The sequence below is a fragment of the Clostridium hominis genome (assembly GCF_014287825.1).
Lineage (GTDB): Bacteria > Bacillota > Clostridia > Clostridiales > Clostridiaceae > Clostridium > Clostridium hominis.
The window spans coordinates 403,699-634,384 of record NZ_JACOOO010000004.1; the positions used below are offsets into that span (position 1 = coordinate 403,699).

A 230,686-nucleotide genomic window follows, 5' to 3' on the forward strand; every position below is an offset into this window, starting at 1 on the left:
TTTAGAATGAGCTTCCTCTACCTCTTGTAACTCTTTAAAGAAATCTGCAATATCATTGAACCCTTCTTGTCTAGCTTCATTTTCAAATCTTTTATAAATATCCTTATATTCTTCTGTTTCCCCATTAATAGAATCTACTAAATTGTCACAAGTAGATTTAACATTTTTTAAAAACTGTCCATATACTCTTCTTGCATGAGCTAATTCATTTTTAGCTGTCTCGTCAAATATTTCTCCTACCCATTGATATCCTTCTTGTCTTGCCTTTTCTGCATATAATGTATACTTAGTATTTGCTCTACTTTCGCCAGCAAATGTTCTATAGAGATTCTTCTCAGTTTTACTTCCTTTTAAGTCCATAGTCTGCTCCTAAAAAAATATTTACACTATTAAAATATTCAAAAGAACTTAATATGTGCCTTCAACAAATAAAGCATCAGTTTTACCTGATGCTTTATTTGTTAGTGACAAGTTAAGAGTTTACCTACTTATCACTTTTAATTTATATAAATTTTTCTATCATTATCACATAGAATCTCTATATTTTTGCCTTCTCGTGTTTTAGTCTTTAATACTACTTTCCTTCCCCATAGGTCAAATAAATATTTTAAAGTTTCTTTAGCATATAAGAGTTCTAACTCTCTTCCATCAAATACATGCTCTAATGTCAAAGCACCATCTTTTCTATCTAAATCAACTATCCTGATATATGGTATTCCCCCTACTCCACAAGTAGATGATAATGTATCTCTTATAATCTTCCAACCTTCTTCATCAGAAACTTCTTCAATAACAAAATCAAAGCTCTTTTTAGCATATTGGAATAAGTTTAATTCATTACACAAATCTTGTGTTAGATACTTTCTTAAGAAAGAATTATCTCTCTCTAAGCTTCTAACCTCAAATAACTTTTCTCTACCATATCTCTTTTCGATATCTTGGAATATCTTAAATCCCATATAATAAGGATTAAGTCCTCCAAGTATAGGTGCTATTACATCGTTGTGACGTTTTAAGAATTCAAAGTGAAGTCCTTCTGGCAATTCTAAAGAATTTAAAATTGTATAATGCCAATAGCTTGCCCATCCTTCATTCATTATCTTAGTCTCTATTTGTGGCATAAAATATTCAGTTTCTCTCTTAACTATTTTCAATATAGTTTTTTCCCATTCTTCTAGAGACCCATATTTCATTATGAATCCTATAACGTCATCACAAGGTTCAAGTGGTATCTTACTTAAATCAGGAAGTTCTATTTCCTCATCCTGATCTAAAATATATCTACCTTCTATCTTTCTATTGTATTCATCCATAAGATTAGCTTTTATTTCTTCTTGGCTTAACTCCTTAACTCCAACAACTCTAGGTATTTGGAACTTTAATGCATGAGCTGCATCTAGTATTTTCTCTACCTTTGCATAGCCTATATTAGGATCATTAACATAACCTCTTATTATTTCAGCATCTAGCTTAAACATCTCTAGAGTATAATAAGCCTTAGTTCCTTCTTTAAATAATCTATTATTTTTAAAGAAATCATTATGACCATATACGTGTGCCATTGTTAATATCTGTAACAACAATGTATTTTCTCTCATTAAGTATGCTAAGCAAGGGTCTGAGTTAATAACCATCTCATAAGGTAATCCAGTTAAGTTTAAAGAATATAATGTTTTATTTTTTTCGTATGCTTTTCCATAGCTCCAATGAGGATATTTTGAAGGCATACCAACGTATGCCTCATATCCAATCATTTCATTATATCCAATTATCTCAAACTCTTGCGGATAATAATTTAACCCAAAACTATTAACCTTTTCTTCTATTTTAACATTCCATTCTTGTAAATCACTTAAATTATACTCCATCATTTCCCTCCTTAAGCTCCTTACTAAGCATTATCTTTAAAGCATCCCAAAGGTTCTTTTTCTCCTTAATTATTACAGATACGAAATTCTTTTCATGTATCTCTTTATTGAAACGATAATACATAGTAGTAGAGTAAGTTGATGGTAAAAGTTCAGCATATCCAAACATATTGCTTATTTCACATAAATTCTTAACTGCACTTATTGCTCTTTCATTATCTTCTGACCAGTTATCACCATCGCTAGCATATATAGGATAAATATTCCATACGTCTGGTGAGTATTTCTCTTCAACTAACTTTAAAGCTAAATTTAACCCACTAGATATATAAGTTCCTCCTGATTCTGCTTTATGAAAAAACTCATATTCATTTACATTCTTTGCAACAGTAGTATGTGAAATAAATTCAAAAGCTATATTATTATATTTTCTCTTTATAAATCTAGAAAGTACAAAGAAGAATGATCTAGCAAGATACTTTTTAGTGCTATCCATAGAACCGGAAACGTCCATTATAAATATAAGAACTGCATTACTTTCTTGCTTAGGTTTCTTTTTAACTTTGTAATATCTTAAATCATCTTCTCTAAATGGAAATCTTTCTAATTCCTCATCTAATCCACTTTCCATTAAAGCTCTCTTTTTCCCTTGTTTTCTTGCAGTCTTAGCCATAACTGTCTTTTTCTTTGCAAGTCTTGGATTTATTCCATACTTTTGATATCCACGCTTTCTTGAAGTACTTTCTGTTAATACTTCTGAAAATTTCTTTCTATCTAAATTCGGCAAGTCTAAATCTTCAACTATATAATCTAATAATTCTTCCATTGTGATTTCAGTTTCATAAACATCATCACCTTCGCCTTGCCCAGCTCCTTTACTTCCTTTCTTTCCACTACCATCTGCTGAGCCAACTTTATCACCTCTTTTTTCTTCACCAGTACCTGATGCTACTCCTGTACTATTTTTACCGAAGATAAATTGATACTCTTTTATTCCTCTAATAGGTATTTTAAATTTTTTGTTTTTAGTTTCACCTACTATACTTTCTTCTGATAATATGTCGCCAATATTTTCTTTTATAGATTTCTCTACTAATTGTCTATGCCTTCTTCTATCTTCAATACTTCTATCGTGTTCAATTGGATTCTCGCTATTATCTCTAAAGATCGCCATAGCTATCAATCCTTCCACAAATTATTGGCAGCATATTTTAAGATTACATCACAACAGTGTAAGCAGTATCCATTCTTTTGCATCTCTTCTACCATTGTGTTATATTTTTCAGTTTGCTCAGCATCTCTAACTCTTGACTTAGTTATAATTCTTGATAAGTCTTTTACTGATGCCATAAGCTTCTTTTCGATAGCTTCTTTTAATGGTTCATAAGAAGTATAGTCTATCTTGGATCCATTTCTAACTAGGTAGAACATATATGATGTTACATCAGCTCTAAAGCCTTTAGCTGATGCTTCAGATACACCAATTTGTTCTTCTATGCTTCTCATAAAGTCTTCATCAGGATTCAATTCTTCTCCTGTTGAAGTATCTTTAATTCTTGTCTTATTAACAAAAGCTTCTGCATTATCTATATAATTGTTAAATAAGCTTTCAGCTTGTTCTCTAAATGAATGTATAAATGCCTTTGTAATTTCTTTTTCAAGAATCTTATTATATTCTTTTCTAATTGTATCTTGAATAAATGCAAGATATCTCTTCTTATCTTCAGCTGCAATATCTAATTCTTTAATAGACTTTATTATACTTTCCATTATGCTTAATGGGTTTATGCAGTCATATTCTGAATTAGATAGGGCATTATCTATAGCTTTAACTATAAATCTTGTACTAATACCTTTCATTCCTTCATATGGCCCTGCTTCTTCTCTAAGCTCATTAATATCAATACGTTTTGTTGTTCCCTTTTCAACTAAATCTTCACCATTGTAAATCTTTAGCTTAGTTATAGGATCAACCTTAGCTGATGGAGTTAATCTTGAAAGGATAGCAAACATTGCTGCAATCTCAATACTATGAGGTGCAATATGAGCTTTAAAGTTGCTCTTATTTATTATCTTTTCATATATTTTTATTTCTTCTGCAAGTTCTAAGCAGTAAGGCACTTCTACCTTAACTATTCTGTCTAAAATAGCTTCATTAGTATGATCAGATTTAAATTTATTCCACTCAGCTTCATTAGAGTGAGCTATGATAAGACCATCAAAGTAAATCATTGATCCTTTACCTGGTGATGGTATAGATTTTTCTTGAGTTGCAGTTATTATAGTATGAAGATATTCAACATCATTTTTAAATACTTCTATAAATTCAACCAATCCTCTATTGCCAACATTAAATGCGCCATTTAATGAGAATATTCTCGGATCATCCTCTGGATAAATATCCATCTTAGAGATATCTATAGCTCCAGTAAGTATTGAAGTATCTTGGTTGTTAGGGTCTACAGGAGGTACTACCCCTATACCTTTTCTTGAACGAATAGAGAACCCTGTAGTTTCTACTGGAACATTCTCATATTCACCATTATATTCATTTAATAATTTATACTTACATATTGGACAAAGATCTCCCTCAATTTGAACACCTAATAACTCATTAAATTTAGGTCTTAAATGATTTGGTACTAAATGTAGAGGTTCTTCATGCATTGGACATCCCTTAATTGAATAAACAGGTTCGCATTGAACTAATGCATTTTTTAAAGCTTCTACTAATGAAGACTTACCAGCTCCAACAGGACCTACAAGATATAATACTTGCCTAGATTCTTCACCTTTCATTGATGCAGAGTATAAATAATTTACTATCTTCATAATTATATGATCTATTCCGAAAAATTCATCTTTAAAGAATCCATATCTCTTTATGGTTTCATTTCCGTATATTTTCTTTATTCTAGGGTTCTCTTCTCCCTTTAAAGTTTCAACTCCCTTGCTCATAATAGTGTCATATAATCTTTTATGAGCAAGCTTAGCTGCATCAGGATTTTCTCGTAGTATTTCCAAATAATCTAGAAAAGTACCTTCAAACTTATCTCCATTTCTGCTTTCTCTATCTGTACGAATAAATTCCTTAAAATCCATAACTACTCCCCCTTTATAATTTAGTATATTATTGTCTTAAATATATATATGACAATTTCTTATATTAAAATGCCTACATATCGTTTAAATCAAAAAAAATTAGGAATTGTTTTTACAATTCCTAACCTATTAATAGTAATTATTAATTTATTTTATTATCTCTAAATTTTCATTAAATTTAATAATTCTTCTCCATACTTTTCAAATTTCTTTTCTCCTATACCTCTTATAGACAGTAGCTCTTCTTTATTTTTCGGATGCTTATTGGTAATCTCTATTAAAGTTGAATCTGAAAAAATTATATATGGCTTAATTCCCTCTTTCATAGCTCTATCTTTTCTCCATAATCTAAGGCTATCAAATAAATCTTTATTTAATATCTTAACCTCTAGGTCATCAGTTAACTTACATATTACCTTTAATCCTGATTTTAATACTTTATAAGACTTATCATTAAGCTTTAGCATTGAATATGTTCCTTCCTTTAAATCAACATATCCAAGATCTAAAAGTGTTTTTATTAAGTCCCTTATAAATTTACTGCTATAATCCTTCATTATTCCATACGTCGTTAATTTATTTAATCCATCGCTAGCTATCTTAGGACCACTCATACCTCTTAGTACATCCACTAAAACAGAAATTCCATATTTCTCTCTACTTCTATAAACACAAGAAAGTATCTTTTGGGCTTCTATTGTATAATCCCTAAGCTCCTCGTTACTTAAGCAATTGCTACAACTATTACAATAATCTCGTGCATTTTGCTCTCCAAAATAATTTAATACAAAAGCCCTATAACACTCTTTACTTTCACATAAATCTATCATTCTTTGCAACTTTGATATTTCTACTTCTTTTCTATTAAGTGATGCTGTAGTATAAATTAAATACTCTAAAGTTCTTATATCACTTCTATTAAATAGTAAATAACACTTAGAAATCTCCCCATCTCTCCCTGCTCTTCCTATCTCTTGATAATAACTCTCGATATTTTTAGGAATAGTAAAATGTAGTATATATCTTACATTTGGTTTATCTATTCCCATTCCAAAGGCATTAGTAGCTATCATAACATTTATATTTTCCTTAAGAAATTCCTCTTGGTAATATACCTTTTCGTTATCTTTTAAGCCACCATGATATTTACCTACATCATATCCTAAATCCTTAAGGTAGTAATAAAGACCATCTACCTCTTTTCTTGTAGCGCAATATATTATTCCTGCATTGCCTTCATTTTCTCTTATAATATCTTTTACAAATTCCAATTTATCCTCTTCAATATGTACGCTTATAATTAAGTTATCCCTATCAAAGCTACCAAAATATTTATATGGATTTCTCAATTCTAATAGCTTAATAATATCTTCTCTAACTACTTCTGTTGCTGTTGCTGTAAATGCAGTTATTACTGGCCTATTAGATAAACTATTTATAAATGGCGCTATTTCTCTATAGCTTTTTCTAAAATCATGCCCCCATAAAGATACACAATGTGCCTCATCTATAGCAATTTGACTTATATTCAATCTTCTTAATTGCTTTTTAAAAAATTCATTTTCTAATCGCTCTGGGGCTATGTATAATAATTTTACCTCTCCACTTTTACATTTTAAAATTATGTTATCTATTTCCTCTAAGCTTTGACTACTATTTATATATTGGGCTGGTATTCCATTATAATCTAGGTTATCTACTTGATCCTTCATAAGTGCAATAAGAGGTGAAATAACTATTGTCATTCCTTTAAATATAACTGCCGGTATCTGATAGCATATTGATTTCCCTCCACCTGTAGGTAATACTCCAAAGCTATCCCTTCCTCTTAAAATATTAGTAATTATTTCATATTGCCCTTCTCTAAAAGAACTATATCCGTAATACCTTTTTAAAGCCTCAAATACAACATTCATATCTTCACCCCTTTCAATTATAAATTATAAATTCTAAATAATAAATTCTAAATTAGTGTTAAAACTGCTTAAGCATTTTCTTACTTTATACTTAAAAATCTGTTCAACAGATTTTTTCCTTTAGTATGGAATCACCTCAAATTAAGTAATAAATTATTATCGTTGAAATGATATATTCGCGCAAGTATATCATTTCAACGTTATTTATTACTTAATAATAAGACCCATTAGTCTTGTTAAGTCTAGCCCTTGCATTGCTGTTACTGTAGTTCCATATATATTTTCTATCTCAACGTCTATTCCTTCAATATCACAACTTGTTAAGTCTTGTTTTCCTAAGAAAGTTTTATTAAAATATCCATTAGTCAAATCACATTCCTCGAATACTACTTTATCTAACTTTACCTCTTGGAATACCGCTTCTTTTAAATTTGACTCAATAAAGTTCACATTCTTTATTTTACTAAAAGAGAAAGTTGCATAACCGCCCATTACATTTTGGAAAGTTGCATCTTTTATGGAACATTCTGAGAAGTTTGCTCCCATAAGCTTGCAATTTACAAACTCTACTCTATGTAAACCTCCACCTGAAAAAGATACATTGGATAAATCACAATTTTCAAATCTAGAATCTAATAAATCTATTCTAGTAAAATCACAATCTTCAAATACTACATTCTTAAATACACAAGAATCAATAGTAATTCCAACATCATTTTTTTCTACTATTTCTCTATCTTCAATAATTTTATTTTGAATCTTTTCTTCATAAATTACTTCATCGTATATATCTTCAATCTCTTCAAGATCATCTATAAATTTAGGTCTTTGAACTTTAACTAATTTGGCCATTACAAACTCCTCTTACTATAAAACATTTTATATATCAATCTATAAATTAATATATATAAAAATAGCATATAATATATTTTACTTAACAAATATATTATATGCTAGTGATAATTTACATTTATACAATTTTCTAAGCTTTTTTATTATCTTCCAACAAAATCACCATACATAGGTGTAAATTTCCCAAATCCTCCTGCAACTTCTAATATTTCACCAGTTAAATAAGATGAAGCATCAGACGCAAAAAATGCTACTGCATTAGCAATATCTTCTGGTTTGCCTGGTCTCTTTATTGGAACTTGCTTTAAGAAAGTGTCTAAGAATTCTTGACTCATATTTTCTAAAGCTGCTTTAGTTGCAATAAATCCCGGTAATACGGCATTACATCTTATATTATATTGAGCACATTGAGCTGCAATATTTTCTGTTAATGAATTTATAGCTGCCTTTGATGTGCAATAAGCTATTCCTGATAAATCTGGATTAACTGATCCGATAGTAGATATATTTATTATACTTCCTCCACCAGTTTTTATCATACTCTTAATTGCTGTTTGGCTAGTTAAATATACACTTTGTAAATTACTAATTACCGTTTCAAAATAATGTTCACTATCTGTATCTAAAATAGTTTTATCTCTCTTAACATCATGTCCACCATAATTATTTACTAATATATCGATTCTTCCTTCATTTTCTACTATATTTTCAATCATACTAACGTACGTTTCAGCTTCCCTCGCATTGAAATAAACAAACTTAGCTATTCCGCCATTAGATTCTATATCATTTATAACTTCATTTGCTAATTCTTCATTTCTAGCTCCAATATATACAACAGCTCCATTTTCAGCCAACTTTTGAGCACTAGCTAGTCCAATCCCTTTAGTTGCTGCAGTAACTAATGCCACTTTTCCTTTTAAATTCATTTATTTCACCTCATAATTTCTTTTTATATCTTAATACGACTTCTATGCCATATGTGTAAACATCTTACCTAATTCTTCAATTATTTCATCTCTATCATGTTCAGAAATTCTCTTATGGTGATTTATTCTGTTTCTTTCACCTGCTAAGTAAGATAATTTTTTACCTAATTGATCAAATCCTTCTCTTGAAACATCTTCTGGATACATAGCAGCAGCTACAGCATCTTCATCAGCTGGTTTATTCTTTAGCCAAGTTGGAGTAATTGTAGAGCCTGCTGTTAATAATAATACATCTACATTTGTGTTTTTACATTCATATGCAACACCTTCTGTTAATGCCATCATATATGCTTTTTGAGCTGCATATTCAGCACAGAATGGTAATGAAGTCCATCCAGATAAAGACCCAATTGTTACAAATGCCCCTCTGTCTCTTTCTTTAAATAATCCTATAAAGTGATGTAGCAATTTAGAAAATGTTCTTATATTAACTCTGTACATTTGCTCATACTTAGAATAATCAACCTTATTATATTGTCCCATAGAATGTAAACATGCTACATAGTTAACTAATCCCATATCTAAATCTTTAGTTGCTTCTATTATTTTATCAGCAGCATCATATTCTGAAAGGTCTTGACATAATACCTTAACTTCACTTCCTGTTTCTGCATTTATATCTTTAGCCAAGTTTTCTAAAGCCTCTCTTCTTCTTCCAACTAAAATTACGTCCATGCCTCTTCTTGCTAATTCAAATGCATCAGCTTTTCCTATTCCTTCAGTTGCTCCTAAAACTATTGCCCATTGTCCATACTTTTCTCTAAAATTCATTTTTAACTCCTCCTAAATAATCTTTATTACATTAATTAAAATCTTTCTTATTTAATCTTTTTATATTACATATGTTTAACGTTATCTTTAACTATTCTCTTTTTACTAGCTAGATTTATAGCAAATAAAAATGTTCCAAATGTCACTATTAATAACACTATAAATATCACCCAAGTTATGGTGTATTCTCCCGTTGAATCATATATAAAGCCTGATAATGTAGGTCCTATAGCCCCTCCAAGTTGGAAAAACATTATTACTATTCCTAAAATAGTTCCATATTCCTTCTTACCAAATATTTCACTTGTTAAATATGATGGTCCCATTGAAGCTATTGCTATAAACGCTCCAAATATTACTGCAAATAATATTGCAAAAGCTACCGTTTTTCCAAATAGCAGACATACTACTGATAAAGTCATAAAGACTCCTATTATCAGCATACCTTTTTTAATTCCTGCTTTTTCTAATAACATTCCAATTAAAACATTACTTAAGATACCCATTATAGAAACTAATGATGTTATCATAGATGCAAACTGTAAACTATATCCTACGCTTTGCATATAGCTTGGAATATGCATTTGAACACCAGCAAATACAAGTCCCAATAGTACTATTGCAACTATATATATCCAAAATACTGGAGATGCTTTTGCTTCTGCCAATGTATATCCTGTAACCTCTTCTTCATCTTTATTAATTTTCACATTGATAGTAGTTTCTTTAGTTCCATAAGGAAGTTGTCCTATATCTGATGGTTTTCCTTTTATAACAAACAAGGAAATTGCTATAGTAACAACAAACATTACTGAACCTAAAATAAAGTAACATTTTTCATATCCAATCTTAGGCATTAAATTGGAAATTACTAATATTGTACAAAATGCTCCTAAGTTTCCTCCTGCAAAAGCTATTCCAGTGGCTACTCCCTTTTTTTCAGATGGAAACCAATTTGTAATAATGTACGATATTGGAATTTGTGTTATTCCAGTTGCAAACACTCCAATTACCACAGATAAAAGATAGAATTGCCATAACTCCTTGGCTATTCCTAATACCCCAAATGATATTGATACTATAGCTCCACATAGTGCCATTACATACTTAATGTCATACTTTCTTATTATTTTCCCCATGAAAGGAGAAACTGCAGCTGTACTTACTGCTACTATTGTAAATACTAATGAGAACTGCGTTGCTGAAAATCCTAAAGCTTCTGTAACAGGCCTTAAAAATATTGAATGTGATAAAAATATAACCGCAAATGGCATTGCCAATATCAAAAATGACCCTGCGACAATATTCCAACCATAAAAAGGTCTTTTTTCTTCCACTACTTACCCCTCCATTAATATATTATTTATTGACTATGTCTTAATATTAATCCTCTAATTTAGTCAATTCAAAGGTCTAAGTTAGGCAAAATTGTGGCAAAATAATAACTTCTATTCCACCTCTATATATGTCTTTTATCTTATAGTTAAACCTTTTATTTTATGTTATAATGCTTTTTAAATATTGGGATAAAATGGAGGTTATGATACTGATGAATAAACTTATATATATCGTTGATGATGAAGAAAAAATATGCAATTTGATAAAATCCTTCTTAGAAAAGGATGGATTTGAAGTGAAAACTTATAATTCTGGTAATGAAATGTTAAGTGATTTTTATGTTAATCAATGCGATCTAGTTATTTTAGATATAATGCTTCCTGGAATGAATGGATTATCTGTTTGCTCAATTCTTAGAAATATGAGTTCTGTTCCTATAATAATAGTTTCTGCTAAGGATAGTGATTTAGATAAAGTTACTGGTATTAATTTAGGTTGTGACGATTATTTGACCAAGCCTTTTTCACCAATTGAACTTTTAGCTAGAATTCATTCAATTTTTAGGAGAATTGAATTAGATAGAAATATTGAACCTGAGCGAAATATAATATTTTTTGGTGATATGGTGATAAATAAAAATCAACTTAGTGCGAAGATAAATAATAAAGATATTAATTTAACTAAAACTGAATTTGCCCTAATGATATATCTTATCGAAAACAAAGATAGAGCTGTAAGTAGAGATGAATTATTGAGAAAGTTATGGAACCTTAAAAGCTATGAAATTGATACTCGCGTAACAGATGATACTATTAAAAGGTTAAGAAAAAAGCTTCAAGAAAATAACTCTAAAATTTATCTAAAAACTATACGTGGTTTTGGTTTTATGGCCTGCGAGGAATATGATGATGCTTTATAAATTTAAAACCTATCCAATTAAATATAGATTTCTTATACCTTTATTGGTTGCGCTTTCAATTTTCTCATTTGTAATATTTATTTTATTTAATTCATTTTCATTTTATGTTTTAAATACCCCTCTAGAGAGATCATTAACGGAAATTGCTTTAATTAAGGTAAATATAATTTTTTTGATAATCCTTTTAACTTTCATAGTTTTATTTGTTCTTATAATAATTAAAATTTGTAATTCTATATCTAAATCTGTACTTCAGATTTCTAATGATGCAAAAAAGCTAGGTAATAGTTCTTATAAAATTGAAAAATTTCACTCATTTTCATTTGATGAAATACAAGATTTAAATAATAATGTTCATAAGTTAGCAAAAAAGTTATTAGATTATCATACTTCACAAAAGACATTATTAGCCAATGCCTCCCATGAGCTTAGGACACCCTTAATGTCTATTCAAGGATATGCAGAAGGTATAAAGTATGATATTTTTAATGATATATCTCAACCACTAGATATAATAATTGAAGAAAGTAAACATCTAAGTGAGATAATAACAAATATGCTTACTTTATCTGCTTTTGATTTTGAATCTATAAATATTAAATATAATACTATAAATCTATATGATACAATTGAAAAATTCGCTTATAGCTTAGGTGGACTTGCAGTTAAACTTAATAAAAAAATTACTATAAACGGTGAAAAAAATATTTTTGTTTCTACAGATGAATCTCTGCTCTTTAAAGCTATTTCTAATATACTATCTAATGCTATCAGATACGCTAAAGAAAACATAGAGATAAGCTTTGAATGTCATAAAGAGTCTATTATTATACATATAAGCGATGATGGTGATGGTATCTCTAAAGATGATCTAGATAACTTATTTACACGATTTTATAAAGGTAAAAAAGGTAATGTAGGTCTAGGATTATCTATTTCACAATCTTGCTTACAATACTTAGGTGGTGAAATTACTGCCTATAATACTGATTGTGGAGCTTGTTTTGATATAACTTTGAACACCTTTAATTAATATCCTTAATAAAATTCTAGTAAAAAAGCATTACTTGAGTTATATACTCAAGTAATGCTTTTTGCATGTATTTATTAATCTAAGCTTCTAGCTGCAACTACATCTATACCTGTTCCTAATATATCTTTAATTATTACATCTCCAACTTTTATAGGTGCAGTGCAAGTAACACTATTTATTATATTCATAGCTTCAAAATTCATATTTTTAGGTATAGCACCATTAGTTTTTACAGGTAAAACTGGTAATCTAGCACCTTCTATTTTAACTGTTGAAGTTATTACTCTTACTGGATTAATTACTTCATTTAATCCGTATATTTCTCCTCTTTTACATGTATTCCCTGTTACAGTTTTATTTTCAGCATCTACAGTTAAATGACATCCTAAAGGGCATGATATACATATTAATTCCTTCTTCATACTCTACGCCTCCTCTAATGATACTACTAAATCTTCTTGTATATTTACTAAAAGACTTTTCTTTAAAATAATCTTTTCCATCTCAGATGGTGCTAAATGCTTACGCTTAAACTCAGCTACTATATCTTTACCTGATCTTACTACTATTTTCTTATCATGATAAATATTATTTACTCTCATAAACATAGTAAGATTATCTTTCATAGAATCTACACTTATCTTTTGGGGTACTGTATAGTTTATATTTTTACCATTAATAACTTTTAACGATTTTCCTCTTTTTAATTCTCCCCTTATATATTCTGCAGCATACTTTCCAGCTCTACTAGCCTCTTCACTTACAAAGTCAACAAGGTCATGAACATGAAGAACATTACCACAAGCAAATACACCTTCAATTGATGTTTCCATACTTTCACTTACTATTAATCCATTAGTTCTTCTATCCCCATCTATACCAGCCTTTGATGAAAGTTCATTTTCAGGAATTAATCCAACAGATAATAAAAGTGTATCTACATTAAACTCTATTTCTGTTCCTTTAATTGGTGCTCTATTTTCATCAACTTTAGCTATAACTACTTTTTCTAATCTATCTTTACCTACTATATCAACAACTGTATGAGATAAATATAATGGTATATCATAATCATTTAAACATTGAACAATATTTCTATTTAGGCCATTTGAGTATGGCATAAGCTCAACTACAGCTTTAACATTAGCTCCTTCAAGTGACATTCTTCTAGCCATTATTAATCCTATATCTCCTGAACCTAATATTAATACTTCTTTACCTGGCATATATCCTTCCATATTTATATATCTTTGAGCTGCACCTGCTGTTAATACCCCTGAAGGTCTATCCCCTGGTATTGCTATTGCACCTCTAGTTCTTTCCCTACAACCCATTGCTAATATTATTGACTTTGCTTTAAGAATCATATATCCATCTTCAGTATTTATAGCATGTACAGTTTTATCTTCTTCAATTTCTAAAACCATAGTATCAAGCTTTATCTCAATATTTGTATTCTTAACCATATCTATAAATCTCTCAGCATATTCAGGGCCAGTAAGTTCTTCTTTAAATGTATGAAGTCCAAAACCATTATGAATGCATTGATTTAATATTCCACCTAGTTCTTTATCTCTTTCTACTATCAATATCTTATCTATACCTTCTTTGTGTGCCTCATAAGCTGCAGCAAGTCCAGCAGGACCTCCACCTATAACAATTAAATCATATTCCATATCTCCATACCTCCTACTTAGTCTTACCATAAAGTATTACTGAATCAGATTTTTCTTGGACTATATCTTCCATATTTATATTAAGCTCTCTTGAAATAATTTCTTGGACTCTTGGTCCACAGAATCCCCCTTGACATCTTCCCATTCCTGGTCTACATCTTCTTTTAACTCCATCAATAGATACTTTTCCAAATGATCTATTGATAGCATCTATAATTTCTCCTTCTGTAATACTTTCACACCTACATATTATTCTTCCATATCTTGAATCTTTTTTTATTAATTCTACTTTTTCTTCTTTAGATAACTCCATAAAGTAAACTTGTTCTCTCTTACCATTAAAGTTTAAATTTCTATCTAAAGATAATCCTGCATTCTTTAATATATTTACTACGTCTTCTGCTATAGCTGGAGCTGAAGATAATCCTGGTGATTTTATACCTGCTACATCCACAAAGCCTTTTATCTCTTTATCTTCTCCTACTATAAAATCTCCTGTATCAGGCACAGCTCTTAATCCTGCAAATGTTCTTATACAATCTCTAAAGTTAATCTTTTCAGTAGTATGAATTGCTGATTTTTTAATGTTAGCTAGTCCATCTCCTGTAGTATTTAATGATTCTTTATCATCACCATCTACAGCATTAGGTCCAACTAAAAGATTTCCATGAATAGTTGGTGTTACTAATATTCCTTTTCCTAGCTTTGATGGACATGGGAATACAGTATGACTAACTAAATTACCTTGGCTTTTATCCATAACATAATATTCACCTTTTCTTGGTGTTATCTTAAAGCTTTCTTTACAAATCATATTGTGTATTTTATCTGCATAAATACCCGCTGCATTTATTACATATCTAGATTCTATTTTCTTGCCATTTTTAGTTTCTATTATAAAAGTTTCATCTTTCTTGTTTATTTTATCTACTTCAGCATCTAAAGTAATTTCTCCACCATTTTGAATGCCATTTTCAACAAGAGCTATAGTATATTCGAAAGGTCCTACTATTCCACCTGTAGGTGCTATAAGTGCACCTTTGATATCATGAGATAAGTTAGGTTCTATCTCTAATACCTCTTCTTTAGAAAGAACCTTTAGCCCTTTTACACCTATTTTATTTCCGTTTATATAAAGGTTATTTATTGTTTCTAAGTCTTCATCATTAAAAGCTAAAACTAATGAACCATTTCTCTTAAATGGTACAGATAATTCCTTGCATAAATCTTCAAACATTTCATTTCCTTTTACATTATATTTAGCCATTAAAGTTCCTATTTTAGGATCATACCCTGCGTGTACTATAGCTGAATTAGCTTTTGATGTTCCCATAGAAACATCATTTTCCTTTTCTATTAAAATAGTTTTAATATTATACTTACTTAATTCTCTAAAAACTGATGCCCCAATTACTCCAGCACCTATTATTGCTACATCATACATATAACCCACTCCTTATTAGCAAATAAAAAAAGCCAAGACAAAAACAAGGATATCTAAAATCCCTAGTTTTTGTGCTTGACTCTGTTTCTCTTGCACTTATTCAATATACTTAAATTATATTCCCCTTAGTAACCGTTGTCAATTATTCTTCTTCCCATTTTTTCGATCTATCTACAGCCTTTTTCCATCCTTTATACAATTTTACCCTAGTTTCATTGTCTAAATCAGGCTCATAGCTCTCACTTATATAAAAACTCTTTGATATCTCCTCTTTACTTTCCCAATATCCTACTGCAAGCCCAGCTAAATATGCAGCTCCTAATGCTGTAGTTTCAGTTATAATTGGCTTACACACTTTGGCATCTATAATATCAGACTGGAACTGCATCAATAAATTATTTTTGCTAGCTCCTCCATCGACCTTTAATGTCTTAAGTTTTAACCCTGTATCTTCTTGCATGGCTTCTATTAAGTCTTTAGATTGATAAGCTATAGATTCTAATGCCGCTCTTATAATATGATTCTTATTCGCTCCTCTAGTTAAGCCAAATATAGCCCCCCTAGCATACATATCCCAATAAGGCGCTCCAAGCCCAACAAAAGCAGGAACTACATAAACTCCACCATTATCTTTAACCTTTTTAGCAAAATACTCTGAATCCTTAGCATCAGATATTAAGCATAATTCATCTCTCAACCACTGAATTATAGCTCCTCCCATAAATACAGATCCTTCTAGAGCATATTGAATCTTATTATCTATTCCAATAGCAATTGTGCTAATGAGACCATTTTTACTTTCTACCATCTCTTCGCCAGTATTCATAAGTAAGAAGCATCCTGTTCCATAAGTATTTTTAGCATCACCTTTATTAAAACACGCTTGCCCAAAAAGTGCGGCTTGTTGGTCTCCTGCTATACCAGCAATAGGAACTTTAACTTCTTCTTTACTTCCACCTAAATTAGCATATCCATAAACTTCAGATGAATTTCTTACTTCTGGAAGCATACAAATTGGTATTCCTAACCTATTAGCTATCCTTTCATCCCATTGCAACTCTTTTATGTTATAAAGCATAGTTCTTGATGCATTTGTATAATCAGTTACATGAACTTCACCATTAGTAAGCTTCCAAAGTAGCCATGTATCTACAGTACCAAATAAAAGCTTACCTGCCTCAGCCCTCTCTATTGCACCTTCTACATTATCTAATATCCACTTTATCTTTGTTGCTGAAAAATAAGCATCTACAACTAATCCTGTATTTTCTTTTATATATTTATCTAAACCTTCTTGTTTTAATTCTTCACAAATCTTTGCTGTTCTTCTACATTGCCATACTATAGCATTATATATAGGTTCACCAGTTTCTTTGTCCCATACTATAGTCGTCTCTCTCTGATTTGTTATTCCTATAGCCGCAATATCTTCTGGTTTTATATTTGTCTTAGCCATTACTTCTTGTAATACGCCATATTGAGATGACCAAATTTCCATAGGATTATGCTCTACCCATCCTTCTTTAGGATATATTTGAGTAAACTCCTTCTGAGCTATCCCATATATATTTTGTTCCTTATCAAAAATAATTGCTCTTGAGCTTGTTGTTCCTTGATCTAAAGCTACAATATACTTTTTCATTTCTCAATCCCCCTACATTTCCCATATTTCGTTTCTACTTGTTGAAACGCAAGTTGCACCTGAATTTAAAGCTAATATTACATCTTCCTTGCTGTCTATTAATCCACCTGCAACTATTGGTTTTTTCGTAAATGTTGAAATATCTTTGATTACTTTAGGTATTACCCCTGGTAATATCTCAATTGCATCACACTCTGAAATAACATGATTTTTACTATTGTTAAGAGATATAGTATCAAAAATAAAAAAACGCTGAATTGCTACCAAATTATAATTCTTAGCTTGTTTTATTAAATTAGCCTTAGTACTTATAATTCCATCAAAACTTGTCTCATTCTTAATAAATTTAATCGCTACTTCCTTATTACTTAACCCTTCAACTAAATCTACATGAATTATTCCTATCTTGCCCTTACTATTTACTTTTTCACTTATCTCTTTTATAGAAATAATGTCACCAAACAAAACAAATATTATGTCTATCTCTGTTTCAAGAGCTTCTTCAAGAGACTTCATATCTTTCACTGCTGCGATTACCGGATTGCCTTCTAAAACTTTTCTCATCTCAATCATATAATATCTTCCCTTTTCAATTTAAACATTTACATCCCCTTTAACACTACCACTAAATCTTTATATTTAAAATTATAGCTATATATTCCAGTGGACGCAATGCAAATATAAATGATAGTTTTTTAACATTGTATTCTATAAAATATTGCCTTTTTAATATTTTATATATAGTTGTTTTAACTTTTATACTATATACTTAGAGATATATAATTTTTAAAGGAGTTTGTATTTTATATTATGAAGAGAAATATTGTATTTTTTGATATAGACGGAACACTTATTGATGAACACACACTTATAATTCCAGAAAGCGCTAAAAAGGCCTTAAAGGAAATGAGAGCTAATGGTCACTTAGCATTTATTAATACTGGTAGAACAGCATGCCAAATCGAAAATATAAAAAGCAAATTAGACTTTGATGGTTTTATTTGCGGTTGTGGAACTTATGTTGAATATGAAGATAAAGTTTTACTTCATAAATCCCTTGGAAAAGAACTAACTTCTAAACTAGTTAATGCATTAAAAAAATACCACATTGATGGTGTTTTAGAAAGTATAGATGGTGTTTACTATGATAATATTGAAGCTATAAGACATCCTGAAGTTTTTAAAGTTCTTAATATTCATAAATCAGAAGGTTCTTATAACGGGAAAACTTGGTATGAGGATGGCTTAAATGTAGATAAGCTTGTAATATTCTTAAATGATGATAGTGACTTTGATGGATTCTATAATGAATTTAAAGATGTCTTTGACTTTATTAAAAGAGCTGAAGAATTTTATGAATTAGCTCCTATAAACTATTCAAAAGCTACTGGAATTGAATTTATTATTAATCACTTAGGCATCCCTTTCGAAAATACTTATGCTATAGGTGATAGTGCTAATGATTTAACTATGCTTAAATACGTAAATAATAGCATCGCTATGGGAAACTCTAATCCTATTTTATTTGATCTAGTTAAATTTATTACTAAAGATATAAATGAAGACGGAATAGAATACGCATTAAAACATTACGAAATGATTTAACTTGAAGTATATTGTTCGCATTGCTCACAAGAGAAATGTACACCTTAAGTGTAGAGAAATATGTCATTCTGACAGGGAAATATTCACCTTTTGTGAAAAGAAATATGCCTATGGCAGATATAATATTCATGCCGTAGGAATTTTTTTATCCTGACGTAAGCCAATATTTATATATGTCGTAGACATAGATTTCTCTTTTATGTAAGTAAAATATTTCTCTGTGGCTTTAGCTACATATTTCTCTTCAGTTTACTGAAAATTTCTCTTGACAAAGACAATATTTCTCTTCGTGAGCGTAGCAAACAACTTATTAAATTAGTTTTTCTATATTATGTAGTTTCTCTGAATCTACCTTCATAGCACCGATATAATATTCTATTCCTTTACTTACAGCTGCAAAGTCTCCATGTCCATCTGAGCCACAAGTTATTATCATATCATTATCTTTACAGAATTCTACACAAGTTTCTGTCATTAGTTCACTATTAGCCGGATAGTAACTTTCTATACCATCAATCCCCATAGCCTTGAACATATTTAATTTTTCTATTATCTCTTCTTTAGTTTTATCTTTATAATAATTGCAAGGATGAGCTAATACTGCATATCCACCAGCTTTATGAACAACTTTGCAAGCTTCTTCTACTGTTGGAAAATCAAATTGTTCATGACCACAATTATATTGTCTATAATACTTCATTCCATCAAATAAACCTTCAGTTATTTTCTTATCATGTAAATAGTGAATTCCATCCCATCCACCTTTTCTTTTATCATGCTTATATGTAGAAAATTCTTCATATGATATATCTTCATAATCCTTTTCCATTCTTCTCATTAGTTCAAAACTTGTTTCTAAAAGAGCATTTTGTGCCTTATTAATAATTTCTATCATTTCCTCATTATCATTAAATTTATAGCATAAAACATGTACTACTATATCTTCAAATTTACAATCTAACTCTACGCCTCTGATTAATTTAACTCCAACTTCCTCTGATATAGACTTAGCCTCATTATATGAACCTATTTCATCATGATCTGTGATCGCAATAACATCTATATTTTTTCTTTTTGCATCCTCTAATATTTCTCTCGGTGACATTGTTCCATCTGAGTAATAAGAATGTGTATGTAAATCAACTAACATAGTCTCCTCCTAAAGTTTAAAATTTTATTTATATCTATTTGCATTTTATATATTTTATATCAGATTGTCTATAATTAATATGTTACTAGCCCAAGCACCCTAATTGAGAAGATTATCAATTTAAATGTTTTCATGGATTGTATCCTCGTATTTTGATAGTTTTTAATACTTTTTTTGTTTTCTTTCCTATTGATTTAGGGTATAATAACCAGTAGGAGAAACGTAGGTGTAATAGTTAATAAACTTATTACTATACTTAATATTATTCTCTATAACTTAAATTGAAATATACGGAGGTATTGCCATGTTAGTTTCAGCTAAAGAAATGCTAAACAAAGCAAGAGAAGGAAAATATGCTGTTGGTCAATTCAACATCAACAACTTAGAATGGACTAAAGCTATTTTACTTACAGCTCAAGAAAATAACTCACCAGTAATCTTAGGAGTATCTGAAGGTGCTGGGAAGTACATGTGTGGTTACAAAACAATAGTTGGTATGGTTAACGGAATGTTAGAAGAATTAAACATCACTGTACCAGTTGCTCTACACTTAGATCACGGTAGCTACGAAGGATGTTATGCAGCAATGAACGCTGGATTCTCTTCAGTTATGTTCGATGGTTCTCACTATGCTATAGAAGAAAATATCGCTAAGACATCTGAATTAGTTAAAGCTACTGCAGAAAAAGGATTATCTTTAGAAGCAGAAGTTGGATCAATCGGTGGAGAAGAAGATGGAGTTGTTGGTAAAGGTGAAGTTGCTGATGCTCAAGAATGTAAATCAATCGCTGATTTAGGAGTTACTATGTTAGCTGCTGGTATCGGAAACATCCACGGAAAATACCCAGCAAACTGGCAAGGACTTGCTTTCGATGCTTTAGAAGCAATCAATAACGCTTGCGGAAACATGCCATTAGTATTACACGGTGGTACTGGAATTCCAGAAGAAATGATAAAGAAAGCTATATCTTTAGGAGTTTCTAAGATTAACGTTAACACTGAATGTCAATTAGCATTCCAAGAAGCTACAAGAGCTTACGTTGAAGCTGGAAAAGATAAAGAAGGAAAAGGATTTGACCCAAGAAAATTATTAAATCCTGGATTCGAAGCTATAAAAGCTACAGTTAAAGAAAAGATGGAACTTTTCGGATCAGTTAACAAAGCTTAATCCATTTTATATAAAAATAAAGTGAAGTATTAATTTACTTCACTTTATTTTTATTATTATTTTCTTAATTACCTTTTAAATCTATATCTTATATTACTCAGACTATATATATCTTCGCTATCTAAACACGCTATATTCTGCAGCAAATATTTTTTTATATTTTCTTCAACTCCATCTATTTTAATTCTTTGTAAAGATAATCTTTTACTTATTTCAAAAATAGTAATGGCTAATAGTATAGCCTCTACCCTTTGCTCCTTATTATCACAAAAAGCTGTAGTTGCTACTATTAGTCCTATTAATATATCTTCAAACTTTTTATCATCTAGTAAGTCATATTCAATATCAATTGTAAATTCACTATATCCATCAGTAATCCAATAATTCTTATCTTCTATTATTAATATAGTATCATTTTTTCTTGAAAAATCTCTATATTTATCATCTAGTAATGTCTTGTAGTACTTTTGTCCACTAATTAAAGAAAATACCTCTTCTTTAGTACCTTTTATAATATCAATATCATATCTATTTATAAAGCTTAATATTAACTCTCTATTGTCCCTAGATTTATTAATTCCGCATAAATCTAAAATTATTTCTTTACTCTTTTTAGATGATATTAGATATTTTTCTATTGTAATGAGATCTTCACTATTTAAATCTTCCAAATTTATTAATAATCCATCTATATTATTTTCATCATTATCTGTTATTTCATATATTAACTTAAAGTCATTATTATAGCTTCCTATAGTTTCTCTTATATCATTTATCCTATCTTTGCTAACAATGCATTGTATCACTAGCTCCTTAAACCTTCGTAAATTAAAAGCATTAGTAATAGAGTCACTGCTTAGTTTCATTATTTAGTCCTCACCTTATTATCTAGAGTGCAAATTGCCTACTACATCATATTCGACAAAATGCTCTTTGGTTCGCACTGATAATGAGAAAATATTCAATAAAAAATAAATAGCCCATGGTAGCTATAAACTAATCTACCATAGGCATAAATTTTTCTAACTATTCTTCACCAAATACTTTCTTTCTAAGTTCAAGCCCTGCTTTAGTAACAGCAACGCCTCCCATAGCAGTTTCTCTTAATGCCGCTGGTAAACTCTTTCCTACCTTATACATAGCTGATACTGTATCATCAAAAGGAATTTTTGAATCTACACCAGCCATAACCATATCAGCAGTACATAAAGCACTTATAGCTCCAGCTGCATTTCTCTTCGCACATGGAATTTCTACAAGACCTGCTACTGGGTCACATACAAGACCTAATACATTTTTTAAAACTATTGCTCCTGCATCTAAACTCATTTTGGGAGTTCCACCCATCATTTCAACAACTGCTGCTGATCCCATAGCTGCTGCAGAACCACATTCTGCTTGACATCCACCTTCTGCTCCAGCTAAAGTTGCATTCATTCCTATAATCATTCCAACTGCTGCTGCTGCAAATAATCCTTCGATAAGTTCTTCATCGGTTTTCTCTAATTTTTCCCCTGCTGAAAGAATTACAGCTGGTAAAATACCACAAGAACCTGCTGTAGGACAAGCAACTATTCTACCCATCGCTGCATTTACTTCTGATGAAGATAATGCCATAGCCATAGCTCTTACAGTAACAGCTCCAGTTAATGTTTTTCCTTCTCTTAAGTATTTATTTATTTTATACCCATCGCCACCGATAAGTCCACTTACAGAATATATCTTCTTTTCTCTACCTTCATTAGCTCCTTCTCTCATTACCTCAAGATTCTTCGCCATCTTTTCAAAAACTTCTTCTCTAGTAAGACCCTTATCTTCCATTTCAAGTCTTATTGCGTATTCACTTAATGATATATTTTCTTCTTCACAAATCTTTAAAAGTTCTTCTCCTGATCTTGCTACTATCATTTTATTCACCGTCCTTTATTGGATTGATTCTAATTACTTTATTAATAGATTCCATTACTTTAATCTCATCTATAATCTCATCAGTAACATTATTATCAACCTCAAATACCATTGTTGCTTCTTTACCTTTTTGACTTCTAAAAACTTTCATAAAGGCTATATTTATAGCATGATCGTAAAGTAAAGATGTTACATTTGATACCACTCCTGGCACATCTACATGTGATATTATTATAGTTGGGTAAGCTCCCGTAAATTCAACTTTTTCACCATTTACTTCAGACACTTCTATGCTTCCGCCACCTATAGATGAGCCAACCATTTCATATTTTTTACCCTTTTTACCTGTTATTAAAAATTTAACTGTATTAGGATGAGCATCACCTAAGTCTGTTTCTTTAAATATTATCTCTATTCCTTGTTCCTTAGCAATATTTAATGAGTCTCTTAATCTTAAATCACTTGGTTCCATTCCTAATATTCCAGCAACTAGCGCCCTATCAGTTCCATGCCCCTTATAAGTTTTCCCAAAAGACCCGTGTAATAAAAATGTTACTTCCTTAATATCACCATCTGCTATAGATCTAGCAACCTTACCAAGTCTTGCTGCTCCTGCAGTATGTGATGATGATGGTCCAACCATTATTGGTCCTAGTATATCAAATACTCCAACTGTCTTCATCTTCTTATCTCCTTATCTATAGTTCTTTTTATACTATAATTTCTCTTGTATATTATTTCTTATTTTACATTAACAAAATCTTCTTGACTACGCTAGCAATATTTAATTAATAAATAAAAGTAATTTTAATACTTATAAAAAATGCTTCCTCCAATAAACTCTCTTAATATTGAATTTTGTGGTACTAAGTCACAATCAATCTCCTTAAAGAATCCTAAAAAAGATTTTAATCGCTTAGCCTCATTATATATAGTATTATCTTCTTCTATCTTATTTAATTCCTCTAATGCTGCATTTTTTAACACACATAACTCGTATACTAAAGTTGAGTTAAACATAACATCAGCTTCTTCTTGGTAAACAAATATATTTTTTTGTTCACCCCTCTTTATTTTAGGCCACATTTTTAAAGTATCTTCAGCTTCATGTCCTCTTGATAAATGATCTCTAACTATTCTTCTTATTCTTCTCACATCTGTAGTTGCTATTCTATTATGATTATCTAAGTTTAATTGAGTTAATGCAGAAATATAAATTTTAAATTTATATTTATCTTCAATTTCAGAAGTAAGAATAGGATTTAACCCATGAATCCCTTCAATAATAACTACACCATTTTGAGGTAATTTTATTTTATTTCCAATCCACTCTCTTTCTCCTTTTAAGAAATTAAAAGTTGGAATTTCTACTTCATTTCCTTTTAGTATTTCCCTTAGTTGTTCATTAAATAACTTTATATCTACAGATCCTATAGTTTCAAAATCATATTCTCCATTTTCATCTCTAGGCGTATCCTCTCTATTTACGAAGTAATCATCTAAAGAAATTGGAATAGGAATAAGTCCATTTACTCTTAGTTGTATTCCTAGCCTATGGGCAAAGGTAGTTTTCCCTGAAGAACTCGGACCAGCAATTAATACTATTCTTGTATCTCTCCTATTAAATATCTTATCAGCTATCTCTGCTATCTTCTTTTCATGTAGAGCTTCAGAAATCATTATTAAGCTAGATAAATCTCCATTTATTATTTTTTCATTTAAAGAGCCTACTTCCCCCACTCCTAAGATATTTAACCATTTTTCCGTCTCCATAAAAATACTTGCCAATTTTTTTTGCTCATTAAATTTAACTAAAGTATTTATATCATCTTCCAAAGGATACCTTAAAATGAATCCAGGTTCATAATACATAACATCAAAACTTCTAATAACTCCTGTACTTTGTGCCATATATCCATAAAAATAATCATACCTACCATCAAGTTCATATAAGCTTACATATTCAAAATTTACTTGTTCTAATAAAAGTACTTTATCATCCATACCATAAGACTTAAAAATCTCTATAGCTTTCTCTCTTTTAACTTTAACTTTATTGATAGGAATATTTTTATCTATTATATCTTTCATCTTATTTTTTATTTTATTTATATCTTCTTCATCCAGAGGACTAACCTTATGAATTTCCCCAAATATTCCTTTATCTATACTGTGTTGCATCACTATCTTAGCATCTTTAAATAAATCTAAAGTTGCTTTAATAAAAATATATTGTAGTGTTCTTGAATATACCTTCATCCCGTCTATACTAGTAAATGGTACTAAAGTCAAAGTACCACCATATGGTATTTCTTCACCTAATTCGTAATATTTGTTATTTAGTTTACATATTGCTATATCTAATAGTTTGTCATCATAATACTTATCTATTATATCTATAAACTTGCTTCCTTCCTTGCAGTTTACATATTGCTCTTTCCCTATCTGTATTTTATATTCACTCATGATATTCCTCCTTCCTTTTTTCTATATCAATATTTTGCCACTCTATAGTTTTATTATATACTCTCTCCATTAATATTCTATTGATTTTTAATTTTTTTGTCTCTTTTAACCACATTAACTAGAATAAAATACTCTTATTTACTAATAATACATAAATGGAGGTGGTGATTAAATGTTTATTGTGCTAATTAGAACTATCTTTTTATATGCACTAGTAATACTTGTTATGAGGCTAATGGGAAAAAGACAAATTGGAGAACTTCAGCCTTACGAATTTGTAATAACAATAATGATTTCAGATCTAGCAGCTTTACCAATGCAGGACACGAGATTACCATTAATTTTAGGAATTATACCTATTGTAACATTACTATTTATTAAGACTGTATTAACTCAACTTCAATTGAAAAGCCAAGCTGCAAGAAAGTTTCTTGAAGGAGAACCTAGCGTTTTAATTTGTAAAGGTAAGATAAACTTTAAAGCTTTAAAATCCCAACAAATTAACCTAGATGAGCTTATGGAAGAACTACGTCTAGCAGGATACTTCGATTTAAACGAAATAGAATATGGCATATTGGAAAATAATGGACAAATGTCATTTTTGACTTATGATTCCTCATCTGATAGTAGTTCTAGTCAAAATAGTCCTTCTAATTCACCACCTGCTAATTGTGGTACTTCCCCAATTAATACTCAGGGAAACAACAGTCCAAATAAAACTTCTAGTAGTTCTGCCAATAATAAACCTCGTCTTCCAGTAATTTATGTTCTAGACGGTCGCGTAAACAAGAATTCTTTAACTACTAGTGGTAAAAATAAGTATTGGATTGAAGCAGAATTAAAAAAACATGGTATAAATTCCATAAAAGAAGTGCTTCTATATATGACAGATACTAATGGTAAAATTATATGTCAACTTTATAATGAATACGGAAAGGGGTGTTTCAAATAAAAAACTCTTTAATTTCTCTTTCACTTTTCTTAGTATTAATTATATTTTTATTTTATGCCGATTTTAAGTTTAAAGAACTTTGTACCGATATAGTTAATATTTGTGATGAAATGGAAGACTCTATAAAAACTGCTGATTCAGAAGTAAGTTTTCAAAAGGCTATGGATCTATTTGATATGATTCAAGAGAGAGGTTCTATAGCAGCCATCTACATAAACCATATGGATTATGATGTAATGTTAAATGAAGCATTAAAGCTTTCAGTATATCTTGAAAATGATGATGAAAGCGAAAGTGAAGCATCACTTCATTTATTAAAATATAGCACAAAGCACATGAAAGAATTGCAAGTTCCAAACATAGAAAATATATTCTAGTTTTATCTAAACATATACTTATGCATATTAAATTAACCATTATGCATAAGTATATTTTTTATGCAAATTTTCATTTATCTATTATATATTTATTCACTTATATATACAATCACTATATTGCATAGAAAATATTTAAAATAAAGAATATGAACTTGTTGGTCTAAAAAGATTAACATTCGAAATGACTACTGATCCTAAAGTCGCTGTAAAAAATGCTGATGAGCCATTTGAAGAAGCAGAAAAATAAGCTTCATGCTCAAAAAGCAATTTTAGTTAAGCTAATATTTTAACCAATATAGTATATTAAAATATTACTTTAAAATCATATAATGTTCATGTACAATATATGCAAAAGAAAAATAATTAGTTTAATCTAATAGTAAGCTATAACTATTTCTATTGGCTTACACTAATTATTAAATAATGATTTGAAAGGATGAAAATACTATGTTGGAATACAGATATGATACTCAGTTATTAATTGAAGGTAATAACCTTAATGAAGATGCTATAAATGAATATTTTACAAACAATTTTAATGGAGATTGCTTATTAGCCGTAGGCGATGACGAACTTATTAAGATTCACTATCATACTAATGAGCCTTGGAAAGTATTAGAATACTGTTCTACTTTAGGTGAAATATTTGATATTGTAATTGAAGATATGGAGCGTCAATCAAAAGGACTTAAAGGTTAATAACTTTAAAATACTTAATTAGTTCATAAGTATTTTAATTAAACCCAAAGATCAACTAGAAGTTTTAAACTTTTTAAAATATAAAGGATGTCTACAGATATCCTTTATATTTTAGTAATTTAAGAATTTATAAATTATTTTTCTATATAATTTATAACATGCTTAATAATCATATTTATACTACCATCACCATTTCTTTGTATTTCAAATCTACTTGGATCATGATATGTTTCTTCATCTATGTATAAATCTATAGACTTATCTATCTTTAGTCTTACTCTTTTAAGCTTTTTCTCAACCCACATTTTATCTACTGCAATTTCATCTTCTAATCCATGACCTTTAACAAACATTGAGAATTCCTCTTTTGCCCTAGGCTCTTCATGAAATAGCTGAGTTGAAATATCATCTATACTTATAGAATCCTCTTCCTTAAGTTTACTTTTAATAGTAGTTCTTATTCTTTCTGCTTTATCTGCATCTTCAGTTACATTACTTCTAGTCCAAGTCTCCGCTGCTTTTAAAAATGTTTTAGTCATATCTCTGTTATTAGCTACTAGCGTACAACCTAAAAAGCTATTTAAGAAATAATTAGTTCCGTACTCATCATCATCTTTGCTCTTCTTTTGCTTATCAATAACCCATAAATCAAATCTCTGATCTTCTCTTATAGGTTTAATAAATGCAGCTTTTTGAATTCTTTGCGAGCTTCCAGGGAGCCCTGCAGATTGAGGTACTATTCCAATTCCTATTTTATCATCAACAAAATCAACTTGATGAGTAAAATTCTTAACATAATCCATCTTTAAAATAGCTATTAGAGGTCCTTGGTCAGTTATTAAAGATGCTACTATTAGGTCACAAGCTGGTATGTTTACATTTCCCTTCATTATTATGAAAAGCTGCCTTGCTAACTCTTTAGATAAACTTACTATATCTTTATCTATTCCATTTAAATAATCTTGTACTATTTCCTTTACAATATTTCTTTCTGGATTAAATACAGCAGTTTTTAACTCTTCATCCTTTAAGCATTTTTCCATATGTCTATATAAAAACTTATAAATATCCTCATTTAACTCCAAAGTATACTCATTTAATATAGGTTCTTCACTATTACTATCTAAAATATGTATAACTGCTTCTTGAATATTTATATCATTAACGTATTCCATACCTTCCACCTCTTACTCTTGTTGTTAACTATATATTATTATAGCTATTATTATAGCATTAGTTTATAATATTTTTAACGATATTTGAAGGGAGTATTTTTAATGAAAGAATTAGAAACAAGAATTGTAGATATCGACGTTGATGATATAAGAAATAAATTAACTTCACTTGGAGCAGAAAAAGTAAAGTCTGAAGATCAAGTAAATGAAATATACGACTTTGACGATGGTAGACTTTTAGCTGCTAAAGGATATGCTAGGATTAGAACTACTGTAGATAGAATTAAAGGAAAAGAAACAGTATTTATGACTACTAAAAAAATGTTAAGTCAAGATACCTTTAAGGTTATGGAAGAAAATGAAGTTATAGTTGATAATAGAGAAATGGCTGGAAAAATTTTCACTTCTTTAGGTCTTAAACTTCAAGAATCTATATCTAAATATAGAGAAAGCTATAAAATTAATGATTCCCTTGTGGAAATAGATATAAATGATAAAAGTTTTTGTCCTTTTCCTTATCTAGAAATTGAAACAACTTCTATTGAAAAACTTGAAGAAATAGTTAAATTATTAGGATATACTTTAGAAGATACTACTTCACAAACTATTTACGATATACTAGCTGAAAGAGGAATAAAAGGTAAAACAAAAGGGCGTTAATCGCCCTTTTACTGCAATATTAATTGTCTGAAAGTGGTACTCCATCTGCGTCTTCTGTTATTCCTACTCCACAAAGAATTAATATACCTTCTATAAACCCCCAAAGACTTGATATACCACATGTTAGGAAGGTTAATATTAATTGAACTATACCTATTCCTATATAACCTAAGTAAAATCTATGAACTCCAAAAGGACCAACTAAAACACCTAAAATTCCAGCAACAACTTTAGACTTTTGTTTTTTATTAGCATTTGTATTTTGAGATGTGTTAGTTCCATTTGCACTAGTGTATACTGGTGACGCTTCTGACGTTGAAGAACCTTCACTTTGTTTATACTTTTCTCTCTCTATTACTTTTCCACAATTATCGCAAACAGTATCATATTCTTTAACATCCGTCCCACAATTTTCACATTTAAGTATAGTCTTTTTAACTTTAACTCCACAGTTTGGACAAAAATTATTATTGTCACTAACTACCATTCCACAATTCTCACAATACATAATACCCTCCTGAAATTTATAGATTTTCCCTTCTTTTTGTAGATTTAACAAATAACTTTTCTAACTCATCTTTATTATCATTTTTAATACATTCTTTTATACTTTCAAGCTCCCTTTGAAAGTTTTCTATTGATACAATTAAATTATTCTTATTACCTAAAAATAGTTCACTCCAAAGTCTTTCATTTATATTAGCTATACGAGTTAATTCTCTATAACTATCTCCAATAAAACTTCCAGTATCTCTTCCTTCTATATCACTATTAATCAATGCCACAGCTAATGCATGAGGAAGTTGACTAGTAAATGCAATCATCTCATCATGATATTTAGGACTTATCTTCTTTACCTTCTTAAATCCCATTTTATATGCTAACTCTTGAATTAATTCAATATTTTCTTCTTTATTTTTAGGAGTTACAGTTATAAGATAATTTGCTCCTTTAAATACAGTGTTAGTAGCATAATCTATTCCTTTTTTCTCTCTTCCTGCCATAGGATGTCCAAAAACAAAATCTATGTTTTCAGGAAGTATCTCTGTTACTTCTTCTATAAAAGGTTCCTTAATTCCTGTTACATCTGTAATAATTAATCCATCTTTAAATAATTTTATATTATTTCTAATAAACTCTTTAACCAAATCAGGATAAACCGCTAGAATTACTAGGTCAGCTTTAGGAATAACACTTTCTCCAGTAAGACATCCTTCTTTAATTATCCCTAAGACTTTGGCCTTTTCTAATGTTGTTATATTACTATCCACCCCATAAACTTCTGTATAACCAGCTTCTCTTAGCGCCATAGCATATCCGCCCCCAATAACACCAAGCCCTATTATAACAATATTCATAAATACCCCCTTAATATTACTCTCAAAGCTCATAAGAGAAATATTAGCTATCGCTAAGATAAATATTCACCTTAGTCGAAAAGAAATATTAACCGTTGGTTAAGATAAATATGCCTACGGCAGATATTCTAGATATACCATAGGCATTTATTTATCTCCAAAGAGAAAATTTTTATCTATGATGTAGTCATACATTTCTCTTTTGCGTAAGCAAAACATTCCTCCGTAGATTTAGCTACATATTTCTCTTGCCAAAGGCAATATTTCTCTTTGTGAGCTTAGTGAACAAATTAAATATTTTTTCCTTCTATTTCTGCCAACACTTTAATTTTTTTCATAAGCTCATCAAATGATTCTGGTTTTATAGATTGTTGTCCATCACTTAATGCACATTGTGGATTGTTATGAACTTCTATCATAAGTCCATCTGCACCTGCTGCAATTGCAGCTTTTGCTAATGGCTCTACTAAATACCAGTATCCAGCTGCATGGCTTGGATCTACTATAATTGGTAAGTGTGATAATCTCTTTACTACCGGAACAGCACTTAAATCTAGTGTATTTCTAGTATACCCTTCATAAGTTCTTATTCCTCTTTCGCAAAGAATTATATTTTCATTTCCTCCAGCCATTATGTACTCAGCTGACATTAGCCATTCTTCAATTGTTGCTGATAAACCTCTTTTTAAAAGTATTGGCTTATCTGTCTTTCCTAATTGCTTTAACAAATCGAAGTTTTGCATGTTTCTTGCCCCAACTTGTATTACATCCACTTCTCTAACAAAGTCATCTATATAATCAGTTGACATTATTTCGGTAACTATAGGAAGTCCAGTTTCTTTTTTTGCTAACTTTAATAATCTTAATCCTTCAAGTTCTAATCCTTGGAAGCTATATGGTGAAGTTCTTGGCTTAAATGCTCCACCTCTTAAGAAATTAGCTCCTGAGGCTTTAACCTTTTTAGCAATTTCTATTATTTGCTCTTCACTTTCTACAGAACATGGTCCTGCCATAATACCTAGATTACTTCCTCCTACTAAAGTATTTTCAACTTTAATAATAGAATCTTCTGGCTTAAATAATCTATTTGCTTTTTTAAAAGGATGCTGTACCTTTAACACCTTATCTACTCCATCAAAAGTTAATAACTTGTCTGGATCTATATTTGATGCATCTCCAACAATTCCAATTATGCAATAAGTACTTCCTTGTGATAAATGAACGCTTAACCCCTTACTCTCTAACTCTTTTCTTACAATATCTATATCTGAATCTGTTACTTTTGGATTCATTACAACTATCATGTTATCACTCCTTTTTTTATGTTTACTTAAAAGATACTAATATATGTTGAAATTCTTCATGTAACTTCAACAATAGCTCTTAACTATTATTTCTTAACTACTAACTCTTTTAATGCATCTAATGCTAAGATGTACCCGATTTCTCCTAACCCGCATATTTGTCCTACACATGCTGCTGCAGTTACAGATTTATGTCTAAATTCTTCACGTGCATGTATATTAGATAAATGAACTTCTACAGTATTTATATTAACACTTTTTATTGCATCATGTATCGCATAACTATAATGTGTATAAGCTCCAGGATTTATAATAATTCCATCAAACTTCTCATAATAGCATTTGTGGATTTGGTTTATTATCTCTCCTTCTATATTACTTTGATAAAGCTCTACTTGTATATTTCTTTTCTTTGCTTCATCTTTTATATAACTACATATATCTTCAAAGCTTCTAGTACCATATATTCCTTTTTCACGGACACCAACCATATTTAAGTTAGGTCCATTTATAACCATTACCCTCACTTAAAATCTTCCTTTCTTAAATAAAGTCTATAACACTTTATTTAATTTATAATTTAGAATTTCTCATTAATTATCTTCATTATTGAATCTATAGCTTCTTCTAAGCTTCCATCATTAACAACTCTATAATGGCAGTAATTATTATATAAATCATATCTTTCTTCTTTTAGCTTATATAATACTTCTTTTCCTTTAGACAGTAAAGGTCTTTTAGATACATCTATATCTTCCAAAATATTCTCTATAGGCCTATCTATGAAAATTATTATACTATTATCATTAAATAGCTTCATATTAATATTTTTCTTTATTACTCCACCACCAGCTGATATAACAGATTTATTTATCTTACTTAATCTTCTGCAAGCTTCTGTTTCCCAATTTCTAAAGTTTCCTTCACTTACTTTAAATAAATTAGAAATAGAGTCATTAGCTATCTCCTCAATATAATCATCCATATCAATAAAGTCATAGGATAATTTTTTAGCTAATATTCTTCCTAAAGTTGTTTTCCCACACCCCATCATCCCTATTAAGAGAATATTCTTTCTCATACATTCCATAATAAATCCCTCAATTACTTAAAATTATCCTGTAGACTTTTGTATATGTTATCTATTATCTCATTATCAATATCTATTTCTTGAAATATCTCTTGAGCTTTTACTGCTTGAGCTACTAACATATAAAGACCATCTAAAGTTACCTTTTCTTTTTCTCTTGCATACTTTAAAAGCTCAGTTTCTAATGGATTATATATAAGATCCATAACTATATCATAATTATCAATTATATCTTTATCTATTGGGCATTTATCATTATTCGGATACATTCCAACAGGTGTAGAATTAATAATAATATCTCCCTTAATTTCTTTTAATTTATCGTAATTAATAACCTTTAATCTATCATCTTTTATATTTAGGTCAATCTCTTCAGGATTTCTACTAACTAAATATAATTCTTTTATTCCATTATCTAATACATATGTGAATGCAGCCTTACAAGCACCCCCAGTTCCTAATATTACTGCAACCTTGTTTATAAACGTGATATTATCTCTTTCAAATGTGGCTCCAAACCCAAAATAATCTGTATTATATCCATATAATTTATTATCTCTTAATACTACAGAATTAACTGCCCCAATCCTCTTAGCTTCATCGGATATAAAATCTAAATATTTCATTATATCTTGTTTATAAGGTATAGTAACATTAAATCCCTTAACCTTAAAAAGTTTAACAGCCCTAATAAATTCCCCTAATTTATCTCTTTCTATCTCAAATAGTTTATATGCCCCAACTTTCTCTATATTATTTAATATAACTCCATGTATTTCTGGTGATAAACTATGACTTAATTTTTCTCCTAATAGCCCAAAAAACTCCATTATCTTAACTCCTAATCAGCTAAATTTTTTATAATTACCAAGCAACTTAAAATACTCACTATTTTTTTGGATTAATTTCAGCGCATTTTTTACCTCAATGCTATTTAGGTTTCCATCAAAATCTACATACAACAAATACTTCCAAGGTGAGTTTTTAATTGGTCTTGATTCAATCTTTTTTAAGTTTATATTATTTTCTGCAAAATGATTCAAAAGACTATATAATGTACCAACTTCATCTTCTAATGAAAAAATAACACTAACTTTATCACAATTTTCATTAACTTCTAAATTTCTACCTATAATTAAAAATCTTGTTTGGTTTTCACATTGATTATTTATATTATGAACTAATATTTTAAGTCCATATAGCTTAGCCGCTCTTTCACTACCTATAGCTACTTTAGTTACATCATTTAAATCATATACCTTTTTTACACTTGTAGCTGTATTGTAATAAGGTATACATACCCATTCTTTATTGACATTTAAAAATTCACTACTTTGCTGAAACCCCTGAGGATGTGAATAAACTTCCTTTATATTATCTAAGGTCGCACCTTCTAACCCTATAAGATGTTGCTTTATCTTAATACACTCTTCTCCAACTATATAAAAACCATATTTATTCATGAGGTCATATACTTCTGTAATTGCTCCTGTCGAAGTATTTTCTACTGGTAAAATCCCATAATCTATTTCATTTTTCTTCAATGCTTCAAATACATCTTCAAAGGTTTCATAATGAGATGTTTCCCTATTCCCTCCAAAGTACTTTATCATTGCCTCTTCACTAAATGAACCCTCTAAACCTTGAAATCCTAATTTACCATCTCTAATTCTTCCACTTAACTCTGTAGAATAATTATTAATTTCATTAAACCTTTTTTGTTGAAGAGCTCTACTTAACTCCATTAAATGATTGAAATACTTTCTTATTAATGATTCATAATTTGAGTTTTTTAATCTTTTAACATTCTTATGAATTACTTCAGCTTCTCTCCCCCCGTTAAAGATAGGTAATTTATTATTAATCTTATATTCAGCAACCTTAACAGCTACATCCATTCTCTTTTCAAAAAGCCTAGTCATCTCTTCATCTATCTCATCAATTTCTTTCCTATAATCAGAAAGATCCATAATCTCCACCTCACACTTCTATGCGCCCTAGCACATATTTCTCTTAGTTAAAAGTAATATTTCTCCACTTAAGGTATATCTCTCTACACGCAGTGTATATTTCTCTTAGCGTAGCTAACATTTCTCTGGCGAAGGCATATTTCTCCTTACGATAGTAACTCACAAATTGCTATAGCTGTAACTGCTTCTATTACCGGAATAGCTCTTTGTACTATACAAGGATCGTGTCTTCCTTCAACCTTTAGTATAGTATTTTCTTTACTGCCTATATTAATTGTATTTTGCTTCTTGCCAATTGATGAAGTTGGTTTTATTGCAGTAGTGAATATTATAGGCATACCGTTAGTTATTCCCCCTAATATTCCACCATTATTATTAGTTTTAGTCTTTACTACTCCACCTTCATAATATATCTCATCATTTGCTTCTGAGCCTCTCATACTAGTCAGTTCAAATCCTCTTCCAAATTCAACACCTTTAACTGCTGGTACTGAAAATAAAAGGTGAGCTAAAGTAGATTCTACTGAATCAAAAAATGGATTTCCTACACCAGCACTTATTCCAAATACTCCACATTCAATAGTTCCTCCTACTGAATCCATATCTTCTTTTGCCTCTAATATCTCTTTTCTCATATTTTCCTCAATACTTTTATCTATTAAAGGCAATTCAAAACTTTTTAGCGAATTTAAGTAATTCAAATCTAAAGTTGAATCAATAAAACTCTTATCTTTAACATTCTTTATTGACTTAACATGAGCAGCTACTATTATCCCTTTTTCTTTTAATATTTGTTTACATACAGCACCTGCAAAAACTAATGGTGCCGTTATTCTTCCAGAAAAATGTCCTCCACCTCTATAATCATTAAAGCCATTATATCTTATATTCCCACTATAATCGGCATGACCAGGTCTCATTACATCTTTTAAAAGACTATAATCCTTTGATCTTGTATTGGTATTTCTTATAATCGCGCAAAGAGGTGTACCTGTAGTTTTTCCATTAAAATATCCACTTAATATTTCTGGAATATCATCTTCACTTCTTGCAGTAGATAATGGACTTTTACCTGGAGCTCTTCTTCTCATTTCATAAGCTATATCATCTAAATTTAGTTCTAATCCACTAGGCAATCCATCAATATTTATCCCTATGGCATTTCCATGAGATTCTCCAAATATTGATACCTTTATTTTATTTCCCCACATTCCACTCATCTACTTTACCTCCTAACATCTTATAGTCTTCAAAAAACTTTGGATAAGATTTGGCTATGCATTCATAATCTTTTATAATTATAGGATTTTTACATCTAGTAGCAACTATCGCTAATGTCATTGCAATCCTATGATCCTTATGACTCCACACTTCTATTCCACCTTCTAAGCTATCAACGCCATCTATAATTAATCCATCTTCTTTTTCTATTATATTTACACCAAGCTTTGATAACTCGCTATTTACAGCAGCTAATCTATCACACTCTTTAATTCTAAGTCTTCCTGCATTTATTATTTCTGTTCTCCCTTTAGCTAAAGAAGCTGTTGCAGCAAGTACTGGTATTATATCTGGACATTGAGAACCATCTATTATTGTAGAATTTATTATATTACTAACTTCATTTTTAATACCATTTTCAGAGTTTATAAATTTAACGCCCATTCTCTCTAATATATCTACTACTTCTTTATCTCCTTGAAGAGAATTTAATGATAAATCTTGTACTTCAATATTATTTCCTAAAGCATTTGCACATAAGAAAAATGCTCCCTGAGAATAGTCTCCCTCAACTCTATATTTTCTAGAAATATATTTTTGATTTCCTTTAATAATAAACTCCTTATAATCATTATTAATTATCTCTACCCCAAAATCTTTCATAGCTGATAATGTTAAATCAATATAACCTTTTGATTCCATATCTGTAGTTATAATAATCTTAGAATCTTCTTTTAATAAAGGAAGTGTAAATAATAATCCAGTAATAAATTGTGAGCTTACATTTCCTTTTACATAAAACTCTCCACCTTTTAATCTTCCTTCTATATTAAGATTAAGATTTTCTTCTTCATAAGAATATTCAATACCTTGTTTATCAAATATTTCATAATAAGTGTTTAAAGGTCTCTTTCCTAAGTTACCTCTTCCTATAAATTTACTTTTACCTGGAACCAATAAAGATATAGGAATTAAAAACCTTAATGTAGATCCTGATTCATTACAATCTATAACTCTTTCTTCTCTTTTTCCTACAGTAGATGAATATATACCATCTATCTCTAAGCTATCATTATCTTGAATTATATTAGCCCCTAAAGATCTCATTCCTTCTATAGTTGCAATAATATCATCTGAATAATCTATATTGTTAATTTTACTTTTCCCATCACTAAGACTTGCACAAATTATTGCTCTATGGGCCATACTCTTAGAAGGAGGTACTTTTACACTTCCCTCTAACTTTGATGTATATACTTTTAAATCTGCCATAGTACCTCACCTTTACTTTTTGAAAAACTCATTTGTAGTTTTATAAATTTCAGACGTCCCTATTTCCTTTAAAGTAATTAAGTTTAACTTTTTACCTAACTTCTTTTTATCTAAATTCATAGTATCTAAAATATCTTCTATATTAATATCTAGCTTATATGGAAGCTCATACTTCTCTAAAATGCTCTTTATATTTTCACTTGTTCCTACTTTTGTTAGCCCATGTTCTTCACTTACAAGCGAAATATTATACATTCCTATAGCCACAGCTTCTCCATGAGTATATTTAGAATAATTATAATATTGCTCTATTGCATGGCCTATGGTATGGCCAAAGTTTAATAACATTCTTTCCCCATTATCTCTCTCATCCTTTTCCACAACTTCCTTTTTTATATCGCAACACCTGTGGATAATAGTTCCAATATTGTTGATTAATTCATTATAATCATGAATGCTTTCAAGATATTTAAAAAGTTCTTTATCTTTTATACATCCATACTTAATAACTTCTGCCATTCCATCAATTAAAAATCTCTTATCTAATGTTCTTAACACTAATGGATCTATTAGTACTGATTTAGGATGATAAAAACTACCTACAAGATTTTTTCCTTTTTCTAAGTCAACAGCCACCTTACCACCAACACTACTATCAACTTGAGCTAAAAGAGATGTTGGTATTTGAACAAAGCTAACTCCTCTAAGATAAGTTGATGCAACAAAGCCTCCAAGATCTCCAATCACTCCTCCACCTAAAGTAATTATTAAATCACTTCTAGTAAGATTAAAATCTAATAATTCATTATAAACTTTTGGTAAAGTAAAGAAGCTCTTAGTTTCCTCTCCTGCAGGTAAAACATATTTTCTTACTTCATATTTAACATCTTTAAGCTTTGACTCAATAGCATCTCCATAATACTTATTTACATTCTCATCAGTTAATATAAATATCTTATTACCATTGAAAACCTTCTTTATCTCAACATCAACTCTATCTAATAATCCATCCTCTATTATAATGGGATAACTTCTCTCACCTAAATCAACAACTAACTCCATTTTGTTCCTCCTAAATCTCTCTTCCAACTGCTTCAGCAATAATTCTTAAGTCATCCATAATATTGCTGAATAATTCTGGCTTAATTGATTGTTGTCCATCACACCATGCCTTTTGTGGATCATTGTGTACTTCTATTATAAGCCCATCTGCACCTACTGCAACTGCAGCTTTTGCTAAAGGTTCAACCATCCACCATTTTCCTGCCGCATGACTAGGATCTACTATTACAGGTAAATGGCTTAACTTTTTAATTGCAGGTATAGCACTTAAGTCTAAAGTATTTCTAGTGTAAGTTTCAAATGTCCTTATTCCTCTTTCACAAAGAATTACATTTTCATTGCCACCAGCCATTATATATTCAGCACTCATAAGTAACTCTTCTATTGTAGCTGATAGCCCTCTCTTTAAAAGTATTGTTTTATTTGTTTTACCAAGTTCCTTTAATAGATCGAAATTTTGCATATTTCTTGCTCCAACTTGAATAACATCTACATTTTCATTAAATACCTCTATATCATAAGGTGACATTATCTCTGTAACTATAGGTAATCCTGTTTGTTCCCTCGCTATTTTTAATAATTCTAATCCATCATATTTTAAACCTTGGAAACTATAAGGTGAAGTCCTTGGCTTGAAGGCTCCCCCTCTTAAGAAACTTGCCCCATATTTCTTAACATCTTTCGCCACAGTTATTATTTGCTCTTCAGTCTCTACTGAACAAGGTCCTGCTATTACAGAAATTTTTCTTCCACCAATAGTATTTCCATTTACATCTATAATACTATCTTCTGGATGGAACATTCTATTTGCTTTCTTGAAATGCTCTTGAACATGCATTACCCTTTCTACATAAGGATTAGCCTCAATATAACATGGATCTAGCTTACTTGTATCTCCTACTAATCCTAAAATGATAAGTTCTGTTCCGATTACAGGATTAACTGTAACTCCTTTTGACTCTAGGTCCCTAGTTAATTTATTAATTTCCTCTGTGCTTGTTTTTGGTTTTAAAATTACTACCATTTTTAATTGCCCCCTTTTTAAAATAAAAAAGAGAACTCTTAATGAGTTCTCTTTATATAACAAAATTATTAACACTTATTTATATAGAATTATAAAAATTGTGTGCTATTATTATACTCCCATTAAGATAGAATTATATTTATTTGTGCAAAAGAAATAGCCAGCGCTAAAATAAAAGCCCCAGAACATAAAAAAGTAAAAATAGCTATATAATTTTGCAAATAATTCTTTTCTTAACCCTTCCATAATAATACCTCTTTAAGTAAAATTCAAAATTTATGATTTGCCTTCTTAAAGTTACACTGTAAGTGTACTCATTCGAACACAGTTAGTAATTAGATTCCTTTTAATCTTTTTTCTCTTGTGTTAATTATACCAATTTTAACCATATTGTCAACAGACATTTTATAAAATTGGAGCGATTAATCTTATTAATGACTCTTTAATTCTAAGCGATCTACTTCTATTATCATATTCATGCTTTGTTACAAGTTTACATTTTTCTTGGTCTTTATAGAATATACTTTCTTGTTCTTTTGATATTTCCTCATTGTACATAATAGCATTCACTTCAAAATTCAATTTAAAGCTTCTTATATCTAGATTAGCTGTACCAATACTACACACTTTTCCATCTGATACTATAGTTTTTGCATGTATAAATCCTTTTTGATATCTATAAAACTTAATTCCATAATCAATTAACAACCCAATATTAGCACTTAACATCCACTCCATAAAAAAGTGATCTGGTTTTCCTGGAACCATTATCCTTACATCAACTCCAGATAATGCACATATTTTTAATGCCTCTATAACTGGACCATCTGGAACTAAATATGGAGTTTGAATATATACATAATCTTTAGCATCATTAATAATTTTCATATATGCATTTTTTATATACTCTTCCATATGGTCTGGTCCTGAAGATACTATTTGCATTCCTACATCACCATGAGTAGCATGCTCTGGGAAAAACTCAGTCATATCATTAATATTCTCTTCTGCTGCATAATCCCAATCTAAGAGGAATCTCTTATTTAATTCATTTACAGCCTCACCTTGGACTCTTATATGGGTATCTCTCCAAAACTCAAACTGCTTTCCTCTATTTACATACTCATTTCCTACATTGAAACCACCAACATAACCTATTTCACCATCTATTACAACTATCTTTCTATGGTTTCTATAGTTTATACGAGTATTTATGTGGGGTAAAATCCCAGGGAAAAATACTGAAAACTTTATTCCTATACTTTCAATATACCTTATTTCTTTTTTCTTAAGGCTTTTAGATCCCATTCCATCAACTAAAAATCTTACTTCTACACCTTCTTCAACTTTTAACTTTAATTCATTTATTAAAGCTTTTCCTAAATCATCAAATCTAAAAATGTAGTACTCTATATGTATAAATTTTTTAGCTTCTCTTATGTCATTAAATAAATCTCTAAATTTATCCTCTCCATTTATATATGTTTTAACATCATTTCCATTAGTAAATATTGATCCTGAATGATTATAATTCATAAGTATTAAGCTCTTATAATTATCTATGAATTTTTTATCATCCTTTTTAGAGGATTCGTGTTTTTCTTTTACCACCTTCGTCTTAACTTTATCTATTATCTTTTTCTCCCTAAATAATTTTTGTCTACTTAAGTTCTGTCCTAGCGTTAAATATATTACAAAGCCTATACCTGGAAGTATCAATAATATTAATAACCATGCCCATGTTGTATCAGGCTCTTTCCTCTCAATAAATATCAAAGAAAAAACTAATATAATATTTATAAGAAATATTAATGCAACAAAAAATATGTACGCTCCCACTCCTTCACCAACTCCCTTGTTATGCTTATATAATCAATATTATATGTTATCTTGGATTTTGATACTAAAAAGTATCACTACTTCAAATTAGTATATATTGTTATCTATTTAATACCATTAACAAATATACTTATATTATTCTTCATTTGTGTAGCTAAGTCATATTGTCCATGAAATTTACACCAATCAAAAACAATTCCCCTAATATTAATTAGTATCATATTAGAAATCTCGTCTACACCAAATTTAGAATTAATTTGCTTTTTATCCTCAGCTCTTTTTACTATATCAACAATAATCCTATTTATATCTCTTTCCTTGGATCTATATATCTGATTAGATTCAGTATTAATGGATGCTGAAAATATTTGTTTAGCTATAATTAATCCACTATCTGATACAAACTTACCATATTCCTCTGAGAGTGTAATTATATTTTTTAATTCATCTTCATCACTTAACTTCTCTTTTTCTATTTCTTTAAGATATTCATCAACACTTGTATATAACTGAATTATTATATCTCCCTTGTCATTAAAGTAATGATAAAAAGTTCCTATGGAAATATTAGCTGCCTTACAAATTGATCTCACAGTAACATTCTCAAACCCTACTTCATCCATAATTCTTTTTGCAGCTTCTATTATTTCATTTCTTTTTTCAATTTGCTTTTTAGTGGTTTTACTCATATCCTTACTCCTAAAATGCTATTATATTCAATTTAATATTTTATACTATTTTAACATAAGCCATCTATAAGTACCACTTTCTCTTTCTATTAATAATAAATTAGACCATAGAAGTAACCTTCTATGGTCTCTATAATAATAATCAATTTTAGGGGATTAATTATTATTTGCTTATAAACTTATTATTTTGCTTTAGCAGCATTTTCTCCTGCTATTCTTCCAAATACAGTTATATCTGCAAGCGCATTACCACCTAATCTATTTGACCCATGGATTCCTCCAGTTACTTCTCCAGCAGCAAATAATCCTGATATAACATTTCCATCTGTATTAACTACTTCAGCGTTAGTATTAATCTTAACTCCACCCATTGTATGGTGAACTGTTGGTTTTCTAGATGCAGCATAGAATGGTGCAGTATCTATTTTATTAGCAAATAATGTTCTGCCAAACTCATCTTCAGCACCATCAACAGCTTCGTTAAATTTATTAACAGCATTTATAAAATTATCTTTATCTACACCCATCATTTCAGCTAACTCTTCTAAAGTATCTGCTTTATAAGCTCTTCCTGCTTCAACTAACTCGTCTATAGTTTCATTGAAGTTATTTTTAGTATCTCCTGTTGGATATGAATGTTGATCAACAACTATCCACATAAAGTCATCAGTTTGTTCAAATAAAGCTTTAGTCATAACGTCTCTACGTTCACCTTCATCAACAAATCTGTTACCTTCTTTGTTTATAAAGATACGATCTTCAACACCTTGTTCTATATTACCTGTAAGGCTTCCTGTTTCAGGATCACCCATTGGTAATAATTGAATCTTATCCATCCCTACTAATTCTGCTCCTATAGCTTCAGCCATAACAACACCGTCCCCAGTAGCTCCTGGATGATTTGTAGTTCCTATTGAATTATCTAAAGTTCCCCAAATCCCATCGTATTCTTGTCTCATTTCAACATTAGCACCAAATCCACCAGTAGCTAATATTACACCGTTATTTGCTTTTATAGTTACTTTATTGCCTTTAGAACCTTCAGCCATAACACCAACTACTTTTCCATCTTCTACAATAAGCTCAGTAGCTTTAGTTTCTAACATAACTTCAACATTATTCTCTTCTAAATATGGCATATATGCTTGTTCAAAGTACCCTGTACCTAATGGTAAAACTGGTTTATGAGCTCTTGGCCATAAACCACCTAAAACAGTAAATACTTCATCTTTAAATTGCATTCCTAAGCTTTCAAGCCATTCAATACCTGAATAAGCATTATCAGTAAGAACCTTTACTAACTCTGGATTTCCTAAATTATCTCCTCCAGATAAAGTTTGCTCATAATGTTTTTCTGGTGAATCCTCTATACCTTGAGCTGATTGTCTGATTGGGTCTGCAGCATTATACGCAGTACCTGAAATCATTGTATTTCCTCCAACCTTACCCATTTTTTCAATTATTAATACTTCTGCTCCATTTTGATGTGCTGTAACTGCAGCAGCCATACCAGCTCCTCCCGCACCAATCACAAGAACATCAGTAGTCTTTTCAATATCTTCTACTGCAACTTCATTACTCTCTGCTCTTTTATTTAAAGCATCTATATCTACTCCTGATTGCTTAAGAGCTTCTGTTACAGCTGTTATTATAGCCATACTTGAAACTGTAGCTCCTGAAATAGTATCTACGTTTACACTTTGAGTATCAATTATTTCACTTGGAACTTTATCAAATGCTGGATCTGAAATTCCTGGAGATTCATTATGTTCTAGAATATTTATCTCCTTAATAGATGTCTCATCAACAGTAACAGATAATTTTAGATCTGCATTATGCCCTTTAGCTGTGGCTTCATAAGTACCCGCCTTAAAAGTAATAGCAGAATCATCTGCAGTTGATTTTTCGCCACAACCAACTAAACTTGTAGCAATAGTTAAAGTCATTAGTGCACTAATAATTACAGTGCTTAATTTTTTTCTTTTCATCAGTAGTCCCCCCTCTAATATAGAACACGTTCTAAAACTTGTTCTATAACAGAGTATTATATTTAACAATCATAGTCAACTATTTTTTCTATATAATCCATTTTTTTCTTTATATTGTTTGTGAAAGCATTTTACATTTTAATTTTTATTATCTTACGAATTTACATCACATTTAAATATTGTTAAAAATAAAATAATACTTGAAATAAAAAAAACTAGAAGACTCTCATCTTCTAGTTTTTGTTTTCTATTTTTATGATAGGTTTTGTTTTGTATATATTATTAGATTTCATTTTAAATGAAACACACTACTTGTACACACTCGTAGGTGTAAGTTCGATTATCCAAATTTAAATTTGGAATCTCTCTTATCCGAAGTATCTGTTTAATAAACCTTCGAAAGCTTTTCCGTGTCTAGCTTCATCTTTAGCCATTTCATGAACTGTGTCATGGATAGCATCTAAGTTAGCAATCTTAGCTCTCTTAGCTAAATCGAATTTACCTTCAGTAGCTCCGTTTTCTGCAGCGATTCTTAATTCTAAGTTCTTCTTAGTTGAGCTTGTAACAACTTCTCCTAATAATTCAGCAAACTTAGCTGCATGTTCTGCTTCTTCTAAAGCTGCTTTTTCCCAGTAAAGACCGATTTCTGGGTAACCTTCTCTGTGTGCTACTCTTGACATTGCTAAGTACATTCCTACTTCACAACATTCTCCTTCAAAGTTAGCTCTTAAGTCAGCCATTATATCTTCTGGTGATCCTTGTGCAACTCCTACTTCGTGCTCACAAGCCCAGTTTAATCCTTCACCTTGTTCTTTGAATTTATCAGCTCCAACGTGACATACTGGACATTCTGCTGGTGCAGCTTCTCCTTCATGAACATATCCACATACTGTACATACAAATTTCTTCATAATTAACTCCTCCATTTTTCAACAATTAAATATATTTTTCTATATCTTTATTATATAGCATAATTTAACAAAGTAAATATTCTATTGGTCAATTTTCAATATTATCACAAATGATCCAAGTAAAACTCGTTACTCATATACATTCGTAGACATAAGTTCCATTATCCAAATTTAACTTTGGAATATCCCTTATCCGAAGTATCTGTTTAATAAACCTTCGAAAGCTTTTCCGTGTCTAGCTTCATCTTTAGCCATTTCATGAACTGTGTCATGGATAGCATCTAAGTTAGCAATCTTAGCTCTCTTAGCTAAATCGAATTTACCTTCAGTAGCTCCGTTTTCTGCAGCGATTCTTAATTCTAAGTTCTTCTTAGTTGAGCTTGTAACAACTTCTCCTAATAATTCAGCAAACTTAGCTGCATGTTCTGCTTCTTCTAAAGCTGCTTTTTCCCAGTAAAGACCGATTTCTGGGTAACCTTCTCTATGTGCTACTCTTGACATTGCTAAATACATTCCTACTTCACAACATTCTCCTTCAAAGTTAGCTCTTAAGTCAGCCATTATATCTTCTGGTGATCCTTGTGCAACTCCTACTTCGTGCTCACAAGCCCACATTAAGTTTCCTTCTTGAACTTTAAATTTATCAGCTCCAACACCACATAATGGACATACTTCTGGTGCAACTTCTCCTTCATGAACATATCCACATACTGTACATACAAACTTCTTCATAATTAAATCCTCCTATTGATTCAAACATTTATTTATATATTTCTAATATCTTATACTCTTTATCTTATAGTTTTAATCTGCAGTGCTTAATGCACCTTACATTTATTATTATATAATAATTATTATTAATTGCAAGCCTTTTTTAAAAAATTTTTTATTATTTTTTCATTTTTCTTCTAATTGATAATAAGTATCAATTATTGATATAACTTACTTTACACATTTCTTCTTTGATATTTCTTATCAAATGATAATATTATCATTTACTCAAAATAAAATACTACTAGTAATTTACTAGTAGTATTTTATTTATATTTTTACTCTTTTATTATCTAATAGTAATTATTACTTAATAATAAGCTTGTGTTTTTTTAACTGACTTTTTGTAGTATCACACTTTAATCACATTTCAATACTATTATTGATTTAAATAAATCTCCGTCTATCTCTATCTCAAAATTTCCTCCATGAAGCTCTACTATACTCTTTGCTATAGCAAGCCCTAATCCTGAACCTTCGCTAGTACGCGCTTCATCTGCTCTCTTAAATCTTTCTGTTATCTCATTAACATCAAAGTTTAATTCATAGGCAGCAATATTTTTCATTACTATTTTTACATTTTCATCTTCCTTAATAACATCTATATATACTCTAGTGTTAGTAAGTGAGTATTTTATAACATTTGAAATTAAATTTTCAAAAACTCTATATAACCTCTTTCCATCACCTTTAATATATATCTTTTCTTCTGGAGTATTTACTTTTAAGTTCAATCCATTCTGACTTATTCTCTCATCATTCTCACCTAGTACTTGTTTAAGCAATTGAACTATTTCAATTTTTTCAACATTTAATTCCATTGCTCCACTAGCAGCTTTTGATGCTTCAAATAAATCTTCAATTAACACTTTTAATCTCTGCGCCTTATTATCAAGTACATTAATGTAATCCCTCGCCTCTTCCGGCTCTATATTTTCTCTCTTTAAAAGATCAATATAATTTATTATTGAAGTTAATGGTGTCTTTAAATCATGAGATACGTTTGTTATAAGCTCTGTCTTCATTCTTTCACTTTTAACTTCCTTCTGAATAGATTCTCTTAAGCCTTCTTTCATATTATTGATATTATGAGCTAAGTCTGTAAATCTTCCTTGACCTTTTTCTTCAATCTTATAAGTTAATCTTCCTTCAGCCCCATCTTTAGCTCCATCCATTATCTTTTCTAGATATGCTAACTTTTTAAGCCCTACTACAATAAATACTATTGTAAGTATTATTCCTGCAATAAAGAATATCCAAAACAACTCCCAGAATACTGCTGCCATAAATAATAATATCCCGCCTATAGCTCCATATATTAAAAACATTAATAAAATACTTCTAAATATTGATCCATTTTTCATTAATACTTGAAGGTTATCCCATAACTTTTTACTGATATTATTTTTTAATAAAGTTCCATCTTTATAGTTTGAATATAAGTCTTTAAATATCAGATACCATATAGCCAAAAGAATTGACATAGATATAATTCCTCTAACTGTTAATCTTGAAATATATCCGCTATAATAATATCCATGTCTACTCACTAACCAAACTAGCCATGATAATATTCCCGCTCCAACCTTATATTCTATCGGATATTTTTTTATCTTACTTAAAATATTATTTATATATAAACTATCAAGTTTCTTCTTTTTTAATATATTTAATATTACTGCACTCATTAATAATGCAATACTTAATATTAACATATTTCCTAAAAGTCTATTTCTGTTACTTATTAAATCATTCCACACACTATATATTGAATCACCTTTAACAATCTGCTTCGGCATCCATACATATATTGTAATATCATGATTTTTTGCTGTATTATTTATATAATTATAGCTAGTGCTTACTTCTGTTTCAGTATCGTAATATTTATATTCATATGGATAATAATTATATAAATCTTTTTCTTTAACTGCTTTTCCTTCTACAAACATATCAACTGTTACATTCCCATTTGGCGAAATATTTACAGTTTCAAAAAATCTACCATTAGCCTTTAGACTTCCAATATCATTTTGTTCATTAATAATCCACTTCTTAGTAGTTTCATCATAAGCGCTAAAATTAAGATTTTTATAAGAACTTAACTCATTACTTAAATTATTATAACTATTAATTTTTCTTTCTATTATATATGCTGTAAACTCTTCTTCAGTAAGATTGTATTTCTCTCTAACTTTTTGTTCTTCCTCTTCTAACCTTTTTTCTCTAGCATCATATTCTAAGTCATTGAAACTGTTGCTGTTATATAAATTGTTAATAGCATCATCAATCTCACTATTAATCTTCTCTTCAATCTCAGCTCTACATATATCCATATCATTTGCCGTTATATTATTTACATTCTTAATATAGTCTTCTGACTTATAATATAATGCGTAGTCAATAGCACTTCGAACGTAACTATCTATTTCATTATACATATCTGTTCTTAAAAATTTATCCTTTGGAGATATATATTTTAAGTTATCCTTAATATCAAATACTGATAAAATTATTGTTGATACTAATATAAGGATTAATATATATATTATAAAACTTGAGTACTTGCTTTTAATACTTTTCAATTTTGTATCCAATTCCCCACACCACCTTTAAATATTTTGGATCTTTAGGATTAATCTCAATTTTTTCTCTAATTCTTCTAATATGAACCGCTACTGTATTTTCAGCATTGTAGCTTGGTTCTTTCCATACCTTTTCATATATTTCATCTATTGAAAATACTCTTCCCTGATTTCTTAAAAGCAGTTCTAGTATTCCAAACTCAGTAGCTGTAACTTTAATTACCTCTCCATCTACTATTACTTCTTTAGTATCAAGATTCAGCGACAAACCTCCACTACCAATTATTGAATTAGACTCTTCCTTTTGTTGTGATACTCCAAAATTTCCAAGCATAGTATATCTTCTAAGCTGTGATTTAACTCTAGCTATCATTTCTAATGGATTAAAAGGCTTAGTTATATAATCATCTGCCCCCATATTTAGCCCTAATATTTTATCTGTATCCTCTGACTTTGCCGATATTAATATAATAGGAATATTCTTCTCTTCTCTTATCTTCATAGTTGTTCTAAGTCCATCCATCTTAGGCATCATTATATCCATCAAAATTAGATGTACTTCATTTTCCATTAAAGCTTCTATAGCTTGAATTCCATCATATGCCTTAATTACATTAATACCTTCATTTCTTAAATATATATCAATTGCATCAACAATCTCCTTATCATCATCAACTACTAAAACATTACTTTTTACCAATTTAATTCAACCCCTTAAGTGAAATTCTAAATTTTATATTTAGTTAATTAAACTTACATCTCATGAAATATGAATGAGATGTTTCCACTAGTAATTATAACACGTTTTTCTCAATCCTATATTTATATACTACTTCATAAGTTTTACAAAAGGCTTTTATAAATATTACGTTTTTCTTAAAAGTTACGGATTCGCTTCACAACTAATTTTTTCAAAACAAAAAGTCCAGCAATTGCTGAACTTTTTTATATTTAATATCAAATTTTTTTAACTTTAGAAAGCATTGCCTTTAAATATATATAACATTTCTCTTCACCAAAGTTTAATTCTATATGCTTATTAATAATCCTGCTATTGTTGCACTTAAAAGATTACAAAGCGTACCTGCTGCTACAGCCTTCCATCCTAAACGTGCAATATCATGTTTTCTATTTGGAGCCATCCCCCCAATTCCACCAATAAGTATCGCTATTGATGAAATGTTAGCAAACCCACATAGTGAGAATGTAACTATGGCTACTGTTTTAGCTGATAGAGTTCCCATTAATGGTGACAAACTAGTAAATGCTACAAATTCATTTAATATTACTTTTTGACCTATTAATGAACCCGCAGTTACAGCCTCATTCCAAGGTACCCCAATTACAGCTGCCACTGGTGAGAATATATATCCTAATATAGTTTGCAAGCTTAAGTCTGCAAAACCAAACCAGCCTCCAACCCATCCAATTAGTCCATTTACTAAAGCTATTAATGCTACAAATGCTAAAAGAATTGCAGCTATATTAAGTACTAACCCTAATCCATCTATAGCTCCTTTTGCTGCAGCATCAACAACATTAGCAGAATCATCTTTTACCATCTCTATTTCATTATTTACTTCTGCTTCTTTAATTTCTGGTAGTATTATTTTTGATATTACTAGCCCTGCTGGAGCCGCCATAAAGCTTGCAGATACAAGATACTCTATAGGAATCCCAAGTAATGAATATCCAACTAATATAGATCCTGATACTGATGCAAGTCCTCCAACCATTACTGTAAAAAGCTCTGACTCAGTTAATTTTTCAACATATGGTTTTATTAAAAGTGGTGCCTCTGTTTGCCCTAAAAATATATTAGCTGAAGCAGATATTGTTTCTAGTTTTGATGTTCCTAGAAGTTTTGCTAATCCACCTCCAATTATTTTTATAACGAATTGCATAACTCCTAAATAATATAATATAGAAACTATTGCTGATATAAAAATAATTACAGATAATACATTAACAGCAAATATACTACCATCTTTAGATAATGAACCAAAAATAAAACTTACACCTTCATTAGCATAATTTATTACTGATTGAACTCCTAATGCAACTTTTCCTAAAACGTATTTACCAACACTCCATTTTAGTGCTATAACAGCAAATCCAAATTGTATTAAAAAACCTATTATAACAGTTCTCCAATTAATTTTTTTCTTATTATTAGATAATAAGAAAGCTACTAAAAAAATAAAAATAATTCCTAATATACTATTTAAAATTGCCATAGTATCTCCTCTTCCTTTGTACAAAATTATTTAACATTAGTATTTGCAAATACTAATGTTAATATACCTATCTAACTTCTTTTCCAAATGGCATTAATGATAGTTTAGCTAACTTTAAACTCTGTGCCGCGAATGGTATTCCAACTATTGTTATACATAAAAGTAGTGCACTTATAAGATTTGCTATACATAACTCAAATCCACCAAATATTAACCAAAGTATATTTAAAACAAGGCTAGTCCCACTGTCGTTTACTGTTGTAACTTCCTTTCCAAAAGACGCAAATTGTAACTTAGCCATTTTGAAGCATTGCTTACCTACCGGTATTCCAACTATAGTTATACACCACAATATCCCTGTGAATATCCATCCTATCGCCCCAAATAATCCACCAAATATCATCCATATTATATTTCCTAAACAACTCATCTTTTCACCTCCTATTTTGTTAATAAAATTTTTACAAAACATTTTCTATTATATAAGTTTTTATTTTAATATCAATAAGTTTATTATATGGTAATTTATTCCGCGATCCATCCTATAAGTTATCACATTTCCTTGACTATAATATAATATATGATATATAATTTATGAAAGTAATATTAAAAATATATAATAGTATATGCAAAGATAAGGAGTAGTACTGTATAATTTAATCTTAAGAGAGCTATCGGTTGGTGTAAGATAGTGATGAATGTATAGGAACTTGCCTTGGAGCTTACTTGTCAAAAGCAAGTACGGAGTCCCCGTTATGGATTTAAGTGAAAACTTTTTTTAATTATTAATTAAAAATGAAAAATTTTGAATTAATGATAAAACTCTAAAGAGTTTTTTAAATTATCTTTCAGAAATTCTCAAAAGAATTTCTTCCTTAATTTTTCATTATACATTTCTAATTATTAATTGTTTTAATAAGAGTGGTACCGCGAAACAATGCCTTTCGTCTCTTAATTGAGATGAGGGCTTTTTTTATTTTAATTAACAATTAACAGTTAAGAGTTAAAAATTATTGATAAAACTGCCATGCGGTTTTTAAAATTATAATCTTAAAAGTCAGCTTTACTGATCTTTTTACACTAACTATTATCTATTAATTATTAACTATTAACTAGTTTTAGGAGGTTTTAAATATGAGTAACTACGGAACTGCCATCGATAAAAAATGGCAAAATAAGTGGGAAGAAACAGAACTTTATAAATTTAATCCTGATAACGAAGGTGAAAAGCTTTATGTTTTAGAGATGTTCTCTTATCCATCAGGAAGCCAATTACATGCTGGTCACTGGTTTAATTATGGACCTGTTGATTCATGGGCAAGATTAAAAAAGATGCAAGGCTACAACGTATTCCAACCAATGGGATTTGATGCCTTTGGATTACCAGCTGAAAACTTTGCAATTAAAACAGGTATCCATCCTTGGGATTCTACTGAAAAGAATATCAAGACTATGGAAGAACAATTAAAAGCAATGGGTGCAATGTTTAACTGGGAAAATGAAGTTATAACTTGTACTCCTGAATATTATAAATGGACTCAATGGGTATTCTTACAATTATTAAAGAATGGATTAGCTTACAGAAAGAAAGCTCCTGTAAACTGGTGTCCATCTTGTAATACAGTTTTAGCTAACGAGCAAGTTCTTGACGGTGCTTGTGAAAGATGTTCAACTGAAGTTACTAAGAAAGACTTAACTCAATGGTTCTTCAAAATAACTGAATATGCTGATGAGCTATTAGAAAAATTAGATACTTTAGATTGGCCTGAAAAGACAGTTGCTATGCAAAAACATTGGATTGGAAAATCTACTGGTGCTGAAGTTACTTTCAATGTTAAGGATTCAGATCTTAGCTTTGATGTATTCACAACTAGAGTTGATACTTTAAATGGTGTTACTTATGTTGTTTTAGCTCCTGAAAATGAATTAGTAGACAAATTAACTACTGCTGAAAATAAAGATGCAGTTGAAGAATATAAAGATGCAGCTAAAAAGCAATCTGATATAGAAAGACAATCTCTATCAAGAGAAAAAACTGGTGTATTCACTGGCTCATATGCTATAAATCCTATAAATGGTAAAGAGGTTCCAATATGGGTTGGTGACTACGTACTTGCAACTTACGGTACTGGTGCTGTTATGGCTGTTCCTGCTCACGATGAAAGAGACTTTGCTTTTGCTACTAAATTCAACTTACCAATAGAGAGAGTTATAGTAAGTAAAAAAGGTGAAGAAATAGAACTTCCATACTGTGAATATGGAAAACTAGTTAACTCTGGTGAATTTGATGGCTTAACTACTGAAGAAGCTAAAGAAGCTATAGTTGCAAAACTTGCTGAAAATAACTTAGGTACTGCTAAAGTTAATTACAGATTAAGAGACTGGTTAGTTTCAAGACAAAGATATTGGGGTGCACCAATTCCAATAATCTACTGTGAAGATTGTGGTGCTGTTCCAGTTCCAGAAAAGGATCTTCCAGTTCAATTACCTTACAACGTAGAATTTGCTCCAGATGGTAAGTCACCACTTGCTAAGTGTGAAGAGTTTGTAAACACAACTTGTCCTTGCTGTGGTAAGCCTGCTAAGAGAGAAGTTGATACTTTAGATACATTCGTATGTTCATCTTGGTATCAAATGAGATATGTAGATAATAAAAATACTGAAAAAGCATTCGATAAAGAATTAGTAGATAAGATGCTTCCAGTTGACAAATATGTTGGTGGACCAGAGCATGCTTGTATGCATTTATTATATGCAAGATTTATAACTAAAGCTTTAAGAGATATGGGTTACTTAAGCTTTGATGAACCATTCAAGAGCTTAACTCACCAAGGACTTATCTTAGGACCAGATGGATTAAAGATGTCTAAATCTAAAGGAAATACTATATCTCCAGACGATTATATTAAAGAATATGGTGCAGATGTATTTAGAATGTATCTAATGTTTGGATTTGCTTACACAGAAGGTGGGGCTTGGAGTGATGACGGTATTAAGTCAGTAGCTAGATTTGTTGATAGAATCGAAAGATACCTTGATATGTGTAGAGAAGCTATACAATCTGGAGAAAACAACAAAACTACAATGGATAAAGCTGAGAAAGAATTAAACTTCTGGTTAAACAACGCTATTAAGGGAGTCACTGAAGATGCTGATAAGATGCAATTCAATACTGCTATAGCAAGAATGATGGAATTCATAAACGCTTTATCTAAGTATACTAAGGAAGAAGTTAAAAACTTAGACTTCTTAAACACTGTTTGCGAAAACTTCATTAAGATTTTAGCTCCATTCGCTCCTCACTTTGCTGAAGAACAATGGTCATTATTAACTGGTAAATATTCAGTATTTAACGAAGCTTGGCCAATATACGATGCTAAAGCTCTTGTTAAAGATGAAATAGAAATAGCCATCCAAGTTAATGGTAAGATAAAAAACAGAATTAATGTTGCCTCTGATTTAGATGAAGAAGGAATTAAGGCTGCTGCATTAGCTGATGAGGCTATAGTTGCTGCTACTGAAGGCAAAAATATAGTTAAGGTTATTGTTATAAAAGGAAGACTTGTTAACATAGTTGTTAAATAATTTTATAATAATCTTCTGAGCTGAAGTAATACTACTTCGGCTCATTTTTATTTTTAACAACTATTTTAAGCAAAGAATAAGAATAATATTAAATAAATGTAATAAGTTTATAAGTGTATAAAATATCAATAATCCTCTACTTGCGATTATTGATATTTTCATTTCCTTCTCATTTGATTCCTTACTTCTAAAATACCAATAATAAAGGACGCCACCACAAACTATAATCTTTAAAAAGTATGGTAATGCTCCATCTATTACTGGCGCTAAAAAAATATTAGCTTCTTTAAACATTGTAGGTTCTATAGCTAAAAGAATTTTTGTGAAGAACAAATCAGATAAATTTAATACATATAATATCCTAAGGTTTACTTTTAATTTATAATATTTATTTTCCATTAAATAATTATTTTTTAAAAACATAACTCTCTCACTTTCATTTTTATAAATTTAAATAATATGTACTAACAGTTTAAATATTAGTGAAAGAATATTTTTTTAATATAAAAGTATTACTTAACTTTTATTAATTAAATTTGCTCAATAATATAGTAGTATGCTTACTTTAAGATATTATATAACCATATATAAAGTTTATCTCTATTTAATACTAATGCTCAAGAAATTTAATAATACAAATTATTATTTTTTAACAACTTTTTCATAAGTTCAACTTACTTTATGACAACTATATAAAAAAAGATGTAGCTTTCGCTACATCTTATCGAGAACTATTTTAAATTTTTGTAATACTGAACTTACTATTTCCTTATCTAATGGATTATAGTATTTTAATAAATCTGACTGTTCTAATGCATCATACGCTTCCCTAGCCATTTCCATCCAATTTTCCGGTATATACACCCATACTATTTCTTCATAACTGCAACTCAATAAAAAATGTTCCATTCCAAAGAATGAATATTCCTCTATTTTGTGTAGTTCATTAAATGCCTCATAATCTTTAACGATCTGGCTAGTTAGTTTATATTCATATATATCTGCATAGAAAAAATCAAATTCTTCCGCTTCTGCCTTAAAGGCATCTATATTAATAACTTTAATTTTAGAATTCTCTTTGAAATTACAGTTATATAAATCAATTACATCCTTACTAACCTCGTAAACTATAATCTCTTCTACGTCTTCCTTCTTTGCCATCTCTTGAACAACATATCCAAGTCCTAATCCTACTACTCCAACTTTACCCTTTGCTCTTTCTATAGCAAAATATGCCCCCTCTATTTCTAACGGTGTTAATCTCATCCAGATATGATTATATTCATGAATTAACTCAGCTATTCTTAAGTTAATTCTATCCTTCTTCTCATATAAATAGCCTTGAACAATCCCTTGCAATCCATCAAGTTTCTTTATCTCAAAATCACCAATTTTACGAGGTCTTATCTTTCTATTATATTCCTTTATTTTATTTAAGACATAGTCTCTATCAAAAGGCTTCAATCTTAACAATCCCTTTCTATTTTTTATACTTTAACTTTATCCCCAATACCATTATACACTTTATATTGTGCCGAACATAATAAATATTATATTTACAATTTATAGAAATTTCAACCCTTTTATAAGATGTTATTATTTTACAATATATACCTAAAAAACCTCTTGCCATTTCCGACTAATATGGTATACTATAAATATAATTTGAATATAAATAATATGAGGTGAATAAATATGAACAAATTTATAATAAGCGAAGAAGCATACAACGAATTCAAATCATTTTTACAAGATAACGAAATAGAAAAATTCAGCATAAGAATTAACTTAGCAGGTTTTGGTTGTAGTGGGCCAGCATTTAACATAACTGTTGATGATGCTAACGAAAACGACGTAGTAGAAACTATGAACGATATCACTTTCATAGCTGAATCAAAATTAATCGATGAATTCGGTGGATTTAAATTATTATCTTCAGAAGAAAATGGTGGAAGAGGGTTATCTTTAAAACCAGTTATAGAAGTTGAAGGTGGATGCGGTTCTTGTGGAGGCGGTTGTCACCACTAGAAATAATAAGAGCTATTGATAATTCAATAGCTCTATTTTTATAATTTAAACATATAATTTTTATACTTACTGTTTATCTCTTCTATTCCCTTTAAGATATCTATCCAATATCCTTTACTAATCATCTTTTCCGCTTTTTCTTCGCTTTCTAAATTACTTAATTTTTCTTCCATAAAGCTATTAATATAATTATTTAATTCATTAGATATTTCTTTCATAACCGAAATATCCATAGATAGTTTATCATCTAACTTTATAGAATCCATATTATCTGACATATAATTAAGCAATAGATTATATATTAACTCTTCTATGTTAGCAAAGACTTCGTTTTGACTCGATTCTGTTAAATCAACCTTATTATCCTTCTTAAATAATGACACCTCTATACTCTTTAAATATTTCTCCCATAAATTTAGTTCTGCAATATTTATCAAATTATAGTTCTTGTATAATGTTAATATCTCTTCCTTTGTAATACTTTGTGATGTTATACATCCATCAAGTGTTAACAAAATAGATTCATTTCTTGTTCTTACTTCTTCTATACTTTTATATATCTCATTTCCAAGCTCTTTTTTATACGTAATTCCTGTTAGACTTTGGTAAAGATTCACCAATAGACTGATTAACAAGATTAAAGTAATTGTTAATATGCAACTACTCTTTTTATCTATTTTATTATTCATAAATCTCCCCCTGACGTAATAATTATATCATAAATGTTAAATCTGAAAAATAGTTAAATATGCTACAAATATACTCAATAAAAAAAATTTCATTGATGTGAATTTCAAAAAAAAGAGAAACTGCCATAGCAGTTTCCTTATTAATTTCGAATTATAAATTTATAATTTTTCATTAAATAAATTATTACACAATTTATTTAATTATATTTACAAACATGTATTTCATCTATTGTGCTTCTTAGCATATCTAATCCAGTGCTTCCACCTGTACCTTCTTCTACTTCTTTACTTATCCTTTTTATAGTTCCATAAGGTTTGCTCAAAGATAATTCTTCTTTTCCTGTTAATACCCAAATATTATTTTTATTAATAGGTCGTACTTCTAACTCTTTTTCTCCAACGCCATCAGTAAAATATATTAATATTACATTTCTCATATTATTAGCTTTAATATATTTAAACACCGGTGAAAACTTAGTCGATCCATTATTTCTTTTTCTCTTTTTAATATCCTTTATGGACTTAATTTTATATATTCTTCTTATTTCATCATCACATTCTATAACAGTGATTACATTACCTCTCGATTTTGATATCTCTAAAATTTCTATCATTATCTTATTAATTTCGTCATCAGTCATAGAAGCACTTATATCTATAGCTACCAATATTTCTGGTATATTGTTAGGTAATTCGCCTTTCAAGTCAAGTCTTTCTGGTTGTCTTCTATTTCTTCTAGTTATAGTACTTTTTGTTCCTGCTCTAAGCGACGGAATCATCTTTTTAAGTAACTTTTGCCACGATATTTCCGCTTTTTCTTCATAACCTAATATAATTTTCCCAATTTCATCAGGGGCTTTTCCATTATAAGAGTTCGTTGCTACAGTTTTTGCTAAGTTTCTGCTTATTTCCTGGGAAATTGATGATTGCCACCATAAATCATGTGCATTTTTTATATTTATCTCACTTTTATCTTTTGTATCTATCTTTAAAGGTTCTTTCTTGTCATTTATAGCTTTATGAAGTATCTCTGCATAATACTCGCAACTCATATTTTCTTTTAAGTCTAAATTATATTTCATATTTATATTATGAATTCTTGTATATTCCATAGGAATATTTTTTATAAATTGATTTATAGAAATATCTAAAGCTATATTAACAGCTAACTTATCATATCTTTGTCTTAAATCTCTTTCACGCTCATAATGATTAAACATAATATGATATATTTCATGTTTTATTAAAGCCTTCATTTCACTTTTATTATATGATAAAAAACTTTTAGGATTAAAACTCATTTTAAATCCATCGGTTACAGGTATTGTTACAATTGGCCATTCAATAGTAAAATCAACATTCCTCTTTGTCTGAACCATAAAAGAACCAAAAAAAGCATCTTCATTTTCCATCATTTCAATAACTAATACTTCTATTAAACTCAAAAATTTCTTATCAAAATCAGATTTAGTATTTAACTCTATACAATCTTTAATAAGCTCAGCTTTAAATGCATCATAGTTCATAATAATCCCTCTATTCGTAGATGTCGAAGAAAGCTTCTATAAATGTATCTTGTCTTAAAATTTCTTTATATAATCCACCATTATAATCTTCTTTTATATCCTTCATAACACCTAATCTTAAATCTTTAGGATAGCACATTAAAACTTCTCCTAATAACTTAATCTTATCTCTATTTTCTTCTTCATTTAATAATTGCACTAATCTCTTTGCTAACATATATAGTCTTGAATGATTTTCTTTTTGAATAATTTCCTTAATTTCATATGGTATAAAATCATAATCTAGAAGCTTTTCTGCTTTTATAAGTGGACTATTAAAGTTTCTAGCAAACCCAATAAAGTCTGTAGCTATTCCTCCACCTACATTACCTTTTACTACATTAAAAATAATAGATTCACTGTACTTATCTTTATTATTTTTGTACATTTTAAATGCTTTCGATACTCTCTCCCAGCTTCTAGGAGTTGGTTTTATATTTTCATTTGCATAAGGCATATGAAGATAATTTGGAAATTGTGATATAAACTCTATTACCTCTTCTTCAATATCAGCTTCATCAGTCATAGCCCACTTAATCCACTCTTTGCTATCTGAATCTACTTCAACCCATACAAATCTATCTTCTTGAGCCGCATCCATATCAATAACTTGGTAATCACTATTTTCAAAGTTATCATACTTATTTGATGGATTCATTGCTGCAATTATTTTTACTGATGAATCAAGCCTGTATCCATTTATTTCTCTGTTTAAAATTAAATTCATTAACTCTTGTTGAACTGCATGCTCACATCTATTTAATTCATCTATAAATAATATTACACCATTATATTTAGTATCTTCTAATAAAGACGATACTTCTGTCAACTTATAATGTGTAGCATATTCAGTTCTTCCATTATTAACAAATGGAAGTCCACCAATTTCTCCTTCTTTTAAAAGATTAGCATCTATATTTACTATAGCTAAGTTATTATTCTTAGCTATTTGTCTTACCATAGAAGTTTTACCTATACCACTTTCCCCTATTATTAGTGGAACATCATCAGTCATTGTTACTAATTCAATAGTATTCATCGCTTCTGTAAAATTCATATCTATCTGCTCCTTATTTACTTACTAAAGCCCTAATTTATAATCTATTAATATCATCTTTGCATTTTTACTTCCGTAGTTTTTAACAAAGTCTACCTTATCCATCTCTAAAACTTCTAACTCCAAGAAGTCTCTCATATATTTATTATCTATATCATCTTTACATATTTTTTCTTTTATAATTTCTAATATTGTATCTATATCTATTGAATCATAAACATACTTTACTATATTGATGTTATCACCGATAAATATCTTTAAATCATCAAAATCATAGTTCATAATATAATTTATTGATTCTTCATCTATTTTTATAGCACATCTTCTAGCTTCTAATGTAGGATTATCTATAAATCTTATAGCCCCCCAATATTTTTCTATAGCTCTTATTTGAACCTCTTCACTTGGATTCTTTATGTATTTTATTGCATCAAAATCTTTTTCTACTGCTAAAAGCTTAATCTCTTCTGATGGATTCTCTATAAATTGAATAGCCCATCCCTTAGATTTAACAGCTTCTCTCATAATATTATCATTTAAATTCTTTACATATTTTATAGAGTTCCATAAAAGCTGAACTGCTAATATTGCTAATTCCTCCGATAAATATTCTATATGTTCTATACATAATGGATTATTTAAAATTGCTTCTCTTTTAACATCTTCTGATGGATTATTTATAAACCTTATAACCATCCCATTTCTTTTTACCGCTTCAATTTGCTCATCCTTTGTAGGATTTTCAATATTTCTTATATATAGTGGATCATTATATAACTTTTTAATATTATTACTCATAACTTCACCTTCAAAATCTTAATATATAAACTATTATATATTATCTAATAATTATTATCAATTATAATTAAGTGTTTACTTAACCAAAATATGCATTCCACGTAGAGAAATGTTTTGCTTTGCAAAAAATAAAAATATGCCTTCGGCATAGATACTTCTATCTACCGAAGGCATACTCCTTTGTAGCTTTAGCTACACATCTCTCTTGATTTTGCCAATATTTATCTTAACGTAGTCAACATTTCTCCTACTAGCTTTGCTAGTAATAATTACTTTGCTTCTTTAAAACTAAACTTTTGCCAAGGCTTAATATAATCTAAGATAAATATCTCTTCTTCTCTTATATGTCCAACTACATTTGTTTTTCCGCTGTTAACCATATCTCTTAAAGCTATTTGAAGCTCTCCTGCATAATGACCATATTCACTACTTTCTATTATTACATCTCCTCTTCTTATTATTTCCGGAGCATTAAATAATGCAAAATAATGACCTTTATATTTAACACGACTTTGTGTTGATCTTAAGAAATTATCTGAATAGTCTCCTCTATGATAATGCATTTCTTCAAAAAGGATTTTTCTTTCTATTTCTGGTGTGTTTTCATTTAATATAATATCAAATGTTACCATGTCTTTTCTCATAGATCCTAAAGCTTCTAATTCTTGATCTGTAGGATAGCAATTAGAAATTATAATATCATTTATATTATCTAAAGCAATTAGATGCTTAGCCTGAACATCTACTGGTAAATTACGATGCATCTCTAAAGTTGGTAATCCATCAGTTACAGGCCATGGTCCAAATGTATTATCATTTTGACTTGTTATAAATGCTGCTGTTTTTAAGCCATATTTATTAAACTTTTCTGTACATCTCATAAAGTGTTCAAAATTTAATCCACTATAATTATGAGGATAGAAGTTATGACAAGCTATTAGCTTTTCTTTATTAGGCATATAATCCATTATTGTATCAATATAATGTGTGTAGTTACTCATATTAATTTCAATCTTTAGTCCTTCAGGATTAAATGTCATTATTGATTCTTGTGACCCACCAAAACCTTCATCTAATCTTACTCCATCAGCTCCTATTTCTTTAAAGAAGCTTAAGTCGTCATAGCTTATTCCTAACTTACTAAATACAGCTGGACTTACATCAACTATTATTTCAAAGCCTTTACTTTTTGCATATTCGTTAGTATTTTTAAACTTTTTAACTATCTCTTCCCTACTTTCATCTACTGATAGAAGACAAGAAAATATTCTAGAAAAACCATTTTCAGCAGCTTTATCTATATATCTTAAAATTTCCTCTTCTGTTGACTTCTCTTGATAAATAGAAATTCCTAATTTACCCATAATCACTACTCCCAACTTTAATTTCTTATATTATGATTCCCTATTTAAATAAAATTTATTTTAAAGTTCATCTTATTAACATATATACATTATATTATATATGTATATACATTCTAACTCAATATAATCTTTCATTACTTAATCTATTTTTTTATACCTTAACCTTATTATCTTTATCATTTTATCTTTGCTAGACTTCCCTAAAATTTAAGTAAATATCTCTTCTTAGTAAATAAAAAATATACCTATAGTAATTAATATCTATCTTCTACTAGATAAACATTTACTATAGGTATATTATAACAATTGGCTATTTTATTATTTATCGTATTGGCTCATTCTCTTAATAACTGTTTCAGTATATCCACTTCCACTTTCAATATAAGCTAATAGACACGCGCCTAAATGCGGTGGTAGTACCGGTGGTATAAGCCTTACGTTATACTCTTTTAATTCACTTCTTATCGGCTCTAAAACAAGCTCTCCAGACTTAAATACTCCTCCAGTATATGAAAGTAAAACTTCTTCATCCTTATTAAAGTTTTTTAAAAGAACTTTTGCAATTTCAGCTAATTCTTCTCCTGCTTCTTTAAATATATTTATAGCATTTTCATCACCCTTTAAAGCAGCCACTGAACAAATATATGCAAGCTTTGCAATTTCTCCTCTATCATTTTTAATTTCATCATTTAAAAAAGTAATTATTTTATTCTCATCTTCCAACTTAAGTTCCGTCATAAACATATCATAAAGAGCGCCTTTTTTAAATCTTCCATCACACTCTTTGCTAAATGCTTGAATTGCTTTTTTTCCGATCCAAAAAGCTGATCCTTCATCTCCTATAGAAGCTCCCCAGCCTCCACATCTGTTTATTTTATCACAATTTATAGAAAGTCCAATAGAACCCGTTCCTGAAATTATATTAATTCCGTCTCTCCCACTTAGTGCACCTGCTATAGCTACTCTAATATCACTATCTACAGTATAAGATAATTCATCAAAAACTTTTTTTGCAGCATTCTCTATTTTAGGTTTAGCTTCTTCAACTTTACCGTACCCTGCTAATCCTAAAAATGAATGTTTAATTTCTTCCTTTTTAATATTAGCTCCATATACTATTTCGCTTAATCCTTCTCTTAATAGAACTTCTAAATTTTCGAAACCTATTTGATTAAAATGACAAGTTCCTTTAGTCGTTGAATATACAATCTCTCCGTTTTTATTTATTAGAGTGAAGGTAGTTTTTGTACCTCCACCATCAACCCCTAAAAAATACATATTTATCTCCTTATTTAGCTTCTTTAAAGCTGAATTTTTGCCATGGCTTAATATAATCTAAAATGAAAATCTCTTCTTCTCTTACACGTCCAATTACATTTGATTTTCCGCTATTAATCATATCATTTAAAGCTATTTGAACCTCACCTGCATAATGGCCATACTCACTACTTTCAATTATTATATCCCCCTTTTTTATTATTTCTGGAGCATTAAATAAAGCAAAGTTATGTCCTTTATACTTAACACGGCTTTGTGTAGATCTTAAGAAGTTATCTGATACATCTCCTCTATTAAAATGCATTTCTTCAAAAAGAATCTTTCTTTCTACTTCTGGAGTATTTTCATTTACTACAACATCAAAAGTAACCATATCTTTTCTCATAGACCCTAAAGCATTTAACTCATCATCTGTTGGATAACAGTTAGAAATTATAATATCATTTATATTCCCTAAAGCTATCAGATGTTTAGCTTGAACATCTATTGGTAAATTTCTATGTAATTCTAACGTTGGTAGTCCATCTGTTACTGGCCATGGTCCAAATGTAACTTTATTTTGACTTGTTATAAATGCTGCAGTTCTTAATCCATATTTACTGAAATTCTCTGTACATTTCATAAAGTGATCAAAATTTAATCCACTATAATTATGAGGATAGAAGTTATGACAAGCTATTAAATTTTCTTTGTTTGGCATATAATCCATTATTGTATCTATATAACGAGTATTATTACTCATGTTTATTTCAATTTTTAGTCCTTCAGGATTAAATGTCATTAATGATTCTTCTGAACCGGTGAACCCCATATCTAATCTTAATCCATCAGCACCTATTTCTTTAAAAAAGCTTAAGTCTTTATAGCTAATTCCTAAGTCATTAAATACCTTTGGGCTTACATCTACTATAATTTCAAATCCCTTTGACTTTGCATATTCATTAGTAGCTTTAAACTTTTCAACTATTACTTCTTTACTTTCTTCAACTGATAAAAGGCAGGAGAATATTCTTGAAAATCCATTTTCTGCTGCCTTATCTATATAATTTTTAATTTCTTGCTCTGTTGATTTTTCTTGATAAATCGATATTCCTAACTTTCCCATTTTAAATCTCCTCTTTAAAATTAAATCTTTCAAAATTAACTTATATCTTCTAAGTTAATTTTAACTTTGATTTTTTTAGTAACTTAATTTTATCTTGTATATCTATAATCTATATAAATAAAGTGATGAATTTAAATTCATCACTTTATTTATGCTTAATAGTATTAATTACTTACCAAGTAATTCATTAACTTGTTTAAGTAGCTTTGGTCCACCTAGTGGGCTATAAGCTTGAGGTTGAATTAAAGCACATGGAACTCCTGCGTTTCCTGCTGCTTCCTTTAAATAGTCAAATCTATGTCTAATTTGTGGCGCAACCATTGATACGTCCCATCCATTTTTAACTTCTTGTTCGAATTCTTGAGTACTTACAGCAAGAACTTCCATTTCTATTCCGTTCTTCTCTGCTTCTTTCTTTAATGCATTTACAGCTATTGCACTTGACATTCCTTGTGAACAAACAAATAATACTTTCATTTTAACTCCTCCTAGGTTGTCCTGTTTTGAAACCATTTTCAACTTACTTAAATTATAATATTATCTTTTTACTTTTGCAATAGATTTTGAGTTTTTTTTTATATTTTTATTCGATTTTGCTGAAATTTTATTTCACAACTGTTTTCAAATTACATTTTTATTAAAAATAACCTCGAATCCTGTTCTTATTCCTTCTTCTACTACCTTGCTATCATGATTTCCATTTATAAAGAAATATTTTATATCTATATTATTATCTTCGCAATAATCAACAAACTTATAACAATTAGATACCTCCACTATTTCATCTTGCAATCCGTGAATTACAATATAATTATTCTTACTCAAGTTCTCTTCATTTCTAAACCAACTATTATTCATCCATATTTCTTCATTAAACGGCCTTCCAAAAGCACACATCTTTCTAACACTACAATCATCAGGTGGTACTGGATTCCAAATTGCTGGTGAAATTAATATTGTATTTTCAAATATATTAGGATATTTTAACGATAGTCTTAATGCTCCAAACGCCCCCATAGATACTCCACCTAAATTAAGGCTTCTAATATTAGTATTTTCTCTTAAAAAAGGAATAAGATCATTTATTATCGCATTCTCCACTTTATCTAAATAATATGAGTTAAACCCATTAGGTAATATTATTATCTTATCCTCATATTTTTTCATTATTTCTTCTAAGGGAACTCTATCTACTAATGTTCTATTATTCCCATTAGTTCCATGTAGTAATATTACAACATCATACTCCTTTTCATTATCATAATGATTAGGATAATATGCTGTAAAGCACCAATCCATTTCTAATGCGCTTGAATATATAAAATTAGTTGTAACAATAATTTAGACCCCTTTACTCTTTCAATTTTTATTATTTTATATATAAAAAAGAGGACTCACTCGTCCCCTTTTAATTATAACGTTTAAGCTACTTGACTTTCTTCTCCTTGTTCTTCAGCTAATAATTTCTTATCGTACATCTTGAAGAATGGATAGTATACTAAAACTGATACAAATATTAGAACAAATCCTAATATTGCAGCTTGCCAGCTACCACCAGTTGCCATGAATGCAAATAATGGTGCAGGTAATGTCCATGGTGCAGCTATGTACATTGCTGGTACTAGCCCAAAGTTAGTTGCTGCCCAAGCTATTATAATATTAATTATTGGAGCTAATATAAATGGTATTATTAGTATTGGATTTAATACTATTGGCGCACCAAACATGATTGGCTCATTTATGTTAAATATTGCTGGTATTACTGTAGTTTTACCTAACATCTTACCATATTGTGATTTAGCTCTTAATGCTAAAAGTATTGCTAGTCCTAATGTTGCACCTGCTCCACCTATCATAACAAATCCTTGGAAGAATTGTTCTGGGAATATGTGTGGTGCTGCTTGCCCTGCTGCAACTGCAGCTGAATTGTTATCTAATAATGTTAACCATAATGGTCTTGCTAATGATCCTACTATACTCATTCCGTGGATACCGAATGACCAGAAGAATCCAATTAATGTTGAAATAAATATTGCTGATGGTAATGTATCTGTAGCACTTACTAATGGTGATACTAACTTACCTATAATTCCATGCCAATCAATTCCTAAGAAGTATGTAAATACCGCAAAGAATATTATTATAATTGCTGCTGGTGTTAAAGCTTCAAAACTTCTTGATACTGAGGCTGGAACTTGATCTGGCATTTTTATTACTATATTTTTTGTTTTAGTGAATCTTAAAACTTCAACTGCAAATATAGAAGATAAAATTGCAACGAACATTCCGCCACCACCAAGGTTAGCCATAGGCATTGCCCATCCCATACCTTCAACAGTTTGTGGAACTAATGTTAATAAGAATGATGTAGCTGCTAAAGTACCTCCAGTAACTCCATCAAGATTATAAGATCTAGATAAGCTATATCCTATTCCCCATGCTGCATATAAAGACATTATGTACATTGTCATTCTATATGGTAAAAGTATTGTTCCTGAGTTTGCACTTAACCAAGTTTTAATAGCAGTTCCTTCTGGGAATGGGAATAAAGCTATTATTAAGAATAAACTTCCCACTATTATAAGTGGTAAAGTTGAAATTATACCGTCTCTTACAGCTCTTAAGTGACGTTGTTCGGCTAATTTAGCCATTGGTGTAGAAAGCTTTTCATCTAAAAATGTGCTTAACTTTTCTAACATCTTTTGTTTCCCCCTTATTTATATATATTTTTTTATAAATTTGTTTTTGTGAAATTGTTTTCTTTGTTCTACAAATTTATTTTATCATCTTCTGAAATTGTTTGCAATATTTTTTTGGAATTTTTATTATTTTTTTGAAATATTATTTCTAAACTTTTTTAAGTTATATATATACACTCATAGTTAGCCATAGGAACCCTATTATAAAAAATGATACAGCAAATATTAAATACGTATACCAGAACCTTTTGCAAAATCCCTTTTTACTTTCAATGAAGTATCTTGAATATGCCACTGAGAAACTTGTAATAATAGTATTAGCTACTATAGCGGCCATTTCGAAATTAATACCAACATATTGTAAAAGGAATGGTATTAAAATCGTTGATACTACAGCTGCAATTACTATTAATATCGCACTTTTAAAACCAAAAGTAGGTATATCATAATCAGTTTTAGTCTTTCTCATGTCTCCCACTGGCATCTTAAATCCTGCATTAGTTACTTTTTCATTTGTTACTTTCTTTTTACTCATTTTTATCTCTCCTAATTGGACTTGGTGTTATATTCCCAAGAATAACTTTTTCTTTAGCTCCAGTAGCACTTGGTACATTAGAAAAACTTGAATGTAACGTCTCATTTCCTAATATAACAAAAGCTACAGCTTCTTTTGCATCAGATGAAAATCCTATATCATCTTGAGTTACTATCGTTATATTAGGTAGTTCTTCTCTTAAATATGCTAATAAAGTTTTATTATGGGCACCACCACCGCCAATAACAACTTTATTTAATTTAATTTTATCTAATATAAATTTTTTATAATTTTCAGCAATAGATTTCGCTGTAAACATTGTCACTGTCGATAATATGTCTTCCGAATTTCTTTTAGAATACTTTTTTAATACTTTATCTACAAATTGCTGACCAAAATCCTCCCTACCAGTAGTTTTTGGAGGAATAGAAGAAATATACGGATGAGACATTAAATCCTCAAGCATATCTGTTTGAATCTTACCAGTAGCTGCAATTTTACCATCTGCATCATAAGCTAAATTGAATAATCTTGAACAAACTTCATCTATTATCATATTTCCAGGACCAGTATCAAAGGCAAATATTCTATCTATATCGCCTCCTTTAGGGATAACTGTAACATTTCCTATTCCCCCAATGTTTTGTAAAGCTACATTTTCCTCATTACTTCCATAAATAACATATTCACTATATGGTACTAGTGGAGCGCCTTCTCCTCCCGATGCCATATCCATCACTCTGAAATTAGAAATAACTCTAATACCTGTTTCATAAGCAATTACTGCTGGTTCTCCAATTTGTAATGTAGAAGATACTAGGTTACCTTTATTTTTAGGTAAATGATATATAGTTTGTCCATGTGATGCTATAAAATCAAGTTTTTCTATATCCATACCTACTTTTTCACATACTTTTTTTGTTGCATTAGCAAATAAATAGCCTAATTTAAAATTTAAGCTACATATTAAATCTACTGATGACTTTTCTTCTGAGCAAGCTGCTTTAATTTCTTCCTTTACATCTAAAGGTAAAGATAAAGTCATAAATTCTATCAAGTTAACTTTAGTATTTTTTCCTTGTCCATCGATTTCTACTAATGCTACATCTATTCCATCTAAAGACGTTCCAGACATTAATCCTACTGCAAACATAATTCCCCTCCTATAAGTTTATTAGAAAACCTAATTTTCCACTAATTAACACTTTGTTTTCTATATATAAAAAGGATTGCATTAAACAATCCTTTTTAATTCATTCAAAATATATCTTATAAATTAGCTAATTTATCATTTATAAATTTGTACATTCTAATCATTTGTTCAATTAAATTTCTAGCTTCTATAGCTGTCATTAAGTGGTCTTGAGCATGAACGAAAAGAACTGAAACTTCTGTATGTTCTCCTCTAGCTTCTGCTTGGATTATATCTGTTTGAACTTTATGAGCTTGATTTAAACATTCATCTGCTTCCTTTAATAATCTATCAGCTTCTTCAAAATCTCCATTCTCAGCTGCTTTTAAAGCTTCATAAGCTAATCCCTTAGCAGTTCCACCTGTGCTTATTATTTCAAAAATTATTAATTCCATTTGTTCTGTCATTTTTATTTCCTCCTAAGTTATTTAAGACTTTCTAAAGCCTTTCTAATATTGTTATCATTTTCATCAAGAATATTAATGCTTTCTTCTTTATTCAGCTTTGATAATATCATAAATATTGAAAGACGTACATCATTTCCTGATAAGCTCATATACTCTTCAGCTACATCTCTTGTAACACCTGTACATTTCATTATTATTCCCTTAGCTCTTTCAACAAGTTTTTCATTTGTTGGTCTAACATCTATCATAAGATTCCCATAAACCTTACCAAGTTTAATCATAACCCCTGTAGAAATCATATTTAATACCATCTTTTGAGCTGTTCCTGATTTCATTCTTGTTGAACCAGTTACAACTTCTGCTCCTACTACTACCTCAATTGCAAATTCAGCAACATTTGAAACTTCTGAATTTTGTACACAAGAAACAGATCCTGTTCCGGCACCTATTTCCTTTGCATATTCAAGTCCACCAATAACATAAGGTGTTCTTCCTGAAGCGGCTAGTCCAATAACCATATCATTTTTAGTTAAGTTTATAGCTTTTAAATCCTCAACTGCTAATTCCTTAGAGTCTTCAGCTCCTTCTTTGGCTTTGAACATTGCATCTCTTCCACCAGCCATAATCCCTTGAACTAATTCAAAATCTACTCCATAAGTTGGAGGACATTCCGAAGCATCTAAAACTCCAAGTCTTCCTGAAGTCCCAGCACCTATATAAATTAATCTTCCGCCTGATTTTATTCTGTTATAAGTTTCATCAACAGCTTTTGCGATGCAAGGTATAACCTTTTCTACTTCTAGAGCAACTTTTTTATCTTCATTATTTATAGTAGTTATCATATCTATCGTTGATAAATTATCTATATTCTTAGTATTTTCATTTACTTGCTCAGTATCAAGCTTTTGTAAATTTATCTCCATTACCGACACCCCCGCTTTTATTATGACCTTATTATATAACCTTATAAATAAAATTTCAATACTTTTAATAATAAATAGAAATAATATTTCTGTAAACTCATTTTATTTTACATATATGTATTTTTTTAACTGTTAGTATAGTAAAATATATTACTAATGCTAATAACTTATTATCTCTAAATAATTTATTATATATAAAAAAGGTTAAATATACTTATATATCTAACCTTTTTAATCTAATTGTATTTTTATAAAAGAAATATTATTTTATACTATTTATAATATCTCTTGTTTTCTTTATATCACTCTTAGTTCTTTCAAAATCATTTTTAGCTACTCCAAGGTATAATATATCAACTATAGTTAACGCATCTATTCTTGAAGTTATAGCTCCAACTCTTAATTCCTTCTCATCATTAGGTAGGTATACGGTGTAATCTGCAATCTTTGATAATGAGTTTTTGTTATATCTTGTAATTGCTATAGTCTTTGCACCATTTTCTCTTGCTATCTTTAATGGAGTATTTACTTCCTTAGTCTCTCCACTATAACTTATCCCTATAGCAACATCCTCATTAGTTATATGAACAGATGATGATATTTGAGTATGTGGATCCATTTGATATAATGAATTCTTATTTATTCTTAGTAGTTTTTGTTGCAAGTCCATTGCAACTATTCCTGAAGCACCTATACCAAATAAATATATTCTTTTTGCATTAACCATTGCTTCTATTATACTGTTAATAGTATCAACATTTAAAAGTCCTATAGTTTCGTCTATACTTGATGTATTAGATACCTTAACTTTTCTTATTATATCCTTTATTGAATCATCTGCACTTATTATAACACTAGTATCATTTTCTCTTTCATCTCTATCCTTAGCTAAATCAACCTTTAATGCAGTAAAGCCTTTATAGCCTAAGGTTTTAGAAAATCTTACTACTGCTGCTGGAGATATATCAGCTTTATCTGACAATTCCTGTGCTGAAAGATTAACAACTTCTTCTTTATTTTTCAGAATATAATTAGCTAACTTTTTTTCGGTATTAGTAAAACTATTAAATCCCTCTTTTATCTTAAATATACAGCTCATAAACTCACCTTTCGTTAGTTCTCTTTATACTTTTCAATATCTTTCTTTATCATTTTTAAAAGATTAGATAGTTCATAAACTTCTCCTTCTTCAATAAGTCTGTTTAATGCTACTTGATATCTACTTGCTTCAGCGACTTTCCCCGCTGACATTAAAGTTAAAATATTATTCATGATATTTGAAATAATATCTGATTTAACTTCAAATAACTTTTGAGCATCTTTTATTTCATCTTTTATTTCAAGCATCTGCTCATCAAGATTAAATGCTGCATCCGCTGCCCTTTTTAATTTAATTTTAATCTCATCTGGAATGTGCTGCTTATACTTATAATTTAGAGAATGTTCAGTAGTAGCCCAGAAGTTCATAGCTAGAGTTCTTATTTGAAATTCTGCTAATATCTCTTTAGGTCCATCTGCCATATTTACTAAATACTTTATTATCACATGATAACTTCTATATCCACTTGACTTTACATTCCTTACATAATCCTTTTCGTAGAGTATTTGCATATCTTTTCTAACTCTTAAAAGTTCTACAACCTTGTCAATATCATCAACAAACTGACACATTATTCTTATGCCAGCTATATCCTCCATCTCTTGAGCAACTCTATCTAAAGGTATTCCAAATTTATTAGCTTTTTCTAAAAGACTAGATACTTCCTTTACTCTTCCTGTAACAAACTCAATCGGCGAATATTCATTTCTTTTTCTATATTCTTTTCTTAAACTTTTCAATTTTACTTTTAGCTCTTCAACTGCCTGTTCATAAGGCAATAAGAAAGTTTTCCAATTTTGTATAGCCATTTGTAAACCACCCTTAATTTTACTCACTGTTCCATTATACCAAAATAATATATTTATGTAATTATATTATATAAAGCTATATAGGTTAAATTCACTTTTATAGTAATTTTATTGGATCAAAATTTATAAAATCACAGGATGTATTTATATATTCTACTCCATCTACTGTATCATTCTTTATTTTAAAATTTGATGGTCCATGAAGGTGACCATATATAACCTTCTCCACTCCATACTCCTTAAAAACTTTAGTAAATTCAGTTTCATCATAATTTTCATTTGTAGGTGGATAATGAACCATAACTATAAATTTAGAATATCCTGCATTCTTTGCCATATCTAATGATAATCTTAATCTAATAAGTTCCCTATCATATATTTTTCTATCATGTTGAGTAAACTTATCATTATCTGGCGAGGTCCATCCTCTAGTTCCACAAATAGCATAATCCTCATAAGAATAAAAATTATTTTGTATAAACTTAGTATTTTCATACATCTTATTTAGTTTGCTAATACTTTGCCACCAATAATCATGATTTCCTTTAGATATAATCTTCTTTCCAGGTAGCTTATCTATCCAATCTAAATCATACTTACTATCTTCAGCTCTCATAGACCAAGAAATATCTCCAGCTATAAGAACAGTATCTTCTTCATTAATTTTACTTTCCCAATTCTTCTTTATTTTTTCATCGTGATTTAACCATCTCTCTCCAAAGATGTCCATAGGCTTATCAACATTAAAAGCCAAATGCAAATCTGATATCGCATATAAAGCCATTAAATTTTCTCCTTTTATAAAATCTTCGTTCCATAATTTATATTATATTCTTATTAATTTCACTGCAATATTTTTATCATACATTATTAATTATTAACTAACTTTATATAATTAATAATCATATAAATAAATTTAATAACTTCTGATAAGTTTTCCATGGTATTTATAAAATACGCTTCTAAATTATTTACTATTAACTAAAAAGAGTTGCTAATAGCAACTCTTCTTTTAAAATATTATTCCACTACTATTTTATTATAGTTTTTCTTACCTCTTTTTATTAAAGCTTCTCCATCTTTTAAATCAGCTTCTGTTAATGTTCTTGCAATATCAGTTACTTTTTCTCCATTTAAAGATAATCCACCTTGTTGTATAAGTCTTCTACCTTCAGCCTTTGATGGTACTATCTTAGTTTGAGCCATTATATCTAATATTGAAGCTCCAAGAAGTTCTTTTGATATTGTAACAGTTGGAACATTGCTCATATCAGCTCCACCTGCAAATAATGCTCTAGCAGCAGCTTGAGCTTTTGTAGCCTCTTCTTCTCCATGAACAAGTTTAGTAACTTCAAACGCTAATACTTCTTTAGCTTTATTTATTTCAGAACCTTCTAAAGCTCCTAATCTTCTTACCTCATCCATTGGCACAAATGTTAATAATGATAAGCATTTTTCAACATCTGCATCATCAACATTTCTCCAATATTGATAGAAGTCAAATGGTGATGTTTTATCTGGATCAAGCCATAAAGCTCCCCCTACTGTTTTACCCATCTTTTGGCCTTGGCTATTAGTTAAAAGTGTACATGTCATAGCCATTGCTTGCTTTTGTGATTTTCTTCTTATAAGATCTGCACCAGCTAACATGTTTGACCATTGGTCATCTCCACCAAGTTGCATTTTACATCCATATTTTTCGCTTAATACGTAGAAGTCATATCCTTGCATTAACATATAGTTAAATTCTAAGAATGAAAGACCCTTTTCTAATCTTTGTTTGAAACACTCAGCTGTTAACATTCTATTTACAGAGAAATGCATTCCAACTTCTCTTAAGAAGTCAACATAATTTAAGTTTAGTAACCAATCAGCGTTGTTTACTAATATAGCCTTATCATCTGAGAAATCTATAAACTTTTCCATTTGCTTTTTAATACATGAAACATTATGAGCTATTTGCTCCTTAGAAAGCATTGATCTCATATCAGTCTTTCCTGATGGATCTCCAACCATAGCTGTTCCACCACCAAGTAAAGCTATCGGTCTATGTCCTGCCTTTTGCATATGAGCCATAAACATCATTGCTATAAAGTGTCCTACATGTAAGCTATCTGCTGTTGGGTCAAACCCTATATAAAAAGTAACCTTTTCCTTTTCTAATAATTCTCTAGTCTCATCTTCATGAGTAAATTGTTTTATATATCCACGATCTAGTAATTCGTCTAAAACATTAGCCATCACACTAACCTCCTACGTTTTTCTCTACATATTAGTATATCTTTAAAAAGTTTCTTTATCAAGAAAACTTTTTAAAATAGTAATAGTACCTTAAGTAAATTATAGATTTGATTTGCAAATAGTTCTGATATCTTTGTATATGTTACAAATTTACTTTACTAATGGCTATGTTTAATTCAGTAAGTTACCTATCAAAAGGAGCACAAAACTTAAAAGGGAGTTGCTATTGCAACTCCTCTTTATCTTTTATATTAAGTTGATTTTTTTCCGTTCTATGCAACATACTCCTTAATGCAATCTGGCACTTCTTCACTGTTATCTACATTCACATTAATATATACGTTAATTCCAAACTTCTCAGTTATACCTGCAATTTTCTTAAACAATTCTGTAGATTCTTTCATAGTACATTTAACTATATTTGATAAACCATCGATATAAATATTTTCTATGTCATAGTTAGATGATATTATTCCACAAAGCATTCCATAAAAACTATCACAATCACAAACTCTAAACTCATTAGTTTCTACAAATCTTATTCCGCTGTGTAATTGAAACATTGGTCTGCAATCGTCATCGATATAAACTGAATCTCCTTTTGATTCTAGATATTGATTATTAGCTAGTTCTATTAATCTCTTAGTCTTTCCTGAACCTCTTCTTGCACAAAAAACTTGAATCATTGGAATCACTCCTTTTATTAAATTATTATAGATGTTTATACATCTAATTATTGACTTATTGAAAATTTTTATTACGTCCAATTGTTAACTTTTCCTTAACTCTATTGTTCTCAAATAATCTTTTATTATTCATCTTGATAGTACGGTAAGATTACTTTAAAACAATCCTCAACAGCTGAGTTTATTAATTGCACAGACCCCTTTCCTCTAAAAGCATTTTTCATTCTTTTAATTCCAAACCCATCATTAGTAAAGGTATTATCTTTATCTAAAGATATTAGCTTCTCATATATCCACATATTTCTACTATTATATTTTATATTCTTACCTTTATTATTTTTAATAATCATCTGACCTGGACTCAAAATAATAATTGATTTTTTTGTTATTATTACTTCTATCATCTTATTGAAAATAGAATATTCCCTATACAGTACTGCATTCTTTACTGCTTCCATAACAGCTTCTATAGGATAACCCACTTTTAATATATTTCTTAGCTCCTTTTCCGTCTCGTGGATTATGTTTAAAAGATTCCCTCCTATGGTGATAACGTTATCTTTATAGCTCTCTCTTTTGTCAATTATTTTCACCATATTTTGTGGAATGCATATATTATTTATATCTGAAAATACTAATAATCCCCCTAAAGTACATCTATAAATCCTATTACTTGTATCTAAATATATAATACCTGCACTTTCTAAGAGATATTTTTCATTCTCTTTATTTATATATATTCCTTTACTTTGAAAATATTTACTTACTAGCTCCATATTTAAAAATTCTATTCTACTTTTCATTATGGGGCATGTCTCAACTATCAAAAGTAAATTTTCCTCAAATGCTGCTACTAACTCCTCTTTTCTCATAGTATCAGTTGTTGATCCTCTACGTATATTAAAGGCACCTGTCTCTCTAATCTGATAAGGCTTTTGCCCTCCATCATAAATAATAATTATTCCTACCTTCTTATTTTGTATTTCTACTATCTCTACCATTATTGGTATAGGTGGTTCACATCTACTGGATACTATTTGCTGTATCTTTTCTTCATTTAGAGAGTCTATATCTTTAACTCCAACAATCTCTCTACTTTTATCTTCTACACCAACTATGATATATCCTCTTCCCCCTCGAGAATTTGCTATAGCACATACATCTTTAGCTAATTCCTTCTTACAAGATTCATAATTTAAATACAATTCTCTCTTAAAGTCTACTTTTATTCCTTCGCCTTTTGAAATTATAGATAATAATTTTTTTTCATCCATACCCAAGCCCCAAAATATTGGTATACTATATAATATTCAATTACTTGTAAAAATGCCCTATTTTCAATAAAAATTATAGATTATAAATTATTTTTTAATAAAATAAAAGAAACCGCATAAAGCAGTTTCTTCATCAATTTATAATTCAAATTTTTCAACTGTAAATTATCTAAAGGCTATTTCTAGTAACTCCTGTACCTTTAATCTTCACTTTAGTATTAACTTCTATATCTGTATACTTTAACGGATTAGCAACTTCACTCTTTGGATAATAAACCTCTACCATTCTTTCTACATCAAATAAATCTAACTCTTTATCTTTATATTTATTAAAAATAAACTTTGAATATTCACTTACAAAAGCTTCTTCATTTTTAGTAATATAATTTAAAACATCGCTATCTACTACAAATTGTTCTTGTGCTTCTGCTACAGATACAGCAATTTCTATATTCTTAATTAACTTAAACTTACCATCCTCGTATTTTAAGCTATCTTTAACATTGCTTTCTAATATTTGAAGAGTTATAAATCCATCATTACTTTGAGGATTAGGTATTTCTAAATTTCCATACCTTAAGTTACGTGTTAAAAGATTATACGCAATTGTATCTTCTACAGGAATATTTTCTACCAACTTATTATTCTTAAATACAGCTCCACCTTTAATTTCTACCTTTTGATCTATAGCATCCTTCTTTAAATCCATTGCTGATAACATTAAAGTATTACTTCCCATAAGTGTGTTACTTAAATAATAGTTTATATTCGATTTTATAAATTTAATATCATCATTATCTGTTTTAACTATCTCATTCAAAAATAATCCTAAATACTCTTCATCACTTGATGTAGTCTTTAATAGTTCCTGTACATCCCCATAATATACAAAAGCGCTACTCTTCATCTGAAATTGATTATTATCATTTATTAGATCTAAGAATTTCTTTATTCCTTTTTGGGCTGCCCTTTCTGTAAATATGTATGCCTTAGTTTGAGTATAGTTTAACTTATAACCAGATATCATATTTATATTACTTAAAGCCTCAACCACGGTTTTTCCTTCACCCTTATAAATTATCCTTCGCCCCTTATCTGAACTATCGTTAGTACTTCTATAAGGCTTTATACAATCTAAATAAATAATAGTTCTTCCTAATTCATCAATATCAAATATAATACTTGTGCTGAAGGTTACTCTATTAATATCTCTATAATTAAAACATCCTGTTAGCAAAAGAGGCAAAAGTATGATACCTAAAAGACCTAATGCTCTAAACTTTCTAATCAACTCTTTCCCTCCTACTTATAATCTTCTTTGATATCCTATCTAACCGACCTCTGAAAAATACATCCTTAAAACTATACTGCTCTGTACTTCCCATAGGGAATAAGAATGGATATCCAACGGAATCTAATTCACATATCTGTGTTATAAATATTAATGATCCTGCAAAAAAACCTGGTAATCCAAAAGCTGCACTAGCTAAAGATATTATTATTGACCAGAAAGATAATGCCCCTTGTATCTTAGGAATTAAGAAATAACTTAAAGTACTAAGTGCTATTATAACTATTGTTATTCTTGAAGCTATTCCTGCCCCTACAGCTGCATCTCCCAATATAAGTGCCGATACTATACTCATTGCACTACCTATTGGATGAGGTAACCTCAATCCTGCTTCTTTTATAAATTGGAATGCAAACATCATTATTAAAACTTCCATGAATGTTGGAATAGGAACCCCAGCCCTGGATACTGCTAATCTAAAAATAAATAGCGTTGGTATCATAGAAAAATGATATGTTATTACTGCTACATATAGCCCTGGTAAAAATGCAGCTACAAAAAATGCTATCCATCTTAAAATACGATTGAAATTTGTATAATATCTATTTAAGTAATAATCATCAGGCATTTGAAAATTTTCTAAGAAGAAGTATGGTACAGTTATAACAAATGGTGTTCCATCAACTATTACCCCTATTCTCCCTTCTACTAGCTTTGCTGCAACTTCATCTGGTTTTTCAGTATAACCTACAGTATCAAAGAAAGATTTTTGGCCCTTTAAATTAGCTTCTATATAATTTGTATCTAAAATGAATCTTAAATCTAAACCTTTAATCTTTTCTTTTATTGAATTAACTAATTCATCTGGTGCTACTCCTTTAATATACGTTATTGCAACAGCCGTATTAGACTCTTCTCCTAATATTACAGTTTCAAATTTAAGATTAGGATTTTTAAGCTTCCTTCTTATAAGCGCCACATTATCCACTATAAGCTCATTAAATCCTTCCTTAGGGCCTTTTAATACGGCCTCTGTTTCTGGGATGCTAATACCTCTTCTCGGAAAGTTTTTAGCTTCACAATATATTATTTCCTCGAACTTTTCATATACTAAAATTGCATCACCTTGCAATATATGATTTATTGCATCATCTAAATCTTTTGCAAGTCCAGCCATATTCATATCAAGAACCTTATCTAAAAGATCTTGAGGTGTAGTTATGTTGCTATCCTTTAGCTTTCCAAATCCTCTTAATGGGAGTATTGTATATTCCATTAGCCAACTTCCATTGCATAGATCATCAATAAAGATTAAAGTTGCATCTCCCAATATAGTTTTAATATCCCTATATTTTACATCAAAACAACCTTCAAAATTATCTTTAATTTTCTTTAGTTTATTCATCTTCATCACCTAAAGATATTATTCCTCTAGATAGGTTTAATATTCATTTTTTAGCTAATAATAAGTAGAGTAAACTTTAAAGATAGAAAAAGAGAGGTTAAATATGAGTAAATTATCAGCAAAACACTTTGTACTTTTTATATTTGGAGTAACCTTTATCTCCTTTAAAACATATTCTTCATTATTTATATCTGAAGGGGGAAGGGATACATGGATTTATACAATAATAGCATATATAGTCTTTCTACTTTTTGCTATGTACCTAATATATATTATGGATTCAAGAAAGACTTATGATTTAACTCAAATTTTCACCTTAGGCCTTTCAAAACCACTAGGTAATATACTATTATTTGTATTTTCAATAGGGCTTTTTTTAGCTGCACTTGAAGCTGCAACAGTGGAAGCAAATGCTATAAAAACGAACTTTTTCATAGAAACCCCAGTTTGGTATATTTTAATATTCTTCCTATTACCATCTTTCTTTATAATAGGAAAAAGATTTACCACACTGCTAATTTTTATTATATTAACTTCCGGTTCATTGATAGTTAATTTTATAAATCTATCATTAATAACAGAAAAGTATAAAAACATAAAATATATAATGCCTGTATTCGGTAATGGATTAGGTATTGATCTTTTAAGAACATCCCTACTAATAATAGGCTCTCTTTCAGCATTTGTAATTACATTACCATATTTAAAATACCTAAATAAGAATAACAAGCTAAAAAAGCATAGTTTTATAGCTTTATTAATAATTGGATTCATTTGTATCTATTCTATGATAGGAGTCCTTGCAACATTTGGACCTTTAAGAGCTAGCAATATATTCTATCCTGAATATGTGCAAAGTCAACTTGTTCAAATCGGAGGCTTTTTAGAATTTGGAGAATTCTTTTTTGTATTCCAAACTGTCATAGGAATGTTTCTTAAATACTTAATTGCTACTTGCGGTATATATCTAATTTATGAGAAGCAAATAAAAAGCAAAAAAGTTTTTATAACTGTGTATTCAATAGCTATCTTTATACTAGCTTGCTTCTTATCACGAAACAATTATACCCTATTTAACATACTGAAATATTACCAATACGTTAACCTTGTAATCTTTGTAATAGTGCCACTTATAGCTTTCTTATCATTCCAAATAAGTGTGCATAAAACTAGTAAAAAATAATTAAAAATATCATTAGTATTTTAATTGCATTTATACCATATTATGCTATAATGATAGTGTAATCAAAAATTTGGAAATTCTCTTATAATAAGATAAACTAGTCTTTACCCTTTAAATTCATTTGGGGTGTATAGGTAATTATGGAATTATGGAGATTAACCCAAAGAATTTCTAGGAGGTATTTTAAAATGGAAGATAAGAAGATTATCTGTAAAGATTGTGGAAAGGAATTTATTTTCACAGTAGGAGAACAAGAATTCTATAAAGAAAAAGGATTTGAAAATGATCCAGTTAGATGTCCTGAATGTAGAAAAGCTAGAAAATCTCAAAGACCTAACAGAGAAAGAAGATAATTGCATAAAATAAGCCCTAACCTTAATTGGTTAGGGCTTTTGTATTATAACTATTTCTCAACTATTCTCTTTACCGCTTCAAGCTCTTCAAGATTATCTATCTCATATATATCATCTTCATTTATTATATTTATATGGACATTAAGCTTATCTAAGTTACTCTTAACTATATCATCCCAATATAAATCTTTGAAGTCACCTTCTTCTATAACCTTTTCTAACTCCTTAGCTATAGCTTTTCCATCTTCTAAACTCCAATAAGATACTCCACTTAGAATATAGCCTTCTCCACTTATTATATCTATACTTTGAACTTTTTTATTATCGTCAAAATTTAATAGCCATTCATTTTTAACATCTCTTTTGTAAGCAGTGAAATAAGTTGAATCTTTAACTTTATTATCTATAAAATTTCTATTTATATATACATCTGCATCTATAACATAAGAATCTGCTAAATATTCTTTAACTAAGTACATAGTATACACATTATTATATACATTGTACTTATCATTATAAACTAACTTTACCCCATACTTTTCTTTAAGATATTCAAACTTTTCATTTAGATATCCTGTTAATACTATTATTTCATCTATTCCTTTTTCCTTTAAAAATTCCACTTGTCTTTCTAATAGAGGTTTTTTATTTACCTCTATTAGAGATTTAGGTGTATCTAATGTTAAAGGTCTTAATCTTGTTCCCATTCCTGCTGCTAATAAAATAGCTCTCATAATAATTATCTCCTCTTCACTCTACACATTTCCCTTTGTAGTTTTTTTCACCTTAAAAACTTCAACAATTTCTTTTATATCACCTGCTGCCATTACAGATCCAACCATAATACATATACAACATACTATCATTTTTAAATCTAAAGCATTTTTTAATAATATAACTCCAAATATTATAGACCATGCTGAATAAGTTATATTTAAAGCCATAGCCTTTGTAGCTCCAAGCTTATAAATTCCTTTATAATAGAATACATATGAAGCCGTTCCTGCTAAAGCTGTTAAAATTATAATAACTGTTGCTGTTGTTGGAACTACTGACATAGTAAAGTTAATACCTTTTACTATTGGTATTATAACAAATCCGTAGGTAACTGCAGAAGTTAATTGTCTTATCTGTAGTGATTGCTCTGGTGTTATTTCATCTTCCTTCATTCCATATGCACAAATTACAGCTTCTGATGCCCAACCTACAACACAAAGTATTGCAAAAGCAAAACCTAGAAGCATATTATTTACTTCTCCTCCCGGAGTATATCCTAAAGCTATAATTCCAGATATACTTATAAATAATCCTAATATTGATATTGGCTTCATCTTTTCCTTTAAGAAAATGTAAGAGAATAAAGCTCCTACGGCTGGATATAAGGAAGATATTATTGCAGTATATGCAGGTCCTATATACTTAATAGCTAAAAGGTATCCTGTCATTCCTACAGGTCCACCTAAAAGCGCTCCTAAAACTATAAATCTTCCACTTCTAGTCTTTGCTGCGTTAAAAGTCTTTTTTATTTCTCTCTTAAACATCATATATATAGCCATCCATATAGATGAAAATGCATCATGTAAAAAAGTACTTACAAAAGGAGCTAAAAATATAGCCTGCTCAGTAGAAACAAATTGAGACATCGCTAATGCTATTCCTAACAAAACAGTATCTAACCCCCATAATAATCCTGATAATAATCCGTAAACCATAATTTTACCTCAATTCCTTAAATAATAAATCTAAATTAGCTTTAGCCCTATTAAATCTGTCTACTCCATAACTTCCAAAATCATCGCCTTCTGCTTCCTTAACTAAAGTCCACACTGCCCATAAAAAGTCTTGGCATATTTTATTCATTAATATTCTTAATCTACTTTCTCTATCTGGATTTCCATTAAAGTATAAATTTAAGAATAGCTCTTCTTCATCGCTTGTAAAATTACATTCAATAGAATGAGCTGCTAAATCCCACATTTCATCATTTAATCCACTATACTCCCAGTCTATTAAGTAAAGTCTACCATTTACATCCTTTATAAAGTTTTCAGGAACAGTATCATTATGAGATGGTACTAATTCAGAACCATATTCCTTCATTAATCCATCTAAACAGAAGACCCTCTCTCTTGTTTCTTTATATTCATCGTAATATTTAACAGTATTCCCTTTTAGTATATCTTCATATTTTAATAACTCCTCAAAAGGATTAAATATATTAACCATATTCATATCTGAATTGTGAAGCTCTCTTAATATGCTAGTAACTAACTTCATATTCTCTTCCTTCTTAGCAGATGCTCCTGTTAATGTTTCTGCACCTTCTATGAACTTAGTTATTTTTATCCCACTATCTTGATTAAAATATAAAGTTTCAGCATTATATCCCTTTAAAGATGCCAAGTTAGAATTTTCCATTTCATTATTTCTACTTATCATTTCTTCTGTTCCTAAGCCAGGAACTCTTAAAATATAACTTTCACCTTTTATAATTACCTTATAATTTTTATTAGTCATTCCACCTGCTGGAATAACATCATTAATATTAGCTTTATCTATATCTAATACTGATGATATTATATTCTTTATAGCTTCCTTTTCAAATTCTAAATCTTTTCTTTTTATTCTTGGATAAAGGTAAGATTTAATATAATTATATTGCTTTTCATTATCTATCTCTCCCCATAATAAATCATCAATCTTTAAACAATGTACCTTATAGTTTCTAGCCATGTCTAATAACATATACTCATAATTTAAATATGGGTTAATATTTCTTTCATATTCCTTAAGCATCATATTAAATAGCTTATATGATATTTTAGTTACACCTATCATTTCCCCATCAATTCTATTAAACTGATGAACATCCTTTGCCATCTTAAATAAACAATTATCTTCTAATTGAACAAAAGCTTCATCTCCAGAACCACTTTCATTTGTTATTAAAACGCAATCTCTATTAATACTATTTAATATCTGTGGAATTGCTATATTTTCAAGAATCAAATCACTTTCTATTAATATAAAATCATCATTTATATGACCTTTAGCCATAGAAAGTGATTTCATAGTACCTGTCCATTTATATTTATCATTCTTAACAAGAATAATTCCACTTTCATTTTTCATCTTTTCTTCAAAAGCTTCACTATTATATCCTGTTACTATCACAATCTTATTTATTCCACATTCCTTTAAAGTTTTTATATGTCTTTCAATAACTAAAGTGTTATCTACCTCCAATAATCCAACTGGAACATCAAATATAGTTCTTCCAGCTGCTAAAATAACAGCTTGCTTCACCCTATACTTTTCCTCTTTATTTATTATTAATTTTGTATCCTTTATCTCTTTTAATGCATTTAATAATTCATCATTTCCTCTTTGAGTTATTATGTACTTATTATCCTGCTCATTATTAATTCTTTTAATTAATCCATTTTCTATAGCTTCTTTTATTATGCTATTTATCTTTCCTAAAGATACTCCAACCTCTTTTGCTAATTCTCTTTGATTTATATTTGGTTTTTCACTTAAAACTTTAATAGTTAAATGTCTGTCTTCCATTTTTATACCCCCTTGTTCATTTTTTGAACTAACTATATATTAGTGCATTTTTACAATATATTCAAGTCTTTTTATAAACTTATTTTAATTTATGTCATACCTCATCTTTTACAAAATCAAAATATCACCATTGTAATAAAAAAAGCCATATATCAGAAATTTTAAAACTTCCTTCTATATGACTTATTATTTGCATTATTTTATTCTTTATTATCAGTAGCAGCTACTTCTAAATCTTGTTGAGGATTATAAGTTGGAACTATTTCATGAAGCTTTTGTCTTAACATAACTTTATTTCCACCTTCAGCAACCTTCATAATTTCATCTATTTCAGCTTTAATAGTATCCAAATCAAAGCTAGAAGGTTTTCCAATGAATATCTTTTTATGCTTAGTTTCTGTAAGCCCCTCTTCATCCATTAATAACTCTTCATAAAGCTTTTCTCCTGGTCTTAAACCAGTAACCTTTATTTCTATATCTTTACCTGGCTCAAATCCTGAAAGCTTAATTAAATTAACTGCAAGATCATATATTTTAACTGGTTTACCCATATCTAAAATAAATATCTCCCCACCTTTTGCATAAGCTCCAGCTTGAAGAACTAATTGGGCTGCTTCAGGTATTAACATAAAGTAACGTATTATATCTGGATGAGTAAGAGTTACTGGTCCACCTTCTGATATTTGTTTTTTGAATAGTGGAATTACAGATCCATTACTTCCTAAAACATTACCAAACCTAACAGCAACAAAGTCTGTTTTACTTCTTTCATTTAAAGCTTGAACTATCATTTCACAGAATCTCTTTGTTGCTCCCATTACATTAGTAGGATTAACTGCCTTATCCGTAGATATAAGAACAAACTTATCACAGTTATACTTATCTGCACACTCTGCTACATTTAAAGTTCCTCTAACGTTATTTTTTATTGCCTCTGTTGGGTTATATTCCATTAAAGGTACATGTTTATGTGCTGCAGCATGGAATACAACATCAGGTCTATACTCATTAAAGACTTGATCTATCTTATTTCTATCTCTAACAGAAGCTATTATAACTTCCTTATCTAACTCAGGGTGATTTCTGCTTAATTCATTTTGAAGATCATATACATTATTTTCATAAATATCAAGTAATACTATCTTCTTTGGCTTAAATAAAACTATTTGACGGCAAAGCTCTGAACCTATAGTTCCCCCACCACCTGTAATTAATATAACCTTATTGTTTAAGTATTCACTTATTCCTTCTTTATCAAGTACAATCTCTTCTCTTCCTAATAAATCTCTTAAATCTACATCTCTTACTTGTTTTAAATCTATTTGATCATCTATTGTTTCATAGAAGCTCGGAACAATCTTAACCTTTGCTTTAGTCTCTTTGCATATATCTAATATTTCACTTTTTTCTTTAGCATCTAAAGAAGGCATTGCAAAGAAAATAGTCTTAACCTTATTATCCTTTACTGTTTCAGCAATCTTACTTCTATCTCCAATAACTTTTATTCCTTTTATGTACTTCTTTTCTTTATTAGGATTATCATCTATCAATCCTATAATCTTATACTTATTATCTTTTGCTTTTCTTATTTCTTCTATTAAAAGACTTCCACAAGCTCCAGCTCCATAAATAAGAACTTTTTCACCATTACCCCAGTATACATTTCCATATACTGAAATTCTTCTTATAAATCTATAAGATAGCCTTACTCCAAGAACAAAAGCAATTATAAAGAAACACGATAAAACAGTAACCACCCTTGGAATCCTAAATGGCATAAATTCTAAAATAACAAAATTTATAACTCCAGCTATAATACATGCTGAAACACCTTGTATAACTTCATCTATACCAGCAATTCTCCATATACTTCTGTACATTTTAAATATTGCTAACATTCCTATATAACTTATCAATATTAATGGTAAATATGTAACATATATATCATTATAAACTTCGTTATAAATACTTCCTAATCTAATATAAAAGCTAACCATATAAGCTATATTTATTAGAATTATATCCATCATTAATAAGAGAAAAATTCTTAACCTTTTCTTATCATTACCCATGATCATTCTTCCTTTCAGCATAATGAAATATTTCCAAATTACAACTAATTATATCAACATTACTTTGCTAAATCAAATGTTTTGAAATTATATGCAAACTTATAATATTATTTTTATTATCGTCAAAATATTTAGTAAATATTAATATATATTTTTTATATCTATTAACCACAATATCCGCGTGAAATACCTCTATTTTGTTGACATAAAATTTAGCAAAATCTATAATTAACATATGAATACTAAATGTATAAAAATTGAAATGAGGTGTTCCTTTTTGGAAAATAATACAGATAAAAAGAAGGTTATATTTAGTGGCATTCAACCTTCAGGAAACTTAACTTTAGGAAACTATTTAGGTGCTATAAAAAACTGGGTTTCATTACAGGACCAATATGACTGTTATTATTGTGTAGTAGATTTACATGCTATAACAGTTAAACAACAACCTAAGGATTTAAGAAGCAGAACTTTAGAAGTATTAGCTATATACATAGCATCTGGTATAGCCCCAGATAAAAATACTTTATTTATACAATCACACGTTCCTGCTCATAGTGAAGCTTCATGGCTTCTAAACTGCTCTACTTATATGGGAGAGTTAAGCAGAATGACTCAATTTAAAGATAAATCTAAGAAGTTTGGTGAATCAATAGGTGTTGGATTATTTACTTATCCAATATTAATGGCATCAGACATATTGCTTTATAATACTGACTTAGTTCCAGTTGGGCAAGACCAAAAGCAACACTTAGAATTGGCTAGAGACCTAGCTGCAAGATTCAACTCAACATATAGCGATACTTTTACTATTCCAGATCCATATATAGCAAAAGTAGGAGCAAAAATAATGGATTTACAAGATCCAACTAAGAAGATGTCTAAATCTGAAGAAAATCCAAACTCATATATTTTAATAATGGACCCACCTGAAGTTATAAGAAAGAAAATCTCTAGAGCTGTAACTGATAGTATTGGTGTTGTTAATTACACTGATGAACAACCTGGAGTAAAAAATTTAATAAACATAATATGTGCTATAAAAAATACTACTCCTGAAGAAGTTGTTCAATCTTATCTTGGAAAAGGATATGCAGATTTAAAGAAAGATACTGCAGAAATAATAATTGAAGAATTAGCTCCTGTTCAAGAAAGAGTTAAATCATTATTATCAGATAAAAAATACTTAGAAGAAATTTACAAAAACGGAGCACTTAAAGCTAATTATGTAGCTAATAAAACTCTTAGAAAAATGCAAAAGAAAATAGGATTAATTCCTAGATAACATAACATCAAATACTTAAACACTTAAATACTATTTTTATGTAGCATTTAAGTGTTTATCTCATGAAAGGTGACTAATATGAAAATTTATCAAAGATTAGTTAACATATTATTGTTAGTCTATATCATATTATATCCTATAATACCAACTACAAGAAGCTTTGCTTCAGATATAATAATATATATACTAATTCTTCTACAAATAATAGGTTTTATATTTATAAAAAAAGAAAGAGATAGTATTTTTAATCTAATAATAAATTTATTTAATGATAAAATATTTTTCACATTAATTTTATTAAATCTTGCTATGTATTTATCAACCTTTGTAGCTACTGACATAAGAACTACTGTAACTCATAGCATCAGATTTACAATGTACATATTTATATTTTATTGTATTTCCTATAAAACCACTGCTAAGGATCATCGTATACTTTTCAATACTTTTATTTCTTTAGCTACGCTTTCAGGAATATATACTGTTATTCAATTAATTTATACAATACATCTTGGTTACTCTATAGATAAGACTATAAGAATGTCTTCATTCTTAGAAAATCCAAATAATTTAGCTGCCTATAGTATATTAGCATTCTTTATAGTAATAATTTTGTTAATATCTACAAAAAAGCTTGCGTATAAATTGTTTTATGGATTATCTTCAGTTTTATTATTAATTAATATAATGTTTTCTCAATCAAGAAATGCATTAATCGCCATAGTAATAGGTGCTTTTATAATAGCTGTTTTATATGATAAAAGATTTATTATACTATCCTTTATACTACCGGTTATATTCTTAATAATACCATCTATACGCTCTAGAGTTTTTCAAATTTTTGATATGTCACAAAATAGTTCAAGATTTAAAATATGGAATATAGATTGGTTGATGATAAAAGATTATCCTTTAGCAGGAATAGGTTATGAAAACTTCAGTGTACAATATCCACTATATACTGCAAAGAATCCTAACTTTATAGTTGAAAATGGATACATAGCTATTCACCCTCACAATATCTTCCTAAAAATACAGACAGAGCTAGGAATAATTGGAAGTATATTGTTTATATCATTTATTATAGCTACTATTATAACATTATATAAATTAATAAAATCTAAAAGAAATAAAATCTATAGTTCTATTACTATTGGTGTATTAACTAGCTTTGTTACATTTATTTTTATGAATCTTCTTGATTGTTATTTAAACTCACCAAAGGTATTAGCAACGCTGTTTGTAATTTTAGCTTTAGCAAATTCTCTAAGGATTAAAATTAACTCAAAAATAATAGATTAATATGATATAAGAAAAGACAGCCAAGGTTGGCTGTCTTTATTTCCCTATCTTTGTTCTCATATTTAATAATTTTGATGTATTAGATAATCCTATAAGATTTATTGCAATTCTTACCATAGAGGCTTTTGGGGTATCTATGTGATCTAATAAATTTTTATTATTCTTTAAGTAATTTATTAATCTTTTTCTCTCTTCTTTATTATACATAGAACATTCATTTAAAGCTGCAATATAATTATGTGCTATACGACTTCTTAAAAAATCATTCATCTCTTCAGAGTAATTATTTTCTTTTATTCTATTATATATTTTACTACTTATAACTACTTTATCTGAAACCTTCTTAGGGTTAAGCATCCCTGTTATAGACTGTGGATTACCCACTCTATAATTATATAAATATGGCATTATAGTTGTAAAACTCTTTGCTGCACATAATATTCTAGGAGTCCAGTCTTCATCTTCGTGATATATTCCTTCAGTAAAAAATATATCATTATCGATTATTATTTTACGCTTAGTTATAAATCTAACAGCTGCATAACTTACATTTCCTAAGTTTTCAACATACTTAAATGGCTCTATACTTAAATCATCATCTTCTTTAAAGCCTTGATAAAAATAAATATTCCCATCAGGAAATACCTGTCTATAGTTTCCTATGATTATATCAGTATTTTCTTTAATTTTATCTAAAATTACTTCTATACTGTCACCATCTATATAATCATCACTGTCTACAAACCAAATATACTCACCTTGAGCTAACCTTATCCCTGTATTTCTAGCGGCAGATAAGCCTCCATTTTCTCTATGGCTTACCTTTATAAAATCATATTTTTCTTTATATTCATCACAAATATTTCCGCTATTATCTTTTGAACCATCATCTACCAATATAACTTCTACATTATCTCTATACGCTTTTATTATACTTTCTATACATTCTCTTATATACTTCTCAACATTATATACTGGAACTATTATAGAAAGCTTTATTTTATTTTCCATATATCCTCCGCTCTAATACCTATTGTAATTGTTAAAGTTATTACTTAAAACAACTATATATCCTAAGAATATCCAATAAGCTGTTGCTATAAACGAGTTTTGATAAAAAATTTCGGTTAAAAACATTGCTGCGATTAATAAAGATACAACCATTAATGAAATGATACTATATACATAATAATTTGAATTATACCTATATTTTCCAAAAAATATACTAATAGCTTTAACTCCTATTATAGCTATAAATATAAACATTATAACTAGAGCTACTACTCCACCAGATAAAAGCATATGAATAAATCCATTATGTACATATTGCACTTCTAAGGAAGACCCCGGAGTTAATTCTGCTGCCTTTATAGGAATATTTCTATCTCCAAAGCCGAATACTGGAGAAAATTTACTTAATCTAAACCCATCTTTCCATAATGTTAATCTTCCATTTGAAGTTGTTGCATCTGGTCTTTCAACAGTTACATTACCAGAATGCTCTCCACTTTGTATTCCTGTTGTTTGATTTAAATATTGTTGTGTCTTTACTGTTGTCTTTGGTATATAGCTCAATAATCTTCTGCTTCCATCAAAGCTTGCTACAGTACCTATTGTTATAATAAATCCAAGTACTAAAGAAATAATAACTCTTATAATGTTATTTCTTAAACTATTTTTTAAGATAAAATCAAATAATAAATATCCTAACCCTATTAAAACAAATATTAAAGCTATTTCTCCGCCTCTTGATCCTGTTAATATGATAAATATATATTGAATAATTATACTTATAGTTAAGAAAACTTTATTTAAAGCCTTTCTTTGAACTATTAACACTAATGAAAGCATTAATGCAACTAAGGCTACACTACTTGCTTGGTTGGGGTCAACGTATATTCCCCATAATCTAGCTGCGTAATATCCTTGTGGAATAAGCTTTCCATCTACTCTTTCTACAAAGTATGAAATATCTAATGAAAACATTAATATTGATAAAAGTGAAATAATAAAAATAACTATTACTAATACTTTAGATATTTTATTAATATCTTTATAAGCTTTTTTATCATTATCTGAGTATTCACTTAAAAATAATACTAGAGTCATTATAGCTCCCCATATTAATGTCTTAGTGTTTCCTATTAAATTTAAATTTCTATTTAATATTATAGTTACTACATAAGAAGCTAAAAAAGCGTAAATCAAGTACATCAATATATTTGGTACATTTGCTTTTTCAATAAATAAATTTCTTATTAGCAATAATCCTCCCCATAATAATATTACAGGTGATAGGTATCCTGTATATCTTTGACCAAAGCTAAAATTATGCACTAGTGCCCACAATAAAAAGAAAATTTTAAAATAAACACTATCTCTTAATATTCCTATGTTAAAAATATTTCTAACTTTATTCATAAGTTTAATCTCCTCTTTAGACTTACCTATATATTAAATTTCTATATTTTACCTTTATTGTATACATTATCTTACTTATCAATAATACTATTGATGGATACTTTAAAGTTAATTTAAGAATCCTTTGCACTAATCCTAGGTTATTTGTACCTTTAATAATATTATCATATTTAACTATTGCTTCTTTTAAATACTTTATCTTTTCTTTATATGTCAAATTACATCCTGAATTATGCAAATCTATAAAACACGAATACATCCATTTTATAAATAAATTATTTAAATCTCTATATTCATCTTTACTCAATCTTGAAAGCTTAAAATATTCCTCGCTTTTTTTATACATTAAATACATCAAGTCTAACTTATTTTCTCTAAACTTAAATGTAAGATTGTTCTCAATCTTCATCCAGTAGTGATAATAACATTTATCACTAAAAATAACCTTATTACAAAATTTTAAATACATTAAATTAAAAAGAAAATCTTCTCCTAAATCTATGCTTTTATCCATAAATATATTATTCTCTATTATTATATTTCTTTTATATAGCTTATTAATAGGTGAATTTATATATGTTCCACCCATTCTAGCTAATACATTAAGTGCAATATCCTTCTTATTTTCAGCTTCAAAATACTCAAATGTTTGTGTACTAGTACTTATTTTACTATCTTGTTCTATATCTAAATATAATCCTGTCATTACACAATCAGCATTACTATCTTCTAGAAGCTTTAATGTATCTTTAAGCATATCTTTGTCTATAAAATCATCAGAATCAACAAACTGAATATATTCACCTTTTGCAGCTTTAATTCCTATATTTCTAGTTTCTGATACCCCATTATTATTATTGTCTATAAAAACTATTCTATTATCCTCATAGTTTTTTATGATTTCTGAACTTCTATCATTAGATCCATCATTTATTAGTATAAGTTCAAAATTAGAAAAGCTTTGATTTAAAATGCTATCTATACATCTACCTATATAATTTTCAGTATTATAAACTGGCACTATCACACTTATCTTTGGCACTCTACTCTCACCCCATATAAAATATAATTAATTATTTACTTTTTATTTAAATCAAAGTTTTTTATATTTTTTATTACTAAATATCCTGCTACCCCTAAAATAATAAATATTATTATCCATCTTACAAATAGATTATTAATAGATACATACGTAATAAGACTCGCTAAAGCTACTGACCCTATTCCTATTAAATTAAATTTAAATGGATAATCTGTATGCTTATACTTTATTTTTACTAATGCAAAATGCATGAAGAATAATACTATATATGCACATAATGTAGAAGCTGCAGCTGCATACATTCCATATTTAGGTATGAATAACCAATTTATTAATATATTTATTATAGCAGCAGTTATAGTTCCAATTGCTATAAATTTAGTTTGCTTTATATAAAACTGATAATTTGCTGGAAATGTATATAAAAATACAAAGTAATATCCTGCTATTATTATAGGTAATAATGGTATACCACTCCAGTATGTCTTAGGCGAAAATAATTTTACTAATTCTGGAACACCTAAAATAAACATAACTGTTAAAGCTGTAAATACAGATATATAAATTGCAGATACTCTCTTCATCTCTTTTTTATTCCCAGATTTTAAAGTATCATAATACCAAGGTAGCCATGCACTATTAAGCGCTAACTGTATTGTATTTATCAAAGCCCCAATAGTATATGTAAATCCATATATACCTACAACAGCATCTGTAGTAACCTTTTGAAGCATCAATTTATCTGCCTGATTTAATATTAAATGAGATAAATTATGAAATATTAAAGGCAATGCTATTGGTAAACAGAACTTCCAATGCTTTAAACTAACAAATCTCTTACCTTTTCTCATAATTCCTATATAAAGGATTACTCCAACTGACACAGTTGCAATTGCACCACCATAGATTCTTCCTGAATACTTATCACTATTCATTGAAAGTATTAAAACAATCGACAAAACAATATTTATTACTGTAGTAATTGCTGAAGTGAATAGATATGCTTTATGATTTCTTTCAAAAGTAAATACTGAAGTTACAAAACTTATTACAAACGAGAAAAAACTTTCAAATAATAAAACTATTATTATAGGTACACTCAATCCTAATAATGATTCTAGTCCATTTCTAAATATTAAAGTAGCTATTCCAATTACAGAAAAGCTAATAGTACTTAAAAATAACGTACTAGATAAATATTCTTTATATTCTTCTTCATCTAAATTAGCTTTTGCACTTCCTATTGTCCCATTTATTCCTATACCTATTACTATTGCAAATATAGCACTCCATGTTGAATAAATGGTAATTATACCAAATTCATTTGTTGTTAATAAATTCGTAAATATTGGTGTTGTAAAGAAATTTACACCTTTTAAAATAAATGTACCTATTGTGTACCATATAGCTGAGTTTAACAACGTGTTACCTTTTAGCCATTCTTTTACTCTCATTTTTACTCTCCTAATTTTATCTTAAATAAGAGGCTGTTGCAAAATTTAGTGCACAGCCTCTCTTTTACTTTTATTAATTACAATCTATATACATTAAAATTCAAACTTAATTATTATAACTTTAGTAGCACTATAACTTTAGATAATAATATTATTCCTTAAGTATGTATAACTTATTATATTATTTTAAAATTCCCTGCTTCTTTAACTCAGCTTTTATCTGAGTCGTTGAAATCCCTTCCGTTCTTGGAAGATATACAACTTCACAGTAATCCTTTAAAAAGTCAAACTTTCCTTCCCAGTCATCTCCCATAACAAATACATCTATATTATGCTCTTTTACATCCTCTATCTTCTGTTCCCAAGTATTTTCCGGAATTACTTCATCTACGTATCTTATAGCTTCAACCATAAGTTTTCTTTCTTCATAACTAAAATAAGCCTTTTTATTTTTAAGCTTATTAAACTCATCACTTGAAATCGCAACTACTAAATAATCACCTAATTCTCTAGCTCTTTTTAATATATTTATATGACCATAGTGTAATAAATCAAAAGTACCGTAAGTTATAACCTTTTTCATCTAGTTAACACCTCTTTATTTTTTTATTATGTAAATAACCTTACATATTATTTTCTATCCAATCTACTACTCTGCTACTTGCATTTCCATCATCTACGCAACCTTGCTCTTTTAAAAATTTATCAACCTGATCTAAATATCTTTCTTTATCAAAACTTTCGATATTTCTAATCATTTCTTCTGTTGACTTCGAAATTACGAAAGGTAATTTTTTTAATTCAAAATAAAAGCCTCTATCATCGCTATAATTCTTTATATCACTAGCATATATAAAACAAGGCTTTTTAGTTAACATAAAATCAAACATAGATGAAGAGTAGTCAGTTATTAATATATCTGTAGCAACTAATAACTCCTGCATATCAGGATAAAACGATGCATTTAAAACATTTTCAGAGTTGAAATTTAATTCTGTAGACTTATGAAAAACATTTGGATGTAATCTTATTAACATAACATATTCTTCTGAAAATCTTTCATTAAATTCTTGTATACATTTTTCATAATCAAATTTATAAACGTCTAAATTATTATCTTTTCTAAATGTAGGTGCATACATAACAATTTTTTTGTTAATATCAATATTAAAGAAATCCTTAACTTTATCTGTTGTTTCTTTAACATTATTAAATAATAAGTCATTTCTTGGCACTCCACACTCTAAAACTTCTCCATCATACCAAAAAGCATTTTCATACATATTCGTGTTAAACTTAGAATTAGATATAAAAACATCTGCATTTTCAGAATCTTTTTTTGCAAACTTTACATAACTCTTATTTAACGCATTCTCGGCATCTTTTTCTATTTTTTTAAGAGCTATTCCTCCATGCCAAGTTTGAATATATAATTGTTTTTTCCTTTTTCTAGTATAGTAGTTTTTTCTTGAGTTATCAATCCATATTCTAGCTGTAGCTAACTCCTTAATAGCTTTAAAACTTCCATACTTAACCAATCTTATACTTCCAGGAAATTCTTCATTTTTCTCCATATTACTCACAAGCCAAACTATATCATAATCAAGTTTTCTTTTTATGCATTCCATTGCTATATACTTAGCATTATCAGAAAACCCTCTTCCATAATAATTACAAATAACTATCTTATTTTCATTTATTGGATGTATTGAATACATTATCCAACAAATTCTATTTATTGTATTATCATATGCCCATTTAGAGCCATCAATTATCATTTCAGCAATTTTAGAAATTCCTTTATTCCTCTTTATGATGTTTTTCAGCTTACTCATCTCACTCCTCCTAGAGCTGTCTGTTTACCCTATTATCTGTAAACATACCAATATTAATTTATTATACGTTTAAGCTATAACTATTGTCAAGAAATCTCAATTATTGTGAATTCTATCCTAACATTGAGTAGTATAATTATAAAAAGCCTAGAGAGTTTTATCAACTATCTCTAAGCTTTAAATATTATGATTAAATCTATGCTCCGAATAAACTTAACGTTTAATTTATATTATTTCTTAAATACAACTTTTTTATATAAAACAAAATTCCAACAAGTAATTAATATCATTGATATAAACTTAGCTACAATACTTTTAACACCTACATTAGATAAAAGCACAATAAATTGAGAAGAAAAAGTTATATTAAAAATAAATAAACCTATATATAAAACTAAGCTCCTAATAGATCCTGTTTGTGATTTAAAAGCCCAAAATTTATTTAATAAATAATTAATAATTGTAGAAATAATTACTGATGAAATATTTGATATAAATATATTCATTCCTATAATTTGAAAAATAGTAAATAACATCAACTCACAGAAAGCACTTGTACCTCCAATAATTATATATTTACTAAATTGAATAATGTTGCTTTTACTTTCAATAATCTTTTTTAACATTTTACTCTCTCCCTATTTATCGTATAAGTTATATCAACCTTAAACTTTCCTAACAATACAAATTTTATATTATTAATCTAAACTACTTTTAACTATATATATTGGTCTATTCTTAGTTTCAGTAAAAGTTCTAGCAACATATTGCCCTAATATTCCCATGAAAAACATTTGTAGTCCAGATGTCAATAATATTACACATATAAGCGTTGGAAATCCTGCAACAGCTTCTCCAAATATAAGAGTTTTTATTACTATTATTGTCATATAAATTAAGGATATCATGCAAAGAATTATTCCAGTAAAAGATGAAATTTTTAATGGTAAATCAGAGAAAGATATTATTCCATTCAATGCATAGGTAAATAATTTCCAAAAACTCCATTTAGATTCACCACTATTTCTATCTTCTACTTCATATTCGATATAATAGGTTTTAAACCCAACCCATGAAAATATTCCTTTAGAAAACCTACAACGTTCTGGTAACTTAATAATTGAATCAACAACATTTCTTCTAAGAGTTCTAAAATCACTTGCTGATTTTACAAACTCAATTTCTGAAATACGATTAATTAAATTATAAAAACTATTCTTAAAAAATGTTAGTACTTTACCTTCTTTACGCATTTGTTGATACGCTGCAACCATATCATAATCTTGATTGCTTTCTAAAAATTCAATCATTTTTATTAAATATTTGGGGTTTTGTTGTAAATCTGCATCTATTATACTTACATAATCACCAACACTTTTTTTCAATCCTGCTAATAATGCTGCTTCCTTACCAAAATTTCTTGAAAAATTAATAACCCTAACATGTTTTTTATCTTCATTATAAATCTGTTCTAATTTATGAAATGTATTATCTGAACTTCCATCATTAATAAATATTAATTCTATGTTATCCCAAAAATTTATCATTGTTTTCTTAATAGTATTATAAAAAATATCTAAATTACTTTCCTCATTAAAGCAAGGAATCACTATAGATATAACCACAATATTCACCTCTTTTTTCAAAACCACTAAATTATTAATTAGTTAAGTTATACTAATTCAAGCTTGTTTTTTATTCAAGTCTTACAAATATTTTATCATTTATAATTTTTATTGAATTATCATTAGGATACTTATCCATTTCTTCTATAAACTCTTTATTTTCTATGTAAATTTCACTATTAGTATCAATTTCTTCATAGGAATATCCAAGATAATTTGAAATAGTTTGAGCTCTTGAATAAGAATAAGTATTTAAATGAGAACCATTCCCACCATATCTAAATGCTAGATCAGACCACCTTGATTTAAATGTTTTATCAGAAATTACTCTACCAACAAAATATACATCCATATCTTGATTATAATTATCTATTGATTTTATTCTAGTATACATAGTTTCATAATAATTTTCTAAAATTCTATTTTCATAATATACTGCCCTATAGTTTACATTACTTTGCCAAGAATAATTTAGTATAGCTATTAAAATAATTGTGATTCCTGAAAAGTTTAATAATTTATTAATATAAGAAGATGCATTAATTTCTAAGTTATAATCACTAGTAATAATAGCTAAATAAAATATACAAACAAATGCCATTTGCATTAATGTATATATTCGTCCATTTGGAACTAATATAACTATAGAATCTATAGATATTGGTAATATTATTAATAATACTAATAATAATCCTATTAAACTTAAATTTTTCTTTTTAAAATTCTTTTTAGTTATAAATAAAAAATTAATAAATGTAATTATATACATACCTAGAAACGAATATCTTATTATTCTTGTTCCATTTATTTCGTTATAGTTGCTAAAAGGCATTTTAATTAATGTTTTATATATATTTTTTATTTGTTCTGGTAATAACGTTAAATCTATCTTCCCCATTTCATCTATTCCTTCATAGGAACTAAGACTTATGTTATTTGTAAATAAGAAATATTCTAAAAACAATCTATATAATATATAACCTACTAGTAGCGCTGAGAAAAATTTAATCCCCTTTAAAATTACCTCTTTAAATGTAAATTTTTGATTTATACACATTTGTATTAGTATTATCACAAATATAGATGCAGTTAACGGATAATAACCTTGATAAATCCCTAAAGAAAATGAAAACAAAAGTGTACCTAAAAAATATCCTATAATTTTATATTTATAAATAAGGTAAATTCCTAAAATAGCAAAAAATATAGCTAATGAATAATAGCCTACTGTAAATGTAAATAACATTGTACTTGCTATTGCCGGAAAAACTACAGTAATTCCACCTATTAAAATACAATTCCATTTATTTTTTATGTCAAAAATTTTAATTATTATACATGACGTAACTGCTAACGTTAACACAGAGAATAGTCCAATAAATATTGGTACATTATAATTCCCCCAAATTTCACCCACAAAATTTCCAAACTCTTGTAAAAACCATCTTCCACTACTTGTTCCTGTTCCATATCCCCACGGTGTCATAGCAATATTATCAAAAATATTTAAATTATTCGTGAACAAATATATATATGACAGTATTCCCCAAAATATTGATGATAAAAAACAAGCAACAGTATTTTTATTTCTTACAAAAGAATTTAATTCACAACTAAAAGATTTTATTTTTAATTCCAGTTTATTTATCATTTTTCCCTCCTAAATTTAATTTTATAAACTTTTAAGTAATTTCCTTAAGCTCAATTTATAAAACAAAGGTATTTTATACCATCAACTTCCAACACTATATTACTACATATTTTTTAAAAAAACTATAAAAAAAATTACACATTTACAGATAATAAATTAAATCACCTAATTTATTATCTGTAAATTAAGTAATCCTAGTAAATCTTTTACAAAAAGCTTTGCTAGGATGTTTAAATAATACTTTTGAAGCTTATAGAAGATGTAAAACCTTTTAGGCTTCTCTTTAAACTAACTATTTTATTATTGGATAGTTAAAGTTCTTATTTTTTCTTATCCAAAACGGTAATTTTATTAATCCATATAAAGTTCCCCATCCATATGATATATGAAGTAGAAAGAATATTATAGGTAATAATAAATATGAAAAATGCTTTTTCTCTTTTAATGTAGAGAAGATAGTATTCACTATATTAAAAGTAAAATAAACTGCTAACAATAATACTAATGGTATCGGGCTAATAACAAATGCTCCAATAGTAGTTATTATAAGTGCTAATACGAATAACAACGGAACAAAGTGATATATGGAGAAACACTTAGGCGATACTCCCATAGTTAATCCTATCCAATACCCATTTAAATACTTTTGCTTCATCATCTTTGATAAACCATTTCTAGCATGGTGATAAGATTTTATAGTTGGATCTAATAAGAACTTATATCCTGCTTCCTTCATTCTATAATGCATTTCATTATCTTCAGTTCTAGCTAATCTTTCATCATAGCCTCCAACTTTTTTAAAGGTCTCTCTTGAGTAAGCAGCATGTGCAAGAGTACTTACATACTCTTCAGTTTCTTGTCTTCTATAGCTTGCTATACCACTTCCAAATATAGATTTTTCAGCTATAAGAAGTGTCTTTTGCCAAGCATTATCTTCGTCTATTATGCTTATTCTATGTCCTCCAACAACTTTTTCGCCTAATGCTATTCTCTTAACATTCTTACTTATAAAATCAATTGGTAATGATGAGTGAGCGTCTACTCTTAATATTATATCTCCACTACTTTCAGCTAAAGCAATATTCCATCCACAAGGTAATATCTTCTTAGGATTATCTAATACGCTTACTTTTGAAAAACTCTTAGATGAATTTTTAAACTTCATCATTACATCTTTTGTATTATCACTTGAATTGCTATCAACTAAAATTATCTCTATATCATTATGGTTATAATCCTGCTTTTCAAGGTCTTTCAAAAGATTTTCTAATTTATTTCCTGCATTATATGCTACAACTATAAAAGAAACCTTCATCTATTTTTCCCCTCTCTACTAACTATCTGCTGTATTTCATTCATCCTTTTCGCCTAATCCTAAAACAGCACCAACAGTTCTTAACATAATTTTAAAATCATATAAAACTGTAAAATGCTTAATATAATTCAAATTATATTTCATCTTTAAAGGTAACACTTTATAAATATAATCATTATCTACATTACTACTATTATCTAATATCTTTTCTTCATCTTTAAATTCTATACTAGCCTCTGATGTTACACCTGCTGGTAATAATAACGTTGCTATCATATCATTAGTATATTCCTTAACAAACTTTGGAACCTCTGGTCTTGTTCCTACAAAGCTTAAATCACCTTTTAAGATATTAATTATTTGAGGTAGTTCATCTAATCTATATTTTCTTAAAAATTTTCCTACCTTTGTAACTCTAGGATCATTTTTAGATGTAACTTGAGTTCCTAATTTTTCAGCATTTACAACCATAGTTCTAAACTTTAATATTTTAAATTCTCTTCCGTATTGAGTCACTCTTACTTGCTTAAATAATGCAGGTCCTTTAGACTCAAGCTTAATAATTATAGCCAATACAGCCATTATAGGTAAAAGTACTATAGTTCCAATAGTTCCACCAATAATGTCAAAAAACCTTTTTAATGTTAATTGACCTTTTCTTTCTGATAGAATCTCATAATACTCCTTTACCTCTGGATTTTTCATAAATTCAGGCAAACTGTCGTATTTTTTCAATGACATATTCTATCCTCTTTCTACTTCATTAAATTTATCTATAACATATTTTACTTGCTCTTCAGTCATAACACTATTTAGAGGTAATGTTATTTCATTTTTATACATATCATAAGCATTCGGATAATCTTCCATCTTAAAACCTAAGTTTTTATATGCAGTTAACATTGGTAATGGTTTATAATGAACATTAGTAGCTATCCCAAATTCAGCTATATTTCTAATAAATTCATTTCTATATTCAACATCTTTTCCTAATAATCTAACTAAGTATAAATGTCCACTTGAATTTTTCTCATTATCATAATGATTTAAAACAGCAAGATTAGGATTATTTTCAAAAGCTTTATTATACATCTCTATAAGCTTTCTTCTATAAGCTAATATATCTTCATATCTAGATAATTGAGCAAGACCTATAGCTGCATTTATATCAGTCATATTACATTTATAAGCAGGCTCTAAAATATCATACTCCCATGCTCCTACTTTATTTTTAGATAAAGCATCCTTTGTTTGACCATGTAGAGATAATATCATATATTTTTTATAAATTTCTTCATTATCTATACCATTAATATTTCTCCAAGTAACAGCTCCACCTTCAGATGTTGTAAGATTTTTTACTGCATGAAAAGAAAAGCTAGTAAAGTCAGCTACTTCTCCACTCATCTTACCTTTATAGTTAGCTCCAAATGAATGTGCCCCATCAGCTAAAATAACTACTCTTCCAATAGCTTCTTGAATCTCATTATTTGCTTTAAATAAATACTTTTTACTATTTACTACTTGGAATAATTTATCGTAATCGCACATTACTCCAGCTAAATCTACTGGAATAATCGCTTTTGTTCTCTCATTTATTAAATTTCCTAAATTTTCATAATCCATCTCAAAAGAATCTTTTGCAGTATCCACTAATACTATCTTTGCACCAACATGATGGATAACACTAGCTGATGCAGTATAGGTATAAGCACAAGTTATTACTTCATCACCTTCGCCTACTCCTAATAATCTTAGAGTCATTTCCATTGCGGCAGTTGCTGAATTTAAACAAACAGCTTTTTCAGTATTGCAATATTCAGCTATTCTTTTTTCAAATTCCTTTGTTTTAGGTCCTGTTGTTATCCACCCTGATTTTAAAACTTCTATAACGTTATCTATCTCCAATTGTGTTATGTCTGGTGGTGAAAAAGGTACGTTCATAATATTTCCTCCTATATTATTGATTAATTAAATAATCTATAATATTTCATTATTCAAATTAATTACTATTAAATACTTTTATTTTAGTATTAAAACCGTACTTTTACAATATATAATTTGAAAATATACTGTTAATATTAAATATACCTTTAAGAATTTATGTATCTGTCCTAGATTCTATATAAGATTTTTCAAAATCTTATATAGAATCTCCATGTCCATCTCTTTGTGATTGGTCATGAAGTTTATTATACTCTCCATAAATATAACTTAGATATTGATCATATTCCTTAGGTATTGGTATAGTAACATTTTCAAAATCCACAACTATATTATCTTTAAATTATTCTATATTAAATTTATTGCAAATACGCTCTATCTCTGTATATATCTCTAATTTAGTAGGCTATAATCTTTTTAGATCAAAACCTCTTTCCATAAGTAATAACTTATCGTTTAATATAATAATATCTATTAAAATTACTATATTAATATGAAGTTAATATTGTATCTACTGTATAACTCATGTATAATTAACATCTGCTAACTATTCATGAGTCAAAGCTTTGTATATTCTATTTATCTAATCTAGTTGTATATTCTTCATATGATTTATCAAAATCTACTATAGTATCACCATGTCCACACCTTTGTGTTTCATCTGGTAATTTCATATAATCACCATAGCATTGACTTAAGTATTTATCATATTCTTTTGGTATTGGAATTTGTACATCTTCAAATGGAACTAAAATATGCTCTGAAAAAATCTCTTTTTTATATATTCCAGTAACACCGCCTTCTGAAAATATCTCTTCCCAATACTCGCACTTATCAAAATCATATTTAGTTATTTCTTTTAATAAATGCCTTTTTATAACCGTAATACCTTTATTAGGTATTAACCATTTCTTCAATACTTTTAATACTTTGTTAGGTATTATTCTTATTATCTTTGACAGTTTCGAATCTTCATTAGGATTTACATTTAATATATATGGAATAAATCCTAATCCAATATATATTGAGCTATAAATTTTTTGCTTCAATTTTGATATTTTTGAATTAGGTACAGCTACAATTGGAAATATATCCATACATATTCCCCAATGACATTTTAAATGTGTTAACCTTTTATCCATTGATGTAGTATTATTTATTCTTAACTTATTATATGGATTCCAAAAATACTTATCAGTCTCTGAATTTTGTAAAAAGAATTTACTATCTAATTCATATTTACATACCTCTTCAAACTTTACATAGTCATTCCACTTCATAGATATATCAATATCATCATCCCATGGAATAAATCCATTATGTCTAATAGCACCTAATGCTGTTCCCCATGTTCCAAAGTACTCTATATTATGCTTTTTACAAATACGATCTATCTCTTTAAGTATTTCTAACTGTGTATTTTGTAATCTCTTTAAATCAAAATCTCTCACTTCTTAAGCTCCTTATACTTAAACATATATTTCGGTTACCATTTCACATTATATTACAATATTCATAATAGTAAAACATATTTTAAAAATAGTTTACTATATATACTAATTCTTCTCAATCATTGATAAAAATTAAATTTGAAACTATTATTTAATAAATAAAAAAAGGTGGATAATCCACCTTTTTTATTATCCTCTCCAAGAACCATCAGATTCTAAGAAATATTGCTTTCCATCAACAGTAATCCATCCAGTAGCCATAACTCCGTTAGAGTATAGATAATACCAAGTTCCATTTACTAATGTCCATCCTGATGCCATACTTCCACTACTTGGATACATATAATACCATTTATCTCCAACTAATGTCCATCCTGATGCCATGCTTCCACTACTTGGATACATGTAGTACCATTTACCACCATCAGCAACCCAGCCATACATAGTTTCTCCATTACTATCTAAGTAATACCACTTACTATCTGCTAAAGTCCATCCTGTTGCCATTGATCCGCTACTTGGATACATATAGTACCATTTTCCATCAACTAATGTCCATCCTTTTGACATACCACCACTACTTGGATACATATAATATTTTTTACCATCTACAACATTCCATCCGGTTGCCATTACCCCTGTTGTTGTATCAAAGTAATACCAATATCCATCAATAAATTTCCACCCTTTGCATATAGCTCCATTTTCATCGTAATAATACCATTTTCCATCAACTTTTTCCCATTGGCTTATAAAGTCTGGAGCTTTTTCAAACCTTCCAACATTTATATAGCTAATATTATTAGCTCTTATATACCCTCTATTACTCCACTCATAATTACCATGGAATGTTACTAAATTTCCATTTGAATTATAAATAGATGTATTTCTCTCTGGATATATTTCTAATGAATTTACTCCATTAATAACTTGTTGGTTTTTATTGGTAACAATTGCAGTTGTGCCAGGATATCCTCCATAACCACTTACTGACCCATTTATATTATAAAGTAGATTATTCTTATAATCTCTTACTTCATTGGCTCCAGTAAACATAATAATTTGATAAGCATTAAAATCTTTCAAATTATATATATTCTCTCCAGATAAATACATATCAGCTCTAAATGCATAAGAAGCTGCTTTTTCTCCCCAGAAAGGATCAGATGCATATTTAATATTAGCACCCATATTTTTATTTCCTAAAAATCCACCAAAATATCTCCAGTCAGATGGATCAGCATACCCTTTTGAAATATAATGATTACAAAACTCTATTATGCTATCTCCTACATTCCTAAAATAATTAGCAGATTCACCAGGGCTTGAATCAACCGCATTCATACCAAAAATATTATTCTTGCTATGAGCTATACTAGATTCACCCCATGCCGACTCATTGATCCCCACTCCTAATGCAAGCAATGCATTTACTCCATAAGAATTTTGAGCATTAATAAACGCTTGCCCTGTGCCTCTTAATTTGCTTGTACTATCAGTGTTGGCTTCAATAAACCTATTAAGATCATTTGCAGTATACATAGTTTTACTTCTAAAAGGTAAGTAATTATAGTAGTTATAATATGCATTATTTGCATTTACAGAATTATTTTTATGTCCTGCTTGTAAATCACCTATAAGAGTGGCTAATCCTGCAGCAATATTGCTTCCATTATAAAAATATCTTCCATCATAACTTAAATATTTAACACCTTGTTGTAAATATTCCGGTGCTGGACCTATCTTTAATGTAGTTCCTCTTTGACTTCCTGATTTTAAATCACTTGATATAAAATGATATAATATTCCACCTTCTACTTTATAATAGCTAGGATTAGTAACTTGATTTATAGGAACTAATACCAAATCATAGTTTCCAGAGGCTGTATTTTTGTTAATCCATGCTTCATGTCCACTTACCTGAATTTTAGCAGAAAAATCATTAAATTCAATTACAGGAACATCATCTACATAACCTTGGTTAATATAATTATAAGATTTAGTTAATCCAGAATCAGTATATAGGGTTGTATTTTTATCAAAACTTGGATAAGATTGTCCCCCTATATGTTTCCATATTCTCCCCATAGTTCTAGTAGAATATACAACTTGTCCTTCTCTGTTAATTACTGTAGGTAAAATCATATCATCACTATATGGTACTGGTGAGTTTTCAGCTATTCCTTTAGCCTCTTCATAATTATCACTAGAACCAATATATGTATAGCTACCATCGCTATGAGCTAATGCTATCTCGTATTCATCATTTGTTTTCTTTTTTAAAGATGTTGTATCAATCAAAGTAGGATATTTAAGATTAAATTCCTCTCTTTCAAATATCTCTTCAACTGAATAAGCAGCTCTAGCAATATTGCTTTCTACTACTTCGTATTTTTCTCCCACACTAACTTCATTTGTAAAATCTACTTCTGATTCCTCATTTAATTGATTTTCAGTAACGATTTTACTATCTTCACTAGCCTCAACTTCCTCTGTTTCAGAAGTTGAAGTGTCAGTTACAGTTTTCTCTTCTGTATTATCACTTTTATCAACTGCCTCTTCATTTACTTCAAATTCTCCATCTTCTGCAATAATTTCTTTATTGCTATCATTTAGTTCAACAGATTGTCCACTAAACTCATTTGTTAATTCAGTGGCCGTTGTTGTAAAAGATGGAAATAAAATCATAACAGAAAGTATTAATGATAATACCGATTTTACACTTTTCTTCATGTAATCCCCCCTTATTACAAATTTTTTATCTTCTTAATAATTATATACTTTATGCATAACATAATCCATATATTATTTAATAATTTCTTAAGCTATGCTAAATATTATTTACTCGTTATTCAAGTAATACTTCAAAGTTTAGATACATTTTTATATTTAAACTTCTTTTCATATATTTATCCCACTAAGCTTACTTACTAAAATTTTATAACCACAAAAAACATTACATAACAATACTATTATTAACAAAGTTATACATAATGTTATATTTACTTTATTACTTAATAATGCTAAAATTTTATAATAGGAAGGAGACGTGAAAAATGTCTAGAGTAGAAAAAAATAATAAAAAGAAGAAAACAAAATCTCTATTTTTTAAAATATCTATAACTATTATTTCTATTATTGCTTTGTTAATAGCCATAGGAATAGGAACATTCTATTCTATTTTCAATAAAATTGATAACGTTGCTTTAAATAAGGAAAACTTAGGTGTAACATCAAAAGAAGAACTAGAAGTTTATGATAATTATAAAAAAATTAAGAATATAGCACTGTTTGGAATAGACTCTGCCGATGGAGTTGGTAGGTCAGACTCTATGATGATAGCTACAGTTGACTCTGTTCATGATAAGTTAAAGATTACGTCATTAATGAGAGATTCATATGTAAATATCGAAGGATATGGCTATGATAAATTAAATCATGCTTATGCCTTTGGTGGTCCTGAACTTTCAATAAAGACAATAAATCAAACATTTGGTTTAAATATTGAAGATTTTGTAACAGTTGACTTTGCTAGTTTACCTAGAATAATTGATATTTTGGGAGGATTAGAATTAGATATTACCTCAGAAGAATTAGAATATATTAATGGATATATAGACGATATAAATTCAAAAGACGGCACTTATTCTCCTCATATAACTTATGCTGGACCTCAATTAGTAGATGGAGTTCAAGCTTTAGCATATTCAAGAATAAGATATACAACTGGTGGAGATTATGAAAGAACTAGAAGACATAGAACTGTATTAGAAGGCTTATTTAACAAAGCTCTTACAGTATCACCAACTCAATATCCAACAATAATAAATGAAATATTACCTTATGTTAAAACAAACTTAGGTGCTACTGATATACTTTCATTAGCTACCAAGGTTGCTACTATGGGTGGAGGAACTTTAGAACAGGATAGATTTCCTAGAGATGGCTATGGGCAAGGTGAAATGATTGATGGCGTTTATTACTTAGTATTTGATGAAGCTGCTACAAAACAACAAATAATGGATTATATATTTGATGATAAATAATACAATAAAAAAGAGGCTATAAAAACTTTGTGTATCTGAAAATTCTTGCTAGGAATAATTAACAATATTCTGATTTATATTGTATCTTCTATCTACGTATATATTCACCAATTAAGGTGAATATATACGTAGATAGAAGATAGATTTTTAAAGAACTTTAACAGAGAGTAGTCTTTGTTAAAGTTTTTTTATACTCCTTTTCAAAACGCATCAGAGAATATTATTTTTAATTCATTGACAACTAAATCCCAGTTTGCATAACTTCTAATTCATTTAGAATTAACTCTCTCATTAGATAAATATAACATTTTTAACAAACTCTCATCAGTAGGAAATATTAGTTTATTCTCGGTAAATTTTCTAAATTGACTATTCAAACTTTCGACAACATTAATTATATAAATTATTTTTCTTATATGTGTGGAGAATAAAAAAAGCACTTAAATTATTAAACTATACCCTGTAAGATAGACAATAAAAAAAATCCTACCTTATAGGGTACTTTTATGTATAATAGAATAAATAAGTTTAAGAGGTGATGCTTTGGGTAAGAAGCTATTTACAAATGAAGAAATTGAAATATTATCTAAAAATATATACGTAAAAAATTTACTAATAAAGGTATTACATACTCTAATTAATTTAAAAGATTATTTATAGTTGAAAATGAAAATTACCTAGACAAATAATTTGAAGAATGTGATTTGGTGATTTGGATATAAATATACTAGATATGGAAAGAGTGCATTCTTCAGCTAATAGATATCGCTCTGCATTTCGTAGAAATGGAGTATGACAGTTACAGGATAATAGAAAATTTAATACAGGACGACCTACTGAAAAAGAATTGTCATTACAAGAGAAATATGATAAGCTTCAGGCTAAAATAAAGTTTTTATAAGCAGAGAACGAATTCCTAAAAAAGCTAGAAAGGAGAGTGACAAAAAAAGATAAAATTATTAATTAACGAAAGATTTATCTTAATTAAATAATTTTCTAGTAGAAATGCATTTCTAAATAAGATTAGCTACTTATATGAGTTAGCTAGTGTTTCACGATCCGGATATTATAATTATTTCTCAAAGGCATCAATTTCTAACCATTGCAATCAACAAGAAAGAGATTTTAAGAGCTGCAAAAAAGGTTCTAGATAAATAAAAATAACATTACAAAATTTCTTTGGAATTAATTATAATTTAAAACAAATTAGGAGAATAATTAAAAATATGATATTGTTTGCCCTCATAGAAAAGCAAATCCACATAGAAGAATAATGAAAGCAACTAATGATCATAGAGTCTTACCTAATTTGCTAAATATACAACTTAAATAGGATACCCTTGCGAAGGTATTGTTAACTGATATAACATATCTATTTTATAAAAATGGCCAAAAGGCTTATTTGTTAACCATTCTATATGCTTCTATAAATGAAGTATTAGCATATAATCTTTCAAAAAGCTTACAAATAAATATAGTAATAAAAACAGTTGATAATCTGTTAGAGGCAATAGTGTATTTAAATAAAGCTGCCTATATTCACTCTGATCAAGGATCTCATTATACAAGTCCAATTTTCCAGAATAAACTTAAAGAAATAGGACAGTCTATGTCAAGACCAGCCCTGCAGGAATCATTTTGGCGCCATTTAAAAGATGAAAGAAATATTAAAGAGTGTGAAACTTTTTATGAATTAGTTAAAGAAATAGATGATTATATTGACTATCATAATAATTATAGATCTCAATGAAATTAAAAAAAGATGACTCCTGTCCAATACAGAAATCATCTTCTTAATATTACATAGGCTTTTTTAAACTGCCCCTGACAAATGGTACATATTATAATTAATTATGTAACATTTATGCAACAACTAGATTGTTGGATTAGATATCAATATCTCTAGCTTACCTATTATCTCATAATCTCCTAAGCTCGTAGGAATCAATATACTATCACCTTTATTTATACTCTCACTTCCATCTTTATAATTAATCTTACCTGTACCTTCAACACAAGTAATTATTGAAAATTCTTCTTTGCTACAAGTTTCAAAAACTTGATCTACTATACATTTATCTATTGTAAAATAATCATTTTTACATAAACTTGTATATTTATATCCATCAAATTCTTGATAATTTTCAACTAATCTTTCTGGCTTTAAATTAAAATCAATTATATCTAAAGATTTTTCTACATGAATTTCTCTAGGTCTTCCATAATCATATACTCTATATGTAATATCACTATTTTGCTGAATTTCAGCAATAACTAATCCTGAACATATAGCATGCACTAATCCACTATTAATTAGGAAAGCATCACCTTTTTTAACTTTAATTCTATTTAAACACCCTTCAACATTACCATTATTAATAGCCTCTTTAAATTCCTCTTTAGTACATCCATTAGTCCCTACAATTAATTCTGCATCTTCAGCAGCATCCACAACGTACCATGCTTCTGTCTTACCATATGAATTCTCAACTCTTCTTGCATATTCATCATTTGGATGTACTTGAACTGATAAATTTTCATTTGAGTTTATTAATTTAACTAATAAAGGAAATTCTCCATCTTTAATGCTATTTCCAAATATATCTTCGTTATAATCCTGAATAAGTTCATTAAAAGTCATGCCTTTCAATCTACCATTAGCAACAACTCCTGTTCCATTAGGATGACATGCAATATCCCATGTTTCACCTATATTACCTTCTGGTAAGTCACTCCTAAACTTTTCAAAATCACGACCTCCCCATACCTTTTCATAATATAAATTTGTAAATTTAAGTGGATACATATTATTCTTGCTCCTTACTAGTAAATAAAAATATATGTTATTTAAGGCTACATAAAAAACCTCATGTAGCCTTAAATTACAATTAATCTAATTTACTATTTATTATTTTCATAACATCTTCTTTAAAATTATTTAATCTTTCTACTGAATCAGTTATAGAACTTCCCACTACTGATAAGTAAACCTTCATCTTTGGTTCTGTACCTGATGGTCTTACAACAAACCATGAGTCATCTTCTAATATATATTTTAATACATTTGACTTTGGTAATCCTGTTTCTTCAGTTAATGTATAATCAAAAGCTTTAGCTACCTTAACTCCATTAACTTCTATAATTTTATCTTCTCTTAAAGAGTTTAAGCATTTTGCTATCTTTTCTTGTCCTTCTTTACCTTGAAGCTCTATTGATATTAACTCTTCTTGAGTAAAACCATACTCTTCGTATAATTTCATTAAAGCTTCATATAAAGTTAAACCTTCTTCTTTATAATAAAGAGCCATTTCTGTTATTAATGTAGCTGCAATTACAGCATCCTTATCTCTAACAAAAGTTCCTGATAAGTATCCGTAGCTTTCTTCAAGTCCAAATATAAATGAATTTGAATTTGTTTCTTCAAACTCTTTTATCTTTTCTCCAATATATTTAAATCCTGTTAATGTATCAATAAGCTCTGCTCCAAAGCTTTCAACTATCTTTCTAACACCTTCAGTCGTTACTATAGTCTTTATAACTGCAGCATTTTCAGGCAACTTGTCCATATCTTTTAAAGACTTTAAGATATAGTGAGCTAATAGCATCCCTGTTTGATTGCCTGTTAATACTCTATAGCCACCAGAATTTTCTTTTACAACAACACCTATTCTGTCACAGTCTGGATCTGTTCCAAATATTATATCTGGATTAATATCCTTTGCCATATCTAAAGCTATGTTGAATACGCTCTTTTCTTCTGGATTTGGATAAGATGCCGTTGGGAAGTTACCATCTGGTTTCTCTTGCTCTTTAACTATATTTAACTTTTTAAATCCTAATTCAGTTAAAGTTCTCTTTATTGGCATAAGCCCAGAACCATGAATTGGAGTATATATTATATTAAGTTCTTTTGCCTTTTCATCTATTAAGTCTTTCCTTAATATTAAAGACTTAACTTTATCAATATAAATTCTATCAATATCTTCACCAATATAAGTTAATAATCCATCTTCTAAAGCTTTTTCTTCAGCTATAGACTTCACATCATTAAATATATCTATATTATTAATATATCCAATAACTTCTTTAGCAGTTTCATCAGTTATTTGCCCACCATCTTCTCCATAAACCTTATAGCCATTATACTGTTTAGGATTATGAGATGCAGTTATAACTATTCCACCTTTGCACCCTAGCTCTCTTACAGTAAATGAGAGCATTGGGGTAGGTCTTAAATCTTCAAATAAATATACCTTTATATTATTAGCAGCAAAAGTTAAAGCTGTTGCCTTTGCAAACTCCTTAGACATATTTCTTGAATCATAAGCTATAGCCACTGATGGTGATTCAAAGCTAGCATTTAAATATTGAGCATATCCTTGAGTTGCTTTAGCAACAGTATATATATTCATTCTATTACTTCCAGCCCCTATTACTCCTCTAAGTCCACCTGTTCCAAAATCTAAATCCTTATAAAATCTATCTTCTATATCAAGTTCATCGTCAATTTTTAACAACTCCATCTTAGTTTCACTTTTAATTTTTATATAATTTAACCATAAATTATATTTATCTTTATACTTCATTTTAATCTCCTGTAAAACTTCTTTATATGTTATTTAAATTTAATACTATATCTATACACTCAATAAAATATTTTTATTTTTTCTTTAACTGAGTTACTATATCATCAAATGCTGTATTTTTCATTTTAATGTTAATAAGTAAATATATTATTCCCGCTGATAATACAGAAACTATTAAATTTAAAAAGACTCCTTTTATATATAATTTAATTATAACTAAACAAATAATCATAACTAAATTCGAAAAAATTATTGCAGACAAATCCTTTTTTTCAATTTTCACCTTAACAAACTTTAATGCATATCTTACTTGTATTATCATTACAATTAGTTCTGCTGTAACAGTTGCTAAAGCTGCACCATTCTCTCTATATATAGGTATTAAAATCATATTTAATGTGAAGTTTACTATTGATCCGGCAACTACAGATGCTAACAGTTTTTTTTCTTCACCAATAGGCATTAACACTTGTGTTCCAAATAAATTTCCAATAGCTAAAATAGGTATTAGCGGGCTTAATATCTGCATAGTTTTTATTGCTGGCATAAATTCAGCACCAAACATTATATTAACTATATTTTCTGATACAAATAACATACCTATACTTGCTGGAATTCCAGCAAATATTATTATTTTAAACACATTACTTACAATTTCATTAAACCTATCAACTTCATTATTTTCTATATAAAATGATAGTCTTGGTAATAATATTGTACTTATAGAGGTAACAACTGTAACTATTATTTTATTTATTTTTACAGCATTACTATAATATCCAACACTAACTTCATCAGCTAATATCCCACACATAGTTGTATCTAAGTTTATATATATATTTACAGAAACCTGTATTGATAGTAGTACTAATATTGGTCTTATACGCTTTTTAATATTTAATCCTTTAAGTGTAAAACTAGTAAATCTCCTTATGTTTACCATATTTATTAAGTTATTACCACTTATAGCTATAATATTAATTAATGCATATTTAATATAATCCTCTCTTGTTCTAACAAAAATAAATAATATTATAATTGAAATTGACTTTATTATCACACTTCTAATGGTTATGTATTTATACTCTTCTAATCCTTGATAAAACCAATCTAAGTTGAAAATATTAAGGAATAAATTTATACCTACTGTTAAAAATAATAATTTTTCTTTTGAAAAGTAAACTAAGTTACTTACCATTAGGTAATAAGAAACTATACATAATATAGTAGATAAAAAATTGACAATAAATATCTCACTAAAAGCTTGAGATAGTTTTTTTCTATCTTTTCTTACTTTTGCAATTTCTCTAACTCCATATAGTGGTATTCCTAGTGATGCTATAATTAAAAAATAATTTACTATAGAATTAGAAAAGTTAACTTTACCAATTCCTTCAGCTCCTATTATTCTTGATACATATGGTAATGTTATTATTGGAAATAATAAATTTAATACTGTAAACATAGTATTATACAAAAAATTTTTAAACATATTTTTCTCTTTGGCCATTTTATTCTCCTACTATAACTTTAATTTTAATTTAAATTACTTAAAAAGCTTTCAAATTTTTCAAATGAATTTATCCATTTAAACTTTTTGGCTAGCTCATAACCATTGTCTTGAATCTTTTTTAACTTTTCATTATCATTTAACAAGCCTTCAATTTTAAATTTCATATCTTTATAATTACAGTTTTCTATTAATAAAGAATTTAAATTATCTGTAGCAATCTCCTTTAAACAGCCAACATTATTTCCAACCACAGCGCACTTGTTAGCCATAGCCTCCATAACAGGTAATCCCCAAGCTTCATGTTTACTCGGAAATACATATATGTCGCTTTCTCTATACAAACTTAATAGTTTTTCTCTTGATGGATTTTCATAAAATTCAAATTGATTTGGAATATTAAAACCATACTTAAATCCAAACAATTTAATATTTACATTATATTTTTCTTTAATTTGCTTTAATATCTCTATACCTTCAATTGAACCCTTATTTTCAGCCTCATTATAAAGCATTAATATATTTTTAGTAGAGTTGGTAACTTTTTCTCCTAACAAGAATTCATTTTCATCTAATCCATTATAAATAATTGTAGAATCAGCATTAAACTTCTCTTTAATTAAATCTTGTAATGTTTTGGTAATAACAATTCTATTTAGAGGTAAATTAAAGGTACTATCTACTTCATTAGGATCTCCACTCCATATTTCATAATCTTGTATTAAATAAACCTTTTCTCCCTTAGATTTATCTAATTTACTCACGTCTACGGCTGTCGGCCAAGCTGTTGCAATAACTCTATCAGCATTCCTTAAAAATAAATTATTAATTTTCGGAATTAACTTTATTGTAAAGTTGCAATTAAACCATTCAACTTTACTTCTTCTTTTTATTGTATTTATTAAACTCATCTTTAATCGTTTTATATTATTATGATTAAACTTATATGCTACCATTGGTACATAAACGCACACATCATATCCTTTTTTACTTAAATAGTTTGCATATAAAAATATTACTCTTATTCCCCCTGTTAAATAAGTGAATGGAATTATTATATTTATCTTCATATTAAAACCTCTTAACTATATTTATTATAGTGTTTTTTGAACTTACTAATATAAGTCATATTAAAGTATCTAAGAGGATTTAAAGACAAATATAATAATTAAATTTATTTTTAAATATAAAAAATCTTAACTTCACATATATTTAAATAAAATTAATTAATTATAGAGCTTCAAATCCTCTCATTTAAAAATTCTCTATATTTTTATTTATACATTTCACTATAGTAATTCATATACTCTCCAGATGTTACATTATTCATCCATTCTTGATTATCTAAGTACCATTTAATAGTCTTTTTAATTCCAACTTCAAATGTAGTTTCTGGATACCATCCTAATTCTTCTTTGATCTTAGTTGGATCTATTCCGTATCTTCTGTCATGACCTTTTCTATCTTCTACATACTTAATTAAATTCTCAGTAACTTCTTTATCTACATTTTCATTTAAATATCCAATTACAGTCTTAACTATTGTTATATTAGTTCTTTCATTATGGCCACCAACATTATAAACCTCACCTATTCTACCATTGTTAATAACCATATCTATAGCCTTAGCATGGTCCTCTACGAATAACCAGTCTCTTATATTCATTCCATCACCGTATACTGGTAATTCCTTATGGGATAAACAGTTATTAATTAATAATGGTATTAGCTTTTCTGGGAATTGGAATGGTCCATAGTTATTTGAACATCTTGTTATATTAATTGGCATTTTATATGTATCATGGTAAGCCTTAACCATCAAATCTGATGCAGCTTTACTTGATGAATACGGACTATGAGGATCTAATGGAGTAGTTTCCATGAAGTACCCTGTTTCTCCTAATGAACCATAAACTTCATCAGTTGATACGTGTAAGAACTTAACTCCTTCTTTCCAAGTCCCATCTTCATTTTCCCATGCATTCTTAGCACAATTTAAAAGATTAACAGTTCCCATAACATTTGTCTTAGCAAATACTTCTGGTTCTCTTATACTTCTATCAACATGTGACTCTGCTGCAAAGTGAGCAACATAATCTATTTCATATTTTTCAAAAAGTTCAGCTACTAATTTTGAATCACATATATCTCCTTGAACAAATATATGTCTCTCATCATTTTCAATTGATCTAAAATTTTCTAAATTTCCTGCATAAGTTAATTTATCTAAATTAATTACTCTTATATCATTATATTTATTTAACATATATAAAATGAAGTTAGATCCTATAAATCCTGCTCCACCTGTAACTAAATAAGTTTTCATTATTAAACCCCTTTACTAAATAAATTCTACTTTTCTACGTTATTCATAAATGATTGTAAAGCCTCTTTCCAATCTCTCATTTCATCACCTATAGTGCATCTAAGCATCATATTATCTAGAGATGAATATTCTGGCCTTTTTGCTGCACTTGGATTCATCACTTTATACTCTTCAGATGTACAAGGATTAACTTTACACTTTCTATCCGCTAATTCCATTATTTCACTTGCAAAATCATACCAGCTACATTCACCTTTTCCAGTACAGTGATATATGCCATACTCTTCAGTTTCTATAAGTTTTAATATATGATATGCCAAGTCATTTGCATGAGTTGGATTTCCAAGTTGATCATTTACTACACTTATTTCATCCTTCACATTTCCTAGCTTCATCATTGTATATACAAAGTTATGTCCTACATATCCATAAAGCCATGCAGTTCTTACTATATAATATTTTGAAGAGAATTCCCTAACATATTCTTCCCCTAAAAGCTTAGTCTTTCCATAAACACTATAAGGTGCAGTTAATTCAAACTCTGTAAGGGGTGTATCTCCTACTCCACTAAATACATAGTCTGTAGAAACTTGTACTAATTTCGCTCCTATTTCTTCTGCAACTATCGCTAAATTTCTAGCACCTATTGCATTAATTCTAAAGGCTAAATCTTGATTACTTTCACAACCATCAACATTTGTTGCTGCTGCACAGTTTATAACTACATCTGGTTTAATCTCTGATAAAACTATCTTTACTTGTTGTAAATTAGTTATATCTAATCTATCTACATCTAAAGCAAATACTTCAGAAGTTTTTATTTCATTTGATACTTCTCCAATTTCAGCACTACCTGTTGCTATAATTCTTTGAAGCTCATTTCCTAATTGACCATTTGATCCTGTAATTAATATCTTCATAGCTAATACCTACCCCTCATACACAAAAGGTAAATCTAATTCTCTAAATTTTCTTTGCCTTTTATCCTTTTCTGATAATAATATTTCTTCAAGACCTTCAATAGGCCATTCTACTTTTATATCCTCATCATTCCATAAAAGTCCACCGTCATGCTCTGGAGAATAGAAATCTGTACATTTATAGTTAAATGTAGCAACTTCAGATAATACTAGAAAACCATGTGCAAATCCTTCTGGAACATAAAACTGTCTCTTATTTTCCGAACTTAAGTAAACACCTTCCCATTGTCCGTATGTTGGCGATCCCTTTCTTAAATCAACAGCTACATCCCATACTTCACCTTCAGTACATCTTACAAGCTTACCTTGAGTATGTTGAGTTTGGAAATGTAGTCCTCTTAATACACCCCTTTTAGATCTTGACTCATTATCTTGAACAAAAGTCATAGTTAATCCTACTTTATCAAAGGCTTGTTTATTATAACTTTCCATAAAATAACCTCTATTATCCCCAAAAATCTTTGGTTCAATTATATAAAGATCTGGTATTTTTGTTTCAATAAATTTAAAGTTTCCTACTTCCATCACTCTACTCCTCAATAACTTCCATTAAATATTTTCCGTATCCTGTTTTCATTAATGGTCCAGCTAATTCTCTAACTTGCTCTCTAGAAATCCATCCTTTTCTATAAGCAATTTCCTCTAAACAAGCAATATATGTACCTTGAGTAGTTTGAACTGCCTCAACAAAGTTTGATGCTTTAAGCATTGAATCATGTGTTCCTGTATCAAGCCAAGCCATTCCTCTACCTAATAAATTTACTGTTAAGCTTTCTTCCTCCATATATACTTTGTTTAAATCTGTTATTTCTAGCTCTCCTCTAACAGATGGTTTTAAGGCTTTAGCCTTTTCTACGACTGAATTATCATAAAAATAAAGTCCTGGTACAGCATATTTAGATTTTGGATGTTCCGGTTTTTCTTCTAATGAAGTCACTCTTCCATTTTCATCAAATCCAACTACTCCAAAAGCTCTAGGGTCCTGTACATAATATCCAAATACCTGTGCTCCTCTCCCTAATGAAGCTGCTTCTTTTAAATGCGAACTAAAGTTTTGTCCATAAAAAATATTATCTCCTAAAATCATAGCTACACTATCGCTACCTATGAATTCTTCTCCAATAATAAATGCTTCTGCTAAACCGTTCGGTTGCTCTTGTATAGCATACTCTATATTTAAACCAAACTCTGAACCATCTTTAAATAACTCCTTAAAATTAACTATATCTCTTGGCGTTGATATTATTAATATCTCCTTTATTCCAGCTAACATTAGTACTGATATTGGATAATATATCATCGGTTTGTCGTATATGGGTACCATTTGTTTTGACATTGCCTTTGTTACTGGATAAAGCCTTGTACCTGAGCCTCCAGCTAAAACTATTCCCTTCATTCACTCACCTCATTTTTTATACAATATTTATTTAAACTACTTTTTTTACAAAAGGAATCTTTTTCATTATTGATATTATAATTAAGCATATACTTAATACAACTAAGTAAATTATAATTAATCCGTAAAATTTAGGAATTCTATCAATACTTATATTAAATTTAATTAATATATCGATTATTATTGGATGTAAAAAATAAATTCCTACTGTATATCCATTTAAAAATATTATTAATTTCTTTAATATACTATTATCAGCAAATCTTATCTTATTTATAAAAATAAATATTCCAATGCTCATAATTAAAATAAAAGCACTGTTTCCACTATAAAAGAACTGATCAACACCACCACTATCAAGATATATACTTTTATAAACCAAAATAACAGAGCCTACATATCCAATAACAAAAATTATTCCTGATTTAATCAAGTTTATCCTCTCAACTACATAAGTTTTAAGATAATATCCTAATAGAAAATATCCTATATTTCCAACAAAAAACATATTTTTAATAGCGATATTAAAATCAAATGAAAACTGCATTGTAGGAATTATATTATTAAATACTCCCCATAACACCAGAATAAATAAAAGTTCTTTTTCATTTAATGCTACTATGATTTTCCTCATAATAGGCACTAAAATATATATAGAAATTAAATCATAATAAAACCATAAATGAAAATATACTTGATTTTGAATAATTTCAATAAGAGAATTCTTTAATGATATTTGAGTCAAATCTCCTGCATTTTTATAAACTATTAACACAAAAGACCATATAATAAATGGAATTAATATATTTAAAAATCTATTTTTATAAAATTTAATTGGATCTTCTATCTTGGTCAGTAATAAAGCACCACTTACCATAAAAAAAATTGGCACAGCAAACCTTGATAAAACATTTAATAAATTAGCTCCCCACCATACCTCTTTACCATATAAATAATAATTAGATACTAAAGGTTGAGAGATATGTAGCATTACAACTAATAATGCACTTATTACTCTTAACATACATATATTATAATTTAATTTTTTTGTCATTATTACCCCTAAAACTTAATTCAAAGAATTTCACATAATATTCCTTTATTTTTACTCTTTATTAAAATCTATCACTTTTCCCACTTACTGAATCTTTATAATCTGAAATTCCTCTTTTTGTTTCTTCTACTATATAATCTTGTTTTTTTATTTTGTTTATAATACTTTTTATTATTGTCGTAGTATAAAAATAACTCATAGCTATTATATTCCTTTTATTAAACTTCTTGTTAAATATCAATCTATTTCTTGTCATATAGTATATATATAGTGGCGATTTTGTTCCACCTGTCGATGCACTTACCCTATGATACATAACAGCTTTTGGTTCATAAATTATCTTAAATCCAGCTCGTCTTATTCTTACACAATAATCTGTGTCTTCATAATATAAAAAATACTCATCTGATAAAAATCCTATTGTTTTAAATACATTATTAGGTATTAGTATACAACAACCTGTTGCAAAATCTATCTCACACTTTTTATTTACAGCATAAGAATCCTCTTCTCCCATTCCATACTGTATTGTAATTCCCTTATTCCAATCTATTTTACCACCTGCAGACCAAATGATATTCTTATTAGAATAGTAATATATCTTAGGTGAAACTATATATTTTTTATCTTCTGACGCATTTACCATTGTAGTTATCATATCTTTGTTTATTATCGTATCATTGTTTAATAATAATATATAATCACAGTTATTCTTTATTGCTAATTCAATGCCCACATTGTTAGCAAAAGAAAACCCTAAGTTTTCTTCTAACTCGATTAATTTTATCTTATTACTATATTTTTGTTTAAGAACATCAACAGAATTATCTGACGAATTATTGTCTACTATAATTATTTCATAATTTTTATAATCACTATTAAAGATTGATTCTAAACAATCATCATTAAACTTTTCTCCATTGTAGTTTACTAATACTATTCCTATTTTGTCTTCATTAATAATTTTTATTTCTGAAGTATCAGTATATTTATCTTCAATTATTGAATATCTATTATTTACTATGTATTCACTTATTGCTAATACAATACTAAAGTAAAATCCTGGACCTGCTTCATAGATTACATGTCCTCCTAAAATTGATTGAACTAATACTAATAATATAGATGTTAAAATACTCCAAAGCATAAAGTCTCTTTTATTTTTAATAACAAATACTATTAATTTAGATAATCTTATAACAATAAATACTATTACTACAGTAGCAACTATAATTCCAGAGTAATACAATAGTCCATGGAAATCCATTTCTATAATCTTAAAGTCTGATTTACCACTCTCAATAATTTTATTAGCATTACTAAATCCTAATCCAAACAACATTAGAGGACTAATTATCCACCCTAACTTATCTATAAATTCATTAAGATAAAGAATTTGTAAGTTTCTATTATTTAGTAAGTATGCAAATATATTTTGATAATTTACTTTTTCATAATCTTGAATTAAAGCATTTATAAAGTTTAAAATATCTTTTCCTAAAAATAACACTAATATAATTAAACTTATACCGCTTACTAATAGTAATTTTTTCAAATACTTTTTCATATCAATTTTAGATATAAAATAAACTCCCATCAATACAATCATAAATAATGATGACAATACTCCAAATTTAGACCCTGTACATATGAGAGCATAAATATCTACTAAATATAGATAAAAGAACTTTTTCTCTTTTGATTGTATATATGTTGCAAAAACTATAGGTGTAATAATAGTCATAAATGAAACTACCATATTTATAGTTAAAAAATAACCTTTAAAGCCATTTCTAGCTACATCACCAATATACGATGTAAAACCTAATCCAAAATACTTAGCTAGGAGAATATTACAACTTATTATAATTGAGGAAAAGCTAATTACTTTAAGCAATTTTTCCATTTTTATACTCTTATTTTTTAACATATTTCTTATTGCATAGAAAGTAGAAATAAATAATAAAATCTTTAATACATATCCTAAATTACTTATTAATGAGTTATCTTCTTTAAATAAAAATAAATAAAATAATTCATTAATACCTAATATTGCAGCTAATATTCCTACCTTAAATATATCCTTAGTTTTTATAAACTGTTTTATAATAAATAATAATATTACTCCCCTAATAATCTGATTAATAGGAAATTCTATTTTTAAATAAATTTCATTAATTACATAAAAAATATCTATCAATGGATAAAGTAGTACTATGCTGTACATTATTTTATAATCACTCTTTTCAGACTCTAATCTCATTACAGTCCTCCCTTTATTCACTTAATATATTAATAAGTTGATTATTTACAGCACTTATTGAATACTTTTCTTCTATTAATTTCGTAGCACTTTGTCGTATTTTATTATATATATTTTCATCTTGAATTTTTTTAATTTTATTTATAAATTCATCTACCGTGTCTGCGATTAAAATATTATTATCATCTACAGCCTCAATACCTTCAGCACCTATGGTGGTAGATATTATTGGCATATTTTTCGCCATACATTCTAATATTTTCACCCTCATTCCTCCACCAATGAAAAGAGGTACTATACTAAAATCACATAATTCTATATATTCATTAATATCATCAACATATCCTGTAATTACAACATTACTATCTTCAAATTTTTTAATGCTGTCTGATGGATTTTTACCTACAATGTATAGTTTATATCCATAATTCTTAATATGATGCCATACATTTTCTAAAAACCACAAAACTCCCTGCTCATTAGGTAGCCAAGACATAGTTCCTAAAAATAATATATTTTTCTTTTCTGAGTTTATATTTTTCTTCTTGAAGTTCATCTCAACAGAAATAGGCAAAATAAAAGAATTTTCACCATTATACTCTTTACCTATTAAAAACTTCTTATCCTCCTCACTTAACAATACAACTTTCTTAAATTGGCTACACATCTTCTTTTCATATTTCTCAAGTTTTCTTGATTCATACTCTACATATACTTTTTTTAAGTAATTTGAACTTTCTTGTGCCATTCTTTTTAATATTAAATATTCACAATTATGCTGACTTAATACTGCTTGCAATAGATATTTTTCAGGAACAAATTGAGCTACTTGTAAGTGATCTACTAAAATACAATTATAATTATTTTCACCTAATAACATCTCAACTTTTTCACGATATCCATTATCACTAAATTTACCAACTATGAAAGGTATATTTTTAATAGTAGATGATAATACATTTCTTATTAATTTGCTCTTACTCTTACTATTTGTATATAACTTTTTAAAGACATATACATTGTTGCATATTTCTTTTAGCTCTTTAATACTATTAGTATTATCTTCTAACTCTGAAAAACAAACAACATCTATATTGTATTCTCCACTTAGTCCTTTAATCATATTATAAGTTCTTATCTTACCACCATTATCTAAAGGATAGGGTAATTCTGTTGTTAAAAATAACATTCTTTTCATTAATTACGACTCCCTTTTTTATAGTATTTAATAGTTATATTTATTATCTTTAAATCATCTACTATATACCTTTTAAACATTCTTTTAGGTTCTTTTATTAATCTATAAAACCATTCTAATCCTGAATTTTGCATCCACTTTGGTGCTCTATTAATATTTCCTGCCTCAAAATCAATACTTGCACCAATAGCCAGTGATATTGGCACATTAAATCTATCCTTATATTTATGTATAAACTTTTCTTGTTTTGGTGCTCCTAACCCAACTGCTAATATGTCTGGTTTTACATCATTTATCATTTTAATAATATTATTAACTTCTTCTTCATTTTTTTCAAATCCATAACTTGGGGAGTAGGTTCCAACAATACTTAATTCATTATATTTTTCAGTTAAATTCTCTGCTGCTTTTACTGCTACTCCTTCTGCAGCTCCTAATAAAAATACTTTATATGATTTTTTTGCAGCAAGTTCACATACTTTAGGAAACAAATCTGATCCTGAAACTTTTTCTTTTATATGATTTTTTTGCAATCTTGATATCCATATTAAAGGCATCCCATCTGTTAATATCAAATCTGCTTCTTTATAAACTTCTCTAAATTCTTTATCATTTTCTAATTTAACTATATGATCAACATTCGGCGTTACAACGTATGCAGACTTTTTCTCTTGTATTAGTAAATCAATTTTTTCTATAGCTTCATTCATAGTTAAATTATCTATTTCAGTATTAAGAAATTTCATTCTACTCATTTTATAATCCAACACTTTCTTTTATTTGCTTAATTTTATCTATATTAGATTTTTTGCCTATAACTATATTTTCATCAGTTTCAATTACATATATATCTTCAATATCACTAACTATTATTTTCTTTGTAGATGAAATAATTAAATTATTATTTGTATTTAATTGATTAACATCTCCAACTTCAATATTGCCATTACCATCCTTTTCTCTATATCTTTCCATAGAGTTCCAAGATCCAATATCATCCCAAGCTATATCGCTTGGCATAACATATATATCACTTGATTTCTCAAGCACTGCATAATCTATAGATATAGCCTCTGTATTTTTGTAATTATTATCTATAACTCTTTGTAGATTCTCTTCTCTGACATTTTCTATCGGCTGTAATGCTTCATATGTAGAAGTAGCATATTTCTTAAGTTGATTTAAGATATTATCTATCTTCCACATAAACATTCCACCATTCCATAGATAATTACCACTTAATAGATATTCTTTAGCCTTTTCTTTATTTGGCTTCTCAACAAATGAATCTACTTTAATAACCCTATTTTGATCTACTACAAAACTCTCATTTCCACATTTTATGTAACCATATCCTGTTTCTGCTCTATTTGCAGTCATTCCTAATGTTAATATAGCCTCATTATTATCATTTAAAAACTCTCTAGCAGCTTTAATTATTTCTCTAAATTTATCTTCTCTTCTAATTAGATGATCTGATGGTAATACCACCATAGAGGCATTTTTATAGTATCTATTTATAACTAATGCAGATAATGTAATGCATGGAGCTGTATTTCTTCCTTCTGGTTCAATTATAATATTTCTTTCTGGTAACTCTGGCAATTGTTCTTTTACTAACTCAACATATCTTTCCCCTGTACATACAAAAATCCTTTCCATTGGAATAATAGGTTTTATTCTATTAACAGTCATTTGTATCATAGTTTCTTTACCTATTAAATTTAAAAATTGTTTTGGTTTTTCTTCAGTTGAAAGCGGCCAAAATCTTGTCCCTTTTCCCCCAGCCATTATTAGTGCAGTTAACATATCATTATCCTCCTTAATAAGCATTTTTATCTCCAAATAATACAAAGAATGTTTTAAATATCAATTTTATGTCAAGCCAAAAGCTTCTTTCTCTTACATATTTAACATCAAGCTTCATCCAATCTTCAAATTCAATATTATTTCTCCCCATAACCTGCCAATAACAAGTTAATCCTGGTTTAACCTCTAATCTTTCTAACATCCACTCTTCAAATTGCTCAACTTCTTTAGGCAAGCTTGGTCTTGGCCCTACAAGGCTCATATCACCTTTTAGTACATTTACTAATTGAGCTAATTCATCTATACTAGTTTTTCTTATAAATTTGCCTACTTTAGTTATTCTAGGATCATCTTTAATTTTAAACATAGGTCCTGACATTTCATTTTGTGCTTCAAGCTTTTTCTTAAGTTCTTCTGCGTTTACAACCATGGATCTAAGCTTGTACATCTTAAATTCTTTACCGTCTAGCCCAACTCTAGTTTGAGAAAATACTACCGGTCCTTTAGATTCTAACTTTATTAATACGCTAACAATTAACAAAATTGGGCTCACTAATAATAATCCTACTACAGCTCCACAAATATCCATTAAACGTTTAAAAATTTTATAAAGCTTTCTTTCTTCCTTTCTAACAAATTCAACATCAGTTTTTACTGCTAAATTATCCATTTCCCCCTACCACCTATACTATTATTTTATGTTTACAAAACAAAAACCACTATTCACAATAAAATAGGGCTTTCTAATCTACATATATTCTTATTAATATGTTTATTAACTGTAATAAAAACACTTATAATATAACTTTAATATTATCTAGTAAAATTATTATATCATAAAGACTTTTTCTGATAAATAAATATTTTTTTTACCTTTCATCAATTAAACTTTTTATATACCAATAATAAACATATATCATCATTAAATAATCCACTTAATACTTTTATTACCTTTTATATATATATATATATTAATTGAATTAAACTTAGCTAAATATTTGCCTAAAAAACCTTTTTAAATTTGTCGTTAAAAAACGACAAAAAAAGTTCTAAAATAACTAAAGTTATTTTAGAACTTGCCGTTATTAATATATATTCCACTCATTTTCGTTAGCTATAACTTCAACTCCATTGTTTTGCCATATTTCTCTTTCAATATCTGCTGTTATGTTATCATAATAGTACCATTTATTATTTTTACTCTGCCATCCAGTTTCGCTATAACCATTAATATCAAATAGATACCAATTAAAATTATCTTCTAAATCTCCAATAGCCATCCTTCCATCTTAATAAAAGTAATATTTTACTCCATCTATATCATTCCACCAAGTTACCATTACCCCACTACTTTTTAGATAATACCAACTTCCAGAAAGATTTAACCATCCTGTCTTCATTACTCCAGGTGAATCTGTATAATACCACGTACCGTTATCATTAAGCCATCCTGTAACTTTCTCATTATTATAAAAAAAAAACATTTATCGTTTTCTCTATACCATCCATTTAAGCTTCTAGAAAATATAGAATTTAAAAAGGCATTCTTCTTCTCAGCCATAGTAGGCTTTACTATTAAACAGTTTAATAGTATTGCAAAAGCTATTAACAATATTACTTTCTTTTTATTTTTTTCATTAAATTTACACCACCAATTTTATTCTCTAAATAAACATTTTACATAAAAACCATTTATTTTTATATTTTACTATACTTTTCGCTTAAATCTAGTATATTTACAACTTTTTCACTTGGCTATTTATGCATATAAAAATAATCATTTCTTACAATCAATAAACAACTTCTTTAAAATAATACTTAAGCTATATTATTTCGAATTTCTTCTATTTTTTATCTTTAGAAATTGTAATTTTAATAGAAATTATAATTGCAAGTATTCCATCAGTTAACCTTTAATCATATATATACTTTATCAAAAGCTCTTAAATCATTTAATGAGTCAAACTTCAATATATCTCACTTATTATATTTTCTTATACACATTTTTAGATTTTCTATATTTTAAATATAAATATCTTATATCTACATTAAACTTTTCCTTTAAGTAATAATTTTTTCTTTTATATAGCCTACAATAACCGTTATATCATTTATTCCTACTTCTATTGATTTCTTTATCTACCTTTCACTAAGATCTTCTCATTTTACATTATTATCCTTTAATCCATTCTATTACTATTGACATATCTTTCTAGCATATTCATAAAAAAAGCAATAATAAGTTGTTTGAAACTAATTATTGCTCTTTTTATTATCTAATTATAACCCTTAGGATTATTGCTTTGCCATCTCCAAGAATCTTCACACATTTCTTTAATTCCTCTTTCAGCAGACCATCCTAATTCTTCATTAGCTACCTTTGGATCTGCATAACAAGTTGCTATATCTCCTGGTCTTCTATCAACTATTTCATAAGGAATATCTCTACCTGATGCTTCAGCAAAAGCTTTTACAACATCAAGAACTGAATATCCGTTTCCTGTTCCAAGATTATAAGTTACAAGTCCTGGATTAGTTTTTAATTTTTCTAAAGCCTTAACATGTCCAGTTGCTAAATCAACAACATGAATATAATCTCTTACCCCTGTTCCATCATGAGTTGGATAGTCGTTTCCAAATACTCTTAATTGTTTTAATTCCCCAACTGCTACCTTTGTTATATAAGGCATTAAGTTATTTGGAATTCCGTTTGGATCTTCCCCTATAGTTCCACTCTTATGAGCTCCTACTGGATTAAAATATCTTAAAATAGCTATGTTTAATGTTGGATCTGCCTTTGCAATATCCCTTAACATATCTTCTATCATAAGCTTTGTTCTTCCATATGGATTTGTTGCTGAAAGTGGAGAATCTTCAGTTATTGGAACAACCTTTGCATCTCCATAAACTGTTGCAGAAGAACTAAATACAAAGTTTTTACAATCATATTTCCTCATAAGTCTTAACATTACTAATGCACTAGTTATATTATTGTAGTAATATTCAAGTGGCTTTTCTACAGATTCACCTACTGCCTTAAATGCAGCAAAATGGATTACTGAATCTATATCATTTTCTAAAAATACTTTTTCAGCTTCCTCTTCGTTAGTTAAATCTACATTGTAGAACTTAGTAGTTTTTCCTGTTATTTTTTCTATTCTATCCTTTACTAATTCCTTACTATTACTTAAATCATCTGCTATTACAACATCAAAGCCTGCATTTAAAAGCTCTACAGTTGTATGGCTTCCTATATATCCCATTCCTCCAGATACTAAAACTGCCATCTCTAATACCTCCACATACTAAATTTATTTTCAAATAATATTATATAATATTATCTTTAAATGTAAAATAATAGAGTTGCCATATTTTATAAATATATTAGTTTTAATTACACTTTTTTAATCTTGGTCGTATATATAATATAGTTATCTTAAGTATTTTGTTGTAATTATCTATGCTATTATACTTATGTAAACTTTTAACAATAAATAAGTAATCTACTTTAAGAAAGGATCTCAAAATGGAACTGTATAATAAACTAAAGAATAAAAAGGAAAAAATATCAATTATCGGATTAGGATATGTAGGCTTACCATTAGCACTTTCATTTTCTAAATATCTTGATGTTGTAGGTTTTGATATTAATAAATCTAAAATTGAAAATTATAAAAAAGGTTTAGATATAACTAATGAAGCTGATACTTCCTCTTTAATTAATAGTAAAATCCTATTTACATCTAATGAAGATGATTTACAGAACTGTAAATTTCATATTATAGTAGTGCCTACTCCAACAAAATGTGATAACACTCCTGATTTGTCTCCTTTAATCGAAGCAACTAAAACTGTAGCTAGAAATTTGAGTAAAGGTTCTGTAATCGTATATGAATCAACAGTTTATCCTGGAGTTACAGAAGATATTTGTATTCCTATTATAGAAAATGAATCTAAATTAAAATGCGGCATCGACTTTAAGGTTGGTTACTCTCCTGAAAGAATAAATCCAGGTGATAAGATTCACACCTTAGAAAACACTGTAAAAATCGTAGCTGGAATTGATAATGAATCATTAAATATAATTTCAAAAGTTTATGAATTAATAATTGAAGCAGGTATTTATAAAGCTGAAAGTATAAAAATAGCAGAAGCTGCAAAAGTAATTGAAAACTCACAAAGAGATGTTAATATTGCATTCTTCAACGAAATATCAATTTTATTTAATAAATTAAACATAGATACTTCAGCTGTGATTAAAGCTGCTAGTACTAAATGGAACTTTATTAATTTAACCCCTGGGTTAGTTGGTGGACATTGTATAGGAATTGACCCTTATTATTTAATTCATAAAGGAAAAACTTTAAATACAGACTTAAACTTATTAAATACTTCTAGATTAATAAATAATAATATGTCTAAATATATTGTAGATTCGACTATAAAATGCTTAATAAAAGCTAACAAAAAAATAAAGAACTGTCGTATCGCTATACTTGGAATAACATTTAAAGAGGACTGTTCAGATATACGAAACAGTAAAGTTTTCGATATTATAAAAGATTTAAAGGAATATGGTATTGAAGTTATTGTTTCAGATCCATTAGCAGATAGTACTTATCTAAAAAGCAATTACAATATTGATTTAATTAATATTGAGGAGATAGAAGATATAGATGGAATAATACTTGCAGTACCTCATTTACATTTTAAAGATATTCCTATATCTAATATTTATAAGATGTTTAAAGTATATAATCAAACACCTTCTTATACCGAACATGAATATATTGAAAAAAACGTAATAATAGATATAAAAAGCATGCTAAATAAGACTTTAATAGATTTTAATAATTTTATTTATTGGTCTTTATAAGTTATATTATTTAGCATCTTTAAAACTCTATAAATTATATTTTCCCTCATAATATGTTATAATACATATATTACTATTTTTTGTGGGGTGGGTTATGACAAGAAGAAAGCGAAAGAAAAAATCATCTATTAGTAAGAAAGTATTATTAGGATTTCTATCTTTTATATGTATTTTAGTTTTAGTTGGATCTATCGTGATTATAAATTTATCATCTAAAATTAATACTGTAGAAATAGACAGATCATTTGTAACAGATATTGGAAAGGAACCTATAAAAGAAGATGAAGATGTAATAACTGTTGCATTATTCGGCTCAGATTATCCATATGATAAAACTAAATTAGGTGCATCTGATGCAACTATGATTCTCTCTATAGACACTAAGAAAGGTAATATTAAGCTCTTCTCTCTTATGAGAGATATTTATTTAGACTTACCTGATGGCGGTAAAGAAAATCTAAATTATACCTTTGCCCTTGGAGGTCCAGAATTAATATTAAAAACTATAAATTATAATTTTAACCTTCAAGTAGATAAATTTGTCCATGTAAGCTTACATACACTTCCTATAATTATAGACAAGCTTGGTGGTGTTGAGCTTGAAATAACTAATGAAGAGCTAGATTTTATAAATAGTTATATTAATAGTATAGATTTTCAGAATGGAACTGTAACTGAACCATTATATAGTGCTGGTAGACAAGTATTAAATGGAACTCAAGCTGCTGCTTACTGTAGAATTAGGTATACAGAAGGGAGAGATTATAAGAGGACAGAAAGACAAAGAGATGTACTATCTGCAATCTTTGATAAATTTAAAAATATAAGCATTACTGAAGTTCCTGGATTAATTAATGATTTATTACCTTTAGTTTCAACTAATATGACTACATCAGAAATGCTTTCTATAGCTACTAAAGCTCTTGGAGCTGGAGTTTCAAACATAGAACAAGGAAGATTCCCATTAGATGAGCATCATTATGCTGAATGGACAGATATGTATCATATGATAGTTGATATTGATGCAACTACTGAAGAAATACATAAGTTTATTTACTCTAAATAATTTTTAAAGTATTAATCTACTATTAACTAAGAAGTTATTAAGTAACTATTTCAAAACATATTATATATATGTAATATATTGTTAAGCACATAAACTATTTTATTATTATGGGGGTATTTATGGGAGAAAAACATAGTGAAAATAAGAAAATTAACCCTTGGATTAAGGGAAGTTTAATAGTAGGTTCAATCTTAATTTGTATATTACTTATAGGTGCTTTTACAGTCTATAGAACTCTTGGAAAAATGCAACAAGTTTCTGTTGATACATCAGACTTGAATATTAACTATGAAGAAATTCAAGAGTTTGAGAATCATGAAGAAATAATTAACATAGCTTTATTTGGTATTGATTCTGAAGATGGTGTTGCTGGTAGATCTGATGCTATTATGGTAGCTACAATAGATCCTATTCATAATAAACTAAAGCTTACATCTATCATGAGAGATTCCTATGTTAATATTCCTGATAGAGGAATGGACAAGATAAATCATGCTTATGCTTTTGGTGGGCCTCAATTGGCAATTAAAACTATAAATGAAAACTTTGGTTTAGATATAACTGACTATATGTCTGTTAACTTTACATCTTTACCGGTTATTATCGATATACTAGGAGGTGTTGAAATTAATATAACTGATGAAGAGGTACCGCATATTCCTGGAGTAGCTTCAGCTGGAACTTATACTTTAAATGGTGACCAAGCTCTGTCTTATTCAAGAATAAGATACGCATCAGGTGGAGATTATGTAAGAACTGAAAGGCAAAGAACTGTTTTAAACGCTTTATTTAATAAGGCATCAACACTTTCTGTTACAGCTCTTCCTGGATTGTTAAATGAAGTTCTACCACATGTTCAAACTAGTATGAATACTTCAGATATATTAGCTTTAGGAACAAAAGCCCTAGGTGCAATATCTAATGGTTTAGCACAAGATAGATTTCCTAGAGATGGTTATTGTGAAGGTACTATGATAGACGGGATTTACTACTTAGCTTTTGACCAAGCTACAGCAAAAGAGCAAATGATGAACTATATATTTGACGATGTGAGATAGTGCCTTTAGCATAGAAATGTTATCTTTTAAGTATAATATATAATTAAACTATAGCATAAAACCCCTAAGTAAATAATAACTTAGGGGTTCTTTTATATCTTTATTGTATCTGATAACATTCTTAGTATTCTATATTAAGAACGTCCTTTTTAAAAGTGAATTATTTATTTTATCTTTATCCACTCAAAAATTCTTTCTAGTATTTTTGCAGAAGCCTCTCCTTCTCCGTATGGGTTCGCTGCATGTGCCATTTTTTCGTAAGCTTTTTTATCATTAATTAACTCATTTGCTATATTAAATATTGCTTCTTTATTAATTCCTGCAAGCTTTACCGTTCCAGCCTCTACAGCCTCTGGCCTTTCCGTTTCTGTTCTTAAAACCATCACAGGCTTACCTAATGCAGGAGCTTCTTCTTGAATTCCTCCTGAATCCGTCATTATTAAGTAGCATTTTGACATAAGATTAGCAAAGTCTACGTATTCTAAAGGTTCAATTAAATGTATCTTTTCTTCAATACCTTCAAAGCAACTCTTTGCAAGTTCTCTTATTAATGGATTTCTATGCATTGGGAATATTATTTGTACTTCTTCGTTTTCCTCTGCAAGACGTCTAACAGCTGCAAATATATCTTTCATTGGTTCTCCCCAATTCTCACGTCTATGTGCTGTTAAAAGTACTACCTTATTATTTGTAAAATCTATATTATTTAATATATCATCTTGGAATTTATAATTTTTATCTACTACACTTAAAAGTGCATCTATTACAGTATTTCCTGTTATGTAAACATTCTTTGTAATATTTTCTTTTTCTAAATTTCTTTTATTACTTTCTGTAGGTGCAAAATGTAAAGTTGTTATAGCTCCTGTTAACTTTCTATTTGCCTCTTCTGGGAATGGAGAGTATATATCTCCAGTTCTTAAACCTGCTTCTACATGTCCTATAGGTACTTGATTATAAAAAGCAGCTAATGCTCCATTTAAAGTAGTCGAAGTATCTCCATGTACAAGCACTATATCTGGTCTGCATTCCTTAATAACTTTATCTACCCCTGTTAATACTTTGTTTGCTACATCTATAATAGTTTGACCATGCGCCATTATATTTAAATCATATTGTGGATTAACATCAAATATCTCTAAAACAGCATCTAACATTTCTCTATGCTGCGCTGTTACACATACTATAGATTCAAATCTATCATCCTTTTCTAATAGCTTTACTAAAGGACACATCTTAATAGCTTCAGGTCTAGTTCCAAATACGCTTAATACTTTTATCTTATTCATCTTATCCTCCACACATATTAAATATTATTATAATTATATCACTTAATTATGATTATCTCCTACTATAATTTCTCATTGAATAAAAATTCATATCATGTTACTATATATTACGATTCTGACGAAAAATACTTAATTTTATTCATAAATAATCAAATTTTTAAAAAGGATGGAATACAAATGAAAAAAAGTACAAAAGATTCAATCGTAATAGGTTTTGCGCTATTTTCAATGTTTTTTGGCGCAGGAAACTTAATCTTTCCTGGATTTTTAGGAAATAGCTTAGGTTCAGATTTCTTACTTGGAACTGTTGGCTTTGTAGTAACTGGAGTTGGGCTTCCATTACTTGCAATAGTAGCATGTTCTAAAGGCGATGGAACATTTGAAAGTATTGGAAATAGAATAGATCGTAAATTTATATTAATATTCACAACTGTTCTTTTCTTAGCTATAGGTCCACTTATGGCAGTACCAAGAACAGCTGCAACAACCTTCGAGCTTTCAGTTAATCCATTTTTACCAAATGTGCCTGCAATAGTAGCAATTACAGTTTACTTTGCAATAAACTTATTCTTCGTATTAAAGAAATCTGCAATAGTTGATACTATAGGTAAATTTTTAACGCCAGCATTACTTATCTTACTAATAGTGCTTATAGTTAAAGGAATAGTTTCTCCAATTGGTGAAATAGTAAATACTAATGCCTCAGCGGTGCTTTCAACCTCATTAATTGAAGGATATCAAACTATGGATGCTTTAGGGGCACTTCTTTTCGCATCAATAGTTACTACTTCATTAAAAGATAAAGGATATAGAGGTAAAGAAATGCCTAAGATGATATTTAAATCAAGCTTAGTAGCAGCTATTGGACTTGCTTTCGTATATGGAGGACTAATGTACATAGGAGCTCAAACATCTGGATTAGTATCTCAAGAAATAGGTAAGACTGGACTTTTACTTCTTATATCTGAAAGTGTTTTTGGAAAAGTTGGCCCTGCTATAATCGGATTAGCAATGGGACTAGCTTGCTTAAGTACTTCAATAGGACTTGTAAGTGTAGGTGCTTCATTCTTCGAAAAAATTTCTAAAGGTAAGTTATCATATAACCTAAATGCTATTGTTATTACTATTATAAGCTTAGCTGTTGCTACACTTGGAGTTGACAAAATCGTAGCGTTATCAGGACCAGTACTTAACTTACTATATCCTGTTTCAATAACAATAATTGTTACAACACTTATGTCAAAATATTTAAAAAACACGAAAGCTGTAAGACTTGGTATTTATACATCACTTGTATTCTCTTTACTATTATTAATACCAGGACTAAACCTTTCATTCCTACCACTTGCTGATTTAGGATTTGGATGGGTAGTTCCCACAGTATTATCAATAATAATTGGTATTATAATATTCAAAGAGAAAACTACAGAATCCTCTTTGGAAAAAGCAGCGTAATTTCATAATAAATTTATATTTTCATTAGGATAGTGTAATAATATTAGCTACTATTATAATAAAACTTTTTTATTATAATAGTAGCTTCTTCAAATTTATTATTTATCTTTTATTAAGTTGTCAATTCCATATGCTGAAATTATAAAGAATATTGGAATCGAAAAATATCTATACCTAGTTTGTACCTCTATTAATAGGTGTGCAAAGAAATACCCTAAGAAAATTATAAGATATATATAGTTTTTTAAAAACTTCTCTCTCCTTGTTAACATCATCACTATACTTAAAGTAAAAACTATAAATACTATTATATATTGAATCTTTTCAATCTTTATTGTCGTATCATACATATTTCTGTAACTCACATCATCAGTAAATGCAAAACTTAATGATGTATCATCGTCTGCCCACATAACACTTGTCTTATATACCATAGTCTTTATAATTGCTTTAGGGTCTTTTATTCTCTCTTTTATTAGTATCATATTTGCTTCTTTTCTACCACCTTCATAACTTCCTATAAAGGCATCATCTTCAACACTATATAGACCTTTTGTATCTGGATTTAATCCACAAGAGAATTTCCACAACGGATCTCTATTACTTAAATTATACTTAGTAATTCCTGCTCTTATAAATATGGCTGAAAAACCTTGCATCATTAATGTCATTATAAGAAATGCTGCTATTCCTCCTGCTATATTCTTAGTTGTTTCTTTAAGGCTTGATATATTTTTAAATAGTAAAAATAATAATATTGCTAATATAACTATTGCGCCTTCTGGTCTAAAAAATTGACCTAACCCTAAGCATACCCCAACAAGAATCCACTTAATAGCTCCATTTAAATTGCTTAATAATAAATATATTGATAAATAAAAGAATAATGTAGCCATATGCTGATTAGTTAAAACCGAAGTAGTTACTATACTTCCTATATAAAAACAATATGCTAAAGATACTATCTTAGCACTTTTCTTTGATACAATTAATTTTGCACTATAATAAATAACTAATGGTATTAATGACACTACTATACAATTAATTACCTTTATCATAAATACTGAATTTCCAAATAACTTTATAAGCACTGTCAAATATCCTGTAAACCCTAATTGATATACCCAAAGATTAAAATATCCATTGCTTAAAACCGAATTATAATCTCCACTTGAAATGTTATTAGCAGCATCATATAAAATTTTAAAATCGGATACAGGCTCTGTCTTGATAATAATAACACTTACCAATCTTACTATAAACCCTACTAAAAATAACGCTATTATAAATCTCTTTTCATCTTTTATTTTATATAAATATCTACTGCAAAATAATATTGCAATAAATATTCCTATTATTAAAATTATCTCATATGTACTATTGAATTTTAACAAATCCTGAAATGTAAAAATTCCTACTATGTTGGCTAAAACAATTAATATTGCTATAATAGCAGAAAAATATAGTACTACCTTTGAAGCTAAATTTTCTAAAAACCTTCCTATCAACACTTCTTTCTCCTTTAAAATAATATATTTTAAGAGTTCGTTCCTCTAAATACCCAAAATTTATTAATCATATAATTTATTATCATAACTATAGCCGTAGTTATAATTAATCCTACCATCTTATTTAACTTTAATTTATCTACAAGAACAAATAATATTATTGTATTTAATACAAGTCCAAATATATTTAATACTATAAATTTTAATGTTGTTTCTTTCTTATTATCACCTTGATACTTAAATACCCATCTAGAATTCCATAAGTAACTGTTCAATGTTGAGATACTGTAAGATATTATATTAGCTACTAAATAATAAAACCCACTGGCATTTAATATAAAGAAAATAATCCAATTCATTAAAGTATTTAAAACACCTACTAAGGCAAATTTTATAAATCTAAACAAATCATCTGATAAAAAATTCATTTTACTTTCCCTCACTGTCTAAAACAAATTTTTCTATTATGTATTTAGGTCTAGCCTTTGTCTCAGTATATATCTTACCTACATACTCACCGATTACCCCAAGGCATAAAAGTTGTATGCCTCCAAGCATCCAAATAGATGCAACCACTGTAGTCCATCCTTGAATAGTGTAACCATTAATCCATAATATCAAGAAATATGCAAGGGCTGCTAGACTAGATAAAAACATCATTATTCCTATGATTAGAACTAATCTTATAGGTTTAACACTAAAAGATGTAATTCCTTCAAGTGCGAATGCTAACATCTTCTTTAATGGATATTTTGATTCACCTGCAAATCGTTCATTTCTCTCGTATGTTACAATATCCGACTTAAATCCTATAAGTGGTACTATCCCCCTCAAAAACAAGTTTACTTCTTTAAATTCCGATAAACTATCTAGTGCTCGTCCACCCATTAATCTGTAATCTGCATGGTTATAAATTATATCAACACCTAATATATTCATTAACTTATAAAACATCTGAGCTGTATTTCTTTTAAAGAATGTATCAGTCTTTCTTTCACTACGAACTCCATATACAACTTGGCAACCTTCATTAAACTTTTCAATAAATTTATCAATAACACTTATATCATCTTGTAAATCAGCATCTAAAGATATTACTGCATCACATTTATCTTTTACTGTCATAAGACCTGCTAATAATGCATTTTGATGCCCCTTATTTTTTGAAAGCTTAATTCCTCCAAACATTTTATCATAATTTTTAAGTTCTTCTATAATACTCCAAGTATTATCTTTACTCCCATCATCTACAAAAATTATTTTACTATCTTTACTTATTTTTTTATCATCAATTAAAGAAATCATTTTTTCCTTTAATCTTTTTGAAGTTTCGTATATTACTTCTTCTTCATTATAGCAAGGTATAACAAGATATATCTTATTCATTAAATTACTCCCATTTCTAAAGTTATTTAAAATATCATAATTAAATTATAATATAATCACACTTTTATACACTAAATTCAATATGTATCATAATTAGCCTTCATAATAAAAATATATCATTCCTCTCACCTACGATAAATCTAATTAATGAAAATATCCCAGTTAAAAAACCGGGATAGTGCTATAACTATGATATTTTTACTTTCTATATAAATATAATCTTTACTATCAATTATTTTAACAGCTAAAATTTATCTGATAACCCCTTTAAATATTCGATAAATCCTTCTCTTAATTCAGGTTTTCTTAAAGCATATTCAACAGTTGCTTGTAAGAACCCTAATTTATCTCCAACATCGTATCTTCTACCTTCGAAATCATAAGCATACATAGCTTCTTCCTTTACTAATTGAAGAAGTGCATCTGTAAGTTGAATTTCTCCACCTTTACCTGGCTTAGTTTCTTCTAATATTTCAAATATTCTTGGAGTTATTATGTATCTTCCTAAAATAGCAACATTTGATGGTGATTCTTCTATGGATGGCTTTTCAACTAAATTCTTAACCTTATAAACTCTATCTTCTATATGAATTCCACCAACTATTCCATATTTGTTAACATCATTAGGATCTACTGTTTGAACTCCAAGTACTGATGTCTTATACTCTCCATAACAATCTATAAGTTGCTTTAGACATGGTTTTTCATCATTATAAACGACATCATCTCCAAGAAGTACTGCAAATGGTTCATTACCAACGAAAGTTTTTGCACAAAGAATTGCATGGCCTAACCCTCTTGGCTCCTTTTGTCTTATAAAGTGAATATTAACCATATCTGATATTTCTCTTACCATTTCAAGCATTTCTTGCTTTCCTGATTTTTCAAGTTCCATTTCTAACTCTACAGATCTATCGAAGTGGTCTTCTATACTCTTTTTATTTCTTCCTGTAATTATAAGTATTTCTTCTATTCCAGATGCTACACATTCTTCTATTATGTACTGTAAAGTTGGCTTATCTACTATTGGTAGCATTTCCTTTGGTTGAGCCTTTGTAGCTGGTAAGAATCTTGTTCCTAAACCGGCTGCTGGAATAATAGCCTTTCTTATTTTGTTACCCATGTTTTTACCCCCTAAGTTATACATTTTTATATTTATATCAACTACTATTATAGTATACTTATTCGCTTTAATAAATACTCATTTATTCCTAAATTAATTTTCTTGTAATCTTTTAACTCTCCATATTACCTTAAATAGCATAAATAGTACTAATACTATTACCAATACAAATACTATTATTTTAAGCTCTAACATATCATTATTATTCTTAACAAACAAACTCTCATTATACTTATCAAACTTATCTATATACTCATCAATAACTATCTTCACGTCTCTATAATATCAAGAAATACTTTTAATATCATACGTCTTTTCATACCCCCCATTTACATATTAATTAATTTTTATACACATTAAACTAAATTTCTTTCTTTTTTTCGTATATGTACATATTATTTACTTATATGTACATATATGTTATATTTTTTATATTATATATTAAAAGGATGATGTTACTTGATAGATCAAATCACAGTTATGAGAACAGAAAAAAAATATGAAATTTCATATTTTACTTCTTACAAACTAAAAAACATGTTATCAACAGCATTACATAATGATGAGTTCAATAATGGTGATGGATATTCAGTTCGTTCGTTATACTTTGACACACTTTATGATAACGATTATCGGGACAAGCAAGATGGTTTGGAAAATAGAAAAAAAATAAGATTAAGAATTTATAACCCAGAAGATGAAACAGTAAAATTAGAACTTAAAGAAAAAGTTGGTGAAAATCAACTTAAGCGCTCTTTATCAATTACTAAAGATATGGCTTATGAGCTAATCCAAGGTAATTATAGCTGCCTTCTTGAAATTAATAACGAATTTGCTAAAGAACTATTCTTTATTATGCAGACAAATCTATATAAACCTAAATGCATAGTGGAATATACTCGTCACGCTTATATAGTTCAAGAAAACAATATTCGTATTACTATTGACAGTAATATAAGAGCTACAGAAGCTAATTTTGATATATTTTCAAAAAATCTAAATTTATACAATGTCTCTTCTCAAATAATTCTAGAAGTAAAGTATAACAACTTTTTACTTAGCTATGTAAAGAACATTATTGATATAGCTAATAAAAATGAATTGTCTGCAAGTAAATATTGTTTATCAAGAAGTATTAGCTATTTATAGGAGGATAAAAATGAAAGAAACATTATTAAATTATTTATTAGCTACTAGTAGTAATGTTCCTATCGAACAAATAATCTTAAATTTTATGGTTGCAATTATATTCAGCTTAGTAATTTATATATCATATAGATTTTCTCACTCAAGAGCTGTATATAGTGCAAGGTTTAACGTCTCATTAGTTATGCTTACTCTTATTACTACAATGGTTATGGCAGTTATAAGTAGTAACGTAGCTTTATCACTAGGTATGGTAGGCGCATTATCTATAATTCGTTTTAGAACTGCAATAAAAGATCCAAGAGATGCAGTATATATATTCTGGTGTATAGTAGTAGGAATTTGTTGTGGAATATCAGAGTACTTTATAGTTGCTTTAGGTAGTGCCCTTATATTCTTATTTTTACTTATCTTTGGATATGTTAAGACAAATGATAGATTTTTACTTATAATTCACGGTAATATTTCAGAAGAAGAAAAAATCGAGAAATCTGTTCTTATTTATTATGATGGAAAAGCTACTATGAGAGTTAAAAATACTACTTCTGATAGGGTAGAATACATATATGAGTTATCTCAACGTATAATTGAAAAATACTCAAAAAGAGAACTTTCAATAACTCAAGAACTATATAAAATTAAAGATGTAAATGCAGTAAACTTAGTTTGTCAAAACGAGGACATAAATCGATGATAACTAAGAAATTATTATCTAAGCGTAGCATAAGTTTATTTATAATTTTAATACTACTTACATTCTGTTTAATCTTAATCAAATATTTTAACATTAATACAAATAAAAGATATCACCATCATATAGATAGCATGAATCATGAAGATTATATTTCTGAAATTAAAAGCGATAATACTGTAGATGGTAGCTTTAGCACACACTTACCTCTTATAATCTTAGATACTAACGGTGAAAAACCTAAAGCTGATAGTTCCTGGGACGATGAAAAAGGGTATTTCACTCCATTAAATCATGATCCGTATGTTAAAGGTACTATATCTATAATTGATAATTCTAATGGTTTAAATCATATATCTGATTCTCCTAATATAGAATCAGATATAAAAATACGTTTAAGGGGAAATACTTCTTTAACCTTCGATAAAAAACAATATTTTATTAAACTTATAGACTCAGATGGAAATAAAAATATTCAAAATATACTAGGAATGGGAACCGAACATGAATGGATATTAAATATCTCTTTTATTGATAAATCACTATTGAGAAATTATTTAGCTCTTAACATTGCAGGAGAAATTATGCCTAATACTCCTGACGTAAGATACTGTGAAGTATTAATTAAAAATAATAATACTTACGAGTATGAAGGAGTATATCTTATGATGGAAAGTGTAAAACAAGATGAAAATAGAGTCAATATTTCTGATTATGATAATAAATTCTTCGCATCATCATATCTTTTGAGAAGAGATAGATATGATGAAACCGGAATAACACTTGATAATTATGGTAGATTAAATAACTTAACTAACGGTTACTTAGATATTAAGTATCCTTCTCAAAATGATATAACCACTTCAACTGTGAATTATATCACTAACGAAATAAGTGAATTTGAAAAGGCTCTTTTTTCTAATGATCCTAATGAATTTTATAAATATAGGGATTTCATAGATCAAAATTCATTTATTGATTATTTTATTATAAATGAACTTTTTGCTAATTACGATTCTGGTTATCACTCTACATATTCCTACAAGGAAGTTGGAGGAAAAATTAATATGGGTCCTGTATGGGATTTTGATATGTCCATAGATAACATCAAAAAATCGCCATCTAAGCTCGATTCTACAGCTATGCATGATGCTCCGTGGTTTAGACAAATTCTTAAAGATGCTAATTTTACTACTAAACTAATAGAACGTTATCACGAACTTAGACAAAATATTTTATCTAACGAAAATTTAATTAAATATATTGATGGAACTACTTCTTTCTTAGATAACGCTATAAAGCGTGATTGGGATAGATGGGGATACTTTTATAATTCAGACTATCTCTTTGATACAGTTGATGAAAACGGAAATTCAGTAAATAGAAATACTAAAACTTATGATGAAGAAATACAAAAAATTAAAACTACATTAGTTACGCATGGAAACTGGTTAGATGAAAATATAGATTCTCTTTATCAATTTAGTGAATTTAGCGAAGATAATATAGAAAAAAATACTTTTGAAAAATCTATATCATTTCTACTAGGTAGTACTAAAGATATATCAATATCTAATATTTTATCAATAATATTTATACTTATTTTTATTGTTTCTATAGTATTAATTATGAGAGATTAACTATGGTTGGAGGGTTTTATGAATAAAAAAACTATTTTCAAGAAGAAGGTATTATTAATAGCTGCTTCTATTTCCGCTTTTATCTATATTAGTTGGAGACTATTTTTTACTATTCCACTTAACTTTGGAATAATGTCATTTATATTCGGAGTTGCTTTAGCGTTATCTGAAACAGTTGGAGTTATTGAAGCATTTTCTCATTATAGAAGCTTAAGTGCCAATGTTTCTCCCGAATTACCAATTATAGAAAAAGAACTTTATCCTGATATAGATGTACTTATAGCTACTCATAGTGAGTCCGTGGATTTATTATATAAAACTATAAATGGATGTATTCACATGGATTATCCTGATAAAAACAAAGTTCATATTTATATATGTGATGATACTAATCGTCCAGAAATGAAAGCTTTAGCTAATCTCATGGGAGTTGGATATTTTGGGCTATCTGATAATAAGCACGCTAAAGCAGGAAATCTAAATAATGCATTAAGTAAAACTAATTCTCCTTTAATTGTTACCTTTGATTCTGATATGATTCCAAGAAGAAACTTTTTAATGGAGACTGTTCCATACTTCTATCTGCCAAGATTAAAAAAAGATAAAGATGGTAATTGGGTAGATCGTACTGAAGACGAACTTGATGAAAATTATAAGATAGGATTTATTCAAACTCCTCAGAGTTTTTATAATCCCGATCTCTTCCAATTTAATTTATATTCAGAAAATAACATTCCAAATGAACAAGATTATTTCTTTAAAGAAATTAATGTAGGAAGAAATAGAAGTAACTCCCCTATTTATGCTGGTTCAAATACAATTATCTCACGTGAAGCTCTTGAATCAGTAGGTGGCATTACTACCGGAAATATTACTGAAGACTTTGCTACTGGTATAAAAATACAGAGTAAAGGTTATACATGCTTTGCAATACCTAAAGTATTAGCTAATGGATTATCACCTGTAGACTTTAAGAGTCTTTTAAAGCAACGTCAAAGATGGGGACGTGGTTGTGTTCAAACTATTAGTAGCTTTAAATTTATATTTGGAGAATTACCAATTAAAGCTAAGATAAGTTATATTATTAGTTTATTATACTGGTGGACATTCTTTAGAAGATTCATATATATTTTATCACCTATATTATTTACCGTTTTTGGTTTAGTTATAGTTGATTGTACTCTTCCTGAAATATTATTTATTTGGCTACCATCTTATGTGTTATATAACCTAGCCTTAAAATATTTGTCAGGTAATATAAGAAATCAAAAGTGGAGCAATATAGTAGATACTATTATTTTCCCATTTATGATTATTCCAATTTTTCTTGAGACTATAGGTTTAAAACTTAAGAAATTTGCAGTAACTCCTAAGAATAAAATTAACTCTAAAAATACAGAGTTTAAATATGCAATACCACATATAATTCTAATTATAGCAACCTTCATAGGTTTAATTACTTGTACTCATAATATGATCAAATATAAAAATATAGGTAGTATAGTTTTACTTTTTTGGTTATGTATGAATTTATACTTCTTAATAATGGCTCTATTCTTTATGTTAAGTCGTGTAAACTTCAGAGATGAAGAAAGATTTTATACTAATATAGATGTTGTTATTAATACTAATAACCTTACAATTAATGGTGTAACTTCAGATATATCTGAAAATGGTATGGCAATAATATTAAATACTCCAGAATATATACCTTATGATGACGAAGTAAATATAATTGCATATACCCCACTTTATACAGCTAACTTAAAAGGTAAAGTTGTTCACGTTTCAACCTTCAACAACAAGTGGAAATATAGTATTAAGTTAACTAATGTTACTGAAAAAAATAAAAGAGAATATCTCCAAATAGTTTATGATAGGGAACATACTCTTCCAACAAAAGTAAAATCAAACACAATAAAAGAGGTAAGTAATAATATATCTAAAAGGCTTCACGCTCAAATTATTTCTAATAGAAAACTACCTAGAATACCATTAAATACTACACTAACTACTATTGATGGTATACCTATGAAAGTTATTAACTTTAATTATGAATATATTTTAATCAAAGCTAACAAAAGCACTTATAATAATATACAATTAAATATAGGTAATGATGTACTTCTTGATTGTACCTTATGTACTATTATCAAAGGAAGTACCACTGCTTTATATCATATAGATAATTGGAAAGAAATCTCATCTAGCGAAAGCTTGAGAAGTAATCTATTAAAATTAGTTAGTTAGCATTTTAGAGGATAATTTAAAATTATCCTCTAAAATCTTATTTACTATTTTAACTTATTTTATTCTATCTTCTTATTAACTGATATTTTCTTTAATATTACTAATATTGTTACTGATATTGCAAATATAAATGCTATTATTTTAAGTTCTAATATATCATTATCATTCTTAACCAACAAACTCTCATTATATTTATCAAACTTATCTATATACTCATCAAGCACTGCATTTATTTCATTATTATTACTATTATTAGTACTATTCCTTTCTATCTTTAATGAATTATTTATTTTATTGTTAACTTGATTTTCACTATTATTAAGCTTTTCTTCACTGTTATTTTCTTTAATATTTAAATTAATCTCTTTAACTATAGTTTCAACGCTTATGTTATAGTTGCCATCTTTATAATTTGAATATATTTGAACTAAAGAGTTAATATCACCTTCAAATAAAACATTATTATTTTTCTTATCAATCAGCCTAATATTTAAGTTATTAATATCAAAGTCTAAATCTAAATTTAGTACTTCTGATATATCCATAATATTATCATATACACTATAGTATTTAAGAAAATTTATCTCTTCTTCATTTTTACTATCTTCAATAAAGCTTTTAATATCATTAATATTATTTTCTATTTTTTGAACCTCTGACTCTGTAATACTTATACCTTCTAAATATTGGACTATATTTTCACTATATTCTTCATCGATACCTATATGAATCAAGGCCTCTTCAATATATGCTAAATCCTCTGCAAAAATATTAATAGTAAAGATATTTATAAATATAAACAAACTAACTAAGATTTTACTAGTTTTTTTCATGACAAATACTCCTTCTATTTTTTTATAAAGTATTGCCATAAAAACCTTCGTCCTAAACAATAAAAAAAGAAAAGACCAGTAAAAACTGATCTTCTGTAAATTATTATCTTCTAGTGGTTCATCTCTTTTATGAAAATGTCCTAAATAACTCTTCTTTCAAAATATTAAATGTCTATTTTATATGTTATTATTATCAATATTATTCACTTACTGGATTACCCTTCCAATCAAAATTTCCATAATGAATCAACTTTCCTTCTTTATCATAATACTCACCATATTTTATTCTCCCGCGCCTATCAACATATCCTAATGAAGATTTCCATAACTTTAAAACTTCTATTCCAACAGTGGCTTGAAATACACCCTTCCATCTTACTTGACCATTAGCATAATAATATTCTCCATATCCATGAGGGCTACCATATACAAAGTTCCCTTCATACTCTAACTTGCCATTGTCATAATAAGTTCTGCCATAGCCATGTGCATACCATTTTTCAGAATAACATCCCTTCCCTTGAATATATTCTCCTTCATATACAAGCTCACCGTTTTCGTAAATTCTACCATTTATTGATTCAGTATTTATATTAATAAGTCCAATATCTCTTTCAACTTGATACTTTAATTCCTTTTCAACTTTTCTACTTTTTAAAATATCAATCTCATAAAATGAATTCTCATCCGTTTTTATATCCTTTTTACTTACTTTAACATTTTTTTCTATAGGATTCTTTAGTATGCTTTTTGGTATAATTGATAACCCCATCGAAATCATCTCCATTCATTGTGAAAATAACTAAACAACTTTAAACCCGCTTGTCTTTATTTAAATAATTACCATTTTAATCCTATTGTAAACATTAAATAATAAATTTTATTAATTTCTCGTACATATAAAAACAGGCTCATTATAGAGCCTGTAAAATTAGAAATTATGAATTTTAATATTATTTGTATTTATATTAGGTTCTACCTTTGAAATTAATTCATTTGCTATCGTATTTAAATTTTCAGCCCAATTACCACCAATACAATACTTAACATTAACTCCGTAAATACTTGTACCGTTATAATAAGCACCTGTTTCTGTTAAATACATTTCATCTATTAAGCTTGCTATATATTCTAAACAAGAAGCCCAACTATCGAAGCTTGCATATCCACCATATCTAGACTTAATACCACCTAAGTTGTTATTGTTAACTGCTAAAGAAGAACTCCCATGTCCTGATTCTTCCATATTAAGTGCCATTAAAAATATAGCATTTACATTATACTTTTGTTCCATTTCATAATACTCATCTGCCAACTCTTGCAAATTATTTCCTTCAAGTATATTATAAATCTGCTCTTTAGATAAGTTACTTTTTTCTCTTAAGTTATCTGGATTATATGTTACTTCTTTTACATCTTCTTTTATTACTATTTCTTCATGACCTGTAACTTCACGTTGTAGATACTTTGTATAATCTTCATAATATCCTGGTATAATTCTCATAGCTGCTGATACTGATAATTCACTTACCCCTAAGAACATGCTAGCTATGCATATACATGATAAAAATCTTAATAATTTCACTACTTATAACCCTTCCTTTTCTTATTATTTATTATACATTTTTAAGTATTACCAATTAATTTCAATCTTAAACATATCTTATTGTAATTTTTTCCACAGAGTATTTCTTAATTAGATTCTAATTTTTTATAATTACATAGGAGATACTAATCCTTGAAACTAATCTAATTTTTATGGAGGTAAAAATTATGAAAATAACTTTTAATGGCGATCCAATCACCTTAGTTGGAAAACATTTATCTGTAGGTGATGACGCTCCTGATTTCTTAGTAGTTGATAATACTTTAAAAAATGTAACCTTAAAAGATACATCTGGAAAGAGAATATTTGTCGTAGTACCTTCTATTGATACTTCTGTTTGTGATATGGAAGTTCGTAAATTTAATGAAAAGGCTACAAATCTTGATAATGTTACAGTTTATGTAATATCAATGGATTTACCTTTTGCCCAAGTAAGATGGTGTGGGGCTGCAGGCATAGATAGGGTTATAACACTTTCAGACTACAAACAAAAGAGCTTTGGTAAAAATTACGGGACATTAATAGAAGAGTTTTGCTTCTTAACAAGAGCAATCTTCGTACTAGACGAAAATAATAAAATTACATATGTAGAATATTGCAAAGATGTAGCAAATGAACCTGACTACGAAGCAGCTTTAGATGCCGTAAAATAGTATTTCAAATTCACAGTAATATTAATTTTATAAACATTAATCACTATACTAGCGAAGAGAAATATGCCTACGGCAGATATAGTATTCATACCGTAGGCATATGCTTCTCTGTAACTTTAGCCACATACTTTTCTTCAGCTTGCTTAATATTTATCTATCACTTCATCAAGGATGAAGTCAATTTTTTATCTGCGTGCCTTAGCTCTCACTTTATTTATACTCCTAATTCTAACAACTCATCGTACAGTTGTTTGTTTAACGTATTTTCATCAATTCTATATGTCATATATTCAGTTATACATGTACTAATATTCATTAATGCTGATTTTATTTTAACTACTTCTTTTTCAGAAACTTCATTATGATTTATAGCCCTAAAAAGTGCATAACTATATATGGCAGCATTAGTTAATATCTCATTTTTCTCAACATCAGCTAACTCTTTTGCTTTATGATCTATTCTCATTAAATCATACTTAGTACATACATTAAGGTTAATATTGAAATGAATTGCAGCAATTATAAAATCATGTTTTGTTTCATCTGGTACATTTTTTTCTAAAAATTCTTCTACTATTTTTTCTAAATTCTCTGATAAATGTTTCATATTTATACCCCTTATTAAACTATTATAGGTATATTATATACTTTCCTATAATTTTCTAAAATATAAACTTTAACATAATAATGGGAATTTTCATTATCTAATCCAATAAAAAATAAACTTTCCCCAAATAGATAAAGACTCTACACTATGGTAGAGCCTTTATCTATGACTTATAACAATCTATCAAAAGCTTCTTTTAATTTATTAACTCCTACAGTTAATGCAATTCTTATATATCCTTCTCCTGATTTTCCAAAAGCATCTCCTGGTATTGCCAAAATATGATGCTCATTTAGCAACTTATCACAAAACTCTCTAGATGTTGATCCTGTTTTCTTTATGTTTACAAATAAGTACAAGCTACCTCTTGGCTCTAAAACTGAAAGATATGATATTTCTCTTATTCTTTCATATGCATAATATGCTCTATTTTTAAATTCTTCTATTATACCTGGCTGAATTTCTTTTCTCATTCTTAAGGCATGTAATGCAGCTCTTTGAGATATTGATGGAGCAGTAAATACATTATTCTCATTAACATCTTTCATTATTTGAATAATCTCTTTAGGTGCTATAACATAACCAATTCTCCATCCAGTCATACAGTAATCTTTTGAAAAGCTTCTTATACTAATGGTTCTTTCCTTCATTCCATCTAAAGTCGTAATTGGAATAAATGGTTCTGCATAACTAAATGCAGTATATATATCATCAGCAATAACTATTAAATCATGTTTTATAGCTACCTTTGCTATATCTTCTAAAGTTGTTTTACTAAAACATGTACCTGTAGGATTGCTAGGAGTATTTATTATAATAGCTTTAGTTCTATTTGTAATACACTGCTCTAATCTCTCAACATTTACTTGGAACATCTCTTCCTCGAAAGTTTCTAGTAATACTGCCTTCCCCCTAGCAAGCTTAACTTGGTCAGGATAAGGAGTAAAATATGGCTCTGGAATTATAACTTCATCTCCATCATCAAGAATAGATTCTAATATTAGCCACATAGCATGGCACCCACTTGTAGTAACTAAACATTCATTTAATGCTACATCATAATTAAACTCTTCCTTATAATATTTAGATATCTCTAATCTTAATTCTTCATCACCTAATGGATTTGTATAATGAGTATGCCCATTACTAGCATCATTAAAAGCTTCTTCGATTATTCTTAAATCAGTGTTTAAGTCAGGATCCCCTAAACTTAAGTTTATAATATCATCATACTTTTTAGCCAAATCTCCACTGGCACCCATAGGTGTACTTACATTATTCCAATATCTCTTAGAAATAAATTTATGTTTCATAATATTCTCCTTTCGTGTATTACCTCTGAGGTTAATCCATTTTATGGATTAACCTCAGAGGTACCGTATCAAAAAACTATATTTGCTATTAATACTATTATTGGTATTGCTATAATTGTTCTTTCTAAGAATATTATTAATAAATCTTTAAATCCCATTGGAACATCTGATTGAATAATTATAGCCCCAACTTCTGTCATATAAATTATTTGTACTAATGATAATACTCCAATTATAAATTTTGTCTTTACAGACTCAACTCCTGTTATTAATAAAGCTGGTATAAACATATCAGCGAATCCCACTAATGTTGCTGGCGCTACTTGGAATGCAGCTTCAACACCAAAAAGATCTAGTAATGCTCCCATAGGATAAGATATCCAAGTAAATATTGGCGTAAATTCAACTAATATAAGAGCAATAGTTCCCCAAGCAATAACTATTGGTATTAAATTAAATACCATTCCAACAACTATCTCATTCCCACTTTTAATAACATCTTTAATATTGAACTTCTCAGCCCTTTCACAACTTTGTTCTAGAGCAAAGTTAAACATAGATTTACCTTCTGGTACATCTTCGCTTAATAATTTTTTATTGTCATTGTAATAAGTATCAGGCAAACTCTTCAATGGTTTAATCCTTGGAAGTACTAACGCTAATATTAAGGTAACCATGCTTATAGCTAAATAAAACGCTGGAAACATACTTTCAATTCCTAACATCCCTGCAATCATAAAACAAAATGGTATTGATACTATTGAGAAGTTTGTCATTATTATTCCTGTCTCTCTTGCTGTATAAAACCCCGATAAATACTGCTCTCTAGATAATATTACTGCAGCATTAGATGCTCCAAACCATGAAGTTATTAAATCTACTGAAGCTCTTCCTGGAACCTTAAATAAAGGTCTTACTATTTTCTTTGTTATTACACCTAAAAACTCCATTATTCCACAATCAGTTAATAATGGTAATATATAGCTTAATGATAATGCTATAGCAACTAAAGTTGAACCTAATGAAAGCATAGTTCCACCAGTATCTGCAGAAATAATAGCTTCAGGTCCAACATTAAAGAAAACCATAGCTGTTATTATTGTTGCTATAACCTTTGTAATTATATATAACGGTGTTGTTGCAAATACCTTTGTCATAAATTTACTTTCAGTTATAAACTTTGGTTTAAATGTGTACTCTAAAATAGATAAAACAGTACTAGAAATTAAACCTAAAACAACTATATATGGTAATACAGCACTCAAATTTGCTTTAACAAAATCAATTAATATTCCTATTGGAGTTGAAATTGACCCTTGATATGATATAGGCGCAAGAAACATAAATCCCCCAACTGATGATGCAAGAATGAATTTTACAAGATTTATTATATTTATTGATTTATTACTATTTTCAACGTAGTTTTGCATAGAATAGCCCCCTTATTTTTATAAACTTTCAACTATTTGAATTGCCTCAAATATCATTTTCTTAGTTACCTTATATGGAAGATGTTCCATATCTGGACCATCTATTGTTTCTTGAAGAACCTTATCTAAGTAATCTAAATCATTTTTTACCTCTATATCTTTAAGCGATGTTGGAATACCTATTTTTTTAAAGAATTTGTATAGCTTATTCATCTCATCAATCTTCTTATCTACAGCTAGTTGTACTAATACCCCATATCCAACAACATCACCGTGAAGATAATTCTTTTCAATATGTTCTAATAAAGTAAGTCCATAAAATAATGAATGTGCAATTGCACCATTATATTTTTCATCAATTAACATTGAAACAAGTCCAGTACTTACTATGTTATTTAATATAATTTGCTCTACTTCAAATGTAGCTTCTCCTTCTTTTGAATCTAATAAAGCCTTTTCTCCATACTTTACTATTGGTTCAACGCACATACTACTTATTTCTCTAGCCATCCAAGAACTATGATTAAGATCATCCCCCCTAGAAGCTAATGTGCATTCATAATGTTTCGCTATAGTGTCTCCCATTCCAGCTCTTAAATATTTACTTGGAGCCTTTGTAATTATATCTGTGTCTATAATTGCATGTATTGCTGGTCTTTTCATAAAGTAAAAAGAATCAAAATCTCCATTATCATCATAAACAACAGATAAAGCAGTAGTAGCTGCACAAGTTGAAGCTATAGTTGGAATGGTTATAATTGGTAGGTTTAGATTTTCTCCTACTCCCTTTGCAGTATCTATAGCTTTTCCACCTCCAACGCCAATAATTATTTCAGCATCTTTTGCTAAAGCTATTTCTGTAAGTCTACTAATATTTGAGTAGGTACATTCACCTCCATACCATTCATATCCTACAACCTCTAACTTTATATTATTTATCTCGTTAGGTGATTTTCTTACGTTCCAACAATACTTATTTCCTCCATTTTCGTCGCTTGTCCAAATCGTCTTCATATCAAAATTTGAATCATTGATATATTCCTCTAACTTTTGCTTTACAACACCTATTGCAGTTTTCCCGCCAATAACTAATATTTTATTACCATAAGTCTTACATATATCATTGATTGAAGCAAAGCTATCCTTTCCTATGGTATAATTTGAAAAATTAACTGTATTATTATGCATTATATTCATATCCATGCCCTCTTTTGAATTTTTATTCATTATTTATGCATAATTATAACCTTCTTGATTATTAATTTCAAGAGTTTTTAGGAAATTTTTTCTATTTATAAAAATTTAATTTATATATCTGACTTAAAATAGTTGACTCATATTTTCCTTAACTGTAAAATTAATCTAACAAAGCCCTTAAAGGGCTTTTATTTTTATATTTAAGGATGTGAATTTAATGAAGGCAATTTTAACAGTTATCGGGAAAGATCAAGTAGGAATAATAGCTGGTGTAAGCACTGAATTACAAAAATTAAATATTAATATCTTAGATGTAACTCAAACTATAATGCAAGGCTATTTCACTATGATAATGATGCTAGACCTAAGTAAAATATCTTGTGACTTTGATAATGTAAAAAAGGCATTACTAGAAAAAGGACAAGTTCTTGGAGTAGATGTAAAAATCCAAAGAGAAGAAATCTTTAATTCAATGCATACACTGTAGAGTTATATATAAATGTTAATAGGTGCTATTTACTTTGATACTAATTCATCAGTATAAGAATTTATATCATTTCTTCCATGAAAATCGCTAAAGTTTGTGAGCTCGCTATGCTCAGACAGCACAAACTTTTTAATGCTATTTTCATTCCAGAAAGGATTAAATTCTAAATACTGCTTCATAATATATCTTCGTGAATATCCCCTATTAACAATATAAAAATATAACATCAAGTAGAAAATTCAAACTTTTATCAATAATGTAATTTGAATTATAGGGAGTGTTAATAATAAATGATGAACAGCAATAATATATTAGAAACGATTAAAATGATTGAAGAGGAAAAGCTTGATATTAGAACTATTACTATGGGGATATCTTTACTTGATTGTATTGATTCTGATGGTGATAAGGCTAGGGAGAAAATATATAATAAAATAACTACTTCTGCTAGGGATTTAGTTAAGGTAGCTAAGGAAATTGAAAATGAGTTTGGTATTCCAATAGTAAATAAAAGAGTTTCAGTTACTCCAATATCAATAATCGCTGGAGCTACAAATGAGGATAATTACTTAAAGTTTGCAGAAACTTTAGATAAAGCTGCTGAGGATTTGGGTATAGATTTTATAGGTGGATTTTCAGCATTAGTACATAAGGGATATACAAAAGGTGATAAGATATTAATAAACTCTATTCCTGAAGCTTTAGCTAAAACAAATAAGATTTGTGCCTCTGTTAATGTAGGATCTACTAGATGCGGTATAAATATGGATGCTGTAAAAGAAATGGGACAGGTAATAAAAAGAACTGCTGAATTAACTAAGGATTCTAAAGGCTTTGGCTGTGCAAAGCTTGTAGTATTTGCAAATGCAGTTGAAGATAACCCATTTATGGCTGGTGCTTTTCATGGTGTAGGCGAAGCTGATAAAATAATAAATGTAGGTGTTAGCGGTCCTGGTGTAGTTCAAAGAGCTATAGAAAAAGTTAAGGGTAAGCCTTTTGATGTTATTGCTGAAACAATTAAAAAGACAGCTTTTAAGATAACAAGAGTAGGACAACTCGTTGCTCATGAAGCTTCAAATAGACTTGGAGTTCCTTTTGGAATAGTAGATTTATCTTTAGCCCCTACCCCTGCTATTGGAGATTCAGTAGCTCATATCTTGGAAGCTATGGGGCTTGAAGTTGTTGGAACACATGGTACTACTGCTGCTTTGGCACTTCTTAACGATGCAGTTAAAAAAGGTGGAGTAATGGCCTGTAGCCATGTTGGTGGATTAAGTGGAGCATTCATTCCTGTTTCAGAAGATGCCGGAATGATAGATGCTGTATTAAATGGTTCATTGAACTTAGAAAAGTTAGAAGCAATGACTGCAATATGTTCAGTTGGTTTAGATATGATTGCTGTGCCTGGAGATACTACTGCTGAAACATTATCAGCAATGATTGCAGATGAATCAGCTATCGGAGTTATAAATAATAAAACTACAGCAGTTAGAATAATACCTGCTCCTGGTTGTGTTGTAGGTGATATGGTTGAATTTGGTGGTTTACTTGGAACTGCACCTGTAATGAAAATAAACCAATTCTCATCTTATGAATTTATACAAAGAGGAGGAAGAATTCCAGCACCAATCCACTCATTTAAGAATTAAGTTGTTAACTATACTCACAAAGAAAAATGTTACCATATGCAAGCAAAATATTTTGCTTAAACCAAAGAGAAATATGTAAATACATTACTGATAAATATTCAGCAAGCTGAAGATAAATATTTCTTTAAATAATTTAAAATAAAATAAGCCTTGTATTTTATTACAAGGCTTATTATTTATTAATGTTTATACTTTTTTCTAGGTAACATAAATATACCAAAAACAATTAATATAATTGCAGCAATTATTATTACTCCAAAATATACTCCTTGTCCAGTAGCTGGTAAATCATTAGTTTTGTCATTTTCTGTGTTTCCTTGATTACCTGGTTCTTCTGGATTAACAGGTTCGCTTGTATCTCCTGGTTTTTCTGGCTTATTAGTTGTATCCGTATCCCCTGGTTTCTCTTCATCAACTGGTGGTTCCGGAGTCACATTAGCTTCATTTACAGTCACTGTAATAACTAATTCTTCAGCTTTATTTCCACTTTCATCTTCAGCAGTATATGTTATTGTGTATTTACCTGCTTTAGTTGTATCTATCTTATCTATAACTTTATCATTGCTATCTCTTATAACAACTTCTACTGTTACATCTATATCTAGATTATCTTTAGCAGTAACTTCTGGAACCTCAAAGTTTGCACCATTTTCAAGTATCATATTTAACGCTCCATTGTACTCTAGTACTGGTGCTTCTTTATCATCTTTATCTAATTTAGAGAATACATTATTAAATTCATCAGTATTAGGAACTATAATGTCAATATAGTAAGTATTTGTTCTTCCAAATAACCTAGCTATAATTCCCTTTTCCTCTAATCTAATAGAATACTTTTGTGTTCCATTAGCTAAGATTGTTCTACTTGTTACTATCGCTTTAAATTTATTTTGTGCTTGTTCAACAAACTTATTTAAAGATACTATATTTTCTGTTTCATAAGTCATAGGTGCTTCTTCTGTTCCATCACCCCCAACATTAACTATATCCTCTGGTAAAGATTCTTCAGGATTCTCTGGAGTTGTTTCGCTATCTTCACCTTCAACTATTAATATTGCAGTTACTTCTTCAGCCTTATTTCCTAAGCTATCTGTTGCATTATACTTAATTGTATATTCACCTATTTCATTAAAACTGTAAGCTCCATCTACACTTTCTAATTTTTCTCCTGCGTAATAAACACTTACATCAACAGTTAATTTTTGTCCTAAGTAGTCAGTAGCTATAACACCTTCTAATAAATCTACAGTTTCACCTTTTTTGATAGTTATAGTTTTATTAGTTACATTTATTATTGGATTTGATACTGGTTGCTCTTCTCCTTTAACAACTAACATTAACGCTAACTCAGCAATATTACCATGTATATCTTTAGCTATTAATTTAATAGGATATGTTCCTGCATGATTAAAGCTATATTCTCCTTCAACTTTAACTTCTACATCTCTACCTCTGAAGTCTTGTGCAGTAATTCCTTCTAATATATTAACCTCTTCACCTTCATTAATTGTTATAGTAGAATCCACTATTTGAGAATTTTCTATATTTATTACTGGAAGTGAATCAGCTTCTTCAACTATTACTGGAACCTGTAATGTAGTTGAATCACCATAATCATCTGTAGCAGTATAAGTTACATTATAAACACCAACTGTATTTATCTTTACAGTACCACCATTGTGAGTTAATGTAACAGTACCATCCTCGTCAGTAACATTTACATAATCTTCAGCCTTGAAAGTCTTACCTTTAGTTAAGATTATTTCACCATCTATTATGAACTCAGATTCTTTAAGTTCTATATTGGGAGCTGAGTTTATGTTTATAGTTTGTGCTTCAGTTGCTAAAACTTGTTCTTTTTTCTTATTAGTATCACTTAATACGTAAGTAATAGATGCTCCATTTGAGTCAATAGAATATGGCTCTATACTAAATCCTGTCTTTTTATCAGTAGCTTTTTCTAAATCTATTTCACATATCTCAAATTTTGTAGAGACTCTCTCTAAAGCTTCTGTAGATACTATAAATATCTCCATGCCCTTTTTATCATTACTTACCTTTATATTAGTCTTCATGTTTTCATCATTAGACTTTACTAAAGATCTTATTCCCTCTTCTACAAACTTAGCATTTCCATCTATTTTAATACCAAATTGCAGCGATTTTATATTAGGTTCAAAATCATCTAATGAAATTCTAATTGTATCTCTATCTACTTTTTCAATATTTAACTTTACACTAGCATCTTCATTTACAGCAAGCTCTGCAGAAATACTTTTAGCATATAAAAATATGCTCAAAGTAGCTATAACAGCTAGTAATAAAGGTATAAGCTTCTTCTTAGTTTTTACCTTTTTCATACTATTCTCCTCTTACTATCTATTTTCTGTAACCTTATTTATTAAATCTTTATTTATTTCTATAACCTTAACATTGTTAGAGCTTAGAGCACTTCTACCAGCTCCACCGTTGAAACTTATTTGTGGTAATTTGCTTGGTACATCTATTTTAAATGTATCACTAACTAATCTTTGTCCACCATCAATAGCATCTGCTGTATCAGTTCTATAAAGCTCTGCAAATACTTTAGAGTTATCTTCCATGAATTTTGCTGAATCTTCAGGTCTTACCCAATAAATCCAAGTTCCTTCAGCTATTTCTTCTATATTTCCATTATCAGGCACTTGAGCAAATAATAATCCATCATATTTTTCTGCAATATGCTCTTCATCTTGATTTAATACTAAAGGTACATTAAATGCAGGATTTCCTCTATATTCACCAGTTATAACTATAGAACCTGCTGGTATTGATTTTTCTTCTGTTTCATTACCATCACCAACTACGTAAGTGAATTCATCTTTTAACACTCCGATTCCATTTGCATAGTTAATATTATCATCAGCAACACCAATTTCAATGTTATCACCTGGAGGCGTTATTACTTCAAGTTCTGATGCTGAAATATATTTAGTTCCTAAAGCAGTTATTTTTACATATCTTGCATTATAAGAAGCTAATTGGTTTCCACCTTCAACACCTTCTTTATCAAAGTAAATTGTTGCCGTAGGATTTTCAGGTGTTAAATTTAATTCTCCATTCTTAACAGTTGTCCAATTTACACCATCTTTACTTACTTCAATTTTATATTTTTTAATTGAGTCTGTTGCTATAACATCTTTCTTAAATATAAATCCTGTGCTTTCAACTGGTGCAGTGTATTTAATTCCTACTAAAGTCTTCATCTCAGTTGTATCTAACATTAAATAAGGACTATTATTAGGATGCATTTCTGGTAAATGTACTGAGCTATTATACTCACCATTAATTAACATTCTTCCTGCATATGCAGTACCATTATTATTATCTAATGCATTTTTTAAATCTACATTTCCTTCATGACCATGTATATCATTACTTTCTTCATTCATACTAATAGTATTTGAAGTTAAAATAGTACTTGACTTATCTACTCCACCTTCATGTCTTATCTTAACTGTTCCTAACTCTACAGTATTTGTTGATTTTAAGTTATAATCATAAGCAACTGCTGAATAAGTTACTACTCTATTGTTAATATTATCAACAATATCAGTATATACAGTTGTATCATTTACTTTATCTGCTTCAATAAATCCGCAAGGCTCTCCATTTCTATAGATTTCATATCCTAATATCTTATCCTTACTCTTATTTACTGATAAGTTAATTGAGACTTTCTTATCATCTACATAGGAACCATCTTTTATTGGAGTATCGTTAGAATCATTTCCAAAAGTTGCTGTTAGAGTAGTTCCTTCTTCCATATCTGCAGTTCCTGCAATTCTTCTTCTTCTAGCTTCATCATTAATATATTGAATCTTTCTAGTTTCCTCAGAGAATTTAGATACATATTCTAATGTTGTTTGGTTTGCTATTATACCATGAGCTTCATAAAAAGCAGTTAAATTCCTTCCTGCAGCTTTAGAAGTCATTCTAATTAACCATTGATCTCTATCTCCGTTAGCTCTTTCTTCTGCTGTCATTTCTCTATAAGCTCTGTTTAACTTAGCATAGAATGAGTCATTGCTTAAATCAGCATCATTATCTGTAAGTAACATCTTATAAGTTATGTCATCTTCATATGCTAAATATGGTTGCCATAACATATTTACTACTACACTTCTATTAGTAGATAATCCTATAGTATTAGAAGTTACCTTCTTATATACTTCTGACATTGATGATGCATATGGACTATCTTCGTTTAACATAGTTGCTGTAATTGCAGTCATCAAGTTATTACTAGTTTCAGGATAAAGTCTATCTCCAATATCCATAGCATGTCCCATTTCATGTCCTATTAAAGCACCATAAAGCTTAGCTTCATTTTCATTTGTAACATTTCCCTCTTCATTAAACTTATATGGTACACCTTGAATATATGAAGATGATCCAAAGCCTACACCTATGTGATGACTTGATGCATAAGCAGCAGCTCCCATCATCATTCTTTGATACTTAACATTTAATCTTGTAAGTGGTGCTCTATGCTTGCTGAAGTATGCTCTATCTTCATCATCAATTGAACCACTTTTATTAAAATCTTTAACCTCTTCAAATACACCCTTCTTAGCAAATCCAACTTGTACTTCTTGCTCCCAAGCTAAAAGTGCATTATAAACTCTATCAACTTCTTTATCAATATCTCCATTTAGGCCATCTTTAATTCCTTTAAGAATTTCTGAAGCTGGTAAAGTAAGTGTAAATCTATCACCTTCTATATCAGTTGTATTTAAAGGTGATGTTTGTTCATCATAAGGATATATATTATTTTCTCTATCAATAGTTTTTCCTTCATAAAGACTTTCTATATTACCCATATATAACTTTAATTCTTCTATATATGTCTTTATTTTACCCTTTACTTCATCAACCTTACTTGAATCATTTATTATATTATTAACATTTAAATGAGGAATTTCAGTAACTCCACTTAAACGTATCTTAACATCTGCAGTTGTAGAACCATTAGTAACTCTTGCCATTACTTGTCCACCTTTTTCTACATCAGCTGCAATAATTGATGGTATAGTAATTTCTGTTCTACCTGGAGCTATTGTAACAGTTCCTCCTTGATATTGACTTGGAAGTCCGTAATTTTGAAGGAATGTTATTTGAACTCTTGTATTTGGGTCACTTGATCCCATATATACTACTATCTGCTCAGATGTTCCATCTTCATCAACACCTGGTCTTGCAACACTTCCTAACGATTGCCAGTCATTTTGCATTCCTAATTTTGGTCCTTCATTATCATCTCTAATACTAGCATCAAGTGTTGTTATTTCTTCAGAAACTTCTCTATCATTATATAATAATTGAGCAACCTCTAACTCCTTTTCTAAAACAGCCTTATCAGGATGATATTCATTAGAGATAGGATCTTTAGTATTTAATCTATCTCTTAATTCATTTAAAGTTTCTTGGGTTACTTCTTTTTTAAGAACAAGTCTTAAATCATCTGTATATAGTGCCTTTATATCATCAGCTATACTATCATACTTATAGAATCTAAGCTCTGACATAGTTTGTCTATTTCCGCCCCATCCAGCTGTATCTACTTTTATTTTCTTAGCATTTATTGGCTCTGATAATTTTACAATATAGTATTTATTCCCATTAGATGTTTTTTGTTGGATAGATGTTGGACGAACTACCTTAGCTTCCGTACCATTCTCTGTATTTTCCCAATAAGTAATTTTAACTTCTTTTACTGCCATAGGATATCCTTGCTCTAAGGTTTCTGCAAATGCTATTGATCCTATTTCATATGTGTCATCAAAAGTGATTTCAGATCCTCTATTTGCTCCGTAAACAGCTCCTGTATCCCAGTCATTAACCTTCCAGGAAGTTGTAAAGTCTCCGTCAACTAAAGCATACTCTGAATCATATTTTAATGAGCCATCGTTTCCCCATCCATCTGCGTCATTCTTATTACGTACATCAACAATATGCTCTGTACCAATCTCATTTTCATCTGTTGGTCTATTTATAAGATTATATTCTGGCATTACTGGTGGGATAACTGATGTAGTTTTAGCTATATATGTGCTAGACATCTTACTTGTCCCTAAATGGTTAGTTGCAGTAACCCTTACTTCATAAGCAGTATTATCTTCAAGATTAGTTATAGTATAGCTACCACTTCTTGATAGTTTACTCTTATCTGGATTAGTAACCTCTGGGCTATCCTCTGTCACTTCTTTATTACCATCATTTGCTTTTAGCCAATTTTTATTTGTATCTCCAAGTTTTCTATAGTAGATATCAAAATCTCTAGCTTGTGAATGTTCTTCCCATTTTACAGTAAAAGATTTATACCCTTGGCTTGTTGTTAAGTTTCTTGGTGGCTCTGGTGCACTATTAGGAACTACCCTTACTTCTAATACACTTTCAGTATATTCATTGTAGTACTTATCAATTGGGTTGAATGATCCATCTACATTGTCTGCAGTTCCATCAAAACCTGCTCCTATATCATCTTCACTTAAATATCCACTATTCCACTCTCCATTTAGTGATTGAATACTTACTCTATATAAATCATAAGGCTTAATGTCCTTATCTAATATCTTTATGCTTGTTTGATTTGTTTGAAGCTTCTTTGTACTCTTAACATTTCCATTATCATCAAGCTTTTGATACATTACTTCATATGAAGTTACATTTGCTTGTGGTTCCCATGCTAGAGTTATACTTTCATTATGTAAATTTGTAGAAGTTTCTACAATCTTAAGTTTAGGAATATTCATATCTGGTTTTGGAATTTCCTTATAAACATTATTTAAGAACTCTATCTTAGCAATTTCTGATATTTTTTTATTCCCTCTATTTCCTGTTACATTAATAGAAATTTTCTTAACAGCTATTTGATTTCCAAGTTCTATTACAACATCGCCTTGTTCATTTACTCTTGTTATAGCTCCTAAAGCCATTCTTGCTTCCGCTGCCGATGAATCATCATTAGTTTTATTTTCATCAAAATTCAAGGTATGTTGTTGCCCATTTTCATCTTCATATGTAATTGTACCCATAGATGGTACCCCGGCCTCTGAATTAGATGAAGTTATTGGAGCTTTTATAACTATTTGATCCATCTTTACATTTTCACTACTTCTAGTATTTTTAGATAAGTCAAATGCTAAAGTTAATGGGCTTTCTACAGAAGGTGCTTGTCCATCTACCTTACCTATAGTTACTACTGAATCCGAATCAGTTAATATATCCTTTAAGCTAGCCGATCCTTCTTCTAGCTTCGCTCCTTCTGCTTTTACATCTATATTTTCTAACTTTAATATTGCATCTGTATCTGTAACTTCTGCTAAACCTAATTCTTTACCGATATTTTCATTAACATAAGTTAAGTCTGCAATATCAACTATTCCATCATTATTTAAATCATATTTAGCTTGAGATTTACCTAGATTTTCAAAAACTAGGTTATAATCACCCATATCTATTATTCCATTACCGTCTACATCTCCAGCTAAGAATCCCCCATTGTATCCTTGTGATGAATTATACCCACTACTTAAAGTAACTCTCTTAGAATAATTAACTACTTCTATATCATCTACTCTAGTATTTGTATGTCTATCACTATTTACTTCTAAAGAGTAGTTTCCAAGCTCCAAACCTTCAAATACTACATGTAAGAAGTAAATATTTTTATCACCTTCTTCTAAAGGCTTTCTTATTGAATTTAATTTTTTAATTTTATAAGATGCCCCATTATCTAAAGTACCTTCTTCAATAGATAAATCAGTTATATTACCAATTTTTTGCCCATCTTTTGATATAGAAAATGATATATTATCAGTATTAATTATAGGCATTGGAAAATTAATATCTAATTCTATTTTTCCCTTTGATTCATAACTATTTGAAGTCCCAGTGCTATTCTCTTTTTCACTTTCTGATGTTTTTTCATCTTCAGATATATTTGCATTATCTTCTAATGTTTTATCATTAGATACTTCAGTAGATTCCTCACTATTACTAGCACCGTCTTCATTTGTTATAGTTGATTCACCTTCTGTAACAGTTTCATCATTGGATTCATTTATATTAGAATCACTATTATTAGTATCTACATTTTCAACATCCTCAACTTCTTCAGTTTCAGTAGTTCCTATATTTTCACTACTTTCTTCATTATTACTATCTTGAGGTACTTCAGAATTATCTACAGCATCTTTAATTTCTGTGTTACTATCCTCAATTTTTTCAGTATTCTCTACAGTAACATCTACTGTATTTTCTGCTACATTATCAACATCAACATTATTAGTATCAATATTCTTTTCAAATGCATTAACAGCTTGAGAAGATATTCCAACTAAATTCGTCGTTGCCAATGCTGTCGCAATAGTTTTCGAAATTATTTTTTTACTTCCCTTTTTCATACTATTTTTCTCCATATTAAACTAAAATTTTTGACATTTTTTTATTTTAATATAAAATTATATTAAAATAAAGTAATTTTTTGCTAATAATTATTATTTATACGTAAATATCTATTATTTTTACTTAATTTTCTATATCTAGTTTTAGAAAAGACACAAATATATATTATTTATAGAGTTAATTCTGTTCCTAAACATAAAAAAATGCCCTATATAGAGATTTTGTATCTATATAGGGCATTTCTTTATTTAGATAAACAATATTAAATTTCTAATACTAGAGTTAATCTTACATAAATCCTTAATATTAATTCCATTCCTTTATAACGTCCATGCTTTCTTTTGATGGGTAAAAGTTTTTATCCTGACCTTTTTCTCCTACTGCAAATATAGAAAATCCTTTTATATAATCTTTATCCCCAAATACATTTTTATAAGCCTCGAAACATCGTGCTTGTTCTTCATTATTTTCTATACTTGAAACATTACTATTCCACGGATGCATTGCTGCATAATTCCTTCTTGGAAAACCTAACTCCCCAAAGTATATTTGTTTATTATATTTCTTATAAAAATTATGTATTTCTTCTACTACATTCTGATTTCTATTATATATCTCAGTAGAGGTTAAATATTCTACTAACTCTTCTACTGTATTTTCTTCTTTATCACTTAACTCAAAATAAGCAGCTATAGATATAAAATCTACCGATGAAAATATCTTATTATTTAGCTTTTCATTATATTTATTAATGCTTTCTTCATCCCACTTTGCCGTATACCACCATGATGTTTTATATGTAACAAGACCATTAAATTTTTCTTTTACATACTCTATTATATCTATCCATTCATCTTGGTAACCTTCTAACTTAGTAAGATTCGAAGCAGTAATTATTATGTCAACATCATATTTATTAGCTATTTCATCTATTAACTTTCCTAAAATACACTTCCAATCCTCAAAAAACTTCTTCTTATCCTCTGGATCAAATTCTGTTTCATAGTCACTACCATTATTTATCCAAGGATAAGGTTCTAATATTACATTTATATTAGAAGACTTAAGTTTTTTAATTAGCTCTATAGCCTTTTCTTTGCTGTATTCATTAACCTTCATCTCATTTGAAGTTAACATTGGTATTTCTATAACTATTGGAACATTCACAGTATTAACCTTTAAAGATTCAATATCAATCATAACTTGATCAATCTCATAATCTGTAGATAAGTTTACTGATTTAATCTTATCCACATTTCCAGCATTTTCTTCTGTAATATTGTGGATATTTTTAAAATATAACCCACAAATTGTTAATAAAATTATTAAACCTAATATAATTGCTATTATTTTTTTCATAAATTCCTCTTATATATTTTTTTGATTGTTATTTATGATTATTTTACATTATTTTTACTATCTTTACTATTTTGCATATAAAAAGATTTTTAACTAATGTTAAATTCTTGTTATGAAAATTTAACATTAGAGTATTTATAAATCTATTGAATTAATATTTTTAGTTATATATAATTATCTTTAAAACTATATGGAAAATACTATATACTGAGTTAAATTTTATTTAAAAATAAATTATTTAGTACTATATTGAATTTAATATTATTTCAAATCACAAGACATTGTTTGCGTCTTTTTAGGTGTAGATTATGTCTTTTTACATGGTATCTATTAATAATGATTGAATAAGAAAAGGAGCATAATTTCTATTATGGAAGAACAGATACAAAAGTATTGGTTGTATAAGGTAACCACCGATATTTTTGGACAAACTATTATTTATTTAGTGATTAAGTTATCACAAATCTTTATAATTCTTAATAAAGAATCTAGTATACAAATATTATTCAATAAAAGTTATGAATTCAATAGTAGTTAATTTTTTTGTTAGCTTTAAGAGCTATATTGACTACAATCTATTGTTTTATTCTTTAAGGAGTGACTTTTAAATGGGATTAATAAACAAAATTAAACCTGGAAGAATTATTGTATTAGGTTTCTTGCTAGTAATATTATTAGGAACCATGCTACTAATGCTGCCTATATCTATAAATGATGGTGCTAGTGTATCTTTAATAGATGCATTATTCACATCTACAAGTGCTGTTTGTGTAACAGGTTTAATAGCTATAGATACAGCAGATACTTTTACCGTATTTGGAAGAACTGTAGTAGCTATGCTAATTCAAATAGGAGGACTTGGCGTTACATCTGTCGGTGTTGGTTTTATTCTTTTAATGAGGAAAAAAGTAGGGATTAAGGAAAGAACTCTTATAAAAGAATCTATGAATTTAGACTCATTAAAAGGGCTTGTAAAATTAGTTAAGTCAGTCTTACTTTTAACATTAATCTTTGAAAGTATAGGTGTGATCTTAAGTTATATTGTATTTTCAAAGGATTATTCTCCCTTAGATGCTTTAGGAATAAGTATGTTCCATTCAATTGCTGCATTTAATAATTCAGGCTTTGATATATTGGGAAATCTTCAAAATTTAATACCTTATCAAAGTAATATACTCTTAAATTTAACTACTTGTGGATTAATTATATTTGGTGGATTAGGATTTTTAGTTATTAAAGAGATTATTGAAAAAAGATCTTTTAAAAAATTTAGTCTACATACAAAGGTAGTTCTTATTACCACAGGTATACTACTAGTAGTTGGAACTGTAGTATTAAAGTTTACTGAAGATATCACATGGCTTGGAGCTTTCTTTTTTAGTACATCTGCTAGAACAGCAGGCTTTAGCACTTACCCACTAAGTAATTTTACTAATGCAGGGTTATTTATATTAACTATTTTAATGTTCATAGGAGCATCCCCTGGATCAACTGGTGGTGGAATAAAGACTACAACTATATTTACTTTATATAAGAGTATTTATAGTACATCTACAAATAGACATTGTGTAGCTTTCAAAAGAAGAATTCCATCTAATGTAATATTGAAGGCCTTTAACATTACACTGTTAGCATTATTTGTAGTATGTATGGGAACATTTATTTTAAGCATTTTAGAGCCAACTTACACCTTTATGCAATTGTTATTTGAAGTAACTAGTGCCTTTGGTACAGTAGGATTATCTACTGGAATAACTCCAAACCTTTCTGATCTAAGTAAGGTTATTATTTCATTAATTATGTTTATTGGAAGATTAGGTCCTATGACCATAGCCACTATTTGGTATTTCAAAGAACCATCAAATGCATATTATTCAGAAGAAGCAGTTATAATAGGATAGGAGAAATTTTTATGTTTAATTATAAATCAGTAGTAGAATTTGGGATAATCGGTATAGGAAGATTCGGATTTTCTTTAGCCAAAGCTTTAATAGAAGCAGGCAGAGAAGTTATAGTATTAGATTGCGATGAAAATAAAATAAAGCATATAAGATCGCTTACAGATAATGCTTTTGTTGTTGATAATTTAGACAAAGAAACATTACAGGAAACTGGAATTCAAAACTGTAAAACTGTTTTCGTATGTATAGGTGAGAAAATAGATATAAGTATATTAACAACATTAAATGTTATTAATCTTGGAGTTCCTAGAGTAATTTCTAAAGCAATAACTTATGAACAAGGTTGTGTTTTAGAAAAGATAGGTGCTGAAGTTGTATATCCTGAAAGCGATATGGCTATAAGAATCGCAAACAGACTATTAAACGAAGAAGCTTTAGAGTTTATTGAATTAAATAACGATATTCATATAGAAAAAGTAAAAATAACAAGTAAATTAGATGGTAAAACAATAATTCAATCTAAAATACGTGATGACTTTAACTTAAACATTATAGCTATGGAAAGAGGTAGAAATACAATAATCGAAATTGATCCAAGCCATATACTTAGAGAAGACGATTTAATTGTAGTAATAGGAAAGAAAAATAATATAAGAAATCTCGAAGATTTTCTAGGTAATAAGTAAATATTAATTTCTAACACAATAAAAAAATAGTAGCTCCAACCTAACTCAAAAGTTGGATAACTACTATTTTTTCTCTTCATGCAAGTAAACTTCTCACCTTTGACGAAGTCAAACCTTTCACTTCACCGTATGTGACCTTTCACCTTTTGCCTAGCAGAACCTTTCCCCTCACCGAAGGTGACTTTTCTCCTTTGCGCCAGCAAACCAGCCATTACTTTCTATATTTCTTAAGCATCATAATCACAACTATTGCTATAGTTATAAATAATCCAATTGCTACAATAATGAATATTTCTCCTTCTTTATTTACTTTTATTTTTTCATCTTTTATTTCATCTACCTTTTCTTTGGTATTATAATATAAATCTTCAACAGAACCATTTCTATCAATTACTACTGTATCTCCTCTTAATGATTTCGTAAGCGATAAATCATTTAAGTAGCTTGTAGCTAAATTTAAATCATTATTATCTGTTGCACTTATTACCATAGCTCCAAAGTCTGAGTTATAAGGCGATTTTATAAACTGTATAGAGGCTATTTGTGATGAATATTCTCCTATAAACTTAATTTTATCATTTGATTCAAATGCACTAAAATCACCATTAAACTTTAAGTTTAATTTACTATTTATATCTTTCAAAATATTATTTGTAGTAGGAGTTCCATAAATTATTACATTTGCCTTATTATCATCTTTATTAAACTCACTATCTTTTATAATCTGGACATTTCCAAGATTATATTTTGTATCTCGTCCCATAAATGATACTATATTTGAAACATTACTTAGGTCATTTGAAGTCATAGTGTCTGGTATTATAATTTTCAAATCATTAAAGTTACTATCTAGTACAAAAGGATATGGATAATTGCTAAATGTTAATTCATTATTATCTTCATAATCAAATTGAATATATGAAGTATTTACTATATATGCCCATGGATTATCAACATCTCTAGTAACACATTGTAAATCTTTTACGTTTAAATCAAAGGCTACCTTTACTTGATAATAGCTTTTCCCTAAAACATCACTTGGTATAGTAGCTTCAAATGTGTCATTATCCGCCTTATCAATATATAACCTCTTACTGCCTATAGGAATATCATTTAAGTAAACTGTCATAAGGGACCTATCAAAATCTAGATTTTCAGCATATCTAACATCAAACTTTATCTTTGATCCTTCTGCAACAACTTTATTTTTAGGTATATTTATATCTAAAATTATCTCTTGATTAAAAGGCCCCTTTACCATTAGATTTTCATACCCTAAATCTTTTAAATATATTCTATCTGTTCTTTCTTGAGTTACTAAATCCTTAACGTCACTATCTTTATTTATAACTATAGATGAGCCATTCAATTTTTTTATTAAGTCATTACTAGTTATAAGCTTACTACCTTTTATTAATAACTCCTCATCATTTGATATTAAAATTAACATCTTACTCTCTTTATTAAAAGGTGATTCTACCTGCTTTATTATACAATTATCATTTAATAAACTCTTTTCATTATCATTAAAAAGCTTAAGTATATTTTCTGGTGAATCTGTACCTTTTCCAATAAAGATAATATTATCATTTTTATTTTTTATGTTAGAATATGTATTAAATTCAAAGCTAAAATTATCATATTTTTTCTTTTCTCCAAAGTTGGCACTAAAAATCATTCCTGCACTTAACTCTGCTGATGAATAATTATCTGGAACTAAAATTGAAGTAGTTAATCTTGATCCACTATCTTCTTTTAAATATGTATTATCAAATTGGCTTAATATATTGGGAGAATCCTTGTAAGAATATTTAACATCAACATTGCTCTCTTTATGTATAACAAGCCAGTTTGCAGTATTAGCATCATCTCTACAAACTACATCTGAAATTGTCTTATATGCCTTAACTGTAATTTTATTATATCCACTTTGAATTAAATCCTTTGGTATTTGTATAGATACCTCTCTTTTATATTCTTTATTGCCATCTAACTTTTGAGAGGAAATAGGCGTATCATTTATTAATACTGTCACTGTAGAATAATCAATATCTAAAAGTTCACTTTTAGTTAATACTAGTTTTATCTTTGCATCCTCTACATTCCAATTATCTTCTACAGTAAAAAACTTATCAGTACTACTTATTACTCCACTCATCTTAATATCTTTATCAAAGGAATAATTTTTAACGTTTTTTGTATCTGCCAAACAAGAAATACTACTTGATAGCCAAATAAACATTGCCATTATTAAAGTAATTATCCTCATATCATCACTCCTAAAATCTTTCTGTCTTATACCACTTAGCTTCTCTCTTATGAATAGCATCTGAAAAATATCCGATCATACCTTTTATAGCAACTACTAGCCACATTTGAGAATAGCTAAAATACATTATTGCAGCTAAAAAAATATTTTCTAGTCCACCTTCACCCTTTTCCATACTTAAGGTAATACTTACTTGTAAAATAAATAAGACATAAGAAAGTATCCATATTACAAAAAAGTTAAATGGCACATTTATCTCTATTATTTTAAAAATACCTAAAACAAAGATGATGTCTGAAAGTACCACTGATGTTAAGAAAAGAAAATATACTGAGAAAAAATATAATATATCAAATAGGACTATATTTTGTTTTCCTTTAAATAAGTTTTTTATATACTTCACTAATACATATATATTTCCTTTAACCCATCTTGTTCTTTGCTTTAACCATACGTTAATTGTCTCTGGCTCCTGTTCCCATGTTACTGACTGTGGCACATACGTAATTCTTTGTCCCATCTTATAAATCCTAAAGCTTATCTCAGTATCCTCAGCAATAGCTTTAGTATCCCAACCGCCAAGCTTTTCTATAGTAGTCCTTCTTAATATAAAGTTTGTTCCTGGAATAGTACATAAGCCTAATAGTTGCTTTCTTCCTGCTTGAGCAATCCATTGAAAGCTTAAGGTTTCTATATTTATAAATTTAGTTAATATATTCTTATGCTTATTTCTAGTTCTAAACTTGCCTATTACAGCTCCTAAACTTTCATCTCTAACTATAGTCTGAACTAAGTATCTAAGCGCTGTTTTTTCTGGAGTATTATCTGCATCATATATAGCGATAAAATCGCCTTTTGCTTTTTGATATCCTATATTTAAAGCGTTAGATTTTCCCTTTCCTCCAGTTATATTATCTGTATTTATTATTGTAAAATTATATCTTCCATATCTATCTTTAATACTTTGAAGAATATCTTTAGAATTGTCTGAAGAATTATCATTTATAACTATAAGCTCCATCTTATCTCTTGGATAATCTAAAGATAAAAGCGATTCTACAGTCTTACCAATAACCTTCCCTTCATTATGAGCAGGAACTAATATAGATACAAAAGGATATTCATTAAGCTTCTCATCTTTAAAGCTTAAGCTTTTTAAATAATATATATATCCTCCTATGGCTAAAATTATATTAATCAGTAATATAGCCCATATTGATATTAAAGAAAATAAAAATATATAATCCGTAAATTTTAATCCTTTCACTTTTATCTCCTTTTAAATTTTCTAGTGTTTATTCTTCTAAAGATAATAAAAATCACAAAGAACAATACTAAAACTACTGTTATAAATATTATTACTACATCATTTATATCCTTTATAACTAAATCAAATTTTGATATTTCATTTTTAGGTTTTGCTTTACTTTCATCATAACTACACTCTATCTTCCCATTTTTAGATACTATGCTTATATCATCAATCTTCACGTAATTATCCATAGACTTTAAATCTAAAAACTTAACATCTTTATCTCTAAAAAAGCTTATACACTCTTTTAAGTAATTTATATCTAAATAAGGATGATAAAAGAAACCTCCAGTATATCCTCTTACCATAGATAATTTTTCAAAATTCTCTTTTATTTTTTCTACAGTGAAAATATCATCTTTATCTACGTAACCTAAATTTTCTGGAATAAATGTATTGAAAGCATCACTACCTCTTATAATGTATGGAAAGGTGCTAGTAGCAAATTTTTCATTATTATTTTGAAATTGCCCTATATAAGTTGAGAAGTATTTCTTTAGAACCTTGTACCCATCTATACTCATGGCATAATGTGGTGCTTCAAACCCTAAAGGATAAATTCCATTTTCTATACATAACCTTAGTCCACTTAATGCTCTATCTCTTATGTAAGTTTCCATATCCTCTTGGATGGGCACATTATTTTCTATATCCCAGAACTCATATCCTTCACCACTTATTTCCTCTTCTCCTAACTGATGAGTATATCCATGAAGTATAACTGTACCACCTTTAGATTGCATATACTTAATAGTCTCAACAAACTCTGGTACCATGTCCAAAGTATTAATAGTTTTAGTTTCATGGTCTAGAAAAGTAGGTATTAAAGCTATTATAAAAGGTACATTTTCAGAATATAAATAATCAGCTACTTCTTTTAGGGTATCAGTATCTCTAAATGGATGTACATCTTCTATTCTTACGAAAATTTTCCCTTCCTTAAACTCTTTAATGTCATAAAAGTCATTTAAAGAATCATCAAAGATATATCCATTTTCTAAATCCCACTTTGATATATAATAAAGATTTTTTTCATTTATTATATATGGATAGAAATTATAACCATCACTCATTGTAGCAATGGTACTGGATTTCGCTGATGGTTCTACTATATTAAAAGAGTATCCTACATCTATCACTATTTCGTTTTCCTTATATATTAGTTCAGTTATATTATTATTTTGAGAACTATATCTTAGATCATACTTATTACTATACTCTAAATAGTTTTGTATTTTATCTCCTATCCAATAAATCTTATCTTCATACTTTGATAAATCTTCTAAGAACTGATTATTTACTATATCATTTTGAATATTTATCACAAAGACAGAATCATATTTATTTATCTCTCCCTGTTCATATGAATTAATATCTCTTTCACTTACATCGCTATTAAAAACATATAAAAGTTCTTTTAAGTGATTGACAATATTCTCATCATATCTAAACCTATTTTCATTTTCATAGATTATTAATGCCGATGTGTCTCTTTTTGAATCAGCATATACAACACTTGTCAATATATTCAATACTATTAGCACTATTAGAGCTGATATAGTAACCTTTTTATACATCATATTGAAGCTCCTCTTCCGCTCTTATCTTAAAATCTACAGCGTCTTTAATACTGTCATCATGTTCTAAAATAGCTATTTTAGTATCTACACTAACTCCATCCTTCTTCTCTTTTATTTTTAAATTAAGATCTGCTATTTTATCTTTTATTCTATTTTTTACAACCTTAGCCCCTTCAACTTCAGTGCTAGGCATTATAATAGCTAAGGTATCATGTCCTATTGTATAAATCTCATCTTCATTTCTTACTGAACTTATAATAACATCCCTTACAGATCTCTTTAAGACATTAGTTCCCTCAACTCCAATAATATCTTTTATTTCCTTATAATAAGGTAGTTTAATTAGCATTAATGTACATTTACTTTTATGTCTAAGAGATTTACTAATCTCCTTTTCAAGTGCCTTATAAAATAACTTTACATTTCCCAAACCAGTTGCTTCATCTATAGTAACTAAGTTTTCATAATCATCTTTTAATTTCCTATTTTTCTCTTGAATAATGTTTATACTACTTTGTAGCTTTCCAGTAGTTAGGGTTACTATTGGTATTGAAATCATCCAAAGATATGAAATAATATCGATACTAACTCCTTTAACTAAGTTCATGTAAAATATGTAACTTGCATAAATAAATATTGTCATTGAAGCACTAATTAAGCCAATAACAATCCCCCCCGCATAAGTTATCATTACAGAAAAGAACGTTATACAAAGCATAACAAAATCTAATATTCCATTATTCTCATTTCTATAAGGTATAAAAAATGAAAATATTATAAATAACTCTAATATCAAACTTAAAAAGTAAGAATCAATTCTAATCGAAAGTTTATTCATCTTTAGTTATCCTCCATAATACTATTAGACTAATTCTATCATATTTTTTTAATTATTTTAATTTAATTCTAGTATTAGTATTATTTTACGACTTTTTCCGTCATATTACCCACTTAAATAATTTATAATTAAAAATTCTAAATTATAGATTTAAGAATAAATTTCCCAGTAGGAATTTCAAAAAAAAAGAAACTGCCTAAGCAGTTTCCGCCTTAATTTAGAATAGAAAATTTATAATTGTAAATTTTCTATATAATTAGCCTCCATAGAGTTAACCCTTTCTAGTAACTCCATAGCAATAGTATTTAGATTATATGCCCACTGATTACCCTCACAGTATCTAACATTTACATCATAGATACTCGTCCCATTGTAATATGCTCCATCTTCAGACAAATACATTTCGTCTATAAGATTTGTTATATACTCTAGAGAATGATTCCAATCATTAAAGGTCGCCCATCCCCCTGTCGCTGACTTAACACCTCCGATATTATTATTTAATAACGCTAAATCAGACGTTCCGTGACCTGACTCTTCCATGTTAAGAGCCATTAAAAATATTGCATTTACATTATGCTTACTTTCCATTTCATAATAAGAGTCCGATAATACTTGTAAATTTGATCCTTCTAGCAAACTGTATATTTGCTCTCTTGATAAGTTACTCTTTTCTCTTAAATTGTATGGATTATATATTATTTCTTTATCTATATCTTTCTTTTCGAATAATTCCTTAAGTAACTCATCTCTATCACTGACATTTAATTTTAAATTATTCATTGATTCTAATAAGTCATATTCATCATTAATATTATGAATTCCATTAACCTTTTGTATATTAGTATCAGTATTACTATCTGCTTCGCCTGGTATATCTATAACTACGCTAGCTTTAGTTGTCCCATCCTCAACTTCGCTTTCATATACCTTTAAAGAATCATTATATCTACTCTTACTTTCTACAGTGAGATTCCTCACCCCTGTTACTGGTTCTAATGTGCTTTCTACTGTGCTATTAGTTCCTGATAATAAAGTCATCATGTATATAGCACATAGAAATTTTGATACAATTATAATAAATAACACTCCTTTTCTAGAATAAAAATTAATCTAAATACTGTCTTATTTATCGCAGTTGTTATTTTAAACACATATAAAACCTCTTGTCAAATCTACTTTGCTAAAATTATTAAAAAATAATCATTATCCACAAATTGTTGATTACGCTTTCACAATCAATATATGGAGCCTCACATATTAGATAATATTTTGACAATCAAATTTGTGAACTTTTTGTGAACACACTTATTTTTATGCTTTATTTCGCCTTAAATTAAAAACTACGTAATGGCAAATTACGTAGTTTTTATGCATAAATTTTACATTATTTATTACTTTTATTATGAAATTTATCCACCAGTTTGTGTAACTTCTTTATACAAATTGAAGCTTTTTTCTTATAACTTTCTAATCTTAGTTGCCGATCATTTTATCTATCAACATAAATAAATCGATACTAACTATTCCTACCAAAACTTAGTATCTTCAAATATATAATTGCGCATTTGATTTGCCGCTGTTTCTCTATCAAATACTAAATAGTATATTCCACCTATCATTTGTCCTTGGCAATATCCATCTAAAGGAAACCTTTCTTGTTCTATATTTAGATAAAGTTTCTTCCACCTCCTCTGTAATTCCAATACTAGTTTTACTTATTTCTACATTCACCATTTTATTAAACAAATTATTTAAATAAAAATATTCCCCTACTATAGAAGTAACAACTATAGTAAATAATACTCCTATACTCCAAATTACAATTTTTTTACCTTTAGACATTTTAATCTCTTCACCTATCTTATAATATTTAAATCTTTACTATATGATATTCCTTAATATAAAAATAGGAGCACAAAAGTGCTCCTATTTTTATGTTATCTATGTAATATTTTCTTTTAAAATAATATTATATTTAAACTTTATTATACCTTATATATTTGAGGAACTATTAAATCCTAAGCCAAAAACTTAGAATACGAAATACATATTAGACTAACTATAACGCTTAAAGGATATGGATGAGATGAATAGTCATTTCCTGACTCATACATAATTACTTTATCTACATAAGATAATTCCCTAACCTTAGGGTTACTTGTAATTAAGTATATCTTAGGCTTATTTTTTCTCCTAAATGGGTTTCTATCTTCATAAGCTCGCTTAAAATAACTGCCTGACTCTGAAAAGATAATAATTAAATCTTCCTCGTTAGCATTATTAATATAATCAACTTGATCTGCAAACCTCATAGCTGTATTTACAAACTTATTATTAGTAAATAAATCTGTTTGTAAGTTTAAAGCAACATGCTGCGACTGTAGATATCCAAAGGCTGATACTTTTTTAAAATTATATATATCATGTACTAACTCTTCTATCTCTTCTGCTTTAATACTATTTTTGACTCTTTCTAAATTTACTATAACCTCATTGATATATACTGCTGTAATATCTTCTGATTCAATTCCATTAAAATAAAACTTCTGCTTAGCATGGCTTGATGCTTCAGAATATTTTGCTATTTGACACCGTAATTCATTAAAATCTTCTAGTCCAATATCTCGACAAAACCTAGATATACTTGAAACTGAAACATAACATTTTTTCGCTAATCCGCATATTGTGCATTTTTCTAAATTTGTTATATTATTTAACAGAAATTTAGCAATTTTATAATTATTTGAATCAATTGGTTCACTATTTACTGTAGATAGCAAAATTATTATCAAATTGAACATTTTTATCTTCTCCATTCCTCTTTATAGTATATATATACCATAAAAGGAATAAAAAATCTTTAAGTAATTAAATTTTTATCAATATTGTTTTTGCTATTTTATCATGTATAGTTAATGAATCTTTATTAAAGTAAGCAATTCCTATAGAAATAATAGTTACTATATAAGCTAAATAAGTCCATGGTGTGAAAATATTAAATGGAATGAATAATTGTACAAGCTGTCTTAAATAAATTGCAGTAGTAACAATTCCTCCTTCAAATAATGTGCTTCCTAACACTTCTCTTATTAAAATCGTTTTAGCATCAACTTCACTTTTATCTTGTTTTACTACCTTTATTTTTAATAACTTCTTACCTAAAGTCTGTCCCTTAAATATAAACATTGGTATGATAGCATAATAAATAATTCCACTAAGTACAGCAAATATTCCTAAAAATACCGCAATGTTTAAGTCATAATTTGCTAACTGAAAATCAGCGGCAGAAATATAAGTTTCTTTATTAAAATAAAAAGTAACAGGAATAGCTGCTATCATAGATGTGATATACCAATCTATAATCATCGCAACAAACCTTCTAGCCCTTAACTTCCCTATATCATACCCATTATTTGTGCTAAAAATCTTATTATTCCCTTTTTGATTCTTTTGTTGTTTTCCCATAATTAACTTCTCCTATATATAACTATATTTTATTCCTAATTGCACTTTAAGCTCTATTAGATAGTAGGTTCTAATAGAGCTATACCTTAATATATCAATAGAAGAGATAATCATTTAATAATTATCCCTTCTAATCTTAATATCTCTTAATATCAAATTGTTACCTTTGCATATATCATAGATATTACTTCTATGTATATTAGATATATACTACTCTATTATTTATGTATACTATCTTTGAGCTTCTAACTCAGCAATTTTTTCTTTAAATTGTGGTAAATAATCTTTGTTAGCTATTAACATATCATCTAATACTGCCTTTGCCTTGTCTCCATCATTTACTAATGGATTTATAGCTAATGCCTTAATAGCAGAGTTATAGTCACCATTTACCCCAGCTTGAACTGTTAACTCTTCATATGCTTTCATTAACGAAACTTGTCCACGCATACTTAATTCTAAATGACCTAAGTTAAATGGTTGAGCTCCCCATTTGTGTACTGAACAACAACATTCTATAGCAACATCATCTGGTAGGTCACTTATTGTTCCATTATTTCTAACGTTAACAAAGTGAACGGCACCATCATCATTGTATAATGAATCAATTAAGTTTACTGCAGCTTCAGAGTAATGAGCTCCTCCACGTTGCTCTAATTGCTTAGGTTTAACTTTTAAGTTTACATCCTTATATAATTCAAATAGTTCATCTTCTACCTTTTTAACTACTTCTCCTCTAGTGCCTTCTTCATTAGCAGCACGTTTACAATCTTCTACCATCTTTTCTCTAGTATAGTAGTATTTTAAGTATCCAGCTGGAATCATTCCTACTGCATCAAGAATATGACTTGGGAATGAGAAGTTAGGAATATTTTTCATTGAAATTTCTTTTCCATCCTTCATCTTATCGATAACTTCTTGAGTTCTATCAATTCCATCAACATATACCTTACGACCAAATACAAAGTGGTTTAATCCTGCAAACTCAACATAAACTCTTGATGGATCAACATCAAATAATTTAGCACATTTAACTTGCATTCCTAGAGGAACATTACATAATCCTATAGCTTTAACTCCACCATGCTTTAATATTGTTTCAGTTATAATTCCTGATGGATTAGTGAAGTTTACTAACCAAGCATCTGGGCATAACTCTCTAATATCCTTACAGATATCTAAGATTACTGGAATAGTTCTCATTGCTTTCATGAATCCACCAGCACCATTAGTTTCTTGTCCAATTAAATCATATTTTAGTGGAATTCTTTCATCACGGATACGAGCATCTAATAAACCAACTCTAAATTGAGTAGTTACAAAATCAGCATCCTTTAAAGCTGCTCTACGGTCTAAAGTTAAATGTACATTAAATCCAGCACCTGATTCTTCAACCATACGTTTAGCTAAATTTCCTACTATTTCTAACTTTTCTTTACCTTCTTCAACATCTACTAAGTATAAATCCTCAATAGGTAATTTACCTTCTAATTTCTTTTGAATAAATCCCTCTATAATTTCTGGTGTATAACTTGATCCTCCACCAATTGTAACAATCTTTAATCCTTTTTTCATCTCAATCACTCCTATGCTGTTGTAAATATATCTTTATCTAAAAGATTATCATCTTCTTCCGGACTACCATTTTCTTCTTCTAATTTTTGCTTTTCTAATAACTTAAAGAATGGGTAGTACATAAATACGTCTAATACTATTAATCCACATACCATTATTCCTGCTTTAATATCCATACATCCTAAGGCAGCTCCTATTGGCGCTGGTGTTGTCCATGGAGTTTCAATTATCCCTTTTCCAACTATTCCTGTAGCCATACACACATATGCAATAATAGAGTTAACAACAGGAACAAATATAAACGGAATCATCATAATTGGATTTAATACTAATGGTAATCCAAATATGATTGGTTCATTAATATTAAAGATAGCTGGTCCAATTCCTAATCTACCTAATTGCTTAAGCTGAACTGATTTACTACGTGCTAGTAAGAAACATAAGCTAAAAGTTGCTCCCCCACCACCAAGGTTTATGATATATGACCAGAATGGTTGAGTGAAGAAGTGAACAATAGGTTGTCCAGCTTCATATGCTGCTATATTATTCATTAAATACATTTGCATAAATGGCAATCTTACAAACTGTGTTATACTAGCCCCATGTAATCCAAAGAACCAGAATATTTGAGCTATAATTACTATCATACATATTCCTACTAATGAATCTAACCCTGACATTGCAGGTGCAAGTACTGTCATAATCATCTTAGGAATTAATTCACCACTTAAGTTTTGAACAATAAGTGAAGCTGAATAGAAAATAGCTACACAAGTAAATAGTGGTATTATTGAATCAAATGAAGATGCTATTGCAGGCGGAACACCGTCTGGCATTTTGAATCTTATATCCTTCTTTAATAAGAAATGCATTATTTCAACGCATCCAATACCAACTATAATAGCTGTAAATATTCCATTGGCATCTAAAAATGATGTAGATAAAAAGCTACCCTGTTTACTTAACAAATCAGCTGCTGTAGCTCCATCAACAATTAAGTTAGAAGTTACTGCCTTTGTTGTTGGTGCAGATACTAATAAAAATACTGCTGTTGAAATAACTGATGCATTTAATTCAGGCATCTTATAATGTTTTGCTAAACTATATGCAATCGAAAATACAATAAATAACCCCATTAATCCCATTGTCATATTAAACGGTAGTTTTAATGCATCACCATTAGCTTTTGCCCAAGTATACCATCCTAATAATAACTTACTAATGATACCCTCTCCTGATACTTGTTCGGCTGTAAATGGTGGTGTTGCAACGATTAGGCACATACCTCCAAGAATTGATAATGGAATAGCTACTGTCATACCATCCTTAATTGCTTGAATGTGCCTTTGTGTACCAACTTTATTTGCAATAGGTACTAAATACTTATCTGCAAATTGATTAAATTTATTCATAAATTCTCACTTCCTTTCGTGAGTTATTATAGCAAATATACTTATATCAACTTCGTTTTTTCCATACACCAGAAAAAATTTCCACAAACTGAAAAACAAATTCTTCCATATGTAAGTTTTATTCCTTTTCCTTATGAAAAAAGCCCTATGCAATTTGCATAGAGCTAATTTTATAAGCTATTTCTTAATTATTTTAACGTGGTTCTATTAAATTATAATACTTAATTGTATCTTCAATTATATTTAATACTTCATCATTGTTATATATTCTTTGACTAGTTGTTCCTAAAAAACCTTTTGGTGTCATTAAAGTAGTTGCTTTTAACTTAAACTCCTTTGGTGTACACTCACAATATTTCTTAAACGCCTGAGTCATATAACGATAATCTGAAAATCCGCATTGATAGCAAATATCTACTAACTTCATATCAGTTGTAAGAATAAGTTCTCTAGCATGATTAAACCTTACAAATGTTAAATAATCTTGAAAGCTTAACTCTAAATACTTATGAATAAATCTTGATAAGAAATATACAGATACCCCTTCCCTATCAGCCATATCTTTTAGTGAAATCTTATCATAATAATTTTCTTCTACATAATTAATAATTCTTCCTAACCTAAGTTTATTTTGACAACTATCTTGGCTTTTATCATTATAAATATCATACCTTGAATAATTGTCTAATAAATAAACAAACATAATATTTATCATGCTTGCACATCTAACTTTATAAAAATCAGATTTTTCTATGTAAAGTCTAGCAAGATTTAAAAAAGTATATATCAGTAACTTATGCTTTGGGCTATATGTACAGTGTCCTTTGAATGTAATTTGATTAATTTGTGAGAAATATCCCTCAAAATACTTAGTAGAAATATTTAATACTAAAAAAGTTGATGTTTCATTGCTTGAAATTATTTCGTGCTTTTCATTACTATTAATTATGATAATATCTCCTTGATGGAATTCAAATTTTTCATCATTAATTATAAAAATAGGATTACCTTTAAAAACAAATAGAACTTCTATCTCTGGGTGAGTATGCGGTGATCTATATTCTATATCAACAACAAATAACTTCATATTATCTATACTTGGATAATAAATAACCTCTAACTTTTCACTCATAATTACGTCCCCCTTACTAAATATTATAACTAACTATCTTAAAGCTAAAATAATCTTTTTGCCATAAGTGCAAGATTGTTATACTAACTTATAAAATTAATCATATTTATAAACTAACTTCCCTTGTATAATTTATACATGAAATGTTAACGTTTTAATTATAACTATAGGGGGATAAATTATGAAGAAAAAATCTAAATTTAAACTTACAGCAATACGAGGACTAATTCTATCAATTATTTTCACTTTATTATGTGCTGTTAGTGCTAACCTACTTTTAAGTAACTTTGGAAAAGTTAAAATTGAAACTACTACTGTACAAACACGTTCTGGAGATAACGTAAGTATTAGAATATATAGCCCAAAGGCTGCAACAGCTGATAATAAAGCACCTGCTGTTGTATTTGCCCACGGTTTATCAACAACAAAAGAGTGCTATGCTCAATATGCTCTTGAACTAGCACGTCGTGGATTCGTAGTTGTTACACCTGACATGTTAAACCACGGTGGTTCTGATATAACACCTTATGAAACATTCTTTACTGATATGAACGCTGATGCATATGGAGTTTACGCTGCAGTAAAATATGTATCCGAATTAGATTATGTAGATTTAGATCAAATAGGTATAGCTGGTCACTCAATGGGTGGTAATGCTACAAATATGAGTGTTACATTAGACAACATGAGTGGAAACCCAGTAATATCTGCTGTTTATTTAGTTGCAAGTAACCCAATGTTTACAGATTTCGAAGGAAACTGGGTAAATATTTATGGAGATCGTAATGTAGGTCTTTACTATACATACTATGACCATGTTTACTTTAGCACTAAAGATGCAAATGGAGCACCTGTTCCTGCACAACAATTCTTAGATTCAAATGAAGCTAAATCTTTTGTAAGCTTTGGGCAAGATCCAAGCACACTTACAGATGTTAAAGTAATTCCTGGACATACTTATACTACTGATATGAATGGAAAACAAGTTATTCGTCGTATTACAAAAGCAGATGAAATTCATCCTAAGCCACAAGGTGGTAATGGTGCAGTAGCTGCTGTTGTAGACTTCTTCCAAGAATCATTTGTTGCGCCTAACTACGAAGTTGGTGGTATGCAAATTTGGAATTTCTACTCCCTTGCTTCTGTTTTAGGATTATTTGGAGCATTAGCAATTTGCGTATTTACTATTGCAACATTAACAAAAACTAAATTCTTCTCAAGCTTAAAAGCTGAAGATAACAAACAATTAAGACCTGCTCCTAATAAGACAGGAAAGATATGGTTCTGGGTATTAACTATAGCTAACTGTGCATTTGCATTCTTAAGCGTATCATTTATATTCAAAAAAGGTTATGGATACTTTGCTACAGAAGTTTTAGCACAGCAAACTACTAATATCTATGCACTATGGTCATTAGCAAATGGTATATTCATGTTAATAACTTCATTTGGTTCATACTACTTATATGCTAGAAAGCAAGGAGATACATTAAAGTCATGGGGTGTAAGAATCTCAATTAAAGACTTCTTAAAATCACTTTTACTAGCTGTAATTGGAGTATTAAGTGTACTAGCTGTTTTATATATTGCTCAATACGTATTCCAAATAGATTTAAGATTCTACCTATGGGGTATGCGTGAAATGAGATTAGATCATTTATACTTATTCTTTACTTACCATTCTTCTTAGTATTTGGTATAGCTGTAAGTATTGCTATAAACTCAGCTTACTACTCTAAGATAGGTAAAGAACCAATATTATTAAATGATTTATTCTTTGCATTTATGAATATGATTCCTGCATTTACTATTACTTTTATCGGATACTACCTATTTGCAAAAACAGGATTCCAACCAAATATATTTGGAGCACCATTTACATTCACATATATGATTAATGCAATACCAGTATTCCCAGTAGCAGTGCTTCTACTACGTCGTTTAGCTAAATATTGTAATAACCCATATATCCCTGGAATCATAGTAGGTTCATTACTATGCTTCATGCAAGTAGCTTCAGTATTTACTTGTCATACATTCATGTTTATGGGATAAAAAATCAGCCTTGTGCTTTATTGCACAAGGCTTAAAATTTCTTATATTAAAATAATATTTAAGTACTATTTATTTTTTATCTAGCATATTTTTCAATACCCACTCATCTAATTCTTCTTCTGTAGTTATTTCAATAGCCTCATCAATAACTTTTCCATCCTTTAAATAATACATTGATGGAACCGCATTAAACTCTGAGAATATAGTATTTATTTTTCTTCTATTACTTTGAATTTCTTCATCAGTTGTACCTTCATTATCTAAAACAACTTCATTTATTTCCACCGAATGATTTTTCAAGTAATTATTCAACACTTCCTTTAGCTTTATACAATCATTGCATGTAGTTATGCTATAAAGTATTATGCTTTCCTTTTCCTCCTTAGCTAATTCTAGTGACTCATCTAATGTAATTTCTGTTATGGAGCCTGGGCTATTATCCCTGATATATTTGTCACATCCAATAAGACTAAATATTAATAAAAAAACTATTATAATACCAGTAAATTTTTTCATAAAAATCCTCCCAATATGTATTATTACAACCAACTTAATCTCACGTTGATTTCACCATTTACCTATCAACATAATAACAAGTAAATTTTAAATAATGGAAAATGACTATTAGCCATTTTCCATTATTCTTATTTTTTAATTTCTATTTTCTTTTCTTTTTAAACATTCCAAATCCTAAGGCTGCTGTAAATACTCCTAGTATACCAACTGCTCCAGCTGGTGTTCCACCTGTATTTGGTAAGTTACCACCGTTTCCTGGTTTATTTGGTTTACCTGGCTTAACTGGGTCAACTGGTTTAACAGGTTTATTAGAACCTTCTACTAATCCTTCAATAGCAATATTCAACTCATCGTAAGCTTTATTTACTTCATCTTGAGTTGCATCCTCTCTAGACATTACTTCTTGAGCTGATTTTAATGAAGCCATAAGTGTTGACCAAGTTTCTGATGTATATTTATTACTATCAAGATTTAAAGCATTATTTATCAATCCGTTTAATAATTCTTTATTTACAACTTGATCTTCATCACCATCATCACCATCATTTCCACCATTATCTACCTCTACTAAGGCATCTATTGCTGCTAATAATTCAGAAGTTACTGCATCTACTTCCTCTTGTGTAGCATTTTCTTTTGCATGAACTGATATAGCTTCATCAAGTTTTGCTTTTAAGTTCTTAAATGATTCTGAAGTATAGTCATTTTCTTGGATACCTTGTCCTTTAACAATAGCTTCGTATAAACTTGACTTATCTGCTTCAACTTTATCATCTTCTCCATCATCAACTTCCTTTAAATTGTCTATAGCATTATTTAATGCAGCGATGGCAGCTTTTACTGATTCACTACTAGCATCATCATTACCCATAACTTCTTTAGCTATAGCTAACTTCTCTAATACTAACGCATAAGTTTCTTCAGTGTATTTGCTATTATCTAGAGCTTCTGCTTTATTTATAACTTCTTGTAATTCTGTTTTATCTGCCTTCTTTTCTAATTTTGCATGTGCATTTAATAGCTTAGTATAAGCTTGTGCAACATCTCCAACTGTAGCATTCTCATTAGCAATTACTCCATTAGCTTCAATAAGTGCTAATTCTACATCTGACCAACTAGCTGAAGTAAAGTTGTTAGGATCTAAAGCATTAATAGTTTCTACTAATTTTATTAAATCAGTCTTATCTCCAGCAATAATTTCTAATCCCTTAATAGCTTTATTTAATCTATCTAAAGTAGTATCAACTTGCTCTTGAGTTGCCTCTTCATTAGCTAAAATTGATTCTGCTTCTGCTAATGCAGTTACAAATTCATCTCTTGCTTCTGGAATAGCAGCATTTAATTGCTCTTCTGTTATCTCCTTAGCTATATCTATAGCCCCTTGTAAAGCATCCTTGTTAACTCCTTCTTCTACTTCAACTTCTCTTCCATAGAATACTAACTCTGCAACACTTGCATATTTATTATTAGTATCACCTAAAGATTCTAAAGCAGTAAATCTAACATATTTTGCTTCTACTGAGTTAAATCTAATTGGATTATATCCTGTATTAGCTAATGCAGTTCCTTCTTTATTAGCCTCTAAATCTCCAACTCTGGCTTCTATCCAGTTTTCACCATCCAAGCTTGTTTCAATCATATACTTTGTAATATGACCATTTCTACTATTTTGTCTTGGTAAATAATCTATTTGGTCAAGGTTATAGGCCTTATCAAGTTCTAATGTTATAGAAACAGGTAATTTATCTGCTGATTGATATCCTGAATGCCATATAGATCCTTCATCACCATCTACCGCATTTTCTTTATAATCTGTATCTGCCTCACTAGTTGCATCTATAGCTTCTACATTTTCATAAGAAATCTTATCTTCTTTAACAGTTTCTCTTTCTTGTAATTTGTCTATTGCATCTCTTAGTGCAATAATCGCATCACTTACTTCTTTTTCAGTTGATTCTTCATTGTCTGCTACTTCTTCTGCAACTTTTACTTTTGCTATCAGAGCATCATAGGATTCCTTTGTATAGATTTCATTTAACTTCGTATGCTCTTTGGCATCATTTATAACTTCAACTAATAGAGTCTTATCAGCACCCTTACCTACAGTGATAGTCTTTTCTACTGTAAAGCTACCATCAGCTGTTGTTGCAGTTATCTTTGCAGTTCCAGATTGAAGTCCCATTAAGTAGTAGCCTACCTTATCTTCACTATCTAAACGAATTACCTTAACCACATCTTCATTATCTGAAGTTACTTTGTAATATGGATTATTTGCATTGCTTGGTAATACATTTGCAGATATTGGAGTAATCTTGTTAAGATATAATTTTTCAACTGTATCTTCAGCAAATTCAATTCCACTTACTTCTTGTCCAGTTTTTTGATAGAACTCAATTTCATTTATAGCTAAAGTATTCTTATCCTTATGACTATCTAATGCAGTAACTACTATTTTATCAAACTTTTGTCCCTTTAAATCAAATATAGTTGTAGCAGTTTCAATATCAGATATTGTTCCTAAATTAGTAGCTTCTTCACCTAAATATCCTACTGCTTTAACTTCCTTAAGCGCCGCTGTATTTATACTTCCGTTTGCATCCATACGGTTATAAATTGTAAAGTTATCTAATTCTTTAGCTTCATCAAACTTAAATGTCATTTCGAATGGAAGAGTTCCCTTATCTGCTTGATCAGCTGAGAATATCCACTTTAAGTCCATACGTGAACTATCATCACTGCTTGTAGTTCCATCGATAAGTTTATTTAATCCCATTCCAGCTTGTAATTGACTTTCCTCACCACTTACAGATATAGACTCACCTGAAATCTTAGTAACTGCTTCTCCTGCTTCTGGTAATGGAGCATCATTATCAGTTACTTTAGCTATAGCTAATTTAGAGTTCATCTTACTATCGACTATTAATCCATGAGTTAATTCCATATCCCATGTAGTATCAACCTTAGCTTTTAAAGTTATTCTAGCAACTGAATCTGTTCCCTTAAGCTTCATAGCATTACCAACATTAGTGAATACAGTATAAATATCTTGACTTCCATCACTATGTTTTCTAACCTTTGAAAGATTCTCCATAGTACTTGTTAATATAGTACTTGTTGGAGTTCCAACCATTTCGTACTTATTTGAATCTAAAGGAATTGCAGCACTAAATGCATTAACATCAGATAATCCTGTACCTATAACATCAACAGTAAATGTTTCTCCTGCTTTTAATTCAGTCTTACTTGGTACTAACATAAGGTCTCCAGCCATTTGAGCATTTGACTCAACAACTCCACCTTTTAACTTACTAGCAACATAAGCTATATCATAAGCATCAATTACACCATTGTTATTTAAGTCTGCTGCTGAAACATATCCTGGCCAGTCAGCATCTACAGTTGTTAATCCAGTATAGTTTTGAAGGAATGTTAAATCTCCATCATCGATGTCTCCACTATTATTCCAGTCTCCAACTACCTTACCGTTAGTTCCATCTACCTTGTATGGTCTAAATTCTCTCATTGTTAAGAAGTTTCCTATAGACTCTTTAGTTATAATTTTAAAGTAACGTGCATTTATTGGTGTATCAAAGTTAATAGTCTTTACTTGTCCATCAGTAGCCCATGCCTCATTACCACTATCTGTTGCATTACTAAATACTTTAGTATAGTTAACTCCATCTGAACTTGAATATATTTCAGCTCTCTTTACAGATCCATTTCCATTTGCCCTAAATAATAAGTCTAACTTTTCAATTGAATAGGCTTTCTTCATATCTATTATAAATGGTTGATCTATAGCATTTCCTTTTGAGTGGAATTGAGAGTTATCATCTCCATCTAATGCTTTATATGGGTAGTCACTACTATATTGGCCACCTGTCCATAATGCTTCCATGTCACTTGGAACATTACGATATGGATCTAAAGCAGTTTTAGGTGATATCTTTTCACTCCATTGTGAATATCCATCCTTATTTACACTACGAACTCTATAGTTGTAAACTGTGTCATAATTTAAGTTTAAGTGAGTGTATCCAGCTTCTGTAATATTACTAAATACTGTTCCATCGATTTCAACATCATATGAAGTAGCGTCTTCGACTTCATCCCATACTAATTTAATAGTATCTGGAGTTATACTATCTTCTGGTGCTGCAAAATTTGATGGCGCAGCTAAATTTTCATTTAATTCATTTTTATTAATATCCTGAGTATTAACAAAATCTTTAACTGTTAATTCAACTTCATTCTTAGTTACATCTGTCTTTTCAACCTTAACGTAAACCTTTGGAGTTGTAGCTATTTCAACCTTTGCAAATTCAGAACCTTCTGTTGCATATTTATTTAGGTTTGGTGATTCATCATAGAAGTACATATTGGTCCCTTTTTCATATTCTTCAATGGATTTTGCTTCTGTAAGCTTAACTTCACTTCCACCAACTTTAGTAGTAAGGCTTGATGGCTTTTCACTTACATTAACAACAAACTCAGTTTCTCTTTCTGCAACCATTCCCTCATAGTTTCCAGTTAATAATCCTGTCTTTATTGTAGCTGTACCCTTTCCTGCCTTAGGAGCTGATGAAGTAACTAAAGTAGTTGCTGATTTATTTTCAAGATAATCTGTTGTTAAACCATCATCCTCATAAACTTCAAACTCTGTATCTCCACTTGGGTATACTTCATAGATACGCTTAGACTTATCAACTTCCTCAGGGGTATTGTTATCATTATTCATAGGAATAATAGCTCCATTCTTAACAAATAGAGGTAACTTCCATAAAGGTGCTTCATAGTTATTTAATACTCCACCACCTCTATATTGTTTTCCACTGAAGTAATCTATCCATACTTGCTCTTCATCTGGAAGATAAATATCATTTCTTATGTCGTTTCCATTTGCATCACTTGCAGTATTTTGATATATAGGAGCAACTAATAAATTAGGTCCCCACATATATTGATACTCTGTTGATGTACCATATGTGTATGCATTAGGATACTCAAGCATCATTGCTCTAATCATTGGAGTACCTTCATTAGTAGCTTCATTTCCAATACTATAGTTATATGGCATCATTGATGACTTCAATTTTAAATACATTCTATTTATTGAAGTATATGGCTCATTAAATGCATATGGATTCTTTGGATTACTTCCCCAACCATCCATATCTATTTGAACTGGAGTAAATGCTTTCCATTGGAAATCTCTAGTTTGAATTAAATTATTTCCTCCAAATATACCATCCATATCTGAACCAACATTAGGCTGTCCTGATAATCCTGCTCCTATATAAGTTGGAATATGGAATCTTATATATTCCCATTGTCCACCATATTGGTCTCCTGACCAAATTGAAGCATAACGTTGAGTACCAGCCCATCCATCTAAAGATACAATAAATGGTCTTGCATTATCTTTTGAATTATTTATAATTCCTTCAGCTGCTTGTCTTACTGAGTTAAGGGCAAATGAATATCCTGCACCAACCCAAGCAACGTCTGTTTTAACTCCGTTAGTTCCAGCCACTCCAACTTCTTTATCTATATCACGCTCTAAATAAACCTCCTGATTACCTGTCGGCTTTAATGTACTTTGAGTCCAAAGACCTGTTTGAATACCAAAACCTCTTGCATAATCAACAAAGCTTTTCAAATTATTTATATTTCCATCTATGCTATCTTCTCTACCGTATCCACATCCATAACCATCATTAGGTAAGAACCACCCTAAAGGCATATCGTTTTCAACGTGGCTATCAATTACTTTTACACCATCAACCATTAATGACTCTTGTCTATCAAACCCTGGTTTTTGTGTTTGAGATTCTTGTCCTGTTTCATCATTTATCCAGTCTCTTGAATAACAGTTAGCATGTCCTAAATAAAATCCATACTCTGGTAATAAAACTGGCTTACCAGTTAACTCTGTAAATTCATTAATTATATTAGTTGGATTTTCACCTATAAAGTAGTATGCATCAAATCTCTTTTCTTGGTGCTTAGTTATTACTTTACCTTGCTCTGTTGAAGAAAAATCGTATAAACCTGGCTTAAATGTATGTCTCATTACACCATAACCAGCTGTTGAGAAATAGAATGGTGTTGGACTGGCAACCCCTCCATCTACCCAATTGTTTTCGTTTACAATATTTATAATTTTACCTCTGTGAGAGAATCTACCGTTTTGCATTCCTCCACCATAGAAGTATTCATCATCTGAAGCTTCTAAAGTTTGAATAGTCTCATTATTTTTATACTTTAAAGGTTCTGCTTCTTTCCAAATAGTTTTTCCAGTAGTCTTATTTACTAGTTCCATTTTACTAGTTTCTTTCTCTACCTTTAATTCAATATTTGCTGTTGATAGAACAATCTCAGCTCCATCTGTTACTACAGGAACTGTTTTTTCATATTTGTCCTCAGTTTTATCTATAATTTTAGTTATGTGATCTTTAGAGTTTGGTGTTGGATCTTCTTGGAAGTCACCTGTTGGATCCATGTATATACGAAACACACCATTTTCTAAAAATGATACTCTTAGCTTTTCACCTGTTGCCAAGTCAAAAGTAACCTTGTTTTCATCTTGGACGTAATTAACAATTCCTCCTATCTCGTTATAATCGTTTGCACTAGTTTCATCAACTAACTCTTCGTTCTGGCTAAGTATAGTCTCTGCCTGTGCTACTACCGCAGGACTTATGCTACTTGTAATTAACATTCCACTCAATAAAGCAGCTGTAATCTTAGCAGTAAGCATCCTTCTCTTCATTATAAATCCCCCCTAGAAATACCCTATATAAATAGGAAATATAATAAGTTTCATACTAGTACATTTTCGGCTGCGAACTCTCTTGTATATTCTGTATATTTTGTAACATTTTTACAAAACTTATATTCATATTATATTGTCTATTTTTTTTTAATACAATATTATATTTTAATTTAAACTAAAAGTATAAAATGTTTGTTAAAATATATAACCTATTGATTAATAACTATAATTACAACATTTATCCTTAATTTTTTACCTTATGTTTAATAATACTTCATTTGCAACGAATGAAAATACACATAATATTTCTGCTTAATAATTTACTTATTATTAATATTGTTAAAAATGTACAAATATTTTATTTAAAAGTACAAACTAATTAATATACTTTTAAAGTATTATTTTCTATTGTGCAAAATCTATAAATATATATCTTGCTTAATTGCTGCAACATAAAATTGAATAAAAAAACTCTTTAAAAACATACCAAATAAAATTGATAATGCCTTAAAGAGTAATAATCCATATCTACACTAATTTAAATCATCTTTTCTAATCTTTCGATATCTACATGTCAACTAGATGCTATCTCTCTCAACTAGGTGATATGGTAACTTTTCCTTTTTATTTATATTTTTTGATGATGCTATTCCATCCCTTAACATACCTAATAATATGTTTGCTGCCTCAACTCCTGCTGTTTTGTAATGGTAATGTACCGTGGTTAATCTTGGTTCTATTAACCTTGCTATCTTAGAATTACCTATACTTATAACAGCAACATCTTCAGGTATTTTATATTTATTTTCTTTAAGATATTCAATAGCTCCAGTTGCTATATTATCAGTAACAGCAAATATACACTTAGGCTTACTTTTCCCTTCCATCAGTTCTTTCGCAAGAGCATACCCACTCTCTACACTAAAGTCTCCTATTTTAATTAACTCTTTATTTATCACTATTCCATGTTCATTTAACTCATCTAGAAATCCCCGTTTTCTTTCGTAACCAACTGATATATCTTCCTCATATACGCCTATAAAACCTATATCTTTATACCCTTTTTTAATTATGTAATTAACAACACTTCTTGCTGCATTGTAATCATCATTATAAACTGACGGATATTCTTCTATATTTTGAGCTACTACAACAATTGGAACCTTTATTTCATCCATAACCTTTAAATGTTCTTCCGTTACTTTTGTTGCCATAAAAATAACTCCATCAACATTGTTATTCTTAAACATTTTTAGATACTCTATTTCCTTATCAATCGAAAGATTAGTATTAGCAATTAGCATATCATATCCGTTAGCATTTAATTCATCAGAGATACCTTCAACAACCCTTGGAGCAGTTTCAGTACTTATTTTAGGAACGATAACTCCAATTAAATTTGTCTTCTTAGTTCTCATGCTCTGTGCTTGTCTTTGAGGCCTGAATCCTGTCTCCTTAATGGCTCTTTCAATTTTTTCAACAGCAGTTTCACTAACATACCCATCATTAAAATACCTAGATACTGTTGACTTAGATACCCCTGCTATTTTGGCAAATTCTATTATCGTCATAATTACCACCTAAATCTCTTTAATATACTTATATAATAAAGAAAATATTAAAATAAGGCAATGAGATTTATATCCCACCACCTTATTTCTTAAAACACTTATTTAATATTAAAATTTGCCAGGTTATTGTACTTATAGACTATAGTTTCATATGGTCTAAGTGCTAGTTTATTAGTTAATTTAGGAGAATTGCTATAATTAGCTATTAATACATCTTCGTTAAGGCTTAATTCACTATTATCTCCTAATCCTAATATATCTTTTAATTCACTTAAATCAATAGATATATTATTACCATAGAAGTTACATACAACAAACAAGTTCTCACCATTATATGATCTTGTATAAACAAAGGCTTCTCTATGATCCTTTAAAAGCAGTTCAAACTTTCCATATTTTATAACTTCCTCTGATTTTCTTAACCTTATAAGCTTTTGATAATATGCAAATATCGACCAAGGAGCTTTAATATCTCTTTCTACATTTATATCAGTATAATTATCATTTACCATAAGCCAAGGCTTTTTAGTAGAAAATCCTCCATTCTCTGAAGAATCCCACTGCATTGGAGTTCTTGCATTATCTCTTCCCTTTGCATACAATGATTTCATTACTTCATCTTCACTATATCCTAAAGAAATTCTTTCATTATACATGTTTAAGCCTTCAATATCATTATAATATTCTATTGATGGAAACTTAACGTTAGTCATACCTATCTCTTCACCTTGATAAATGTACGGTGTACCCTTTTGCATATGTAGCATTGTTGCTAGCATTTTTGCAGACTCAACCCTATACTCTTTATCATTACCCCATCTTGAAACCATTCTTGGTAGATCGTGATTATTTCCAAATAAGCTATTCCATCCATCTTCATATAATTCTACTTGCCATTTTCTAAAAGACTCTTTAAAAGCTATAAAATCTAATGGTGCTAAATCCCACTTTCTTTTACCTTGCTGCTTATCTAATGAAATAACCTCAAATTGAAATACCATACTAAGCTCGTTTCTTTTTGGATCACTATAAAGCTTTCCGATTTCAGGAGTTGCCCCCCAAGTTTCGCCTACTGTAAGAACATCATACTTTCCAAAGGTTTCTCTATTCATCTCTTGTATATAATCATGAAGCTTTGGCCCATTTTGAGTTATTAACTTATCTGGTTCCTTTCCGATTAAATCAATAACATCCATTCTAAACCCTTTAATTCCAAGGTCTAACCAAAATTTCATCATATTATAAATTTCTTTTCTTAACTCTGGATTTTCCCAATTTAAATCAGGCTGTCTCTTATCATGTAAATGTAAATAATATTGATTTGTTTCTGTATCAAGAGTCCATGCACTTCCCCCAAAATTAGACTTTAAATCATTTGGGATGCTACCATTTACTGCATCTCTCCATATATAAAAATCTCTATACTTATTTTTCTTACTCTTTCTTGCTTCCTTAAACCATATATGTTCATCAGAAGTATGATTAACTACTAAATCCATAATTATCTTTATGTCTCTTTTAGTAGCTTCATCTATTAAAGTCTTCATATCATCCAGTGTTCCAAACTCATCCATAATGTCACAATAATCACTAATATCATATCCATTATCAACATTAGGTGACTTATAAACCGGGCTCAGCCAAATAACATCTATTCCAAGTTCTTTTAGATAATCAAGCTTAGAAATAATACCATTTAAATCACCTATACCGTCATTATTACTATCCTTAAAGCTACGCGGATATACCTGATATACCACCGAATCATGCCACCATTTCTTTTTCATAAAATATCTCTCCTAAATATATATTTCCTAAATACCTGTGATCTAAAAGATCTAATTCATACTATTATCCTTATATTATTTGCAAAGCATTTTTTCAACTTCTTCAAAAGTAGGTAAAGCTCCTATTGCTCCTTTTCTTGAAACAGTTATAGCTGCAGTTCTATTAGCAAAATCTAATATATTTTCAACAATATTCTTATCTAAACTTACTAAATCATCAAGAGTGATATTTTGTGATGAAATTTTATATAATATAGCTCCAATGAAGGAATCTCCAGCTCCTGTTGTATCTTCAACCTCAACTTTATAAGAAGGTGCAAAATATTTATTATTGCTTGTTATAAATTCAGCTCCATTAACACCTTTAGTGTATATTACAACATTTACGCTACCTACAAATAGGGAGTTAATTGCTTCTTTCTCATCCTTAATCCCTGTTATAAACTCAAGCTCTTCATCACTTACCTTAACTATATTTGCTAATGGTAAAAATTCTAATATAGCTTCTCTACATTTTTCTGGTGACTCCCATAAAGGTAATCTAATGTTAGGATCAAAGCTAACTATACAATTATTATTTTTAGCAAATTCTATTGCTTTTCTATGTGCATTTTTTATAGGTGCATCAATTAAACTTACAGAGCAAAAATGTAATATATCTCCTGGCTTAAAATCATCTTCAACTATTTCTTCCTCTGCTAAAAGCATATCTGCGCTTGGATTTCTATAAAAGGAAAAATCTCTCTCTCCATTTTCTTTTAAAGAGACAAAAGCCAAAGCAGTATTTGCTTTTGAAGTACGTAATATTCTAGAAATATCCACCCCTAGAGGCTTAACTGTATCAATTATTATATCTCCAAACGCATCTTGTCCTAACTTAGTTAACATTATTCCATCTCCACCAAGCTTGCATACTGCAGATACAACATTCAAAGGTGCTCCTCCTGGTACTCTTGTAAAAGACTCAACATTTTTAAGCTCTTGCCCTTTAACAGTTGGAATGAAATCTATCAATGCTTCTCCAATAGCTATAACTTTACTCATGAAATATCACCTTCCTAATATTTATTTAATACTCCACATATGGGCTTTAATACTACACTTTTCTGTGCTTAAAAATCTTATACCTGTGCTATTTTTATCTGGGAATATTCTACTTGTAAATACTTTTTCCCCACCATTAACAAAAATCTCTACAGAAGAAGAATCAACAAAAATTTGTAAGCTTAACTCTTTACAATCTAATGAAGTACTACGGGTAGTTCCCCACTCTGTAGCAAAGACTTCTCCTGACTTACTTCTATCTAAGGTAAACTTTTTATTATCAACATCATAATAAACTACAGTCTCTTCATTTTCAGAAACTCTTAACTTCACACCTACCTTACCTTCTGAGAAGTCTTTGAAAGTGCAGCTTAACTCATATCTTTCCCCATCAAATCCATCAAAGCTTCTTTCCTCACCATTTATCATAGACTCAATATATCTATGATTCTCTCTCAGCTCATCTAATTCCTTTACTGGATTTTGAATTAGCTTATTATTAACAAGTGTTAATTCACGAGGTAATGTTAAGCAGTGTGCCCATCCATTTTTATCTGTTGGATATTCTATTTCAGGTAATCCCATCCAACCAACTAATATCCTTCTTCCATTTAAATCTTCAGTTGTTTGAGGTGCATAAAAATCAAACCCATTATCCAGTTCAATAAATTCTCCATGATTAAATTCACCACTACTTAAGTCAATAGGCTTTCCAACTATATATCCTGATTGATAAATATTTGCATACTTATCTCCTTCTTGCTCTAACCCTTGAGGTGAAAATATTAAAATACCTTTATTATCAAGCTCAATATAATCTGGACATTCCCACATGAACCCAAAATCCTTAAGAGATGTATTAATCTCATTTACAAAATCCCAATTTATTAAATCTTTAGACTTGTAATAAACCACTCTTCCTTTTAGGTCAGTATTTTGAGCTCCAATTACGGCATAGAACTCATCACCTTTCTTAAAAACTTTAGGATCTCTAAAGTGGTCTGTATATCCCTCTGGTACTCCATTAATCACAGGCTCACTATGCTTCTTAACTCTATTTTTATCATCCATTATCGCTAAACATTGATAAGGAGTTCTAATCCAATTTTCATCTCTTGTGTTTCCTGTATATAATAAGTGAAGCTTATTGTCGTGAACTATTCCAGAACCTGAAAAAGCTCCATGTGAATCAAACCAATCACCAGGATTTATTCCAATTCCATGATCTTCCCAACTAACTAAATCCTTAGAAGACGTATGATACCAATATTTTAATCCATGGACTGGTCCCCTAGGAAACCATTGATAAAACAAATGATATTCTCCATTATAAAAAGAAAATCCATTAGGGTCATTTAGTAACCCTGTTATAGGTTGAATATGATATCCTTGTCGAAAAGGACATTTCTTTACTGCATTTTCTAATTCATTTAATTCTTCTTTACTTACTTCTTCTATTGGTTTATATCTCTCTTCTCTCGACCAATCTATCATTTTAATCCTCCCTATACAAATTAAGCTTTTATGTATTAATTATTCATTTAAAAGTTCAAGGGTGTTAGACATATTTTAGTCTAACCCCCTGTGTTATTGTATTAAGCTGCTTCTACTTCCTTATTAAACTTATTCATTTTGGATAATACTATTGTCATTACAAATGCTACTGCAAAAGAAATTGCCATACCTATAATATATTGAACCATTGATTGAGGTCTAATTGCTATTATTCCTGGTAATCCTGCAGGTCCTTGTGATACTGCTAATACATTTGCAAAAGTTGTGTAAGCAGTTGAAACAGCAGCTCCTATCATAGCCGCATAGAATGGATAACGTAGCTTTAAGTTAACACCAAACATAGCTGGTTCTGTAATTCCTAATAAAGCTGATATTCCTGATGCTGAAGCAACACCCTTCATCTTTGTATCCTTATTTATAAAGAATACAGCTAAAGCTGATGCACCTTGAGCAATGTTAGACATTGCAGCTACTACGAATATAAATGTACCACCAGTTAGAGTCATATCAGCTAAAAGTTGAGTTTCTACTGCCATAAAACTATGATGCATTCCTGTAACAACTACTGGTCCATAAACACCACCAAATATAGCTCCACCTATTGGCCCTAATGAGTTATATAAGAACATAATCCCGTCAGTTAATAAGTTACCAGCTCCACGCATTATTGGTCCTACAACTACGAATGTTAAAATACCTGTTATAAATACTGAGAATAACGGTGTTAATAAGTTATCTAATACTGAAGGTATAACTTTACGTAATGATTTTTCTACCTTAGCTAATATATAGATAGCTGCAAGAACTGGGAATACAGTACCTTGGTATCCAACCTTTTCTATAGTTAATCCAAGTATATTCCAAGATGGAATTGTTCCTTCAAATAATGAAGCTCCATACCCCCATCCATTTAATAAATCTGGATGAACCATAAGCATTGCTATTACAGCACCTAAATATTGATTTGCTCCAAAAATCTTCGCTGCTGAGAAACCAATTAATACAGGTAAAAATACAAATGCTGTATTAGCAAAAGTATTTATTAAACTTGCTAAATCTGCAATTTGAGGATAAGCTTCAATTAAAGACACACCTTCTATAAATAATCCTTGAGATGTTAAAATATTATTTATGCCCATTAATAAACCACCAGCAACTATTGCAGGTATTATTGGTACAAATATATCAGCTAAACTTTTTAATATCCTTTGAAGTGGATTTAACTTTGTATCAGCTACTTTTTTAAGTTCTTCCTTGCTTGTTTCATTTAATCCAGATAATTTAATAAATTCTGCATAAACCTCATCAACAATTCCAGCACCTAAAATTATCTGAAATTGACCACCATTTAGGAAGCTTCCCTTTACTAACTCTATTGATTCAAGCTTTTTCTCATCTACTAACTCTTGATTACTTAATACAACTCTCAATCTTGTAGCACAATGAGCGGCACTTACTAAATTTTCTTTTCCACCTAGTACTTCTAAAATCTTGGAAGCTACTTTTGAATAATTTTTACTCATTTCTTATCCCCCTTACTTTAAGGTATCGTTCCCACATTCCTTAAATCTTATTATTTATATGTTTTATATTACTTCACAGATTATTAATCCTTACAATTATGAGGTATCGTTCCCACACAAATCATAAAAATAATCTTGTAATCTTTTTCACCACCTTATTTTACAATCCTTTTTTTATTTTGTCCATAGTTTTTTTTATTATTACTAAAAAACTATTTTGTTTATACTATATTCACTATTCTTATTTTTAAACTCCAATGGCGATACTTTAATGTTTTTTCTAAAGACTTTACTGAAGTAATTTCCACAAGAAAATCCAACCTTTTTGGCTATTGTGTCTATAGTATAATCAGTAGACAATATAAGTTCCATTGCCTTCTCAAGTCTAATCCTTATTAAATAGTTTCCTGGAGTTGTGCCCATCTCCGCCTTAAACTTTCTTGATAAATGATACTTAGAAAGCTTTGTTATAGCAGTTAAATCATCCAGCCCTATCTGTTTATGATAATTTTTATTAATATAGTTTTTGCAAGCTACCACAGTAATATCTCTCTCCTCATTTATTACCTTGGTATTAAATTCATTTAGTAGCTCCATAATCAACTGATATCCATAGCTTGAACACTTATATATACTATCTATCCTATCTTCTATTAATTCTCTATAAACATTAAACATAAGTGCTAAAAATTTTGAATCTTCGTCTATATGTATTATATTGCTTTCAGTACTAATAAACTTATTTAAGAAAACATCTGCTTCTTTAGAAAACTCAATATATAATACCTCCCACTGTTTAGAATCTGGAGGCAACCTATAATAATGATTACCTGGTATATTTATTATAAAAGCATCTCCCTTGTTCAACCTATGACTTTTATCACCTATACATATTTCGCCCTCTCCATCAACTGTGTATTGTAATACCCAATGCTCTGATGCTCTTTTTTTACTATCCCAAAAATATTTATGATCATCTATAATCTGCCACCCCATACCCTTTATCATAATTAAGGGCATTGCTGATATAAAATTTAACCCTACAGTAGTTTTCTTTAAATCTTTTAGCAATATATTACCCTCCCGCTTATTTTTTTACTCTTGTTTGCAATATTTTACTCTAATATTATTAAATCATAGATAAAAATTTGAGAAAAGAGGTTTTAATATATGTCAATTATTTTTGATTCACACAATAATACCTTTCATCTACAAGGCAAAAATACAAGCTATATTTTTCAAGTCATAAGAGGTGGCTACTTAGCTCACCTATATTGGGGGCATAAAATTAGAAATTATAATATGTCAAATCCCTTAAGCTTTATTGACAGAGGATTTTGCGCTAATCCTTTCGCTGACGACAGAAAATTTTCATTAGATACAATACCGCAAGAATATACCACATATGGCAATGGTGATTTTAGAATACCTACTTATGAAATACAGTTAGAGAATGGTTCAACTATTACTAACTTAACTTATGTAAGCCATAAAATATTTAAAGGTAAACCAGCACTTAATGGACTTCCTAGCGTATATACTTTAAGTGATGATGAGGCTGAAACCCTTGAAGTTACTCTTGAAGATGATATAGCTGGAGTTAGAGCTATGCTGTTATATACAGTTTTTAATGATTTTAACGTCATAACACGTTCAGTTATTTTTGAGAATATTGGATGTGAAAATATAAACCTTTTAAGAGCATTAAGTGCATCCGTTGATTTCAGAGATGATGATTTTCAACTTATAACACTTTATGGCTCCCATACAAATGAAAAAAATATCTGTAGAAGAAATATTGTACCTGGAATTCAAATGGTAGATAGCGCTAGAGGTGCTAGTAGCCCTCAGCAAGCTCCTTTTCTAGCCTTAGTAAGAAACAATACAACCGAAACAACTGGTGAGGTTTACTCATTTAATTTTGTATACTCAGGTAATTTTACAGGTCAAGTTGAAGTAGACCAATATAAAAATACAAGAGTTGCCATGGGAATAAATCCATTTCAATTCAATTGGATGCTAGAACCTGGTAAATGCTTTCAAACTCCAGAAGTTGTTATGACTTATTCATCAAATGGCCTAGATGAAATGTCTCAAGAATACCATAAACTATATACAACTCGTTTATGTAGAGGAAGTTTTAAGAATAAACCTAGACCAATCCTAATAAATAACTGGGAAGCAACATACTTTGATTTTAATGCTGAAAAGCTTAAAGATATTATAAAATCTGCAAAAGATCTTGGAATTGAGTTATTTGTTTTAGATGATGGATGGTTTGGTAAAAGAGATAATGATTTGTCATCTCTTGGTGATTGGTTTGTTGATAAAAAAAAGCTGCCTAATGGATTAGAAGATATAGCTTCATATGCAAATATCCTTGGTATGGAATTTGGATTATGGTTTGAACCTGAAATGATTTCCCAAGATAGTGAACTATATAGAAATCATCCTGATTGGTGTATTCATACTCCTAATAGAGATCCAATAGTGGGTAGAAACCAACTCGTTTTAGATCTATCTAGACATGATGTATGTGATTATTTAATAGAATCTATAGCAGATATTTTATCAAAAAATAATATTACCTATGTTAAATGGGATATGAATAGACATATGACTCATATTGGATCTTCTGCCTTAGAACCATCAAGACAACGTGAAGTTCCTCATCGTTATATACTTGGACTATATCATATAATGGAGACTCTTGTTTCAAGATTCCCTAATGTACTATTTGAAAGCTGTTCAAGTGGTGGTGGTAGATTTGATGCTGGAATGCTTTATTATATGCCACAAACTTGGACTAGCGATAACACTGATGCTATTTGTAGATTAAAAATACAATATGGTACAAGTCTTCTTTATCCTCCAATAACTATGGGAGCTCATATTTCAACGTGTCCTAACCATCAAGTCGGTAGAATAACTCCACTAGAAACAAGAGGCCATGTAGCTATGTCAGGTAATCTTGGCTATGAATTAGATTTAACTAAGCTTACAGATGAAGAAAAACTACTAATAAAGGGGCAAATTTCAAAATACAAAGAAATTCGTAATACAATACAATTTGGTAGATTCCATAGAATTTTATCACCATTTGAAGGGAATGAAACAGCATGGAACTTTATATCAAAAGATGAAAAGGAAGTGGTTGCCTTCTACTTTAAAACATTATCAGAACCAGCAACTTCTATAACTACACTAAAACTTAAAGGATTAGATCCAAATAGAAATTACATTAACTTAGACACATCAGAAATATTTGGTGGAGATGAATTAATTCATGTAGGAATAACATTACCTAGAATAAAAAAAGACTTTATAAGTTTAATGTTTCACTTTAAAAGCTTAGATGATTATTAATTTAATTTCATTTTAAAAAGTAGGGAATAAATTATTCCCTACTTGAATTATTAAGTATACTTATCTAAGACCCAGATATTGTTCCACCATTAGGGTGAAGAATCTGCCCTGACATATAGCTAGAATCATCACTTGCTAAAAATACAAAACTTGTTGCAACTTCAAATGGCTGACCAGCCCTATTCATAGGAGTATCATTACCGAAGGTCTCCACTTGCTCAGCAGAAAAAGATGATACAATTAAAGGTGTCCATATAGGTCCTGGTGCTACTCCATTTACCCTTATTCCTTTGCTTACTAATGATTGAGAAAGAGATCTTGTAAAAGTCATAACTGCTCCCTTAGTTGCACTATAATCTATAAGCAGTGGGTGTCCTTCATATGCTGTAACAGAAGTTGTATTAATTATACTTGCTCCTTCTTTTAAATATGGAAGTACTGCCTTTGTCATATAAAAATAAGAATATATGTTGGTTTTAAAAGTGGTATCTAGCTGTTCTGCTGTAATGTCTAATATGCTATTTTGAATAAATTGAACTCCATGATTATTTACTAATATGTCAATCTTTCCAAAGCACTCTATAGTCTTTTCAACAACCACCTTTGACATCTTCTCTTCTTTTAAGTCTCCACGTATTAATATACATCTTCTGCCTAGGTTTTCTATAACATACTTAGTTTCATCTGCATCCCTATCCTCACAAAGATATGAGATTGCAATATCTGCTCCTTCTTTAGCAAATGCATAAGCTACAGCTCTACCGATTCCACTATCTCCACCAGTAATAATTGCTACCTTCCCCTGTAATTTGTCACTTTCACAATAGTACGGATTACTTGATATAGGCCTAGGCTTCATAATATACTCAAGACCAGGCTGAGATTCCTGATGCTGAGGTGGAAATGATACTTTTATTTCTTTACATTGTTGCTTTACACCTATACTTTTATAAACTGGATACATATAACACCACCTTAATTAACACTTTATAAATAGAAACTTAATTCAATATAAATTATGCTAATAATTAGATTTTGTTATTATAATTTAAGTTTATAAAAAGAATTATCTACTCTATGCATATCTTCCCACTTATATAAATCCACTTCACAATGATCAGTAAGTGTAAAACCACTTATCCATTTTTCAATTGCAGTTATACATATCTCATCTACAGAATTATGAACTTTTTGCAACTACTTATTTATTGTTTCATGTAATATCTATTAAATTTATCTAATATATAATATAAACATTACTTATTATATAATTTATGTGAGAAATAGAATGGGAAATAAAAAGAATTTTTTAAACAAAATATCTAATGGTATAGAACGTAATATTAATAAATTCAATCTTCTAGTATTGGCCACTTCATTAATAACCTTAAATACAGTATTCATAGGAATTGGTACATTTAATGTAGCTGTAACAAACTTATCAAATTATGGTACATTTATTAAGCTACGTGAAAGGAAAATAAAAAAGTTAAAAAATTAATATTAAAGAACTCTTCTTCATATGTCGTAATTCATGGAATCTTGCATCTTTTTATATCAATATTACTGTACAGGCATTCATTTACTATTGATTTTCAAATTCAGGAAATATGTTTCATTCTTTTTGTGCTATATTACTAATAAGTAGTAATTACAATGTAAAAAGCATGATAAAAAGAGATAAAATGGGAGAAAAATAAATGAGTAAAAAGGTAGCTTTTTTTGATATCGATGGAACAATGGTTAATGTACCAAATGGATTATTACATCCAACACCAGAAACAGTACGTGTATTAAATAAGTTTAAGAAACAAGGAAACTATATTGTCGTTGCAACCGCTAGAGGAATCGTTCCAGATACTATAAAAGGTATTAATTTTGACGGTTATATTTATAATGATGGGCACTATATTATTTTTGATAATGATATTTTAATAGATGATTTATTTTCTTGTGACGAGGTGCAAATGCAACTTGATGCATACTCAAAATTTGATGGACGTTTCATGTTTAGTGGACATGCAGATACTTGGAATAGCTTTTTAGATGATCCTCTTGTTATTGATCATCGTGAAATGTTTTCAGGAACAAAGGAAAGACCAACAGGAGTTATCGAAGAATTTAAGGCAAATGATGTTCAAGCAGTAGCTTGTTGTGTATTATTTGATAGTGTTGAAAAGTTAGATAATTGTTTTAATGAATTAAAAGAAACTTTTACAATGGTACCTTATCGTACTGGATTAATTAGAATGGATGTCTATCGTAAAGGATTTACTAAAGGAACTGCTTGTGATTACCTATATAAAAAATTAGGAATTGAAAAGGAAAATAGCTATGCCTTTGGTGATGGCATAAACGATAAAGAAATGTTAGAGCTTGTAGGTAATGGTATCGCCATGGGTAATGGTTTAGAAGAAATCAAGAAAATTGCTGATGATGTGACAGATACTGTAGATAATGACGGTATTGCTAAAGCATTTAAGAAATATTTTAACATTTAAAAAGCTTGTAAATTTAATAGTATAATCATAAATAGATTTCCTATAATGTAAGCATAGATAAATATCACATTAGTGATAAGCATCTATGCTTACTTTGTATAAAACTAAATCTATCTACATCTATAACTTATTTTTTATACTAATATGATTAAATCTATGTGAAATTATAATCTTATTTTAATCATATTAGCTTTTCTCTCTCTATAAAATGAATAATATTTAAATCCTATATAATCCAAGAACTCCAATGAAACTGGAAAATCAGCAGCTATATCATTAATCCTATGGCTATCTGAACCTATAGTAATTAACTCTCCACCAAAATCTAAATATCTCTTCATTAATTCTATCGTTGGAAATGGCTTTTTTATATTTTGTCTAAGCCCTGATGTATTAAGCTCTAAGGCTTTCCCCCTATTTATTACAGTCTTAAATATTTCATCAATTATATCCATATATTTTGCTAAATCTATCTTTACATTATAAACACCTTCTATGTATCTTAAAGGGTAAGTAAGATGTGCAGCTGTATCAAAATCACATATAGTAACCATTTCTAAATAGTACTTAAAATATCTATCTAATAAATCATTAACTTCCCTAATACTCATATTAGAATAATTAACATTACATAAATCTCCTGAATCTCCTATTCCATGAGTTGATGCAATTACAAAATCATAATTATGCTTATTTATAATTTCCTTTGAAAGTTCAATATTATAGTTAGGTTGTCCTAATTCTATGCCTGCTGAAAGTGTAAGAATATCTTTGTACTTTTCTTTAGCTAATGTTATATCTCTAAAGGAATTATCCACTCTATTTATGTATTCATCTTTATACAAATCTACTTCGCAATGATCTGTAAGTGCAAAACCACTTATCCCCTTTTCAATTGCAGTTATACACATCTGCTCTACAGAATTATGCCCATCATGTGAATTATTTGAATGACAATGACTATCATATATATTATTAAACATTACCTATTATCCTCTCTTCATATATAAATTCTTATAGACCTTTAAGTTTAATTTTATGTTTGTCATAGTAAATGTTAATATGTAATACTTACTTCGGCACTAATTCATTAGTATAAATATTACATATAAACAAAAACCTATAACATAACTTAATTTTAACTTAAAGGTCCTTTTAATTTAAGGGAGAAATCAAATTATTATTATTTACCTTTTAATTTTTTATTGATTTATTTGCAGTTTCAATTGCTTTATTTGTATTTGCAACTGCACCATCTATAGCTTTAGCTACATCTCCACCATTAAATACTTCTTCAATAGCAGCTTGTAAGTCATTTCTTAATTGTGGTAATTGAGATAAAAGTGGTCCTGCTGTAGCTGCTGTTTCTTTAGATGTAAGGAATTGGTCTGCAGCAACTTTTAATTGTGGCTTTTCTGCATATATATTTTTCATAGTTTCTGTTTCGTAAGCTTTTACGTTTATTGGGAAGTATCCTGTTCCGCCAGCCCAAGTAGCTTGTACTTCTGCAGATGTTGCGTACGTTATAAATTCCATTGCAGCTTCACGAACTTCTTCTGATAAACCATTAGTTACACATAAAGCACCACCACCAGCATAAACACCTTGAGGTTCTACACCTTCAGAGTATGGTAGATATGCAACTCCAACTTCAAATGGAGCTTCGCTTACAATCTTAGCTGCAGAAGCTGATGTAGTAATAAACATTGATATATCACCATTGTTGAATCCAGTAACAACATCTTGTGAGTTACTTCCATAGTTAATGAATTGGTCAGCTTTAATAAGATCACTTATCCATGTAAATATATCTGTCACTTGATCTTGGTATGCAACTTCGGTAGCTCTATCAATACGCCCATTTTCATTATTTATTATAAACCCACCAAGGTTTGTAACCATTTGATCTAAAGCATATCCATAAGCATGCATTGCAAAAGCCTTCATTCCATTGTTTGCACTTGAGATTTTTTCCCCTGCTGCTAATATAGCTTCAAAAGTTTGAGGAACCTCTTCTATACCAGCCTTTTTTAATGCTTCTGCATTATAATATAGCACTGGAGATGATGCGTTAAATGGCATTGTATATAAAGTATCATTAACAGAATAGAAATTTACAACTTGAGGTACAAGCTTATCTATATTGTAGTTATAATCCTTTATTAAATTACTCATTGGTTCTATAAGGTTTGAATCAATCATTGATTGAAGATTTTGTTCACCAATTTGAATTATCGCTGGACTTCCACTTCCACCATTCATATTAAAGAACTTCGATGTTGATTCATCATAAGTACCTTGATTTTCTGCAACTACCTTAATTTTACTTTGAGATGAGTTAAACCCATCAACAATTTCATTTAATTTTTCTTGAACATTCCCAGACATTGAGTGCCATAATAATACCTCTGTAACACCATCAGTATTACCACCTTGCTCAGTTTTCAAATTTCCATTTGAACATCCTACAAAAAGCATAGTAGATGCCATAATTGCCGCCAATAATCTCTTTTTCATATTCAAATCTCCTCTTTATCTTATATTTAGGTCTATTTGTTTACATTTTAAGTTTTTATTTACCTCAAGAAAGATTGTTCTAATAATCGCAGAGGTCATAGTCAGCTCCGCTAACTTTTACCTCTACCGAAGTAACATTTCTCTTTGACGCAGTCAAATATTTCTCTGCCTGCAAGTCATATTTCTCTTTCACTTTATTGAAACATTTATCCTCGACGAAGTCGTCTACTTCAGCGCTCCTTTTGTAAGTCCCTCTTGTAATTTGCTTTGTCCGAATAATATAAGTAGTAATATTGGTAAGCTTACAATCATTGCTCCAGCTGCAATCATTCCATAATCATTTAGTAATTCCGTTGATTTTAGCTGTCTTAGACCTATTTGTACTGTTCTTACTTTTGTATTTGTTGTTGATAGTAATGGCCACATATATGAGTTCCAGCTCACTAAGAAATTGTATATCCCTAGTGTTACTATACTGTTTTTAGCCATTGGAACAACAACCTTTCTGAAAAAATAGAAATTACTTACTCCAGATATTTCACTTGCTTCTTTTAATTCATATGGAATCTGCTTTAAGTTTTGTCTTAATAAGAATATTCCAAAGGTTGATGCAAGAGTTGGTAGTATAAGTCCTGCAAAGGTATCTATCATCCCTAAACCTCTTATAGTTTGGAAGTTTGATATAACTAATACCTCTCCTGGTATCATCATTGTTGCCATAAATATTCCAAAGATAAGATTCTTACCTTTAAAGTCCATAAACACAAAGGAGTATGATGCAAGCAATGATAGTATTATTATTAATCCTGTTGAAACAGATGCTACTATTACTGAGTTCTTTATGTAATGAAGTAATGGTTGAGCACTAAATGCATTTATATAATTTTCAAAGTTTATTGTCTTTGGAATATATACTCCATTAGCTATATCTGCATTATTTGAAAAACTTAAAAGTATTGAAAATGCAATAGGGAAAAATACTATTACAGCACAAACTATTAGAAGCGTGTAAATCCCAAACTTTTGTAACTTACTCATTCTCATTATTGATAAGTCACCAACCTTTCTGTAAGCTTAACTTGTATACGTGAAACTATAAAAATAATGATAAACAATATTACACCCTGAGCTGTTGCTCTACCATATTGGAAATTCACAAATGCTTCTTTATAAAGACTGTATACCATAAGTGTTGTCGTATTACTTGGTCCACCCTTTGTTAACATGTCAATTACTCCAAAGGTTTGGAATGCATTTATTATAGATATTGTTAATACAAAAAATAATGATGGTGATAAAAGCGGAATTGTTATCTTTCGTAGCTTGTACCAGAATCCTCCTCCAACAATATCAGCACTTTCATAAAATGAGTTGTCTATATTTTTAACTCCACCTATAAGTACTAAATAAGCAAATCCTATATTCATCCATATCGATACCATTGCTATTGCAAATATAGCTACCTTAGGATTTGTAAGCCATCCTACAGACTCTCCCCCTAAAGCATTTATTCCCTTATTTAATATTCCTACAGTTGGGTGGAACATAAAGCTCCAGAATATAGAGCCAGCAGCAACTGAAATACCTAATGTTGATGAAAATATAGTTTTAAATATTCCCATTCCCTTTAATTTATAATTTGAAATTACTGCTAACATTAAAGCTATAATAATAGTTATTGGAACTACCATTACAACATATAAGAATGTTGTTCCTACAGTCTTTAAATAATTTGTATCCTTGAATAAATCAATGTAATTTTCTAATCCAACAAAAGAGGTTAGTTGTCCTAAATTGTTTGATAGGAAAAAGCTTTGAAATATTGTTTTTACAAATGGATATATAACAAATATTAAGAAAAGTATTAGTGATGGTAATATATAAACAAATCCCTTAAAGAATTTTTTAACCTCTTTACTTTTACTTTTGCTTATAATTTCTTCATTTAGATTAATTTTAATAGAAGTTTCAGCCATCCCTATTCCCCCTAAGCCGATGCTTTTTCTTTAATATTCTCTGAAAAGCTAATTAACGCCTCAGTTTCTATATTGAAAAAATGGATATTATCAGTATTAAATTCTATAAATACAATCTCTCCTACATTTAATCTCCATTGGCCTGGCCATCTTGCTATAAGTGTCTTACCTCCAACTTTAAATAAAACTTGAGTTTCATTACCTAATAGCTCAACTCCATCAACTACTACTGCATGAGATATCTCTGAACTAAACTCTGCTTTAGTTAAGTTTTCTGGCCTTATTCCGATACTATACTTTTGACCATTTGATAATTTACCTTTTAAGCTTTCATCAATAGCAATAGATATTTCATTGTTTATAACTATTGAATCATCTTTAATTACTGCATCAGCCATATTCATTTGAGGTGATCCAATAAAGCTAGCTACAAACTTATTTGCAGGGGTATTATATAAATCTAGAGGTGAACCAACTTGTTGAATTCTTCCTCCGTTTAATACCATAATCTTGTCTCCCATAGTCATAGCTTCTACTTGGTCATGAGTTACATAAATAGTTGTTAATTTAAACTTATCATGGATTCTTCTGATTTCTGTACGCATATGTGCTCTTAACTTAGCATCTAAATTTGATAAAGGCTCATCCATAAGACATATAGCAGCTTGGCTACAAATACTTCTTGCAAGAGCAACTCTTTGACGTTGTCCTCCAGATAATTGACCTGGCTTTCTGTCTAATAATTCAGTAAGTCCAATAACTTCAGCTGTTTCCATTAACCTTTTATTTTGCTCATCCTTTGGAACCTTCTTAACATCAAGTCCAAATAGTATATTGTCCCTAACTGTCATATGAGGATAAAGCGCATAGTTTTGGAATACAAATGATATATTTCTGTTCTTAGGTGCCATATCATTTACTACTACATCATCAATCTTTAATAACCCACCACTTATTTCTTCTAATCCTGCAATCATTCTAAGAAGTGTACTTTTACCACAACCTGATGGTCCTACAAGTACAAAGAATTCACCTTTTTCAACCTGAACACTAATCTTATCTATAACTTTATTTTTTCCATCATAAGACTTTGAAATTTCAACTAATTCTATATGTTTCATATAAACTTTCCTCTTCATTAATTACTTATTTTTATATCGCCGAAATATCACTTATAGCAATTTTGCTAATTTACATAATATAGATTACTTATTTTTAGGTAATACTCCGAAGAAGTGCATAACATTTAAATCTTCCTCAACGTCATATCCATGAGTCCCTTTACCATTGTCTCCTGTATGAATACCATGATCAGTTACACAACATATTAGAGAATTATGATTTGTCCAATTTTCTCTAACTGCATCTGCTAATTCAGAAAATGCATTTATTTGATTCTTCATAGCTTGTAATGCAACTTCTGATTCTGGATAAGTTGCATGCATCTTATCATCATACTCTTGGTTATAAACTACGATAACATCATAATTGTCTTCTTTTATTAACTCCTTAGCCTTTTGGTTTACCTCTTCATCGTATGGTAATATATAATAATCAATTTTTCTTTCTCCAAATATTATTGCCATGCTTGAATTTTCTACTGCTACTATAGCAACCTTCTTGCCAGCCTCAGCAAGTCTATCAAAAAGAGAATCTGTTTCTATTATTCGTTTTTCATATCTCATTATTCCATGTGTACTAGGCATAGCCCCTGTATACATCGTTCCAAAACATACTGGAGTTACTGATGGTAATACAGTTTGTACTGGTAATGCTAATTGAGTATTTTCAAGAACCTTTGAAAATTCACTTGTGTATTTTTGAAATAACCACATTCCAATAGCATCTGGATTGTATATTAATGTTCTATCAATATCTAAGCAGTCATTCTTTTCAAGCAAGTTTTTTACTGCTCCTACTCCTTCTTTAGCTTCATGAGGCTTTTCCACCTTAAGACACTCCGCTATAGTTGGTGCAAAATAAGTCATTAAAATTGAATTCTTCATTTTATCTCCCTTCTACTTAGACGACTTTTAACTCTTCGTCCATCGGACTACACTTTTAGCTTAAACCATCTTTATTAAATCCATAATAAGCCAATGTAAAATAGAGTTAATTTACGTTAAATATATTAATACATTTATGTTTCGTACTTAATTTAACTTATAAGTCTTAACTCCAAAAGTAAATAAAAAGACAAATACCTTACGGAATTTGCCTCTTTCATTAGGTATTTACTTACGTTGTGTAAATTTATACCATTAATTTATATTTTTAAAATTTAACTCAAAACTCATATTTTATTACTTTTTACAATTACTATTTTTATTATTGTTTGTTAAGAATGTTAAAAGTCTCCTTAACTTAACGCAATATTTTGAACTTTTGCTTCTATATTAGTTTTATTATTCGTGAAATATATATTTTATGTAAAAACATCAGTAGAGAAATAAAAATCTTTATATTATAATTAAATTAATATGTCAATAATAAAATTAGGATGTGATTTTTTATGATGATGATGAGCCCAGCGTCTAACTTGCATAGAATTATAGTGCATTATATTTTTAATGAACTACTAGATCAAATTGAGTCTGCCAATAATGTAGGTTCTGAAGCTACTAGAATAGATGTTAATTATATTTTAAAAAACACTGATAAAAAGTATAAGTACTTAGAACCTGATATATTTGCAGGCAGTGATTTATTATGGAAAGGTGAAATATTAGTTTCAGCTCCAGAATTAGTTATTGAAGTATTAAGCTTTGCAACTGCAAAATATGATAAAACAGAAAAAATGGATTTATATAAGTCTATAGGCGTTAAAGAATATATTTTAGTATCTCAAGACGGAAGCGTTGAGCTATACAGATTACAAAATGACAATTATAAGGATTACTTAAAAATTGATAATAAATTTAAAAGTGATTACCTAAATATAACTTTAGATTTTGATAAAATTTTCTCTTTAGTTCAAGATAAATTTAATTAGAAAATAAAATACCACATGAGCTATTTTTTTATTCTCATGTGGTATTATTGTGTAAATAATAGCTATTTTATATCATAAACTTTTCCTCTCACAATAGTATCTATTATATTAAAATCATTATCTATTACCAACAAATCTGCATCTTTATTTATATCAATACTTCCTTTTTTATCAAATACATTTATATATTTTGCTGGATTTGCACTTGTCATTTTAATAACATCAAAGATAGTAACCTTAGAGTGCTTTATAACATTCTTAACTGAATTAATATAGCTCATTTCAATGTCTCTAACATTTTCATAATTACTATTATCTATTATCTCCTCTCTTCCATCATAATGCTTAATCATTACTCCTTTTTCATGAGGAATAATAGTAATCCTTCTTACATAATGATTCCATGGTTTATTAGTTTTTGCTAATCCACAACAGTCAGTTGTTAATATTATTTTATCACTTGTTTTTATTCTTAATGCAATATCAAAGATCTCATGTTTTACAGTTAACCCTGTTTGCTTAGCAAATTCACAATACATATCATCAAAATATAGAGCTGATCCTGCTACCCCTAACTCTCTATGATGCATTCCTTTCATTCCACTAAATGTATGTGTAAAACCAGAAAATCCGTGCTCTTTCATTTCTTTTATCTGTTCAAATGTGGCTGCTGAGTGTCCAACCGAAAGTTGAATCCCCTTTTCCTTACAAAACTCTGCTACTTCCTTACTATTTTCTAGCTCTGGTGCCATAGTCATTAACTTTATTAACCCTTGTTTACCTTGTCTTTCATAGAAAGATTTCATTATATCAATATTAGGTAATATGCAATTTTCTTCATTTTGCATTCCTTTAAACTCTTTATTTATAAAAGGTCCTTCTAAGTGAATCCCTAATAAGTCTGCTCCTATTTGATTTTCTTCATAAGCTTCATTAACAGCATCTATTTGCCCTAAAATTTCATCTTTAGTATCTGCCCCAGATGTTGCTAAAAATGATGTTACTCCTTCTATAGGTAAATACTTTTTCATTTCTAATATTGACTCTTTTGATTTTTCTAACCAAAATGATCCAGTTCCCCACCCATGAATATGAATATCAATAAATCCTGGAATAATATTAAGATTAGAGTAATCAAATATCTCATCATTACTATCCCATTTTAGTTCACTTGAAACATATTCCTTTAAATAATCACAGTCTAAATCACGATTACATTCTTTTATATCTACAATTTTTTCTTTATCAACTTTAATAAATCCACATATTTTATTATTTTCAAGATATATATTTTTAGAATAAATTATCATATTATACCCCTCTTTATCTCATATTAAATTCTTATTAATTATTTAAATTTATGCACTCCGAAACATCCATACATATATTTTTAACTTTCAGTCTTATATTTTCATTAGCACTTTCCAACGTATATCCACCATAATCTAGTATCATTTGTAAGTCATTATAAGAATCACCTATTGTAATTACTTTATTTACATTGGTTAAACTATTCTTTAAATACTCTACAGTTCCAGATTTATTTACACCATTAGCCACAATATCAACATTTAAGTTATTAGGATATGCAGTTATATACCTTCCATATTTATCATTTAAATCATTTGCTAATTTACTAACCAAACTTTCCTCATCAAATCTTTTATGAATTTGATAAACTTGTCCAATTTTCTCGATTTCACTAAAATCTATCATCTTTCTATAATCTCTTTCATTACACTGATCATTTTTCGCTCTAACTGCAATCTTGTTATTAACTTCTGATAAACTAAATGCTCCCTCGTAATTTTCATATATATATTCTAAAATGTTCATTAATACTTCTCTCTCTATCACCTTTGACGAAAGTACATTAAAATCTTCATTAAAAAGTACAGCTCCATTATTACATATCCAATAATCTGGTTTTATATCATATAACTCTACTTTTTCTCTTACTGAATAAATATCTCTACCAGTAGCTATGACAAATAAGTTTCCATCTTCTTGCCATGACTTTATGCTATTTATATCCTTTAACGATATATCTCTATCTACGTATAAAGTTCTATCAAAATCTGTCACAAATAACTTCATTTTATCCTCTTAGAAATTATAATTACTATAATTCCATACTCCTTTTAATACTATATTTTTTATAAATTAAGGTATAAGGAGATAACTTGTACCTACTTATACCTTAATAAACTTTCTATAACTTTTTAATCATTATCAAATTAGAATTTTATTATATTCTTATCCCCGATATTTACAGAAGAATTCAAATTTTTAACTTCTACCTTCTCACCTGAAGTAAAAATTACTGGTGAAACTAATGATGTATTATTTGCTTTTATATAATCAGTATCAACTAATGTTATAACATCTCCAGCTTTAACTTTTTGGCCTACCTTCACTTTTATATCAAAAGGTTTTCCTTCAAGCTTAACTGTATCTAGCCCAACATGTATTAATAATTCTATATCACCTGATTTTATTCCAAATGCATGTCCTGTAGGAAATACAGTTGTAATTTCACCATCTATTGGTGATAAAACTTCATTTCCACTTAGCTCTATTGCAAAACCATCACCTAAAAGTTTATTGCTAAAAACGTCATCTGGTACATCTGTAATAGATATAATCTTACCTGTCATTGGGCAAATAAACTTTTTTTCTTTCTTAAAAAATCCCATACTACTTCTCCATCTCATTAGCTTTAATTATAGCTTTCTCAGCCATTTCTACTGCTAAGTTACTTCCTATTCCAACATAATTGCTAGGATTTATTAATTCCTTTATCTCTTCCTCAGTAAAGATTTCCTTTACCTTTTCATTTTCACAAAGTACATCATAGAACTTCTTCCCGTCTAACTCTGCCTTCATAGAACATTCATACATAAGCTCATGACCTGCATCACGACCAATTTTGTCTGCCATCTTCATCATGATATACTCTGCATTGTCTAATCCACCATTTAGTAATACATTTTGATATAATCTATCTTTTTTAACAATTAATCCTCTTGTTAGCTCCTCAGCTCTCATTAATACTTCAAGAACTAATTCTAAAGCTTCATCAACAATTGCATCAAACAACATATATTGACTACTATCACCTTCAAACATTCTTGCACTTGAAGTTAATCCTACCTGCGCTAGGCTATACAACTTTTGGCTATTTGCAATAATTCCTTTTGCATTTTTAGGATTAATCTTGTGAGGCATAGTACTACTTCCTACAGTACCTTTCTTAAACGGTTCGTAAACTTCACCGAACTCTTCTATTCCTGTATAGTAAATCTCTTCAGCCATCTTGTGCAATACATTACATATTAATTGCATATTCATAATATATTCAATCTTATGCGTGCAAATGTTTCTACTAGGTACAGGCATATAACTCATCCCAAGTTTATCAGCTACTAACTCTTGAATCTTTGGACCTATTTCACCTACAGTGCTATAACATCCAACTGCTCCCCCCATCATTACTTGATAAACTCTCTTTTCACTCTCTTCTAATCTTTCTATATTATTAATTAACTCACTTATCCAAACAGAAACCTTATATCCATATGTTATAGGTGTTGCATGTCTACCATGTGTTCTTCCAGCCATAACAGTGTCCTTATTTTCAATAGCTACATTAGATAAATTTCTTAAAATATCAGCTAAGAATGATTTAAAAATTTCTGTTACTTCTCTTACAATATATAATTGAGATGTTTGTTGTATATTTTGAGTTGTGCACCCATAGTGGACATATTTACCACCTAATTCATTACAGTTTTTTACTAGAACTTTTATAAGTGGCATAAATCCATGTCCAATTTTTTCTTTTATCTTATAAACCTCATTTAAGTCTATTTTCTCAATATCACAATTTAAAGCAATATTTTCTGCCGCCTCTTTTGGTATTATCCCTAGCTCAGCTTGACTTAGAGCTAGCTCCTTTTCAACCTTTAACCAAGTTGCAATTTTATGTTTCTCGGTTAATAAATCCTTTACCCCTCTATCATCAATAGATTTACTTTTTGAATCATATAATGCTCTCATTTTTTACCTCTATTCTTTCTACGTTTATGCTAATTGTTTTATTGTATCATCTACTGCATGCTTAACAAATTCAACATGTGGTCCAAATACTACGTGGATATGCTTTTCTGAAGGTAAGAAAATTCCTAAACATCCACTTTCTCTTATCTTATCTTGGTTAATTAGATCAGGATTTTCAACGTCTACACGTAAACGACTTACACAGTTTTCTACAGTTAATATATTTGCTTTTCCACCTAATCCTTCTATAACTATTTCGGCTATTTCCTTATATCTTTTTTCCTTTAATAAGTGACTAGCATCTTCATTTAACTCAAAATCTTCTCTTCCTGGAGTAACAAAGTTAAACTTCTTAATCATAAACTTAAATACAAAATAAAATACTACGAAGTTTACAAGACCTAATAAAACCAAATTTATCCAGTTTGTGTTTTCATAAAGTAAGCCAAATATTCCAAAGTCAAATATTGTCCCTCTTATATATCCCATCTTTATTCCAAGGAAACTCATTGGAATTGTCATTACACCTGCTAATATTGCATATGTGAAGAATAATATAGGACTTACAAGTAATAGTGTAAACTCTAATGGTTCTGTAATATTACCTAAGAAAGCTGTTAAACATACAGTTATTATAACTCCCTTAGCAACTTTTTTATTTTTTGTAAAAGCTGTATGATACATAGCTAATCCAATAGCTGGAATTCTAAATAATGTAGTTAACATTTGTGCTGGAGCCATATAGCTTGATAAAGTAGGCATAAGTTCATTCCAAGCTTCATGAGTAGGCCCTAAGTTAAATAAGATTTGATTTAAAGCATTCATTACTCCAATATATTGCTCTCCATCAATCATATAAACTCCACCAGCTTCTGTAAATCTTACTATTGAAGATAATACATGGTGTAATCCAAATGGAATTAACATTCTATTAAGTGTCATATATACTCCAGGACCTACGTACTTGTTCATAAGTATAACTGAACTACTTATTAATATCTTTGTGATTATTGCCCAGAAGAAAGGAATAACTAATCCTATAGGAATCATCACTGCAAAACTTATTATTGGTACTGATTTTTTACCACTAAAGAATGCAAAAGCAAGTGGTAATTGTAATTTATAAAATCTATCTGCACACTTAGCTGCTACTATACCAGATATAATTCCACCTAAAGCGTCAATTCTTAAGGTTTGAACACCTAATACAACACCTTGTCCTAATTGAGACATTGTTTCTGGTGGAGCTAATGTTCCTGTTACTGTTAAATAAACATTCATAACTATATTTAAAGTCAAATATGCAACAACAGATGAGAATACTGCAATCCCCTTTTCCTTTTTACTTAATCCATAAGCTACTCCCATAGCAAATAATAATGGAATATTATCAAATATAACGCTTGTTATCGATTTCAAACTCTTCAAAATTATTTGTAATGTTCCATTTGATAGCCACCCAAATTGTTCTATCATATAACTTTGAGTTAATGCATTACAAATACCCATTACCATTCCTATTGGAGCCATAAGTGCTACTGGTAATAATAAACTTCTTCCGAAAGTTTGTACTGATTGCCAAACCTTACCTTTACTCTTCATTTTCAATTCCCCCATTTTTTAAATTAATCTTTGTAATCAATTACATCTACAAATAAATTATAATTTCAATTTTAAAGTTATTAAAGGATAATATTGTAATAAAAATATTTGCAAATAGTATCCCTTAAATCTATACTTGGATTATATGAGTAAATATTGAATTAAAATTTGTGAGGTATTTATGGGAATAAGTCATTCATCTTTAGAATTAATTAAATATATTCAAGAAAAACAAAATATAAATATTAAAAACATTTCATCATTTTTTAATAAAACTGAATCAAGTATTCGTAGGGAAATAGATATAATAAATCTATACTCTGGAAATAAAGAGATAATTTTAATAAAAAATGGACTAGTTACTACATCATTAAACTATATAGAATATACTGATTTTATTCAATCCCTTTCTATGGATGAATATTTTTCTAATCGCGATGAAAGAATATTAATCATTTTAATAAGCGCCTTATTAAATGATTATGTAAATCTAACAGATTTATATAATCATTTAGGACTATCTATAACAACTAAAAAAAATGATACTAGATATCTAAAATCAATATTAAATCAAAATAATTTAACATTAACTATTTTAAAGAAAAAGGGAATAAAAATTACAGGGAATGAAACTGTATTTAGATTGTTTGTAATTCAAAAATTACAAGCGATAATAGATATAGATTTAAATAATAACTTTAAAAATAGAAAAGCTAATACACCCTTTGAGACCTATGCTTTTAATATATTTAATGAAAAAATATCAACTCAAAGCCTTATAATTAAAGATAAATTATTAACTTATATAAATAACAAAGATGTAAATCTATCATATCATTCTAGGAAGTTTCTTATTTTATATTTATCAGTAGTAATTTTTCGTCAAAATGAAGGATACATCTTAACTAAATCAACTAAAATTCCATTGAACATTTCAGAATGTCAATTGTTTGATAATGTACATGAAAATAAAGAATTTAGCAATATAGATGCGATTTTAGATACTAATCCATCTCAGGATTTCTTATTTGATGAAAAGCTTTGGGATATATCAGTTTTATTTGTAGATACCTTACTTTTAAATATGAATAAGACCATAGTATCAAAGGTTGATTTTGTACAAGAAATATATAGATTTATGTATAAGAAAATTTGCTCACAATGGTTAAATATATATTTTGATGATAAACTAGTAAATAATGTGGAGCTTAATTTACCTGATATCCACAAATTGATTTCAAATAATCAAAAAATATTTACAGATGTGTATAATGTAAATTTAAATAATATTCAAATATCTACATTGGCCCTTATAACAAAAAAATGGTTGGATATAAATGATTCCGTTCAAAGAAAAAGTCTAAAAATAATATTGTTAACTAACATAGTATATGAGAGAGTTCAATATTTTGAAGAGCTTTTAAAATCATACTATGACGTAACATTAGTGGGTGTATTTACTCTTTATGATATTGAAAAAATTAAAAATATAGAATATGATTTTATCCTATTATTCTCTAATAGAATGTTATTTTCTCTTAATAATACTTTTAAAAATGTTATAAAAGTAAACTTTTTTTTAAATAACGATGATATTAAACTTTTAAACAGTTATGGATTTAAACCTTCAAAAAAAAGAATATTAACCTCTGAATTTATTAAAAATATAGATAATAAATCTAAAGAACAATTAGTAGACTATATAAAATCAAATTATAATGATTATTTCCTATAGATAAGTTTTTTGTAACCATTCTATTAATTAACTTCTTTTATCGTGAAATTATTATATATGATATTTATCCTCTTAATGAAAAAGGTGGCAATCATACGCTTGCCACTAATTTATTAATAATTTAAAGTTCTACTCAATCTTACAATACAACTACTATAGTCTCCTGAAAGCTTAATATCTAATCCATAGTTCATTAAGTACTCACCTGTTTTTTCTATCACTTGATTTAAATATTCTACTTTATATTTTTTATTTTCTTCTAATCCTCTTAGTTTGACTCTAGTTCCTCTATGACCTATTTTGCTCTGTGGTAGGAATGCAAAGACTACAGCTTCATCTTCTTTTAAGTATTGATATAAGTAGTAATCATTTGAAGAAGTATTTTCAAGTCTATAGAAATCTCCTTCTTGAATTATATGACGAATTGACTTGTATTCATCTATGAGTTCTTTTGCTATTTCCTCTTCTTCTTTTGTGTACTTTAATATATTACATCCTATGCCTAAAGTACCCATCATTGCAGAATGGAATCTGAACCTTAATGGTATATTCCTTTTTGATAAGAAGTTTGGACAGTCAGTAACCCAAGCTCTCATAGCTTTAATAGGGTAAATATATGAATAACTGTCTTGAATCTTCAATCTATCATAAGCATCTGTATTATCGCTTGTCCAGAAATCATCAAAGACTTCTAAGCTTCCGTAATCTATTCTTCCTCCCCCTGAAGCACAGGCTTCAAAGTATACATTCTTATGTTTTTCTTTTAGTTTTCTAACTATATCATAAAGATTTTGGATATGCTTATACCATATATCTCTTCTTACATCGCTTTGAGATATTGGTCTATTAGCATCCCATTTTATATAATCAATATCATAAGTAGATAACATATTATCTAAGGTATTATATACAAATTCCTTAACTTCATCCTTACTTAAGTTAAGAACATATTGACCTCTTGATGTATCCGCTTCTCTTGTTTTAAAGTTGTAAATCCAATCTGGATGATCTTTATAAAGCTTAGACTTTGGATTAACCATTTCAGGCTCAAACCATATTCCAAACTTCATACTCATAGATTTAACTTCATCAATTAGCTGATTTAAACCTTTAGGAAATTTCCTCTCATTTACATACCAATCTCCTAATCCATTATCTATACCATCTCTTTCTCCAAACCATCCATCGTCTACTACAAAAAGCTCTGCTCCTAACTCTTTAGCTTTTCTAGCTAATTTAATTTGTTCCTCACAACTAACCTTAAACTCTGTAGCTTCCCATGAATTATATAAAACGTCTCTTAATCCATCTCTCATTAGCTCATTTTTACCGTAATTATGAAGATTATGAGACATCTTTTCAAAACCTTCGTTTGTATAACCTGCTATTATTGCTGGTGTTTTAAACTCTTCTCCAGCTTTAAGTTCTAAAGCAAAGTCATGTGGATTTATACCTAACTGAACTAAAGTTTCACCATATGGAGTTTGTTCAACTATTCCGCTAAAGTTCCCACTTAACTTTAATGCTCCAAAAAATACTTCTCCTGAGGTTTCCTTTGCATCCTTGTCCAATATGAAATAAGGATTATGATTATGAGTAGATATACCTCTTCTATTTTCTATATATATCTTTCCATAGCCAACCTTTTGGGTAAACATTTGTTGCTCTGCTCCCCAATGTCCATGCACATTTCTAAAGTTTAAATTTTCGTAAGGTATATGGAATTGTCCACTATATATTTTTTCAACTTCTATGCTAGTGTCTGTATTATTTCTTAAAGTTACATATCTCTCTATCAAATCATACTTTTCATGAATTATATAATGTAGATTAATTTCTAAGTCATAATGTTCATCTCTTAATTTAATTAAAAGAGAATTATTTACAACGCTGTAACCAATATACTTGTATTTTAACTCTCTAGTTCCATCATTAAAATTAACCTTTAAGCAATGCTCCTTATACCTTAATCCACCACAAACTGGAAACTCCTCAGGAGTTATTTCATAAACAGGATCATTAGTTGAAACCTCTTCTAATTTAGTAATATAAAAATCCTCTATATTCTTTATCTTATTTCCCCAATATAAGCTTCTTATAAGGCCTTCATTATCAACTGCAAAAACATAAGATGTATTTGTTGTATTTAATGAAAAAATATTTTCTTCTTTATTTATTATAATACCCATAAACTTCTACCCCTCAACTATTATTTAGCTAATTGTTTAGGTAAGGAAATGATTATTTCTGTTCCTTTTCCTAATTCACTCTTTATTTCTATGCCATAGTCATTTCCATAAATAAGCTTTATTCTATCATTTACATTATTTATACCTATCCCACTTAATCCCTTTCTGCTAGTCTTTTTAACATTCTTAAGATTTTCTAGCTTATCACTTTCAATACCTACTCCATTATCTATAATTCTTATATCTATGTTATCCTTATCTTCTTTTATGAATATCTCTATTCTACCTTCTTCTCTAGAAGGGAAGCCATGGAAGAAAGAATTTTCAATAAATGGTTGTAGTATAAGCTTTGGAACTAAGTAATCATAACAGTTTGGCATAATAAAATACTGTACATCTATTCTATCTCCGTACCTAGTATTATTAATCAATACATAATGCTTAAGGTTGTCTATCTCATCTTTAAGAGTTATAAATTCATCAGTTTTACTAATTGTATTTCTTAACAATAAAATAAATGAGTCAAGAACCTCAATACTTCTATCCTTATCACCTTGCCATATTAAACACTTTATACTTGATAAAGTATTGAAAACATAATGAGGATTTATCTGCATTTGTAATGCATATATTTCAGCTTTTCTTTTTTCCTTTTGAGTTTTTACTAACTCCTTTATATGACTGTTTATATCCTTAATCATAAAATTATAAGTAGTAGCTAATTCCTCTATCTCACTTATTCCACTTACTTCATTTATCTCAACATATTCATTAAATTTATTAGATCTAAGGGTAGACATCTTTTCAATAAGCATATATAAGGGCCTTGTGACCTGATTAACTATAAAATATATTATTATCAATGTTATTAGCGTTATAAAAAAGCATATAGATATTATCTTTTTTATATCATATATTTCTCTTATTGCCTTATTTATATTAGTAATTCCGCATAATACCAGATTACTGTCTGGTAATCGTTCTATAAAATTTACATTTCCCTGAATTTCATAAATTTTACTTAACTCATTATTTATAGCTAAGGTTTTTATATCTTCCTCAAAGCTTTCAATATAAGTCCCCAAGCTAATATCATTATTAGTTGATATAACTTTATTAACTTTATTTAATATATAAACATTATTTAAACCTGGAGAAAAATAATCATAAATGCTTTGAAATTCCTTTTCTTTAAGCATTAAATATAAAATTCCATAAGGCTCTCCATTATTAAAAGTAAGAGCTTTTGTAATTATTACTACAGGCTCATTTTGTGTAGTTGAAGTAAATCCTTTATCTAAAAATTGATATAAAATTGTATCCTTTTGTTCCAATGAATTCTTAGATATATCCATTTGTAGTAAATCTGCAGCTTCTTTATATAATAGGCCCTCCTTAAGGTAAGTCTTACCATCTAAACCTGCAATAAGTAAATCATAGCTATAATCGTTTTCTTTAAATAAAGATTTTATTTGTGTCTTCATGTTATAAATATTATTAAAGGACTCATTATAACTTAAGTCCTCTTCAGTAAAATAGAGCCTTACAGCTCTATTAGAATTTATTGAATTAATAGTCTCTACTGATTGTTTATGAAAATCATATAGTTTTTCATAGACTCTCTCTACTACTTTCTGTTGGGAATCTATATATGACTTTTCAAATATGTCTCTAGATATATTTATTATCACACCACTTATAGCAATGGATGTACAAATTACTGCAACTACAACTGTACACATTATTTTGAAAAATAAGCTATTTCTTCTTAATCTATTAATCATCTTTTTTATCCTCCATAAGTAGCTTTAATCTACGGTATTGGCTTGGAGTATATCCCTTAATCTTTTTAAATACTCTACAAAAATAACTATGGTCTGAATACCCTACCATACTACTAATTTCAGATACATAATATTTATTCCCTATAAGTAATTCACAAGCCTTTTCAACTCTTATCTTATTTAGATATTCTGAAAATCCCTCCTTGCAATAATTACTAAAATATGAAGATAAATAACTATAATTAAAATTAAATTTTTGTGAAATAGCTCCTAAATCTAAATAACTAGCATAATTATTATTTATATATTCTAAGATATTTTTTATACTATCTTCTTCATCAACATTCTCTGATAAAATCATTTTTAGTTCTTTAAAAATACAATTAACAGCTTCAATTAATGCTTCACTATATAAAGCTTGTTCAATCATATTAAAGTACTTAGCTCTTAATTCATCTGTATTATTAGAATACTCTTCAATACTAACTAAAATAGTATAAATTATATTTTTTATTAAGCTTTTTAATTTTTGCTCATTCATTTTAGTTAACACAGCATGACCTACATAATCCTCAACCTTATTTATTGCAATATCAAATTCTCTTATTTTTATTTCATTATAAAATTTATCAAAATCGAACTTCTTACTTTTCTCTTTTACTAATTTATCAGTGCATAATAAAGGTACATTTTTATAATAAAATTTTTGTCCTACAAAAGAAATAAAGCTATCATTATATATATTTTTTATATCTGATATATTGTTAAATTTTTTAGTTATTACAAAAAATATATTGTTGTCATTCCATATATCACTAATTATAAACTTTTCAATTTCATCAACTATATTGTTATCATCACTTACTTTATAATTTATTGTATAAAATAGAATCTTATCATTTATTAATGTTTTTATACTTATATATTGCTTATTACATTGGAAAAACTCATCTATCTTTCCTATAACATCTTGAATCCATTCTTCATTTTTACCCCGTAAGCTTTTTATATCTATTCCTAGTATTCTAAAACAGCTATTAGGAAAAACATTTAAGAATTTCTTCTCATTTAATACGTCCTCATAACCTAGAATATATTTTTCAATTAAACTATGATAATATTCGTCATCATTTTTTATAAGCTTCATTCCTGGAATTCTATTTACTGCCTTCTTTAAAGTTTTTATTAAATTTGAGGGAGTCAGTGTTGGCTTTAAAATATAGTCCACTGCTCCACTCAACAAGGTATTTTTTACATACTCAAACTTGTCATAACTACTAAGAATAACAATCTGTATTTCTGGATACTTTTTCTGTACTATTTTTGAGAAATCAACTCCATCTAATATAGGCATTACTATATCAGATATAATAATATTAGGCCTAACTTCTTCAATTAAATCTAATGCTTCCTTACCGTTTGTTGCTTCTCCAACTATTGTAAAACCTTCACTCTCCCAATTTATCATGTGTTTAATTCCTTGACGCATAATAAATTCGTCTTCTGCAATTAATACCTTACAGTACTTTCTCATATTCCCCACCCTTTACAGATTGCTATTTTAATTATGCTTTTGTTATCGTAAAACTAAAATCAATATCCTCACAAGAAGGTATTAAGTATTGATCATGAACTGGTGCTCCCCAGCTATCATCTCCACCTACACCCATTTGTTTATCTATTATACGTACCCATGTATAATTAACCTTAGGTAATTCATCAATATGCATTGCATTTTCAATTTCATATGCACTATATGGTAATACGCTTAGCTCAAATGGCTTCTTGTCATACTTAAAGCATAACCCTTCACCATTATCATCAGTTACTTTTACCCATCTAACTCCTGTCCTATTTCCACATTCTTGAGGAATTAGATATTTAGACATATTGTTCATAGCTGTATTTTCAAATACCCCAAGTCTAGTACCTTCATTACGATCAATGTAATTTTCATCTGGTCCTAAGCCATAATATTTAAAATTACCTAATTCTTTTTTAAGCTTAAAGTCCATTCCATATAAAGGTATCTCAGCCATACCTTCTACCCCTTTATACTTTAAGTTTACATTTATTGCTCCATCAGCAGTAACAGTATATATAACAGTATTAGTAGTTTCAACTGATGTTGGCATTATAAATTTATATTCTAAAATAACCTTATTTTCTTCTTCTTTTAATTTAAAATCTACTAACTTTTGATGTTGCCCTGCAATTTGCCATTGAGAACATCTAAAGTTATGTCCATTACCTCTGTCATTATCAGTAGTTGCTCTAAAGAAGGATGTTTTTGGAGCTCTAGTAATATACTCCTTATCATCATAACGAAGCGATATTAATCCACCCTCTTGTATAGAAAACATCATATTAAAGCCTTTCCCCTTAATTCCAACGTTTACATCACCATGCACTACTTCAAGCTTATCTTCAATATTCTCGCTATCTAAATCTTCTAATTTATTATAAATAGCCTGTCCAAAAGCTACTTCATATCCCTTTTCAGCCCATAAAGTATCCTCTTTTAATATCATAGATACATTATAAGTAAACTCTCCATTTTTTTCAATATTTGGATAGTCTATTTCTACATACTTTTCACTTTCTGCATCAACGTCAATTAACATAGTTTTTTCAAATATTCTATTTCCTTCATTTTCAATATAGCATACAAACTCATAGGATTCAGTTCCTTTAAATAAGTTATTATTTTTTATAAGAACACCTTTATTATCTGGTTTTATTTTTATATTTGAGAATAGATATTTTACCTCTTGAGCCTTAGGTGATATTGTTCTATCTGCATAAATTATTCCATCTGTGCAGAAGCAATAATCAGTAGCTCTATCATCAAAATCTCCACCGTAAACTAATTTACTTTCTCCGTCCTCATCAGTAACTGCTATTGCTTGATCTATATAATCCCATATAAATCCACCTTGATACATAGGATACTTGTCTTCTAATTCTGTATATAAATTTAATCCTCCACAGGAGTTACCCATAGCATGCATATATTCGCAGCTAATATATGGCTTTTTAGGATTATTATTTAAATACTCTTCTATATCTTTAGGCTTTGCATACATTCTACTTTCCATATCACTTATCTCATCAAATTCTCTATTCCAGAATACTCCTTCATAATGAACTAAACGGCTATCATCATTTTTATGGAAGTACTTAGTCATCTCTAAAATATTTGTTCCTGCATAAGACTCATTACCACAAGACCATATTAATATTGATGGATGATTTTTATCTCTTTCAAACATTGATTCAGCTCTATCTAAAACTGCACCTTTCCATTCAGGTATAGACCCTGGCACATTCCATGAAGGTTCACATTCACCCATCTTTTGCCACGAACCATGACTTTCTAAATTTGCTTCATCTATTAAATATATACCATACTCATCACATAAGTCGTACCATATTGAATTGTTAGGATAGTGAGATGTTCTTACTGAGTTTATATTATGCTGTTTAAAAAACTTAATATCCCATAACATATCCTCTACTGTTATAGCACGTCCTTTTTCACAATTAAACTCATGCCTATTTACACCTTTAAATAATATTCTCTTACCATTTAAGTACATTATGCTATCTTTTAACTCAAATCTTCTAAATCCAACTCTTTGTCTAACTATTTCTATTAATTCATCATTTTCATCTACTAATTCTATATATAAATTATATAAATAAGGTGTTTCTGCACTCCAAGGCTTTACATTATATACTTTCATATCCTTATTAAGAATATTTTCTGCTTTACTCTTTTCTAATGAACAAATTAAATTCCTATCATTATCTTCTAAATAAATATTTACAAAACATTCTTTATTTAATTTAAGGTTAATATCTAAGTTTAATCTACCTTCTGTATAAGAATCGTCTAATCCAGCCTTAACAAAGATATTATCTACATGACACTCAGGTATGGCATAAAGATATACATATCTAAATATTCCTGAGAACCTCCAAAAATCTTGGTCTTCTAACCAGCTAGCACTACTTCTTTTATATACTTCTACAGCTAGCTTATTTTCTCCATCCTTTAAATACTCACTTATTTCAAACTCTGATGGCGTAAATGTATCTTCACTGTAACCAATAAACTCACCATTTAGCCATACATAAAAAGCAGTTTCTACACCTTGGAAAGAAATAAATGTCTTTTTACCCTTAAGTTCATCTTTTATATTAAAATACTTAACATAACTTCCTACAGGATTATAAGTCTTTGATATATGAGGCGGTCTAAGTTCATCATGTCCATCCCAAGGATACATAGTATTAATATACTGACACTTATCATACCCCTGCATTTGAATATGTCCAGGTACATTTATATAATCAAAATTGCTACAATCATAATCCTCTTTATAAAAATCCTTTATTCTACTATCTTGATTTACTGCATAAGAGAATCTCCATTTTCCATTTAAAGATTGTCTTAATGGCATATCATAGCCTAGTTTAATATCCTCTTTATTTTCATAATATAAATGATCTGAATGTGCATCTATTCTATTTACTCTAAATACTTCTGGGTTAGATAACCACTCTATACTTGGTGTTTTTATCATATCTGTTCTCTCCCTCTTTTTTTAATTACAAGTGACAAGTTAAAAGTGACAAGTTGAGGATGAAACTGCATAGCAGTTTCTTAAAAATAATATTTAGAATATTATTTTTAAGTGTAAATTTAGCTTACTAAATTCTGTACGTAAACTTACCATTTGTCACTTGCCACTTATTACTCTAACCTTGTCACTTGCCACTTGCCACTTACCACTTACCACTTACCACTTACCACTTGCCACTCACCACTTGCCACTCACTCTATCCTTTTACTGAACCAGTCATTCCAGCTACAAAATGCTTTTGCATTAAGAAGAATATTAATGCTGTTGGTAATGTTGCAATTACTACTGCCATCATAATCATTCCATAATCAGGAGTGTAAGATGAACCTAAAGCTGAAATTACTAATGGCAATGTTCTCTTATCTGGTGATTGTAGAGATATTAATGGCCACATGTAATTATTCCAACTAGACATAAATGTTACTATTATAGCTGCTGCATAAGTAGATTTCATTGTTGGCATAAATATTCTGAAGAATATACTAAACTCTCCTAACCCATCGATACGAGCTGCTTCAATTAAATCCTTTGGGAATGTTTTAGTATTTTGTCTAAAGAAAAATATTAAAAAGGCTGTTGCTACTGAAACTATAATTACTGCTCCATGAGTGTTTAATGAAATACCTTTTAAAACTCCTACTTTATTAAACTTACTAAACATTCTAAATAAAGGTACTATTAATGCTGCAAATGGAATCATCATTGATAAAAGAATAAAGTTAAATACTTTATCTCTAGTCTTTGTTTTATAAACTTCAAATGCATACCCTGCTGCTGATGAAATAATCATAGCCAAAGTAGTAGTTAATACTGCTATAACTAGTGAGTTCTTAAAAGCTGTAGCATACTGTAAATCAGAAGCTAAAAGCTTCTTGAGGTTCTCAAAGAAGTAACTTCCTGGTATTAATGTACCTTTAGTGATATCAACTGATTTATTAGTAATCGCTATAATCATCCAAATAAATGGAAAAATTGATATAAATGATAATATGCTTAATATTATATATTTAAAAATACTTACAATTCTCCTTTTACTATTCATTCTTATCTCCTCCTGCCTTTAATTGAATAAATGATAATATTACTATTAGGAAAAGTATTACGTAAGAAACTGCTGCTGCATACCCAAAGTTAGGTGAATACTTAAATAATAAGTTGTAAATATATTGAGATATAGTAACAGTTGCGTTAGCAGGTCCTCCATTTGTTATATTTACAACTTCATCAAATAACTGTAAGGTTCCGATAGTAGAATTTATAGTTGTAAATAATATTATTGGTTTTAAAAGAGGAAGAGTTATAGTTTTAAACTTTACAAAAGCACTAGCTCCATCTATATCGGCTGCCTCATATATAGAATCATCTATAGACTGCATACCAGCTAAATAAAATACCATGTTATAACCTGTCCATCTCCAAGTTATCGCAATTATAATTAATACCTTAGCCCAAATAGGATGAGTTATCCAAGAAATCGGTTCAGAGATTAAGTTTATGTTCATTAAAAATGCATTTACGAATCCATCTGTAGCAAATAAACTTTTAAATACTATTGAATAAGCTACTAATGATGTAACACAAGGTAAGAAAATTGCTGTTCTAAAAAAGCCTCTCCCTTTTAATCTTTTATCATTTAACATTGCAGATATTACAAGTGCAAGTATAATCATTATAGGAACTTGAATAATTAAGTATAATACCGTATTAAATAGGGCTTTTCTAAATGTTGAATCTGTTAATAATCTCTTATAATTATCCAATCCTACAAATGTTAAATTATTTCCCATCCCACCTTGAAGTGAAGTTATAAACGCTTGTACCATAGGATAAAATACAAATGTAACTATTAAAAATATGCTTGGTATAACAAATAGCCACGCTTTTCTATTTAATTTATAGTTTATTTCTGTGTTTTTTCTTTTAATCTTCATATATTCCTCCTTATATGTAAATAACCATTTACTAATCTCAATCTTAGTAAATGGTTATTTAGTTAGAACAACTTAGCTATAAGCTATTATTATTGAGCTACAGCAGCTTCGATTTGTCCTTGGAAAGTATTTAATGTCTCATCTATATCAGCACCTTGAAGAATTGCTTGTAAAGCTTCTGTCATAATATCTTCAATTGCATATGTGTGTAATCCATAGTTTACTGAAGGTACTTCTGATGTCCATTCTGCTAAATCCTTAAATACTTCTTGTCCACCAAAATATTCATCACCTTTATTGTAGTTTGGAACATCTGCAGCTGCATTTAATGTACTTACTAAATTTATTGATTCAGCTAATTGATTAGTTAAATCTGCATTTGAACCAAAAGTTTTACCAACGAAATCTACAGCAGTTTCTGCATTCCCAACATTCTTAAGCACATACCAACCTGCACCACCGATTGAAGATGCATTTACAGACTTAGAGTTAGCTGACATTTTAGGGAACTCTGCTACAGCCCATTTACCACTTTGATCTTCAGCCTTCTTAATTGAAGGGGCAATCCAACAACCAGTTACAACTGATGCAACTTCACCATTATTAAAAGCACCTACGAATTGGTCCCACTCAGCAACTTGCTTAGTAATTCCAGCTTCAGTTAAATCCTTATATACTTTTATAGCGTCTTTTAAAGCTTGGTTACCAGCTATAGTAACTTCACCATTTTCTCCTGTATACCATGCACCAGCACTTTGTAACATCATTCTAATTTGGCCTATATCACTTGGGTCTAAAGTGCACATTGCAACCCCTGTCTTTTCCTTAACAGCTTTACCTATTTCAATGTATTTTTCCCAAGTTAAGTCTTTCATGTCCTCTTTTGTGTATCCAGCTTGCTCTATTAAATCAGTTCTATAGAAAGTAGCTGCAACTCCACTATCAAAAGGAATACCATATAATTTACCGTCTATAACATTTACCCCTGTTTTATACTCAGCAAAATCACTTGCTTTTGCTACAGATGATAAATCTGCAAACTCGTCTTGATATGCTTGAAGATATCCTTGTATCTTATAATCCTCTATTAAAACTACATTTGGTAGTCCTTCATATGATCCTGAAGAAAGGCTTGTATTAAGTTTTGCTACAATATCATCTTGTGACATTGTTACAACTTCAATATCAACGTCTGGATTCTCTTTTAAATATATTTCTTTAGCTTGATTTGCTGCTACTATATTAAATGATTCATCCCAAGCCCATACTGTTATTTTTTCATTACTTTCTGTAGTTGTTTCTCCTGTGGTTGTTTCACCTGTAGACTTCCCATTATCCTTATTCCCACAAGCAACTAATCCTAAAGTTAAAGTTGATGCTAATAAAATTGATAATAACTTTTTAAATCTCATTTTTATTCTCCCCTTTATTTTCTTTTCTTGTAATGCTTTACAAGGATTATTTTAACATATATATCCAAGCTATCTTTAGCACTTTATTTTGTTAATTATTTTAATTTTTTTATGTTTTTTATTAAATTTTATTATGTAATTTGTACTTTTTTTATAAACTTGCACTATTTTTATTTTTTCAAGAAATGCCTCTGAGGTAGACCCAGTATTTGGTTCTACCTCAGAGACATATATTAAATTTATTAGCAGTAAGTTTTTTTATATAATAATATAGCTAATAGTATAATATAATTTATATAAAAAAGGGAGGATTTTAAATGGTCAAAGTATTGAATATGAAGGGCTCTAATGAACCTAAAGTAATAAGAGTAACAGAGGAAGATGGAACTAATGTAATTAGCTTTAAAAAATCACCTGCTTTACCAACAAGAGTACGTTATCTAATAACTAACAATAATAATGAAAAAATAGGAACTATAGAAAAAAGTAGATCTAATTTTTCAATTGTTAATTTACCTGAAATAAACATATCAATAAATGATGATAAAATAAAAATTAAAAAGAGCATGAAAGAATTAAAAGATGTTTATGAAATTGAAGGAAATGGTTTTTCTATTATTGGTAATTGGTTTGGACCAACATTTAGCATTACTAAAAATGAAAAAGTAGTAGCATCTGTTAAGGTAGAACAGGAAGAACTAGGTAGAAGCTATTTAGCTGATATTATTGATAAATCAAATGAAGAACAGATTATATCCATCTTATTTGCAGTAAGTTGGATTGATTAGAATAGGAAAATATAGAAATTCCCTAAGTGTTAATATTATACACTTAGGGAATTTTTATTTTAAAAACCTCTAGTTTAATATATCTGTAAACATTTTAATAGTTTCAGTTGTGTATAAATCAGTATTTACTGTTGATAACTTTTCAATTAATTGGATTTTTAAGCTTCTAAATTTTCACTTATTGAGTGAAGTAGCTTACCTGTTTCATCTGCGTCATATAGCCAGAATAAAATACCTTTTAAGTTATTTTCTTTTACGTATTCACATTTGTATTTAACTGATTCTTCATCGTCGTAAGATATAAAGGAACTTCCATTAAATAAATATGGAGCTTTAGCTACATCATCCCAATATCTTTTATATCCATTTTTATTTATATACTCTCTATCTAATTCAGTATAATCTGGTCCAAAAGCTCCCGTAG

Annotated in this window: 193 protein-coding genes, 2 pseudogenes and 1 other annotated feature (2 of these 196 running past the window's edge); of the genes and pseudogenes, 37 read left to right on the top strand and 158 right to left on the bottom strand. The window is 28.9% G+C overall.

Annotated features, from left to right (window positions below):
• The 9 genes from H8S20_RS03570 to H8S20_RS03610 all read right to left on the bottom strand — a co-directional run.
• Positions 1-360 carry the 5' portion of a rubrerythrin family protein gene (locus H8S20_RS03570; protein ID WP_032119913.1) on the bottom strand. Its footprint begins 183 nt before the window's first position, so only the first 360 of its 543 coding nucleotides appear in the window; its start codon is at positions 358-360; the stop codon falls past the left edge of the window.
• Between the two features lie 137 nt (positions 361-497).
• A complete protein-coding gene (locus tag H8S20_RS03575) occupies positions 498-1,868 on the bottom strand; it encodes a SpoVR family protein (protein ID WP_032119914.1) in 1,371 nt (456 codons plus the stop codon).
• Complete coding sequence (gene yhbH, locus H8S20_RS03580) at positions 1,858-3,042, bottom strand: sporulation protein YhbH (protein WP_186859417.1); 1,185 nt, start codon at positions 3,040-3,042, stop codon at positions 1,858-1,860. Before yhbH ends, H8S20_RS03575 begins: the two co-directional genes overlap by 11 nt.
• A gap of 5 nt (positions 3,043-3,047) precedes the next feature.
• Positions 3,048-4,970, bottom strand: coding sequence for a PrkA family serine protein kinase (locus H8S20_RS03585; RefSeq protein WP_032119915.1), 1,923 nt, complete (start codon positions 4,968-4,970; stop codon positions 3,048-3,050).
• Positions 4,971-5,131: 161 nt separating this feature from the next.
• Complete coding sequence (recQ, locus tag H8S20_RS03590; RefSeq protein WP_032119916.1) at positions 5,132-6,886, bottom strand: DNA helicase RecQ; 1,755 nt, start codon at positions 6,884-6,886, stop codon at positions 5,132-5,134.
• A gap of 207 nt (positions 6,887-7,093) precedes the next feature.
• Complete coding sequence (locus H8S20_RS03595; protein ID WP_032119917.1) at positions 7,094-7,738, bottom strand: pentapeptide repeat-containing protein; 645 nt, start codon at positions 7,736-7,738, stop codon at positions 7,094-7,096.
• A 143-nt stretch (positions 7,739-7,881) separates the two neighbouring features.
• Positions 7,882-8,667: a 7alpha-hydroxysteroid dehydrogenase gene (gene hdhA / locus H8S20_RS03600; RefSeq protein WP_032119918.1), complete on the bottom strand. Its 786-nt coding sequence runs from the start codon at positions 8,665-8,667 to the stop codon at positions 7,882-7,884.
• Between the two features lie 42 nt (positions 8,668-8,709).
• On the bottom strand, positions 8,710-9,498 hold the full coding sequence (hdhB, locus tag H8S20_RS03605; protein WP_186859300.1) for a 7beta-hydroxysteroid dehydrogenase: 789 nt from the start codon (positions 9,496-9,498) through the stop codon (positions 8,710-8,712).
• A gap of 65 nt (positions 9,499-9,563) precedes the next feature.
• Positions 9,564-10,835: an MFS transporter gene (locus tag H8S20_RS03610; RefSeq protein ID WP_186859301.1), complete on the bottom strand. Its 1,272-nt coding sequence runs from the start codon at positions 10,833-10,835 to the stop codon at positions 9,564-9,566.
• 212 nt (positions 10,836-11,047) lie between these two features.
• On the opposite strand from H8S20_RS03610, the gene H8S20_RS03615 reads away from it, so the two are divergent.
• The gene (locus tag H8S20_RS03615; RefSeq protein WP_032119921.1) at positions 11,048-11,755 is read left to right on the top strand and encodes a response regulator transcription factor; all 708 of its coding nucleotides are present in this window, start codon (positions 11,048-11,050) and stop codon (positions 11,753-11,755) included.
• Between the two features lie 172 nt (positions 11,756-11,927).
• Entirely contained in the window at positions 11,928-12,788 is an 861-nt protein-coding gene (locus H8S20_RS03620) for a sensor histidine kinase (RefSeq protein ID WP_186859302.1), read from the top strand.
• A 74-nt stretch (positions 12,789-12,862) separates the two neighbouring features.
• Here the strand turns inward: H8S20_RS03620 and H8S20_RS03625 are convergent, their stop codons facing one another.
• The 5 genes from H8S20_RS03625 to H8S20_RS03645 all read right to left on the bottom strand — a co-directional run bounded on the left by H8S20_RS03625 (position 12,863) and on the right by H8S20_RS03645 (position 18,123).
• Positions 12,863-13,210, bottom strand: a complete 348-nt coding sequence (locus H8S20_RS03625) for a DUF1667 domain-containing protein (RefSeq protein ID WP_186859303.1) — start codon at positions 13,208-13,210, stop codon at positions 12,863-12,865.
• A 3-nt stretch (positions 13,211-13,213) separates the two neighbouring features.
• Positions 13,214-14,464 (bottom strand): NAD(P)/FAD-dependent oxidoreductase, encoded by a 1,251-nt coding sequence (locus H8S20_RS03630; RefSeq protein WP_186859304.1) that lies wholly within the window; start codon positions 14,462-14,464, stop codon positions 13,214-13,216.
• 13 nt (positions 14,465-14,477) lie between these two features.
• On the bottom strand, positions 14,478-15,908 hold the full coding sequence (locus H8S20_RS03635) for an NAD(P)/FAD-dependent oxidoreductase (RefSeq protein ID WP_186859305.1): 1,431 nt from the start codon (positions 15,906-15,908) through the stop codon (positions 14,478-14,480).
• Between the two features lie 142 nt (positions 15,909-16,050).
• Positions 16,051-17,550, bottom strand: a complete 1,500-nt coding sequence (gene glpK / locus H8S20_RS03640; protein ID WP_186859306.1) for a glycerol kinase GlpK — start codon at positions 17,548-17,550, stop codon at positions 16,051-16,053.
• A 12-nt stretch (positions 17,551-17,562) separates the two neighbouring features.
• Complete coding sequence (locus tag H8S20_RS03645; RefSeq protein ID WP_186859307.1) at positions 17,563-18,123, bottom strand: glycerol-3-phosphate responsive antiterminator; 561 nt, start codon at positions 18,121-18,123, stop codon at positions 17,563-17,565.
• A 237-nt stretch (positions 18,124-18,360) separates the two neighbouring features.
• Here H8S20_RS03645 and H8S20_RS03650 point away from each other — a divergent pair, with 237 nt between their 5' ends.
• Entirely contained in the window at positions 18,361-19,155 is a 795-nt protein-coding gene (locus tag H8S20_RS03650) for an HAD family hydrolase (protein ID WP_032119927.1), read from the top strand.
• A gap of 310 nt (positions 19,156-19,465) precedes the next feature.
• On the opposite strand, the gene H8S20_RS03655 is transcribed toward H8S20_RS03650, so the two are convergent.
• Positions 19,466-20,305 carry a PHP domain-containing protein gene (locus H8S20_RS03655; protein WP_042282136.1) on the bottom strand — a complete coding sequence of 280 codons (840 nt, stop codon included), beginning with the start codon at positions 20,303-20,305 and terminating at the stop codon, positions 19,466-19,468.
• Positions 20,306-20,609: 304 nt separating this feature from the next.
• Here H8S20_RS03655 and fba point away from each other — a divergent pair, with 304 nt between their 5' ends.
• Complete coding sequence (gene fba / locus H8S20_RS03660) at positions 20,610-21,473, top strand: class II fructose-1,6-bisphosphate aldolase (protein ID WP_032119928.1); 864 nt, start codon at positions 20,610-20,612, stop codon at positions 21,471-21,473.
• Positions 21,474-21,541: 68 nt separating this feature from the next.
• Here the strand turns inward: fba and H8S20_RS03665 are convergent, their stop codons facing one another.
• The 4 genes from H8S20_RS03665 to H8S20_RS03680 form a co-directional block, all read right to left on the bottom strand.
• On the bottom strand, positions 21,542-22,339 hold the full coding sequence (locus H8S20_RS03665; protein ID WP_032119929.1) for a carbohydrate kinase family protein: 798 nt from the start codon (positions 22,337-22,339) through the stop codon (positions 21,542-21,544).
• Between the two features lie 160 nt (positions 22,340-22,499).
• Positions 22,500-23,378: an L-serine ammonia-lyase, iron-sulfur-dependent, subunit alpha gene (gene sdaAA / locus H8S20_RS03670; protein WP_032120004.1), complete on the bottom strand. Its 879-nt coding sequence runs from the start codon at positions 23,376-23,378 to the stop codon at positions 22,500-22,502.
• A gap of 4 nt (positions 23,379-23,382) precedes the next feature.
• Positions 23,383-24,063, bottom strand: coding sequence for an L-serine ammonia-lyase, iron-sulfur-dependent subunit beta (gene sdaAB / locus H8S20_RS03675; protein WP_032119930.1), 681 nt, complete (start codon positions 24,061-24,063; stop codon positions 23,383-23,385).
• Between the two features lie 125 nt (positions 24,064-24,188).
• On the bottom strand, positions 24,189-25,847 hold the full coding sequence (locus tag H8S20_RS03680; protein WP_032119931.1) for a nucleoside kinase: 1,659 nt from the start codon (positions 25,845-25,847) through the stop codon (positions 24,189-24,191).
• A gap of 172 nt (positions 25,848-26,019) precedes the next feature.
• On the opposite strand from H8S20_RS03680, the gene H8S20_RS03685 reads away from it, so the two are divergent.
• The 3 genes from H8S20_RS03685 to H8S20_RS03695 all read left to right on the top strand — a co-directional run bounded on the left by H8S20_RS03685 (position 26,020) and on the right by H8S20_RS03695 (position 27,875).
• Positions 26,020-26,799 carry a YetF domain-containing protein gene (locus H8S20_RS03685; protein WP_032119932.1) on the top strand — a complete coding sequence of 260 codons (780 nt, stop codon included), beginning with the start codon at positions 26,020-26,022 and terminating at the stop codon, positions 26,797-26,799.
• The gene (locus H8S20_RS03690) at positions 26,787-27,176 is read left to right on the top strand and encodes a DUF4363 family protein (protein ID WP_051986980.1); all 390 of its coding nucleotides are present in this window, start codon (positions 26,787-26,789) and stop codon (positions 27,174-27,176) included. Before H8S20_RS03685 ends, H8S20_RS03690 begins: the two co-directional genes overlap by 13 nt.
• A gap of 447 nt (positions 27,177-27,623) precedes the next feature.
• The gene (locus tag H8S20_RS03695; RefSeq protein ID WP_032119933.1) at positions 27,624-27,875 is read left to right on the top strand and encodes a dihydroxyacetone kinase; all 252 of its coding nucleotides are present in this window, start codon (positions 27,624-27,626) and stop codon (positions 27,873-27,875) included.
• Between the two features lie 134 nt (positions 27,876-28,009).
• Here H8S20_RS03695 and H8S20_RS03700 read toward each other — a convergent pair whose 3' ends face one another.
• On the bottom strand, positions 28,010-29,050 hold the full coding sequence (locus H8S20_RS03700; protein WP_032119934.1) for a nucleoid-associated protein: 1,041 nt from the start codon (positions 29,048-29,050) through the stop codon (positions 28,010-28,012).
• Between the two features lie 102 nt (positions 29,051-29,152).
• Between H8S20_RS03700 and H8S20_RS03705 the strand changes: the two genes are divergently transcribed.
• The gene (locus H8S20_RS03705) at positions 29,153-29,710 is read left to right on the top strand and encodes a class IV adenylate cyclase (protein WP_032119935.1); all 558 of its coding nucleotides are present in this window, start codon (positions 29,153-29,155) and stop codon (positions 29,708-29,710) included.
• Between the two features lie 19 nt (positions 29,711-29,729).
• Here the strand turns inward: H8S20_RS03705 and H8S20_RS03710 are convergent, their stop codons facing one another.
• The 20 genes from H8S20_RS03710 to H8S20_RS03805 all read right to left on the bottom strand — a co-directional run bounded on the left by H8S20_RS03710 (position 29,730) and on the right by H8S20_RS03805 (position 51,461).
• A complete protein-coding gene (locus H8S20_RS03710) occupies positions 29,730-30,218 on the bottom strand; it encodes a TM2 domain-containing protein (RefSeq protein WP_032119936.1) in 489 nt (162 codons plus the stop codon).
• A 16-nt stretch (positions 30,219-30,234) separates the two neighbouring features.
• Complete coding sequence (locus H8S20_RS03715) at positions 30,235-31,068, bottom strand: prephenate dehydrogenase (protein ID WP_032119937.1); 834 nt, start codon at positions 31,066-31,068, stop codon at positions 30,235-30,237.
• Between the two features lie 290 nt (positions 31,069-31,358).
• Positions 31,359-32,372 (bottom strand): 3-deoxy-7-phosphoheptulonate synthase, encoded by a 1,014-nt coding sequence (gene aroF, locus H8S20_RS03720; protein ID WP_032119938.1) that lies wholly within the window; start codon positions 32,370-32,372, stop codon positions 31,359-31,361.
• An 86-nt stretch (positions 32,373-32,458) separates the two neighbouring features.
• A complete protein-coding gene (aroQ, locus tag H8S20_RS03725) occupies positions 32,459-32,899 on the bottom strand; it encodes a type II 3-dehydroquinate dehydratase (RefSeq protein ID WP_032119939.1) in 441 nt (146 codons plus the stop codon).
• Between the two features lie 53 nt (positions 32,900-32,952).
• Complete coding sequence (locus tag H8S20_RS03730) at positions 32,953-33,453, bottom strand: shikimate kinase (RefSeq protein WP_032120006.1); 501 nt, start codon at positions 33,451-33,453, stop codon at positions 32,953-32,955.
• 23 nt (positions 33,454-33,476) lie between these two features.
• Positions 33,477-34,292: a shikimate dehydrogenase gene (gene aroE, locus H8S20_RS03735; RefSeq protein WP_186859308.1), complete on the bottom strand. Its 816-nt coding sequence runs from the start codon at positions 34,290-34,292 to the stop codon at positions 33,477-33,479.
• Positions 34,293-34,307: 15 nt separating this feature from the next.
• The gene (locus H8S20_RS03740; protein WP_032120007.1) at positions 34,308-35,435 is read right to left on the bottom strand and encodes a chorismate mutase; all 1,128 of its coding nucleotides are present in this window, start codon (positions 35,433-35,435) and stop codon (positions 34,308-34,310) included.
• Positions 35,436-35,578: 143 nt separating this feature from the next.
• Positions 35,579-36,652 carry a chorismate synthase gene (gene aroC / locus H8S20_RS03745; RefSeq protein WP_186859309.1) on the bottom strand — a complete coding sequence of 358 codons (1,074 nt, stop codon included), beginning with the start codon at positions 36,650-36,652 and terminating at the stop codon, positions 35,579-35,581.
• On the bottom strand, positions 36,630-37,925 hold the full coding sequence (gene aroA / locus H8S20_RS03750) for a 3-phosphoshikimate 1-carboxyvinyltransferase (protein WP_186859310.1): 1,296 nt from the start codon (positions 37,923-37,925) through the stop codon (positions 36,630-36,632). The genes aroC and aroA overlap by 23 nt, the downstream gene beginning before the upstream one ends.
• Before the next feature lie 12 nt (positions 37,926-37,937).
• Entirely contained in the window at positions 37,938-38,987 is a 1,050-nt protein-coding gene (aroB, locus tag H8S20_RS03755) for a 3-dehydroquinate synthase (RefSeq protein ID WP_186859311.1), read from the bottom strand.
• Positions 38,988-38,997: 10 nt separating this feature from the next.
• Complete coding sequence (gene aroF, locus H8S20_RS03760) at positions 38,998-40,011, bottom strand: 3-deoxy-7-phosphoheptulonate synthase (protein ID WP_186859312.1); 1,014 nt, start codon at positions 40,009-40,011, stop codon at positions 38,998-39,000.
• A gap of 405 nt (positions 40,012-40,416) precedes the next feature.
• Complete coding sequence (gene cls, locus H8S20_RS03765; RefSeq protein ID WP_186859313.1) at positions 40,417-41,850, bottom strand: cardiolipin synthase; 1,434 nt, start codon at positions 41,848-41,850, stop codon at positions 40,417-40,419.
• Positions 41,851-41,954: 104 nt separating this feature from the next.
• Complete coding sequence (locus H8S20_RS03770) at positions 41,955-42,539, bottom strand: TetR/AcrR family transcriptional regulator (protein WP_032119945.1); 585 nt, start codon at positions 42,537-42,539, stop codon at positions 41,955-41,957.
• A gap of 182 nt (positions 42,540-42,721) precedes the next feature.
• Positions 42,722-44,527, bottom strand: a complete 1,806-nt coding sequence (locus H8S20_RS03775) for a flavocytochrome c (RefSeq protein ID WP_186859314.1) — start codon at positions 44,525-44,527, stop codon at positions 42,722-42,724.
• A gap of 368 nt (positions 44,528-44,895) precedes the next feature.
• Positions 44,896-45,438 (bottom strand): NADH peroxidase, encoded by a 543-nt coding sequence (locus H8S20_RS03780; RefSeq protein WP_032120009.1) that lies wholly within the window; start codon positions 45,436-45,438, stop codon positions 44,896-44,898.
• Positions 45,439-45,627: 189 nt separating this feature from the next.
• Positions 45,628-46,170 (bottom strand): NADH peroxidase, encoded by a 543-nt coding sequence (locus H8S20_RS03785; protein ID WP_032120010.1) that lies wholly within the window; start codon positions 46,168-46,170, stop codon positions 45,628-45,630.
• Positions 46,171-46,568: 398 nt separating this feature from the next.
• Entirely contained in the window at positions 46,569-48,806 is a 2,238-nt protein-coding gene (locus tag H8S20_RS03790) for a HAMP domain-containing sensor histidine kinase (protein ID WP_186859315.1), read from the bottom strand.
• Positions 48,781-49,494, bottom strand: a complete 714-nt coding sequence (locus H8S20_RS03795; protein ID WP_032120011.1) for a response regulator transcription factor — start codon at positions 49,492-49,494, stop codon at positions 48,781-48,783. Before H8S20_RS03795 ends, H8S20_RS03790 begins: the two co-directional genes overlap by 26 nt.
• A 328-nt stretch (positions 49,495-49,822) precedes the next feature.
• Entirely contained in the window at positions 49,823-51,031 is a 1,209-nt protein-coding gene (locus H8S20_RS03800) for a NupC/NupG family nucleoside CNT transporter (protein WP_186859316.1), read from the bottom strand.
• A gap of 67 nt (positions 51,032-51,098) precedes the next feature.
• Positions 51,099-51,461: a YccF domain-containing protein gene (locus H8S20_RS03805; RefSeq protein WP_186859317.1), complete on the bottom strand. Its 363-nt coding sequence runs from the start codon at positions 51,459-51,461 to the stop codon at positions 51,099-51,101.
• Positions 51,462-51,653: 192 nt separating this feature from the next.
• Positions 51,654-51,824: a binding site (T-box leader), on the top strand.
• A gap of 341 nt (positions 51,825-52,165) precedes the next feature.
• Here H8S20_RS03805 and leuS point away from each other — a divergent pair.
• A complete protein-coding gene (leuS, locus tag H8S20_RS03810) occupies positions 52,166-54,616 on the top strand; it encodes a leucine--tRNA ligase (RefSeq protein WP_186859318.1) in 2,451 nt (816 codons plus the stop codon).
• Between the two features lie 60 nt (positions 54,617-54,676).
• On the opposite strand, the gene H8S20_RS03815 is transcribed toward leuS, so the two are convergent.
• Together H8S20_RS03815 and H8S20_RS03820 are read right to left on the bottom strand one after the other, a co-directional pair.
• Positions 54,677-55,015: a DUF5658 family protein gene (locus H8S20_RS03815; RefSeq protein WP_141395465.1), complete on the bottom strand. Its 339-nt coding sequence runs from the start codon at positions 55,013-55,015 to the stop codon at positions 54,677-54,679.
• A gap of 315 nt (positions 55,016-55,330) precedes the next feature.
• Positions 55,331-56,080 carry a class I SAM-dependent methyltransferase gene (locus H8S20_RS03820; protein ID WP_186859418.1) on the bottom strand — a complete coding sequence of 250 codons (750 nt, stop codon included), beginning with the start codon at positions 56,078-56,080 and terminating at the stop codon, positions 55,331-55,333.
• Between the two features lie 231 nt (positions 56,081-56,311).
• Here H8S20_RS03820 and H8S20_RS03825 point away from each other — a divergent pair, with 231 nt between their 5' ends.
• Complete coding sequence (locus H8S20_RS03825; RefSeq protein WP_032120017.1) at positions 56,312-56,644, top strand: HesB-like protein; 333 nt, start codon at positions 56,312-56,314, stop codon at positions 56,642-56,644.
• A 38-nt stretch (positions 56,645-56,682) separates the two neighbouring features.
• Here H8S20_RS03825 and H8S20_RS03830 read toward each other — a convergent pair whose 3' ends face one another.
• From H8S20_RS03830 to H8S20_RS03935, 22 genes are all read right to left on the bottom strand, one after another.
• Entirely contained in the window at positions 56,683-57,333 is a 651-nt protein-coding gene (locus H8S20_RS03830; RefSeq protein WP_186859319.1) for a hypothetical protein, read from the bottom strand.
• A gap of 197 nt (positions 57,334-57,530) precedes the next feature.
• The gene (locus H8S20_RS03835; protein WP_186859320.1) at positions 57,531-58,859 is read right to left on the bottom strand and encodes a vWA domain-containing protein; all 1,329 of its coding nucleotides are present in this window, start codon (positions 58,857-58,859) and stop codon (positions 57,531-57,533) included.
• Positions 58,860-58,869: 10 nt separating this feature from the next.
• Positions 58,870-59,955: an AAA family ATPase gene (locus H8S20_RS03840; protein ID WP_186838843.1), complete on the bottom strand. Its 1,086-nt coding sequence runs from the start codon at positions 59,953-59,955 to the stop codon at positions 58,870-58,872.
• 24 nt (positions 59,956-59,979) lie between these two features.
• Complete coding sequence (locus tag H8S20_RS03845; protein ID WP_186838844.1) at positions 59,980-60,753, bottom strand: hypothetical protein; 774 nt, start codon at positions 60,751-60,753, stop codon at positions 59,980-59,982.
• 269 nt (positions 60,754-61,022) lie between these two features.
• Complete coding sequence (locus H8S20_RS03850; protein WP_186838845.1) at positions 61,023-62,117, bottom strand: DUF871 domain-containing protein; 1,095 nt, start codon at positions 62,115-62,117, stop codon at positions 61,023-61,025.
• Between the two features lie 318 nt (positions 62,118-62,435).
• Positions 62,436-63,395: an N-acetylglucosamine kinase gene (locus H8S20_RS03855; protein ID WP_186838846.1), complete on the bottom strand. Its 960-nt coding sequence runs from the start codon at positions 63,393-63,395 to the stop codon at positions 62,436-62,438.
• Positions 63,396-63,405: 10 nt separating this feature from the next.
• Entirely contained in the window at positions 63,406-64,500 is a 1,095-nt protein-coding gene (locus H8S20_RS03860) for a DUF871 domain-containing protein (protein WP_186838847.1), read from the bottom strand.
• Positions 64,501-64,668: 168 nt separating this feature from the next.
• A complete protein-coding gene (locus H8S20_RS03865; protein ID WP_032120025.1) occupies positions 64,669-64,977 on the bottom strand; it encodes a PTS sugar transporter subunit IIB in 309 nt (102 codons plus the stop codon).
• A gap of 144 nt (positions 64,978-65,121) precedes the next feature.
• A complete protein-coding gene (locus tag H8S20_RS03870; protein WP_366455587.1) occupies positions 65,122-65,841 on the bottom strand; it encodes an alpha/beta hydrolase in 720 nt (239 codons plus the stop codon).
• Positions 65,842-65,921: 80 nt separating this feature from the next.
• The gene (locus tag H8S20_RS03875; RefSeq protein ID WP_032120027.1) at positions 65,922-67,199 is read right to left on the bottom strand and encodes a PTS sugar transporter subunit IIC; all 1,278 of its coding nucleotides are present in this window, start codon (positions 67,197-67,199) and stop codon (positions 65,922-65,924) included.
• A 163-nt stretch (positions 67,200-67,362) separates the two neighbouring features.
• Complete coding sequence (locus H8S20_RS03880) at positions 67,363-67,734, bottom strand: hypothetical protein (protein WP_032120028.1); 372 nt, start codon at positions 67,732-67,734, stop codon at positions 67,363-67,365.
• The gene (anmK, locus tag H8S20_RS03885) at positions 67,727-68,887 is read right to left on the bottom strand and encodes an anhydro-N-acetylmuramic acid kinase AnmK (protein ID WP_186838850.1); all 1,161 of its coding nucleotides are present in this window, start codon (positions 68,885-68,887) and stop codon (positions 67,727-67,729) included. Before anmK ends, H8S20_RS03880 begins: the two co-directional genes overlap by 8 nt.
• 116 nt (positions 68,888-69,003) lie before the next feature.
• Complete coding sequence (locus H8S20_RS03890) at positions 69,004-69,333, bottom strand: PTS lactose/cellobiose transporter subunit IIA (RefSeq protein ID WP_032120030.1); 330 nt, start codon at positions 69,331-69,333, stop codon at positions 69,004-69,006.
• A 17-nt stretch (positions 69,334-69,350) separates the two neighbouring features.
• The gene (gene murQ / locus H8S20_RS03895; protein ID WP_186838851.1) at positions 69,351-70,256 is read right to left on the bottom strand and encodes an N-acetylmuramic acid 6-phosphate etherase; all 906 of its coding nucleotides are present in this window, start codon (positions 70,254-70,256) and stop codon (positions 69,351-69,353) included.
• 262 nt (positions 70,257-70,518) lie between these two features.
• Positions 70,519-71,355 (bottom strand): MurR/RpiR family transcriptional regulator, encoded by an 837-nt coding sequence (locus H8S20_RS03900; protein ID WP_032120032.1) that lies wholly within the window; start codon positions 71,353-71,355, stop codon positions 70,519-70,521.
• Positions 71,356-71,369: 14 nt separating this feature from the next.
• Positions 71,370-72,164 (bottom strand): GTP diphosphokinase, encoded by a 795-nt coding sequence (gene yjbM, locus H8S20_RS03905; protein ID WP_032120033.1) that lies wholly within the window; start codon positions 72,162-72,164, stop codon positions 71,370-71,372.
• Positions 72,165-72,261: 97 nt separating this feature from the next.
• A complete protein-coding gene (locus H8S20_RS03910; RefSeq protein ID WP_186859322.1) occupies positions 72,262-72,948 on the bottom strand; it encodes a metallophosphoesterase in 687 nt (228 codons plus the stop codon).
• Positions 72,949-73,184: 236 nt separating this feature from the next.
• Positions 73,185-74,405: a tyrosine--tRNA ligase gene (tyrS, locus tag H8S20_RS03915; protein WP_032120035.1), complete on the bottom strand. Its 1,221-nt coding sequence runs from the start codon at positions 74,403-74,405 to the stop codon at positions 73,185-73,187.
• A gap of 272 nt (positions 74,406-74,677) precedes the next feature.
• Entirely contained in the window at positions 74,678-75,091 is a 414-nt protein-coding gene (locus tag H8S20_RS03920; RefSeq protein WP_186859323.1) for a hypothetical protein, read from the bottom strand.
• 125 nt (positions 75,092-75,216) lie between these two features.
• Positions 75,217-76,365, bottom strand: coding sequence for an AlbA family DNA-binding domain-containing protein (locus H8S20_RS03925; protein ID WP_186859324.1), 1,149 nt, complete (start codon positions 76,363-76,365; stop codon positions 75,217-75,219).
• Positions 76,366-76,534: 169 nt separating this feature from the next.
• On the bottom strand, positions 76,535-77,656 hold the full coding sequence (locus tag H8S20_RS03930; protein WP_207725241.1) for a Ger(x)C family spore germination protein: 1,122 nt from the start codon (positions 77,654-77,656) through the stop codon (positions 76,535-76,537).
• Positions 77,649-79,061 carry a spore germination protein gene (locus H8S20_RS03935; RefSeq protein WP_032120038.1) on the bottom strand — a complete coding sequence of 471 codons (1,413 nt, stop codon included), beginning with the start codon at positions 79,059-79,061 and terminating at the stop codon, positions 77,649-77,651. Before H8S20_RS03935 ends, H8S20_RS03930 begins: the two co-directional genes overlap by 8 nt.
• 103 nt (positions 79,062-79,164) lie before the next feature.
• Here H8S20_RS03935 and H8S20_RS03940 point away from each other — a divergent pair, with 103 nt between their 5' ends.
• Positions 79,165-80,244: an endospore germination permease gene (locus tag H8S20_RS03940; RefSeq protein WP_032120039.1), complete on the top strand. Its 1,080-nt coding sequence runs from the start codon at positions 79,165-79,167 to the stop codon at positions 80,242-80,244.
• 188 nt (positions 80,245-80,432) lie between these two features.
• A complete protein-coding gene (locus H8S20_RS03945; RefSeq protein ID WP_032120040.1) occupies positions 80,433-80,597 on the top strand; it encodes a zinc-ribbon domain-containing protein in 165 nt (54 codons plus the stop codon).
• A gap of 50 nt (positions 80,598-80,647) precedes the next feature.
• Here H8S20_RS03945 and H8S20_RS03950 read toward each other — a convergent pair whose 3' ends face one another.
• The 4 genes from H8S20_RS03950 to H8S20_RS03965 all read right to left on the bottom strand — a co-directional run bounded on the left by H8S20_RS03950 (position 80,648) and on the right by H8S20_RS03965 (position 86,239).
• A complete protein-coding gene (locus tag H8S20_RS03950) occupies positions 80,648-81,331 on the bottom strand; it encodes a CTP--phosphocholine cytidylyltransferase (protein WP_032120041.1) in 684 nt (227 codons plus the stop codon).
• A gap of 21 nt (positions 81,332-81,352) precedes the next feature.
• Positions 81,353-82,309, bottom strand: a complete 957-nt coding sequence (locus tag H8S20_RS03955) for a DMT family transporter (RefSeq protein ID WP_032120042.1) — start codon at positions 82,307-82,309, stop codon at positions 81,353-81,355.
• A 4-nt stretch (positions 82,310-82,313) separates the two neighbouring features.
• Positions 82,314-84,167 carry a winged helix-turn-helix transcriptional regulator gene (locus tag H8S20_RS03960; protein WP_186859325.1) on the bottom strand — a complete coding sequence of 618 codons (1,854 nt, stop codon included), beginning with the start codon at positions 84,165-84,167 and terminating at the stop codon, positions 82,314-82,316.
• Between the two features lie 200 nt (positions 84,168-84,367).
• Positions 84,368-86,239, bottom strand: a complete 1,872-nt coding sequence (locus H8S20_RS03965) for a polysaccharide biosynthesis protein (RefSeq protein WP_032120044.1) — start codon at positions 86,237-86,239, stop codon at positions 84,368-84,370.
• A 262-nt stretch (positions 86,240-86,501) separates the two neighbouring features.
• Here H8S20_RS03965 and trpS point away from each other — a divergent pair, with 262 nt between their 5' ends.
• The gene (trpS, locus tag H8S20_RS03970) at positions 86,502-87,524 is read left to right on the top strand and encodes a tryptophan--tRNA ligase (protein WP_032120045.1); all 1,023 of its coding nucleotides are present in this window, start codon (positions 86,502-86,504) and stop codon (positions 87,522-87,524) included.
• Positions 87,525-87,602: 78 nt separating this feature from the next.
• Positions 87,603-88,826, top strand: a complete 1,224-nt coding sequence (locus tag H8S20_RS03975) for an O-antigen ligase family protein (protein ID WP_032120046.1) — start codon at positions 87,603-87,605, stop codon at positions 88,824-88,826.
• 36 nt (positions 88,827-88,862) lie between these two features.
• Here H8S20_RS03975 and H8S20_RS03980 read toward each other — a convergent pair whose 3' ends face one another.
• The 15 genes from H8S20_RS03980 to H8S20_RS04045 all read right to left on the bottom strand — a co-directional run bounded on the left by H8S20_RS03980 (position 88,863) and on the right by H8S20_RS04045 (position 106,297).
• The gene (locus H8S20_RS03980) at positions 88,863-89,837 is read right to left on the bottom strand and encodes a glycosyltransferase (RefSeq protein WP_051986982.1); all 975 of its coding nucleotides are present in this window, start codon (positions 89,835-89,837) and stop codon (positions 88,863-88,865) included.
• A gap of 12 nt (positions 89,838-89,849) precedes the next feature.
• On the bottom strand, positions 89,850-91,247 hold the full coding sequence (locus H8S20_RS03985; RefSeq protein ID WP_032120047.1) for an O-antigen ligase family protein: 1,398 nt from the start codon (positions 91,245-91,247) through the stop codon (positions 89,850-89,852).
• Between the two features lie 22 nt (positions 91,248-91,269).
• On the bottom strand, positions 91,270-92,289 hold the full coding sequence (locus H8S20_RS03990; RefSeq protein WP_051986983.1) for a glycosyltransferase family 2 protein: 1,020 nt from the start codon (positions 92,287-92,289) through the stop codon (positions 91,270-91,272).
• A gap of 35 nt (positions 92,290-92,324) precedes the next feature.
• Positions 92,325-93,743 carry an oligosaccharide flippase family protein gene (locus tag H8S20_RS03995; RefSeq protein ID WP_032120048.1) on the bottom strand — a complete coding sequence of 473 codons (1,419 nt, stop codon included), beginning with the start codon at positions 93,741-93,743 and terminating at the stop codon, positions 92,325-92,327.
• A 181-nt stretch (positions 93,744-93,924) separates the two neighbouring features.
• Complete coding sequence (tagD, locus tag H8S20_RS04000) at positions 93,925-94,326, bottom strand: glycerol-3-phosphate cytidylyltransferase (RefSeq protein ID WP_032120049.1); 402 nt, start codon at positions 94,324-94,326, stop codon at positions 93,925-93,927.
• A gap of 40 nt (positions 94,327-94,366) precedes the next feature.
• Positions 94,367-95,578 carry a CDP-glycerol glycerophosphotransferase family protein gene (locus tag H8S20_RS04005; RefSeq protein ID WP_051986984.1) on the bottom strand — a complete coding sequence of 404 codons (1,212 nt, stop codon included), beginning with the start codon at positions 95,576-95,578 and terminating at the stop codon, positions 94,367-94,369.
• A 230-nt stretch (positions 95,579-95,808) separates the two neighbouring features.
• Positions 95,809-96,204, bottom strand: a complete 396-nt coding sequence (locus H8S20_RS04010) for a GtrA family protein (protein ID WP_051986985.1) — start codon at positions 96,202-96,204, stop codon at positions 95,809-95,811.
• Between the two features lie 72 nt (positions 96,205-96,276).
• Positions 96,277-97,203, bottom strand: a complete 927-nt coding sequence (locus H8S20_RS04015; protein WP_032120050.1) for a glycosyltransferase family 2 protein — start codon at positions 97,201-97,203, stop codon at positions 96,277-96,279.
• A 70-nt stretch (positions 97,204-97,273) separates the two neighbouring features.
• Entirely contained in the window at positions 97,274-98,854 is a 1,581-nt protein-coding gene (locus tag H8S20_RS04020) for a glucosyltransferase domain-containing protein (RefSeq protein WP_032120051.1), read from the bottom strand.
• A gap of 292 nt (positions 98,855-99,146) precedes the next feature.
• On the bottom strand, positions 99,147-100,169 hold the full coding sequence (locus tag H8S20_RS04025; protein WP_032120052.1) for a glycosyltransferase family 2 protein: 1,023 nt from the start codon (positions 100,167-100,169) through the stop codon (positions 99,147-99,149).
• Between the two features lie 36 nt (positions 100,170-100,205).
• Entirely contained in the window at positions 100,206-100,910 is a 705-nt protein-coding gene (locus H8S20_RS04030) for a sugar transferase (RefSeq protein ID WP_186859326.1), read from the bottom strand.
• Between the two features lie 3 nt (positions 100,911-100,913).
• A complete protein-coding gene (locus H8S20_RS04035) occupies positions 100,914-102,113 on the bottom strand; it encodes a DegT/DnrJ/EryC1/StrS family aminotransferase (protein ID WP_032120053.1) in 1,200 nt (399 codons plus the stop codon).
• A gap of 199 nt (positions 102,114-102,312) precedes the next feature.
• Positions 102,313-102,438 carry a LicD family protein gene (locus H8S20_RS20395; RefSeq protein ID WP_141395466.1) on the bottom strand — a complete coding sequence of 42 codons (126 nt, stop codon included), beginning with the start codon at positions 102,436-102,438 and terminating at the stop codon, positions 102,313-102,315.
• A gap of 250 nt (positions 102,439-102,688) precedes the next feature.
• Positions 102,689-103,564 carry a LicD family protein gene (locus tag H8S20_RS04040; RefSeq protein WP_032120054.1) on the bottom strand — a complete coding sequence of 292 codons (876 nt, stop codon included), beginning with the start codon at positions 103,562-103,564 and terminating at the stop codon, positions 102,689-102,691.
• A 189-nt stretch (positions 103,565-103,753) separates the two neighbouring features.
• Positions 103,754-106,297, bottom strand: a complete 2,544-nt coding sequence (locus tag H8S20_RS04045) for a glucosaminidase domain-containing protein (protein ID WP_186859327.1) — start codon at positions 106,295-106,297, stop codon at positions 103,754-103,756.
• Positions 106,298-106,620: 323 nt separating this feature from the next.
• On the opposite strand from H8S20_RS04045, the gene H8S20_RS04050 reads away from it, so the two are divergent.
• Positions 106,621-107,610, top strand: coding sequence for an LCP family protein (locus tag H8S20_RS04050; protein WP_186859328.1), 990 nt, complete (start codon positions 106,621-106,623; stop codon positions 107,608-107,610).
• Positions 107,611-107,810: 200 nt separating this feature from the next.
• On the opposite strand, the pseudogene H8S20_RS20400 reads toward H8S20_RS04050, so the two are convergent.
• Positions 107,811-108,044: pseudogene (locus tag H8S20_RS20400) on the bottom strand (transposase); the annotation flags it as partial.
• A 109-nt stretch (positions 108,045-108,153) separates the two neighbouring features.
• Here H8S20_RS20400 and H8S20_RS04060 point away from each other — a divergent pair.
• A pseudogene (locus H8S20_RS04060) lies at positions 108,154-109,360 on the top strand (IS3 family transposase).
• A 123-nt stretch (positions 109,361-109,483) separates the two neighbouring features.
• Here H8S20_RS04060 and manA read toward each other — a convergent pair.
• The 17 genes from manA to galE form a co-directional block, all read right to left on the bottom strand.
• Positions 109,484-110,416, bottom strand: coding sequence for a mannose-6-phosphate isomerase, class I (manA, locus tag H8S20_RS04065; RefSeq protein WP_186859330.1), 933 nt, complete (start codon positions 110,414-110,416; stop codon positions 109,484-109,486).
• Between the two features lie 82 nt (positions 110,417-110,498).
• Positions 110,499-112,196 (bottom strand): phospho-sugar mutase, encoded by a 1,698-nt coding sequence (locus tag H8S20_RS04070; protein WP_186859331.1) that lies wholly within the window; start codon positions 112,194-112,196, stop codon positions 110,499-110,501.
• A gap of 73 nt (positions 112,197-112,269) precedes the next feature.
• Positions 112,270-113,706 carry a flippase gene (locus H8S20_RS04075; protein WP_186859332.1) on the bottom strand — a complete coding sequence of 479 codons (1,437 nt, stop codon included), beginning with the start codon at positions 113,704-113,706 and terminating at the stop codon, positions 112,270-112,272.
• A gap of 26 nt (positions 113,707-113,732) precedes the next feature.
• A complete protein-coding gene (locus H8S20_RS04080) occupies positions 113,733-114,776 on the bottom strand; it encodes a glycosyltransferase family 4 protein (protein ID WP_186859333.1) in 1,044 nt (347 codons plus the stop codon).
• A 203-nt stretch (positions 114,777-114,979) separates the two neighbouring features.
• Complete coding sequence (gene rfbB, locus H8S20_RS04085) at positions 114,980-116,032, bottom strand: dTDP-glucose 4,6-dehydratase (protein ID WP_186859334.1); 1,053 nt, start codon at positions 116,030-116,032, stop codon at positions 114,980-114,982.
• Positions 116,033-116,058: 26 nt separating this feature from the next.
• Positions 116,059-116,952, bottom strand: coding sequence for a dTDP-4-dehydrorhamnose reductase (rfbD, locus tag H8S20_RS04090; protein WP_186859335.1), 894 nt, complete (start codon positions 116,950-116,952; stop codon positions 116,059-116,061).
• Positions 116,953-116,961: 9 nt separating this feature from the next.
• A complete protein-coding gene (gene rfbC, locus H8S20_RS04095) occupies positions 116,962-117,537 on the bottom strand; it encodes a dTDP-4-dehydrorhamnose 3,5-epimerase (RefSeq protein WP_186859336.1) in 576 nt (191 codons plus the stop codon).
• A gap of 4 nt (positions 117,538-117,541) precedes the next feature.
• A complete protein-coding gene (gene rfbA / locus H8S20_RS04100) occupies positions 117,542-118,408 on the bottom strand; it encodes a glucose-1-phosphate thymidylyltransferase RfbA (RefSeq protein ID WP_186859337.1) in 867 nt (288 codons plus the stop codon).
• Positions 118,409-118,439: 31 nt separating this feature from the next.
• Positions 118,440-119,432 carry an acyltransferase gene (locus H8S20_RS04105; protein WP_186859338.1) on the bottom strand — a complete coding sequence of 331 codons (993 nt, stop codon included), beginning with the start codon at positions 119,430-119,432 and terminating at the stop codon, positions 118,440-118,442.
• Positions 119,433-119,523: 91 nt separating this feature from the next.
• A complete protein-coding gene (locus H8S20_RS04110) occupies positions 119,524-121,725 on the bottom strand; it encodes a glycosyltransferase (RefSeq protein WP_186859339.1) in 2,202 nt (733 codons plus the stop codon).
• Between the two features lie 13 nt (positions 121,726-121,738).
• Positions 121,739-122,923, bottom strand: a complete 1,185-nt coding sequence (locus tag H8S20_RS04115; RefSeq protein ID WP_186859340.1) for a glycosyltransferase — start codon at positions 122,921-122,923, stop codon at positions 121,739-121,741.
• Entirely contained in the window at positions 122,923-123,678 is a 756-nt protein-coding gene (locus H8S20_RS04120; protein ID WP_186859341.1) for a WecB/TagA/CpsF family glycosyltransferase, read from the bottom strand. The genes H8S20_RS04115 and H8S20_RS04120 overlap by 1 nt, the downstream gene beginning before the upstream one ends.
• A gap of 1 nt (position 123,679) precedes the next feature.
• A complete protein-coding gene (locus H8S20_RS04125) occupies positions 123,680-124,732 on the bottom strand; it encodes a mannose-1-phosphate guanylyltransferase (protein WP_186859342.1) in 1,053 nt (350 codons plus the stop codon).
• Between the two features lie 13 nt (positions 124,733-124,745).
• The gene (locus tag H8S20_RS04130) at positions 124,746-125,402 is read right to left on the bottom strand and encodes a sugar transferase (protein WP_186859343.1); all 657 of its coding nucleotides are present in this window, start codon (positions 125,400-125,402) and stop codon (positions 124,746-124,748) included.
• Positions 125,403-125,817: 415 nt separating this feature from the next.
• A complete protein-coding gene (locus H8S20_RS04135; protein ID WP_186859344.1) occupies positions 125,818-126,012 on the bottom strand; it encodes a hypothetical protein in 195 nt (64 codons plus the stop codon).
• A 9-nt stretch (positions 126,013-126,021) separates the two neighbouring features.
• On the bottom strand, positions 126,022-126,216 hold the full coding sequence (locus H8S20_RS04140; protein WP_186859345.1) for a hypothetical protein: 195 nt from the start codon (positions 126,214-126,216) through the stop codon (positions 126,022-126,024).
• A 792-nt stretch (positions 126,217-127,008) separates the two neighbouring features.
• Entirely contained in the window at positions 127,009-128,019 is a 1,011-nt protein-coding gene (gene galE, locus H8S20_RS04145; RefSeq protein ID WP_186859346.1) for a UDP-glucose 4-epimerase GalE, read from the bottom strand.
• Positions 128,020-128,258: 239 nt separating this feature from the next.
• Here galE and H8S20_RS04150 point away from each other — a divergent pair, with 239 nt between their 5' ends.
• The 3 genes from H8S20_RS04150 (at position 128,259) to H8S20_RS04160 (ending at position 131,732) form a co-directional block, all read left to right on the top strand.
• Positions 128,259-129,608 carry a nucleotide sugar dehydrogenase gene (locus H8S20_RS04150; RefSeq protein ID WP_186859347.1) on the top strand — a complete coding sequence of 450 codons (1,350 nt, stop codon included), beginning with the start codon at positions 128,259-128,261 and terminating at the stop codon, positions 129,606-129,608.
• 94 nt (positions 129,609-129,702) lie between these two features.
• A complete protein-coding gene (locus H8S20_RS04155; RefSeq protein ID WP_186859348.1) occupies positions 129,703-130,674 on the top strand; it encodes an LCP family protein in 972 nt (323 codons plus the stop codon).
• A 119-nt stretch (positions 130,675-130,793) separates the two neighbouring features.
• Entirely contained in the window at positions 130,794-131,732 is a 939-nt protein-coding gene (locus H8S20_RS04160; RefSeq protein ID WP_186859349.1) for an LCP family protein, read from the top strand.
• Between the two features lie 164 nt (positions 131,733-131,896).
• On the opposite strand, the gene wecB is transcribed toward H8S20_RS04160, so the two are convergent.
• Positions 131,897-133,021: a non-hydrolyzing UDP-N-acetylglucosamine 2-epimerase gene (wecB, locus tag H8S20_RS04165; protein WP_186859350.1), complete on the bottom strand. Its 1,125-nt coding sequence runs from the start codon at positions 133,019-133,021 to the stop codon at positions 131,897-131,899.
• A gap of 177 nt (positions 133,022-133,198) precedes the next feature.
• Between wecB and brnQ the strand changes: the two genes are divergently transcribed.
• Complete coding sequence (brnQ, locus tag H8S20_RS04170; protein WP_186859351.1) at positions 133,199-134,476, top strand: branched-chain amino acid transport system II carrier protein; 1,278 nt, start codon at positions 133,199-133,201, stop codon at positions 134,474-134,476.
• Between the two features lie 98 nt (positions 134,477-134,574).
• Here brnQ and H8S20_RS04175 read toward each other — a convergent pair whose 3' ends face one another.
• From H8S20_RS04175 to H8S20_RS04195, 5 genes are all read right to left on the bottom strand, one after another.
• Positions 134,575-135,987, bottom strand: a complete 1,413-nt coding sequence (locus H8S20_RS04175) for a glycosyltransferase family 39 protein (protein WP_186859352.1) — start codon at positions 135,985-135,987, stop codon at positions 134,575-134,577.
• 26 nt (positions 135,988-136,013) lie between these two features.
• Positions 136,014-136,412: a GtrA family protein gene (locus H8S20_RS04180; RefSeq protein ID WP_186859353.1), complete on the bottom strand. Its 399-nt coding sequence runs from the start codon at positions 136,410-136,412 to the stop codon at positions 136,014-136,016.
• 1 nt (position 136,413) lies between these two features.
• Positions 136,414-137,370 carry a glycosyltransferase family 2 protein gene (locus H8S20_RS04185; protein ID WP_186859354.1) on the bottom strand — a complete coding sequence of 319 codons (957 nt, stop codon included), beginning with the start codon at positions 137,368-137,370 and terminating at the stop codon, positions 136,414-136,416.
• 244 nt (positions 137,371-137,614) lie between these two features.
• Positions 137,615-138,493 carry a UTP--glucose-1-phosphate uridylyltransferase GalU gene (gene galU / locus H8S20_RS04190; RefSeq protein ID WP_186859355.1) on the bottom strand — a complete coding sequence of 293 codons (879 nt, stop codon included), beginning with the start codon at positions 138,491-138,493 and terminating at the stop codon, positions 137,615-137,617.
• Between the two features lie 93 nt (positions 138,494-138,586).
• Entirely contained in the window at positions 138,587-138,766 is a 180-nt protein-coding gene (locus tag H8S20_RS04195) for a hypothetical protein (protein ID WP_032120071.1), read from the bottom strand.
• A 207-nt stretch (positions 138,767-138,973) separates the two neighbouring features.
• Between H8S20_RS04195 and H8S20_RS04200 the strand changes: the two genes are divergently transcribed.
• The 4 genes from H8S20_RS04200 to H8S20_RS04215 are packed head-to-tail and all read left to right on the top strand — an operon-like array spanning position 138,974 to position 144,220.
• Positions 138,974-139,642 (top strand): polyphosphate polymerase domain-containing protein, encoded by a 669-nt coding sequence (locus tag H8S20_RS04200; protein ID WP_032120243.1) that lies wholly within the window; start codon positions 138,974-138,976, stop codon positions 139,640-139,642.
• Between the two features lie 10 nt (positions 139,643-139,652).
• The gene (locus tag H8S20_RS04205; protein ID WP_032120072.1) at positions 139,653-140,333 is read left to right on the top strand and encodes a DUF4956 domain-containing protein; all 681 of its coding nucleotides are present in this window, start codon (positions 139,653-139,655) and stop codon (positions 140,331-140,333) included.
• Positions 140,330-141,970: a CotH kinase family protein gene (locus tag H8S20_RS04210; protein ID WP_051986991.1), complete on the top strand. Its 1,641-nt coding sequence runs from the start codon at positions 140,330-140,332 to the stop codon at positions 141,968-141,970. Before H8S20_RS04205 ends, H8S20_RS04210 begins: the two co-directional genes overlap by 4 nt.
• A gap of 18 nt (positions 141,971-141,988) precedes the next feature.
• On the top strand, positions 141,989-144,220 hold the full coding sequence (locus H8S20_RS04215) for a glycosyltransferase family 2 protein (RefSeq protein WP_042282221.1): 2,232 nt from the start codon (positions 141,989-141,991) through the stop codon (positions 144,218-144,220).
• Positions 144,221-144,279: 59 nt separating this feature from the next.
• Here the strand turns inward: H8S20_RS04215 and H8S20_RS04220 are convergent, their stop codons facing one another.
• The 3 genes from H8S20_RS04220 to H8S20_RS20640 form a co-directional block, all read right to left on the bottom strand.
• The gene (locus tag H8S20_RS04220) at positions 144,280-145,053 is read right to left on the bottom strand and encodes a hypothetical protein (RefSeq protein WP_186859356.1); all 774 of its coding nucleotides are present in this window, start codon (positions 145,051-145,053) and stop codon (positions 144,280-144,282) included.
• Between the two features lie 199 nt (positions 145,054-145,252).
• Positions 145,253-145,825, bottom strand: coding sequence for a toxin-antitoxin system YwqK family antitoxin (locus H8S20_RS04225; protein ID WP_032120074.1), 573 nt, complete (start codon positions 145,823-145,825; stop codon positions 145,253-145,255).
• 159 nt (positions 145,826-145,984) lie between these two features.
• Complete coding sequence (locus H8S20_RS20640) at positions 145,985-146,638, bottom strand: glucosaminidase domain-containing protein (protein WP_051986992.1); 654 nt, start codon at positions 146,636-146,638, stop codon at positions 145,985-145,987.
• A gap of 188 nt (positions 146,639-146,826) precedes the next feature.
• Between H8S20_RS20640 and tpx the strand changes: the two genes are divergently transcribed.
• On the top strand, positions 146,827-147,312 hold the full coding sequence (gene tpx, locus H8S20_RS04235) for a thiol peroxidase (protein WP_032120075.1): 486 nt from the start codon (positions 146,827-146,829) through the stop codon (positions 147,310-147,312).
• Between the two features lie 214 nt (positions 147,313-147,526).
• On the opposite strand, the gene H8S20_RS04240 is transcribed toward tpx, so the two are convergent.
• The 4 genes from H8S20_RS04240 to H8S20_RS04255 form a co-directional block, all read right to left on the bottom strand.
• Positions 147,527-147,919, bottom strand: coding sequence for a hypothetical protein (locus tag H8S20_RS04240; protein ID WP_032120076.1), 393 nt, complete (start codon positions 147,917-147,919; stop codon positions 147,527-147,529).
• A 170-nt stretch (positions 147,920-148,089) separates the two neighbouring features.
• On the bottom strand, positions 148,090-149,232 hold the full coding sequence (locus tag H8S20_RS04245) for a pyridoxal phosphate-dependent aminotransferase (protein WP_032120077.1): 1,143 nt from the start codon (positions 149,230-149,232) through the stop codon (positions 148,090-148,092).
• A gap of 68 nt (positions 149,233-149,300) precedes the next feature.
• Positions 149,301-150,662, bottom strand: a complete 1,362-nt coding sequence (locus tag H8S20_RS04250; protein ID WP_186859357.1) for a YjiH family protein — start codon at positions 150,660-150,662, stop codon at positions 149,301-149,303.
• Between the two features lie 18 nt (positions 150,663-150,680).
• Positions 150,681-151,889, bottom strand: coding sequence for an iron-containing alcohol dehydrogenase family protein (locus H8S20_RS04255; RefSeq protein ID WP_207725243.1), 1,209 nt, complete (start codon positions 151,887-151,889; stop codon positions 150,681-150,683).
• A gap of 187 nt (positions 151,890-152,076) precedes the next feature.
• On the opposite strand from H8S20_RS04255, the gene H8S20_RS04260 reads away from it, so the two are divergent.
• On the top strand, positions 152,077-152,346 hold the full coding sequence (locus H8S20_RS04260) for an ACT domain-containing protein (protein ID WP_032120079.1): 270 nt from the start codon (positions 152,077-152,079) through the stop codon (positions 152,344-152,346).
• A gap of 29 nt (positions 152,347-152,375) precedes the next feature.
• On the opposite strand, the gene H8S20_RS04265 is transcribed toward H8S20_RS04260, so the two are convergent.
• Positions 152,376-152,525: a hypothetical protein gene (locus tag H8S20_RS04265; protein ID WP_186859358.1), complete on the bottom strand. Its 150-nt coding sequence runs from the start codon at positions 152,523-152,525 to the stop codon at positions 152,376-152,378.
• A gap of 114 nt (positions 152,526-152,639) precedes the next feature.
• Here H8S20_RS04265 and H8S20_RS04270 point away from each other — a divergent pair, with 114 nt between their 5' ends.
• Complete coding sequence (locus tag H8S20_RS04270) at positions 152,640-153,995, top strand: PFL family protein (RefSeq protein WP_186859419.1); 1,356 nt, start codon at positions 152,640-152,642, stop codon at positions 153,993-153,995.
• A gap of 179 nt (positions 153,996-154,174) precedes the next feature.
• Here the strand turns inward: H8S20_RS04270 and H8S20_RS04275 are convergent, their stop codons facing one another.
• The 3 genes from H8S20_RS04275 to H8S20_RS04285 all read right to left on the bottom strand — a co-directional run bounded on the left by H8S20_RS04275 (position 154,175) and on the right by H8S20_RS04285 (position 163,802).
• Positions 154,175-156,355: an immunoglobulin-like domain-containing protein gene (locus H8S20_RS04275; RefSeq protein ID WP_032120080.1), complete on the bottom strand. Its 2,181-nt coding sequence runs from the start codon at positions 156,353-156,355 to the stop codon at positions 154,175-154,177.
• A 15-nt stretch (positions 156,356-156,370) separates the two neighbouring features.
• Positions 156,371-162,442, bottom strand: coding sequence for a fibronectin type III domain-containing protein (locus H8S20_RS04280; protein ID WP_186859359.1), 6,072 nt, complete (start codon positions 162,440-162,442; stop codon positions 156,371-156,373).
• A gap of 307 nt (positions 162,443-162,749) precedes the next feature.
• A complete protein-coding gene (locus H8S20_RS04285) occupies positions 162,750-163,802 on the bottom strand; it encodes a glycoside hydrolase family 113 (RefSeq protein ID WP_186859360.1) in 1,053 nt (350 codons plus the stop codon).
• Positions 163,803-164,410: 608 nt separating this feature from the next.
• Here H8S20_RS04285 and H8S20_RS04290 point away from each other — a divergent pair.
• Together H8S20_RS04290 and H8S20_RS04295 are read left to right on the top strand one after the other, a co-directional pair.
• Positions 164,411-165,703, top strand: coding sequence for a TrkH family potassium uptake protein (locus H8S20_RS04290; protein WP_032120083.1), 1,293 nt, complete (start codon positions 164,411-164,413; stop codon positions 165,701-165,703).
• Between the two features lie 11 nt (positions 165,704-165,714).
• A complete protein-coding gene (locus tag H8S20_RS04295) occupies positions 165,715-166,389 on the top strand; it encodes a potassium channel family protein (protein ID WP_032120084.1) in 675 nt (224 codons plus the stop codon).
• A gap of 211 nt (positions 166,390-166,600) precedes the next feature.
• Here the strand turns inward: H8S20_RS04295 and H8S20_RS04300 are convergent, their stop codons facing one another.
• From H8S20_RS04300 to H8S20_RS04350, 11 genes are all read right to left on the bottom strand, one after another.
• Complete coding sequence (locus H8S20_RS04300; protein WP_186859361.1) at positions 166,601-168,658, bottom strand: cellulose biosynthesis cyclic di-GMP-binding regulatory protein BcsB; 2,058 nt, start codon at positions 168,656-168,658, stop codon at positions 166,601-166,603.
• A 10-nt stretch (positions 168,659-168,668) separates the two neighbouring features.
• Positions 168,669-169,925 (bottom strand): glycosyltransferase family 2 protein, encoded by a 1,257-nt coding sequence (locus H8S20_RS04305; protein WP_186859362.1) that lies wholly within the window; start codon positions 169,923-169,925, stop codon positions 168,669-168,671.
• A 2-nt stretch (positions 169,926-169,927) separates the two neighbouring features.
• Complete coding sequence (locus H8S20_RS04310; RefSeq protein WP_186859363.1) at positions 169,928-171,550, bottom strand: DUF2334 domain-containing protein; 1,623 nt, start codon at positions 171,548-171,550, stop codon at positions 169,928-169,930.
• Positions 171,540-172,388, bottom strand: a complete 849-nt coding sequence (locus tag H8S20_RS04315; RefSeq protein WP_186859364.1) for a GGDEF domain-containing protein — start codon at positions 172,386-172,388, stop codon at positions 171,540-171,542. The genes H8S20_RS04310 and H8S20_RS04315 overlap by 11 nt, the downstream gene beginning before the upstream one ends.
• A gap of 231 nt (positions 172,389-172,619) precedes the next feature.
• Entirely contained in the window at positions 172,620-173,432 is an 813-nt protein-coding gene (locus H8S20_RS04320; RefSeq protein WP_186859365.1) for a glucosaminidase domain-containing protein, read from the bottom strand.
• A gap of 546 nt (positions 173,433-173,978) precedes the next feature.
• Positions 173,979-174,233, bottom strand: a complete 255-nt coding sequence (locus H8S20_RS04325) for a hypothetical protein (RefSeq protein ID WP_186859366.1) — start codon at positions 174,231-174,233, stop codon at positions 173,979-173,981.
• 176 nt (positions 174,234-174,409) lie between these two features.
• A complete protein-coding gene (locus H8S20_RS04330) occupies positions 174,410-175,192 on the bottom strand; it encodes a MurR/RpiR family transcriptional regulator (RefSeq protein ID WP_186859367.1) in 783 nt (260 codons plus the stop codon).
• A gap of 67 nt (positions 175,193-175,259) precedes the next feature.
• Entirely contained in the window at positions 175,260-175,856 is a 597-nt protein-coding gene (locus tag H8S20_RS04335) for an RDD family protein (protein WP_186859368.1), read from the bottom strand.
• Positions 175,857-176,087: 231 nt separating this feature from the next.
• Positions 176,088-177,431: a 6-phospho-beta-glucosidase gene (locus tag H8S20_RS04340; protein WP_186859369.1), complete on the bottom strand. Its 1,344-nt coding sequence runs from the start codon at positions 177,429-177,431 to the stop codon at positions 176,088-176,090.
• Between the two features lie 11 nt (positions 177,432-177,442).
• On the bottom strand, positions 177,443-178,843 hold the full coding sequence (locus H8S20_RS04345) for a PTS sugar transporter subunit IIC (RefSeq protein ID WP_186859370.1): 1,401 nt from the start codon (positions 178,841-178,843) through the stop codon (positions 177,443-177,445).
• A 193-nt stretch (positions 178,844-179,036) separates the two neighbouring features.
• Positions 179,037-179,975: an AraC family transcriptional regulator gene (locus tag H8S20_RS04350; RefSeq protein ID WP_186859371.1), complete on the bottom strand. Its 939-nt coding sequence runs from the start codon at positions 179,973-179,975 to the stop codon at positions 179,037-179,039.
• A 181-nt stretch (positions 179,976-180,156) separates the two neighbouring features.
• On the opposite strand from H8S20_RS04350, the gene H8S20_RS04355 reads away from it, so the two are divergent.
• Positions 180,157-181,665 carry an alpha/beta hydrolase gene (locus H8S20_RS04355; RefSeq protein ID WP_186859372.1) on the top strand — a complete coding sequence of 503 codons (1,509 nt, stop codon included), beginning with the start codon at positions 180,157-180,159 and terminating at the stop codon, positions 181,663-181,665.
• Positions 181,666-181,760: 95 nt separating this feature from the next.
• Positions 181,761-182,030, top strand: coding sequence for a hypothetical protein (locus H8S20_RS04360; RefSeq protein ID WP_186859373.1), 270 nt, complete (start codon positions 181,761-181,763; stop codon positions 182,028-182,030).
• Between the two features lie 69 nt (positions 182,031-182,099).
• Here H8S20_RS04360 and H8S20_RS04365 read toward each other — a convergent pair whose 3' ends face one another.
• The 8 genes from H8S20_RS04365 to H8S20_RS04400 form a co-directional block, all read right to left on the bottom strand.
• Positions 182,100-182,546, bottom strand: coding sequence for a hypothetical protein (locus H8S20_RS04365; protein WP_032120097.1), 447 nt, complete (start codon positions 182,544-182,546; stop codon positions 182,100-182,102).
• A 142-nt stretch (positions 182,547-182,688) separates the two neighbouring features.
• The gene (locus H8S20_RS04370) at positions 182,689-189,318 is read right to left on the bottom strand and encodes a discoidin domain-containing protein (RefSeq protein ID WP_186859374.1); all 6,630 of its coding nucleotides are present in this window, start codon (positions 189,316-189,318) and stop codon (positions 182,689-182,691) included.
• 581 nt (positions 189,319-189,899) lie between these two features.
• The gene (locus H8S20_RS04375; protein ID WP_032120098.1) at positions 189,900-190,892 is read right to left on the bottom strand and encodes a LacI family DNA-binding transcriptional regulator; all 993 of its coding nucleotides are present in this window, start codon (positions 190,890-190,892) and stop codon (positions 189,900-189,902) included.
• 98 nt (positions 190,893-190,990) lie between these two features.
• On the bottom strand, positions 190,991-192,679 hold the full coding sequence (locus H8S20_RS04380) for a glycoside hydrolase family 13 protein (RefSeq protein WP_186859375.1): 1,689 nt from the start codon (positions 192,677-192,679) through the stop codon (positions 190,991-190,993).
• Between the two features lie 75 nt (positions 192,680-192,754).
• Positions 192,755-193,723, bottom strand: coding sequence for a carbohydrate kinase family protein (locus H8S20_RS04385; RefSeq protein ID WP_032120100.1), 969 nt, complete (start codon positions 193,721-193,723; stop codon positions 192,755-192,757).
• A 21-nt stretch (positions 193,724-193,744) separates the two neighbouring features.
• Complete coding sequence (locus H8S20_RS04390; RefSeq protein WP_186859376.1) at positions 193,745-195,217, bottom strand: glycoside hydrolase family 32 protein; 1,473 nt, start codon at positions 195,215-195,217, stop codon at positions 193,745-193,747.
• Positions 195,218-195,318: 101 nt separating this feature from the next.
• Positions 195,319-196,761, bottom strand: coding sequence for a sucrose-specific PTS transporter subunit IIBC (locus H8S20_RS04395; protein ID WP_186859377.1), 1,443 nt, complete (start codon positions 196,759-196,761; stop codon positions 195,319-195,321).
• Positions 196,762-196,965: 204 nt separating this feature from the next.
• Positions 196,966-197,832, bottom strand: coding sequence for an AraC family transcriptional regulator (locus H8S20_RS04400; RefSeq protein WP_186859378.1), 867 nt, complete (start codon positions 197,830-197,832; stop codon positions 196,966-196,968).
• 99 nt (positions 197,833-197,931) lie between these two features.
• Here H8S20_RS04400 and H8S20_RS04405 point away from each other — a divergent pair, with 99 nt between their 5' ends.
• The gene (locus H8S20_RS04405) at positions 197,932-200,127 is read left to right on the top strand and encodes an alpha-galactosidase (RefSeq protein WP_186859379.1); all 2,196 of its coding nucleotides are present in this window, start codon (positions 197,932-197,934) and stop codon (positions 200,125-200,127) included.
• Positions 200,128-200,191: 64 nt separating this feature from the next.
• On the opposite strand, the gene H8S20_RS04410 is transcribed toward H8S20_RS04405, so the two are convergent.
• On the bottom strand, positions 200,192-201,091 hold the full coding sequence (locus H8S20_RS04410) for an SDR family oxidoreductase (protein ID WP_186859380.1): 900 nt from the start codon (positions 201,089-201,091) through the stop codon (positions 200,192-200,194).
• A gap of 77 nt (positions 201,092-201,168) precedes the next feature.
• Positions 201,169-201,324, bottom strand: coding sequence for a hypothetical protein (locus tag H8S20_RS04415; RefSeq protein WP_186859381.1), 156 nt, complete (start codon positions 201,322-201,324; stop codon positions 201,169-201,171).
• Between the two features lie 91 nt (positions 201,325-201,415).
• On the opposite strand from H8S20_RS04415, the gene H8S20_RS04420 reads away from it, so the two are divergent.
• Together H8S20_RS04420 and H8S20_RS04425 are read left to right on the top strand one after the other, a co-directional pair.
• Positions 201,416-201,628, top strand: coding sequence for a hypothetical protein (locus H8S20_RS04420; protein WP_032120105.1), 213 nt, complete (start codon positions 201,416-201,418; stop codon positions 201,626-201,628).
• Between the two features lie 199 nt (positions 201,629-201,827).
• Positions 201,828-202,628 carry an HAD hydrolase family protein gene (locus H8S20_RS04425; protein WP_032120106.1) on the top strand — a complete coding sequence of 267 codons (801 nt, stop codon included), beginning with the start codon at positions 201,828-201,830 and terminating at the stop codon, positions 202,626-202,628.
• A gap of 164 nt (positions 202,629-202,792) precedes the next feature.
• Here H8S20_RS04425 and H8S20_RS04430 read toward each other — a convergent pair whose 3' ends face one another.
• From H8S20_RS04430 to H8S20_RS04455, 6 genes are all read right to left on the bottom strand, one after another.
• Entirely contained in the window at positions 202,793-203,611 is an 819-nt protein-coding gene (locus H8S20_RS04430; RefSeq protein ID WP_032120107.1) for a histidinol-phosphatase HisJ family protein, read from the bottom strand.
• Positions 203,612-203,822: 211 nt separating this feature from the next.
• Positions 203,823-205,145 (bottom strand): ABC transporter substrate-binding protein, encoded by a 1,323-nt coding sequence (locus H8S20_RS04435; RefSeq protein WP_186859382.1) that lies wholly within the window; start codon positions 205,143-205,145, stop codon positions 203,823-203,825.
• 225 nt (positions 205,146-205,370) lie between these two features.
• Positions 205,371-206,183 (bottom strand): carbohydrate ABC transporter permease, encoded by an 813-nt coding sequence (locus H8S20_RS04440; protein ID WP_207725244.1) that lies wholly within the window; start codon positions 206,181-206,183, stop codon positions 205,371-205,373.
• Positions 206,184-206,188: 5 nt separating this feature from the next.
• On the bottom strand, positions 206,189-207,121 hold the full coding sequence (locus tag H8S20_RS04445; RefSeq protein ID WP_186859384.1) for a carbohydrate ABC transporter permease: 933 nt from the start codon (positions 207,119-207,121) through the stop codon (positions 206,189-206,191).
• Between the two features lie 11 nt (positions 207,122-207,132).
• Entirely contained in the window at positions 207,133-208,242 is a 1,110-nt protein-coding gene (locus H8S20_RS04450; protein ID WP_186859385.1) for an ABC transporter ATP-binding protein, read from the bottom strand.
• Positions 208,243-208,326: 84 nt separating this feature from the next.
• A complete protein-coding gene (locus tag H8S20_RS04455) occupies positions 208,327-209,127 on the bottom strand; it encodes an alkaline phosphatase family protein (protein ID WP_186859386.1) in 801 nt (266 codons plus the stop codon).
• 506 nt (positions 209,128-209,633) lie between these two features.
• Between H8S20_RS04455 and H8S20_RS04460 the strand changes: the two genes are divergently transcribed.
• The gene (locus H8S20_RS04460; protein WP_186859387.1) at positions 209,634-210,113 is read left to right on the top strand and encodes a Uma2 family endonuclease; all 480 of its coding nucleotides are present in this window, start codon (positions 209,634-209,636) and stop codon (positions 210,111-210,113) included.
• 62 nt (positions 210,114-210,175) lie between these two features.
• On the opposite strand, the gene nagA is transcribed toward H8S20_RS04460, so the two are convergent.
• The 5 genes from nagA to H8S20_RS04485 all read right to left on the bottom strand — a co-directional run bounded on the left by nagA (position 210,176) and on the right by H8S20_RS04485 (position 215,774).
• Positions 210,176-211,423 (bottom strand): N-acetylglucosamine-6-phosphate deacetylase, encoded by a 1,248-nt coding sequence (nagA, locus tag H8S20_RS04465; RefSeq protein ID WP_186859388.1) that lies wholly within the window; start codon positions 211,421-211,423, stop codon positions 210,176-210,178.
• 34 nt (positions 211,424-211,457) lie between these two features.
• Complete coding sequence (locus H8S20_RS04470) at positions 211,458-212,210, bottom strand: HAD-IIB family hydrolase (protein ID WP_186859389.1); 753 nt, start codon at positions 212,208-212,210, stop codon at positions 211,458-211,460.
• A 140-nt stretch (positions 212,211-212,350) separates the two neighbouring features.
• On the bottom strand, positions 212,351-212,809 hold the full coding sequence (locus H8S20_RS04475) for a PTS sugar transporter subunit IIA (protein WP_186859390.1): 459 nt from the start codon (positions 212,807-212,809) through the stop codon (positions 212,351-212,353).
• Between the two features lies 1 nt (position 212,810).
• The gene (locus tag H8S20_RS04480) at positions 212,811-214,172 is read right to left on the bottom strand and encodes a class-II fumarase/aspartase family protein (protein WP_186859391.1); all 1,362 of its coding nucleotides are present in this window, start codon (positions 214,170-214,172) and stop codon (positions 212,811-212,813) included.
• A gap of 24 nt (positions 214,173-214,196) precedes the next feature.
• Positions 214,197-215,774, bottom strand: coding sequence for a PTS transporter subunit EIIC (locus H8S20_RS04485; RefSeq protein ID WP_186859392.1), 1,578 nt, complete (start codon positions 215,772-215,774; stop codon positions 214,197-214,199).
• Between the two features lie 181 nt (positions 215,775-215,955).
• Between H8S20_RS04485 and H8S20_RS04490 the strand changes: the two genes are divergently transcribed.
• Positions 215,956-217,509, top strand: coding sequence for a helix-turn-helix domain-containing protein (locus H8S20_RS04490; protein ID WP_186859393.1), 1,554 nt, complete (start codon positions 215,956-215,958; stop codon positions 217,507-217,509).
• A gap of 113 nt (positions 217,510-217,622) precedes the next feature.
• Here H8S20_RS04490 and H8S20_RS04495 read toward each other — a convergent pair whose 3' ends face one another.
• The 7 genes from H8S20_RS04495 to H8S20_RS04525 form a co-directional block, all read right to left on the bottom strand.
• Entirely contained in the window at positions 217,623-219,698 is a 2,076-nt protein-coding gene (locus H8S20_RS04495; protein WP_186859394.1) for an alpha-galactosidase, read from the bottom strand.
• 20 nt (positions 219,699-219,718) lie between these two features.
• On the bottom strand, positions 219,719-221,482 hold the full coding sequence (locus H8S20_RS04500) for a cache domain-containing sensor histidine kinase (protein ID WP_186859395.1): 1,764 nt from the start codon (positions 221,480-221,482) through the stop codon (positions 219,719-219,721).
• The gene (locus H8S20_RS04505) at positions 221,475-223,016 is read right to left on the bottom strand and encodes a response regulator transcription factor (protein WP_186859396.1); all 1,542 of its coding nucleotides are present in this window, start codon (positions 223,014-223,016) and stop codon (positions 221,475-221,477) included. Before H8S20_RS04505 ends, H8S20_RS04500 begins: the two co-directional genes overlap by 8 nt.
• A gap of 31 nt (positions 223,017-223,047) precedes the next feature.
• A complete protein-coding gene (lacZ, locus tag H8S20_RS04510; protein ID WP_186859397.1) occupies positions 223,048-226,071 on the bottom strand; it encodes a beta-galactosidase, LacZ type in 3,024 nt (1,007 codons plus the stop codon).
• A gap of 256 nt (positions 226,072-226,327) precedes the next feature.
• Positions 226,328-227,173, bottom strand: coding sequence for a carbohydrate ABC transporter permease (locus H8S20_RS04515; RefSeq protein ID WP_186859398.1), 846 nt, complete (start codon positions 227,171-227,173; stop codon positions 226,328-226,330).
• Positions 227,166-228,062, bottom strand: a complete 897-nt coding sequence (locus H8S20_RS04520) for a carbohydrate ABC transporter permease (RefSeq protein ID WP_186859399.1) — start codon at positions 228,060-228,062, stop codon at positions 227,166-227,168. The genes H8S20_RS04515 and H8S20_RS04520 overlap by 8 nt, the downstream gene beginning before the upstream one ends.
• A gap of 89 nt (positions 228,063-228,151) precedes the next feature.
• The gene (locus H8S20_RS04525; RefSeq protein WP_186859400.1) at positions 228,152-229,474 is read right to left on the bottom strand and encodes an ABC transporter substrate-binding protein; all 1,323 of its coding nucleotides are present in this window, start codon (positions 229,472-229,474) and stop codon (positions 228,152-228,154) included.
• A 317-nt stretch (positions 229,475-229,791) separates the two neighbouring features.
• Between H8S20_RS04525 and H8S20_RS04530 the strand changes: the two genes are divergently transcribed.
• A complete protein-coding gene (locus tag H8S20_RS04530) occupies positions 229,792-230,262 on the top strand; it encodes an LURP-one-related family protein (protein WP_186859401.1) in 471 nt (156 codons plus the stop codon).
• Between the two features lie 158 nt (positions 230,263-230,420).
• On the opposite strand, the gene H8S20_RS04535 is transcribed toward H8S20_RS04530, so the two are convergent.
• On the bottom strand, positions 230,421-230,686 hold the final stretch of the coding sequence (locus H8S20_RS04535) for a glycoside hydrolase family 18 protein (protein ID WP_186859402.1). Its footprint extends 766 nt past the window's final position; 266 of the gene's 1,032 nt are visible here — the last part of the coding sequence; its start codon lies beyond the right edge, outside the window; the stop codon is at positions 230,421-230,423.

Coding starts and splice junctions, on each gene's coding strand:
- H8S20_RS04360 (WP_186859373.1), top strand. CDS start 181,761: ATGAATATGATTCCTGCATTTACTATTACTTTTATCGGATACTACCTA.
- yjbM (WP_032120033.1), bottom strand. CDS start 72,164: ATGGCTATACAAAATTGGAAAACTTTCTTATTGCCTTATGAACAGGCA.
- H8S20_RS04160 (WP_186859349.1), top strand. CDS start 130,794: ATGGGAGAAAAACATAGTGAAAATAAGAAAATTAACCCTTGGATTAAG.
- H8S20_RS04525 (WP_186859400.1), bottom strand. CDS start 229,474: ATGAGATTTAAAAAGTTATTATCAATTTTATTAGCATCAACTTTAACT.
- fba (WP_032119928.1), top strand. CDS start 20,610: ATGTTAGTTTCAGCTAAAGAAATGCTAAACAAAGCAAGAGAAGGAAAA.
- H8S20_RS03965 (WP_032120044.1), bottom strand. CDS start 86,239: ATGGGTAATGATAAGAAAAGGTTAAGAATTTTTCTCTTATTAATGATG.
- H8S20_RS04435 (WP_186859382.1), bottom strand. CDS start 205,145: ATGAAAAAGAGATTATTGGCGGCAATTATGGCATCTACTATGCTTTTT.
- anmK (WP_186838850.1), bottom strand. CDS start 68,887: ATGTTTGCAGTAGGATTAATGTCTGGAACGTCTTTAGATGGAATAGAT.
- H8S20_RS04515 (WP_186859398.1), bottom strand. CDS start 227,173: ATGAATAGTAAAAGGAGAATTGTAAGTATTTTTAAATATATAATATTA.
- H8S20_RS04115 (WP_186859340.1), bottom strand. CDS start 122,923: ATGAAAAGAATGTTATTTTTAACAACAGAATTACCCTATCCTTTAGAT.
- galU (WP_186859355.1), bottom strand. CDS start 138,493: ATGGGTAACAAAATAAGAAAGGCTATTATTCCAGCAGCCGGTTTAGGA.
- H8S20_RS04200 (WP_032120243.1), top strand. CDS start 138,974: ATGAGAACAGAAAAAAAATATGAAATTTCATATTTTACTTCTTACAAA.
- lacZ (WP_186859397.1), bottom strand. CDS start 226,071: ATGATAAAAACACCAAGTATAGAGTGGTTATCTAACCCAGAAGTATTT.
- H8S20_RS04295 (WP_032120084.1), top strand. CDS start 165,715: ATGTTTAATTATAAATCAGTAGTAGAATTTGGGATAATCGGTATAGGA.
- yhbH (WP_186859417.1), bottom strand. CDS start 3,042: ATGGCGATCTTTAGAGATAATAGCGAGAATCCAATTGAACACGATAGA.
- H8S20_RS04070 (WP_186859331.1), bottom strand. CDS start 112,196: ATGAAGTATAAAGATAAATATAATTTATGGTTAAATTATATAAAAATT.
- murQ (WP_186838851.1), bottom strand. CDS start 70,256: ATGGAGATAAATTTACAAAAGCTTGATACTGAGCAAGTAAATGAAAAT.
- H8S20_RS04425 (WP_032120106.1), top strand. CDS start 201,828: ATGAGTAAAAAGGTAGCTTTTTTTGATATCGATGGAACAATGGTTAAT.
- H8S20_RS04395 (WP_186859377.1), bottom strand. CDS start 196,761: ATGAGTAAAAATTATTCAAAAGTAGCTTCCAAGATTTTAGAAGTACTA.
- H8S20_RS04265 (WP_186859358.1), bottom strand. CDS start 152,525: ATGAAGCAGTATTTAGAATTTAATCCTTTCTGGAATGAAAATAGCATT.
- H8S20_RS04110 (WP_186859339.1), bottom strand. CDS start 121,725: ATGAGATTAGAGTCTGAAAAGAGTGATTATAAAATAATGTACAGCATA.
- H8S20_RS03730 (WP_032120006.1), bottom strand. CDS start 33,453: ATGAGAAAGAATATTCTCTTAATAGGGATGATGGGGTGTGGGAAAACA.
- H8S20_RS04080 (WP_186859333.1), bottom strand. CDS start 114,776: ATGAAGATAAATATAATAATTCCATTCACTTATTTAACAGGGGGAATA.
- H8S20_RS03655 (WP_042282136.1), bottom strand. CDS start 20,305: ATGTTAGTTGATTTACATACACATTCTTATTACTCAGATGGAACAATG.
- manA (WP_186859330.1), bottom strand. CDS start 110,416: ATGTATCCACTTAAATTTACAAATTTATATTATGAAAAGGTATGGGGA.
- H8S20_RS03785 (WP_032120010.1), bottom strand. CDS start 46,170: ATGAAGAAGTTTGTATGTACAGTATGTGGATATGTTCATGAAGGAGAA.
- H8S20_RS03775 (WP_186859314.1), bottom strand. CDS start 44,527: ATGAAAAGAAAAAAATTAAGCACTGTAATTATTAGTGCACTAATGACT.
- wecB (WP_186859350.1), bottom strand. CDS start 133,021: ATGAATAAGATAAAAGTATTAAGCGTATTTGGAACTAGACCTGAAGCT.
- H8S20_RS03940 (WP_032120039.1), top strand. CDS start 79,165: ATGAGTAAATTATCAGCAAAACACTTTGTACTTTTTATATTTGGAGTA.
- H8S20_RS04105 (WP_186859338.1), bottom strand. CDS start 119,432: ATGTTAAGAGTAATAAGTGCATTATTAGTTGTAATGCTACATATCTCT.
- H8S20_RS04005 (WP_051986984.1), bottom strand. CDS start 95,578: ATGAGTAAGCTGAAAAACATCATAAAGAGGAATAAAGGAATTTCTAAA.
- H8S20_RS04260 (WP_032120079.1), top strand. CDS start 152,077: ATGAAGGCAATTTTAACAGTTATCGGGAAAGATCAAGTAGGAATAATA.
- H8S20_RS04155 (WP_186859348.1), top strand. CDS start 129,703: ATGACAAGAAGAAAGCGAAAGAAAAAATCATCTATTAGTAAGAAAGTA.
- H8S20_RS03975 (WP_032120046.1), top strand. CDS start 87,603: ATGAAAATTTATCAAAGATTAGTTAACATATTATTGTTAGTCTATATC.
- glpK (WP_186859306.1), bottom strand. CDS start 17,550: ATGAAAAAGTATATTGTAGCTTTAGATCAAGGAACAACAAGCTCAAGA.
- H8S20_RS04290 (WP_032120083.1), top strand. CDS start 164,411: ATGGGATTAATAAACAAAATTAAACCTGGAAGAATTATTGTATTAGGT.
- H8S20_RS03575 (WP_032119914.1), bottom strand. CDS start 1,868: ATGGAGTATAATTTAAGTGATTTACAAGAATGGAATGTTAAAATAGAA.
- aroF (WP_032119938.1), bottom strand. CDS start 32,372: ATGATAGTTGTAATGAATCCAAAAGTAACAGATTCAGATATAGATATT.
- H8S20_RS03680 (WP_032119931.1), bottom strand. CDS start 25,847: ATGAGTGAATATAAAATACAGATAGGGAAAGAGCAATATGTAAACTGC.
- H8S20_RS03860 (WP_186838847.1), bottom strand. CDS start 64,500: ATGGGAAAGTTAGGAATATCGATTTATCAAGAAAAATCAACAGAGCAA.
- H8S20_RS04220 (WP_186859356.1), bottom strand. CDS start 145,053: ATGAAAAAAACTAGTAAAATCTTAGTTAGTTTGTTTATATTTATAAAT.
- rfbB (WP_186859334.1), bottom strand. CDS start 116,032: ATGAAAACTTATTTAGTTACAGGTGGAGCAGGATTTATAGGATCTAAC.
- H8S20_RS04520 (WP_186859399.1), bottom strand. CDS start 228,062: ATGAAGATTAAAAGAAAAAACACAGAAATAAACTATAAATTAAATAGA.
- aroC (WP_186859309.1), bottom strand. CDS start 36,652: ATGAGTGGAATGTGGGGAAATAAAATAAAGGTATCAATATTTGGAGAA.
- tagD (WP_032120049.1), bottom strand. CDS start 94,326: ATGAAAAAGGTTATAACTTACGGTACTTTTGATTTATTACACTATGGT.
- H8S20_RS03585 (WP_032119915.1), bottom strand. CDS start 4,970: ATGGATTTTAAGGAATTTATTCGTACAGATAGAGAAAGCAGAAATGGA.
- H8S20_RS04045 (WP_186859327.1), bottom strand. CDS start 106,297: ATGAAGAAAAGTGTAAAATCGGTATTATCATTAATACTTTCTGTTATG.
- rfbC (WP_186859336.1), bottom strand. CDS start 117,537: ATGGAAGTAGGAAACTTTAAATTTATTGAAACAAAAATACCAGATCTT.
- H8S20_RS03830 (WP_186859319.1), bottom strand. CDS start 57,333: ATGAATAATAAAATAGATAAAAAGAGTAGTTGCATATTAACAATTACT.
- rfbA (WP_186859337.1), bottom strand. CDS start 118,408: ATGAAGGGAATAGTTTTAGCTGGAGGCTCAGGTACAAGGCTTTATCCA.
- H8S20_RS03815 (WP_141395465.1), bottom strand. CDS start 55,015: ATGGAAAATAAATATTATAAATTAAAAGTAAACCTTAGGATATTATAT.
- H8S20_RS03665 (WP_032119929.1), bottom strand. CDS start 22,339: ATGAAACTAAGCAGTGACTCTATTACTAATGCTTTTAATTTACGAAGG.
- H8S20_RS04370 (WP_186859374.1), bottom strand. CDS start 189,318: ATGAAGAGAAGGATGCTTACTGCTAAGATTACAGCTGCTTTATTGAGT.
- H8S20_RS04125 (WP_186859342.1), bottom strand. CDS start 124,732: ATGTTAACTGCACTAATAATGGCTGGGGGAAAAGGGACAAGATTTTGG.
- H8S20_RS04245 (WP_032120077.1), bottom strand. CDS start 149,232: ATGAAACATAAATTTATTTCTAAGAGATATTGGAATAATGTAAGTACA.
- H8S20_RS03710 (WP_032119936.1), bottom strand. CDS start 30,218: ATGTATTGTGAGAATTGTGGAATGGTAGTTAGTGACAATAATAATTTT.
- H8S20_RS03650 (WP_032119927.1), top strand. CDS start 18,361: ATGAAGAGAAATATTGTATTTTTTGATATAGACGGAACACTTATTGAT.
- H8S20_RS04280 (WP_186859359.1), bottom strand. CDS start 162,442: ATGAAAAAGGGAAGTAAAAAAATAATTTCGAAAACTATTGCGACAGCA.
- H8S20_RS03630 (WP_186859304.1), bottom strand. CDS start 14,464: ATGGAATATGATTTAATTGTTATAGGTGGAGGTCCTGCTGGACTTGCT.
- H8S20_RS04020 (WP_032120051.1), bottom strand. CDS start 98,854: ATGATAAATAAACTGGAATTAAAAATAAAATCTTTTAGTTGTGAATTA.
- H8S20_RS04460 (WP_186859387.1), top strand. CDS start 209,634: ATGATGATGATGAGCCCAGCGTCTAACTTGCATAGAATTATAGTGCAT.
- sdaAB (WP_032119930.1), bottom strand. CDS start 24,063: ATGAAGACAGTTGGAGTATTTGATATACTAGGACCAATAATGGTTGGA.
- tyrS (WP_032120035.1), bottom strand. CDS start 74,405: ATGGCTAATGTTTTAGACGAATTACTAGATCGTGGATATATAAAACAA.
- H8S20_RS03715 (WP_032119937.1), bottom strand. CDS start 31,068: ATGAATATTGTTATAATAGGGCTTGGTGTTATTGGGGGCGGATATGCT.
- H8S20_RS04325 (WP_186859366.1), bottom strand. CDS start 174,233: ATGTCTAAAGGTAAAAAAATTGTAATTTGGAGTATAGGAGTATTATTT.
- H8S20_RS04485 (WP_186859392.1), bottom strand. CDS start 215,774: ATGAAGAGTAAAGGTAAGGTTTGGCAATCAGTACAAACTTTCGGAAGA.
- H8S20_RS03855 (WP_186838846.1), bottom strand. CDS start 63,395: ATGTATTTTTTAGGGGTTGATGGTGGAGGTACAAAAACTACCTTCACT.
- H8S20_RS04385 (WP_032120100.1), bottom strand. CDS start 193,723: ATGAGTAAAGTTATAGCTATTGGAGAAGCATTGATAGATTTCATTCCA.
- H8S20_RS04215 (WP_042282221.1), top strand. CDS start 141,989: ATGAATAAAAAAACTATTTTCAAGAAGAAGGTATTATTAATAGCTGCT.
- H8S20_RS03825 (WP_032120017.1), top strand. CDS start 56,312: ATGAACAAATTTATAATAAGCGAAGAAGCATACAACGAATTCAAATCA.
- H8S20_RS03955 (WP_032120042.1), bottom strand. CDS start 82,309: ATGGTTTACGGATTATTATCAGGATTATTATGGGGGTTAGATACTGTT.
- H8S20_RS03695 (WP_032119933.1), top strand. CDS start 27,624: ATGTTGGAATACAGATATGATACTCAGTTATTAATTGAAGGTAATAAC.
- H8S20_RS04355 (WP_186859372.1), top strand. CDS start 180,157: ATGAAGAAAAAATCTAAATTTAAACTTACAGCAATACGAGGACTAATT.
- H8S20_RS04390 (WP_186859376.1), bottom strand. CDS start 195,217: ATGATAGATTGGTCGAGAGAAGAGAGATATAAACCAATAGAAGAAGTA.
- H8S20_RS04210 (WP_051986991.1), top strand. CDS start 140,330: ATGATAACTAAGAAATTATTATCTAAGCGTAGCATAAGTTTATTTATA.
- H8S20_RS04365 (WP_032120097.1), bottom strand. CDS start 182,546: ATGAAAAAATTTACTGGTATTATAATAGTTTTTTTATTAATATTTAGT.
- tpx (WP_032120075.1), top strand. CDS start 146,827: ATGAAAATAACTTTTAATGGCGATCCAATCACCTTAGTTGGAAAACAT.
- H8S20_RS04350 (WP_186859371.1), bottom strand. CDS start 179,975: ATGAGTGAAAAGTTAGAGGTTATTTATTATCCAAGTATAGATAATATG.
- H8S20_RS04300 (WP_186859361.1), bottom strand. CDS start 168,658: ATGAGGATAATTACTTTAATAATGGCAATGTTTATTTGGCTATCAAGT.
- H8S20_RS03595 (WP_032119917.1), bottom strand. CDS start 7,738: ATGGCCAAATTAGTTAAAGTTCAAAGACCTAAATTTATAGATGATCTT.
- H8S20_RS04430 (WP_032120107.1), bottom strand. CDS start 203,611: ATGTTTAATAATATATATGATAGTCATTGTCATTCAAATAATTCACAT.
- H8S20_RS04405 (WP_186859379.1), top strand. CDS start 197,932: ATGTCAATTATTTTTGATTCACACAATAATACCTTTCATCTACAAGGC.
- galE (WP_186859346.1), bottom strand. CDS start 128,019: ATGGCAGTTTTAGTATCTGGAGGAATGGGATATATAGGAAGCCATACA.
- H8S20_RS03890 (WP_032120030.1), bottom strand. CDS start 69,333: ATGACAGAACAAATGGAATTAATAATTTTTGAAATAATAAGCACAGGT.
- hdhA (WP_032119918.1), bottom strand. CDS start 8,667: ATGAATTTAAAAGGAAAAGTGGCATTAGTTACTGCAGCAACTAAAGGG.
- H8S20_RS04205 (WP_032120072.1), top strand. CDS start 139,653: ATGAAAGAAACATTATTAAATTATTTATTAGCTACTAGTAGTAATGTT.
- H8S20_RS04025 (WP_032120052.1), bottom strand. CDS start 100,169: ATGAAGGTTTCTTTTATAGTTGTAGCATATAATGCAGGAAATAAATTA.
- H8S20_RS03925 (WP_186859324.1), bottom strand. CDS start 76,365: ATGGATGAAAAAAAATTATTATCTATAATTTCAAAAGGCGAAGGAATA.
- H8S20_RS03960 (WP_186859325.1), bottom strand. CDS start 84,167: ATGGAAGACAGACATTTAACTATTAAAGTTTTAAGTGAAAAACCAAAT.
- H8S20_RS04255 (WP_207725243.1), bottom strand. CDS start 151,889: ATGAATAAAAATTCAAAAGAGGGCATGGATATGAATATAATGCATAAT.
- H8S20_RS04225 (WP_032120074.1), bottom strand. CDS start 145,825: ATGGGGTTATCAATTATACCAAAAAGCATACTAAAGAATCCTATAGAA.
- H8S20_RS04320 (WP_186859365.1), bottom strand. CDS start 173,432: ATGATGACTTTATTATCAGGAACTAATAGCACAGTAGAAAGCACATTA.
- H8S20_RS04445 (WP_186859384.1), bottom strand. CDS start 207,121: ATGGCTGAAACTTCTATTAAAATTAATCTAAATGAAGAAATTATAAGC.
- H8S20_RS03705 (WP_032119935.1), top strand. CDS start 29,153: ATGAAAGAATTAGAAACAAGAATTGTAGATATCGACGTTGATGATATA.
- H8S20_RS04505 (WP_186859396.1), bottom strand. CDS start 223,016: ATGAGAAAGTACTGTAAGGTATTAATTGCAGAAGACGAATTTATTATG.
- H8S20_RS03920 (WP_186859323.1), bottom strand. CDS start 75,091: ATGATTCAAGTTTTTTGTGCAAGAAGAGGTTCAGGAAAGACTAAGAGA.
- H8S20_RS04185 (WP_186859354.1), bottom strand. CDS start 137,370: ATGAATAAGATATATCTTGTTATACCTTGCTATAATGAAGAAGAAGTA.
- H8S20_RS04455 (WP_186859386.1), bottom strand. CDS start 209,127: ATGAAGAATTCAATTTTAATGACTTATTTTGCACCAACTATAGCGGAG.
- H8S20_RS04495 (WP_186859394.1), bottom strand. CDS start 219,698: ATGGGTATTATAATAAATAAAGAAGAAAATATTTTTTCATTAAATACA.
- H8S20_RS04490 (WP_186859393.1), top strand. CDS start 215,956: ATGGGAATAAGTCATTCATCTTTAGAATTAATTAAATATATTCAAGAA.
- H8S20_RS04035 (WP_032120053.1), bottom strand. CDS start 102,113: ATGAACGTACCTTTTTCACCACCAGACATAACACAATTGGAGATAGAT.
- H8S20_RS03935 (WP_032120038.1), bottom strand. CDS start 79,061: ATGAATAAACTAAAGAAAATTAAAGATAATTTTGAAGGTTGTTTTGAT.
- H8S20_RS04335 (WP_186859368.1), bottom strand. CDS start 175,856: ATGGGAAAACAACAAAAGAATCAAAAAGGGAATAATAAGATTTTTAGC.
- H8S20_RS03840 (WP_186838843.1), bottom strand. CDS start 59,955: ATGAATTTTACAGAAGCGATGAATACTATTGAATTAGTAACAATGACT.
- H8S20_RS04440 (WP_207725244.1), bottom strand. CDS start 206,183: ATGAGTAAGTTACAAAAGTTTGGGATTTACACGCTTCTAATAGTTTGT.
- H8S20_RS03850 (WP_186838845.1), bottom strand. CDS start 62,117: ATGGGTAAATTAGGAATTTCTATTTATCAAGAGAAGTCAACAGAAGAG.
- H8S20_RS03880 (WP_032120028.1), bottom strand. CDS start 67,734: ATGAGTAAAAAGAAAGTAACAAATGAAAAAGTAACTAATGCAGGATTT.
- H8S20_RS04270 (WP_186859419.1), top strand. CDS start 152,640: ATGAACAGCAATAATATATTAGAAACGATTAAAATGATTGAAGAGGAA.
- H8S20_RS03700 (WP_032119934.1), bottom strand. CDS start 29,050: ATGGAATACGTTAATGATATAAATATTCAAGAAGCAGTTATACATATT.
- H8S20_RS04330 (WP_186859367.1), bottom strand. CDS start 175,192: ATGTTCAATTTGATAATAATTTTGCTATCTACAGTAAATAGTGAACCA.
- H8S20_RS04275 (WP_032120080.1), bottom strand. CDS start 156,355: ATGAAAAAGGTAAAAACTAAGAAGAAGCTTATACCTTTATTACTAGCT.
- H8S20_RS04010 (WP_051986985.1), bottom strand. CDS start 96,204: ATGTTAAAAAAGATTATTGAAAGTAAAAGCAACATTATTCAATTTAGT.
- recQ (WP_032119916.1), bottom strand. CDS start 6,886: ATGAATGTTGTATTTGAGGCTTTAAAAAGGTATTACGGATATAGTTCT.
- H8S20_RS03945 (WP_032120040.1), top strand. CDS start 80,433: ATGGAAGATAAGAAGATTATCTGTAAAGATTGTGGAAAGGAATTTATT.
- H8S20_RS04410 (WP_186859380.1), bottom strand. CDS start 201,091: ATGTATCCAGTTTATAAAAGTATAGGTGTAAAGCAACAATGTAAAGAA.
- H8S20_RS04285 (WP_186859360.1), bottom strand. CDS start 163,802: ATGAAAAAAATAATAGCAATTATATTAGGTTTAATAATTTTATTAACA.
- H8S20_RS03980 (WP_051986982.1), bottom strand. CDS start 89,837: ATGGAAAATAAAATAAAGCTTTCTATAATAGTTCCAGTATATAATGTT.
- H8S20_RS03995 (WP_032120048.1), bottom strand. CDS start 93,743: ATGAGAGTAAAAGAATGGCTAAAAGGTAACACGTTGTTAAACTCAGCT.
- H8S20_RS04480 (WP_186859391.1), bottom strand. CDS start 214,172: ATGAGAGCATTATATGATTCAAAAAGTAAATCTATTGATGATAGAGGG.
- H8S20_RS03625 (WP_186859303.1), bottom strand. CDS start 13,210: ATGAAGAAGGAATTAATATGTATATCATGCCCTTTAGGATGTCATTTA.
- H8S20_RS04240 (WP_032120076.1), bottom strand. CDS start 147,919: ATGAAACATTTATCAGAGAATTTAGAAAAAATAGTAGAAGAATTTTTA.
- aroB (WP_186859311.1), bottom strand. CDS start 38,987: ATGGAGTTAGTTGTTGATTTAGGTGAGAGAAGTTATCCCATTATAATA.
- H8S20_RS04470 (WP_186859389.1), bottom strand. CDS start 212,210: ATGAAGTTATTTGTGACAGATTTTGATAGAACTTTATACGTAGATAGA.
- aroE (WP_186859308.1), bottom strand. CDS start 34,292: ATGGAGTTTTTTGGGCTATTAGGAGAAAAATTAAGTCATAGTTTATCA.
- brnQ (WP_186859351.1), top strand. CDS start 133,199: ATGAAAAAAAGTACAAAAGATTCAATCGTAATAGGTTTTGCGCTATTT.
- H8S20_RS03865 (WP_032120025.1), bottom strand. CDS start 64,977: ATGAAAGTATTATTTGTTTGTTCACAAGGAATGTCAAGTGCAATAGCT.
- H8S20_RS03835 (WP_186859320.1), bottom strand. CDS start 58,859: ATGAACTATGATGCATTTAAAGCTGAGCTTATTAAAGATTGTATAGAG.
- H8S20_RS04345 (WP_186859370.1), bottom strand. CDS start 178,843: ATGAATAAATTTAATCAATTTGCAGATAAGTATTTAGTACCTATTGCA.
- H8S20_RS03985 (WP_032120047.1), bottom strand. CDS start 91,247: ATGAATAAAGTTAGAAATATTTTTAACATAGGAATATTAAGAGATAGT.
- H8S20_RS04450 (WP_186859385.1), bottom strand. CDS start 208,242: ATGAAACATATAGAATTAGTTGAAATTTCAAAGTCTTATGATGGAAAA.
- H8S20_RS03805 (WP_186859317.1), bottom strand. CDS start 51,461: ATGAGTTGTTTAGGAAATATAATATGGATGATATTTGGTGGATTATTT.
- H8S20_RS04120 (WP_186859341.1), bottom strand. CDS start 123,678: ATGAGTAGAATGAAATTTCTTAATACTGAAATAGATAATTTAACTATG.
- H8S20_RS04030 (WP_186859326.1), bottom strand. CDS start 100,910: ATGTCATTGAAAAAATACGACAGTTTGCCTGAATTTATGAAAAATCCA.
- H8S20_RS03900 (WP_032120032.1), bottom strand. CDS start 71,355: ATGAGCTGTATATTTAAGATAAAAGAGGGATTTAATAGTTTTACTAAT.
- H8S20_RS04250 (WP_186859357.1), bottom strand. CDS start 150,662: ATGCAAAACTACGTTGAAAATAGTAATAAATCAATAAATATAATAAAT.
- H8S20_RS03770 (WP_032119945.1), bottom strand. CDS start 42,539: ATGAGTAAAACCACTAAAAAGCAAATTGAAAAAAGAAATGAAATAATA.
- H8S20_RS03685 (WP_032119932.1), top strand. CDS start 26,020: ATGTTTATTGTGCTAATTAGAACTATCTTTTTATATGCACTAGTAATA.
- H8S20_RS03635 (WP_186859305.1), bottom strand. CDS start 15,908: ATGTATGATGTAGCAATAATAGGTGCTGGAGTAATTGGGGCATCAGTT.
- H8S20_RS03800 (WP_186859316.1), bottom strand. CDS start 51,031: ATGGCAATTTTAAATAGTATATTAGGAATTATTTTTATTTTTTTAGTA.
- H8S20_RS04135 (WP_186859344.1), bottom strand. CDS start 126,012: ATGGCTATTGGAGATTTAGAAGATAATTTTAATTGGTATCTATTTGAT.
- aroA (WP_186859310.1), bottom strand. CDS start 37,925: ATGGCAGATTTAAAAGTATATACATCAAAGTTAGAGGGAAGTGTAAAA.
- H8S20_RS04150 (WP_186859347.1), top strand. CDS start 128,259: ATGGAACTGTATAATAAACTAAAGAATAAAAAGGAAAAAATATCAATT.
- H8S20_RS03780 (WP_032120009.1), bottom strand. CDS start 45,438: ATGAAGAAATTTGTATGTACAGTATGTGGATATGTTCATGAAGGAGAA.
- H8S20_RS04380 (WP_186859375.1), bottom strand. CDS start 192,679: ATGAAAAAGAAATGGTGGCATGATTCGGTGGTATATCAGGTATATCCG.
- H8S20_RS04130 (WP_186859343.1), bottom strand. CDS start 125,402: ATGGATAATTTAGCAGTAAAAACTGATGTTGAATTTGTTAGAAAGGAA.
- H8S20_RS04075 (WP_186859332.1), bottom strand. CDS start 113,706: ATGGCCAAAGAGAAAAATATGTTTAAAAATTTTTTGTATAATACTATG.
- H8S20_RS04140 (WP_186859345.1), bottom strand. CDS start 126,216: ATGTTTTTTTTTTATAATAATGAGAAAGTTACAGGATGGCTTAATGAT.
- H8S20_RS04375 (WP_032120098.1), bottom strand. CDS start 190,892: ATGACGATAATAGAATTTGCCAAAATAGCAGGGGTATCTAAGTCAACA.
- H8S20_RS04420 (WP_032120105.1), top strand. CDS start 201,416: ATGGGAAATAAAAAGAATTTTTTAAACAAAATATCTAATGGTATAGAA.
- H8S20_RS04475 (WP_186859390.1), bottom strand. CDS start 212,809: ATGGGATTTTTTAAGAAAGAAAAAAAGTTTATTTGCCCAATGACAGGT.
- H8S20_RS04340 (WP_186859369.1), bottom strand. CDS start 177,431: ATGAAAAAAGGATTAAAGATTGTTACAATTGGTGGAGGATCAAGTTAT.
- H8S20_RS03950 (WP_032120041.1), bottom strand. CDS start 81,331: ATGAGAGCTATTTTATTAGCAGCAGGAATGGGAACAAGATTAAGACCT.
- nagA (WP_186859388.1), bottom strand. CDS start 211,423: ATGATAATTTATTCTAAAAATATATATCTTGAAAATAATAAAATATGT.
- H8S20_RS03645 (WP_186859307.1), bottom strand. CDS start 18,123: ATGATTGAGATGAGAAAAGTTTTAGAAGGCAATCCGGTAATCGCAGCA.
- H8S20_RS03875 (WP_032120027.1), bottom strand. CDS start 67,199: ATGTTAGAAAAGTTAAGCACATTTTTAGATGAAAAGCTTTCTACACCA.
- H8S20_RS04500 (WP_186859395.1), bottom strand. CDS start 221,482: ATGATTAATAGATTAAGAAGAAATAGCTTATTTTTCAAAATAATGTGT.
- H8S20_RS03845 (WP_186838844.1), bottom strand. CDS start 60,753: ATGAGTAATAATATTAAAAAGTTATATAATGATCCACTATATATAAGA.
- H8S20_RS04315 (WP_186859364.1), bottom strand. CDS start 172,388: ATGAATAAACTTTCGATTAGAATTGATTCTTACTTTTTAAGTTTGATA.
- H8S20_RS04530 (WP_186859401.1), top strand. CDS start 229,792: ATGGTCAAAGTATTGAATATGAAGGGCTCTAATGAACCTAAAGTAATA.
- rfbD (WP_186859335.1), bottom strand. CDS start 116,952: ATGAAGATATTAATTACAGGATCAAATGGTCAATTAGGAAATGAGCTT.
- leuS (WP_186859318.1), top strand. CDS start 52,166: ATGAGTAACTACGGAACTGCCATCGATAAAAAATGGCAAAATAAGTGG.
- hdhB (WP_186859300.1), bottom strand. CDS start 9,498: ATGAATTTTAGAGAAAAGTATGGACAATGGGCAATAGTTTTAGGAGCA.
- trpS (WP_032120045.1), top strand. CDS start 86,502: ATGAGGTGTTCCTTTTTGGAAAATAATACAGATAAAAAGAAGGTTATA.
- H8S20_RS04050 (WP_186859328.1), top strand. CDS start 106,621: ATGTCTAGAGTAGAAAAAAATAATAAAAAGAAGAAAACAAAATCTCTA.
- H8S20_RS03910 (WP_186859322.1), bottom strand. CDS start 72,948: ATGGCTTTATATGCGATATCAGATTTGCATTTGGCTTTTAATGTTGAT.
- H8S20_RS04180 (WP_186859353.1), bottom strand. CDS start 136,412: ATGAATTTTTTATCAGATGATTTGTTTAGATTTATAAAATTTGCCTTA.
- H8S20_RS04310 (WP_186859363.1), bottom strand. CDS start 171,550: ATGATGTATAAAAAGGTTACTATATCAGCTCTAATAGTGCTAATAGTA.
- aroF (WP_186859312.1), bottom strand. CDS start 40,011: ATGGTAGTAATTTTAAAACCAAAAACAAGCACAGAGGAAATTAATAAA.
- H8S20_RS03615 (WP_032119921.1), top strand. CDS start 11,048: ATGAATAAACTTATATATATCGTTGATGATGAAGAAAAAATATGCAAT.